The sequence below is a fragment of the Actinomadura syzygii genome, from assembly GCF_008085905.1.
In the GTDB taxonomy this organism is placed as follows: domain Bacteria; phylum Actinomycetota; class Actinomycetes; order Streptosporangiales; family Streptosporangiaceae; genus Spirillospora; species Spirillospora syzygii.
Genome location: NZ_VSFF01000001.1, coordinates 448,890 through 676,170, shown reverse-complemented (window position 1 = coordinate 676,170; position 227,281 = coordinate 448,890). Strand labels below are relative to the sequence as shown.

The following is a 227,281-nucleotide window of genomic DNA, read 5'->3' as shown; positions in this document are numbered from 1 at the left end:
GTCAGCTTGATCGGGACGGTCACGCCGTTCATCGCGCGGCCGAACGGCAGCGTCACGTCGGTCTCGACGTCCGCGCCGCGCCGCGCCCGGCGCGCCCCCGTCGTGGTGGTGCGGGTGCCGCCGCCCCGGCCGAACAGGCCGCCGAACAGGTCGCCGATCCGCTCGCCCGCGCCGCCGGTCTGCGTCCCGCCGCCGGGACCGCCCTGCCCGAACAGGTCGCCGAGGTCGAACGGGAACCCGCCGCCCTGCTGGCCGCGGAAACCGCCCGGCATCGACCGGACCGCGTCGTACTCCTTGCGGCGCTTCTCGTCGGACAGGACGTCGTACGCCTCGGAGACCTCCTTGAAGCGGTCCTCGGCGTCGGTGTCGCCCTTGTTGGCGTCCGGGTGGTACTTGCGGGCCAGCTTCCGGTAGGACTTCTTGATCTCTTCCTGCGAGGCGGTCTTCGCGACACCGAGGACCTTGTAGTAGTCCTTCTCCAGGTAGTCCTTGGTGCTCACGGCGCCCCGCTCTCTGCTCTCGCCACTTGCCTCATGTCGTCACGCGTCCCCGCTGGGCCCGCCCCGGCCGGGGCGGGCCCGCGAGGGTCCTTCATGGGGGTCGGTGCCCCCGGGTCCCCCGGCGTGCGCCGGAGGGTCATTCGCCTTCGTCGCCCTGCGCGTCGTCCGGCGCGTCGCCGGACTCCGCCGCGTCGGCGTCCGGGCCCGGCTCGGCCACCGCGACGCGCGCGGCCCGCAGGACCCGCTCGCCGATCCGGTAGCCGGGCTGCAGGACGTCCATCACGCTCGTCTCCGTCACGTCGGACGAATAGGCGTGCATGAGCGCCTCGTGCACGGTCGGGTCGAAGGGCTCGCCCTTCTCGCCGTACCGCACCAGGCCGAGCTTGCCGGTGACCGCCTCCAGGCTCTCCGCGACGGACTTGAACCCGCCGGTGAGCTCGTCGTGGTCACGGGCTCGGCCGATGTCGTCCAGCACCGGGAGCAGCTCGGTCAGCACCTGGCCGAGGGCCTGCTCGCGGACCGCGACCCGGTCGCGCTCGACGCGCTTTCGGTAGTTGTCGTACTCCGCCTTCAGCCGCTGGAGGTCGGCGAGACGCTCGTTGAGCTGGGTCTTGAGCGAGGCGACCTCCTCGTCCGCGGCGGTGGCGCCCCCGTTCGCCGGGGCCTCCGGGGCGGACGGCGCGGACGCCGCCTGCTCCCGGACTTTCCCCGTCTCGGGATCGATGCGCCGCTTGTCGCGGATCACCGGACCCTCCTTCTTCTCCTCGCCCTCGTTGGGAGAGGACGTCACGATGCACCGCCCTTCTGGGGGGCGACCCCCAGACCCCCGAGGTGGAGGGCCGAAGATCCTCGCTCCGCTCCGGTCATCGGCCCTCCTCCTTCGGCTTGTCCTCGTCCACGATCTCCGCGTCGACGACCTCGTCGTCCTGCGGCTCGCCGCCCTGGGCGTCGGCCGTGGGGCCGTGGTCCTCGGCGCCCGGCTGCGCGGCCTCGGGGTTCTGCGCGTACATGGCCGCGCCCATCTTCTGGCTGATCTGCGCGAGCTTCTCGGCGCTGCCCTTGATGGCGTCGACGTCGGTGCCCTCCAGGGCCTTCTTGACCTCGGCGACGGCGTCGCTCACCTCGGTCTTGAGCTCCTCGGGGACCTTCTCGTCGTTCTCGCGCAGGAACTTCTCGGTGGAGTAGGCCAGGGTGTCGGCCTGGTTGCGGACCTCGGCCTCTTCCTTGCGCTGCCGGTCCTCCTCGGCGTACTGCTCGGCGTCGCGCATCATCTTCTCGATGTCGTCCTTGGGCAGCGCGCTGCCGCCGGTGATGACCATCGACTGCTCGCGGCCGGTGCCCTGGTCCTTGGCGCTGACGTTGACGATGCCGTTGGCGTCGATGTCGAAGGTGACCTCGATCTGCGGGACGCCGCGCGGCGCCGGCGGCAGGCCGGTGAGCTGGAAGGTGCCGAGCTTCTTGTTGTAGGCGGCGATCTCGCGCTCGCCCTGGTAGACCTGGATCTCCACGGACGGCTGGTTGTCGTCGGCGGTGGTGAACGTCTCCGACCGCTTGGTCGGGATCGTCGTGTTCCGCTCGATGATCTTGGTGAAGATGCCGCCCTTGGTCTCGATGCCGAGGCTCAGCGGGGTCACGTCCAGCAGCAGGACGTCCTTGACCTCGCCCTTGAGCACGCCCGCCTGGAGGCTGGCGCCGATCGCGACGACCTCGTCGGGGTTGACGCCCTTGTTGGGCTCCTTGCCGCCGGTCAGCTCCTTGACCAGCTCCGACACCGCGGGCATCCGGGTCGAGCCGCCGACCAGGACGACCTGGTTGATCCCGTCCACGGAGATCTTCGCGTCCTTGAGCACCTGCTGGAACGGCGCCTTGGTGCGCTCCAGGAGGTCGGAGGTCAACCGCTGGAACTCGGCGCGGGTGATCTTCTCGTCCAGGTGCAGCGGGCCCTCGCTGGACGCGGTGATGTAGGGCAGGTTGATCTGCGTCTCGGTCGAGCTGGACAGCTCGATCTTGGCCTTCTCCGCGGCCTCGCGGAGCCGCTGGAGGGCCATCTTGTCCTTGGACAGGTCGACCCCGTTGGCGTTCTTGAAGCGCTCGACCAGCCAGTCGACGACCTTCTGGTCCCAGTCGTCGCCGCCCAGGTGGTTGTCGCCGGACGTGGCCTTCACCTCGACGACCCCGTCGCCGACCTCCAGCAGGGACACGTCGAACGTGCCGCCACCGAGGTCGAACACCAGGATCGTGGCCTCGTTCTCCTTCTCCAGGTGGTACGCCAGCGCGGCGGAGGTCGGCTCGTTGATGATGCGCAGGACGTTCAGCCCCGCGATCTGCCCGGCCTCCTTGGTGGCCTGCCGCTGGTGGTCGGAGAAGTACGCGGGCACGGTGATGACCGCGTCGGTGACCGTCTCGCCCAGGTAGGACTCGGCGTCCCTCTTCAGCTTCTGCAGCACGAACGCGCTGATCTGCTGCGGGGTGAAGTCCTTGCCGTCGATCTGGGTCTTCCAGTCGGTGCCCATCTCGCGCTTGACCGAGCGGATCGTCCGGTCAACGTTCGTCACGGCCTGGCGCTTGGCGACCTCGCCCACCAGGACTTCACCGTTCTTGGCGAAGGCGACGACGGACGGCGTGGTCCGCGACCCCTCCGCGTTCGCGATGACCGTGGGCTCTCCGCCCTCCAGGATCGCGACGACCGAGTTGGTCGTCCCGAGGTCGATGCCGACCGCACGTGCCATGTTCTCGTCCTCCGTCGTTTCTCCGGTGTATCGCTCCCCGGTCGCGCCAGGGTGCGGCCGGTTCGTCTGCTGTCCGCAAGAGTGCCCGGACGTTCCCCGCTCTGTCAAATGACTTGAGCCGACCGGACTCAACTTTGCTGACGACCTCTTCAACAGGACGAGTGAGCGGGGTATTCCGGTTCCCCGCGGCGTCCCGCGAGCCAAGAGTTCGGCCTCGTGGACGAGGCCACCACGCGCCGCGTCCATCCCCAGGAGGACGCCGTGAAAGGGATGCCCGTGAAAGCGATGTCGGGCTCCGGGTGATACGAGTACGTCCGCCGTCCGCCATGGAAAGGCAGCACATGACAGGGGAGCCCCTCACCGCGGATCCGCCCCCGGAAACACGTCCCGGCCGAGTGGACGACAGCGCCGTCCTGCGGATGTCCCTGAACGAGCCCGAGCGGTTCGGCGCCATCTTCGACGCCTATTTCGCCGAGATCCACGGGTACGCGGCCCGGCGGCTCGGCCAGGACGCCGCGTCCGACATCGCGTCGCAGACGTTCCTGGAGGCGTTCCGCCAGCGGGCCCGCTACGACGACTCGCGGGCCGCCGTCCGGACCTGGCTGTACGGCATCGCGACCAACGTCATCGGCAGGCACCGGCGCGCCGAGGTGCGCGGGCTGCGCGCCCGCGAGCGGCTCGGGCCCGGCGAGCGCTCCGGCGACGACGCGGGCGGCGGGCACGCCGACCGGGTGGACGCCCGCGTCAGCGCCGAAGGGCTGCGCGGACGCCTGGCCGGGGCGATCGCGGCGCTGCCCGCGCGCGACCGGGACGTGCTGCTGCTCGTCGCGCTGGCCGACATGAGCCACCAGGAGGTGGCCGCCGCGCTGGACATCCCGTACGGGACGGTCGGCTCGCGGCTCAACCGGGCGCGCCGGAAGGTGCGCGCGGCGCTCGGCGGGACCAATCCGATGCACGACCTGGAGGACGACCATGGATGACCTGCGGACGGTCCGCGAAGCGTACGGCGAGCCCGTGCCCCCGACGATGGCCGAGACGACCGAGGCCCGCGTCCGGATGTTCGAGGCGCCGCGCCTCCGGTCCGGATGGCGGCCTACCGGGTGGAGGCTGAAGGTTGGGGCGGGCGTGGTCGCGGTCGGCGCGGCCGCCGCGGTCGCGATCGCGGCCACGGGTTCGTCGTCGCCCGCTCCGCACACGACCGTCGAACTGGGCAAGGGAGCGGTGCTCGCGGCGGCGGAGAAGGCCGAACTCCAGCCGATGGGCAAGTACTGGCACGACGACAGGATCAGCGGCCAGGCGTACGTGGTGCGCGCGAAGACCGGGACCTACGCGATCTTCGGCGCGCACAGCGAGACGTTCAACTGGTCGGGCGTGAAGTCGGGCATGGGCGAGGCGTACTACGGCCGCGACCTCCCGGCCCACCCGCAGACCGCGCGGGACGCGGCGCTGTGGCGCGCGGCCGGGTCGCCGGCGCGGATCCGCGTCTGGTCCGGCGATCACTTCGCCACGTACACGACCAAGGCGACCGCGTGGACCTCGGACGGCCCCAACGTGGGCGTCGATCCTCGCGGCGGCGGGAAGTTCATCATCGGCAAGTCGGTCGAGGACCTGCAGAACCTCCCGACCGACCCGAACGAACTCGCCCGGCTGTTCCTGAGCGGGAAGGCGATGGAGCAGGAGGGCAAGGCGGCCCGGGGGGCCGACCCGAGCGGGTCGAACTCCGGGCGCGGCGCCCTCGCGGCAATGAAGATCATGCGGGTGTCGGGCCTGCTGGCCACGCCCGTCCAGCCGAAGGTGCGGGCCGGTCTGATCAAGGCGCTGGCGGCCCAGCCGGGCGTGCACGAGATCGGCCGCGTCACCGATCCGCTGGGCCGCCGGGGCGTCGCGCTCGGCGCCGACGACCGCGCCATGACGGAGACCGGCGAGTTCGGCACGCCGAAGGCCCAGCAGGGGACCTACCGCTTCCGCCGAGTGATCGTCTTCGACGAGCGGACCGGCGCGCTGCTGTCCACGCAGACCGTGCTCACCGCCCCGGGCGGGCCGTACGCGGAGATGAAGCCCGGCTTCGTCATCGAGTACATGGCCTGCCGTTCGGCGGGATGGACGGACGCCAAGCCGAACCCGCCCGCGAAACTCCCGTTCTGACCCGTCCAGCCCGCGGGCCCCGCTCTGGCGGCCCGCGGGCTTTTCAGGACGTGAGGTCGGACGGCGCGGTCCCGGCCTCGGTCAGGGGCAGGCCGAGCGCCGCCCGTTCGGTGAGCCAGCCGCTCGGCCGGTAGCGGGGGTCGCCGGTCGCCGCGTGCAGGCCGCGCAGGATCGCGAGGACGTGCTCCGTCCCGGCCTGCTCGCCCCACTCCAGCGGGCCGCGCGGGTAGCCGAGGCCGAGCCGCACCGCCGTGTCGACGTCCTCGGGACGGGCGAGCCGCTGCTCCGCGATCCCGCAGCCCACGTTCACGATGGCGGCGAGCAGGCGTTGCGCGACGGGCGCGGGCGCGTCCCGGACGACGCTGACGGACCGTCCCGTGGAGACGAGCGCTGCAAGAGCCGCGCGCCCAACCGTTTTGTCAACGCCCGGATGCACCGACAGAGTGAGCCGAGTGAAGAACCCACCGAACGGGTCAAGGCCCAAGGTGTGCTCCACGGGAAGGCCCTCGGCTTGCGCCGCGCCAAGCGTGCTCTGTCCGAACGGCGCGACGAGGGCGATCGCCTGACCGGACGGCTCGTCCCCTTGCTCGACCTCCACCCCGGACGTCGAAAGCAGCGCACCCAGTTCTTCGCGCACATCCCCGTGCACCCACACAGGGCGCGGCTCCACGACCGGTGCCGTCACCTCCGGCGGCTCCTGCTTGGCGCCGTCTACGTACTCGTAGAAGCCTTCGCCCGTCTTCCGCCCGAACATCCCCGCATCGACCCGAGCCCGCCCGATCCTGGACGGACGGAACCGAGGCTCCCCATAGAACCCCTCCCAGATGGACTCCATGACAGAGTGCGACACGTCCATCCCCGTGAGGTCGAGCAGTTCGCAGGGACCCATTTTCAGGCCGAGCACGTCGCGCGCTATCCGGTCGATGTCCACGGGCTCGGCGGCGCCCTCGGACAGGATCTGCAAAGCCTCTGTCACCAGCCCCCGCCCAGCGTGGTTGACGAGAAAGCCAGGCGCGTCTGGGGCGACCACAGGTTCATGACCGAGACGCCTCACCAGGTCGGCCAGCGCGTCCGGGACCCAGTCGGCCGTCCGCGCGCCCGGAATCACCTCGACCAGGCGCATCAACGGCACCGGGTTGAAGAAATGGAGTCCCGCCAGCCTGGACGGGTCCTTCAACGCCGCGCCGATGGCCGTCACCGACAGCGAACTGGTGTTTGTCGCCAGAATCGTGTGCTCAGGACACGTGCCCTCCAGCGCCGCGAACAGCTTCCGCTTCGTGTCCAGGTCCTCCCGGACGGCCTCGATCACGAGATCGCATTCCTGGAACGGCGTGAGCGGCTCGCCCACCGGACGCAGCCTCTCCTTGGCCCGCGCCGCGTCGCCCGCGTCCATCCGCCCCTTGCTCACGAGCCGGTCGAACATGCCGCCGATGTACTCGACCGCGCTGGTCACCGCCTCTATCCGGACGTCCGCCAGCTCGACCGTCAGCCCTCCGGCCGCGGCGAGCTGCGCGATGCCGCGTCCCATCGCCCCCGTCCCGACCACCCGGACCGTCGTCGCCCGCCGCGCCCACTCCGCCACCGCCGCCTCCTAGATCGCCCACTCCTGGCTTCCCCGGCATTTCCCAAGATTCCCTGGCATTCAACCCCCCGCTGGTCGGAAGGGTGAGCGCCGCCCTTCGCGTCCCGGGCCGTAGCCTGCCTAATGTCCGACATCGACGTCCAAGGAGCCACCATGCGCGACGCGGTGATCTGCGAGCCGCTCCGTACTCCCATCGGCCGGTTCGGCGGGGTGCTGAAGACCGTCCAGGCCGCCGAGCTCGCCGCCACCGTCATCCGGACGCTCGTCGAACGCACCGGCCTGCCCGGCGACGCGATCGACGAGGTGATCCTCGGGCACTGCTACCCGACGTCGGACGCCCCCGCCATCGGCCGCGTCGCCGCGCTCGACGCCGGGCTGCCGGTCGAGGTCGGCGGCGTCCAGCTCGACCGGCGCTGCGGGTCCGGGCTCCAGGCCGTCGTGAACGCGGCCATGCAGATCCAGACCGGCGTCAGCGACGTGATCATCGCGGGCGGCGTGGAGAGCATGAGCAACGCGCCCTTCTACACGACGGCCGCGCGCTGGGGCATCCGCGGGCCGTCCCTCGAACTGCACGACGCGCTCGCGCAGGGACGGGTCACCGCGGGCGGCGCCAACCACCCGGTGCCCGGCGGAATGCTGGAGACCGCCGAGAACCTGCGCCGCGAGTACGGCATCGGACGCGGGGAGCAGGACGAGCTCGCCGTCCGCTCCCACCAGCGCGCCGTCGCGGCGCAGGAGTCGGGCGCGTTCGCGGAGGAGATCGTCCCGGTGACCGTCCGGTCGCGCAAGGGGGACACGGTCGTCGACACCGACGAGCACCCGCGTCCCGACACGACCGTGGAGACGCTGGCGAAGCTGCGTCCCGCCGTCCTCGGCAAGACCGACGACGAGGCCACGGTCACCGCCGGGAACGCCAGCGGGCAGAACGACGCGGCCGCCGCCTGCGTCGTCACGACCCCGGAGCGGGCCGCCGAGCTGGGACTCCGGCCGCTCGTCCGGCTCGTGTCCTGGGCCCGCGCCGGGGTGCCGCCCCGCACGATGGGCATCGGCCCCGTCCCCGCGACGGCGCGGGCCCTCGACCGGGCCGGGCTCACCCTCGCCGACATCGACCTCATCGAGCTGAACGAGGCGTTCGCCGCGCAGGTCCTCGCCGTCACCCGCGAATGGGACCTCAAGGAAGCCGACTGGGACCGCGTCAACGTCAACGGCTCCGGCATCTCCCTAGGCCACCCCGTAGGCGCCACCGGCGCCCGCATCCTCGCCACCCTCGCCCGCGAAATGCACCGCCGCGACTCCCACTTCGGCCTGGAAACAATGTGCATAGGCGGCGGCCAGGGCTTGGCCGCCGTATTCGAGAAGTGTTAGCCCAGGGGGGCGACCCCCTGGAACCCCCGTCACGAGCAAGGGGCCGTTTCCCGAGTCCGCGTTCGCGGCTCGGGAAACGGCCCCTTGCTCGGCGGTTCGTGCGGCCGGAGGGCGGCCACGCCCGGAGGCCGCACGAACCGTGGCCTCGGCTTAGGTCTTGTCCAGGTGAGTGGCCTTACGCCGTCCAGGACGGGGCACGGCCCGTCATACCGATCAGGCGGTCCAGCGGAGGGGCGTCGCAGGGGATTTCCACCGCCGGGCCGAAGAGGCCCTCGATGCCGGCGCCGCCGCTCTGTTCGACGGTGGGGGCCACGAAGGCCAGGCAGGCGGAGACCTCGTCCTCGCCCACCTCGTAGGGCTGGTCGCTGGCGCGGGCGATGTCCCAGCCGTGGACGACCAGCTCGTTCATCGCGACGTGTCCGGCCGCCTCGCCGGGCAGGTCGACGCCGTCGGCCCGGGTCATGCCCTGCCAGGCGTCGGGCGAGCGCCAGGCGGCGGCGAGGGCGTCGAGCTGCGCGGGGATGCGGGTCCGCCAGTCGGGCGGGAGCCGGGTCGCGTCCGCGGACGGCGGCTGCGACGGCCCGTCCGGGAACTCCTTCTCGGCGGCCCAGGTGAACGCGAGGGTCAGGCCGTTCAGGTGGTCGAGCAGGGCGCTGAGCGGCATGTCGCAGGGCGTCGGCGCGTCGAGCTGCGCGTCGCGGACGCCGGCGAGCAGGCCCGCCATCCGGCGGGCGGCGGGCGCGAGATCGGGCATCGCGGTCATACTGGTTCCTCCGTTGGACGATCGTCCGGTGACGTTCCGCTGGACGGGACCGCCGCTGGACGGGGCCCGTCTACGGATATGGACTCGGGAACCACGCGATATTCATCGGTGTCGTGAATCCCTAAAGTAGGGGGAATGAGAGGAACGCCAGGTCGGAGTACGGATGCGCGGATGGACGTTCCGTGGGCGCGGCCCCGGCCGGGCGCGGGTGACGCATAAGCTACTACCGAGTAGTATTCGGGCCCCGGGTGAGAAGCGGTCTGCCGCGAGTCTTACGCTGACTGCCATCGCCCGTACCCCAGGAGGACGGAACAGTGTTCTGGATCACGTTGGTCATTGGGCTCGCAGGAGCGGCGGTCGCGATGGCGCTCGCCGGCCGGCGGGTGCTGTTCCTGTACACCGTCGCGAAGAGCGGGCAGCCCGACCCCGATCGGGTGCTGCAGGTCAAGCGTGACCCGAAGGCCGACCTGGAGGGGCAGGTCACCGAGGTGTTCGGGCAGCGCAAGCTGCTCAAGTGGACGGTGGCGGGCGCCGCGCACGCCGCGGTGATGTGGGCGTTCATCCTGCTGATCACGGTCTACCTGGAGGCCGCGGTCGCGTTGCTGGCCGGGCTCGACAAGCACATTCCGGGGCTCCAGACGTGGGCGCCGATCGGGTTCGTCCAGGACACCATCGCCCTCGCCTGTACCGCGGGCCTGCTGGTGTTCACCGCGATCCGGATCAAGAACTCGCCGAAGCGGATCGGCCGCGCGTCCCGGTTCAAGGGCTCGCACCTGTCCGGCGCGTGGATCACGCTGATCATGATCTTCAACGTGATCTGGACGATGTTCTTCTTCCGCGGCGCCGAGTACGCCAGCGGGAACCTCGCCTACGGAAAGGGCGCCTACTTCTCCTGGACGGTCGGCCACCTTTTCGACGGCCTCAGCCACGACACCCTCGAAGTGGTCGAGTCGGTCGGGCTGCTGCTGCACATCGGCGTCGCGCTGGTGTTCCTCGTGTTCGTCGTGCATTCCAAGCACCTGCACATCTTCCTGGCCCCGCTGAACGTCATGTTCAAGCGCCGTCCGGACGGCCTCGGCGCCGCGCAGCCGATGATGTCGGGCGGCAAGCCGCTCGACTTCGAGGAGGCCGACCCGGACGAGGACGTCTTCGGCCGCGGCAAGATCGAGGACTTCACCTGGAAGGGCCTCCTCGACATGGCGACCTGCACCGAGTGCGGTCGCTGCCAGTCCCAGTGCCCGGCCTGGAACACCGGCAAGCCGCTGTCGCCGAAGATGCTCATCCTGGAACTGCGTGACCACGCGCTCGCGAAGGCGCCGTATTTCACGGCGTCCGAGGAGAAGCAGGCGTCGTTCACCCCCGAGCAGAAGCTCGCCATGCAGGTGGACAAGGAACTGGTCGGCGAGGACGGCGTCATTCACCCGGACGTCCTCTGGTCGTGCACGAACTGCGGCGCGTGCGTCGAGCAGTGCCCGGTCGACATCGAGCACATCGACCACATCCTGGACATGCGCCGTTTCCAGGTCATGATCGAGTCGAGCTTCCCGTCCGAAGCGGGCGTCATGCTCAAGAACCTGGAGAACAAGGGCAACCCGTGGGGGATGTCCGAGATGAAGCGCCTCGAATGGATCGAGGAACTCGACTTCGAGGTGGACGTCGTCGACGAGAAGGTGTCCGAGGACACCGAGTACCTGTTCTGGGTCGGCTGCGCGGGCGCGCTGGAAGACCGCGCCAAGAAGACCACCAAGGCGGTCGCGGAACTGCTGCACATCGCGGGCGTGAAGTTCGCGGTGCTCGGCCCGATGGAGGCCTGCACCGGCGACCCGGCCCGCCGCCTCGGCATGGAATTCGTGTTCCAGATGCTCGCCCAGCAGAACGTCGAGACGCTGAACGACGCGGGCGCGAAGAAGATCGTCGCGACCTGCCCGCACTGCTTCAACACATTGGCCAACGAGTACCCGCAGATCGGCGGGAACTACGAGGTCGTCCACCACACGCAGTTGCTGGCGCACCTGGTGGAGTCCGGGAAGCTCACCCCGGTCTCGCCGATCGAGGAGAACATCACCTACCACGACCCGTGCTTCCTCGGACGGCACAACAAGGTCTACAAGCAGCCGCGCGACATCATGGCGACCGTCCCCGGCGTCAAGACGCAGGAAATGCACCGGCACAAGGACCGCGGATTCTGCTGCGGCGCGGGCGGCGCCCGGATGTGGATGGAAGAGCGCATCGGCAAGCGCATCAACACCGAGCGCGTGGACGAGGCGCTCGCCACCAATCCGGACACCGTGTCCACGGCCTGCCCGTTCTGCCTCGTCATGCTCGGTGACGCGATCAACGAGAAGAAGAACTCCGGCGACGCGAAGGAATCCCTCGAAGTCGTCGACGTCTCGCAGTTGCTGATCCGCTCCATCAAGGGCGAGGGCAAGGCCCCGGAGAAGGAGCCCGTCGCCGCCGAATAGCGCGCGAAAAGACCCCCGGCCATGACGTGGCCGGGGGTCTTTCTATGTCAGGCGTCCGGCGGTACGGCGATCAGTGTTTCGCGCAGTGCGTGCACCGTGTGGAACGGCAGGATCTCCCGGACGGCGAGGTCGTCGACGGACGCGAGCGGGCCGTGCGCCGTCCGGGCCAGCACGATCAGTTTCGCGTGGTACGGGTCCAGTCCCGGCAGCGCGGCGAGCACGTGCTCGGGCGCCGCGTTGACGTCGACCAGGCCGCCGTCGTCGAACGTCCGGGTCAGGTCGGGACGTCCGATCCGCAGTTCCCGCGCCACCGCCGGATGGTGCGCCACCAGCGACCGCGCTTGGTCGCGCCGGACCCGCCGCTCGATCAGCGGAACGTCCAACGCCGATCCGGGCTCGTCCCGGCCGTCCGGCGACGACGGCTCGGAGGTGATCAGAGCGACGTGGACGCTCCCGCCGAGCGTCGTCACGAACACCGAGAACAGCATCGGGACGTCCCACCAGCCGGTCGCCTCGGGGTCCGTGGCCGCGGTGCCGTAGAAGAAGACGACCGTCATCACCAGGTAGCCGACGGACATGATCCCGAGCGTCCTGCTCCGGCGCCGCGCCGCGAAGTAGGCGACCTCGGCCCAGGTCAGGGTGCCGAAACTGAGCAGCGGGGCCAGCATCAGACCGCACCGCACGGCCCACGGATACCGCCGACGGCCGGGCGCCGGGGGCGGCGGAGGCCATCCGAGGGCGGGCGCAGCGCCGACCACCGGGACGCCGGACCACGGCTGGACGGCCGCCGCCGAATGAGCGGCGACCGTCGTCGGGACGTGCCCCGCCCGCACCTGCACCGCCGCGAGCGGATCAGGCGGCGCGAACCCCGCCGCGGCCGCGCCCGCCGCGGCTGGCACCGGAAGATCGTCCGCGGGTGCGAGCGGCGTGACCGCGGGCACGGCCGGTGTGTCCGCGGGCACCGGCGGCGTGTCCGCGAGCGCGGGTGGCGTGTCGTGTGCGGGTGGAGGGGCCAGGGCGGGGTCGGCGCGGAGGATGCCGACGTGCAGGCTCTGGAGCTGCTCGCCCGGCTCGACGCCGAACTCGTCGGCGAAGAAGTCGCGGGCGTCCCGGTAGGCGGCGAGGGCCTCGGCCTGGCGTCCGCACCGGTAGAGGGCCAGCATCAGCAGGTACCGGAAGCCCTCCCGCAGCGGGTACTCGGCGACGAGCCGGATCAGCTCGGGCACCAGCCGCGCGTGCTCGCCCAGCTCCAGCCCGGTCTCGGCGCACGCCTCCAGCGCGGCGGCGCGCTCCTCGTCCAGGCGGCCGCGGGCGGCGTCGAAGAACGAGCCGTTCAGCCCGGCGAGCGCCGTCCCGCGCCAGCCGGACAGCGCGTCCCGCAGCAGTGACTCGGCCCGCGCGGGGTCGCCCGCCGCGCGGACGGCGAGGGCCTCCCTCACCCGGTCCTGGAAGAGCTCGGCGTCCAGGCCCTCGGGCGGGACGCGCAGCGCGTACCCCGCGCCGGTCAGCGTCAGCAGGCGTCCGGGAGAGCGCGGCGAACGCTCCGGCTCCAGCACGCGGCGCAGCCCGGCGACGTATTTCTGGACGACGTTCACCCCGTTGTCCGGCGGCTCGTCGCCCCACACGGCCTCCACGATCGAGGACGTCGGCACCGGACGGTTGGGCGACAGCAGGAGCACGGCCAGCACCGCCCGCTGCTTGCCGGGACCGAGGTCGAGCTCCCGTCCGTCCCGCCAGGCGGCCGGACGGCCGAGGATCTCGAAACGCAGCGGGGACCCGTCGCCCGCCAGCGTGACCACCCCCAAACGCCTCCGCCTCCGGCGCCACCGCCGTCGTTCCGCAGCCGGGCCGCAGTGACCGCAGCATACCGACAGTGATTCCGCACCGCCGCACAGCAGGATTTTCCGGGACATCGGGGGCTTGCTCCGATACGCAACGAAAGGGGACCTCGGTGCATCACCATCTACGGGCGGGGATTCCGGCGGCGCTCGTCCTGACGCTCGCGTTCGCCACCGGATGCGGACCGGCCGGGGAGTCGGACGGCGCGAAGAAGGAGGCGGCCACCGCGGGGGCGTCCGCCTCGCCTTCCGCGTCGGCGTCGCCGTCGCCGACCGCGACGGACAACGGGATCGCGACCCTGAAACCGGCCCAGATCTTCGCCCGCGCCCGCGCGGCGACGGCGTCCGCGCGGTACGTGCGGCTGCGCGGCCAGGTCGAGGACGGCGAGAAGTACAAGATCGACTTCCGTTTCGAGGGGAAGACGAAGGTGACCGGCTCGATGCGGCAGGGCTCCGAGCGCGTCGGACTCACCGTGATCGGCAAGGTCGTCTACCTGTCCGGCAACGACAGGTTCTGGAAGTCGGTCGGCGGCAAGGGGGCCGCCCAGCTCTTCTCCGGCAAGTACGTCAAGACGACGACCGGCGACGCCGACTTCCGCGATCTCGCGGCCTTCGCGAACAAGACGACCCTCCTCAACGAGGCGGTGAAGAGCGGCAGGGGATGGCGGAAGGAGGGCGCGGGCAAGGTCGGCGACGTTCCCACCGTGGTGCTCAGCGACTCGGCGGGGGACAAGATCCAGATCGCGACGCAGGGTCCTCCGTACGTGCTGCTCATGGAGGGCGGACGGGAGGACCGGCTCGAGTACGTCGAGTACGGGCAGCCGGTGACCGTCAAGGCGCCGCCCGCCGGATCCGTGATCGACTCCGCCTTGCTGGACTGAGCGCGGGCGCGGCGCGCCGAAGGTTGCGGCGGGGGATGTCCTGGTAAGACCCAGGAATGGCCGTGCTGGTGTCCGTCCTCGCGTTCCTGATGACGCTCGCCGGGGGGCTGACGGCGATGCGGGTCCGCGACCACCGGCACCTCGTCCTCGGGCTGGCGGGCGGCCTGATGCTCGGCGTCGTCGCGTTCGACCTCGTCCCCCAGTCGCTGGAGATGGCGCGGCACGACCTGCTCGGCGTCCCCACGCCCATGATCGGCTTCGCCGTCGGGTTCCTGCTGCTGCACGTCGTCGAGCAGGCGGTGGCCGTCCACCGGGCGCACGAGGACGAGTACGCCCCGCACGTCCACGCCCATTCCCCCGCCGTCCCGTCCGGGACCGGCCGCACGGCCGGGCTGCTCGCCGCGTCCGCACTGGTCGTGCACAGCCTCGTGGACGGCCTCAGCATCGGGCTCGGCTTCCAGTCCGGGACGGAGGTCGGCGCGTTCGTCGCGCTCGCCGTCGTCACGCACGACTTCGCGGACGGCTTCAACACGTTCACGGCCGCGTCGCTGAACCGCCGCGACCGGCGGCCCGCCGTCCTGCTGCTGGTCGCGGACGCCGCCGCCCCCATCGCGGGAGCCGCGATCGGGACGCTCGCCCGCGTGCCAGAGGCCGTCCTAGCCCCCTACCTGGGGTTCTTCGCCGGGGTGCTCCTGTACCTGTCCGCCGCCGAGATCCTCCCGGAGGCGCACAGCGTCCACCCGCGCGTACTGACCCTGTGCGCAACGGGCCTCGGCCTAGCGGCCGTCCTGTTCAGCGTGGGCCTGGCGCACTGACTACACCTTGGTGCGATGAAAGTTCAGATAGGACCGCGACGGCGTCGGCCCCCGCTGGTCCTGATACCGCGACCCGTACCGCTCAGACCCATAGGGGAACTCGGTCGGCGAACTCGTCCTGAACAGGCACATCTGCCCGATCTTCATCCCCGGCCACAGCTTGATCGGCAGCGTCGCGACGTTTGACAGCTCCAACGTCACGTGCCCGGAGAACCCGGGGTCGATCCACCCGGCGGTCGAGTGCGTGAGCAGCCCGAGCCGTCCCAGGCTTGACTTCCCCTCCAGCCTCGCCGCGAGATCGTCCGGCAGCCCGAACACCTCGTACGTCGAGGCGAGCACGAACTCCCCCGGATGCAGGACGAACGCCTCATCGGCGTCCACCTCCACCAGCCGCGTCAGATCCCGCTGCTCCACGGCAGGGTCGATGTGCGGATACTTGTGGTTTTCGAACACCCGGAAGTACCGGTCGAGCCTCACGTCCACACTGGACGGCTGGACCATCTCCGGCTCACACGGGTCGATCTTCACCCGCCCTGATTCGAGCTCGGCCCTGATGTCACGATCGGAGAGCAGCACCCCGAAACGCTATCCCACGACCACGCCCGCACCGACTTCCGGTACAGTACTCACAACATGGGAGGCCCCAAGCCTCCCCACGCGGGTGTAGTTCAATGGTAGAACTTCAGCTTCCCAAGCTGACAGCGCGGGTTCGATTCCCGTCACCCGCTCCCACCACAAAGGCCCAGGCCAGGGGATAGATCCCCGAAACCTGGGCCTTGATCGTTTCCCCCGTTGGCGGGTGCCGTGCAATTAGCGTGCAATTAGGCCACCGGCACCAGCGCCGCTGGGATCGCATGGAACGAAGAGCCGCGCTCGCGAGCAGCATCGAGCGCTCTCGAACCGTCAGCGCCTCCACCAGCCGCCACCCGTGACTACCGAGCACCAGCGCCCAATAGCTACCGGTGTGACGCCCGATCCAACACGGGACCCCGAACCGCTGGCTGATCTCCTCCACAGCGGCGGCCCGGGCGTCCATCAGAGGTCATTCGTCCAGTGGGACGGTTCCGCCGCCGAGCCCCGCGGCGGCCAGCAGCGCCGTGACCTGCCACACCGCCAGGTTCATCTGTGAGCAGGGCGCGAGCAGGGTCCCGGTGCTGAACCGGAACCACCAGCCGCCGTCCCCGCCGACCACGCAGACGCTTTCGCCGACGAAGGGCATGTCCGGGGAGTGGACGCGCAGCAGCGGTACCGCTTCGGCGTACCGGCGTTCAGTAACCCAGCCCTGCCGTCGCAGCGCCCGGTCGAGGCGGTTGAGGTGTCGGCGTGCGGTGAGGGGCCGAGGCAGCGCAGCGGGTGCAGCCGGGGGGACAAGCACCCACCACGCCGCCTCAGCCTCCCCTTGGACCGCCCCATCCTCTGGGGCGGCCCTATGAGGTGACAGTGGGGGAGTCCACACCACCATCACCAAGCCCTCTTCACGACCGGACGCCCCGCCGCGCGCTGCCGCTCGTGCACCAGCGCCACACGCAACTCCTCCGAGTCACGACAGATCACCGTCGCATCAACCCCGGCAGCCGGGTCATGCAGCGTCGCCACCCATTCGCCAGGACTGCCGTCCGACCGCTGAGCCCGCCAGATCCGGTGACCGGTGAACTCCTCCCGGAGCCGACGCAGTGCCCGGTCCTCAGCCTGGGCGCGCATCTCCATCGCCGGAGTCTTCATTCGAACTTGCTCCTCTCAGGCCGCGCCGGCCATCACTCGCTGTCCCCCAGCAGGTGCAGGCCCTGGACGTGGGTGGCGATGCGGCGCGCGGCACCAGGCATGTCGTTCACCGGGTGCTGGTGGTTGCCTCGGGCCCAGGAGAAGAATCGGCCGGTGAAGCTGACGAAGATCCAGAGGTAGACGCCGGGTGCGTCGGTGTGCACAGCGAGCCCTGCAACGTCCTCCTTCACCTCGGATTGGATCTCGTGCTCAGTGAGTGCGCCTCGCAGCTCAGAGAGCAACTCCAGCTCTAGCGACATCGTCGTTTCCATCGGTTCGCCCTTTGGTGGGAACGGGGCCGGTGATCCGGAGCGACGGAACTGGTCCGCCCTCGCCGTTTCGCCGGTCCCGCTGTCGATCACACCTACGACTTTCGCGGGGAGACATGTCGCGTCGCGATACCGAGCGTGACGCTTCTCGTGCGCCTTGTACTCGTCTCGTCTCGTCTGTGTCGCGTCTCGTGCTAACTTCGGCCTGTCGGAAGGGCGAAGATGACCACTTCATCAGTGCGGCTAAAGGCCCTGATCCAGGAACGTCATTGGCAGACGCACCGGACATTCGTGGCCGAATATGACAAGGCGGCCCGCAAGGTTGATCCCGTGTTGGTCGGCCAAGCCCCGAGTCGCGCCCAGCTCCACCGATGGATGTCGGGCGAGCTGAAGGGTCTTCCCTACGCCGACCATTGCCGCGTTCTGGAGAAGATGTTCCCTGGTTGGACGGCGGAGCAACTGTTCGAGCGCGTCACCGACGAGCAGCCGCCGCCCCAGGGTCCCGCGGCCATCCCCGTGGACGCTCCGGCGCAGGCCAAGGACCTTCTCGCCGCCATTGATGAGAGGCTTCAGACACCGGCCGGGGAAGTGGAATGGGGGATGGCGAGGACGCCGCCCGCCACCGTCGCGCCCGCGCTGGTCGACACGGTCGAGGGCGTCAGCGATGAGGCGCGGAAGCTTGGCCGACGCCTGTTGGAGTTGCAGCAGGTGCTACGCCTCGACGAGGAGGAGACGACCCAGCTGGCGGCGCTCTCCGGCAACATCGTTGAGCTGTCGATGACGGCAGACCTCGACATCGGCCAAGACGGATGGTCGCAACTGATCTACCGGCATCAGTTGCTCAACCTCAGCGACAAGCCGATGACCAGGCTTGCTCGGGAAGTCTGGTTCGAGAACACCGAGAAGCGCCTCACGATTGTCCCGAACGCCGACTCCGAACGGCGCATCATGATCCAACGCATTCACGACACCGCGAACCTGTCGAAGTTCGCATGTCAGATCTCCCCGCCGATCCAACCCGGAGAATCGACCACGATCGCATTCACGGTCAGCGGCGGACAATTCGTCGAAGACCACTACTGGCGCCAAGCCATCCCGCGATACCTGCGCCACTACACGCTGCGTGTCCGCCACCGTGGCGCCGGGCAGCTCTTGCGCTGTACCGCGTCCGAAGAGCACCCGGACGGCTCGGAGAACTCCGCCGAGGATGACCTCGTATGGGACTACGAAGGCGACGACATCGTAATGACCTTGACCCGCAACTACCTTCGCCCGAACCAGGCCATCACTCTGCGATGGGACGTCCCACATGAGTCTGCGTGACGAGATAGAAACGGTTCTCCGAGCGTGGGACGCCCACGAGGTCAACCGCGGTGAAGCACCGATCATCGACTTCGACTGTCACCCTGGCGGCCCGGCCCCGGCGCCGGCCCCCGACCGGCTCACGGTCTACCGCAAGCTTGCCGAACTCCGTCCCGCCGCAACCGGCCCACTGGCGACCCGCCTTGACGCAGATCTGGCCTACCTCGGAGCCCTCCTCGGCGAACACCGCCCGCTCAGCGACTACGTCACCGCAACCCAGGGATGCGGCACCGCCGGATGGCCCGAGCAGTACCTAGCCGACCGCGCCGAGCAGGCCCGCACCGCCCTTGCCGACCTCGGCATCACCTGGGGCACCCGCACCAACTCCGACCTTCGCCAAGCCGAAGGCGTCCTGGACGTCAGCGAAGCCCCGGACGCCATCCGTCAGGCCGCCGAAGAACTAGAGTCCGCCGTCCGCCAGGCCACCGGCAGCACCGCGCCCTACACGCTGACCATCGAGACCACAGAAGTAGACGCCTACTGGGCGTACTGGCTGGACGGAGCCGGGCAGAACGTCCGCCTGCGCCTCAACCTTCCCAACGTTGAGTTCACCCAAGCGGGCGCCCGCCAATTCGCCCTACACGAGGTACTCGGCCACGGCCTCCAAAGCGCGAGCCTCACCGCGGCAGCCGCCGCCCAAGACGTTCCGTGGATACGCCTACTCAGCGTCCACGCCCCCCAGCAAGTCATGCTCGAAGGTCTCGCCCAGGCATGGCCGCTCTTCCTACTCCCCGATGACAAGGTGCTCATCGCCCGCGTCCGACTCGCCCACTACACCCAACTCGTCCTCGCCCAGATCCACCGAGCGCTCAACGACGGCACACCGGCCATCGACTGCGCCGACTACGTCAAAACCGCCGTGCCCTGGTGGACCGACAAGACCATTGCCGGATACCTCGCCGACCGTGGCACCAACCCCCAACACCGCAGCTACATGTGGTCCTATCCGGCAGGGCTCGACTGGTTCGCGGCCCTCGCCGAGGCGGACGTTAAGGTGTCCCGGGAGGTTCTCCATGCCGCATACCGAGCCCCGATCACCCCAACTGAACTCGCGGCCCTCTGGCCAGCAGGACCGCCTATCGGTGGACCCGGAGGCCCTGTTCGTCTACGGAAGCCTCCAGTTCCCTGAGGTCTTGTTCGCCCTCATCGACCGCGTCCCCGATCACGAACCCGCCGCCGCCAAAGGCTGGCGCGTCGCCACCCTCCCCGAACGCGTCTACCCCGGCCTCATCCCCGCAGACGACACCGCACTGGGCCACCTCCTGACCGGGTTGACCCCAGACGAATGGCGCGTCCTGGACGCCTTCGAAGACCCGGTGTACGAGCTGGTTCGAATCGACTTGGTCGACGGCCGCCACGGCTGGACGTACGCCTGCGCCACCGCCACCGACGTCGGCCCCGACGACTGGTCAGCCGAAGCCTTCGAGGCAGAGCACCTTCCGGCCTACGTAGAACGCTGCGCAGCCTGGCGCCGTCGGCACGAAGCCAACCAACAAGCCAGCTAAACCCAGCTCATCGCCTCAGCCCCGCGCCGGATGAGAACTTTCCTTACGTCTTCAAGGGCGCCCGCTCCGCGGCCGCCGCCGGTCGGTCCGGGCCGGGCATGCGGCCTCTCCGGGCCGACCCGTCCCGGCCGACCGACGCGGACGTACTGAGAGATTGCCGTGCGAGGGCCAGCCATCTTTCATGCCCGCGGGAATGTACAGGTCCCATCCTCTAATACCAGTCGTCTGAGCGATCTGATCGCGTTACAGTATGTGTGGGAACTGAGCACCGAGTGCAGGGAGGACATTGTGACAGCCATCCGGTCATCGACACCGCGGCCTAAAGATGTCGCGATCTCCAAGCTCTTGCTGGACCAGAGCAACGCCCGTCTTGGTGCGCTTCAGCCCGACCAGAGATCTACCGAAATCGAGCTCGCGAAACTCCTCGGAAATCAGCTGTTCGAGTTGGCAAACGATATCGTCGATTTCGGCATGGACCCTAGTTTCTTGCTGATCATCGTTCCCGATGAACTCGTTCCTGGAAAGTTTCGAATGCTCGAAGGGAACCGTCGCTTGTTGGTCGTTAGGGCCTTGACGAGGCCCAAGATCCTCGCGGACGTGTTGACCCCTGCTCGATATAAGCGCCTGCTTAAACTCTCCGAGCGCTTCAAGGAGAACCCCGTCAGGAGTTTTCGGTGCATCGCCTTTGAGGCAGAAGAGGATGCTGATCACTGGATCGAACTTCGCCACACCGGTGAAAACGGCGGTGCCGGTCTAGTTGGTTGGGACTCAAATGAACAGGCTAGATGGAGGAGTCGGCGCGGTGGTCTGGCTAAAAGGACACCTGCCGGGCAGGTAATCGACTTCGTCGACAAGTTCTATCCGCCAGAGCCAGGAGATATTAAGAGGATCATCTCGACCCTGCAGAGGGTTGTGGTGGCGGGCCCCGTGAAGAGCCGCCTGGGAATCGAGATTATAAAAGGGATCGTGTACACACACTATCCTGCAGAAGAGGCCCTGAAAGGGCTTTCAAAAGTTGTACTAGACTTGCGCAGCGGTAGAATCAAGGTCACGGACGTGTACCACGCTCCGCAGCGTGGAGACTACATCAATCGCTTCGCTTCGAGGGACCTTCCAGATCCTGCGAAGCGATTCGATAAGCCAGTGATACTGGCGGACCTCGTGGTCGGTGAGGTAGGGAGCCAAGATGCATCCGAGAACGAAGACGACTCGGCGGCGCCTGGCGTAGGCGACGCCTCAGGTGGCGCTGCCTCCAACAAGTCGACCGAGGTAACGAGCGACGCAGGAAAAAACGCTACCGCCGCCGGACCTGCAGATCCGCCTGGCGGGACAGACCCAGCCACTTCCAAAGGAGCTTCCAAGAGTCGCGTAAAGCTGAAGCGGGATCGGCCTTCCGTTATTCCTGCTAGCTGTGCGCTCTGGATACCTCAGGCGCGGATCAACATCCTATATCACGAACTCAGTCGGCTGAACGTAGACGACTTTGCCAACGCCTGTGCAGTCAGCTTGAGGGTGTTCGTGGAACTCAGCGTTGATTATTACATCGCAATAAATCAGCTTATGTCGGAGGTGCAGCAGAATAACACACCTTTGGCCAAGAAGCTGAAGGAGCTAGCCAAATATCTGCGAGCCAATGGCGCAATCGGCCTGCAGGTGGAGAGGGCAGTCACAAAAATTGCCGACGGTGTCGGCATGTTCAGCGCGTCAACGATTACCTTCAACCAGTATGTTCACAACGAGTATGTCTTCCCTCTTCCGAGTGAACTTAGGCTCGCCTGGGACGAACTCGAACCATTTATGTCCGCTCTCTGGAAGAAGTGATCATTACACCGTGCAATCCAATGGCTCTAGCCGCCGCTACGCCTCTCCACTTCGTTACCCAGGAGGAAAGGGAAAGATTGCCAACTTTCTCAAGATACTCATAATTCAAAATGATCTATCGGGAGTGCGATACGTGGAGCCTTATGCGGGAGGTGCAAGTATCGCACTCTCGCTTCTGTTTGAGGGGTATGTGAGCCAGGTTCACATCAACGATCTCAATCGCGGCCTCCATGCTTTTTGGAACTCGGTCTTGACTTGCCCAGATCGACTGTGTGCCAAAATCACGAGTGCCCCCTTGTCCATGGAAGAATGGGAGAAGCAGCGCAACATCTACTTGGATCCAGACACCGAGGGAATTGATCTTGCCTTCTCTACCTTCTATCTAAATCGCACGAACAGGTCTGGGATAATCTCTGGGGGAGTTATCGGGGGAAATGAGCAAACTGGTCAATGGAAGATCGATGCGCGGTTTAATCGAGAAAGCCTTGTCGCGCGTGTGAATAAGATCGCCGAGCGCGCTCCTGACATCACGCTCTCCATGCTTGATGCTATTGACTTGATTAAAAAGGAAAAGCAGACGCGACAAGGTGGATTGCTGTATCTGGATCCACCTTACTATTTCAAGGGTGCGCGACTTTATGACAATTTTTACACCCATGAAGACCATGTAAAAGTTTCGCATGAAATTCAGATTCACCCGGGCCCTTGGGTTGTTTCTTATGATGCAGTCCCGGAAATCATGCAATTGTATGAGCAGTGCAATTCGACTCAGTATTTCCTAAATTATAGCGCCGCCAAGGCAGATAAAGGCATGGAAGTTATGTTCTTCTCTAAGGATCTCTCTCGGCCTGATGTACCTTCTCCTGCGGGAATCACGCTAGAGGATGTTCGCAGAATGAGACGAAGGCTGATGAGCGAGAGTGGCTAGCGAGTTCCGACCAGGGAGCTGTGCCGTCCTGGACCCGCGGACCTGAGGGCACACCCCCCCGCGAAGCGGTCTGTCATGCGATATGGCTCGCCGCTTACCGGTCAGCGTCGGCGCTTGCCGAGCCCTGGCGCGCCACCGGACACGGTACGTGGCCCGGCCTCAGACCAGTCGGGGGTGCGCTGCTTGGGTTGCGCGGTCCACTGGGTTGGCCCGCCAGTCCACCAGTTGGGGCGCGCTGGGCCGATGAGCGGCACATCGCGGGGCGTCTGTGCGCGCGCTTGGGCGTTGAGGTCTTTCCGCGCTTCGAACTCATCATCGTGACCGGTGAGCAGGTACGCTGCGTCTTTCACTGCCAGGTCTAGAGCGCGGACGACTTCCAGGTTGCTGGGAAAGGGCACCACGCTGGCGCCTGGAATCTTGGCGCGGATGACCTTGCCACGGACCCGGCTGCCGTTTTCAGCGTACTTGGGTGCGCCCAGGGTTAGCCGTTCGACTTGGCCGTCGCTATCGCGTTCCGCAATGTAGGGCAGTTTCGGCCAGGACGTGCCACGCGGAACCTGAGGCGGGTTGTCGCCGTAAAGCACCGGGACTGCATCTTCGTAGCGGTGGACGCCGGTGAGTTCGCATACGGCGGCTCGGGTCGCGGACCCGAGCCGGGCGAGAGCTGCGGGCCAGTCCGATAGCGGCGCGGCTAGTTCGAAGGGCGGCGTTGAAGGATCGGGGAGTGCCAGCGGGGCCAGCGGTGTGAACGATAGTTCCACGCTGGCCCGTTCGTTGATCACCCAGACTTGGATTGTGGGCCAGGTGTCACCCCACTCATCGATCACGGTCACATCATGCCCGTCGGGTAGACAGAACACCATGGATCGGCCGAAACGGGCCTTAGGGGCCAGGGGTCTGCATCGAAGTGGTAGCGCTCGATGGGGTCAATGGCTCGACGAGCGTGAAGCGGGGGCCTCGCGACCCCCAGCCCCCCGCGGGCCGGAGGGTACGCCCGCGCGAATCGGTCTGTCACGCCGTCTCGCCGTTCGCGCGGGCGCACCCTCCGGGTCGGGCGTGCGTGCTAACGGTGGTGCTAACAGCAGGCTTGGATAATCTTGGACGGGTGTGGATGCGTGAGAGGGCGCGGGGCTGGTCATGGGACTTGTGGAGACGGCGTTGGACAGTTCTGATCTTGCTACGGATCAGACGGCCAAACCAGCCTACTCCGAAATACTCGGCATCAAGTCACCGACTCTTGTTGCGGTGGACGCAGTCAATGGGCTCGCTATTAGTAACAACTCAGATGAGTTTTTGTCGAACTGCCCATGTGACCGCCTCAATAGGAGTGTTCACTTCTAGCTGGTCGCAGATATTGCGCAGGCGTCGGCGAAGCGTCCGCGCACTCAAATCAAGGCGATGTGCAGCCTGATCTGCGGTGCGCCCCGAGGCGATCTCGCGCAATAGGGTCACATCCCCTTCGCTAAGGCGAGGCTCCTGATGACTCCGACTTTCAGGTAGGGGCGATGCATTGGCATCCTCGTTGCGAACACTATTCTTGGCTTGGTTGATAATCTGTTCGGCTCGTAGTTCTGCTTCCCAGATGATTTCACTGGCACGCCGTTCGGCGATGCTTATGATTTCTCGATCTGGAGTTGCGGGTGTTCGCGTGCTCTCGAAGTGCGCGGTCAACTGACCATTCATCTCCGACTCGGCTGCTCTTTCCCAGGCGCGGCGCCAAGGCGGTATGCGGTCAACGCGGACGCCACAGGCTTGCACAAAGGCGAGAAATACGGCTCTACGAGGAAACCGTTTACCGGCAAGCATGTCAGACACTGTTGAACGGTAGAGCACTTGCTTGCTGTGCTTTGATGCTAGTTCAAGTTCACGCAGAGAAGGGCGATCCGCTCGCGCGTACAAGCGTCGCAGGTAGCTGGCCAACTCCAATCGCGTGGTCACTGTCTCCAGTTCGAAGTCGTCTGTGGTGGGTTCCTCATCCATGTGCGCCTCTCAGAGTGTCCGAGCATGTCCGAACCTGTCCGCGAGTGTACGCGAATCGGCCGCTGGCTGGGGCGATTTTGGCCGCGATCGAACGGATTTGCTTTCCAAAGGTGGCCGGATACGGTCTCCTGGGGCTTGTCCGTATCCGGCCATCACCTCAAAGGAAGCCACCATGTGGGAACAGGCGATCCCGATGCTCGCGAACCTCCTGGAGGCGATCGCCTCCGGAGTGGTGCTTGCAGGAGCGGTCACGGAGGTGGCGCGTCACCGGCGTCGGCGCCGACGCCGGTCGGAATCGACCTCGGACAACGCGGATGCATGACTAGGGGAGCCAATATCGAGTGGGGCCGGGCCCAGGCGGGAGCACGGGGGGGCTGCTGTACAGCACGGAAGTACAGCAACGGCCCCTCACAACTGCTTACGTGAGCTTACGGCGGGCACCCGTCACGACCTGGGCGACGCGGTGACGGGCCAGGGGTGCCGGTGGTTCGCATCGAAGGTCTCACGTGCGTTGGCTAACGCGGGTGCTAACAGCGGGTCTGGACGAGCCTGGACGATGGCGGAATCCGGGAGGAGCTGTCTAGCAGGTCAGCGGATGGATCTGGACGGGTGTGGATCTCGCTCGTGAGACTCGGAATGAATAGGTCATGTGGGAGCGGCAGAGACCGGGCGATCGTGAAGCGGGAACGTCGGTTCGGCGCAGGTCAGCCGGTTGGCTGCGGGCCATTAGCGGGCCATTAGCCACGGTGATCAAGGGGTAATCGCGGTCACTTGCGGTAGGTCGCAACGCCAGGTCAGCTAGGCCAGCAGGCGCGATCGAAACTATTCCCAAGCTGACAGCGCGGGTTCGATTCCCGTCACCCGCTCCCACCACGAAGGCCCAGGCTAGGGGATAGATCCCTGAAACCTGGGCCTTGATCGTTTTCCCGTTGGCAGGTGCCGTGCAATTAGCGTGCAATTAGGCCACCGGCACCAGCGCTCCGGCCGCCCCGTCCTCCCCTCGTCGTCCTGATCTTGCTCTGCCTGGACGACCTCGTTAAGCCCGTCCGCGATGGCGCGGTCACCCTTGACCGACCGGTGCTGATAGCGCACGGCGGCCCGCTCGTTGTCGTGCCCCATGCGCGCCATAAGGTTGCGCAGCGAGACGCCCATGTCGGCGGCGAGGGTGTTGCCCGCGTGCCGAAGGTCATGGAAGTACAGGTTCGGGACGCCGAGCGCCTCCACCACGTGCCTCCAGTTCGTGAGCTCGTTGAAGCCGCTACGGCGGAGCGGCCCGCCTTTGCCCCCCGTGAAGATCAGGGCATCGGGCTCCCTCCCGGTGTACTTGTCCATGTGGGCGTCCAAGTAGAAGATGATGAGGGCCGGGATCGTGACCGTCCGGATGCCAGCGCGGGACTTGGGCGGACCGAGGATCATCTCCCCGTTGGATCGCTCAACGAAGGCGCGCTGAACGCTCACGGTCTGGTTGACCAAGTCGAGGTCGCAGCGGCGAAGCGCCGTGATTTCGCTCCATCGCAGGCTTGCGAACGTGGCCAGCAGGATGAACGCGAACAGCCGATCATCTCGGATTACGTCCGCATGTGCGTCGTCCGCTAGCTTCCACAGCGTCCGTTCCGCCTCCATGCGAGTGGCGAAGATTTGAGGGAAGCGCCGCATGACTCCGCCCTTGACGTGTAACGGAGCCGGCGCTCACCGGAGTCCAGCTTGCGGAAGTTACCGACCGGCCGGAGCCGCGACCATGCGAGCCCTCTTCAACGTGAGGGCCGCTCAGTAGGGGAGCCCATGGCAGAAGTCAAAGTCACCTACGACCAGCAGGCCAACGCCGCTTACGTCTACCTCGTCGACCCCACCCAGGCCGGTACGAAGTCGGCGCGCATGTACGCCTGCGACCCCGTCGACGTCGACGGGATGGTCAATCTCGACTTCGACGCCGAGGGGCGCGTCATCGGCATCGAGATCCTTGACGCCCGCTCCAAACTGCCCCAATACCTGCTCGACGCCGCCGAACGCCTAGACGTCTAAACAGCCAGAAAGACAGGAGAAAGCCGGGCGGCCAGACAACCGAAGCGCCAGCCACGGCGCGCCGGGCGTGCGGCCTGTTCCGTCCGGTCCCGCCGCGCTGCGTCGCCCGTCCGCCTGCCAGTGGCGAAGAAGCGAAAGGTCGGCCACCAGGACGCGATGGCCGACCCTTCCGTCAGTTGATCAGGCGTAGCTCTGGAGCTTCCAGGTCACCGGAAGTTGCCCCGTCGCAGGGCACCACCCTTCGCCCCAGTGAAGACCGTGGCCGCCGGGTCGGAGGCGGTGTGCCGCTCCAGGTGTTCCCTGATTGCCGGAGTGATCGCCGCCGGAAGGGCCACCGTCCGGACGCCCGCCCGTGATTTCGTGGGCCCGACGATCATGTCTCCGCTGTCCATTTCGAGGTACTGTCGCCGCACGCTGCTTCGTCCGTTCGCACACGGGACTTGCGACTCAGGCCGCCGTGTCGGCGTTCGCGCAGACCACATAGACGGTGAAGTCGAAAGGGAAGCCGTAGTTGCCGGGCGGAGTCACCTCCCAGCCGTCGGTGCCGGACGGCCGGGAACCGGTGGGGCCCGTGATCCTCGGGTCTATGAGGTATCCGCCGCTCAGCGCCACCTTGCCTGGGGGGCACGTGACGGTCTGCGGGGTGGACGAGGTCGGCGGGTTCGTGAACTGCGCCTGAACGACCTGCCGGCCGATGACTCCGTCCTGGCCGGGCTCGCCCGAAGGGCCCTGGGGGCCTGTTTCCCCTCTCGGACCCTGGGGGCCTCGCGGTCCGCGGGGCCCCCGCGGACCGCACTCTCCGCAGCCGCGGACACAGCATGCCGCCGAGTCGGTGGCCTGGGCCGTCTTCGCGGTCTCCCGAGCGGGCGGGGGAGACTGGGCTGCCATGGCCATGCCCCCGCCTAGCGGCAAAACGCCCGCCACCACCGCACATGTGTAGAGAGACCGAAGGTGAAAGTTCATGGGACTCCTCAGGTGTGTGGAGTCCCGATACCCATGCCCCTCTCCGCCTTAGACGCCCACATGATCAAAGTTCCGGGTGGTGATCCGTAAACCTGTCTCAGCCCGGCTGGGCAGCGCCCCTTGATGCGGACCCGCAGCAGGGTTCGTGCGGCAGCGACGTGGACGACGTCTCGTCCAGAACTTCATGCATGTCCTGATGGGTGGACGATGCTGGACAGCCCCGCCCTTGCCATGGGTCAGACGGCTTGCCGAATTCGGCAGCTTGAGATCAAGGGGCGGCGGCGCGGCCGGGCCTGCCCGTCGGCTAACCGTCTGCCCGGGGTCGCGCCACCGCCCGACGTCATAGGCGTCCGTTACCGTGCGCGCAGGCGCGGCCGGTTCCGGAGCATCCAGCTCCGTAGAGAATGACGGTCCCCCCGGTCTGCACGAGGGCGGCACTCGTGCCCAATCTGCGTCCGGGCGTAGCTGGGAGTCAGAGGGAGGCTCGGCAGAACCGGCCGCGCCCATGGCGGGGACATCGCACCCGTCATAGTCGGCTCGGGGGAACGGTTGCGCGTGCGCTACTGGGGAACCCCTTGTTCCCCAGACCCCTCCTGGAGCCGGAGGGCGCTCCCGCGCGAATCGGTCTGTCACGGGGTGCGCGCGTTCGCGCGGAAGCATTCTCCGGACAGGTTGGCGCGTCGGTAGCGGCGCGTGCCCAGGCCGGTCGCGGGTTGAGCGCGCTGCCATACGTGCAGGTCGCGAGGTGGCGCGGCGGGCCATTAGCGGGCCATTAGCCAGGGTGATCAAGGGGCATTCGCGGTCACTTGCGGTACGACGCTAGGCCAGCTCAGTGGGCCCTGCAGGCGGGATCGGGACTATTCCCGAGCTGACAGCGCGGGTTCGATTCCCGTCACCCGCTCGCACCTAAAGGTCCAGGCCAGTGGCTCATCACTGACTCTGGGCCGCTTCTGTTCATCAGCCACGGTGCCGCATGGGTGTTGCCCGTGTGGCGGAGGTCATGGACGTGGGTCGCACCGACCACCAATTCTGCCTTCTCCAGAGCTCGAGCACAGACCTTGGAAAAGTCACTCCGCCGGAGACCGGAATCGTCCTAAGCAGTGAAAATCCACGTCCGGCTACTTACGGTGCTCATCGGATGCCGGGTGACCGTGGGTCTTGGATCGTGCCGGTGGGGTGTTCAGGGGGTGGCTGGTTTGCGGGCGGTGAGGAGGCGGGTCGGGACCCACGGGCTGCCCCACCAGGCGCGCCAGCCGAGGCCGCGTACGCGGATGTCCTGGGCGTTCAGGCGGGCCAGCACCGTGGCGTACTCGCGGGGGGTCCGCGCCAGGTCGGCGATGAGCAGGCGGCCGCCCGGCCGTAACACCCGGTACGCCTCGGCGATCGCTTGGGCGCGGGCTTCCGCGCCGCGGATGGTGTGCACCGTCAGGCTGGACACGACCAGGTCGAAACTCGCCTCCGCGTACGGGAGTCTGCGCAGGTCACCCCCTTGCACGTGAACGCGATCGGCGACGCCTTCGGCGCGGGCGTTGCGCAGGGTTGCCGCCGGGGTGTTGCCGGACTGGTCCCGTCCGCGCCACAAGTCCACGCCGACCGCCCGGCCCTCCGGGAGGTGTCGGACGGCGGCTAACAGGACGGCGCCGCGTCCGCAGCCGAGGTCGAGCAGCCGTTCGTCGCCCCGCAGGTCTAACTCGTCCAGCACGTCCCGCCAGACCAGGAACTTGCCGCGCAGCGTGGCGTGCAGGCTTAAGGCCAGGCATCCCGCCAGCAGGGTGCCGGAGACCAGCGCGGGCAGCGCGGCGGCCAGATCGGCGGTGACCGCCATCACCAGCCCGGTCACCCAGAACCCTAAGACGACCAGGCCCACGAAGCTGAACCCGTAGGGCGCATCCATCCCGTACCGCGCGCCAGGCATCCCGCCACTCTGCCACGAACCGGCCGCCCGGGGACTGGCTCTGAGGCCACTGGTCTACCGCCGACCAGTTCGCCGCCGAGAACCCGAAATCGCGGTGACGCCGACCTGGTTTCAGCCGCGACGGCGACGCCGTCCCACTCACCCAGGGATGGCTGGCAGCACGCAAGGAGCGTAGGGCGGACGGCTCGGTCGCGGTCAGGGTTGATGCAGGTCAGGGCCGTCCATGGCGGTGGCGGGCTGGTCAGCGATCACAACCGGTTAACGGGGATGCTATTGCTCATAGGCTTCAGATTGCGAACCTATTACTATTAAGTCATGGACCCCGACCGCCCGGCCCAAGACCTCCGGGCTGGCGATCGCCGCTCTGGTCACCGGGCTGCTCGGCTGCCTCTCGGTGGTCGGGCTGGTGCTCGGCATAGTCGCACTCTTCCGGATCCGGCGTACGGGTGAGAACGGCCGGAACCTGGCCATCGGCGGCATCGTGGCTTTCGCCGCCTGGACCGCGCTCTTCGTAGCCTTGCTCGCCCTTGGACGGCTGAGTTTTTCGGCGTCTATGGGAGCCGATCGGCAGTCTGGGGCGCCATTGTCGATTCCAGGTGCCGCGCCTCCCTCCGTCCATGTGGGCCAATGCCTTGACCTCCAGGGGGACGAGCTGAGCGCCAGAAGCGTGGTCCTGCCCTGCGACTCGCCACACGACGGCCAGATCCTGCACATCTACAACGCGCCCCCAGGTCCCTATCCTGGGGACCGGGCATTCATTGCGCAGGCCGAGGACGTGTGCCGACGCGCGAAGGCCAAGTTGCGCACGCCTCTGCCGCCACCTCCTCCCCGTCTTACGCTTGGGTTCAACCGCTCGACGAAGGTTGCGTGGGCTGCCGGGTACCGCCAGGTGCTCTGCTATGTACAGGCCAGAGAGGGCAAGGTCAACGGCTCCCTTTTGAAGGATTGAGCGTCAGCGGCCCCTCAGGTAACCACGCCGCCGGGACGGACGACCGCTTCCCGGGGTCGGTGGCAGCCACTATGCCGTTTTCAAGGTCTTGTGTTGGGCGTGCCCGAAGCGGTTGCTCCACCACCAACCCTCCGGACCGTGGGCGAAGGTCTGCTGAGGGAGTGCGAACGCGGGGTGCTGACAGTGGCGCTGGACGAGGCTGGCGTCGAGCAGGTGCGTGGGTGACTGTACGGTCGGTCGCCGCGGAGCAGGAGCAGGAGCAGGAGCAGATGAGCGTCCACCGCTCGCTAGTTGAGCGGCTTGCCCCCGTTCTGGGCGTTCTGGGGGCCGGAGATCAGGGACGCGTAGACGATGATGTTGTCCTCATAGTGGCCACGCTTGCGGTCGAAGCGGCCGCCGCAGGTGACGAGGCGCAGTTCCGGCCCGCCTCCCTTCCCGTAGACGCTTTTGCTCGGGAACCTGTCCTTGGAGACGAGTTTGACGCCGTCAACGCGGAAGGCCGCTGCCGTGCCGTCCTTGCGGACGACCTCGATCCGGCGTCCCTGGCGCAGCGCGCCCAGTTTGTAGAAGACACCCGGCTGCTTCTTGGAGTCGACATGGCCGACCAGGACGCCGCGGCCGTTCTCGCCCGGCGTCGGCCCGGCCCTGTACCAGCCGACCTCGTCGACGCGGCTCAGGGGTGGTACGCCGAGCGCCCCGTCCGGCTGGACGTCGACCGGGACGACCGGTGCGTCGACCTTGATGGACGGAATCCTGATCCGTTTCGGGACGGATGCGGGAAGCGCCTGCTCCGGGTTCGGGGCCGCGTCCATGGGCATGTCCGCGACCGATGCGGGCGGTCGCGGTGGTGTGTCGGGGCCGGTCAGCCGGAACCCGACGACGCACAGGGCGACGCCCGTCGAGATGATCACAGCGGCCAGCCAGTACCGCAGATGGACCGATCGGCCGCTTCGCTTTGCTTCGCTCATGGACTCACCCGAGACCCTTCGTATTGCAGCGGACTCGCCGCCAAGCGCGACGCGGCGGCAGAGCGCTCTCGGCCTCCGCAACCGTGAGCATTGTGCCGGTGCACGTTCTCATCTTCACTTTCTCCCCCTAACTGATGGCCTATCAGAGCCCGCCAGCACCATGGAATTCTCGCGTTCAGCGCAAACCATGCTCCTTGCCAATGGGCCGACAATTCGAATGCGGCGGAATGCCGGTAGGCGGTAGGAGACGACGGCCGGTCGCCACACTGCGTGGCCGGCCGACCGCCGAATGGTGCGCTCCGTCCCTCAGGCGACGTTCCTCACCTGGCGGCGCCGCGCGGAGAAAGCGACGCCCGCGCCAAGGACGAGTGCGCCGATGCCGGCACCGGCCAGCATCGGGTTCGCCGACGCGGAGGTGCCGCCGCCACCGGCGGAGACGCCGCCGACGGGCTTGATCAGCTTCAGGTACTTCGCGAAGACCCAGCCATGGCGCTGGCTCACCGGCACGCCCCCGTGCAGCTCGACCCAGCCGTCGTGGCTCGTCTTGCAGTCCGCGTCGACGCGCGTGCCGAACTTCAGCGCCGGCGGAATCACCTTGCCCCGCGGCGTCTCGTGGACCCTGAGCCCGTCCCGCGCGATGACCTCGTAACGGCAGATGTCGCCGGCAGTGGGCCCTCCCTCCGGCGATGCGGCGGTGGTCGCCGCCAGGGCGGTGGCGCCGCCGCTCAGCATGATCAGGCCGCTCGCCGCCCCGGCCACCGCGACCGCCATGCCGGTACGCGCACTACTCCTCATTCTTTCTCCCTCGAACAAGTGATTTTGGCGTTTTGCCGGAGGTGTCCGGCATCGCTTTTCTTGATCACGTTGCCCGGCGGGGATGCGGTACATGCGACTCTGGTTGCAAACACTGGGAATAGTGATCGACAGGGCAATATGATGGCCCGGCCAATCGAATCTAGAACTGGTAAAGCTGATCATTTACGGCAATGGCGACATCTTTCAAACCGATTGTGGCCGCCTGCCGGTGATGGCAGGCGGCCACGGTCGCGGCTCAGTGGGTCAGTTCTTGACCGTTACCCACTGGTGCCGGTAGTTCTGTCGGTCGCCGTCCGGGTTGTAGTGATTCTCGACATTGCCGGCTATGTCGACCGCGAACCACTTGACCTCGGTGTTCTTGTCCACCTTGAGCTTCTCCGGCCCCTCGCGCGTGCCCGCCGCCGTGAGCTTCGGCGACTTCAGCGTCGGACGGCTGCCGTCGAGCGTGTAGTAGACCGTGGCGGGCTCGCTCGTCGTGAACGTGAACGTCGTGGACCCCGGCTGGCGGCCGTCGACCACCAGCTTCGACTTCGGCGGGGCCTTGTCGGACGCATAGGCCCGCGCGACCTCCAGGATCCCGATCTGCCCACTGGCGAACTCCATCGCCTCCTCGTGGCCCTCCGCGAACGGCGGCTGGAAGCCCACCGGGTCGAACCGCTTGGTCGCCGGGTTCCAGATGTCCGCGCCGACCTCGAAGTCCCAGCCGATGATGCCGCGGTTGTACCAGTGCTCGTCCGCGCTGTTACCCGCCGCGGAGTACAGCACGTCCGGCACCGGGCCGGTGCGTCCCGGCCAGATGGCCGTGCCGCGCCAACTCTGCACCGAGTTCAGAATGTGGTCGGACGACGCCCAGAAGAAGCTCTCGGTCCCGAGGTCCGCCCGGGGCAGCAGTTCGCGGCCCGGGACCTTGTACGCCCCCGGAGGCCACATGAAGTACCCGCCGTAGGAATGCGTGTTCATCGCGAACTTGATGTTCGGGAACCGGTGCGTCAGCCACACCTCGTTCTTGGCCTCGGGCTCGGACAGTTCGGCGGGTCCGGCGAAGACGTCACTGCGGCAGGACGCCGATGCGCCGCTGTACCCGTCGAACAAGGAACCGACCGAGAAATTGCGGTTGAGGTCGACGCCCCACGAATTGCGGTTCCCCGGGTCGGACTCAGCCGGGCCGCAGTGGTTCGTCATGTTCCTGCGCTGCATGTTGAAGTCGTACATGCTGTAGTGCGCGCCGTCGGGGTTCACCGACGGGAGGACGAAGATGTCGAGGTCATTGACGATCTTGCGCGTCGCCGGGTCGAGCCGGTAGTTGCGCAGCAGCCGCTCGGCGGTTTCCACGCAGGTCAGCGGGGTCACCCATTCGCGAGCGTGCTCCTGGCAGTACAGGAAAACGCCCGGCTTCGAACCGTCCCGCTTGCCTCCGATGCGCAACGCCTGCATTTGGAAGGGCTTGCGCGACACTGACGCCGGGGCTTTCAGGCCGTCCGTGAGTTTCGTCGCGGCGCTTTCGGCCACCACACCGGAACCGGCGTCGCCGCGATAGGTGTCCGCGCTCAGCAGCGTGCCGGCGTGGGCGTTCAGCGCGTCCACGACCTGCTTGGCGGTGCTGGTCGCCGCACCGTCGGCGTCCGTTGCCAGGGTGACGGTGACGTTCTTGCCGTCGACCGACACCGACAGTGGGGCGGACGGTTGGTCGGCCTTTTGTAGCGTTAGCTCGATGTCATTGCCGCCGTCGGAACCGTACGCCTTCGAGGTCACATAGAAGGTGCTCGCCGCGGCGGTCCCGAACTGAGCCTGAGCGTTTCGGCGGTACCCGTTCGTCTTGTTCGGCAGGTCGACGATCTCGGCGAGCTTGGGGAACTGCTTGGCGAGCCCGTTGATCCTGCCGTAGACCTCGGTCGGATCCATGTAGTGGTCGACGAAGTCGCTGACGTAGTGCTTGCCCGGAGCCTTTCGCGGCTTGCCCAGCCATTCCTTGACCGGGACGGTGACGCTGCCGCCCGAACTGCTGGTGATGGTGGCCTTCGTCGGCGCGGAGTCGATTGCCAGCGGGGAGGTGAACCGGTGGTACATGTACTGGCCTGCGTCGGTGAAGCGCGACATCGTTGCGGTGCCACCGGAGCCCGGCTCGGTGTCCTTGCCGTTGTTCCACGTCGCAGTGAGGATGTTCGTGGCGTCCGGGGTGCTCGTCTTCACCTCGATCGACAGGAACCGCTGCCCCTCCAGGCTGGTGAACCATTCGGCGCGCAGCGGGGTCAGGGTGTCGGCCGTCTGCCCGTCCTGCGCGAGCGAGCGGAGCGTCTTTTCGCGCTCCTGCCGTAGCTTGGTCACGTCCTGCTGGTCGGAAATGGCGTCGCGAACGTCGTAGCCCTTGCTCCTCAGCTCCTTGGTCTCCGCCGGGCTGAGGACGGCGTGCACCTCGATTCCGCCGTCCACGGGACGGGTGTATTCGGCGAGGTCCACGCCGAGGTCGTTCAGCTGGTCGACGGCCTTTTGATCCGGAACGATGACGCGCATGAGCGCCACGCCGTTCTGCTCACTACTGGATTGACGGTCGGGGGAGACACCGCCGTTCGGTGTCGCGCCCTGAGCCAGTGCGGGTAGCGGGCTCAGGACGAGCGCGGCGGACAGAACGAGCCACGGTGCTCGCCGCCCCACCTTCCCCGGCTTGCGAGAACTCCTCATGAGAGGTCCCTTCGGTCGGAGCGTGATGCGCCAGACCAGCGGCCGGACGCCCCCCGGGGATCACGCAAGAGGCATGATCGTTCTAAGCGCTGCCGATAAGGAAAACAAGACTTGACAGCACCGCCGACGCGCGAAGGCTCGCGGGACCGCAGGTCAGCGGCCGACGAACTCGAATTGGTGGCGTCCTGCGCGCAGATGGGGCGGCCGAAAACACCAGACCATTCATGCGACAGCCGCAGGGGGTCTTCGCGCGTCCAGCGAATGGAAAGCTCTGAGCCATCCAGTCCGTGGCGTGTTCTTCGGATGGCGTTCAGTGCAGCCTGGGCTTAGATGGCACGGGGGTGCTGGGCGTGGACGATCAGCGTTGGCGGGGCTGTGGTGGTGGGCACTGGGCGGGGAGCGTGACTCTTCCCGGGGTGTGCTTGAAGGTGTTCATCTTGAGCCACTCGTCCAACTCGGGGTCGAAAAGGTTTTGGACGCCGAATTGAAGGACCTGCCAGAAGGTTGTCGGATCCTTCTGGTCCACGTAGATGTCGCCGAGCGCTAGTGGGAACCGGAGGAACTTCCCTGGAGGCAGTTGCGGGACGACGACGCCGACCCTCCAGTGATTAACATGGCGTTGCGAATTTAGGTGCAAGGTCTCCCGTCCGACGAAACGCGACGTTCTAAGCTTCTGATTTAGAGCGCCCAGGTTGAACCCTGGGATTTGCGAGCATTCGTGGTCGTTAAGGCCGGGCCACTTATAGGTCAGCGTGTAGAGCGAGTTCCGGTAGATGAGGTTCGTGAACCAGATCGGGTAGCGCGGACCTCCCGCGACCATCTGGCTGTCGCCGTCTCTTCCCGTCCAGGTGAACGGCACCGTTATGCCCAGATCCCGGACGATATATTTACCGGTCCCATGAAAGTTGCGCGGGAGTTGGGGCGGTCGGGGAGTGGGTTTGCTGGACGCTTTCGCAGCGGCGGCGCTGCTTGGCGGCGTTGGGTCGGCCTGATCTGAGGCGACCGCAGGAGGCATGGCCATGGTGGCGGCCGTTGCGGCGAGCGCTCCCGACATGGCCACCCGGCGTGTGCGTGTCCGACTCATGTTCCTCCTCGGCTGCCGCGCCACGCGCCGGCATGGCGCAGCATCCGAACGCAGCGATGCTCCTGGACCGTCCCCGCGCCGATGAGAGAAAAAGCCACAGGCAGGTCACGGTTCGCTCTTGTCCCAGCGAGGGCGCGAAAGGCGACGTTTCTCCAACGTTCCGCAATGAAGGGCCGCACGCAGATGGCGAGCTTGGCGGCGACGCGGGTGGCCGGTCGGCACCACAGGCGTATGCCGGGAAGCGACCTCGATGGACGCCACAGGGGTCGCGGTAGATGCTACGAAATCGTATTGTACGGAATCGTGAAGTCCGAAAGCGTGTCGTCTGAGTGGTCGGCGTTGCTCGCCTTGCAGCGGGCCACCCATGCCACTCTGCAAGTGCTCTCTGCTGAGCTCGTCGATCTGGACCTGACCAGCTCCGAGATCAACGCGTTGGCGAATCTGGGTGACGGGCGGGGCCGGACGGTGTCCGAGCTCGGCGCGGCCGTGGGTACCCGTCCCACCACACTCACCAGCGTGCTGGACCGCCTGGAACGACGCGGCCACATCACCCGCGGCGTTCGCCCCGGAGACCGGCGGGCGGTGCTCATCGAGCTCACCCCGTCCGGACGAGTGGCCGCCGCCACGATCCGGCGGGCCATCGCCGACGTGGAGCACCGCGCGCTCGACGGTCTGCCGAGCGGCGCGATCGCCCACCTGCGTACCGCGCTGCAAGCCTTGACGGAGGTTCGGTCATGACCGCGCGTCCCGCCGACGAGCACTCCGTCGGTGCGCCGGACTTCGATGGGTTGATGGCCGAGGTGATGGCGACCGCTGAGCGGTTCGGCCACCGCGAGCATGTCCATCTGACGTGGCTGGCCGTGCGACGGGTTGGAGTGCCCGCGGCGGTCGCGCTGGTCAGCGACGGCATCCAGCGCACCGCCCGCTACGCGAAAGTGCCCCAGAAATACCATGCGACCGTGAGCCGGGCCTGGGTCGAACTCGTCGGGCATCACGCAGCCGAAGACGACGAAGCCGCTTTCGCTGCATTTGTCGACCGGAATCCCGCCCTGCTCGACAAACGCCTCCTGGTCCGCTTCTACCGTTCGGCGACCTTGGCCTCCTCACCGGCCAGAACCGGCTGGATCGAACCCGATCTCGCCCCCTTTCCGTGGCAACGCACAGACCACCACTAACGACGTCCCCCTGCCGCATCTGAGAGGTCGGTGGGCCGGTTTCGGTCGTGGAGGGGGTGATTGCTGGCGGAAGGTGGGGTTCGTGCGTCTAACGTCCTAGATGACGGTCAGTGGTGGCCGTTTTATGAAGGGCGTGGGGATGTCCGGGGATCTGGTGCGGTTAGCGGGGGACGTGTCCCAGTACGTGACCACGGCGGCGGGCGCGTACGGGGGTGCGGTGCTGGCACGTACGCAGGAGCAGGCGGCCGACGCGACGGTGGGGTTCGGGCGGCGGCTGGCGCAGAGGATATTCGGGGTCCGCGCGGAGGGTGAGGAGGTGCCCGAGGCGCTGGCCGATGTGATCGATGATCCTGACGATGGTGACAATCAGGCGGCGTTGCGCAAGGCCATTCGTAAGACCCTGGTTGCGGATGCGGAATTGGCGGCGCAGGTACGGGGGTGGATGTCGGACGCCCCCGGCGACGGGACGCGGGTGGTGACGACTGGGGCGCGATCTCCTGCGGTGCATACCAATTACGGCGTTATCGCCACCGGTGATGGCAACACTTTCCTGCAGTGACCGGGCATGACCGACGGCGATGCGAGAGTTGAGCGGCGGGCCGGTTACATGCCTGCGGGACACGTGCGGACCTCCGGGGATCGGTCACCGGGGATCGGCGTCAATTTCGGCAGCGTCAGGACCGGGGATGAGATCACGCGGGCCGCGGTGTCGCTTCCGGCGCCGGAGTCGGTGCGGCCTGTCGCGCGGGTGGTGGGGTTGCCGCGTCCGGCCACGCGGGTGTTCGTCGGACGGCACGACGATTACCGGCGATTAGAGCAGGTATTGGCCGCTGCCGCGGGGACGGTGGTGGTGACGCAGGCCGTCTATGGGATGGGCGGGGTGGGCAAGTCAGAGTTGGCGTTGCAGTACGCCGACCGGGCGCGGGAGAGGTACAGGGCGGTCTGGTGGGTGACCGCCGAGAATCCGCAGCAGGTCGAGGCGGGGTTGGCCGGATTGACCCGTCATCTGGTTCAGGATGCGGCGCGGGCGGCGACGACCGAGGATGCGGCGGCGTGGGCGGTCGGCTGGTTACGGGCGCATCCGGAATGGCTGCTGGTGTTGGACAACGTCACCGACCCGGCCCATGTCGCCGGGTTGTTGGGGTGTCTGGAGGGCGGGCACGCGCTGATCACCAGCCGCCGGGACGTGCGCTGGCCAGGCACTACGCGAACGTTGCAGTTGGGGTTGCTCGACCCGGAGGCGGCCGCTGAACTGATCACCACCATCAGCGGGCAAACCGCCGCGGGCGACCGGGAGACGGCTTCGGCGATCGCCGAAGAACTCGGCTATTTGCCGCTGGCGTTAGATCAGGCCGCTGCCTACATTCGTCAGACGCGCATCACGTTGGGCCGCTACTTGGGATTGCTACAACGGTATCCGGGCCGCTATTACGCCAAGTCCGCCGATGGCGACAAGGCCCAGGCCACCATCGCTCGCCTTTGGGACATCACCCTCGAAGCCCTCAACCGGCAGGCGCCCGTAGCGGCCGAACTCGCTTTGGTGTTGGCGCAGTACGCCCCTGCCGACATTCCCCGGTTGATGCTGGGCGGCGGCGACGAGGAGACCACCGAGGCCGTGGACGAAGCGCTGGGAGTCCTGGCCTCTCACAGCATGATCGACCTGACCGACGAGGCGGTGGCGATGCACCGCCTTACCCGAGCCGCCGTCCTGTCCCGTAGCGAGGACACAGGCGAAGAGCACGCACTCGGTGCGGCCCGTGACCTTGCCCTCGACTGGCTCCACTCGGCCATCCCCGACAATGCCGAGTCTGATGTGACCGGATGGCCGACCTGGCGTTCTCTTATCGTCCATGTCGAAGCGGTCGCCGCATTACCGGCCTCACCGTCCCGCTCGTCCGAGCGACTCGGTTCGGTGCTGCACGAGGCGGGCCTGTTCCTGAATGTGCAGGGCGAGTACCAACGCGCCAATTCCATGTTCGCCACCGCGACCGCCATTGCTGAAAGCACGCTCGGCCCTGGCCATCCCGAAGTCGCCATCCGTCTGGGCGGCCTGGCCATGACGCTCCGCCGTCTGGGACGGGCGGCTGAGGCACTCCCACTGTTCGAACGGGCGCTGGCCATCTTCGAGGGCCCGCTGGGCTCCGCCCATCCCAACGTCGCCGTCGGACTGGGCAATCTGGCCTCCACGTACAGCGATCTGGGGCGGACGGCCGAGGCGCTCCCCCTGTTGGAACGGGCGGTGGTCATCACCGAGGCCGCGCTGGGGCCCGCCCATCCCAACGTCGCCACCCTGTTGAGCAATCTGGCCGGCATGTACCGCGAGCTGGGACGGGCGGCCGAAGCACTCCCGCTGTTGGAGCGGGCGCTGGCCGTCTCCGAGGCCGCGTTCGGCCCTGCCCATCCCATGGTCGCCACCCTGTTGAGGAATCTGGCCGCCACGCACCGCGCGTTGGGGCGGACGGCTGAGACGCTGCCGTTGCAGCGGCGGGCGCTGGCCATCGTGGAGGCCGCGTTCGGCCCTGATCGCCCCGCCGTCGCCGACCACCTGGCCGATCTGGCCGTCACGCACCTTGATCTGGGGCAGGCCGCGGCCGCGTTGCCGCTGTTGGATCGGGCACTGGACATCGCCGAGGCCGCGCTGGGCTCCGACCACCCGACCGTCGCCGACCAACTGGCCAGCCTGGCCGCCACGCATCTAAGTCTGGGGCAGGCCACTGCTGCGCTGCCGCTGTTGAAGCGGGCGTTGACCATTATCGAGGCCGTGTTGGGTCCCGACGATCTCGCGGTCGCCATCGGGTTGGGCAACCTGGCTGCCGCTCATCGCTATTTGGGACAGACCGCCGACGAGTTGCCGCTGTTGGAGCGGGCGCTGTGCATATTCGAGGCCGTGTTGGGTCCCGACCATCCCGACATCGCCAGAGGCCTGGGCAACCTGGCAGCCGCGCACCGCGTACTGGGGCATGTGAGTGAGGCGCAGTCGCTGTTGGAGCGGGCTTTGGCCATTGCCGAGGGCGCGTTGGGGCCCGATGATCCCGACGTCGCCACCCTGCTGAGCAACCTGGCCACCACCTACAAGGATTTGGGACGGGCGGTCGAAGCGCTCTCGCTGTTGGAGCGGGCGTTGGCCATCGCCGAGGCCGCGCTGGGCCCCGATCACCCCACCGTTGTCATGAGACTGGGCAACCTGGCCGACACGCATCTGGATCTGGGGCAGGCCGCTGCCGCGCTGCCGCTGTTGGAGCGGGCTTTGGCCATCGCTGAAGCCGCGCCGAGACCCGACCACCTCACCGTCGTCCGACTTCTGAGCGACCTGGCCACCGCGCACCGCGATCTGAGACGGGCCGCCGAAGCTCTCGCGGCGATCGCGCGAGCCGAAGAACGCGCATCAGCTGCGTTCGGCGCGCAGCACCCCACAACGCGTTCAGTGCGGGAGTACGCCGACGACCTGAAAGACCTTTTCGGAGTCCCGGACTGAACCGGCGCACTGCGAGGTGATTCGCGTCTGATCTCGCTTGGGGATCGAGCGCTGATCGGCGGACGAGTGTTCAGTGCCCAGGTCAGAGGGCTGGTCTCTGACCTGGGCCTGATCGTGCCTGAACGCCGGTGGGGCGGGCGGTCAGGTGGTGACTTCTTGGTGTTTCTTGGTGCGGTCGAACAGGAGGCCGTCGAGTGAGAAGCGGCCTGCGCCGACGAGGGCCAGTAGGACTGCGGCTGCGCCGAGGACGAGGACCAGTTCGTAGCCGTTCCCGGTGACGAAGACGCCGTTGCCCTTGTGGACGAACCAGAAGGCGCCCGCCATGTCGGCGACTAGCAGCAGGCCCGCCAGCGGGACGGCGACGCCGACGATGAGGGCGAGGCCGCCGATGAGCTCGACCCAGGTGGAGTAGTAGGCGGCGACGGACGGGGCCGGAATGTCCATGCCCTCGAACATCTTGGTGACGCCGCCGTGGCCCATGTCGTCGAACTTCTGCCAGCCGTGCGCGACGAACACCACGCCGACTGCGACGCGGCCGATGAGCAGGGCGATGTCGGAGAGGTAGGGGATCCGGTTCGCGGGGGTCATGCTCCCTCCCAGGGGGTTGTTCAAATCTGAACTATCGGGGGAGGCTAACACGTTCCAAGTTGCGTGAGAGGTCCAAGTAACTCACGTTCTGATACCGGTACCGGGCCTCTCGCAGGCTGAGACGGAACGGGTCGGATGCCCACCTCGGAGCGTCGGGCTGCTCGGGCGCCTCTGGGAGCGGGCCGCGACCCGGAGGCGGCTCTCGGGGCATGGACGTGTCGTGGGTTCGGGATGAGTAGGGTCGGGCACGTGGCAGCTGGCAATGTTCGGGCTCGTCCGAAGCGTCTCAAAGAACCTGTGGCGCCTAAGATCCCCAGTTCATTGGAGGAGGTCGGCACTTCGGGTGCCGAGTTGGCGCATGACGGCGTCTATCTGTCCACGCGGTTCTGCGACGTAGATCTGTCCGCGCAGGATGTCGAGGACGTGGAGTTCGAGCGCTGCCGGTTTCAGGACACGCGGTTCTCCGGGACGGCGATGCGGCGCGCTAGTTTCGCCGATGTCGAGTTCACGTCGTGCGACCTGGCGAATCTCAGGCTCGTCGACTCTCGGATCTTCAACGCGGTCGTCCAGGGGAGCCGCCTGACCGGGACCTCGATGAGTGAGTGCGGGCTCCGGGACGTCCTGTTCGTCAACTGCCGCGCAGACCTGTCGTCCTTCCGGTTCGGTCGGTTCAAGAGCGTTGTCTTTCGTGACTGCAACCTGGCCGACGCGAACTTCCAGGGTGCGGAACTCGGCGGTGTCCGGTTCGAGCGTTGCAAGCTGACCGGCGCGCAGTTCAGTGGTGCCAATATGAAGGGCGCCCGGCTCTCTGAGTGCGACCTCTACGGAGTCAATGGAATTCAGAGTTTCGCGGGTGCGACAGTGCCTGCCGCTGACGCTCAGGCGCTGCTGTTCGCGCTCGCGGCGGCCATGGGGATCACTATCGAGGATTAGCCGGCGGAGATTGGTTCGAGCCGACTCGGTGGAGCGTCCCGTCGGGGTCGACGTAGGCGAATTCTCGCAGGCCATATGGGGTGTTGGCCGGTTTGCCCAGGCGACCCGGGACGTGGGCGTTCGTCCATTGGGCGTGTAGGGCGTCGGCGTCTGAGGTGTAGAGGTAGATGGCCGCGCCGGTTCGGGCGGGATCGTGCTCGTCCCACTGGGTGAGGTGCAAGGAGACCTGGCCCCAGTCGGCGAATCCGTAGTGGTGGTCTCCGTCGTCCTGGCGCACGGAGAAGCCGAGGGCGCGGTAGCGGTCTAGGGCGGCCTTCAGGTCGCGGACCGGGATTACCGGTGCCACGTCCAGCATGCGTACTTCGGTGTCCATCGTCTGCTCCTGCGGCCTCGTCCAGTGGTTATAGGTGAGGCTATGACGGGGGCATCGAAGTCGGCATCGGAAAAGGGAACGACCCAGGCCAGAGAACGGAATCTCTGGCCTGGGCGTGAGTCGCTCCGGGGCGTCCCGACCGGCACGCTCGGTCAGGTCGTCGTCCGCCAGGACTGGCCCCTGCCGCCGTTGCAGCCGAAGTTCACCACGGCCGCCCCGGCGGCGAAATTGTTCGCCAGGACGCTGAGGCACTTGCCGTTGAGGCTGCTGATCAGCGTGTCCCCGCTGAAGCGCCACAACTGCGGGTCTCCGGGATGGCAGTCGTAGGTGTTGACGGCGGCGCCGTCGCCGGTGTTTCCGGAGCGAATGTCGAGGCACTTGTTGCCGGGCAGGGCGCTCCGGAGCCTGTTCTGCTCGAAGACCCACTTCTGGTTGGGGTTGCCGGTGCAGGGCCACAGGGTGACCAGGGCGCCGTTTCCGGTGTTGGCGTCGGCCACTTCGAGGCACAGGTTGGCGTTGCCGTTCGGCCTGAGCGAGAAACCCTCGTCGAGGCGGGGCGACGGGGCCGCCGAGGCGGACGTCACGGCGCCGGTCCCGCCGAGCATGGTGATTGTCGGCAGCAGCACCAGCATCACGAATTTGCGCATCTTGCACTCCGATCCGTTCTGGGCTCGTCCGCGGGGTGGTGAGCCGTCCTGCCACAAACGGTCGCCGGACGGCGGGCGCGGAAGTATCCCCAGGTCTTGGGGGTTGCCGGTGCCTGTCCGAATGGGTCGCGACCCACAAAGGCGACAATCTGTACTCGTCTAAATGCGTTGCGTGGCGAATACTGGGAGGATGAGCAGGGGTGAGTGCTCGTCCATCAGGGCTGCCTCGGACGTCGGGACTGCCGTCGAACTGGGCGCGGTGGTCTCGCAGTGGGTCGGACGGGTGGTCCCCCACGAGGGGTACATGCTCGCCGCGGTGGACCCGGTCACCGGCGTGGGATGTTTCCTCGCGAGGGAGCACGGCTACAGTCAGGCGGCCGCGCGGCGGCTGATCGTGGGGGACCGCAGCGACGGCGATCACCCCTATCCCTTCGACCGGAGGGCCCGGCAATCCCGGGTGGGCGTCTTCAACACGGACGCTCCGGGGCTGCGCCGCAACGAGGCGATGCGCGACGTCATGCTCGATCAGGGTGTCGGCAGCGAGCTGCGCATCGCGTTGGCCCACGCGGGGACGATGTGGGGCGGCCTGGTGCTGCTCCGTCCGAGGGGAGCCCGGCCGTTCTCAGCGGACGAGTCCGTCCAGGCCCAGCGGCTCGCGCGGGACATCGTCGCCGCGATGAGACGCTACGCGGCGGCCGCGCCGCCGGAGCCCAGTGGCCTCGCCCTCCCGCCGGGCGTGCTGGTCATCGGAACCGGAGGCGGAGCGATAGCCGCCGAGAGGGTCGTGGCGGCGACGCCGTCCGCGCGCGAATGGCTGGACGAGTTGGGAACCCGGCCCGCCGACGCGCTCACGACATCGGATCCGCCGGTGGAGAGCATCGTCTGGATTCTCACTCAGACGGTGCGCACCACGGACAAGCCCGCGATGACCCGCGTTCCCACCAAGCGCGGATGGATCGTCCTGAACGCTCAGCCCCTGACCGGCGGGACGGACGTGGCGGTGACGGTCCAGCCCGCCGTCGGCACCGACCTGCTCCCGGCGATGGCCTTCTGGCACGGCCTCACGCCCAAGGAGCGCGCGGTCGTCGAGCAGGTCCTCGAAGGGCTGGCCGCCAAGCAGATCGCGCGCCGTCTGGAGATGTCGCCGCACACCCTCAACGACCATTTCAAATCGATTTACCGCAAGCTCGGTGTGTCCGCGCGCGAGGAGCTCATCGCCAGACTTCTCAGATGATGGCGCGCACACCTCCGCGTCCGCCCCGCGGGTCTTCGGCGTCCGAAATAATGGTGGTTCGGATGACTCAGGGTGGTGAGCGGTGAGCTGGCCGAGCGTGCCCGGTGACGCGCCTCCATGGAGTGTCCGCGTGCTCGACCAGCAGGGGCTCGTCGCCGGGACCGGGTTCCTGATCGACCACCACCTGGTGCTGACCTGCGCGCACGTCGTGGCGGGCGGCGGAGGCGCGGCGGGACGTCCGGCCGACGGCGTCCGGGTCGAGCTGCCCGCGTTCGGGCAGGACCGGTCGGCCAAGGTGCTGCCGGGCGGCTGGTTCCCCGCGTCGTCCGGCCACGGGGACCTCGCGGTGCTGAACCTCATCGGACCGTCCGTCCGGTGCGATCCGCTTCCCCTCGTCCGGCCGGATGAGGACATCCCGCCCGGCATGGAGGTTCGATACTTCGGCTATCCCGGCGACGCCGACCAGGGGATGTGGATGTCCGCGCGCGTCTCGGCGCGCGGCGGCAGCGCGGCGGGACGGCGGTCGCTCGACGTCGACTCCCCGGGGCTGCTCGGGCCGGGGTTCAGCGGCGCGGCCGTCCTGTCCGGCGAGACGGGGAACGTCGTCGGCGTCCTCACGGCGGCGGCGCCGGAGCGCACGGCGCTCATGCTGCCCGCGCGGGCCGTCGCGGACCTCTGGCCGCCGCTCGCCGGGCTCGCCGCGCCGCAGGCCGGCGCCGCGCGCCTGTCGGCGGCGGAGGCAGGGACGATCCTCGACGCGCTCATGAACATGCCCGACCTCGCCGACCGGCGGCTCCGCGCCACCTACGCCGAACTCCTCGGGGACATGCTGGGCGAACGCCCCGGCATCGGGGTCGGCGACGAGACACGCCGCGAACTGTGGACCCTCGTGAACTGGTGCGCCGAGCGGCCGGGCGCCTTCCACACGCTGCTGGACACGGCCAGGATGTTCCACCCGGCGAGCGTCGAGGTCGAGCAGCTCGCGGAGCGGATCGAGCGCGTGGTGCCGCCGCCGCTGCTCACCGAGAACGAGCGGGCGGACCTGCTCCGCCTGGTCGAAGCCGTCCGCGGCGCATCGGCGACGCCGTCCGGCGGCGCCGCGATCGGAACGTTGATCAGCCCTGGGGTCGGCACAGTGATCGGCGGCGCGGTCGGCGGGCTGCTCGGCGAGGGCGGCGATCTCCGGTCCACCATCCGGAGGCTGGAGGACGCCGTCGTCTCCCCCGCCGGCGTCCCGCCCCTGCTGGAGTTCGTGGAGCGGCTCGCCGCGGACGCGGAACCCTTCGCCCGCCCGCTGCTGCGCGGCTGGCTCGCCGGGGTCGGTGAACGGCTCGGCCTGCCGCCGGAGGCGTGGTCTACGGAGCGGCCCGAGACGGCGCCCCCGGCGCCGGACGCCCGGTCCTACCTGATCTTCCAGCTGGAGGAGGACGGTCTCGACGCCGACCACTTCCTGCTGACAGTGTCGTCGCAGCGGGCGGACGGGCCGCCGACCGTGCTGCTCAGCCCGGACGAGGCGGTGACCCTGCCGGAGGTGCAGCGCCTCCTCCAGGAGCTGCTCGGGCCGGTGGAGACCGGGACGCCGCCGGGGGACGCCGACGACCTGGTGATCGAGTTCGTCCTGCCGCGAACGCTGCTCAACATCGCGGTGGAGGAGTGGCCGCTCGGGCGCTCCACGCAGCCGGAGGCCGAGATCGGGACGGTGTATCCGGTCGTCGTCCGCAGCCTGGAACGGGTCCACGTGTCCCGGGACCGGCGATCGCGGGAGGACCGTCCGGACGACCGCCCGGGAGCCCCGGTGCCCGTCTACCTCGTCGCGGACCGCAGCCCCGACGAGGTGCTCGACGCGCTCCGGGACGGCTTCTCGATCGCGGTCTGGCACCGCCGCGACCCGGGCCCGGCGGCGGCCGCCGAGCTCCGGTCCCGGCTCGCCGAGACGCCCGCCGCCGACCTTCCCCGCATGGTGCGCGACCTGCGCCGGGAGGCCGCCGCCGTGCCCGCCGACGCCGACCATCCAGGAAAGGGCCTCCAAGTGATCTTCGACGATCCGAGCCGCGTCCCGGACCGGCCGGGCGGCCTGCACAGTCCCGAACGTTCCGAGGGAGACACGAGCCGATGACCGCGGAGACGGCAGGGACCGGACTCCAGACCCACCACGTCTACCGGGGCACGGGGGTGCCGCACGACGGCATCGAGCGCCTTCCGCCCCCGCCGCCGTGGCGCGACTTCGGGAACGCGGGGACGCTCGGCGACGGCCCGCGCCCCCCGCTGCATCCGCCGCCCGAGCCGGTCGACGTCGGCACGTCCCTGCAACGGGCGCGCTCCTACAAGCCGGACGCGAGCGTGGTGGACGTGGTGAACGCCGCGCTCATCCTGCGGCGCCCGCTGCTGGTCACCGGCCTGCCCGGCACCGGGAAGTCGACCCTCGCCTACAGCATCGCCTACGAGCTGCGGCTCGGGCCCGTCCTGTACTGGCCCATCACGCGCTCGTCGGTGCTGCGCAACGGCCTCTACGAGTACGACGCCATCGGACGGCTGCAGGAGACGAACATCGCCGCGAGCGGCGGGACGCGCCCGGCCGACATCGGGTCGTTCATCCGGCTGGGCCCGCTCGGCACGGCGCTGCTGCCCGCGCGGTTCCCCCGCGTCCTGCTGATCGACCAGCTCGACCAGAGCGACTTCGACCTGCCGAACGAGCTGCTGTCGGTGATGGAGGAGGGCGAGTTCCAGATCCCGGAGCTGATGCGGATCGCCGGCGCGGAGCCCGCGGCCACGGTGCTGACCTCGGACGGGCGGCGGGTCGTCGTCCCGGACGGGCGGGTCCGCTGCCACGCCTTCCCGATGATCGTGATCACCAGCAACGGGGAGCGGGAGTTCCCGCCCGGCTTCCTGCGCCGCTGCCTGCGGCTCGGCATCGCGCCGCCCGGCCTGGCGCAGCTCGTGGACATCGTCGCCGCGCACCTCGGGCCCGACATGACCGCGCGCAGCGGTGAGCTGATCGAGAACTTCCTGCGGAACCGGACGCGCGGCGACGTCGGCGTCGACCAGCTGCTCAACGCCATCTACCTCGCCACCTCGTGGGACGGACCGGACGCGCGGCGGCTGGCCGACGCCCTGCTCATGACGACGGAGGCGGACGGCGACGAATGATCGACCGGCTGCTCAGAGCACTCGGCGACCTCGGCCTGCGACCGACGGGCGAGGAGATCGCCGACGCCATCTGGCTGGCCTCCCACACGGGCGCCGAACCGCCGCCCGCCGAAACGTCTGACACGTCGTCTGACACGCCGCCTGGGACGGCGGCGCCCGCGCGTGCGGCGCTGCCGCTCCGGGTGCCGGATCCCGGCTTGTTCGCCACGGCGGGGATGCCGAGCGCCCGCGCCCTCGCCCAGGCGTTTCGCCCGTTGCGCGACGCTGGGACGGGCACCCGGCGGACCCTGCTCGACGAGCGGGCGCTCACCTCGGCCGCGCCCCACCTGTTCCTTCCGGAGACGCCGACGGTCCGGGAGCGTGCCTTCGACCTCGCGCTCGTGGTCGACACGGGGACGTCCATGGACCTGTGGCGTCCGGCGATGCGGTGGCTGCGCTCGGTGATCGAGCACCTCGGGGTGTTCCGCGACATCCGGACCTGGACGGTCGACACCGACCGCGCGACCGGCGGCGGGCCGCCGACGCTGGGCACGGGCGGGGGCGCGTCCGGCCGCCGTCCCGGCGAGGTCGTGATGCCCACGGGGCGGCAGTGCGTGCTCGTGCTGAGCGACTGCGTGGGCGCCGCCTGGCGGACCGGCGCGATGCAGCGGATGCTCGGCGAGTGGGGGCGCAGGCAGACCGTCGCGATCGTGCAGGTGCTCCCGCAGCGGCTCTGGCGGCGGACGACGCTGGAGCTCACGCCCGTCCGCTGGCAGCGCGTGTCGCCCGCCGGACGGGCCAACGACCGGCTGCTCTGCCGCGACCGCGCCGACGGGACGGCGCCCGGGGGCGTGCCGATCCCCGTCCTGGAACTCCAGCCGCGGTGGCTGAACTCGTGGGCGACGGTGATCTCCGGGACGGGCACGGGCTGGGTCAACGGCCTCGCCCACGTCGTCGGCGAGCGCGCCGATCCCGTCGCGGAGGACGCCGACGAGGCGGGGCCCTCGCCGGAGTTGTCGCCGTCCGAGCGGGTCGCGCGTTTCCTCGCGGTGTCGTCGCCGGAGGCCGGAAGCCTCGCCCGGTACTTCGCCGCCGCCGTGCTGACCCTGCCGGTGATGCGACTCGTGCAGAGCGAGATGGCGCCGCATTCGACGAACGGGCACCTCGCGGAGGTCTTCCTCGGCGGGCTCCTGCTCCGCCAGGACGACGTGGTCGGCCCGCGCTCGCCGGACAGCGTCCGGTACGACTTCCGGCCCGGCGTCCGCGAGGTGCTGGTCGGACACCTGACGCGGACCGAGGCGACGCGCGTACTGGGCCTGCTCGCGGACGCGTCCAGTTCCCAGCGCTCCCCCCTGGACGATTCCTCGGACCTGGGGTTCGCCGTCGTCACCCGGATGGTGCTCCAGTCGGTGCGCGGCGCGGGCGCGCCCGTCCGGCGACGCCGCCCGGCCCGCGTCCCGGACGCCGTCCCAGAGGCTGCTCCGCGCGCCGTTCCGGACGACGCCCCCGGCGACGCCCCGGGCGACGCCTCGCAGCAGGCTCCGGCGCGGCCGCCGCGTGCGACGCGGGTGCCGCCGATCTGGGGGTCGGTGCCGAGCGCCAACCCGCGTTTCACGGGACGCGAGCCGATGCTCGCGAAGCTGCGCGCCAAGCTGGAGGCGGGCGGGTCGGCCCTGCTGACCTGCACCCTTCACGGGATGGGAGGCGTCGGCAAGACCCAACTCGCCATCGAGTACGCGCACCGGTACGCGGACGAATACGACCTGGTCTGGTGGGTTCCGGCGCAGCAGCGGGCCGGGGTCAGGGCGTCGCTGACCGAGCTGGCCCACCGCCTCGGACCGGACGGCGGCGCCCCGCCCGGTGCGGACACCGCGGGCGGCGAACCGTGGTCGCGGGCGCTCGCGGCGCTGCGCAGCGGCGAGCCGTGCGGCCACTGGCTCATGGTCTACGACAACGCCGACCGTCCCGAGGAACTCGGCGAACTCCTCCCCGAGGGACCCGGCCACCTGCTCGTCACGTCGCGCAACCCCGTCTGGTCGCTGCGGACGGACGCGATCGACGTCGGCGTCCTGTCACCGGAGGAGAGCGTTCGCCTGTTGCGCCGCCACCTGCCCGCCGGACGCGGCCTCTCCGACGCCGACGCCGCCCGCATGGCGCAGGCCGCGGGCGGGCTGCCGATCGCGCTCGTCCAGGCCGCCGAATGGCAGGCGTCGACCAGCATGCCGATCGACGAGCACCTGCGGCGGTTCGAGGACGTCCTCCCGTCGATGCTGTCGGACGACCTCCCGCCCGGCTACCCGGTGTCGCTGTACGCGACGTGGCAGATGGCCATCGAACGGCTCCGCACCGACAACCCGGCGGCCGTCGAGTTGCTGGAGCTGTGCGCGCTCTTCGCGCCGGAGCCCATCCCGCTCGCCATGCTGACGACCGACGCGGACACCGTCCTCCCCTCGGCGCTCGGCGGGACGCTCGGCGACTCGGTCGCCTTCGGCCTCGCGCTCCGCGACCTGCGCCGCTTCGCGCTCGCCCGCGTCGACGCCGCCCGCCGGACGGTCGAGGTGCACCGGCTGATCCAGGCGGTCGTCCGCCGCAAGGAGTCGATGTCGCCGCTCCGCCGGGTGGGTCTCGCGCACGCCGTCCACCTCCTGCTGCTGCGGCACGCGCCCGCCGACCCGGCCGATCCGGACAACTGGCCCCGGTTCAAGGAGATCCAGCCGCACCTGCTGCCGTCCGAGGCGTACGACTGCGATCTGCCGGAGGTGCGGGGGCTCGTCCTGTCCCAGGTGCGCTACCTCCAGGCGAGCGGCGACCGGCGCAGCGCCCGCGAACTCGGCGAACCGGCCCGGCTCCGCTGGACGGGGATGTACGGCAAGGACCACCCCGACGTCCAGGCGATGACACGGCAGTTGTCCGCCTGACCCCGGTGACTCCGGTGATGAGGAAGGGAGCGCCGTGACCGGCGACAGCTCGGAGAACCCCCGCGCCGAGGCGCTCCACGAGTTCGGCGAGGAACTGCGGGCCGTGCTGGACGCGGCCGGTGGCCCGCCGCTGCGGCGGCTGGAGCAGGTCAGCGAACGCGCGGGCGGGCTCCGGCTCAGCGCGAGCACCGTCCGCGACAAGCTCGCCGGACGGTCGGCGCCCGCCTGGGAGTTCGTCGTCACCTTCGTGAGCGTCTGCAGCGTCCTCGCCGAGGAGCTGCAGCTCCCGACCGAGGTTCCGGCCTTCGACCTGGATCGCTGGCGCTCCCGGCACACCCAGCTGATGCGGACGCTGGCGACGGAAACCGCCACAACGCCCTCCGAAGAGGTCCAGCGACAGCTCGCGGCATTCGCGCTCCCGCCGCTACAGTCACCGCTGCCTCCGTCCGTGGCGGACTTCGACGGGCACTGGATCCATCCGTTGTGGCTCAGGCAGTCCCGCCGTGATCAGGCAGTGCCCCAGTACCTTGTGATCAGCGGCCCTCCGGGGATCGGCAAGACCTCCTTGGCGGTCGCCTACGCCCGCCATGTCGCGGACGAGTTTCCTGACGGGGTCCTCTTCGCGAACTTCGCGCATTTGGATTTGCGGTCGGAGCGGGTGAGGACCGTCCTGGGTGGTCTACTCCAAGCGCTCGGCGTCGCGTCCGACGCGGTGCCGGAGACGTTCGCCGAGCGCACCGCCGCGCTGCGCGACCTGCTGGCCTCGCGACGGCTGCTGATCGTCCTCGACGACGTCTCCAAGTCGGACGGCCCCGACCTGATCAATGCGCTGCTTCCCGAGGACGACGGAGGATCGCGGCTACTGGTCACGTGGACAGGGACCTTCGCCGCACCGCATCGCCAATTCGTGGAACTTGAGGGGGTCTCGGAAGAGGACGGGCTCGCGATCCTCTCAGCGGCGGCGGGCCCGCAAAGGTTCAATCCGGACGCGGCGGTCGTATTCATCGGACTGTGCCGCAGGTCGCCGTTGATGTTGCACCTCGCCGGGGCGGTGCTCGCCGCGAACCCGTCCATGCCGGTGGGGGCGCTCGTCTTCGCGACGGACTGGGGCAGAGAGGGCCACCCAGAGCGATGGCTGCTGACGCGGGTCTACGAGAGCCTGGGCGACGCGGAGAGGCTGGTGCTGCGGAGGCTGGCGCTCGTGGACGAGCACGAGGAGATCCGGCGACGCTCCCTCCCGTTCCTCGTCGGCGACGAGTTCACCCCGGACGAGGTCGACAAGGCGATCGACCGGCTGGTGGAGGTCCACCTCCTCTACACCTGGCAGGACGGCCAGGTCATCCGCACGCACGACCCCGTCCGGGAGTTCGCACGCGAACGCGCCGAGGATGCGGAGGAGGAGATCGAGCTTGCCGCCGTCCGCGACCGGGCGCGGCGGTTCTTCCTGATGGAGCGGGGGCACCGCCCGCAGCCGGAGCCGACGATTACGCGGGACTACTGGACGCTCCGCGACCGCCTCTCCTACTCCCACTACGCCGACGCGATCGCGGAGTTCATCAGGCACCGGCAGACGCGTCCGCCGCTCACCATCGGGTTGAAGGCACCGTGGGGCGCGGGCAAGACCTCGCTGATGCGGATGATCCAGAACAACCTCGATCCGCGCGACGGCGAACGTCCCTGCACCATCCGCCTGGACCGCCGAAGCGGCCGTAACAAGCCGTCCCGCCGCCGATGGCGCAAGCTATTCCGGCGTGGGAGTGCCACTCCCGAATCCGGGGTCACCAATCTGGAAATCCTGCTCCACGCCGACGAGCCCGGCCCGGACGATTCCACGGGCGAGCCGACGTCCGGCCTGCGCGCCCATGTGGCCAAAGGCGTGCCGGTGCGGGCGGGCGACTGGCGGCCGACCGTCTGGTTCAACCCGTGGATGTACCAGAACGGCGAGCAGATCTGGGCCGGGCTGGCGCACGAGATCATCACGCAGGTCACCGAGCGGCTCCCCGTCGCCGACCGGGAGCGGTTCTGGCTCAGGCTCAACCTCGCGCGCATCGACCGCAGCGTCATCCGGCGCCGCTGGTACCGGCTGCTGGCCGAGCGGCTCCTGCCGTTCCTGGCGGTATGGGTCGTCGCGTTCCTCGTCACCCTGGCCTGGCTCGCCGTCGGACAACTCTTCGAACCGCTGCGCGGCGTGTTGCGCGGGCTGTCCGCCGGGGTGCTCGGCACCGGGACGATCGTGCTCCTCGTCGGCGGAGCGGGGAAAACGCTGTCGTTCCTCGGCAAGGCCGCGTCGGGTCCGCTGTCCGCGCTCGTCCGCAAGCCGGACATCCTCGGCGGAAGCCAGCGCATCCTGGCTGACCAGGCCAAGACCGGCTTCGACAAGATCGTGCCAGACCCCGGCTACGCCGGACGACTGGGCTTCCTGCATCTCGTCCACAGCGACATGAAACGGGTGCTGGACCTCATCGCCACCCCGGAACGTCCCCTGGTCGTCTTCGTGGACGACCTCGACCGCTGCTCGCCCAGCGCGGTCACCCAGGTCATCGAAGCCGTCAACCTGTTCCTCGCGGGCGAGTTCCCCAACTGCGTGTTCGTGCTGGGCATGGAGCCGGGCGCGGTCGCCGCGCACGTCGAGGTCGCCTACCAGGACCTCGTCAAGGCCCAGCGCGACGGACGGCTGGCCGGGGACTGGTCGACGCTCGGCTGGCGGTTCCTGGAGAAGATCGTGCAGTTGCCGCTGAGCGTCCCGACACCCGGCGGGGACGGCGAGATCGACGACTACCTGCGCTCCCTCGTCGAGGGTTACATCCCGAAACCCCGCCCCGGAGGAAACGCACCCTCCAGAGAACGCCGCACCTCGCCCCCCGTGCCGGAAACCCGCCGGGTCCGGCTCCGACGGCAGTCCCCTTCACCGGCCGCCCCACGCCGCGAAGAAACACCAGAACGCATCATCGAAGCCCCGGACACCTCATCGATCGAGCAGATAGCCGAGATAGAGCGCCTCATCCGCGCCCGCCAACCAACCCCCGACACGCTCCGCGAAACGGCACTCGCCGTCCAACAGGAACTGCTCGGCCTGCCCGAACCACTCAACCCCACCACCCTGGCTGCCGCCGACCGCGTCGTGTCCGACCTGTACAGCGACCTGGACGCGCACGCCGTGCTGGCCCGATCCCTCCCCGTGCTCGGATCCCGCAATCCACGCGAGATCAAGCGATTCGTCAACCTGTTCCGTTTCTACAGTTTCGTCGCCGAAAGGCAGCGGCTCCTGGGCGCGCCCGCCCCCGACCAGGAGCAGATCGCCAAACTCGCGGCCTTCGCGATCCGGTGGCCCCACGTCATCAGCATGCTGGGCGCGTCCACCGCGACCGCCGCGTCCGAGCACCCCCTCGACCGCCTGGAACGCACGGCCCGCGAGGGCGACCCGTCCGGCTGGACGACCGAACTCCGCACGATCTTCCCCGTCTTCGACGTCCCGTCCGACCAGTCCCCTGACCCCGCCGCGTCCCCCGCCCTGCCCCCGGGCTGGGGCGACGACCTCCGCACCTTCCTCCGCGAAGGCCCCGAAATAGCCCCCATCGCCGCCCGCTTCATCTGACGTCGGCCATTCCTTCGCTTAGGGGATCCACATCCATGCCGTGGTGTGGGTCTCTTTCACGTCGACCCGGACCTTCTGAGTTTTCCGGTCATCGAGGATGTGGAATCCCTGGATCGCCTCATACAGTTGGCCAGAGATGATGACGCCGCATCCCGCCCCTTGCGACTTCATTTCCGCCTTCAGTTCCGGGGCGTCGAGGAGTCGCGTGGCCCGGTTGATGGCGTCCCCCGAATAGCCCTTCTCGTCCCTGTGAAGGAAACCGGCGCCCACCGCCACGCGGAGCTGTATCTGCGTGTCGGGTGACGCCGTCATGTTGTGCCGCCGCACAGCGTCGTTCAGCCGTCGGGGAAGGTCGGTGAGCAGGACGTCGATCCTGCCGCGCTTCTCGGCGACGATCAGCAGCCCGTCGCCCCGGTCGCTGTGCAGTTCGGACCGCCAGCGGATCCCGAGACCGGCCGCGACCTGCTCGACCATGTCGATCATCGTGCCGCGCACGTGGGTCTGGGACGCGTCGTCGCGGACGGAGTAGTCCGAGATGTCGACGATGAAGAAGTTCCGGTGGCGGGGCTTGAGGGGCTGGGCCCAGCGGCTGGGGTGGGGCATCGGTCACCTCGGTTTCGGACTGAGGACGTACGGGCGGCCGGGGTTTTCGGCCGCGCGACGGTGACGGCTCGGAAGCCGATGACGCCGCGGCAGCCGACAAGTGAAAGCCCGACCATTCCGCATGCCGACCGGCGGTGCGCGCGGTCGGCCCCACCGGCGGCAGCGTGAACAGAACCACCTTTGCACAGCCAGACCCCGCAATATCGGTCTTTCCCTCGACATTCGGTGTGAAATCGCAAGAAGAATGGTGAGCGCCGAAGAAAAAATCTGAAATATGCGGCGGAGCGAGTGGAATGAACCCGCCCCGCGTGACCTGCCGACCGGTCAGTAATGGAATTACGGCGCCCAGGCGCGCTGGCCGGGATTGTCGACGCGGTCGGCGCAACGGTCGAAGACGCGCGCGGCGTCGTGGTCGCCGTGGGCTTCCACCGCGTGGGCCAGGATGCGGGCGTGCCAGGCCGCCTGCCGGACGTCGAACTCGGCGTCCGGGGTGAGGAGGCCGGAGGCGACCGAGGCGCCCGGGGCGGCGGCCGCGGCGGCCATGGCGAACACCGCCGCCCGCTGGTTGCCGGGGGGATCGGCGGTGCCGAGGACGAGGGCGACCTCGTAGAGCGCGCGGCGGTCTCCCTCCGCGACCCGCACCGCCAGCATCCGGGTGTAGTCGCCGAGGGCGACCAGCTCGTGCAGTTCGACCGGGTTCAGCCTGATCGATCCCGCCGCGATCAGTTCGGCGGACGCCGCGGTCGCCGTCGGGACCGGCGCGGGCGGCCGGAGCGGCTGTTCGGCGTCCCCCGAGGCTTCGGGGAGGAACCGGCCTTCGGCCTGCTGGTACCGGTCCAGCGCGTCGGCCCTGCTCAGCAGAGCCTGCCATCCCGGCAGCGCGGCGCAGCCCGGATCGTGGTTCCGGATGTGCGCCTCATACGCGAAATGCTGCATGCAGAGGACGAGCACGTTGAGCTGACGGCTTCCCGGCAGCGTCATGAGACGGCCGTGCAGGATCTTGTAGATGTTGTTCGCGGACATTCCGGTGGCGTCCCCGCCCCGGTAGTCGGGATGGAGGGCACGGATTCGCGACGCGAGTTCGGCGAGCTCTTCGCACCTGGCCTTCCCGTTCTGGACGTGGAAGCCGTAGAGCAGGTCGATGAAGAGCTGGTGTGCGGGGGTCCGCCGCGGCGTCGTTGCCATGGATTCTGCGCTCCCGGTTGCCGTGGGGCTGCGCTCCTGCGGAGCGGAGGCGGAGGAGTGGGACGTTCGGGGGAGGGCGCCGCGCGGGTGCCCGCCGGATGGTTCAAGACTGACGGACCTGGAACAGACGCAGGCTCTCAGACGCGGGTGCCCGGCTCTGCGTCATCGGCCACACTTCCGCCGTCACCCGTGAACCCGGGGGTCACCGGACGGTCGTCGTCGGCGGACGGCGCCGCTCCGCCGGTCAGGTACCGCATCGCCTCGCGCAGCCGGCCCGGGGTCTCGTCGGGCCGTGCCGCCTGGATCGCCAGCACGTTCATCCAGTGCCGCGCCTGGACGGCGTCGCGCGGGTACATGTCGGCGTTGAGCCGCTGCAGGTAGGCCACCTGGGACACGGCCCGGTCCTGGAGCACGCGCACCAGCGTGATCGAGTTCGGCAGCATCGCCGGGCCCACGCTCAGCGGCATGATCTGGACGGTGACATGCGGCAGCTCGCACAGGTCCAGCAGATGGTCGAGTTGGCGGTACATCGCCTCGGGCGGGGCGACCCCGCGGAGCAGGGCCGCCTCGTCGATGATCGTCCACACGCGGGGCGGGTCGGCCGCGTACAGGATGCGCTGGCGGCGCAGCCGGAGCTCCAGCCGTCGCCGCCGCTCCTCCTCGCCCGCGCGCGGATGCGTCCGGAGGATCATCCACTCGGCGTAGTCGGGGTGCTGGAGGAGATCGGGGACCGCCTCGACGGCGTAGCAGCGGATCATCTGCGCCGCCTGCTCCGCGCCCAGGTAGGGCAGGAACCCCGGACGGAGCAGGCTGCGATAGGGCTCCCACCATCCCTCCTGCCGGGAATGTAGCGCGAGTTGCAGCAGCAGGGCCCGGACGGCGTGGTCGGTGACCCCGTACAGGGTGGCCAGCGTCATGACGTGGTGCGGGGAGGACGCCGTCACGCCCCGTTCCATCGCCCGCAGCAGGACGGGGGAACCGATCGCCGCCGCCGCGTCCTCCACCGGCACCCGCCGGTGTTCGCGCAACCCGCGGAGCCGGGCGGCGAGCAGCAGCCGCGGCCGGGTCAGCGCGTCGGGCTCGTACCGCGAACCCCACATCTCCGTCGTGTACGCCCAGTCGTCCACGCCGGCGAGGTCCTCGTCGCCGGGGGCGTTGACGGAGCTCCGTCCGCTCGTCAGCCCGTGCAACCGGCCGTCCCCTCGCCCCTCATCCCCGCGTCCGCCTCATCTCCGGTCCGCCGACTCCCCGGTTCGCCGATCGGTCCGGCGTGCGGACGCTCAGGGTTTGCGGCCCACGCCACCGAACTGGTCGACTTCGCCGGACGGCACGTCGGCGGCCTCGGGCCGCCACCGGTTACACGACACCACACCCGGCTCCAGCAAGATAAGACCCGCCGCGGTGAACAACTCTTCCAGTTGCCGTTTGGATCGGCATACCCCTTTGGGTTCGGCGTCCCTGTTCCACATGTCCACCGCGTCGCGCGCCCGGCGTCCGGTGATCTCGTCGGTCTGGTGGCTGATCGCCAGGTGGCTTCCCGGCGCGACCCGCTCCACGAGGCGCCCGAGGACCCGCACGGCCTCGTCGTCGTCGACGATGTGCCAGGTCACCCCGAGCATGGTGATCGCCACGGGGCGGGCAAGGTCCAGCGTCTCCCCGGCGAGGTCGAGGACGTGGTCGGGATCGTGCATGTCGGCGTCCAGGTAGGCGGTCACGCCTTCCGGGGTGCTCGTGAGCAGCGCGCGGGCGTGCGCCAGGACGAGGGGGTCGTTGTCGACGTAGACGACGCGGGCGTCCGGCCGCAGCCGCTGGGCGACCTCGTGGGTGTTGTTGGACGTCGGCAGCCCCGTCCCGATGTCCAGGAACTGGTCCATGCCCGCCTCGCCCGCGAAGAACTCCACCACCCGCCGCAGGAAGAGCCGGTCGGCGCGCGCCTGGTCCACGATGTCGGGCAGCACCTGCTCGATCTCGTCCGCTATCGCCTTGTCCGCCGGATAGAACTCATCGCCGCCGAGCCAGTAATCCCACACCCGCGCTGAATTGGGGACGCCCGGATCGACGCCGGGAATCGGCGGCAGATCCCGTCCGCGCTGCTCATCCACGACGACCTCGATCTAATCCGACATTAGGCATGATTTCAGGGTAAACGGCACATCTTCGCCATTGGATGGCCTCAACAGGTCAACACCCCGCATTGACATGATCGCTGCCGCGTCCCATGCGCAACAGGCGTCTTGCGTCGGCGCAAGCGTCCCACGCGCGTTACTCCAACCAATCCGAATAGCCCCATCGCCGCGCGGTTCATTTGAGCGGTGAGGTGGGCTAGAAGGGGTCGGCGTAGGGGCGTTCGGTCACTTGGTCGTAGATGCGGCGTAGCCAGGGCCGGCGCACTTCGGGTAGGCGCGCCAGCGTGCGGACGAAGATGTCCCAGTCCGGGCGGAACCGCACCGGTGGGAGCAGCGGCAGTGGATCATCGCGCCGGACGCCGTCGGGCACCCGGATCGGCATCGGGGCGGGCGTCCGGTTCTGATCGGACGCCAGCCACGTCCAGACCTCCGCGGCCAGCGGTACCGGGTGCGGGCCCGGCGGTGCCGCCCACACCCGGCCCGTCTGCGGATGGCGAGGCACCAGGACGATGTCTGCATCGGCGGCGTGGAGGCCCGGCCCGGCGAGCGCCAGGCTCTTCGGCGGCGGGCCGGACGGGAGCAGCGTGTCGAGCGCGGTGCGGAACGCGTCGGTGAGCAGGCCCTCGGGTACGGTCAACCGCCCGCCGGACGCGCCGACCAGCAGGTGGGGCAGCGCCGCCCCGGCCGCCGCCTCCCACACCGGGTTCCAGCCGCCGGGCGGATCGATCGGCGGTGTTCGCGCGCACTCGTCCTGCTCCGCCAACTCGTCCCAGCCGATCACCGGCGGCGAGGGTTCGTCGTCGGGGACGCTTCGCACGGAGCGCGGGTCCAGCCAGGTCGTCTGCCATAACCCGCAGTCGTCTACGCGGGTCGCCACTGGCTCCCCGCATTGCGCGCATGCGAGGTTCGGGCCGTTGCGGCCGTCCAGGCCCATGCAGTAGCCGTCGCACCGCTCGGGGATCAGGACGGTGCCGCGGACGTCCCCCGGCGCGACCGCCACCGCGTCCGGCGGGCCGTAGGACAGGCTGCGCACCGGCGCGTACACGCCGCGCGCCAGGGCCTCGTCCTCCCCGATCTCGCTCCACTCCCGCCACGGCGGCCCGGTCGGCTCCGGCTCCACCGCGAACGTCCCGGACCCCATGAGCGCGGGAAGGAGTTGATGGCCATAATGCTGATAGGCGTGAACGGGCAGCGCAACGCGCGAAACCGGGACGGTGAGAACGGCCTCACAGCGTGCACACACGAATACGGTCACACGTCCTCCCCGGCCATTGTCTCAGCAACCGGGGAATGGCGCCCGCCCGGTGCTATTCGGCCTGGAGTTTGCGGATGGCGGAAAGGCGTTCGTAGTGGTCGTCCAGCCAGTTCTCGGGGACGGCGACGAGGAGCTCGGCGGTGCTGGACGACCCCTGGCGGTCGATGACGGAGACGAGGAGGCGGTCCTCGTCGTCGAGTTCGAGCCAGATCTCGGTGGCGCGCTTGTCCTCGCGCCAGGCCGTGTTGTCGCCTTCGTGCAGGTCGTCGAGGACCGTTTCCCATTCGTCGATGTCCTCGGCGAACACCGTCGTGGCCACGTCGCCGTTGACGAAGGAGCTGCGGACCTCGATCCGCCCGGTCAGCCGTTCCGCGTCCAGTTCGGTCACCCGGAGGACGACGCTGTTCCCGTGCTCGTCGGCGAAGTGGATGAGGTCCGGAATGTCATTGCTCGTCACCGGGCTCATCGTAGTTAGTGCGCCGCGCGCCGCGGGACGGTTTCAGAGGGCGGTCTCGCGGCGCCAGGTCACCCATCGGGCCGGCGGCGGGGAGTGGCAGGCGGCGGCGGCTTTCTGGAGTTCGTCCCAGACCGCCGGGTCGTCCGGCTCCCGGAGGCCGAGGGACTCCAGCGCCCGCATCGCCACGTCCTCGTCGGGGTCGGCGGTGAGGCGCAGGAGGGCGGCGGTGTCGAGCGGGCCGGTCACGTCGAGGAAGTTCAGGGCGGCGTAGCGGATCGGCGCGACCGGGTCGGCCAGGGCCTCGCGGGCCAGGTCGCGGACGGTCTCGTCCGGCCGCGTGTAGAGCGCCACCAGCGCGGCGCCGCGGACGCGGGGGCAGTCGTGGCGCGTCGCGGCCAGCAGTGTTTCCCGGGTCTCCGGGTCGTCCGGCCACCAGGTGGCGAGCGCGGCGAGGGCCGGGCCGTGGACGGTGTGGTCGCCGCCCAGCGCCGCCGGGACGAGCTCCGGCCGCAGGTCCGGGTCGTCGCCGCGCAGGTGGGCGGTGATGAGCGCGGCCCGGCGCGGGTCGCCGTCCCAGAGGGGGAGGAGGCCGGTGGGCGTGAGCGGCAGCGGGCGGTCCCCGGCGACGAGGACGTGCCGCAGCGCCCCCTCGGTGGCGAGGTTCGGGTCGCAGGCGCCCGGCCACGGGTCCTCGGGCCGGGTCCGCGCCGCCTGGTGGAGGAGGTCGAGCGCCACCCGGCGGATGTACCAGTCCCGGTCGGCCGTCATCTCCCGCAGAGTTTCCACGGTTTCCGGATCGAACGGCTGCCGGATCACCAGGTGGCGCATCGCCAGCGCTCGCAGCGCCCAATAGGGGTCGGTCCGCGCGGCGGGGACGAGCGCGTCGAGGCCGTCCGGGTGGTAGCCGTCCGAGAGGACCGCGTGGGCCTTGTAGCGGACGCCGCCGTCCTCGTCCTCCACGGCGCGGCGGACGGCCGCGAGGGAACCGGGGTCGCGGAGCCACAGCGCGCCGATCTCGCGGAGCGCGGTGTACCTGAGCAGGACGGGCCCGGCGGTCGCGGCGTCGTGCACGGCGCGCAGGGTCTCGGGCTCGTCCGGCCAGCGGAGGAACAGCTCGTGGAGGGCGTCGGCCCGCCGGGTCGGGTGCCCGCGCTCGGCGGCGCGGACCGTCCCGGCCAGGTCGCGGGGACGGCGCCGGTCCCGCCGGTCGAGCGTCTCGCGGGCCGTCTCGCGGTCGTCGACGACGGGGCTGCGGCTCAGGAGATGCAGGGCGTCCCTGGTCTCGGGCGCGTCCGGCCACTGGACGAGCAGCGCCTCCAGCGCCGCCGCGCGGACGTCGTCGTCCGGGTCCCCGGCGCACCGCGCCAGCGCCCGCACGGTCGCGGGCGACGAGGGGCGCAGCGCCGCGAGCCAGCTCAGGGCCCGGACCCGCACCCGCGCGGAAGGGTCGCCGGTCTTGCGGCGGAGCCACTCGTCGTGGCCGGTGTAGAGGCGCGCGACGAGGTCGACCGCCGTGTCCCGGACGTTCGGCTCCGGGTCGTCGAGCGCCCGCTCGATCCAGCGACGGCACCGGGGGTCGCCGGGCCGCGCGGTGGCGAGGCCCCACAGCGCCAGCTCGCGGACGGCCTCGGACGGCGACCGCAGCCCGGCTTCGAGTACCGCCGCCGTGCCGGGGTCCGGCATCCGGCGGACGAGGTCGGCGAAGGCGAGGCCGCGGACGGGCCACTCCTCGTCCTGGAAGGCGATCCGGACGGCGCGCCGCGTCTCCGGCGCGTCCGGCCAGGCGAGCAGGAGCCGCGACAGCCCGGTCACCCGGACGCGGGAGTCGGGGTGCGACACCGCCGCCGCCGCGGCCGGGCGGTCCAGCGGCAGCGGCCGCGCCTCCGCCGCGCCGAGGAACGCGAGGCACGCCTCGGCCGCGCCGCGGACGCGGGTCGTCTCGTCCCAGAGCAGGCGTCCGACCAGGGCGGGCGTCTCGGGATGCGCGGGCCAGCGGGTCGCGAGGGCGGCGAGCGCGGCGAGCCGGACGTCCTCGGCCGGGTCGCACACGGCGCGGGCGACCCGCTCGAACACGCCGTCGGCGTCCCGCCAGCGCAGGCTCAGCGCCCTGACGCTCCCCCGGCGGATCTCGGCGGCGGTGTCGTCGGAGGCGGCCAGCATCGCCGCCGCGGCCCCCGGGAAACCGGGACGGTGCGCCGCGAGCGCCTCCACGGCCCGTTTGCGGGTCTCGCCGTCGTCGTCCTGGCAGGCCACGGTCAGCCGGTCGAAGGTCTCGGGGGAGTCCGGGTCGGACAGGACGAGCGCCTCCACCGCCGTCCGGCGGACGTCGCCGGACAGGTCGTCGAGCATCCGCCGCGCGGCGGCGCCGGTGGCGGGGTCGGCGCGCCACCGCACCAGCAGGACGCGCAGCGCCAGCCCCCTGACCTCGCTCTCGGGGTCGCGGGTGGCGGCGAGGACGGCCGTCCGGACGTGGTCGCGTTCCTGGTCGCGGGTGGCGGCGAGCAGCGCGCCGAGGGCGAGGAGCCGCACGTCCACGTCGTTGTCCGCGAGGGCGCGCTCGACCGTTTCCCATGTTTCGGGCTCCGCGCCGAACCGTTCGACCAGGGACGCGAGCGCGGTCCGCCGGACGGCCCCGAGCGGCGAGGTCAGGGCGGCGGTGACGTGCGTCCGTTGCGTCCAGCCCGCCTGCCAGCGTCCGGCGAGGAGGCGGCGGGCGCTGCGCCTGGCGCCCCGGTGCGGGTCGTCGAGCGCGTCGGCGGCGCGCCGCTGGTCGGCGCCGAGCGCGACGAGCGCCTCCAGCGCGGCGTCGCGGATCAGCCCGGCCGGGTCGCGGGTGAGCCGCTCGATGGCGGCGACGGCGTCCGGGTGCTCGCTCCAGCGCGCGGCGAGCGTTTCGAGGGCGACCTTGCGGACCATCCAGGCGGCGTCCCGCGCGCCCGCGAGGAACACGGGAAGCAGGGCCGGGTCGCCGCCCCAGTGCGCGGCGAGCGTCTCCATCCCGGCCTTGCGGACGTCCGCCTCGAACTCGCACACCGAGGACAGGCAGGCGTCCCGCAGCTTCGGATGGGCGGGCCAGTACCGCGACAGCACGCGCATCGCGACCACCCGGTTCGCCGCCACCGGGTCGGCCGTCGCGCGCAGGACGGCCCGCAGCACCTCGGGACGCCCGGCCCGGTGCTCACCGACGAGTCCGAGCGCGGCCTGCCGGACGTCCTCGTTGCGCGGGTCGCCGAGCCGTTCGAGGAGCGCCGCCGCGGGGTCGGCGTGGCCGTCCGCGCGGCGCGCGACCGCGACGGCCGCCGCGCACTGGACGTCGCCGTGCGGGCTGCGGCAGGCGCGGCGCAGCGCGTCCAGGGTCTGCGGACGGTCCGGCCACCGGCTCGCGAGCTGCTCGACCGCGACCGCGCCGACCTGCGGGTCCGGGTCGGCGACGGCGTCCAGGACGGCCGGGTACGTGCCGGGGTCGTCGGCGAAGCGGTCCGCGAGCGCGCGGATCGCGGCCTGCCGGACGTCCTCGTCGACGTCCACGGCGGCGTGCCGCAGCACGGCGAGGGTCCCGGTGACGCGGGCCCACGACGAGTCCAGCGCGCGGACGGCGGCGCGGCGCACCGACCAGTGCGGGTCCCGCGCGGCGCGGTGCACGGCGTCGAGGGTGCCGTGGCGCGTCGCCCAGTTCGCCGTGAGCTGTTCCAAGGCGGCTTCGCGGACGTCCGGGTCGGGATCGTCGAGCCGCCCCTGAACGGCCGCCGGCGTCGCGGGCTCGCGCGGCCAGCGCGCGGCGACCTGCTCGACCGCCGCCTGCCGGACGTCGGCGGCCGCGTCGTAGAGGGCCTCGTGGACGGCCTCGCGCGTGCCGGGTTCGTCCGGCCAGTGCGCGGCGAGCTGCTCGACGGCCGTCTGCCGGAGCGCGTCGGCGTGGTCGTGCAGGAGGTCGGCGACCAGTTCGCGTGTTTCGGGCAGGTCGGGCCAGCGTTCCACGACGGCGAGCAGGCACGTCCGCCGCTGCCCCGCGACGCCGTCGTGCCGCGCCATGTCGGCGAGCATGGCCCGGACGGACGGGGTGTCGGAGTACAGCGCGGCCAGGATGCGCGGCGCGAGACGGCAGGCGCGCCAGCTCACGAACGCCGACGCGTGCTGCCGGAACCAGTGCAGGAAGTGGTCGCGTGCGGGCCAGGCGGGGCCGATGGCGGCGATGGCGGGCAGCGCCGCCGTCTCCAGGCGTTCCTGCCGGTCGTCGGCGAAGGACCGGTCGGGCGCCCGCAGCAGCTCGATGATCGCGTCCAGCAGCGCGCGGGCCGACTGCTCGGCCGACCCGAGGCTGCGCACCTCGGCGAGGCACTGCACGGCGAGCGTCACCGCGCCGAGCGGCGGCTTGTCCAGGACGGTCGTCCGCACCGGCTCGACCTGCCGCAGCAAGTGCTCCAGCAGGCGGCCGGTGACGGTGGCGTCCACCATCCCGGCGACGAGGCGGAGGACCTCCGTCCAGGCAGGGTCCTCCCAGTGGGCCTCGTAGACCTCCTCGCGGAGCTGCTCCTCGGTCAGGGCGCGGGTCTTCTCGAACCGGGCGACGATCTCGCTCGCGCAGAAGAACTCCAGCAGGGCCCGGTGCACGAACCCGTAAATGCGCGGCCCGTACCGTGCGAGGACGAAATTGCGCTCGTGGAACTGCTCGACGATCGCGTTCGCGATGGCGGTGGCGCGGGCCAGGTCGTACTGGAAGCGGCCTTGCAGGTAGCCGACGATCTCGTCGACGAGGTCGTCCTTCCAGATGTGGTTCCCGGCGAGGCCGTCGGTGCCGAGCTGCATGCGGTAGGCGAGCCTGCGCAGCAGGTCCTTCTTGTCGTCCTCGCGGATCACGTCGGCGTCGATGCGGGCGTCGGAGAGGTGCTTGTTCACGTCCCAGTGCTCGACCAGGACGCCGGCCGCGTGGTCGTACACCTTCCAGCGCTCGCGCGGCAGCTCCCGGTGCTTGCCGATGATGGCGAGGATCGTCAGCAGCAGCGGGTTCCCGGCCAGCTCGCGGATCGGCGGGGAGTCGTCGATCGCGCCGGTCAGCCGCAGCCGCCGCTGCTCCGCCAGCGCCGGACGGTCGTGCAGCGCCAGCCCGTACCAGGACGTCAGGAACTCCTCGATCTGGTCGCCCCCGAGATCCTGGACGGTGTAGTGCGTGAACCCGGCCTCCTCCAGGATCCGCCGCCGGTACCCCACGATCCGGGACGTCACCAGCACCCGCGCGGTCGGCCGCGACGACGCGAACCAGGCGATCTCCCGGGCCACCGCCTCCCGCTCGCGCGGGTCGAACAGCTCGTCCAGCCCGTCGAAGATCACCAGCGCCGGGCCGCCGCCGGACAGCCGCGCCTCCAGCGCCTCGGCCGGGACGCCGAGCCCGTCGGTGCGCGCGCGGTGCGCGAGGTAGTCGCCGAACCCGGCGCACCGGTTGCGGGCGCGCTCGGCCGCGTAGTCGCGCAGCTCGATCAGCACCGGCTCGTGGCCGTCGAGGTCGGCGAGCCGCGGAGGCAGCCGGTCCTGCGCGAGGGCGAGCGCCAGGTAGCGGGCGACGGTCGACTTGCCGGCGCCCGGGTCGCCGAGCAGCACGCACAGCCGCTCGGCCGGACGCGCCGCGACGTCGAACAGCGCGCGGGTCGGGCGCGTCCGGTACACCTGGCGGACCTTCTCCAGGTCGTCGCGGTTCAGCCCCAGGCCGCGCGGGACGTCCGACGGCGACAGCTCCTTGGCGTCCTGGAGCTTGCGCCACAGCTCCTTCGGCAGCTCGACGGGCGGCGCGTCCTGCCGGACGTCCGGCTCGACGAACACGTCGCGCAGCCAGAGCTGGAGGTACTCCTCCCGTTCGGGCGGGGTCAGCGCCTCCAGGTCGAGCCGCCCGTACTCCTCGATCAGCCGCCGCCGGTACGCGCGCCAGTGCGCGGCCGTCGCCGCGTCCGCGCGCGAGCCGGGCTCCTCGCCGAGGCTGCGCGGCGTCACCAGCTCCTCGACGCGGGCGCCGAGGTCGGCGGGAGTGGTGAACTGCTCGCAGCCCTGGCCGGACGCCAGCTCGGCGCGGAGCGCGTCGACGCGGCCCGCGGCCTCGCCGCGGTCCATCGCGCCGGGCGGCCACGGCTCCCGGTCGCTCAGCAGGAACACGAGCGACTCGACCCCGGCGTCCCGCGCGGCGCGCAGCTCCAGCTCGGGCAGCGAGTGCTCGCGGCCCTCGGGCACCGGCCCGTACCGCCACGCGAGGACGCAGACGAACAGGTCGCAGCGGCGCACCTCGTCCAGGTGGTCGGCGAGCGGGCGCGTCGCCGCGTCGGACTCGACCTCGTCCACCCCGACCCGGCGCAGCGCGCGGCGCACCTGCTCGCGGTGGTCGCGCAGGTCGTCCGACGTCCAGGAGACGAGCACGCGCAGCGGCTTCGGCCGGGCGCGCGGCTCGCCGTAGTAGGTGGTGTTGTGGACGGTCAGGTGCTGGTCGCGCCCGGCGGCGTAGGCGTCACGCCCCGCTGCGACGTCCTGGCGCGGGGGTTCGTCGTCGTTGTCGGGGGCGGTCACCTGCGGCGCCCGTCAGTCGTCGTCGGACGTGCCGTGCTGGCTGGTGGCGCCGTGGTGATGGGTCACGTGCTGGTCGCGTGCGGCGGTGTAGGCGTCGCGCCCGGCGATGACGTTCTGCGTCACCTCGACGTGCCCGCCCGCCCAGCGCTCCAGGTCGGCGGCGAACCCCTCGTCGCGCCGCGCGTACCAGCGCAGCGACTCGGCGAGTTCCTGGACGGCGGTCTCGTCGCCGGTGGACGCGGCCTCGTCCAGGCTCTCCGTCGCGCGGGCGTCGCCGTGGAACACCGACCGGATCCGCGCCAGCATCCCCGCCGTGGCCTGCTCGCCCGCGCTCTGGGCCGCGCCCGTCGCGCCCGCGGCCACCAGCGCGGCCGCCGCCTCGGACAGCGCCACAAGATCCATATTCCGCCACCTCCGCCTTCGACCCTAGTGCGGTACGACGGCGGTGAACCGGTAATTGTTCGCCATTCACGGCGGCCGGGAATGGTCGTCCGTCAAGCCGGGCGCGCGGCGAATGGGTTGGGCAGGCCGAAATCCTCGGAGATCAGGTCCTGGTCGGCGACGGCCCCGGCGAGCGTCCCGGACGCGGCCGCGCCGACCACCGCCGCCATCGGCATCGGGAACGTCGCGCGCCGCGCCATGTCGCCCGCCGCGTAGACGCCGGGGACGCTCGTCCGGGCGAACTCCTCTATTTCCACGCTGCCGTCTGGAAGCAGCGCGCAGCCGAGTCGGGCGGCGAGGTCGGAGCGCTGTCGCGGGACGTTCTCGACGAACACCGCGTCGCGGTCGAGGGGCGGGCCGTCCGCGAAGACGATTCGTTCGAGCCGGTCGCCGTCCGCGTCCAGACGGACGACGGGCTCGCACCGCACGCCGATTCCCTTTGCTTGGAATGGGACGCCGTTGGTACACAGCACCACATCGGCCGCGAACCGGCTCAATTGCAGCGCCAGTCGCACCCGTGCGGGTTCTGATCCCATGACGGCGACCGTTTTGCCGGTGCATTCGTATCCGTGGCAATAAGGGCAGTGGAAGGCGGAACGGCCCCACAATCGTGCGACTCCGGGCAGGTCGGGGAGGTCGTCCGCCAGCCCGGTCGCGAGGACGAGCCGCCGCGCCCGCACCTTTTTCCCGTCACCAGCCAGCGTGACCTCGAAAGGCGGCCCGGCGGCGACGTCGGTTATGGCATCGTCCTGAATGCGGACGGTCGGATAGGCCGACAGTTCCTTGCGGCCGATCTCCCGGAGTCGCGCGGGCGGCGTCCCGTCCCGGGTGAGGAAATTGTGGACGGCGTCGGCGGGCGCGTTGCGTCCCTCCCCGGCGTCGAGCAGCAGCACGCGGCGGTGCGTCCGGCCGAGGGTGAGGGCGGCGGACATCCCGGCGGGCCCGCCGCCCGCGATCAGCACGTCGAACGCGTCCGGTCCATCGAAGGTTGACATGGCGACGAGTCTGCAAGTTAATGTCAACATGAAGTCAAGCGCGGCGCTGCGGATCGGCGAGCTGGCCGGACGGTTCGGCCTCGCCCCGCACGTGCTGCGCCACTGGGAGGCGATGGGGCTGCTCACCCCGGCCGCGCGGGTGAACGGGCGGCGCGTGTACACCGACGAGCACGTCGTCCGGGTCATGACGATCGTCCGGGCGAAGGAGGGCGGCCTGTCGCTGGAGCAGATCCGCGCCATGCTCGACGCCCCCGGACGGGACGAGCGCCAGGCCCTCCTCCGCCGCCAGCACGCCGAGCTGGAACGGCGCATCGCGGCCCTGAACGCGTCCAAGGCGCTGATCGAGCACGTCATGGAATGCACCGCCGACGACATTCTCGAATGTCCCGGCTACCGGTGGCTGGCCGAGAATCCGCAGGCCATTGGCGATGCGCGGGGAAATTCCTGCGCCGTCGCCCCGTCCACGCACGACTGACCGCACGGGCTCGCCTCCCCTGCTGCCCTTCGCGGGATCGGCGAACTTGTTTCATAATTCGTGCATCACAAGTTGCCGCAACGGAGGCCCGACCGGTGAGCGACACAGATCAGGTTCCCCCCGGGGTCGACCCCGATATCCCCAGCCCGGCCCGAATGTACGACTTCTATCTCGGTGGCACGGAGAACTTCGAGGTAGACCGTATCGCCGCTGCCAAGGTCAAGATGGCGATGCCGGAAGCCGAAGACGCTGCGTGGGCGAATCGTGGCTTTCTGCAACGCGCGGTTCGCTGGCTCGCGCTTCATGACATCCGCCAGTTCATCGACGTCGGCGCGGGACTTCCGACCCGAAACAACACGCACGACGCGGCGCAGGTCGTCGCGCCGGAAGCGCGCGTTCTGTATGCCGACAACGACCCGATGGTGCGCGCCCACGCGCAGAAACTGCTGACCGGCGTGAACGGGACGGCCTTCATCCAGGCCGACTTCCGCGACCCGGAGGGGCTGCTCGCGCATCCCGTCACGCAGGAGACCATCGATTTCACGCAGCCGGTGGCTTTGCTGGTGGTCGCGTTGACGCATTTCGTCCCGGACGCGGACGACCCGTGGGGCGTCATCCGCCGGTACATGGACCGGTTGGCTCCGGGCAGCTATCTGGCGCTGTCCGCCGGGACGCACGACCGGCAGGCGGAGCGGGCCGTCAGCGGGCTCAAGGACGCCTACTCCAAGTCGTCGGCCAACGTCCACACCAGGTCGCGGGAGGAGATCGCGCGCTACTTCGACGGGCTGGAGATCGTCCCGCCTTACAAGGGCGCCGCGCCGGACCTCGTCTACGCGGGCGAGTGGGGCGCCGAGGACCCCGAGGCCGCCGACAGCGACGGCTCCCGCTGGTCCTACTGCGCGGTCGCGAGAAAGCCCGCCTGACCTGGGAAACGCACGTAACGAGGGGACTCGCATGACCACGAAGAAACCCACACTGGACGACCTGGGGCTCGATCCCGACACCCTGGACTGGAAGCGCTCAGGCACCGCCGAGGGCGCGATCGAGGTCGCCTTCTCCGGAGAGTGGACGTTCCTGCGCACCGCCGACGGCCCCGTCTCCGTCTTCGACGAGCACGAGTGGACCTGCTTCCTGGACGGAGTGAGGAAAGGAGAGTTCGATCACGCTGCTGCGCCCTTTCGGGGGGCGACCCCCGAACCCCCGCGGGGAACGCCGTGATCCTCGCTTCGCTGCGGTCACGGCGTCTCCGAAATCCTCCCTGTCAGCATCTGTGATTCACAAATTGGGAAGGCGTATGCTGATGGCGGGCGGAGATCAGGGGAGGTGGTTCCGGTGAGCGAGGCGTACGGGGCCACCGTCGCGAAGCGGGGCCTGGCGCGGCGTCTGCGCGAGCTGCGCGACGACGCCGGATACACCGCCAACCAGGTGTGCGACCGGCTGAACTGGGGACGCGGCAAGGTCGGCCGGTTCGAGGCGAACAACTGGGTCCGTCCCGAGCTGAGCGACATCCGCGACCTCGCGCGCATCTACGAGGGCAGCGACCTCGGCGAGCTGGAGCGCCTCGCCGGGCTGGCGCGGGAACGCGCCTGGTGGCGGGAGTATCCCGACGTCTTCGACAACGAGTTCCCGGGTTTCGAGGGCGACGCGTCCCGCATCCACGTGATCATGCCGCTGGTGCTGCCGGGCCTGCTGCAGACGCTGCCGTACATGCAGGCCCTGCTGGCGTCGGGGTTCCAGTCGCCTGAGTGGCGCGAGCGGGCGCTGCGGGCGCGGCTGCGCCGCCAGCAGATCCTCGACCGGGACGAGGGCAAGGCCCCCGAGCTGGTCGCGCTGATCACCGAGGCGGCGCTGATGTACGAGTGGGGCGACGCGGGCGACCGCCGCGCCCAGCTCCGCCACCTGCTGACCATGTCGCGGCGGCCGAACGTCGAGCTGCGGCTGCTCCGCCTGTCGGACGGCCTGCACCCCGGCATGTCGACGCTGGTCAACATCTTCCGCTTCCCCGGCGGCGAGCCGCCGCTGGTCTTCCTGGAGAACGACGCGGACATCCAGGAGATCGACACCCCCGAGAAAGTGGAGGCGTATGACCGGATCTTCGAGCAGATCCGCGCGGCGGCCCTGAGCACCGCCGACACCGCGGCACACCTGGAGAAGTCGATCGCCGCGCTGGAGTGAGTCCGGCGCGAGAGAGCGAGCGGAGCACACATGGATCTCTCTCAGGCACGATGGTTCAAGGCCACCGCGAGCGCGAGCAGCAACGGCGGCTGCGTCGAGGTCGCCGACCTCGGGACGGCCACCGGGCTGCGCGACAGCAGGACCCCGGAGGCCGGAGCGCACGTCGTCCCCCGGTCCGTCTTCGCCGCGTTCCTCGGCGACCTGCGCGCGGGCAGGTACGACCGCTGACCGGCATGCCGCGCGGCGTGGCCGACCGGAGGGCGCACGGCGCGGGCGTCCTCCGGCATCGGACCGCCGACCGGGCCGACCCCGCGGGAGCGGCTCTCCACCAGCGGGCGCGCCCGCGGTCCCGGTAGGGCGAGCGGCTCCGCGCGATCGCCGGGCCGCACACCGGATCCCCCAGGGGCTGCATCCCCTGGGGGATCTTCGCGTGTGCGGCCCTCTCTCAGGCCTCGTCAACGCTACAGCGCGGGCGGCGGGACGTCTCCGGCGCCGCCGGTACGTGTTTGGTGGGCCGTTCCGGGGCGTGGTCTGTGCGGTTTCAGGCCAGTTCGGTGAACGTCTCAGTCGTGCCCGAACAAGCTTGCTCGTGTGACGCCCCATTCTGGCCGGGATGTGCGAAGCTTTGATCTGTGAATCACACATAGCGACTCGCGGGCCTATGAGGCTCATGTCGCGATTGTCTGAAACGCGAACACAGCTCCGCGAAACCCCGAGGGTGAGCGTCATGACGAAGGCCGCAACGGAGTGCGGGATTCCCTGGAGTCTGGAGCCCGGCGGCTGCGCGGCGATCCCGCTGCCGGCGGACGAGTCGATCGCCTCCGTCGCCCGTGCCCAGGTCAGGACGCTGCTCCCGGTGCTCGGCCTCGCCGTCCAGGACGCCGACGACGTCGCCATCATGGTCAGCGAGCTGGCCACCAACGTCCTCCAGCACGCGACCCCTCGCTCCGGACGCTCCCGCGCCGAGCTGTGGGTCTACCAGCGCGCCTCCGTCCTCGGCGGGGACGAACTGGTCGTCAAGGCGTTCGACTCGCTCCGGCACTGGCGGCGTCCGCCGGAGCGAGTCGGCGGCATGCACGAGCACGGCCGCGGGCTGGAGATCATCGAGCTGCTCACGGCCGGCCGGTGGGGGCACCATCCGACGCGGTCCCGGCTCAGCACGCCGGTGGTGCGCGGCAAGGCCACCTGGTTCGCGGTGCCGGCCACCCGCACCGGCCATCCGCGTCCGCTCGCCCCCAGGACGGCCGGGACGAGCTCGATGCGCGACTTGCAGGCGATGCTCGTCCAGCGCGGCCTGCACCGGCTCGCGCCGCGGAACGAGCTGGGCGTCGCGATGCTGTCCGCGCCCGGGGAGCTGACGGTGTGGTGCGAGACGGCGACGTTCCGCTGGTGCGCCCGCTCCGGCGAGACCGGGAAACTGCCGGTCACCGACATCACCGAGGTGTGCGAGCAGCTCGTCCGGGTGTACGAAGGGCTTTCTGAAGGAGGGGACGACCGGCAGTAGAGGGGGCCGCATGGCCCGACCGCGCCGGGGGGCAGCGGACGGGCCATGCGGTGCCGGGCTCAGCCGGTCAGCTCCGCGCGGACGCGCCGCGCCGCCGCGACCAGGTTCCGCAGCGACGCCTCCGTCTCCGGGTAGGCGCGGGTCTTCAACCCGCAGTCGGGGTTGACCCACAGCCGATTCGGCTCGACGGCGAGGAGCGCGCGGCGCAGGTTCTCCTCGATCTCCTCGGCGGCGGGGACGCGCGGCGAGTGGATGTCGTACACGCCGGGCCCGATGCCGTTCGCATACCCGGCTGCGCGCAGGTCGGCGACCAGCTCCATCCGCGACCGGGCCGCCTCGACGCTGGTGACGTCGGCGTCCAGCGCACCGATCGCGCCGATGATCTCGCCGAACTCCGAGTAGCACATGTGCGTGTGGACCTGCGTCGTGTCGGCGGCGCCCGAGGTGGCGAGACGGAACGCGCCGACCGCCCAGTCCAGGTAGGCGGGACGGTCGGCGTCCCGGAGCGGGAGCAGTTCGCGGAGCGCGGGCTCGTCCACCTGGACGACGCGGATCCCGGCCGCCTCCAGGTCGGCGATCTCGTCCCGTAGCGCCAGCGCGACCTGCCGGGCGGTGTCTTCAAGGGGTTGGTCGTCCCGGACGAACGACCAGGCCAGCATGGTGACGGGCCCGGTCAGCATCCCCTTGACGGGCTTGTTCGTCAGGGACTGCGCGTAGGTAGCCCAGTCGACGGTCATCGGCCGAGGCCGCGCGACGTCCCCATGCAGAATCGGCGGCCGGACGTAACGCGACCCGTACGACTGCACCCATCCGTGCTGGGTCGCCGCGTATCCGTCGAGCTGCTCGGCGAAGTACTGCACCATGTCGTTGCGCTCAGGCTCGCCGTGCACGAGGACGTCCAGCCCGAGGTCTTCTTGCAGCGCGATGACGCGGGCTATCTCGTCCTTCATGACCTGGGTGTAGGCGTCCTCGCTGATGCGCCCGGCGCGGCGGTCGGCACGGGCCCGCCGGATCTCGGACGTCTGCGGAAACGACCCGATCGTGGTGGTCGCCAGCACGGGCAGTCCCAGCGCCTCCTGCTGCGCCTCGAACCGCACGCCCCTTTCCCCGCGCTCGCTACCGTCCAACGTTTCCAGCCGTTCGCGCACTTCTTGGTTGACCGCCGCAGGCGGCGCAATCGCATCATCAGGAAGTGGGACGTCCTCACGCAACGCCCGTCCGAGCGCGACGACCTCCCCGACCTTCTGCCGCGCGAACGCGAGCCGCTCCTTTACACCGGCGCCGAGCGCGGTCTCCGCGTCCAGGTCGATGGGGACGTGCATAAGCGAGCACGACGTGCTCACCACCAGCTGGTCGACGAGCCCGAGCAGGGACGCGCAGGTGGCCTTGGCCCGGCGCCGATCGGTGCGCCAGACGTTGCGCCCGTCCACGACACCCGCAACAAGCGTCTTGCGCGGCAGCCCACCCACCGACGCCAGTACGTCGACATTCTCGGGCCCCGCGACAAAGTCCAGCCCAACGGCCTCAACCCGGCTAGCGGCCAGAACACGCAACGCGTCCGCGTCGATCGTGCCGAAGTAAGTAGCGACCATGAGCCGGGGCCTACTCGTAAGCCGTCCGAGCCGCGCATAGGCGCTTCTCAGCGCCGCGATCTCCTCCTCCGACCGATCGGCGACAAGCGCGGGCTCATCCAGTTGCACCCACTTCGCTCCCGCCCCGGCCAAGCGCTCCAGCAGTTCGGAGTAGACGTCGACGAGCCCGTCCAGCAGATCCAGCGGACGGAACTCCTTCGGCGCGCCCTCCTCGGCCTTGGCCAGCAGAAGATAGGTGAGCGGCCCGACGAGCACAGGCCGCGTCTCGATCCCGAGCGCCCGCGCCTCCCGGAACTCGGCGAGCGGTTTGGCGGCCGACCCGTCCGCCAGCCGAAACCGCGTTCCCGGCCCAGCCTCCGGCACGATGTAGTGATAATTCGTGTCCAGCCACTTGGTCATCTCCAGCGGCGGGACGTCCTGCACGCCCCGCGCCATGGCGAAGTACCGGTCGAGCCCGCTCAGCTTCCGATACCGCTCCGGGACGGCGTCGACCAAGACACTCGTGTCGAGCATGTGGTCGTAGAACGAGAAGGTGTTGGACGGAATGGCGTCCAGGCCCGCGTCGCGCAGGGACGTCCAGACGTCGGCGCGCAGTTCCGCGCCCGTCCTGTGGAGGGCGTCGGCGTCGGCGCGTCCGGCCCAGTAGTCCTCGGTGGCGAATTTCAGTTCCCGGCGCGCCCCGATTCGGGGGTATCCGAGGATCGTGGTGTTCATGGCGGCTTCCCTCGCTGTGCCACGGGCGGACCCCGAGGAGCGCACGGCGGAGCGGACGCCGCCGACCGTCCCACGAGGCCGCAGACCACCGCGCACCAGTTGGCGCACGGGCGGAGGCAGGTCTTCGGACTCGCGGGCGCCGTGCTCGTTCCTACTGGCCGTCGCTTCCCAGGCCGTGAGGCCCAGTGCGTATGACGGCGGTCGTTCCCACTAACCGCTGCGGGGCAGTCCCGGACTCACACCGGGTTCCCTCTTACGACACTCGTCCCCGAGTGAACCATCCGCATCCCAAAGTCTACCGACCCCCAAGACCCCCACCCAAAAGGCACACGTCCGCCGAACAAGCCCCACACCCCACCAGCCTCGCCCGCTAGGGCGATAAGAACACGAATCCCGCGTGCCACTGACCGCGCCGCGTTACGGGTGGCGAACCCTCGCAGGGGCGATGAGGACTCACGGTCGTGACCGTGCTCCCCGTCCTGATCTAGTTGCGAACCCTCGTAGAGGCGATGAGGACCAGGCCGTACCGTCCGCCGTCCAGCGAGTGGTCATGTTGCGAACCCTCGTAGGGGCGATGAGGACCGCATCCGGGATAAGGACGACCCGAAAGAGTCCCCCGGTTGCGAACCCTCGTAGGGGCGATGAGGACCCCATGGTAAAGCCGCTGGCTGGACGGTGCCTAGGTGGCCGTCCATGGGGTGTGATTGCAGCGAACCTCCGGTTTTGCACGAGACCTCGGCGTGCCGCTGAAACGATCAAGGTTGATCTCGACGGCCGGCACGTCTGTAGCGTCTCAGACCGGTCCGGCCGCTCGCACTGTCTTGGGTCAGGCTTCCGTCTCCCAGGGGCGGCCAGAAGTGTGATGACGGTCTTCGCGGTGTCGGCATTTGGTCGGGAAGGTACGAGAAGGTGCCCTGGCGCTTCGCGGCGCGGTACACCGGTGTGGGCGGCGGTTGGCTCGTTCATCATGAGATTAGTGGCGATCATGGGGAGGTTGCCGAATCGGAGGTGGGTGCTGTGGGGCGGTCGTATGTCGTTACCGGTGGGGGACGTGGAGTCGGGCGGGCCATTGTCGAGCGGCTTCGGGGGGACGGTGGGAAAGTCGTCGTGATCGAGGTCGATCCGGCTGCCGTGGAATGGGCCGGGGAGTCTGCTGAAGTCATTCCGGTCGTGGGGAGTGCGGCCGATGAGAATGTTGCTGGGCGGGCCGCTGACCTGGCTCAGGAGGCGGGGACGTTTTCTGGGTGGGTTAACAACGCGGCTGTGTTTCGGGACGTTCCGTCGCCGTCCGCGCGTGAGGTGTTGGAGCTCGTTGGGTTGAACTTTGAGCCTGCGGTCGTGGGGAGCTTCACTGCCGTGCGTCGGTTTTTGGACGCTGGGACGGGTGGGGCCGTCGTGAATGTTTCGTCCCACCAGGCGCAGCGGCCGGTGCGGGGCTCGCTGCCGTATGCGACGGCCAAGGCTGCTACCGAGGGGATGAGTCGGGCGCTGGCCGTTGACTACGGCCCGTACGGTATTCGGACGAATGTCGTCGCGCTTGGCTCCATCACCACTGAGCGGTACGAGACGTTCCTCGGAAGCCAGGCGTCCGCCGAGGTGGCGCGTATTGAGAATGAGATGCGCTTGCTTCACCCGGTCGGCCGTGTCGGACGTCCAGAGGAAGTGGCCGCGACGGTTGCCTTTTTGCTTTCGGACGAGGCTAGTTTCATCAATGGCGCCGTCGTTCCGGTGGACGGCGGGCGCCATGCCGTGGGCCGCGACCCGGAAGAAGCCCCGCCACGGCCCTAGCCCACGGCATACACGCTTCCTACAAGCCAAGCCCCTTGAGCGACTCGGCGAAATGTCGGAAGTCGTTGCGGCTCACGATGAGCTTGGGACCCTCGGGATTCTTGCTGTCGCGAATGGCGACCGAATCGTTCATGGCCCCGAGCTCAACGCAGTCGCCGCCGTTCTCGGTGCTCCGGCTCGCCTTGCGCCACATCACGTTACTCAGGTCCATTTTTCCTCCATGACCTTTCGGATCAGGCTCCGGGACATGCCGACCGGCAATGCGTTGCGTCTCAACTTATCAAGGGTGTGCGCGATCTCTGCAAGGTCTTGAGGATCGTCAGTGGTGAGACCACGCACGGCCGTTTCCAGGTACGCCACCTCGCTGCGGTCCTTCATTGACGCCAGGACGAACGATCCGCCGTTGCCTGCTGGCATCCCGTCTTCGTTCACAACGACCTGGACAGTCACGTGGGGGACCTCACTCATCGCCAGCACATGTTCGAGTTGCTCGCGCATGATCTTTTGGGATCCCACGAAGTGGTGGAGCACGTGTTCGCTGAGCAGCGCGATCAGCGATGTCGGGGCGGGAACATCTCGGTTGAGGATCTCCTGCCGCGCCAAGCGCGCGAGGACCGCTTCGTCAGTGCTCAGGAATGTGCGGGCATAGCCATCGATCTGGAGGAGACCTGGGACGACGGTGTGTTGCCACGTCACGAGTAGGTCGGCTTCGATCTCTATTTCGGGCCAGTCGAACCAGGTGGGGAAGCCCATCTGGCCGTCGCCGTTGAGGTCGTCGTACAGGCCGAGGAGGACGCCGCCGGCCCTGAGTTCCGGGTCCATGATCTCGACGAACTCGCGGCGGCAGCGCTTCTTGCCGCTTTCAATTTGCGACACGAAGGACGCGGTCTTGCCGGTGCGTTGCGCGACGCGGGTCTGGCTTAACCCTGCGCGCTCCCGGTATCGCCTGAACTGCCGTCCGAATGCGGCGAGGGCAGGCGATGCCGCCGCCCTGCGTCGGGGGGATGCCATGGGCCGTCGCTCCTTAACCGGCTGGAACCGCCGATAACTGGGGCTTCAAGATCATGATCGGGATGTTGCGTCTTTCGAGATGTTAACCCTAACTCTGTGTTGATGGGTGACTTACTGACAGATACATGAGCCGGACACGCGATCGGAGGTCATGCGATGTCAGTGGTAGCTCTCGCGCCGGAGCGGCCGGCGCTCGTCCTCGACGCTACGGACCGTGCGCCCGCCTTGGCGCGCCGGTATCTCGCCGTGCGGTTCGCCGAGCTGGGGTGCGCCGACGCCTATGTCGGACAAGTGGTGGTTACGGAGTTGGTTACGAATTCCTATAAACACGTCGGATTCGGGCGCATCGTTGTGCGGGTGCTGCCCGAGGCGGACGAAGGGCTCGTGCTCATCGAGGTCGCGGACGACGGGGGCGGGCTGCCCATCGTTCGGGAGGCGGCCGACGACGCGCTGTGTGGGCGCGGGCTACTGCTGATGGTCCGGCTCGTCAGTGACTGGGGCGTCCGGCCGCTGGACGGGGGAGGGAAGGTCGTATGGGCTCGCTGCGCCCGATGAAGGACCGGGCCCAGCGCCGGTTACTGCGGTGGCGCACCCGGTGGGGGCGGGCCACGGCGGTCCGCCACCTCGACCTGCTCGCGACCGCGGCCCAGGCCAAGGGGTACCGGTGCGTCAAGCTCTACCGGACGGAGGAGTACCCGCACTGGCTGCCCATGCTGTGGGTGTTCGCGTTCGGTCCGGAGCACCACGTCAGGGTCGCGGTGCGGGTCCGGGCGGTGCCCGGCGGGACGTGGGCCTACTACGACGCCGCTCGCGGACGGTTCGGCTACCTCGCTCCCTGCGGCGACGTGAAGCACGCGATCGGGCAGGTGGACGCTCTCCTCAAGCACCGCATGTTCCCGTCCACCTGGTAGTCCCTTCCTGTCCATCTGGCGGTCACTGACGCGGGATCATGGGTGCTGGTTGCCAGTGCGCCCAGAGATGGCCAGTGCCTCTCGTGAGTCGGGGAATACAGGTACATCTAGGGATTCGTCCGAACAGGGAGGATCACTGGGGATGAAGAAGCTTCTCGTCGCGGGGGCCGCTGCCGTGCTGGTGGCGGGCGGGGCCGGGGTGGCCATGGCGGTTCCGGCCGAGGCCGCCAGTCCGGTGCAGATCTACCGGGTGTACTACGACTCGCCGGGGAAGGACACGCGGTCGAACGCGTCGCTGAACGGTGAGTGGGTGCAGCTGTTCAACACGTCCACGTCGTCCAAGAACCTCAAGGGCGTGAAGCTCCGCGACAAGACCGGGTACACGTACACCTTCGGCACGTTCACGATTAAGGGCCGCAAGTCCGTGTACGTGCACACGGGGAAGGGCTCCAACAGCGCGACGCAGCGTTACTGGGGACGGTCGCAGTACGTGTGGAACAACACCGGCGACACCGCCTACCTGCTCTACCCGAGCGGTAGCGTCGCGGACAAGTGCTCCTGGGGAAGCTCGGGCTCCTCGAAATACTGCTGAACGGAAGCGCCCGGCTCCGGATGATGCCGGAGCCGGGCGCCGCCCCGCGTCAGGCCGGGGCAGGAGCCGGACGTTCGGTCCACCACGACAGGTTCGCGGTGGCATGGGATGTCGGCTCGATGATTTCCCACGCCTCAGCGATCAGGCCGTCGTCGAGTCGCAGGATGTCGATGACCGCGACTTCCGCCCCCGACTCGGGAAGCCACCGGCGCGTGTGCATCACCACGTGGTCGTCATCGGCCAGCACGTGCCGTATCTCGATGCGCATGTCGGCGAGTGGAACTAGGGCCGCGCCGACCGCGGCCAGCCATTCCGTCTTCGTGGACGACGTCGCGTCCGGCCTGTGGTGGAGGAAGTCGTCGCGAATCAATGGTGCGAGGGCGTCGACGCCGCCCGGCCCCAGCAGTTCGGACAGGGCCTGTTGGACGATGCTCTTGTTATCGCTGCTCATGGACGCAAGGCTTCCCCGGTCCCGGCGGCTTGTCGATGAAATGGCATTTCATGGCGTCCGGCCGTGAGCTGAGTACGCTCGGTGGGCGTGGACACGGTCGGTGAACTCCTGCGGCGGTGGCGGACGCATCGGCGGCTCAGCCAGCTCGATCTCGCGCTCGCCGCCGACGTCTCCGCCCGCCACGTCAGCCTGGTCGAGACCGGGAAGTCGAACCCGAGCGCCGCCATGGTCCTGCGCCTCGCGGACCAGCTCGACGTGCCGCTGCGCGACCGCAACCGGCTGCTGCTCGCGGCTGGATTCGCGCCCCGCTACCCCGAGCGGACCCTCGACGACGACGCGCTCTCGGCGGCCCGGGACGCGGTGGCCAGGGTCCTCCAGGCGCACGAGCCGTATCCGGCGCTCGCGTTCGACCGCCGGTGGAACATCGTGATGACCAACCGCGCCCTCGACCCGTTCCTCGCCCGCGTCCATCCCGACCTCCGGCGGCCGCCGATGAACCTGCTGCGGCTGGGCCTGGATCCGCGCGGGCTCGGTCACATGGTCGCCAACCTGGCGGACGTCCGCGCCGTGTTCCGCTCCCGGATCACACGGCAGCTCGCCTCCGCGCCCGACGCCGAGCTCGCCGCGCTCTACGAGGAACTGCTGGCGACAGTCCCCGAGGAGGACGCGGCGAGCCGGTCGGTCGAGTCCGACGTCCTGATCCCGATGGTCCTGCGCGTCGACGGCCGGGAACTGCGGCTGTTCTCAACGATCACCACGTTCGGCACGCCGATGGACATCACGCTGGACGAGATCGCGATCGAGTCCTACTACCCGGCGGACGCCGAGAGCGCCGCCTACTTCACCGGCCCGCGAGCCGAGTCCGCGAGCACGAACGAGGCTCCTACCGCAGATCGAACTTGACCTTCTCCCCGTCGATGGACGTGACCGTGATCTGGACGCCGCCGATCCGCGCGGTGTCGCCGACCGCGATCGTCGCCGGGCCCGAGCCGTCCGCGGACACCGTGACGCCCCGGTCGCTGATCTCCGAGACGGTGACCTTCGAGTCGTTCAGGTCGACGGTCTGCCCGGCGCCCGAGACGGTCACGTGGCATACGCCGTTCTTGCAGCTGTAGCTGTTGCTCTGGCAGCCGCTGACCAGCAGCGCGCCGCCGAGCGCGAGAACGGCGATGAACGATGCGGGACGAACCACGGAACCCTCCCCGTGCCAACAACCATGTCGCACGGATAGATGCACCGGTCCGCGAACAGGTTCCGGTTCCAGCCGGTAGTGAGGGGGATGTCACGGATTGGACGCCCTCGCCGCGCGAGCATGCGGTCTACCTGCTAGATCACGCCCCCGTCTTGGTGTGCTCGTTGCGCCCGGCCGGGCGGGAGCGCTCCACCGTACGGGTAGACGGGCGTTTCGTGGGAAAGGCGTCCAGTGGCAGGCCGAGACGGTTTTCCGGTGACTGGAGTTTCCGTTGGAGAACAACGGGAAATCTGGCTGCTAGAGGGAACGGAGGCGAATGGCATGGAGGTCGTTCTCGAAATGACCCTGCCGAGGAACGCCGAGAGCGCTCCGCTGGTGCGACACACGCTCGACGCCTCGCTCCGCGGGCTCGGGGTCGCTTCCGAGATCCGTGCCGACATCGCGCTGGCTCTGGGTGAGGCGTGCGCGAACGTCATACAGCACGCGGCGAACGGGCAGGAGTACGAGGTCAGGGCACGGATGGACGGAACGAGGTGCGTCGTCGAGGTCATCGACGGCGGCGTCGCCGAGGAGTTCGACACCATGGAGCCGAGACTCGACACGGGCTGGGAGGTCGCGCAGAGCGCGCCGCTGGCCGAGCACGGACGGGGGCTGCAACTCATGCGCGCGTTCACGGAGGAACTGCGCTTCGCCGATCGCGTCAACCGAGATGGCGCGATCGTCCATTTCGAGAAGTCGCTGGCGAGCTGACGCTATATCGGCCTCTTCGGAGTCGTTAGCGCGGCAGTTTGACCACCGTCACGAAGAAGTCGTCGATGCGGCGGACGACGGAGATGAACTGGTCGAAGTCGACCGGCTTCGTCACATAGGCGTTGGCGTGGGATTGGTAGCTGCGCAGGATGTCCTCGTCGGCCTCGGACGTGGTGAGGATGACGACGGGGATGCTTCGCAGCTCGTCGTCCGCCTTGACCTCGGCCAGCACCTCGAGGCCGCTCTTGAGCGGCAGGTTCAGGTCGAGCAACACGAGGTCGGGACGGGGAACGTCCGCGAACTCGCCCTCCCGGCGCAGGAACGCCATCGCCTGCTCACCGTCGTTGACCACGTGCAGCTTGTTGTTGACCTTGTTGTGCTCGAACGCTTCGACGGTCAGGAGCACGTCGCCGGGGTCGTCCTCGACGAGCAGCACTTCGATGGGGTGCGGCGCTTCACGCATGCTTCCCTCCGTCATCGGATTCGGGTTCGGGTCGGGTTTGGGTCTCGGGTTCGGGTTCGGGCGCAGGTTCGGGTTCGGGTTCGAGGTCGGGCTGGACGGGGAGCGTCCAGCGGAACGTGGTGCCCGCGGCGTCGGCGCCGTCCGTGCGGTCCGGGTCGTCGGTGTCGAGCCAGATCCGGCCGCCGTGGTACTCGACGATCTTCTTGCAGAGGGCGAGGCCGATGCCCGTGCCGGTGTACTCGTCGCGCGGGTGCAGCCGCTGGAAGATCAGGAAGATGCGGTCGGCGTGCCGGGGCTCGATGCCGATCCCGTTGTCGGCGCAGCGGAACTCCCATTCGTCCCCGGCGCGCCGGGCGTCGACGACGACGCGGGGCGGCTCGTCCGGGCGGCGGAACTTGATGGCGTTGCCGACGAGGTTCTGGAACAGCCGGACGAACTGCGCGCGGTCGCCGGACACGCGCGGCAGGTCGCCGACGTCCACCTCGGCGCCCGTCTCCTCGCGCAGCGCGGCGAGGTTGCCGAGCGCCTGCCGCGCGACCTCGTTGAGGTCGACGGCGTCGTCCACGCTCGACACTCGTCCGACCCTGGAGAAGGCCAGCAGGTCGTTGATGAGGGCCTGCATGCGCTTGGCGCCGTCCACGGCGAACTCGATGTACTGGAGGCCGCGGTCGTCGAGCCGGTCGCCGTACCGGCGCTCGATCATCTGGCAGAAGCTCGCGACCTTCCGCAGCGGCTCCTGGAGGTCGTGGGACGCCACGTACGCGAACTGCTCGAGCTCGGCGTTGGACCGGCGCAGCTCCTCGGTCTGCGCGTCGAGCCGGTTCGTCTGCGCGACGCTGGCGCGCCACTCCTCGATGATGCGGTCGCGCATCGCGTCGATGATGACCGCCAGCTCGTTGATCTCGGACGGTCCCGGGACGTCCAGCGGATGCGCGAAGTCCCCCTGCGCCACGGCGCGGACCCGTTCGGTCAGCGTCGACACGGGGGTCAGCACCGTCCGGCGGATCAGCATCGCCAGCGCCAGCGACACCAGCACCACCAGCGCGAGCGCGCCGCCCGTCGACCACAGGGTCGTGCGGGCGCGGGAGCGGAGCGTCGCCACGGTCCGGTCGTGCAGCTCGGCGATGCCGGACTGCAACGGTTCCATGTCGTCGCGCGCCCGGTTCAGGAGCCGCCGCGCCTCCCTGCTCTGGTCGGGCAGGAGGCTCCGCCCGCCCGGCCCCGCCGCGACCTGGTCGGCGAACGCGGCGCGCCACGTCTGCGTGTCGCCCGCGGTGCTGTCCAGGTGGCGGACGACGCTCCCGCTCCCGGCGACCCCGTCGAGCACCTGCCGTATCCGCGCGACGGACGCCGTCTCCTGCTGGACGGCCGCGTGGTACTCGGCGAGACGGTCCTGCCCGCCGTCCAGCGCGTACTCGCGGATCGCGCTGTCCTGGGCGGCGATCGCCGCGGACAGCTTGGACTGCTCCAGCGCCGCCTGGTCGACCTGGTCGATGAGGACGCTCCGCGCGCGCTCGTTCTCGTAGAGGGCCATCCCCGTCTGCGCGAACGCGGCGAGCAGCAGCACTCCGATGACGAGCGAGCCGATCCGGTAGAGCTGGACGAGCCGGATCCGGCCCAGCCCGCTCGGCTCCGGGACGTTCGCCGCCGACAGCACCACGGCGGGCCCCGAATCCCACACCCGCCGCCGCTCGGCCCGCTCGTCCCGCGCCTGCCGCCGCTCCTCCCGGGCCTGCTCCCCCGGAGCCTGCCCGTCCCGCGCCTGCTCGCCCGGCCCCGGGGCCCGCGCGTCCCGCGCCTGCTCGGCCGGGGACCGGTCGTCGGGCGGCTGCTCGTTCCGCCCCTGCTCGTTGGGGGGCGTCTCGTTCGGGGGCATCAGGGCTCGTCCCGGCTGAGCATGAGGATCGCCATGTCGTCGGACAGGACGCCGCCGTTCAGACGTTCCGCCTCCGCGATGAGGCCGTCCAGGAGGATGTCGCCCTGCTGCCCGTCGCCGTGCGCGGCCCGCGCCAGCTCCGTCAACCCGGACAGGTCGAGGTATTCGTCCCCGGCGCGGCCCTCGATCAGGCCGTCGGTGTAGAGCAGCAGGCCCCACGAGTCGCCGAGTTCGAGTTCGAGGCCGGGCCAGTCGGCGCCGGGGAACAGGCCGAGGGCCGGGCCGCGCGGCGCGTCCGGGACGGGCTCCACCCCGTCCGGCCCGAAGAGCAGCGGGCGCGGATGACCGGCCCGGTGCAGCCGCGCCGACCGCCGGTCGGGAGCGATGGTCAGCATGCACACCGTCGTGAAGATCTCGTCGCCCCACCGCTCGTGCTGCAGGACGGCGTCCAGCGTGTCGAGGAGCCGTTCGCCGGTGTGCCCGGCGAGGACGAGCGTCCGCCACGCCATGCGCAGCCGCACCCCGAGCGACGCCTCGTCCGCGCCGTGCCCGCTGACGTCGCCGATCACGGCGTGGACGGCGCCGTCCGCGGTCTGCACGGTGTCGTGGAAGTCGCCGCCGAGCAGCGCGCGGTAGCGGCCCGGCCGGTAGCGGGCGTGGTGGCGCAGGGTGTCGTCCGGCAGGATCGGGACCGGCAGCAGGCCCCGCTCAAGTCGGGCGTTCTCCCTGCTCAGCGCACGTGCCTCGACGAGCTGCCGCTCGGACTCGTCGGCCCGCTTGCGCTCGATCGCGTAGCTGATCGCGCGGGTGAGCAGCGCGCTGTCGATGTCCTGCTTGACGAGGTAGTCCTGCGCGCCGGCGGCGACGGCCTCCACCCCGACGTGCGCGTCGGCGAGGCCGGTCAGCACGAGGACGGCGGTGCCCGGCGCGTGCGCGAGGACCTGGCGGAGCGCGTCGAGGCCGTGCGCGTCCGGCAGCGACAGGTCGACGATCACGCACTGGATCTCCGGGCGGAGCGCGCCGAGCGCCTCGCGTAGCGTGGTCGCGACCGTGATCCGGACGTCGGGCTGCGCCTCGGTCAGCAGGTCCTCGAACAGGATGGCGTCGGCGGGGTCGTCCTCGACGAGGAGTAGGTGCGGGGAAGCGGCGACGCCGAGAAGGCGTTCGGCGCCGCGGCCGTGCATGGCGGTCATGTGTCCGCTCCTTGGGCCCGGCGCGAGACGCGCGGAAATGGGGGGAGGCTGCTCGCCGTCGCGCACAAATATTAAGGGCACACGATCGACGGAATGCACCGGACGCACTGGAAACGGTGGCGCCGCCACACACCTCTTCCGGAAAGACGACGCCCGTCGTGTAACGGCGGCCCGTCCCGCGCCACTACCCCGTGTCAGTCAGAACCCGGAGGGACGGAGGAGCAGGCGGTGGCAGATGAAGCCCCCGACGAGAGACGCTTCACCGCGATCTACGGCGAATGCCGGCAGCGCGTGTGGGCGTACGCCGCCAGCCGCGTCGGACGCCAGGACGCGGACGAGGTGGTGGCCGAGACGTTCACGATCGCGTGGCGGCGGCTCCCCGACGTCCCGGAGCCGCCGCTGCCGTGGCTGCTCGGCGTCGCGCGGAACGTGCTGCGCGCCGGACACCGAGCCGAGGCGCGGCGCGCGGCGTTCGCGGCCGAGCTGGGCAGATGGACGGCGGCGGCCGACCCCGGCGGGGACATCGCCGAGGACGTGACCGACCGGCTCGCCGTCCTGCGCGCGATGGCGGCCCTGCCGGAAGGCGACCAGGAGATCCTCGTCCTGATCGCGTGGCAGGGGTTGTCGCCGCGCGACGCGGCCCGCGTGGTCGGCTGCTCACCGGCCGCGCTGCGCGTCCGGCTGCACCGCGCCCGGCGCCGCCTGGTCCGCGCCGCGGAAGAAACACACGACACACCGCAGGAACGCCCCAGAAGGGCCACGGGACGACGGCCGCAAGGGCACCGCACGATGCCCGCCGGGACACCGGCGAGCGCCCACGAGGGGCCGCACGGACAGCACACGGTGGCTGCCGGGGCGCCAGCGGACGCCTACGACGCGCCGTCGGGGCAGCGCACGGTGCCCGCGGGGGCGGCGGAAGGTGCGCGGGAGGTACCGCGGGGGCGGCGTGCGAGGGCCGCCGGGGCGGCGCCTGCGGTGGTCAATGGGACGCCCGCCGGGACGCGGGTCGGGATCGTCGGTAAGGAGATGTCATGAAGGACGCGATGCGGACGCTGCGGGACGCGCGTCCCGCCGAACTGGACCCGGCCGCGCCGCTCGACGAGCGGGTGCGGCATGCCGAACTGGCACAGGCGATGGCGACGGTCTCGCGGGGCGAGGCCCCTGTGCGGGCGGTGGTCCCGGACCGGCGGAGGCGGGTGCGCCCGGTGTGGGGGCTCGGGCTCGCCGGGGCGGTCGCGGCGGGGGCCGTGGCGGCGGTGACGCTCGTCCCGACGGGCGGGGACGGCCCGGCGCGGCACGCCCCCGGCGCGGGCGCCGAGCAGGTGATCGACGTGAAGACCGTCCTGCTGACGGCGGCGGACAAGGCGGCCGGGCAGCCCGACAAGGTGCGGACCTACTGGCACGACCGGACGATCGCGTCCCACTACTACCGGGTGGGCAAGGGCGACGCGGCCTACACCGTCGTCATGCGGCAGATGGAGGAGGGCTGGGTGCCGAGCAGCCCGACCGGCCGGATGTGGGGCGCCGTCCACCAGCTCGACGTGAAGCCCGCGACGATGCGGGACGCGCAGGCGTGGCAGCGCGCCGGTTCGCCGACCACCTTCAACGTGCAGGTCTCGATCACCCCCGGGAACAAGTTCCGCAAGCCGCTCGTGCTCCGCGCGGCGCCCAGCGAGCGCAGGCTCAGCAGCAGCCCGCTGAAGGACGGCACGATCTTCTGGCTCGGCCGGAACGTGACCATGAAGGACCTGCGGTCGCTGCCGTCCGACCCGGCGAAGCTCAAGGCCGAACTGCTGCGCGGGTACAAGGGCCACAGCACCGAGGGCGACGTCCCGATGGGGGCGGACGCGTGGCTGTTCGAGGTGGCGCGCGGCGTGGTGGGCATGCCGGTGAAGCCCGCGGTGCGGTCGGCCGCCTTCCGGGTGCTGGCCGGGCTGCCGCAGGTGAAGTCGATCGGGAAGGTCACCGACTCGGAGGGGCGCAAGGGCGACGCCGTCGCCGTGGACGAGCGGACGGACGCCGGAGTGATCCGCCATCGGGTGGTGCTCGACCTGTCCACGGGAACCGCGCTGGCCTTCGACAGCATCCTGTTGAAGCCCTCGGCCGGAGCCGAGTTCAAGGCCGGTCAGGTCCTTAACTCGATGGTCGGGGTCACCGCGGAATGGACTGACGCGCAGCCCAAGTGACCGTGTTACGGAAGGGGACGGCGCCCACCCGGTGCCGTCCCTTTCGCGTCGCCCTTGGAGGAGCGTTCGGGGCGCGTGCGGGTCGTGTTCGAGTCGTCGCGGGGACGTGTCGTGTCATTGGGGCGAGTCATTGGGGCGAGGGGTCGTTAGTGTTCGGGATGTGATCAGGCGCTTTTGGGTGTGCGGCGGGCCGTTTTCTGGGCGGCCCGCCGCTGCGTGCCGGCGGACCGCGCGCGGTTGAGGCTTTCCCTGACCTTCGCGGCGCCGCGGGACGCGGTGGCGGAGTCCTTCACGCGCCCCGCGTAAACCGCGAGCACTTCGGCGACGGGCGGCGGCTGCCATTCCTCCTTCGGCGTGATCGGCACGACGGGGATCGGTGGGACGGCGGAGTTTCCGGACGCGGGGTTTCCGGGCACGGGGACGAGCGCGAGATGCGATTGGCAGTGCGGGCACTGCACCCCCGGATGGGTGTCTCTGCTCATAACAAGAATGATTACCCATGGGTCTGACAAAACAAGGCCGCGCCTCATTTCGCCGAACCCGGAGGGGCCCGCACCGGCGAGTTATGTTCGGGGAACGCTCAAGTAGGGGACGATCTCCTGCTCATTGTCGTGACCCAGCAGCGTCGCCCCGCAGCAGACGAGCGCCACGATGAAGGCGAGCCAGGCGACGGCCCGTCCGGCCCGCAGCCCGTAACCGCAGGTGACCCACATGAGGTGCAGCCCCCAGCGCCGCCACGGGACGGGCTCGCTGTGTCGCCGCAGCTCAAGCGCGTTGTACCGGAAGTCGCGGGAGAGCCGGCCGTGCCCGGAGTCGGCGGCGGCCCGCGCGAGGTCCCAGTACAGCGCGGCGAGCCGCGCGCCGGACGCCGGCGGCCGGAGGTGGGCGAGGTCGTCGGCGAGGACGGCGCGGCCCGGCGAGCGGCGCGGCCAGGTCCGGCCGGGCGTCCGCGCGAACGCGCAGCCGCCGGTGAGGTGCAGCGCGTCCGGCCGCCGCAGGCCGAGGAAGGCGCAGTCGCTCAGGTCGACGCCGTCGAGACGCACCCGCTTCGCGTCGACCCGCCGCAGCGACGTCACCCGGACCGTTCCGAAAGCCCGCCCCGCCCCGGCGCCCTCGCCGAACGGCCCGTCACCGGCGCCCGTCCGAACGTCCGCCCCGGCACCCGTCCCAACGCCCGTCCCAACGCCCGTCCCAACGCTCGTCCGGGCGCCCGTCCCAACGCTCAGGCCGACCGGGCGGCGGGGGGAGGCGGTGGCCCAGGCGGGTTCGGGGAGGCCCTGGATGGGGTGGGCGAGGGCGCGGACGGACGCCGTCCCGTCGAAGACGGCGTCCTCCAGGTCGAGTTCGGCGTGCCGGAGCCGGAAGTCGGCCTCCCCGTGGACGGCCGCGCCGTGCGCCGTGACCTGCCGCGCCGACGCGTGGACGCGGAGCCCGCCGTGCGCGGTGACGTCGGCGAGCCCGATCCGGCCGCCCGCGACGAGGGGGCCGAGCCAGAGCCCCTGGCGGAACTTCGTCCGCTCGAAGCGGGCGTGCCGGGCGACCTGGACGCGCCGGAACGACACGGCCCCGCCGAAGCACGCGGCCTGCATGGCGGCGTCCCGGCCGAACTTGGCACGGTCGAAACAGGCGGCGCCCATGAACACGGCCCGCCGGAAGGAGGCGTCGGCGTTCCAGGCGGCCTCGCCGAACAGGACGTCCCCGGCGAACACGGCCTCCTCGAACGAGGTGTGCTGGTGGAACCGCACGCCGTGGAAGGAGACGTTGCGGCCGAACCGCGCGCCCCGGAACGAGACGTGCCCGAAGAACCGCGCGTCGAAGAAGGACGCGGCGCCGAGGAAGCAGGCGCCGTCGAACGAGCTGTCGCCCTCGACGCAGAAGCCGCGCAGCCCGGCGTCGGTCGGCAGGACCGCGCCGTCGAACCGCGTCCGGCCGAGGTGGGGGCGGCCGTCGGGCCCGGTGACGGCGTCGAGGACGGCGTCCAGCAGCCAGGCGGGGATCGTGACCCCGCGCAGGTCGAGGTCGCCCCCGGGACGCAGCGACGCCACGAACCGCTCGAAGTCGCGGGGACGCAGATGGGCGGGGCAGCGCCCGGAGGATCCGGAGGTGCGTCCGGTGCATCCGTCGACGGCAGAGCAGCGCGGCCAGAAGACGGCGGTCGTGTACGGCGACGAGGGCTCGTGAGAGGTCACGGTTTCGTTCTACCCACGGGGCCTTACCGAGTGAAGCCCTCCAGGTGGCCAGGTCGGTACTCCCCCACGGTGACCTCGCGCGGCGTAATGTGTGGATTTGTGGGGGAGCGCAGCCGGTGGGTCGCGGACGTCGACGCCCATCCCGGGGAAGCGCCCGATCTCGCCCGCGCCCTTCTCGACCGTCTCGTGGGCGCCGGGATCGTGGTCGCGGACCGGACCGACTGCGTGCTCGGCGACGTCCCCGGCGGCCACGCGCCCGGCCCCGCCGCCACCACGGTCCTCGCGGGTGACCTGGGCGGATTCCCCGACGTGTGGCCGAACGGCCTGGAGGTGGACGTCGGCCGCAGCGCCTTCTACGGAACGGTCCGGGAGGACGACCGGGTCGCCTGCCCGAACTGCGACGCCTGGCTGCCGTTCGAGGTCGTCCTCGCGGAGGTGGAGGAGTGGCTGGAGGGCGGCCCGGGGTCGCTCGTCTGCGCCCGCTGCGGCGCCCGGACTGCCCTGAATGGCTGGATCTGGCCGACCTCGTGCGCGTTCGCGGAGCTGGGCCTGCGCTTCTGGAACTGGCCGCGGCTCTCCGACGCCTTCGTGGCGGAGCTGGCCGGACGGCTCGGCCACCGCCTGATCACGGGCGAGTCCGCACCGTAGTGGGTCGCGATCGCCGCCGGGTACGCCGAGTGAACTGCGGGAACTCCGGGAACGATCGGAGAGTCGGATACGTGGGCGTAACAACCGAGTTCGACTGCCGTTCACTTTCCTTGGAGAAAATTCCGGCATGACCGTCAATCCAGGACATCTCCCTCGCGCTGCCGAGGCGCTGCCCGACGACCGCTTCCTCGACCGGGAGGAGAGCTGGCTCAGATTCAACCAGCGTGTTCTGGAGCTGGCCGAGGATCCGACGCTGCCGCTGCTGGAGCGCGTCCGGTTCCTGTCGATCTTCGCCAGCAACCTGGACGAGTTCTTCATGGTCCGCGTCGCCGGGCTCGCCCGCCGGATGGCGACCGGGCTCGCCGTCCAGTCCGCGAGCGGGCGGCAGCCGCGCGAGGTGCTCCAGCGCACCGGCGAGGTCGCGCACGAGCTGATGCTGCGGCACGCCGCCGTCTTCCGCGACGAGGTCCAGCCCGCGCTCGGCGACGAGGGCATCGACATCCTGCGCTGGGACGAGCTGGCCGAGACCGAGCAGGAGCGGCTGCGCCGCCTGTTCCGCGACCGGATATACCCCGTCCTCACGCCGCTCGTCGTCGACTCCGCGCACCCGTTCCCGTACATCTCGGGGCTGTCGCTGAACCTCGCGGTGATCGTCCGGGACCCGGAGACGGACGCGACGATGTTCGCCCGCGTCAAGGTGCCGCCGCTCCTGCCGCGCTTCATCGAGGCGTCCCCGGACCGGTTCACCCCGCTGGAGGACGTGATCGCGGCCCATCTCGGCCAGCTGTTCGTCGGGATGGAGGTCGTCGAGCACCACGCCTTCCGCGTCACCCGCAACCAGGACCTGGAGATCGACGACGACATCAGCGAGGGCCTCCTCCAGGCGCTGGAGCGGGAGCTGCTGCGCCGCCGGTTCGGCCCGGTCGTCCGCCTTGAGGTGGAGGAGTCGATCTCCGCCGGGGTGCTGGAGCTGCTCACGTCCGAGCTGGCGGTGGACGAGGGCCAGATCTACCGCGTCGGCGGCCCGCTCGACCTCGGCGGGCTCGCCGCCATCGCCGACCTCGACCGGCCGGAGCTCAAATATCCCCCTTTCGTCCCGTCGAAGGAGGCGCTGCCGGAGGATGCGAGCATCTTCAGCGCGATCCGTGAGCGGGACGTGCTCGTCCACCACCCCTACGACTCGTTCACGACGACCGTCCAGCGGCTGATCGAGGACGCGGCCACCGACCCGCGCGTCCTCGCGATCAAGCAGACGCTGTACCGGACGTCCGGCGACTCCCCGATCGTGGACGCGCTGATGGCCGCCGCCGAGGCGGGCAAGCAGGTCGTGGTCGTCGTCGAGCTGAAGGCCCGGTTCGACGAGCGCGCCAACATCGCCTGGGCGCGGAAGCTGGAGACGGCGGGCTGCCACGTCGTCTACGGGTTCGTCGGGTTGAAGACGCACTGCAAGCTGGCGCTGATCGTCCGGCAGGACGCGGAGGGGCAGCTCCGCCGGTACTGCCACATCGGCACCGGCAACTACCACCCGAAGACCGCCCGCCTCTACGAGGACTTCGGGCTCCTCACCGCTGACCCCGAGGTCGGCGAGGACGTCAGCGCCCTGTTCAACCACCTCACCGGCTACTCGCGGCAGAGCTCCTACCACCGGCTGCTCGTCGCGCCGAACAGCCTGCGGTCGGGGCTCGTCCAGCGGATCGAGCACGAGATCGACAACCACCGGGCTGGGCATTCCGCGCGGATCAGGATCAAGTGCAACTCGCTGGTGGACGAGGTGATCACCGACGCGCTGTACCGGGCGTCGCGGGCCGGGGTGCCGGTGGACGTCTGGGTCCGCGGGATCTGCGCGCTGCGTCCCGGCGTGCCCGGGTTGTCGGAGACCGTCCGGGTGCGGAGCGTCCTCGGCCGGTTCCTGGAGCACTCCCGCGTGTTCGCGTTCGAGAACGGCGGCGAGCCGGAGGTGTGGATCGGCAGCGCCGACCTCATGCACCGCAACCTGGACCGCCGCGTCGAGGCGCTCGTCACCGTCACCGACCGGGCGCAGCGCGACGACCTGCTCGCCCTGCTCGACCGGGCCATGGACGCGAGCACCCACGCGTGGGCGCTCGACGCCGACGGCGCCTGGACGCGGCTCACCCCGCGGCCCGGCGAGGTCATGCTCGACATCCAGACCCACCTGGTGAAGAGCCGCCGGTGGAGGACCGTCGATGGCTGACGTCATCCGGGCGGCGGGCGCGCTGCTCTGGCGGGACGGCCCGCTGGGCGAGGCCGAGTTCGCGGTGGTCCACCGGCCGCGCTACGACGACTGGTCGTTCCCCAAGGGGAAGGTCGACAGGGGCGAGCACGTGCTGGCGGCGGCCGTCCGGGAGATCGAGGAGGAGACCGGGATCGTGCCCCGGCTCGGCCGCAGGCTCCCGACCAGCACGTATCCCGTCCGGGACCGGACGAAGCAGGTCGACTACTGGGCGGCGCGCCCGCTCGCCGGGGGCGCGTTCACGCCGAACGACGAGGTGGACGAGCTGGCCTGGCTCCCGGCCGCCGAGGCGGAGGAGAGGCTCAGCTACGGGCACGACGTCGACCTGCTGCGCGAGTTCCTGAACGGGCCGCTGCACACCACGCCGTTCGTGATCCTGCGGCACGCGTCGGCGGGGGAGAAGCTCCACTGGCGTGAGGCGGACGAACTGCGGCCCCTGGACGCGGCGGGCCGCGCGGAGGCCGTCCAACTGGCCGGGCTGCTGCACGTCTTCGGGCCGTCCCGGCTGGTCAGCTCGGCGACGGCGCGGTGCGCGGAGACCGTCCTGCCCTACGCGCGGCGGCTGCGGGAGCCGGTCGTCACGGACACGGCGTTCACGGTCGGGGACACCGGCCCGGACCGGGCCGTCGGGACGCTGCTCGGCCTGGTCGCGGACGGCGTCCCCGCCGTCGTCTGCACGCACGGCGAGATCGTCTCCACGCTCGTCACCGGCCTGTGCAAGGCGCTCGGCCAGAAGGTCCCGGACGACCCGGGTCTGGGAAAGGCGGAATTCTGGGTGGCGCACGTGAGCGACGGTTCAATGGCCGCCCTCGAACGCCACCGCCCTAGAACGACGGACCCAAAGTCTGCGACCACGTAGTGGACAGGCGGCCCTTCGCCGCCTCCGCCTCGCATTCCTCTTTCCCGTAGAGGACGCCCAGCGTGAACGCCTCGGCCGGGATGTTCGTGCGCTTGGCGGCGGCCTCCAGGTGCTCCATGGCGATCACGCCGTCCTGGTGGTCGCCGAGCACCTCCTGGATGCGCTTGGCGTCCTTGACCACCCGTCTCGCCGCCACGCCCAGCACCGGCACGGCCAGCTCGGCGGCGTAGCGCGCCCGCTTGGCGGCCTTCCTGGTCTCGTGCCGCGCGAGGTCGGGATCGTTGGACGTCCTGATCGAGTGGTAGTCCTTGGCCATCCGCGTCCACGCCCGCGTGACGAGACCCGGCAGCTCCTTGCGGGCCTTTCTGTCCGCCATCCCCGCGAGGGGCGGATCGAGGACGAGCTGGTCGAGCTCGTCGAGGAGCGCGAAGTACCTTGCGCTCTTCAAATGCGCGTTGAGGCGGCGGTAGGCGGCCTGCTCCTGCTGGTTCAGATCGTCCAGCAGAAAGGCCGGCGCGCCCGCGAAACGCATTCTCAGCACTTCCCGGTCGCGGACTTCGCCGAGCACTTCGGCGAGCCACCGCAGTTCGGGGTTGAGGGGCGCCGTCCGCTCCGCGTCCAGGACGGGCCGGTAGCTGCGCAGCGCGCTCCGCAGCCGCCGCACCGCCACCCGCATCCGGTGGACGGCGTCGTCCTCGGCGAGCCGTGCCTTCGGGTCGAACGCCAGCACCGCGTCGACCTGCTCGGCGAGGTAGGCGAGGACGACCTCGCCGGTCGTCACCGCGGGGCCCTTGCCGTTCGAGGTGGCCGCCGCGACCCGCGACCGCGCCGCCGCCCGCGCCGCGGCCGCCGCCGACGGCGTCACCGCGCCGCCGAGCAGCCGCCCGAGCTTCGACGACGACGCGGCTCGTCGCGCGCCGCACTTGCGCAGCCGCTTCCCGGTCGCCTTCATGAGCTCCGGCGTCCCGCCGCCGCCGAGCTCGACCTCGACCTCGCGCCACCGGTCGGGTTCGGCGCCCGCCCCGGCCCGCCCGGTGACCAGGTCGTCGGCGATCTCCGCCAGCTCGCGGCCGTCCGCGTCGTACAGCCGGACGACCGTCCGGCCGGTGTCGAGCGTCGCGACCGGCCCCAGCTCCGCGCCCCGCGTATAGGCCGCGACCAGCGCGGACAGCCGCGTCGGCACCACGCTCGGACGCCCCAGCGGCGCCCGCAGCTCCTGCTTGCTGTCCGGACCGGCGGGCATCTTGAGATGCCAGCCCGCGTCCGTCCCGCCGCGGCGGCGGCGCAACGTGATCCCGTGCGCGGCGAGCCGGAAATCGGCGGTGTCGTAGTAGGTCGCGTACAGTTCGTGCGCCTCGGGCGTCCCCGTGGAGGCCACGTCCGGCAGCCCGTCCAGATCCGGCAGGACGAAGTCGGACGCGGCGTCGTACTTCTGCTCAATCTCCAGATGCCTTTCGGCCACGCTTCAGCTCCTCCAGGAAGGGGTCCGGCATCGCTCCACACCCAAGTGACAAGGATTCCACGGCAAGGTGAACAGCAACAGAAAAGTGAGGGTCGAGGCCGCCCGCCTAGCATGCACAGGTGCGAACACTGGTGCTCTGGGACATCGACCACACCCTCGTTAACGCCGGCGGCCTCAGCGGCGAGATCTACGCGTCCGTCTTCCACCGCCTGATCGGCCGCGTCCCCGCCAAGATCGCGCCCATGGCCGGACGCACCGACCGGGCCATCACCGCCGAGACCCTGGACCACCACGGCGTGACCCCGACACCGTCCCTGACCTCGTCCTTCCTGGACGCCCTGGCCTCGACGTTCGAGGCCCGCCGCGCCGAACTGCCCGCCCGGGGCCACGTCCTCCCCGGCGCCCGCGCCGCCCTGAAGACCCTCGCCGCCCGTCCCGACGTGATCCAGTCAGCGCTGACGGGCAACGCGCGCCGGATCGCCGAATGCAAACTGACCGCCTTCGGCCTCACCGACTTCTTCGACCTCGACGCCGGCGCCTACGGCGAGGACGCTCTCGAACGCCCGCCGTTGGTGAAACTCGCCCAGCACCGCGCGTCCCGCCAATACGGAGAGCAATTCACGGCGTCCAACACCGTCCTGATAGGCGACACTCCCCACGACGTCCGCGCGGCCCACGAAGGTGGCGCCCACGTAGTAGCCGTGGCAACCGGCACAACCCCAGCCGCCGCCCTACGCCTCTCAGGCGCCGAATCAGTCCTCCCCGACCTCTCCGACACCCCGGGAGTAATAGCCGCCATCCTCCGCACCTGACCTGTCGTCCAGCCGGTTGCCCGCCACCGGAAGCGGGGGCCGATGGATCCAGGCGGCAAGGTCCGCGGGCACGCATTCGGCGACCCGGGCGGCGTACCGGGGAAGCTCCTCCTCGCTGAGGACCTGCCGCCACTGGCCCGTTGATCCGCTGTGGAAGAACTGGCTGTGGTCGTGGTAGAAGCCGTCGTGGCTGGCTTCGGGCGCGAGTTCACCGGCCCGGCCCTTCATGGCCGCGAACGTCGCGGCTTGGACCAGGTCCGGCCAGGCTGTCTCGGTGATGGCGATCCCGAGTCGGGCCGCTATGTAGCGCATCTGCCCTTCGAGGTCGTCAAGGAGGTCCTCGTAGCGCAGCAGCACGATGTTCGGCTGGTCGCGGACCTGCCAGAACGTGTCCAGATGGTGAAGCATGATCTCCAGGTCGGACACGGCCTTCCCGGGCGCGGCCGGATTGACCCAGGACCAGAAGCGCTCGCGCGCGGTCCCGCTCGGCTGGGTCGGAGCGGAGGCCAGCAACTCGTCAAGGACCGCGGCGCCCACGGCATCCTCCCGCAATGCGAGGGACACGGCCCGGTCGGTGTTGCCGGCATGGCTGTCCAGGGACACGGCCACATCCCGGGGGTCCCGGCTTGCGCAGAGGTAGGTGACTCGTTCGTCGAAGGGCAATCCGTCCAGGGGCGCATGGGTCTTGATGAACCGCCGGTGCGCCTGTGCCTCGAGGTCCGCCAGCACTTCGGTGAGCGGGCGCAGCAGGACGTCCAGCCACGGTGAGATCTGGTCGAGCGGCCGGTCGAATGTCGCGCTCTTGAAGATCTCCAGGGCGCAGATCATCTGCAGCCAGGTCGTGCCGCACTTCGCCGGAGTGCTGATCACGATGTCGCCGGGACGGAACACGAACCCGTCCCAGCGGCCCGAGTCCGTATAGGAGGTCTGGTAGCGAACGCGTTCCCCCAAGCCCATGCGCGGAGAATGGCGGCAACCAGATCGGCCCGTCAACCATGCCGTGAGCAGGAACGCTTCAAAGGTGGGTTGGGCCCGTTGCCTACTCGCGGGATCAGGCCGCTGCGCGGGGTGTTGGCGAGGCGTGAGGTCAGGTGCCGAGGATGGCTCGGCAGGTATTGGTGATCAAGGCGTCCACCTGCGGGGGCGGGGGGTGGCGCTCCTGGAGGTGGCGGCGGACGGCGCCGTATGGGACGTCGACCGTGGCGAATAGGAGATCGTCGCGGTCGGTGGTGGGGTGGCGGGTTGTGTAGGCGTCCAGGGCTTGCGTTGGGCGGGTGTTCAGGGTGGCTAGGGCGTCGGTCAGGTCGGTGGGCCAGGTGGGGGCCAGGTCTTGGCGGCGGTAGAGGAGTAGGACGGCGGCCTCGTCCATGTGGGTGCGGCACCAGCGCGGGGTGTGCAGGGCGGCGGATTCGGGGTCGTCCGCGTTCAGGGCCTCGATGAAGCCTTCCTGGAAGCGGCGGACGGTGCGCGTCCACAACGTCGCCAGGAGCAGGTCGCGGGAGCCGAAGCGGTGGTAGAGGGAGCCGGACGGGGCGCCGAGCCGTCCCGCGATGGCGGCGATCGTCGCGGCGGCCGGGCCGTCCTCGGCGGTGACGGCGAGGGCCGCGTCGAGGATCTGGTCCTGGCCGAACTTCGCCGGTCTTCCCAAGGGGCGCCTCCCGATGCTAGTAGTGGAGCATTCTAGAACATCTTCTCTAAAACGAGGTGCCCATGTCAGCGGAGACGGATCTCGTCGCACGGTTCTACGGCGCCGCGCAGGCGGGGGACGGGGCGGCGATCCTGGCCATCCTGCATCCGGGGTTCGAGGCGCACACCGCGCCGGGGCTCCCGTGCGGGGCGGGCGGGACCTTCCACGGGCCGCACGAGACGCTCGCCAAAGTGTGGGGCGCGGTGTTCGCCGAGTTCGACACGGCTCCGTACGCCGAGTCCTGGCACGAGACGACGGACGGAATGGTCGTGGTCACCGGCCACTATCGGGGTGCTTCGCGGGCGACGGGACGCGAGTACGAGGCCGAGTTCGTCCACCTGTGGCGGGTCACGGGCGGGCTGATCTCTTGGCTGCACCAGTACACCGACACCGTGCGATGGCACGAGGCCGTTAGCCCGGTGTAGCTCAGGAGTAGAAGGTGACCAGGTCGCAGTAGGGGATGTCTTCGTCTTCCATTCCGTCGGCGAAACGGTTGAAGTGCACTACCTCTTCGGCGGCCGTGATGACGGTGTGGGTCAGGGCCTTGTGGTCGGGGTCCGCGAGGCGGTCTTCGGCTGCTTGGTAGGCCGTTAGGAGGGCGGCTACCTCGGGTGCTGGGAGGTGTCCGATGGACGGGAGGTCGGACGGGTAGGGCGTGCCCGTGAACGGGGAGTTGCACATGAAACCCAAGGGGGCCAGCTCGGCCGGGACGCCCAGGCTTTTCAGCTCGCGGCTCGCCTCGTCCAAGAACTGGGCGCCCAGTCTCATCGGGCCGAAGTCGAAGCGTTTCGATTCGAGTTGCTCGATGACGATTTCCCAGGCGTGGCCGTAGGCGTTTCCGGCGTCCGGGTCCTTCGGACGGTCGTGCAGGATGTCCTCCAGCGCCTCGGTGACCGTGCGCGAGCCCTTGACGTAGCCTTCCGCGTCGACGGCGGCGGCCTGCGTCCGGGACTCCTCGGCCAGCCAGACATTCGTCGGCCGGACCAATATGTCGAGCGTCGCGAGGCTGACGCTGTACAACCTGAGCTGCGTGCTCACGCTCCCGAACCTCCTCGTGCGGCAGTGATCATTCCTAGCAGCTCGACGCCCGGCGGGTTCGGGGAATGAGGCCATTCAGCCGAGCGTGGCTAGGGCCTCGTCCAGGGCTTCGGGGAGGTCCAGGGACGGGTCGTCCGACCAGCGGAGCATCAGGTCGAGCATGATGCCGAAGGCGGCGCCGGTCAGCGTGCGGATCTCGGGCAGGGGGCGGCCGGTGCGTTCGGCGAGAATGGCGGTCACCGTGCGCATGGTGTCGATGAAGCTGCCGAACGCGACGCCGCGCAACGCGGGAACGGACAGGATCAGCACGGTCCGGTCGTGCCCCGCGGCGAGGTCGTCGGCGGAGAAGCCACCGAGCACCTCCCGCATCGCGGCGCGCAGTGCCTGGATGGGAGGCAGGTCCGGGGGCTGGGCGCGGAGCGACTCGAAGAACACCGGGTCGGTCTCGTCGGTGATGACGAGGTCTTCCTTGGTGGGGAAATAGCGGAAGACGGTGGTGTGCGCGACCTCCGCCGCCTGCGCCACCTGCTCGACGGTGGTCGACTCGTAGCCCTGCTCGCGAAACAGGCGAAGCGCCTCCCGCTGGATCGCGGCCCGCGTCCTCGCCTTCTTCAGTTCCCGAAGGCCCTGCTTGGCCGCCATGCCCCGCCTTCCCCGCTTTTCCGCTAGCCCGTTTCCGCCGCCGAGCCTACCGGCGCGCCCTCCACGTCCACCTGCGGCAGGACGCGGTCGAGCCGCGCGGGCAGCCACCATCCGGCGCTTCCGAGCAGGGACATCACGGCGGGCACGATCGTCAGCCGGACGACGAACGCGTCGAACAGCACGGCGGCGGCGAGCGCGAAGCCGAACGACTGCACCATCGGGGTGTCGGACAGGACGAAACCCCCGAACACACTGATCATGATGATCGCGGCGGCGGTGACGACGCGGGCGCCGTGCGCGAGGCCGGTGGCGGCGGCCTCGGCGGGCGCGGCGCCGCGCACGTGCGCCTCCCGCATCCGGGTGACGAGGAAGACCTGGTAGTCCATGGCCAGGCCGAACACGAGGCCGATCAGCATGACGGGCAGCAGGTTCACGATGATGCCGGACGAGTGGACGACGCCGAGCGCGTCCAGCCACCCCCACTGGAACACCGAGACGACCGCGCCGAACGTCGCGGCGACGCTCAGCAGGAAGCCGAGCGTGGCCTTCAGCGGCACCGCGATCGACCGGAACACGAGCGTGAGCAGGATGAACGCCAGTCCGATCACGACCGCGAGGTAGGGGACGAGGGCGTCGGCGAGCTTGGCCGACGTGTCGATGTCGATCGCCGTCCGGCCGGTGACCGCGACGCCGTCGCCGTGGAAGCGGTCGCGGATGTCGTTGATCAGCTTCTCGGTGTCCGCGCTGGTCGGGCCGCTCGCGGGGACGACGTTCAGCAGCGCCGTGTCGCCGGTCCGGTTGAGCAGCGGTTCGCCGACCGACGCCACGCCGGGGAGCGACGCGGCCTCCCGCGCGACCTGGCCCGCGGTGGTTCTCGTGTTTCGCGGGGGCTGGACCACGAGCGTCAGCGGTCCGTTGATCCCCGGGCCGAAGTCCGCGGCGAGCAGGTCGTAGGCCGCACGTTGCGTGGTTCCGGACGGGGCGGTCCCGTCGTCCGGCAGGCCGAGGCGCAGGCCGAGCGCGGGCGCCGCCGCGACGGCCAGCCCGGCGACCGCCACGGCCAGGACGGGGACCGGCCGCGCGGTGACGAACCGGGCCCAGCGCCGTCCGGCCGGGTCCGCGGCGGGAGGACGACCGCCCAGCGCGCGACGTCCTGCGAACCCGAGCAACGCGGGCAACAGCGTCAGCGCGACCGCCACGGCGACGGCGACCGTGAACGCGGCGGCCAGGCCGAGCTTCGTCAGCACGGGGATGTCCACGACGGCGAGGCCCGCGAGCGCGATGATGACGGTGAGCCCGGCGAACACGACGGCGGACCCGGCGGTGGCGGCGGCGCGTCCGGCCGCGTCGGCGGGGGCGTGGCCGTCCTGGACCTCCTCGCGGTAGCGGGAGATGATGAACAGCGCGTAGTCGATCGCGACGGCGAGGCCGAGCATGAGCGCGAGCGCCGAGGCGTCGGAGCTCAACTCGACCACGGCGGTCGCGGCGCTGATCGCGGACAGCCCGATCGCGATCCCGGCGGCGGCCGTGAGCAGCGGCAGACCGGCCGCGACGAACGAACCCAGCGTGACGAACAGGACGACCGCCGCCACCGCGACGCCGAGCAGCTCCCCGGCGCCCTCCTCCGGCGGCGCGACCGCGTCGCCGCTCATCTCCACCCGCAGGCCGGGCACGGTCGCGGCGGCGCGCAGCGCGGCGCGGTCGGCGCCGGTCAGCTCGTACTCGGGGACGCGGTAGGCGACCTCGGCGAAGGCGGTTCGTCCGTTGCGCGAGACGGTTGCCGGGGAGACCTCCGCGACTCTCGGCGCCGACCTGATGCGGTTGATCGCCTGGTCGACGGACGCCTTCGGGAGTGCGGCTCCGGCACGCTCGCCGGTGAACACGACCTTCGCCGCCGCGTTCCGGGCCTCGGCCTGTGGGAACCGGTCGGCGAGCAGGTCGTTCGCGCGTTGCGACTCGGTTCCCGGGACGGAGAACGTGTCGGGGGCCGGTTCGGCCAGCGTCGCGCCGCCCAGCAGGGCGGCGGTGAGCAGCCCGGTCCAGGCCAGCACCACCGCCAGCCGCCGCCGGAAGCAGAACCGGCCGAGCCGTCCCAGGAACGCAGACATGACACACACTCCCTTTCGCTATCACGATAGGAAGTGTTAGTCAGCTAGCGTTTTTTGTCAACCGGTGTACGGCGGGGCGACGCCCCAGCTCCAGTGCGGCATGGGCGCCTCCAGCGGCGGTTTCGCGTCCGGCTGGGAGTTGGCGAGGGCGATGCGCGTCCCCCACTCGATGTAGGACGCGAACGCGGCGCGGAACTCGGGGTCGTCCGGGAGCCCGACCTCGTCCGCGGCGTCCATGAGCAGCGACACCCAGCGGCGCCGCCGCGCCTCGGTGATCGCCTTGCCGAGGTGCTGCCGGACCATGTGGTGGTAGCCGCCGCGCTCCCCGCTGTAGCGCTCGGGCCCGCCGAACACCTCACCAAGCCAGATCGCGACCCACTTCGGATGGTCCGGCGACATGTGTTCGAACAGGGGCCTGAGCAGGTCGTCCTTCAAAACGTTCGTGTAGAAGACCTCGGTGAGCCGCTCCAGCGCGTCGCCGCCGCCCGCCCAGTCGTACATCGTCGGGACGGACCCGCCCGCGCCCCGCACCGGCGTCCGCTCGTAGTGCCGCATCTCTTCGATCTGCTGTACGTACGGCTTGATCTCGGCGAAGAAGGCGGGGAAGTGCTCGCCGCCGCGGAAGCCCTTCATGTGGTCGTCGGCGGACGTCCAGCCGATGCGCAGGACGTAGCACTCGGGCTCGTCCACGCACCGGGACAGCTCGTAGTCCACGCACTGCGGCGCGGCGGCGAGGGAGGCGGCGGCCCGCGCGTACGCCTCCTCGAAGGCCCCGGACTCGGCCGGGTCGATGCGGTAGCGGATGTACTCGACGATCATGTGTCCCCCATGAATGCGACCGGTCGGGTAATCACAGTAATCCTGTAATCACCCGACCGGAAGCGGGGATGATCAATGCCCGAACGATCAGTCCCCGAAGGATCAGTCCTTGGCGGCCGACGATCGCCGGAACAGCGCGACCGCCCCGGCCGCCGCCGCGACGACGACCGCGATCAGCCCGATCCACAGCCAGCCGGACGAGCCGCCGCCCGAGTCGTCGGACGACGACACCGCCCCGGCCTGCGACGGCGCGGCCTGCGACGGCGTGGGCTGTGCCTGCGGCGGCGCCGGCTGCGCGGCGCCCCCCGGCGATCCCTTCACGGTGAACGTGTAGGTGCCCGAGACCGGGTGCCCGTCGGCCGACACGACCCGCCAGGCGACCGTGTACTTGCCGTTCGGCAATGTCCCGGGGACCGCCTGCGTGACCTTGTTGTCGACGGCGCGCGCCGATTCCCCCTGGTACTGCCTGCCGGACGCGTCCGAAAGGATCACCTTCGGCAGCCGGACCGACTCGGAGTATTCCAGGACGACCTGCGTCGGCGACGCGACCGACGCGTTCTTCGCGGGCGTCGCACCGGTCAGCGCGGTATGCGCCGAAGCCGAAACCGCGGACAGCGCGAGAACCGTCCCGACCGCGAGAACACCCGCTCCCGCTCGCGCGGCCGCCCGGGTCATGACCGGGTCCTGGCGCGGGTGAGGGCGAAGGCGGCGGCGAGGAGGCCGAGGGCGCCGACGCCGATGCCGACGCCGCCGAGCAGGCGGGCCGTCCCGTCGTCGGACGAGGCCGTGGCCTGCGGCTTCACCTGCGCGGTCAGCCCCGCCTGCGCGGTGCCGCCCGCCTCCTGCTTCGGGACGAGTTTCAGCGCGGGCGCCGGATGCTCGGGCTCGTTCGGCCCGTCGACCGGGTTCTCCTCCCACTTGACGACCTCGCCGTTGGAGTACGTCTGGTCGGTCTTGAACACGAGCTGGTCGGTGTCGGTGGGCAGCGGGCCCATCGAGACGTCGAACTCCTGGAACTGCCCGGCCTCGATCTTCCCGCCCGTCCAGGTGATCTTGCTGACGGCCTCGGTCAGCTCGCCGCCCTCGGTCTTGATCGGCTGTGCCAGCTTCGCCTTCTCGACCTTCGCCGTCCAGCCGGGCAGCGGACGGACCGACACCGACGACAGCGGATGGTCGGCGGGCAGGTTCACCACGAGCTTCGTCGTCGAGGCGTCGTCGCGCTCGTTCGGCACCCGGAACGAGATCTTGGCGTACGAGCCCTTCTCGGCGGTCTTCGGATTGGCGGTGACGTGCGCGGACGCGGCGGACGCGAGGCCGAGTACGGACGCGGCGCTCAACGCGGCGACCGCGCCGACCCGGCGGGCGACCGGGCGGGAGGCATGCGAAAGGAAAGCCATGACGGAACTCCGTTCGAGTCGTACGGAAAATCCGGAAACGCCGATCGGTCGGCGTCCGGTGACGTACGGCGCTCGATTCGTCCGCCTAGCGGACGGCGAGCGCCCTCGAACGCGGCGGGGGACCCCGCCGGACGACCTGGTGCCGCAGCACACGTCCGACCGCCGGGACCGCGTCCGCCGCCGGGACGGCGAACACCGCGCGCGGCGGGCCGCCCACCGGACGGGCGGCGAGGGCGAGGAGCGCGAGCAGCAGCCGGATCGGACGGTCCGCCGCCCCGGCGGCCCGCCGTGCCAGCGCCCACGCCGTCCGCTCGCCGCGCCGCAGCCACCACGCGGCGACCAGCGCGGCGACCGTGTGCGCGAGCGTCATCGTGATCCCGCCGGAGCCGTGCGCGACCGGCGTGAGGACCTCCGCGCTCGCCCCGTGCACGGCGGCACCGTGCATGGCTGGGTCATATGCGGCGGGGTCGTGCGTGAGGGGCGCGGCCCGCTGGACCGAGCCCGCGGTCGTCGCGGCCGTGAACAGCGTGTGCAGCGCGAACTGCCCGCCGAGGAGCCCGCCCAGGATCGTCGGCAGCGAGCGCTCGTGGCCCGCGAGCATGAGCGTCACGCCGAGTACCGCGCAGAATCCGGCGCCCGCCGTCCACACGGGGACGGGCGCACCCGAGGCGAGGACGTGCCCGCTGGTCGCCAGCACGACGCACACGGTGGCGAACACCACCGCGCGCGCGGTTCGGAAGCCCGGGAGCGGGGGACGCGGGGACATGGCGTTGACCATCGTCCCACCGCCTCCCCGGGCTGGGTACCCCACCCCTGTGATCAATCTCGCCACGCCCAACATATTGGGGTTGCGCAAAGATCGTCGACTAGATGTAGGGTTCAGTCCCGTGCTGGTTCGCCCCCGCCGCCCAGGCGGGGGCGTCGCAAGAGGGAACCCGGTGTGAGTCCGGGACTGCCCCGCAGCGGTGAGTGGGAACGACCGCCGTCATACGCACTGGGCCGCACGGCCCGGGAAGCGACGGCCAGTAGGACGCGCCCTCCTCCGGGTCTCCGGAGAGGCGCCGTGCCCGCGAGTCCGAAGACCTGCCAGCGCGCGAGGAGGCCGGGCGGCCGCGCCGCGGCGAGGTTCGCCTGACCGACCTCTTCACGGGTCTGGGGGACGTCCCCCAGGCCGGACACGTCCAGGTCTCGCGGGTGGGCCGAGGGGCGGAGCGCGGCGTGCCGTCGCGTGCCGTTCGCATGCCCTCCGCGAGGCGGCTCGCGAGGGGAGACGCACGTGACACAGGCTCTGGCCGCGCCGCCGGCGGCGGAGATCGCCGCCGAGGTCGAGGCGGCCTGCGACGGGATATCGGGGGTGGACGCGGGACGGCTGCTCGTCCGCTCGGGGGACGCGCTCGACGCCGCCGCGCTGCGGGATCTCGCGATCGGCGAGGCGAGCGCGCTCGTCCCGGCCGAACCGGGATACTCCCGGGTCGCCGCGCGGCTGCTCGGCAACCGGATCCGGGACGAGGCCGCGGCCGCCGGGGTCGGCGCGTTCGCCGAGTCGGTGGCCGCCGCGCACCGGGAGGGCCTGCTGGCCGACGCCCCGGCCGCGTTCGTCGCGGCGAACGCGGCGGCGCTGGACGCGCTGATCGACGAGTCCGCCGACGAGCGCTTCGAGTACTTCGGGCTGCGCACCCTCTATGACCGTTACCTGCTTCGGCATCCGCGGTCGCGGCTCGTCCTGGAACGTCCGCAGCATTTCCTCCTGCGCGTGGCGTGCGGCCTGGCCTACCCCGACGAAACCGGGGCCGATGGTGTGGCCGAGGCGGGCGAGCTGTACGGGCTGCTCAGCACGTTGTCGTATCTGCCCAGCTCACCGACGTTGTTCAACTCGGCGGCGCGGCGTCCGCAGCTCTCGTCCTGCTTCCTGCTCGACTCGCCGCGCGACGAGCTGGAGTCGATCTACGAGCGGTACGGGCAGGTCGCGCGGCTCAGCAAGTACGCGGGCGGCATCGGGATCTCGTGGACGCGGATCCGGTCGCGGGGCTCGCTGATCCGCGGGACGAACGGGCACTCGAACGGGATCGTCCCGTGGCTGCGGACGCTTGACTCGTCCGTCGCCGCCGTCAACCAGGGCGGCCGCCGCAAGGGCGCGGCCTGCGTCTACCTGGAGCCGTGGCACGCCGACGTCGAAGAGTTCCTGGAGCTGCGCGACAACACGGGCGAGGACGCGCGCCGCGCCCACAACCTCAACCTCGCCAATTGGATCCCGGACGAGTTCATGCGCCGCGTCGAGTCCGACGGGACGTGGTCGCTGTTCGATCCGAAGGAGGTCCCCGAGCTGACCGACCTGTGGGGCGAGGAGTTCGACGAGGCGTACCGGGCGGCGGAGCGGGCGGGGCGGTTCGTCCGCCAGGTCCCGGCCCGCAAGCTGTACGGGCGCATGATGCGGACGCTCGCCGAGACCGGCAACGGCTGGATGACCTTCAAGGACGCCGCCAACCGCGCCTGCAACCAGACCGCCGGGGGCGGGGTCGTCCACCTGTCGAACCTGTGCACGGAGATCCTGGAGGTGACGGGCGACAGCGAGGCGGCCGTCTGCAACCTCGGCTCGGTGAACCTCGCCGCGCACGTCGGCCCGTCGGGGGTCGACTGGGAGCGGCTGCGCGCGACCGTCCGCACCGCCGTCCGTTTTCTGGACCGGACGATCGACCGCGGCTTCTACCCGACGCCCGAGGCGGAGGCGGCGAACCGCAAATGGCGTCCGGTCGGGCTCGGCGTGATGGGCCTAGCGGACGTCTTCTTCACGCTCCGCCTCCCCTTCGACTCCGATGAGGCGCGGGCTTTGTCGACGCGCATCGCGGAGGAGATCGCGCTCGCCGCTTATGGCGCGTCCGCCGAACTGGCCGCGTCGGACGGCCCGCTGCCCGCTTATGAGCAGACGCGCACCGCTCGCGGGTTCCTCCATCTCGACCATTTCCCGGACGCGACGCCGGAACGTTCTGATGAATGGGAGCGGCTGCGCGCGAAGGTCGCCGAGGTCGGGCTGCGCAATTCGCTGCTGATCGCCATCGCGCCGACCGCGACGATCGCGTCCATCGCGGGATGCTACGAATGCATCGAACCGCCGGTGTCCAACCTGTTCAAGCGGGAGACGCTGTCCGGCGAGTTCCTGCAGATCAACGCCTATCTGGTGGACGACCTCAAATCGCTCGGGCTGTGGACGCCGGACGTCCGCGAGGCGATCAAGAAGGCGAACGGCTCCGTCCAGGGGCTGGTCGGCCTTCCCGAGGAAATGCGCACCCTGTACCGGACGGCCTGGGAACTGCCGCAGAAGGCGCTGATCGACCTCGCCGCCGCGCGCACGCCGTACATCGACCAGTCGCAGTCGCTGAACCTCTTCATGGAGACGCCGACGATCGGGAAGCTCTCCTCGATGTACGCCTACGCCTGGCGCAGCGGCCTCAAGACGACCTACTACCTGCGCTCGCGCCCCGCCACTCGAATCACCCAGACGACCGTGCTCCAAACGGCCGCCGAGGTGTGCTCCTTGGAGAACCCCGAGACCTGCGAGGCGTGCCAGTGAGCGACCGAAACGGAAAGCGCGGCATGCTGCTCGACCCCGGCATGGACCTGACGCTGCGTCCCATGCGCTATCCCGATTTCTACGAGCGCTACCGTGCCGCCATTCGCAACACGTGGACGGTGGAGGAGGTGGACCTCGCCTCCGACCTGGCCGACCTCGCACGGCTGACGCCCGCCGAACTGCACCTGGTCAACCGGCTCGTGGCGTTCTTCGCCACCGGCGACTCGATCGTCGCGAACAACCTCGTGCTGAACCTCTACAAGCATGTCAACGCGCCCGAGGCGCGCCTCTACCTCTCCCGGCAGCTTTTCGAGGAGGCCGTTCACGTCCAGTTCTATCTGACCCTGCTCGACACCTACCTGCCCGACCAGGACGAGCGGGTCAAGGCGTTCGCCGCCATTGAGCACATCCCGTCGATCCGAGCCAAGGCGGAGTTCTGTTTCCGCTGGATCGACTCGCTCGCTTCCCTGGACGAGTTGCGCACGGCCGCCGACCGCCGCGCGTTCCTGCTGAACCTCATCTGTTTCGCTGCGTGCATCGAGGGACTGTTCTTCTACGGTGCGTTCGCCTATGTGTACTGGCTGCGGTCGCGCGGGTTGCTGAACGGCCTCGCGTCCGGAACCAACTGGGTTTTTCGGGATGAGTCGATGCACATGGAGTTCGCCTTCTCCGTGGTCGACACCGTCCGGGCGGAAGAACCCGAGCTGTTCGACGCCGCCATGACCGAGCAGGTGACGACGATGCTCGAAGAGGCCGTCCAGGCGGAACTCGACTTCGCCCGCGACCTGTGCGGAGACGGGGGAGGGCTCCCGGGCATGAACGCGGACGACATGCGCGACTACCTGGAATACGTTGCGGACCAGCGGCTCGCGCGGCTCGGCCTGCCCGTCCGGTACGGGACGCCGAACCCGTTCGCGTTCATGGAGTTGCAGGACGTCCAGGAGCTGTCCAACTTCTTCGAGCGCCGCGTCTCCGCCTACCAGATCGGCGTGGAGGGCGCCGTCACCTTGGACGAGGCGTTCTGACCCTCGCCGCCGCCCTGGTTCTCCGGACGTGAGGGATATCTCAACGTTCATCTACTTGACGATGAGGCTCGCGTGACACAATCTCTTAACGTTGAGATTATCAATGATGATCCGTGGAGCTGAGTCCGGTGAACCGCATCGAATCACCCGCGTCCGCCGCGCCCGCCGCCGCCGACCAGGTGCCGCTCCGGCGGTGGCTGGCCGTGGTGGCGGTCGCGGTCGGGACGTTCCTCGTCGTCACGGCCGAGCAACTGCCCGTGGGCCTGCTGACCTCCGTCGGCGGCGACCTCGGGGTGTCCGAGGGCACCGCCGGCCTGATGATCACCGTGCCGGGGCTGGTGGCGTCCGCCGGGGCGCTGCTGGTCCCGGTCGTGATCGGACGGGCGGACCGCCGCACCGTCCTGCTCGCGCTGATCAGCCTGATGGTGGTGGCGAACGCGCTGTCGTTCCTGGCGCCCGACTTCCCGGTTCTGCTGGCGTCGCGCTTCCTGGTCGGGGTCAGCATCGGCGGGTTCTGGGCGCTGGCGGCGGGGATCGCCGTCCGGCTCGTCCCGGAGAGCCACGTTCCGCGCGCCACGTCGATCGCCTTCGGCGGGGCGACCGCCGCGAACGTCCTCGGCGTCCCCGCCGGGACGCTGATCGGCGGGCTCACCGACTGGCGCATCGCGTTCCTCACCCTGGCCGGGCTGGGGCTGCTGGCCGTCGCCGCGCTGTTCGTGCTGCTGCCCGGCATCCCCGCCACCGGCTCCATCCGGCTCGGCGCGCTGCTCTCGCTGTTCGGCGACCGGTTCGTCCGGGCCGCCACGATGTCGACGTTCCTGCTGGTCAGCGGGCATATGGCGGCGTACACGTTCGTCAGCCCCATCCTCCGGGACATCTCCGGCGTCGACGAGGACCTGATCGGCCCGCTGCTGCTCGTGTTCGGCGCCGCCGGGATCGTCGGGACGTTCGTCGCCGGAGCCGCCGCCGGACGCAACGTGCGGGCCACCGTCGCCGTGGTCGCCGCGCTGCTCACCGCCGTCCTGGCGCTGTTCCCACTGCTCGGCGGGACCGCCGTCACCGGGACCGCCCTCCTGGTCCTGTGGGGGCTGTCGTTCGGGAGCGTCCCGGTCGGCGTCCAGATGTGGATCTTCAAGGCCGCGCCCGACCACGCCGAACCCGCGACGGCCCTCAACACGGTCGTGTTCAACCTGGCCATCGCGCTCGGCGCGCTGTTCGGCGGTTTCGTGGTGAACGGCGCGTCCACCAAGGCCGTCCTGTGGTTCGCCGCCGTCCTGACCGTGCTGACCTTGGCCGCCGTCCAAAGCACGCGGAGGGCCGGAGCGCGCTGAGGGCCTCCGGGCGCGGCGGGCGGGACGGGGCGGATGTTCCGAACTTTCCTGAGTGGGCAGACGTTGAACCGTCAAGCCAAGGCCGAGGAGGAAGAAATGGCTTCCGTCATCGACCGGATCAAGCGATTCATGCGCAGCCCGCAAGGACAGAAGGCGCGGGCCAGGGCGGAACGTCTCGCCCGGGACCCGCGCAACCAGGCCAAGGCCCGCCGCCTCCTGGCCCGCTTCCGCGGCGGCCGCCACTGACCCAGTCCAGCGGCTGCTGTGTTCAGCAACTAGCCGAACTCAGCAGCTGCCGTGCTCGCCGCGGAGGCTGGCGTTGAGGGCCTCGGCGAGCTTTTCCGGTGAGGGCTCGGGGGCGTCGGGACCGCTGTCGAGAACGGCGTCGGCGCATCCGCGGAAGGTCTCGCTGAACTGGCTGTAGTGCGGCGTGATCGGCCGGGGATGCGCCTTTTCCATCGCCGCCTTCAACTCGACGATGAACTTGTTCCGCCGCTCGGGCGTCGGTTGCTCCTCCGGTTCGAGCCGGGCGCCCTGCTCCTGGCACGGGTTGTCGTTCAGGGCCGACTTCCGCGTCGGCGGATATCCGCCGCAGACGAAGAGCCGGTTCTCCGACGTCTTGCCGGTGAGGAAATAGACGAGTTCCCCGGCCTCCTCCTTGTGCCGTGAGTAGGCGGAGACGGCGAGGTTCTGCCCGCCGAGCACGCTCAGGCCCGGCGCCGGGAGCCGACTGACCTCGAACCTGTCGCGGACCCGGGGATCGGCGAAGAGGGAGCGGAAGACGAAGGGCCAGTTGCGCATGACGGTCCCGTCCGGAGCCTGCGCGAACATCTCGATGCTGTCCAGCTCGTCCGAGGTCCGGGGGTCCTTGGCCATTCCCCCGGCGCCGGCCCGGGCCCGCTGGTGCTCCAGCCCGGCCTTGAGGTCGCGCAGGCCGGGGAGGATGCTCTCGCGGGCGTCATCGACGGTGACCTTCGTGTCGGTGCCCATCAGCACCGGGGGACGCCGTTGCTGCTCGTTCCTGTTCCATACCGCGTCCAGGGCATTGACGGTCAGGCCCTCGTAATCGACGAGCTGTGTGGCATAGCCCGCGTTAACCAGCGCCTCCCAACTGCCGGGAACGGCCTTTCCTTTCCCCTTGACGTAGAGCAATCCCGCATCGGTCGTCCAGGGAACCGCGTACTGCTTGCCCTGCCATTTGCCCGACTCTCGGGGAGGATCGAAGAAGTCGTCCGGGTCTTCCATCCACGTCGATTTGATCGGTTCGAGGTGGCCGCCCTCGGCGAACTCCGCCGTTCCGGGGGTGTCGAGGATCAGGACGTCGTAGAGGCAGCTCCGCGCTTGCGCCGCGGCCGCGAGCTGGCTCCGCTGCTGGTCGACCTTCAGCCCGACCTCCATCAGCGTGACCTTGGAGCCGTGCCACTGGTTCCAGAGCTTCAGCAGGCCCCGCCGCTGGAAGCCGAGGCTGACGTCGCTGTCCACACCGATGACGAGGCCGTTGTGCTCACCGCAGCCGAGACCGGGCTCGGCGGAGCGCACGCCCGCCACCCGGTCCATGACGAGCCACGTCGGCGCGACCGCCACCAGGGACGCGACGGCGACGGCGAGCGTGCGCCTGCTGATCGTCATGACGGCGTGCTCTCGATGACGCTGGAGATGATCTTGCCTGCCGCGTCGGCCGCGGTGCCCGCCGATCCGTCGATGCACGGCTCGCCGACCGCGTCGCCGATCGCCTTGGCGGGCCCGGCCGAGCATCCGTCCGGCCCCACGGAAACGACGAGGACCCGCAGGTCGGACTGTGCCTTGTCGCCGCGGAGCCGCTCCGCGAGCTTGCCCGGCGAGTACCGCGCACCCGCGTTGGTGCGCGCCGTCTGCCCGTCCGTCAGCACCACCAGATGCTGGACGCCGGGTCGCAGCGTGCCCCGCATCGAGTCGACGGCGTCGGCGAGCGCCCGGTCCCCGCCGCGGAGTGTGATCTTCCGGATGCCCGCCTGCAGAGCGTTCTTCTGCTCCTGCTGCTTCGGACCGGTGGCGATGGTCACGGGCTGCTCGAACGCCACCGGCGCCGGGCTGGAGAACGTCGCCCATCTGATCTGGTCGCGCGTCCGGGCGGCGGCGACGATGCGCTGCGCGATGTCCTGCGCGCGTGGAAGCGCGGGCTTCGCCGTCTGCCCCATCGAACCCGAGATGTCGAACGCCAATGTCAGAACGGCGTTGGGACGGGCCGCCTCATAACATGCACGGGCCGCTTTCAGCGACTCGACGCATCCTTTGGCGCCTTTCAGCCCTTCGTGCGGCGGCATTCTCGGCGGAACCGCGTTGTTGCGCGTGGGATCCGTCAGCACCCCGAGCGCCGTCTTGGGCCCGGTCGGCGCCGACCCGTTCGCGTCGCGGAAGCCCTCCTCGGTCGGCGGATGCGACGCGAGCCAGTCACGGAATTCGCTGATCGCCGCCCGCCGTTTCTCGCTGTCCTCGCCCGGCCAGCGCACTTGGACGATGGGGTGGTCCAAGACGGGTAACTCCTCGGTGTAATACGGGACGAGCCGCTTCGCCGCGGCCGCGTTAGCGAGAGGCGGGCAGGCCGTTCCCAGTTCCTTGTTCCGCGCGTAGTCGGCCAGCGTGTTCTCGGGCACGACCACGGCGATCCCGCCGGGAGGCGCGCTCGACTGCTCCCGGAACCGGCACAGCAGCGCGGTCGCGTCGCCGGGGACCAGGCGGTCCTTGTTGAGGAACCGTTCCGCCGCCCCGTCGCCGGACGCCAATGCCTGATAAAGGGCGGGCGTGGCCGCCAACGCGGATTCGGAGGTGTCGGGCAGTGCCCGCGCGAGCGGATCCAGAACGCCCTGCTGGCGGAGCCGGTTGAGGACGGACTGAAGACCCTCCGGACCGGTCGAACCGCTGCCCCGATAAGCGTCACTGAGAGAGGCCACGACCATGGGAGAAGTCCCGGCGGTCTTCTTCTCGTCCAAGTCGAGAAGTGCCTTTTCACGGAGCCCGTCACCCTGCCCATCGCCCTGCGCCTCGTCCAGGTGAGCGATGACGTCCTTCGCGGCGAGCGTCGTCTGCGGGATCCAAAGGTCGGGACGCGGGCCGAGCATCGGCACACGCTCGGACGTGTCCCCCTCCACGCCCGGCTCCAGCCAGCCGTTGGCGAATCCCTCGCGCAGATCGGAGATCGAGGAATTGGCCGTCATCGTGATCGTGGCCTTGCGGCACCCGTCCCCGGACTTGTCCTCCACGTACCGATGCGCCGCCGCCTTCAACGCGGTCAGGCTTTCCGGCGAGACGGTGACTCGCACATCGGCGGGTTCGCAGGACTTCCCGGAGGCCCCATTCGTGACGAAAGACCAGTGCACCGCCGTCCAGACGAGCACCGTGGCCAGGATCGCCGGAATCGCGCGGGCCGACTGGTGCAGCAGCAGCGCGCAGATGCGGCCTAATCGCCTGAGGAACGCCCTCGGGAGATCGCGCTTCGGCACCCGGTCGCGCAAGGTGAGGCCGAGCGTCATGACGAGCGGGACGGCGACCAGAACGCCGATGAAGAGAAGCAGCCGGTTCCGGAAGGAAAGGTCGGCTCCAAGGGCGGCGGCGATGCCGCCCGTCCCGCCGACCCACCCGAGCCAGCCGAACAGCCGCTCACGGCGCGCTTTGCCGCCGTCGGGGCCTCCCGGGGCGTCCACGGCCATGCCCACTCCCATCACGCGGATGCGGCGCTGCGCGGATTCCCCGATCGGCGTGTTCCCCAATCGGCGTGCCGCCCGTTACTTCGGCACAAAAGAGTCGTGCGGCACAGCTCGCGAACGTCGGAGGCCGCACCCCTTCGCGCATCTGTGGGAGCCGATTGTGCAGGACGTTCGCACTATCTGGCAACGGAACCGACCGACCCGGTCGCCGTCCCTCGCCACCGATAGTTCCGATATTCACGCGCCTTAACCCGTGACGCCAAGGATTCGCTCAACCATATAAGCGAAAGCGCCGATTCCCCCGTCCCCGTCCAACCCCGGACCGCAACCGGCCGCGCCACTCGCCCCGACCTGCGGTGATCATTGAGCCGTCGGCGGAGAGACAGGACCGTGGAACGTCCAAATTCGCCGCCTGCGGCGCGGACCAAGGAGAACCGAAGAGAACGCCCCCGCGCGAAGCCCCGGCGCTCGCCCACGACATCGAGCGGCGGCTTGGTAGAATGACGGGAAACAAGGAGCCTTCCGCGTCTGTGCGGAAGGCTTTTTTGCGTTCTCGTACCTCACTCCGAATGCACGAGGGGAACCGCTATGCCTGCGATGTCCGTGCGCCGCGCGAACGCGGCAGACCGCCTTGTCATGGAGCGGCTTTGGTTGATGTTCCGGCATGACCTGTCCGAGTTCCGTTCCGTGCTGCCCGACTCCGGCGGCGGGTTCCGCGACGACCGGCTCCGCGCGTCCTTCCGTGATCCCGACTGGTCGCCCTATCTCGTGACGGGCGGGGAAAGCCCGGTCGGAATGGCGCTGGTTCGCGGGCTGAGCGGCAGCGTCCGCGTGCTGAGCGAATTCTTCATCGTGCGCGGCGCGCGGCGGGCCGGGGTCGGGTTGAGCGCCGCCCGCGAGGTGCTCGCCCGGCATCCCGGCCCCTGGGAGATCGCCTTCCAGGACGACAACGTGCCCGCCGCCCGTTTCTGGCGCCGTCTCGCCGCCGACGTCTCCGGGGACGCCTGGACAGAGGAAAAGCGCCCCGTACCCGGCCGCGACGACCTGCCGCCCGACGTCTGGATCCGGTTCGAATGCTGAGAAAACCCTGGTCCGAGCCGCACCATGCGGCTCGGACCTCTAGAAGACGGACGGTTCACCGCGTCCGGGCGCTCCGGAGCAGCACGATGCTCACCGCCAGCAGCCAGTAGCTGAGGATCGCGCCCATCATGGCCGTGGTCCCCCAGCCGTTGGCGGCGTAGAAATGCGCGGGCGTGTTACCGAAGAACAGGGACGGGACGAACGCGAGATTGATGCCCGCGAGCGCATAGGTCCCCTTGACCGTCCAGGACGGGAGAAGCCGCGTCCGTGCGATCGCGTACGCCGTCGCGCCGAGGAATATCGCCAGCAGCATGCGTCCGATCGTGCCGTAGAGGATGTAGGTGCCGGTGACCGTGATGGTCGGGTCGATCGGCTTGTCGGACGCGATGACGGCCCCCGCCTCAAGCCCGCTCGACACGAGCGTGACGACCACATAGGCCAACCCAGCGGACGAAAGAAGATTGGCGACCCATTCGCACTCCGGGTTCACCTTCTTGATGAGGTCCCGGAGGCCGGAGACGAACACGAGCAGGAACCCGAGGCCGAGGATCCCGAACAGGAGGCGGGTCAGCACATTGGACTGCGGCGGCTCGTCCGAGTACACGAAATAGAGCGGGACCTCGACGATCAGGGCGGCGGAGAAGGCGATTCCCGCGATCGCGGTGAAACGCCGGGCGACGATTTCGTTCATGCCATTGATGGTGGTGCGTCCCGGTCCTCCGGTCGGTGGGCGTGGGGAGCGTCTCGCGGTAGACCTACCCCCACCGTCCGCCACGCCTGCTGCTAGCTGGACGCACCTGCAACTCATTTGCAATAGTGGCCGTATGGCTGACTACACGCTTCCCGACCTGCCGTACGACTACGCCGCCCTGGAGCCCGCCATCACGGGCGAGATCCTTGAGCTGCACCACTCCAAGCACCACGCCGCCTACGTCAAGGGCGCGAACGACACGCTGGAGCGGCTGGCCGAGGCGCGCGACAAGGAGCAGTACGGCGGGCTGGTCGGTCTGGAGAAGACGTTCGCGTTCAACCTGTCCGGGCACGTCCTGCACTCGATCTTCTGGGACAACCTCTCGCCGGACGGCGGGGACCGTCCCGACGGCGAGTTGTCCGCAGCCATCGACGAGCATTTCGGGTCGTTCGACGCCTTCCGCAAGCAGCTCACGACGGCGACGTCCACCGTGCAAGGGTCGGGCTGGGGAGTGCTGGCCTGGGAGCCCTTGAGCAAGCGCCTTGTCGTGGAACAGGTCTACGACCACCACGGCAACGTCGGCATGAACACCACACCGCTGCTCGTCTTCGACGCCTGGGAGCACGCCTACTACTTGCAGTACCGCAACGTCCGTCCGGACTATGTCGAGAAGCTCTGGTCGCTCGTCAACTGGACGGACGTCAAGACCCGCTTCGACTCCGCCCGAAGCTGACCGTCCATCAAGGGCGGTCGATAGACCACGGCGCCCTCTAGGCCGGGATCGTGCTCAGAACCCTTTCCTTGCGGCCTGGAGGGCGTCGTGCCGTACCCGCGCCCAAGTCGCCCGTCGGATGACGGATTCGCCGCGCCCCTCCCCGCGTCTAGCCTCACCAGCCGGAGGACGACGCCGAAGGAGGAACGCATGGCTCACGCCACCGTGTCGCCACCACCGGACGCGAAGGCCCTGCATGATGCGAGAGCACGGCAGGACGCGAACGCACCGCAGGACGCGGCCCTGTCTGGTGGGTTGGCACAGTCCGATGATGGGGCGCAGTCCAAGGTCGCAGCGTTGCGCGAGGCGCTCGCCGCGCTGCCCGGGGCCGTCGTCGCCTACTCGGGCGGCGTGGACAGCTCCCTGCTCGCCTACCTCGCGCACCAGGAGCTCGGCGACCGGGCCCTCGCGGTGACGGCCGACTCCCCGTCCCTCGCGCGGTCCGAGCTGGCCGACGCCCGCGCGCAGGCCGAACGGCTCGGGCTGCGGTACCGCGTCGTCCAGACCCAGGAGTTGGACGACGAGCGCTACACGGTGAACCGCGGCGACCGCTGCCGGTTCTGCAAGGAGGAGCTGGTCTCGGTGCTGTCGGCGGTCGCGGCGGAGGCGGGGGACTGGCCCGTCCTGCTCGGCGTCAACACCGACGACCTCGGCGACCACCGTCCGGGGCAGGCCGCCGCCCGCCGCATGGGCGCGAAGTTCCCCATGGTGGACGCCGGGCTCAGCAAGGCCGACGTGCGCGGCGCCGCCCACGAACTCGGGCTGCCGACGTCCGACAAGCCCGCGTCGGCGTGCCTGTCGTCCCGCCTCGCCTACGGGGTGACGGTCACCCGGGAGGCGCTGCGCCGCGTCGAGGACGCCGAGGACGCCCTCCGCCACGCCGGTTTCGGCGGCCGCTTCCGCGTCCGCGACCAGGGCGGCGACCTCGCCCGCATCGAACTGGAGGCCGCCGACATCCCCCGCGCCGCGACCCACGCGAGCGAGATCGTCGCCCTCCTCAAGGACGCCGGTTTCCGCTACGTCACCCTGGACCTGGAGCCCTACCGCCAGGGCAGCCACAACGCCGTCCTCGGCCTCCCCCGCCTCCGAACGGCCACCCCATGACCAGCCCCACCCCCACCAATCCCACCCCCACCAACCCAATCCCAACCTCTGGGGTGGCGGCTGATGCGGTCGAGGAGTTGGGGTTCGCGCGGGTCGATATCGGACGGGGGCGGCGGCGGGGACATCCCGAGGCCGTCTACTGCGAGGGGAAGACCGTCGCGGAGGTCGTCGCGATCGCGCGGAGCCTCGTCGGGTCGGGGGCGGAGAACGTGCTCGCGACGCGGGCGTCCGACGAGACGCTCGGCGCGCTGCGCGCCGCGTTCCCCGGGACGGTCGTGCACGAGCGCGCCCGGCTGGCCGTCCTCGCCCCGGCGGCCCGGTCGGGTACCGGACGGGTGGACGTCGTGTGCGGGCGTCCCGAGGACGAGCCCGCCGCCGAGGAGGCCGCCCTCGTCGCGGAGGCGATGGGGAGCCGGGTCGTGCGTCGCTACGACGCGCCCGTCCACGACCCCGCCGCCCTGCCCGGCTGGCTCGGGCTCGGACTCGGGCTCGGACTCGGCGAGCAGGACGCGCCCGCCGTCTTCGTCGTCGCGGACGGCACCGGCGGCGCCCTTCCCACCCTCGTGTCCGGCCTGGTGGACCGCATGGTCATCGCGCTTCCGACATCGGCGGGCGGCGCCCTGCCGGGCCGGGCGGCCCTGCTGTCCGCGCTGAACTCCTGCTCGCCGGGCGTGGTCGCCGTCAACATCGACAACGGCTACGGCGCCGGCTACTCCGCCCACATGATCAACACCCCCCGCGCCGCCGATGCGGTGATGGCATGAGTCGTCCGATCGTCGCCGTCGCCGAGGCGGGCGGGTTGGGGCCTGATCAGGTGCGTGACCGGGTCAAGGAGTTGCTGGCCCGGGACGCTGAGGTCGCGTTCCTGCGGCGGGCTTCGGCGGGGCGGTTCGAGGCGGCTCGGGAGGCGGCGCCGGACGCCGTGTTCCACGCGCGGTCCGGGCTCGTGGTGCTGACGCGGCCGCGTCCGCCCGTGCCCTTCCCGGTCGCCGTGGTCTCGGCGGGGACGGCCGACCTGCCCGTCGCGGAGGAGGCGCTCCAGGCGGCGGCGGCGTTCGGGCTGTCGGTGACGCTGACCGCGGACGTCGGCGTGGCGGGGCTGCACCGGCTGCTCGCCGTCCGGGAGCGGCTCGACCAGGCGCGGGTCCTGATCGTCGCGGCGGGCATGGACGGCGCGCTGCCGTCGGTGACGGCGCGGCTCACGTCCCGTCCGGTGATCGCGGTGCCGACCAGCGTCGGCTACGGCAGTTCGGACGGCGGCCTCGCCGCGCTCGCGGCGCTGCTCGCGTCCGGCGCGCCGGGCCTCGCCGTGACCGGCATCGACGACGGCCTCGGAGCCGCGGTACTAGCCCGGAGGATGCTCACATGACCGCTCAGCCCGACCAGATCGCCCAGCACCAGCAGATCGCCCAGCACCAGCAGATCGCCCAGCCCGACCAGATCGCCCAGCCCAAGCGGATCGCCTATTTCCACTGTTTCGCCGGGATCGCGGGCGACATGGCGCTCGGCTCGCTGCTCGACGCGGGCGCCGACCTCGGCGAGGTTCGCGCCATGTTGAAGGGGCTGGACGTTCCCGGCTGGTCCCTCGACACCGAGCGGGTGTCGCGGCGCGGCATCGCGGCCACCCGCGCGATCGTCGGAGTCGAGGACGACGCCGTCGCACGGAACCATTCCGTCATCGCGGACCTCATCGGGTCCGCGCCGCTGCCCGGCCGGGTCCGTGATCGCGCGCTCGCCGTGTTCCGGACGCTCGCCGAGGCCGAGGGCGCGGTGCACGGGACGTCCCCGGACGACGTCCACTTCCACGAGGTCGGCGGGCATGACGCCATCGTCGACATCGTCGGAACCTGCGCCGCCCTCGAAACCCTCGGCGTGGACGAGGTGCAGGCCGCGCCGATCCCCGTCGGACGCGGCTTCATCCGCTGCCGCCATGGCCTGATCCCCAACCCGGGACCCGCCGTCGTCGAACTGGTCGCCCGCGCCCGCGCGCCCATCCAGGGACACGACGTCGAAGCCGAGATGGCCACTCCGACCGGCGCCGCGCTGCTCGTCACCCTCGCCGCGCGGTTCGGGGCGATGCCGTCGATGACCGTCACCGGCAACGGCTTCGGCGCGGGGACCAAGGTCTTCGGCGAATTCCCGAACGTGACCCAGGTCGTCCTCGGCGAAACCACCTGACCACCGCCCAGGACCGGCACCAGCCGCCAAAGTCCGTGGCTGGACTGCCAAGTCCGGGACTAGACGCTCAAGACCGCGACCAGTCGCCCAGGTCTGGGGACTGGGCGGGGCGCCGCCGAGCTTCGTTGGTCGGCGGCGCGCCCACGTTTCGCGGGGTGGGACGGGGGCGGCGCTGAGCCCCCGGTGAGCGGGTCCCGCCTACTTGCGGCGCCAGATGCGGTTGTGGCGGGTGGACGGGGCCTGCGGGCGCGTGGCCTCCCACTTGCGGCGCCATTCGGAGGCGTCGGGGCCGCGCGGCGCGCGGCGGCGTTCGGTGGCGTGCAGGGACGCCCACCAGCCCTCGTCGTGCTCGACCCACAGGCGGCCGACCGCGTCCTCAAGGCGGGCGTTGAACGCGCTGGTCGACTCGTCCTCGCCGGGGACGAGCGGACGCCCGTAGCGCACCGACACCACCGGGCGGCCCTTCTTCGGCCAGAACCCGCCGCGCGGCATCGCCTGGTACGTGCCGCGCAGCACCAGCGGGACGGCCGGGACGTCCAGCTCGCGGCACAGCAGCGACGCGCCCATCCGGAACCGGCGCGCGAAGCCGTCCGTCGAGCGGGTGCCCTCCGGGTAGATGAGCAGGCTCCAGCCGTCCTTGATCAGCTCCGTCGCCAGGTCGAGCGAGTTGCCCGCGCCGCGCCGTTCGATCGGGAACGCGTTGAACGTCAGCGCGGTCGCGACGGCGCGCCAGCGGGCGTCGAAGAAGTAGTCCGCCGCCGCGGCGACCGCGACGCGCCGCCGCAGCCGGACGGGCAGCGACCCGAGGATCAGCGGCGTGTCCAGGTGGCTCGCGTGGTTCGCGACGAACACGACCGGGCCGCGGAGCTCGTCGAGGATGTCGGCGCCGTGGATCTCGGGGCGCGTCTGGCTCCACGTGAGGGTCCGCAGGACGCCGTCGAACACGACCTTGCGGGCCGCGATGGCGGCCGGCGTCCGCGCCCAGTCGGTCGGGAACGCGCGCGGCGGCGGGCTCACCGACCACGGCTGCGCCGAGCGCGGCGCGGGCGCGCGGCCGCGCCAGTCGCGGCCGCGGCGCAGCAGCCGGACCTCCTCGATGAGCTTCATCCGGCCGCCTTTCCCACCGCCGCTCATCGGACGTCCGCCAGTGTCATCGGCGGTGTGTGCAGGTAGGTGAGGGACGGGCTGCGGCCGACCGTCTCGCCCGCCATCTCCAGCGCGTCCGCAAGCGTGGACGCCGCGCGGAACCCGAACCGCGACGCGACCCGGCGGTCCGCGCCCACGCAGATGACGTCACCCAGGTGCGACAGCGCGTGCGCACCCCAGTACCACATGTAGAACGGGTGGACGCCGTGGTAGGCGTACGAGTTCCGGTACAGGTGGATGTACCAGGGGTCGGTCGCGTACTGCTCCTCGAACTTCGTCTCGATGGTCGCCGGGTCGATCGTCTGCGTCAGCACCTCCTCGTAGAAGTCGATGTACGAGGGGTGGTGCAGCGGATGGAACTCGGCCTTCATCGGGTGGTACATGATGAGCGCGCCGCCCTCCCGGACGAGCGGCTTGTTCTTGTACATGTTGAAGTAGTAGCCGAGCCCCAGGCTGTACACGAGGATCGGGTTCATCACCGAGTTGACGTTGTAGGGGCACAGGTACGGCAGCCCCAGCATGAGGACGTCCGACTGGCCCTGCACCTCGGTGAGCTGCTGCCGGTGGACGTTCCCGAGCGTCTTCTCATGGACGAGGTCCGTGGCCCCAGCGTGCACGCCCGTCACGCCGTAGGGGGCGCGCATGTTCTGCCACACGCGGTGCCGCGCCCCGGCGGGCGCGAGGTCGTTGGCGCGCTTCCCGGCCAGGAACTTCGCCTGGTCCTTGAGCGTCCACTCCCATTCGCGCTTGTTCAGGAACTGGAACGGCGACGGGAACACGTCGTTGTTGACCGTGCACTCGATGTGGAACACCCGCACCGACTCCGACAGCAGCGAGTGCATCCGCTCGTAGGAGTGGTGCATCGCCGAGTTCGGCGGATCGTTGAACGACCGCGAATGCCGCAGCGTGTGGACGTTGTGGTGATGCCGCAGGCTCTTGTACGACGCGAGCCCCACCGACACGGACTTCGCGCCGCCGCTCATCGCGACCAGCGTGATGTTCACGTACACGATCAGGTCGCTCTGCGCGGCCCGCGAGTTGATCTCGACGTCCTCGCCGTGCCGGGTCTGGCCGAGCGAGGTGAGGTTGTCGCGGTCCTCGGCGTCGTGGTTGCGGAGCCGGTCCGGCCAGAAGGAGTTGAACACCCGCTCGCCGACGATGTGCTTGATCTCCGCCGGGGTCATCCGGCGGTGCAGCGCGTTCCCGGCGAGCAGCTCGACGTCGTCCACCCCGGCGTTGGCGGCCATCTCCAGGACCTGCTCGATGACCCGCTGCCGGACGTCCGGCGCCTGCATCGGCGGGAGCGGCAGCGACAGGTCGTCGAACACGATCGTCAGCCGCATGCCCGAGTGCAGCAGCTCCGGCAGCGGCTCGCTGCCGAGGGGGTTGAGCAGCGCGTCCTCGATCCGCCGGTTCACGTCGCGGATGCCCGGTAGCGAATCCGGGGGATAGATCACCCGAGTGCCGAGCGGGAACCGTTCCAGCCGGAACCCCTCCCCCTCGTGCACCAGCAGCGGGGGCGTCCGCTCGTCCACCTCCAGCACGAGTCCCGGTCTGCTCATCCATCGGCTCCTTCGCGGTCGAGATGGTCGGTGTCACCGGTCGAGGCGGTGTCGCTGGTTGAGGTGGTGGTGCTGGCTGAGGTGGTGGTAGAGCGGGTGTGGGCGGGGAGGGCAGCGGGTTCGGCGGAGTCGCCGTTCTGCGCGTACCGGTCGCCGTTCCGCGGGTCGAAGGCGATCTTGACGCTGCCGGAGCGCCCGGCGGACAGGGCGTGCGACAGCGCGTCCCGCCAGCGGGTGAGGGGGTAGACGCTGTCGACGAAGCCCGCGAGGGCGTCGTGCGAGGCGAGGTCGAGCGCGGCGCCGAAGTCGTCCGCGCCGCGGCTCGCGTAGGAGCCGACGATGTTCAGCTCGCGGAACCAGGCGGGCGTCAGGTCGGCGGGCTTTCCCGGCATGCCGGACAGCAGCACCGTCCCGCCGCCGCGGACGAGCCGCAGCGCCGTGTCGAGCCCCTCGCCGCCGGTGCACTCGACGACGATGTCCGCGCCGCCGAGCAGGTAGCCGGGGCCGAGCTCCGGCCGGACGAGCGACCCGCCGGTGATCCGGCGCAGCCCGCGCAGCGCGGCCTGCGGCGCGATCGTCTCCGTCGCGCCGAGCGCGATCGCGCGCCGCCGCTGCCCCGGATGCCTCGCGATCACGGTGATCGGCCCGGCCGGGGTCAGCTCGCGCAGCGCGAGCACGGTCAGCAGCCCGACCGTCCCGGCGCCGACCACGACGATCGACGTGCCGCGCGGCACGTCGATGCGGCGCACCGACCGGACCGCGCAGGCCAGCGGCTCCGCCAGCACGGCCCGCTCGGACGGCAGCGCGTCCGGCACCCGGTGCAGCTGGCTGCGGTGCGCGACGAGCCGCTCCGACCAGCCGCCGCCCGTGTCGGCGCAGAACCCCGTCTGGAGTCCGGCGGAGATCCGCCCGGCGTTGACGTGGTCGCACCGGTTCTCGTGCCCGCTCGCGCAGGACGGGCAGGGGCCCGTGCCCCGCGCCCGGCACGGCAGCACCGGGTCGATCACGACGCGCGTCCCGGCGCGGAGGTCGGTCCCGTCGTCCATCCGGACGTCGTCCATCAGCTCGGCGAGGACCTCGTGGCCCGGCACGAACGGCATCGACGTCAGCGGCCCCAGGTAGGGGGACACCTTGCCCGCCGCCATCGCCAGGTCCGACCCGCAGATCCCGGACAGGATCGTCCGCAGCCGCACCCAGCCGGGCCCCGGCATGCTCGGCACGGGCCGGTTCGTCAGCCGCAGCGGCGCCAGCGACGGCACCGCCGCGGACCGCAACCGCCCCGGCAACCGCGCCGCCGCCAGATACCGCGCAGGCGACCGGTGATACTCCAACGCCAGGATCATCGGGCTCCGCCCTTCTGGGAGGCCCCCGCGAGGGCCGCGTCGAGGAGGGTCGTGACGGCGCCGGAGTCGCCGTCCCAGTCGGCGATCGACCAGCGTTGCCGTTTGGCGTGCCGGTACAGGCGGGCGTCCGGGTTCACGGCGACGGGATGCCCGACCTGCTCCAGCACGGGACGGTCGGAGTAGTGGTCACCGTACGCCCAGCTCCCGGCGAGGTCGATGCCCTCCTTCTGCGCCCAGGCGCGCACCCACGCGGCGCGGGCCTCGCCGATCAGCGGCGGCTGCTCGAAGGTGCCGGTGCAGCGTCCGTCGACGACCCGGAGCCGGGCGGCGAGGACGTCGTCGAACAGCGTGCGGAGCGGCTCGACGAACACGTCCACGGCGCCGGTGAGCAGGACGGTCCGGTGCCCGGCCGCGCGGTGCCGCCGGATCCGCCGGATCGCCTGCGGCCACGCCCGGCGGAGCAGCACGTCCGACAGCCGCTCCTGCGCGAGCCTGCGCAGCTCCGCCTCGTTCGCGCCCTCGTACCGCTGGACGAACTCGCGCAGGAACTCGCCCCGGTCGCGGTGCTCGGTGCGCAGGTAGCGGGGCACGCTCCGCAGGACGGGCAGCATCGTCTGCGGCCACGCCTTCAGCGGGGCGTCGAGCAGCCGCGCCCACAGGTGCGCCTCGACGACGTCGGACGCGACGATCGTCCCGTCCAGGTCGAAGACGGCCGCGACGTCGGCGCGCTCCTCGAACACGATCGGCGGCGGCGCCGGACGTCCCGCCGTCAGGATGGGCTTCGGCTCCCGGACGGGCGGCGGCACCCCCCGGAACGCGGCCGTGACCGCGGCGCAGTGCACGTCGCGGAGGTAGTACGCCCAGTCGATGACGGCGGAGTCGCAGCCCGCGTCGTCCGGCAGCGAGGCGTCGAGCGCGAGGGTGGCGGAGTCGGCGTAGACGACCTCGGCGGCGCCGTACGCGCCGTACAGGTCGCGGTAGCGGCGCAGCATCCGCACCTCGCGGCCCTGCTTGTAGAGGTTGCGCTGCCAGCCGCGGGTGCGGTCCCCGCTCGGCAGCATCAGCAGGGCCTTCTCGGCGAAGTCCATGGCGCGCTCGGCGGTGCCGAGCATCTTGTCGGCGCGGCCCTCGCTGAGCAGCGTCACATCGCGCGGGCGGATCGCGCCGCGGCCGTCCGTGCCGGGCAGCGGGTGCTCGTCGAAGTACTCCTGCACCAGCTCGATGAGCCGCTGCAGCGTCAGCGGGTTCCGCGCCCCGGACCCCACGTGGTAGTAGGCGGGGCTGCCCGGCTCGGGCGGCGTGGCCGCGGCGGCGAGCAGCGCGTTCACGACCAGGTCGACGGGGATGATGTCGACGATGCCGTCCGGGATCCCGGCGAGCGCCCGGAGCATGCCCTGCCCGTAGGCGAGGATCAGCGGGTCCGCCATCTTGAACCCGTCGATCCAGCCCGGGTACGGGTGCCGCAGGCTGCTCTCCACGATCGCCGGGCGGACGATCGACAGCGGCACGTCGTGCGCCGTCTGCTCCGCCGCGCGCTCGCCGAGCGCCTTGGTGAGCGTGTAGACGTCCGGCCAGCCGAGGCTGCGGGCGCGCTCCCGGCCGTAGGCGATGAGGCGCTCGTCGACCTCCTTGCGGCGGCGCTGCTCGGTGTCGGCGGCGACGGCGGTCGGGCCCGCCTTGCCCTGCTCCTTCAGCGCGGCGGCGCGCAGCCGTCCGAGGACCTCGGGACGCCGCGAGTCGCGCTCCACGGCGCGCCGCGCCTCGACCGCGCACTCCAGCTCCGTCGTCCAGTCGATGTCGTGCTGGAGGGACGTCTCCGCGACGATCCCCTTCTTGGAGCCCGCGACGTACGCGGTGGACACGTGCACGATGTGCGGCTTCTTGCCGCCCCGCTCCCCGGCCCGCCGGACGGCGTCGTACAGGTCGACCGTCCCGACGACGTTGGTGCGGAACGCGTCGTCGATCGGCGGGTCGAACGACACGATCGACGCGCCGTGGATGACGACGTCGATGTCGTCCGGCAGTTCGGGGACGGAGTCGGTGAGGTCGGCGGTGACGACCCGCACCCGCTCGCGGACGGTCGCCCGCGCCGCGTCGTCCCCGACCCGCTCCCGCCAGGACCAGAACACCGGCTTGTCGATCAGCTCGTCCAAACGCTGCTCGGCGGTCATGCCGGGACGTTCGCGCAGCACCGCGACGACGCGGGTGTCCGGATGCCCGGACAGGACGCGTTCCAGCAGAGCCTGCCCGATGAACCCCGTGACCCCGGTGAGCAGAACGGTTCGTCCAGCGAGGCCGTCAGTCATGCGGCACGCTCCCTGTGTACGCCGGCGTGGGCCGACGCCCAGTCGGAGGCCATCTGCGGTATGCGGTGGCGCGGCACGCGCTCCGGCGACCGGCGCCGCGCGTCGCTGAGGATGCGACGCAGGGTGTCGCACGGCATCGGGTCGTCGCCCATCACGGTTGGTCGACCGTCCCGGAGGAGGGCGTCGACCGTCCGGAGGAGGGCGTCGACCGTCCGGGAGAGGGCGTCGACCGTCCGGAGGAGGGCACGGGGCGGTCAAGGTCGAAGTCCTGCGTCATGCCCGGAACGCTAGGCACGGAAGGGGAGCGGCGAATCCGTCATGTGACGGGCCTCTTCCGTCGTGCTCCCCGCGGCGCTGAACGGCACTTCCGCGACGAGGGTGAAACCGCCCTTGCCGTCCGTCCCGGCGGACAGCGAGCCGCCGAGCGCGCCGGTCCGCGCGGTGAGGTTCGACAGGCCCTTCCCGGTGCCCGGGTCGGAGCCGGTGTAGGACGGCGGGATGACGCCGTCGTTGCGGACCGTGAGCCGCACCACGCCCGCGTCGACGGCGACCGTCACGCCGCAGTGCTCGGGGTGCGCGTGCCGCAGGACGTTCGTGACGGATTCGCGCAGTACCGCGGCGAGCACCCCGTCCACCGGGGACGACGGCGGCAGGTCGGCCGCGTCCGGCAGGTGGACGTGGACCTCCGCACCCGCGGCGGAGAGCGCGGCCCGCGCGGAGACGGCCTCGTCCCGCAGGGAGAGCGACCGATCCTGCTCGGCGACGGCGCGGGCGTCCGCGCGGGACCGCTCGGCAAGGTCCGCCAGCTCGCCGATCTCGTTCGCGGCGCGGGACGGGTCGGCCGTCACCAGCCGCCGCGCCAGCTCCGCCTTCACCGTGATGGTCGACAGCCCGAGGCCCAGCAGATCGTGGACGTCGCGGGAGATGCGGAGCCGCTCGTGCAGCGCCGCCATCCGGGCGAGCCGCTCGCGGGCGACGTCGACCTCGCGGGCGAGCATCGGCAGCCGGTACAGCGCGTACACGACCACGCCGATCTGCACGGAGATCGCGCACGTGTAGAGGTAGGAGAGCGTCCCGTAGGAGGCCCACAGGGCGGGCAGGCACCACCCGAGGATCGTCAGCGAGAACAGGATCCACGCGCGCCGCCCGCGCGACACGAGCAGCACCGACCCGGACGCCAGGCACGCCATCGTCGCCCATTCCTTGCCGAACGCCGCGTACGGGACGAACACCAGGAGCGCCTGCGCGAGGAGCGTCCACGCCCCGCCGCGCGGCCGGTGCCCGCGCAGCACGGTCGAGGAGTGCCGGAGCTGGAGCACGGTGATCACCGCCGCGACCGCGACGGCCGCGCCGGTCGCGGGCCACGACCCGCCGGTCTCCGCGTACACGTTGACGACCTGCTGCCAGGCGAGGCCGAGGGTGAGGAACATGAGGATCGTCCAGGCGAGGCGCGACTGCGTCACTCGTCCCGGACGCTGCCGCCGCGCGGACGGCCCCTGCAGCGCCCCGACGATCGACCGGACGTCCGTCGCCGCCCGCCGCGCGGTGCGCGCCACCTCGTCAAGGTCGGAGCGGGCTCCGGCCGCGTCGGTCTGGAGCCGGTCGCGGGCGCGGCGGCTCACCTCCTCGATCTTGACGAGCGCGGCGCCGAGCACGGCCCGCAGGCTGCCCGCCGCCTCCAGCCGCTCGCGCGCCGCCGCGGCCGCCGCGAAGCGCTCCCGCGTCGCGTGCAGCTCCCGGACGAACCCCGACAGCCGCGTGATCGCGTACATCGAGACGCCGACGTTCACGGTCGTCACCATGCAGAACGACACGTCGCGGGCCGTCCAGCCCTGGTAGTAGCGGAGCAGGCCCTCGGCGGCGGCGACCAGCCCCACCATGAACCACGACAGCGGTGGCCGCAGCAGAAGCAGCATCGATCCGGCGAGGAACCCGCCCGCGACCGGATACCAGTCGTTGCCGAACACCAGCAGCGGCAGCAGCGCCAGCGCCGTCTGCACCGAGAGGTGCGTCCAGATGACCCACCGGCGCGGCTGCTGCGACCGGGGCCCGTACAGGACGAGCAGCCACTGCACGCCGAAGATCCCCGTGATCACGAGGGTCGCGGACAGCAGCATGTGCGTCGGCCCGGTCTCCGCCTGCTTCACGACCCGCGTCTGCAACATCAGGACGAGGTACATCCCGGTGATGGTGCGCGCGAACAGGGGAGTCCTGCCCGCGTGGCCCCCTGGCCCCGCCGGCTCGTCCCGTCCCGACTTCGTCACGCTCCGCTCACCGGCCCCCCAACGCCGTCCCATCGGATGATTAAACGACGGGACCGCTCGATCAAGGGAAATAAGCGGGCGAATATTTTTTTGTGGCGGGGACGTCAGGCGGTCCGGTCCGCTCCGGCGGCCCTCCCCCCTGACGCGGCTCCGACCGGGACTTCGGCCGGGACGTGCCGGTGCAGCTCGGCGCGGGACGCCACGCCGAGCTTCGGGAACGCCTTGTAGAGGTGGTAGGCGACGGTCCGGTGGCTGAGCCGCAGCCGCGCCGCGATCTGCCGGTTCGTCGCGCCGGTCATCGCCAGCCGGACGACCTGCATCTCCTGCGCGGTGAGGCGTCCGGGAACGTCGTCGGGCCCGGACGTCCGCACGCCCTGCCCGGCGGCGCGCAGCTCGCCGCGGGCCCGCTCCGCCCACGGGACGGCGCCCAGCCGCTCGAAGACGTCCAGCGCCGCCTTCAGCCGCGCCCTGGCCTGCGCGCGGCGCCGCGACCTGCGCAGCCACTCCCCGTAGAGCAGCTCGGTGCGGGCCCGCTCGAACGGGCGTCCGCCCTCCCGGTGGGCGGCGAGCGCCAGGTCGAAGTGCCGCTCCGCCTCGGCGGGGTCGGCGGTGAGCAGCGCCCGGCAGCGGGACGCGACGCCGTCCGCCCAGGGGTGTCCCGCGTCGCGTGCGAACGCCTCCAGGCGGGCCATCGCGTCCGCGCCCGCCGTGGGGCGTCCCGCCGCGACCGCCGCCTCCACGGTGTCGGCCAGCGCGAGCACCCCGGGGGGACCGGGCGTGTCCGGACGGGCGTCGCGGAGGTGCTCCAGGGCGTCCTCGGGACGGCCCAGGCCGAGCGCGAGCAGCCCCAGCGCATCGCCGACGCCTCCCTCGGCGGACAGCGCGTGGCAGCGCACCTCGTCCCCCTCCATCGCCGCCTGCCGCGCCTGAACGGCCCGCGCCTGGGCGGCCCGCGCTCGCCCAATCCGCGCCGCCGCCTGCCGCCGCCGTCCCGCCGCCTGCTGCCCCTGTCCCGCCGCCTGCTGCCCCTGTCCCGCCGCCTGCTGTTCCTGCCCCGCCGTCTGCTGTCCCTGTCCCGCCGCCTCGGCGGCCTCCAGTGCGTCCCGGGCGAGGGCCCGCGCCTCGTCGTGCGCACCGTCGAACAGGCGCGCCCACGCCTGGACGGCCAGCCCGCGCGGGACGGGCCCCGGCGTCCCCCGCTCCCGGCACCGCGCGACGAGCCGCGCGGACGCCTCGGCGGCCGCGTCGTCGTCCCCCGCGAGCAGCGCGACCTCGGCGGCGAGCAGCCGCAGCCGCTCGTCGCCCGCCGTCCCGTCCTGGGGCAGCCCGGCGAGGACCCGACGGGCTTCCGCCACGTCATCGTCGAGCAGCGCACCCAACGCCTCCGCCAGCCCACTCGTGGGGCGTGCGGTGTTGGCGGTGATGTTGGTGGTGTTGGCGGCGGTCTCCGTGAGGCGTTCGCGCGCCCGCACGGCCGTGTCCCGATCACCGCACGACCACGCATGCAGGACGGCCTCTTCCAGCAACCGCGCCCTGATCTCCGGCTCGCTGTGATCGCGGGTCTTCTCCATCAGCAGCCGAGCGGCCGCCTCCGGGACGCCGTGCTCCGCCTCGACGCCCGCCCGCACCAGCTCCGCCCGTGCCCTCGTCTCCGCGTCGCCGCCCCGGGCGGCCTCGTCGGCGAGCGTCCGCGCCTTCTCCGGGTTCCCGGCGGCGAGTTCGGCCTCGGCCGCCGCGGCCAGTCGGCGGGCCCGCACCCCCGGTTCCCCGGCGAGCCGCGCGGCCCGCTCGTACGCGAACGCCGCGACGGCCGGGCCAGCGTGGTGCCCGGCACCGTCGTGCCCGATGTCGTCCGCCGCCGACTCCAACTCGGCGGCGACGGTCTCGTCCGTGCCGAGCGCGGCGGCGGCCAGGTGCCGGACGTGCAGATCCGCGTTTCCCGCCCGCGCGTGCACGGCGGCGAGCGCCCGATGCACCGCGATCCGCCGCGTGACCGGAACACCCTGGTACGCGGCGGCGCGAGCCAGCGGATGCCGGAAGCCGATCGACGTCCGGGTGACGGACACGATCCCCGACTCCTCCGCCGCCTCCAGCGCGTCCAACGGCACGCCGAGGCCCCGCGCCGCACGCACCACCACGCCCGGCTCACCCGTCTCGTCGGCCGCGACGGCGGCGAGCAGCAGCCGCACGGGCTCGTCCAGCTCGCGAACGGCACGCCCGAACTCCGCCGGAACGCGCGCCAGCCGTCCCGACCCGGCCGCGGCGAACGCGGCGAGCGCCAGCGGATTCCCACGCGCCTCCCGGACGAGCTCGTCACTGTGCTCGCAGTCGGCCCTGTATGCGCAGTCGGCCCCGTGTTCGCAGTCGGCCCCGTGTTCGCAGTCGGCCCTGTGCTTGCAGTCGGTCCTGTGCTCGCGGTCGTCACTGTGTTCGCGGTCGGCCCGGTGTTCGTAGTTGGCGCTGTGTTCGTAGTTGGCACTGTGCTCGCGGTCGGTGCTGTGCTCACAGCCGACGCCGAGGTCGTTCAGGAGAAGGCGAGCGTCGTCATCGTCGAGACCGTCCAGGCGCAGCTCCGGCAGGCCGGTGCGCAACCGGTCGTCCCGCGTCGCGATGAGGAACACGATCGGATGCGACGCCGTCCGGCGCGCGGCGAAGAGCAGCGCGTCCGCCGACTCCCGGTCGAGCCACTGCGCGTCGTCGATCAGGCAGACGAGCGGCGTCTCGTCCGGCCGGGCGAGAAGCGACAACACTGCGAGCCCGACGAGCAGCCGATCCTCGGGACACGGCCGAGCCAGCCCCAGCGCCGCCCGCAACGCCGCCGCCTGCGCGGCGGGCAGCTCATCGACACCGCCGGGAACGCCGCCGAGCAGCAAATGCAGAGCCGCGAACGGAACCCCGGCCTCCGCCTCAACCCCGCCGCCCCGCAGCACGCGCAATCCGGCCGCCTGTGCCTCAGCGTGGTTGAGCAGCGCGGTCTTCCCAATCCCCGCCTCCCCGCGCAGGATCAGAACACCACCACCCGCCCCGGCCCGCACCCGGTCAAGAACCCGGTCGATCGCGGCGACTTCTTGAGCCCGCCCATAGAGCAGGCCGCCCGCCGCCCCACCGCCGCTGACACAGCCGTCACCCACCATGCCCCGGAGCGTGTCACCCCCCGTTCCCCCTGCCCAGTGCGGCGCACACCGATCCACATATGAATCGCCCGCAGCTCAACCCATGCATTCCTCACACCCCCTCCAAACAAAGATCTTCCTCACACCCACCCCACGCGCCCGGCTCCACACCCACGCGCCCGGCTCCACACCCACCTGCCGTCCACACCAGCCCACCGCCCGCACGCGTCCAGTGACCGCCCAACCTCGCGTGGCCGCCCAACCCCGCCTACTGCTCACACCCGCTCGGCCATCCACGCCCGGCTATCCGGTCGCCGTTCACTCCGCAACGCCTACTGGTAGGCCGCTCACGCCCGCCCGTTGTCCGCGCCCGCCCGTTGTCCGCGCCCGCCCGTTGTCCGCGCCCGCCCGTTGTCCATGCCCGCATCTTTGGGGGCCGCTCACGTCCGTCTGCCGCCCATGTCCGCTCCTCTCCCTGGAAATCCGGCCGCTGCTCACTCCGCCGCGCCCACCTGTAGGCCGCACTCCTGCCGTTCACGTCCGCCCGGTGCGCATGTCCGGCTGCCGCTCGCTCCCGCCGCGGGCATAGAGCGTCACCACGGCGATCACGACACAACTGAGAGTCATGGTGCGACTACATCACGCGCCTCCGACAGAACTCGGCTAGCGGCGTGTGTGGGCCGGGCGGCGGGCGGTCGCCGTTCGGTAGACGACCGCGCCCGCTGCGCATGCGGCGATCACGGCGAGGAGGGTGAGTCCGGCGCTGCCGTCCGAGGGCTGCCGGATCGCCGCCGCTGCCGCCGCCGCATCTGGTGGGCACCTACGCCCGTCTGCTGCTCCGAACACGCCCGTTGTTAACACCTGCTCGCCGCTCATGCTCGGCGGGTCGCTCACACCGACCCGCTGCAGGCCGGGGCCCGCCGCATCTCAGGCCGGGACGTTGTTCAGGCTGGCTGAAGGGTGGAGTTGGCGGCGGGGCAGGCCGGGGCAGGAGTGGGGTGGGTTGGTGGGGTTAGACCCAGCCGAAGTCGCCCGCTATGCGTACGGCGTCGATTCGGTTGCGGGCGTTCAGTTTGGTGATGCAGCTCGCCAGGTAGTTGCGGACGGTTCCCACCGTCAGTCCGAGGACGAGTGCGATGTCGTCCACGTCGGCGCCCTCCGCCGCGAGCCGCAGGACCTGCGCCTCCCGGGGGGTGAGCGGGCTCTCCGGCTGGCGCAGCGCCACCAGCGCGAGCTGCGGGTCGACCACCTGTTCGCCCGCCGCGACCCGGCGGATCGCGGCGGCCAGCTCGGCGGGCGGCACGTCCTTCAGGACGAACCCGTGCGCGTGCGCGTCCAGCGCTCGCCGCAGGTCGCCTGGACGGCCGAGGCCCGTCAGGATCAACACCCGGCACTCCGGCAGCCGCTGGTGCAGTTCGGCGGCGGCCGTGACGCCGTCCATGCCGGGGAGGTCGACGTCGAGAACGGCGACGTCCGGTTGGAGCCGCAGTGCCGCCCGGACGATCGCGTCGCCGCTGCCGAGCTCCGCCACGACTTCCAGGTCGGGTTCGAGGTCGAGCAGTCCGGCGAGGGCGCCGCGCAGGAGCGCGACGTCCTCGGCAAGCAGGATCCGGATCGTCCCGGACGCTGAACGTTTCTCATCGGGACCGTCCGCGGAGGCATCGGCCATACGCACCTCCCGAGGATGAAAAGCGTTCACCGATTCCGCCGGTGCCCGGGAGGAGTCGCGGTCCAGGCCCGCCATCGTCACGTCCTCCAGGATCAGGCGTCCGGGGACTTCCGCTGGTCGCGGAAGACCGCCCTGATGAACAGTTCGGTGTGTCGCAGCGCCCGCTCCCGGGCCTCCTGCCGTTCTCCAGGCGCGGCATCGGCGTGCAACCACAGTAGCCGCGCTTGGCCGATCGGCCCGAACAGAGCCCAGGCCAGGTCGGCTGGACGGCCGAGATCGGACGGTATCCGCCCCGTCTCGATCCATCGCTCGAACAGCGAACCCGTCTCCTCCATGGACGCGGCGATGGTGGCGCCCATGGCCGCGCTGTGCACCAGGCCGTCCCGGACCATCAGGCTGATGAAAAGCCGTCCGCTCGGCGAGTCCCAGGCGTCGAGGACGTGCTCGACCAGCGCGCGGATGTAGCCCGCCGGGTCGCGGTCGGCGAGTTCCGGGTCGAGGCTCTCCTGCCCGGCGACCAGGCCCTGCGGCCCGAGCTTCGCGACGGCGGCCTCGAAGATGTCCTGCTTGCTTTCGAAATGGGCGTAGAGCACGCTCTCGCTCAATCCGACCTCGCGGGCGATCGCGCGGATCGACGTGCCCGTGTACCCCTTCTGCGCGAAGAGCCGCAGCGCCGCCTCGACGAGCGCCGCCTTGGTGTCCCCCGCCTCCGTCTTCGGGGGACGTCCCGGACGCCGGTGTGCCCGGCCCCCCGACTTCATCGCCACGTCCTGCTACCTCCTCGGTCCATGAGACCAGCGTGCCGGACACCCCAACGAAAGTCCCACCAGATCCCCCGGCAAACGCCCGACCGAAGCCCCCACTACTTGGTGGGCCTGTTGTGCGCGTTGGTCACGTGCTGGTGGCGGGTTCGGGGGCGGTGGGCGTCATTGTTTCGCGTTGTTTCTGTGTCCTCTTTGGCGCGAGGAGCAGGGCGATCCCCGCTGCGGCCCAGAGTCCGAGGACGAGTAGGGGACGTCCGAGTGCGTTTCCGTGGAAGTAGACGACGTTCCGCACCGCGCTGATGGCGGCCGAGGGCGGGAGCCATTCGCCGCACGCCGCGTACCACTGGGGGATGAAGTGGGGCCCCATGGGTCCGCCGCTCGCGGGGAGTCCGATCGGGACGAGCAGGAGGGCGGTCAGTCCGGCTCCGGGTGGTCCGGCGGCGCGCAGGGTGCCCGCGGTGAACGAGGCGACCGCGAACACCAGCAGGGAAGTGACGCCCCACAGCGCCCACGGAGCCCCGGCCAGCGCGCCGAGCATCGCGTCCGCGACCAGGACGTTCGCTCCACCGAGCACGACCGACCCGGCGAGGAGCAGCGCGAGCCGCCGTCCGACCCCGGCGGTGGGAACGGCGAACGCGAACAGCACCGCCATGATCACGGCTGGGATCGCCGTGGTGACGACGAAGAAGATCGACGAGATGCCGTTGTTGTCGTCGGACGGGAGCGGCACGACGTCCTCGACCGCCACCTGTATCCCGGCGGCCTGTCCGAAGCCCTGGAAGACCTCGGTCAGTACGCCGTTCTCGATTCTGCCGTTGGCTCCCGCGACGATCAGCCGTGCTCCCTGGCCCTGTCCTACGACGCTGCCGTCGCCCAGGACGAAGACGGCGTCCACGTCGCGGTTCAGCAGCGCGGCGCGTGCCTTGTCCTGGCTGGCGTAGGCGGTGAGGTCGAACGCGCCCTTTTCTTTCCGGTCCAGCATGACGCCGAGCCGGTGGACGTCGGTTTCGGGCGCGACCACGGCGACGGGGACGTCGTGCGGCCGGGTGTGGTGCAGCGCGCCGAGGAACGACCCTGCGAAGACCATCCCGATCAGCGACGCGACCACCATCACGATGACGGGCTTGCGCCTCTCATGCATCACTGCCACCTCTCCTGAAGGTTGTCTCGGTTCTCCCGACTCCTCCTGAGCTAGAAAATAATCGCTCGTTCGATTAATTTCCAGCGGCGGAGCGGGCCGTGATGCGGGCGGTGGGCATGAAGCTGGTCACATGGCGGATTCGCGCGGCCCCGAGGCTTTCTAGATTCGGCTTCGTGCACCCCGTCCCCGGTGCCGAGTCACAGGAGGCTGCGTGTTCTACGGTGTCGTTTCGCACACGGTCGGGCCCCTGCTCCGCGTGCTGCTGCGTCCGAAGGTCGAGGGCAGGGAGAACATCCCGGCCGAGGGCCCGTTCATCCTGGCGAGCAACCACCTGTCGTTCGTGGACAGCTTCGTGCTGTCGCCCGTCATCCCCCGCCGGCTGTGGTGGCTGGCGAGGGCCGAGTACTTCGAACTGCCCGGCGTGGGCGGACGGCTGATCAGGTGGGGCATGCTCGCGCTGGGGAACGTCCCGATCAGGCGCGGACCCACCCGCGCCGCCGTCCGCGCCCTCGAACGGATGGCCGCCTTCCTCGACGCGGGCGGCGGCGTCGCCATCTACCCCGAGGGCAGCCGCTCCCCGGACGGACGCCTCTACCTCGGCCGCAGGGGCGTCGCCTGGCTGGCCCTCAGGTCGGGTGCGAAGGTGGTCCCCGTCGCGCTCGGCAGCACCGACCAGATCATCCCGCTCGGCACTTGGAAGCCGCAGCTCAACGTGCGTCCGACCGTCCGGTTCGGTGAGCCCATGGACTTCTCCCGCTACCGCGACCTGCCGCCCGGCCGGGCCCGTCGCGTCATCACCGACGAGGTCATGCAGGCCATCCGGAAGCTCTCAGACCAGGAATGGGCAGGCACGCTCAACCCCCGCGCGGACGACGAGTAACCCCCCGCGGATTCGGCGGTGCGGCCCCACCGTCCCGTCCGCGAACACGCTGTGCGGCACAGGCTCCGTAGAACACGCCGTGTCCGACCGCGAACCCGTGCTCTCCTGGACCCTACGCTCGAACTCTGGCGGCCTATGTGTCGTGGCTCCGAACGTTGTGTGACCCGTGCGGATTGGGATGGACCGTGCGGATTGGGGTGGCGAGGAGGAGGTTTCGGTGGTGGTGCGGATCGAGCGGGACGGGCCCGTCACCACGGTCGTGATGGCGCGGCCCGAGACCCGGAACGCCGTGGACGGCGCGACCGCCCGTGATCTCGCCGCCGCATTTCGGGCATTCGACGCCGACGAAAGCGCGAGCGTCGCCGTCCTCTGGGGAGAAGGCGGGACGTTCTGCTCCGGCGCCGACCTCAAGTCGATCGGCACCGCGGACGGTCCGCGTCTCGACCCGCCGCCCGCCGACGCCCCGCTCGGCTGCACCCGGCTGCGCCTGTCCAAGCCGGTGATCGCGGCGGTCGCCGGTTACGCGGTCGCGGGCGGTCTGGAGTTGGCGCTCTGGTGCGACCTCCGGGTCGTGGAGGAGGACGCGACGTTCGGGGTCTTCTGCCGCCGCTGGGGCGTCCCGCTCGTGGACGGCGGGACGTTCCGCCTTCCCCGCCTGATCGGCGCGAGCCGCGCCATGGACCTGATCCTCACCGGACGTCCCGTCGCCGCTCGCGAGGCGTTCGACATCGGCCTCGCGAACCGGCTCGTTCCGCCCGGAAAGGCGCGGGAAGCGGCCGAGGATTTGGCCGCGGAATTGGCGCGGCTCCCGCAGGCGTGCCTGCGCAACGACCGCCTTTCCCTGCTCGAAGCGGAGGGCCTGCCGGAGGGCGAGGCGATCGCCGTCGAACACCGACACGGCGAACGCTCCCTGCATGACGCCGCCGAAGGCGTGGCCCGTTTCGCCGCGGGTCTCGGACGGCACGGGACGGCGGCTGAGTAAGTTGTCACTTGCGGAAATTCGAAGAGGAGCCAGCGCATGACGCTGACCTTGGCCGAGGCGGGACTCGCGATCGCCGACCCGAAGACCTACGCCGACGACCAGGCCCTGCACGACGCGCTCGCCTTACTCCGCCGCGAATCCCCGGTGCATCTCGTGGAGGCCCCCGACTACAACCCGTTCTGGGTGGTCAGCAAACACGAGGACGTCATGGAGATCGAGCGCAACCACCAGATCTTCCTGAACGCGCCGCGCCCGATCCTCGCCACCGCCGAATTCGACATAATGAACCGGCAGCGGGCCGAGCAGGGAATCGCGCTCCGAACGCTCGTCCACATGGACGACCCCGATCACCGCGTCATCCGCGCGATCGGCGCGGACTGGTTCCGTCCGCGTGCGATGCGGGCGCTCGAACCCCGCATCAAGGAACTGGCGAAACGGTACGTCGACCGGATGGTCGACCTCGACGGCGAATGCGACTTCGCGCAGGACGTCGCCATCTATTTCCCGCTCTATGTGATCCTGTCGCTGCTCGGCCTTCCCGAGGACGACTTCGACCGCATGCTGACACTCACCCAGCAACTGTTCGGCGGGGACGACGACGACTTCCAGCGCGGGACGACCAATGAGGAGAAGATCCAGGTCCTGCTGGACTTCTTCGCCTACTTCCAAGGGCTGACGGAGGCACGGCGCGCGAACCCGACCGACGACCTCGCGTCCGCCATCGCCAACGCGCGCGTGGACGGCGAGCCGCTCAACGACTTCGACACGGCTTCCTATTACGTGATAATCGCCTCGGCCGGTCACGACACCACCAGCGCGACGATCGCGGGCGGTCTGCACGCGCTGATCGAGCACCCTGACCAGCTCACCCGCCTCCGTGCCCATCCCGAACTGATGCCGTTCGCCGTGGACGAGATGATCCGCTGGGTCACCCCCGTCAAAGAATTCATGCGCACCGCGAACCGGGATTACGAACTGCGCGGCGTGACGATTCGGGAGGGTGAGTCGGTGCTGCTCTCCTATCCGTCCGCGAACCGGGATGAGGATGTCTTCGACAACCCGTTCCAGTTCGACGTCGGACGCGACCCCAACAAGCATCTGGCGTTCGGGTTCGGCGTCCACTACTGCTTGGGTGCGGCATTGGCGCGCATGGAGGTCCGCGCGTTCTTCGACGAACTGCTGCCCCGCCTAGACTCGATCGAACTGGCCGGGCCGCCGGAGAGCATCGCCACCACATTCGTGGGCGGCCTAAAGCGACTCCCGATCCGCTACACCCTGTCCTAACGAACATCTACTTTTACCGGACGTGCGGTTCGCGGTCGCGCCTTCTCGGAGGAGGCACGTTCTTGTTGGAGGTGTCTTCTTAACACGCGCGTTCTAACGGACGCGGTGGAGAAGTTCCTCGCCTCGTGCGAGGCGGCGGCAGTTCTCCGCCGCGACCGCGAAATACCGGTCCCATGTCTCGTGGGTCAGCCATGCCACATGCGGCATGACGACGACATTGTCGAGCTTCAACAGCGGATTCCCCGCGTCCACCGGCTCGGTCTCGAAAACGTCGAGTCCGGCGCCGCCGAGCCGTCCCGTCGTCAATGCCGCCACCAGCGCGGCCTCGTCGATCACCGCGCCGCGAGCGGTGTTCACCACGATCGCGTCGCGTGGCAGCAGCGCCAGCCTTCGCGCGTCGAGCAGGTGATGCGTCTCATCGGTCAGCGGGACATGTACGGAAACGATGTCGCTGGCCCGCAGCAGATCGTCCAGCTCCATCCAGGACGGGTCGCCGGGACGCGGGCGCCGCGAGGTGTAGGCGACCTTCGCGCCGATCGCCTCCAGCATCCCGCGCAGCAGCGTGGCGATCTCGCCGCCGCCGAGGAGCCCGACCGTCCGTCCGGCGAGTTCCCCGCCGACCAGTGCCCGGTCGGCGGGCCAGCCCTCGCCGCGCCGCGTCCGCGCGTCGAACGCGACGACCTTCCGCAGCGCCGCGAGCATCAGCAGCAGGCTCGTCTCCGCGACCGCCTGCGCGTTCCGCCCCGGCATGTTCGCGACGGCGATTCCGCGCTCGGCCGCCGCGTCCAGGTCGATGGTGTTCACCCCGGTGCCGAGCTTCTGGATCAGCCGCAGCTTCGGCGCGCGGTCCATGTCGGCCGCGGTCAGCGGGCGCAGCACATGCCAGATGACCTCGGTCTCCGGTAGGAGCTCGGCGAAGCGGGCGTCGTCCTGCTCGGAGCAGCTCACGATGTCGAGGTCCGGCTCCTCGCGGTCCGTGTCCTCGCGGTCCGTGTCCTCGTAGTCCGTGTCCTCGTAGTCCGTGTCCTCGTAGTCCGTGGCCTTGTGGTCCGTGTCGTAGTGCAGCAGTACCCGCATCGCGGCCCCTTCCCGTCTATCGTCCTGATCATGACGCATGCGCCGTGGCCCGAACGTCCGATTGTGCAGGCGCCGATGGCGGGCGGGCCGTCCACCCCCCGGCTGGCCGCCGCCGTGTCGGACGCGGGCGGCCTCGGCTTCCTCGCCGCCGGGTACAAGACACCGGACGCGATGCTCGCGGACATCGCCGCCACTCGCGCACGCACCTCCCGGCCTTTCGGGATGAACCTGTTCATGCCGTCCCTGGACGAACCCGACCCGGCCGCCGTCGCCGCCTACCGCGACCGCCTCGCGCCCGAAGCGGAACGGCTCGGCGTCGCACTGGGCACGCCCTCGTCCGGCGCGCGCGACGACGCTTACGAGGCCAAGGTCGCGGCCCTGCTGGACGACCCGCCCGCGTTCGTGAGCTTCACGTTCGGCTGCCCATCGCCGCAGGTCATCCGGGCTTTCCGGAACCGTGGCGCCGTCGTGATCGTCACCGTGACGTCCGTGGACGAGGCCCTCCGGTCGTCCGGCGCCGACGCGCTGTGCCTCCAGGGCGCCGAGGCCGGGGGACACCGGGGCACCTTCACCAACAGCAGCTCCGACACGCCGCTGCCGCTCCGCGATCTGCTGGCCGCCGTCCGCGCGATGACGGCTCAGCCTCTGCTCGCCGCCGGCGGGCTCGCCACTGCCGCCGATGTCGCGGATGTCCTGGCGTTGGGAGCGTTCGCGGCCCAGCTCGGGACGGCGTTCGTCCGCTGCCCGGAGAGCGGGGCCAGCGAAGTCCACAAGGCGGCGCTGGCGGATCCTCGCTTCACGTCCACCGCGATGACCCGCGCCTTCAGCGGACGTCCCGCCCGTGGTCTGGTCAATCGCTTCCTGACCGAGCACACGGCACACGCACCGGCCGCTTACCCCGATGTCCACTACATGACCGCGCCCCTACGCAAAGCGTCCGCCACCCAAGGTGACCCGGACGGAATCAACCTGTGGGCAGGAGAGTCCTACCAGTCCACTACCGAAACCCCTGCGGCCCGCCTGGTAACCACTCTGACCTCCACTCTGTAGAGCTCCGCCTAAGCAGAGCGGACATTTTTCGCCTCTCATGGGGTCTGTCGGATGGTTGACTATCCGGAGGGTGACAAAAATGGAACCTTAATTTGGCGTGCTGTGGAACGGGTGTTCGATAAGTTGGGAGTGTGAGTTCGATAAGTGTTGATCTCGATGCGGCGTCCACCATGGAATTGGTCGACGCCTTGCTCGCGATCGCCGGCGAACTCGCCGACCGGGACGCTCCCGACTCGCCAGCGGCATGCATGCAACTCGCCGAGAGCCTGGCGAAGGCCGTCGACCAGCAGGAAAGTGCGCTGGCCGACCTCATCGGACGGGTGGACGTCTCGGGCGAGACGCGCCGCTGGGGCCTACCGTCCACCCAGGCATGGTTGCGGTCGCGACTGGGCATGCGCGAATCACGTGCCAGAGAGCGGGTCACCCTGGCCCGGCAGCGACACCGCCTGCCCCAGGTGACGAAGCTCCTTGCGGCCGGAGAACTGACCTACGGCTACGCATCGACCGTGGCTGAGTCCGTGGCACGGCTGGACGACGTCGATTGCGCGAAGGCCGAAACCCTCCTACTGGAAATGGTCGACCAGGGCTTCTCCGCTGGAAAAGTCGCTTCCTTCGGCCGCCGCATCCGCGACGTCATCGCCGAACGCGAAGGCACCGAGACGCCGGACGACGATGCACAGCGCGGATATGAGCAGTCCTGGATCACGACCACGCGCTCGCTGGACGGCGGCCGGTACGTCAAAGGCTGGCTGAATGCCGAAGACGCCGCCATCTGGGACGGCACGCTCGCCCCGCTCGCCAAACCCGCGGGCCCCGACGACCAGCGCGACCTCCCCGAACGTACCGCCGCCGCGTTGACGTCCGTCCTCTCCGGTGGGCAGAAGGCCACCAAAGTCACCGTGATCTGCGATCTCGACACCCTGACCGGTGGAGACACGCCGGGCCGCCTGACCGACGGCACGCCGATCCCCGCCGAGCAGGCCCGCCGCATCGCGCTCAGCGCCGGAGTCTCACCGCTCATCCTGGGCCGCGGCCACGTCCCGCTCTACCTGGGGCATCGGCAACGCTTCGCCACCGCCGGACAACGCCAAACCTTGGAAACCCTGTACCCGACATGCGCGGTCCAGGGTTGCGAGGTCCCCGGCATTCTCTGCGAAGTCGATCACGTGAACGGCTGGACCCTCGGCCGCAGCCCCACTGATATCGACCAACTCGCCCTCTGCTGCGGATGGCACAACCGCTTCAAACACGCCAACGCCGAACAGATGCGCATAACCCGAGACTCCACCGGACGCTACGTCTACCGAATCCTCCCTCCACCGACCCGCACTGCCCCACCGACCGACTACCCCCAAGCCGCCTAGGACGCGCGTTTCGTCCGATCAAGGAGCTCGCGGACGCCATCCTGTTTCCCCGCGAGGTCGGGGAGGATGCGCTGGCCTTGTTGCGGGCCGTCCAGGTAGAGGAAGGTTCGGTGGAGGCTGGGGATGAGGACGGGCTGTCTATCTGGGCTGGTATCGCGTGGGCGACCGTCCTGATCAGGTGGCCGGTAGTGGGTGCTCCACCTGCTCGTCCAGTGGCCGACGTGATCTCTACGCGGTGAAATGCGAAAGGTCTTCCCGGCGTCGCGCGGCACGGTTACTCTGCTACTGGCGTCCATGCCGGTTATGCGCCTTGCGCCTGGGAGGGTCCCGTTCGCGGGACTTGTTTGGCTCTGCGCCGGCTCCTCTGTCCCGCTTCGCTGAGGAGTCCCGTGAAACTCAAGCACAAGCGCGTCAACGTCAGACGCGGCCGACGGTCCGCGGCCGCCGCGGCGTTGGCGTCGGCCGGTGCGGCGCTGGTGCTGTCGGCCGGCGCCGTGGTCGCGCTCTCCGCCCCGTCGTCCGCCCAGTCCCCGTCCCTGGTCGCGTGTACCTTCCCGGCCTGGGCCGAGGGCACCAGCTACACGGCCGGCTCGAAGGTCGTCTACACCGGCCACGGCTACCAGGCCACCGTCGCCCACACCGCCTACGCGGGCGCCAACTGGAACCCCGCGTCCACCCCCACGCTCTGGCGCGACCTCGGTACCTGCGACGGAACCACGCCGCCGACCGACCCGCCCACGGACCCCCCGACGGACCCGCCGACCAACCCGCCGAAGGGGAGCGAGACCTGCGCGACGAAGGGCAAGCCCGCGGGCAAGGTGCTGCAGGGCTACTGGGAGAACTGGGACGGCGCGTCCAACGGCGTCCACCCGCCGTTCGGCTGGAGTCCGATCGAAAACCCCGTGTTCAAGCAGCACGGCTACAACGTGTACAACGCGGCGTTCCCCGTCATCAACTCTGACGGCACCGTCCTCTGGGAGGACGGCATGGACAACACCGTGAAGGTCGCCACGCCCGAGCAGATGTGCGCCGCCAAGGAGGCGGGCGCCACCATCCTGATGTCGATCGGCGGCGCGACCGCGGGCATCGACCTCAACTCCTCCAGCGTCGCGGACAAGTTCGTCTCGACGATCGTGCCGATCCTGAAGAAGTACAACTTCGACGGCATCGACATCGACATCGAGACGGGACTGACGGCGAGCAGCAGCATCACGCAGCTGTCCGCGTCGCAGTCCAACCTGATCCGCATCATCGACGGCGTACTCGGCCAGATGCCCGCGAACTTCGGGCTCACGATGGCTCCCGAGACCGCGTACGTGACTGGCGGCAGCGTGACGTACGGCTCCATCTGGGGCGCGTACCTGCCGATCGTCAAGAAGTACGCGGACAACGGCCGCCTGTGGTGGCTGAACATGCAGTACTACAACGGCAGCATGTACGGCTGCCACGGTGACTCCTACTCCGCCGCGACCGTCGAGGGCTTCGTCAAGCAGACCCAGTGCCTCAACGACGGCCTCGTCATCCAGGGCACCACGATCAAGGTCCCGTACGACAAGCAGGCGCCGGGCCTGCCCGCGCAGCCGGGTGCCGGTGGCGGCTACATGTCACCCGGCCTCGTCGGCCAGGCCTGGAACTCGTTCAACGGCCAACTGAAGGGCCTCATGACCTGGTCCATGAACTGGGACGGGTCAAGGAGCTGGACGTTCGGCGACAACGTCCGCAGCCTTCAGGGCCGCTGACGGTTCCCGGCCACATCGACGGGCCCGGCGGGATTACCCGCCGGGCCCGTCCCTGTCTTGCCCTGTCTTGCTCGGCTCGCCTATTGGTCGGCTCTTCCTCGGCCCCGGCTCGTTTCCAACTCGGCTCGTCTCCCGATGCCCCTTCCCTGCACGGCTCGTTCACGTCCTGAACCGGCTGGCTCTCTGGTGAGCCTTTTCGCTATCTGGCTCTTGCTGTGCTCGGCTTGTCCTGGGCTCGGTCTGTCCTCTTTGCTGCTTGGTCTCTGATCTCTGATCGGCATGGGCGCTGCCCTGCTCGATCCGTTTCCTGGACGGTGTGCTCTCTGGGGTTCGTCCTGTGTCTGGTTCGGCTCTTTGGTGGGGAGCGGGCTTGACCTTGACGCCGGTGTGAAGGGATAGCTTCGGAGGCGGCCACGGAAGGAGGGGCGATGCGGATCGGGGAACTGGCCGCACGGGCCGGGGTGAGCACCCGCACCCTGCGCTACTACGAGGAGCAGGGCCTGCTCCCGGCGCGCCGCGCGGCCAACGGGTACCGGCTGTACGAGGAGTCCGACGTCCGGCTCGTCGCGGAGATCCGCGCGCTGCTGGCGAACGGGTTCACGCTGGACGACGCCCGGCCGTTCGTCGACTGCCTGCGCGCCGGGCACGACGACGGCGCGTCCTGTCCCGAGTCGGTGGCGGTGTACCTGCGCAGGCTCGCCGAACTCGACGCCGAGATCCGCGCCCTGACGAGGCGGCGCGCCGAGATGGCGGGTCGGCTGACGCAGGCCTGCCCGGGGTGCGTCCTGTCCCCGGGCTTCGCGAACGACCGGGAGACCACCGATGCTCACGCTCACGACGGCGAACTTCGACGACCGCGTACTCCGCGCAGACAAGCCGGTACTGGTCGAATTCTGGGCGGACTGGTGTCCTCCCTGCAAGATGATCGCGCCGATCCTTGAGCAGATCGAGGCGGAGCACGGTGACCGGCTGACGGTCGCGAAGCTGAACGGCGACGAGCATCCAGAGATCGTGTCGCGATACGGCGTGCTCGGCTTCCCGACGCTCAACCTGTTCCAGGACGGGAAGGTCGTCCGGCAGATCGTCGGCGCGAAGCCCAAGCGGCGACTGCTCGCCGACCTCGACGGCCTGTTCTGACCTGGTCAGCGACTCTTCCGGACGGACGTTCCCGACGATTGGACGACCTCTGACGAACCGCCGACTCATGATGCGCCGCCGACTCATGATGCGCCGACGACCCGTGATGCGCCGACGACCCGTGATGCGCCGACGACTCGTGATGCGCCGACGACTCGTGATGCGTCGCCGACCCGTAGCGCGGTGATGACTCGTGATGTGGCGACGGGTTCTGACGCGGCGGACGCATTCTCGTCGGGACTGGACTCGCCACGGGCAGGACTTTGCCTTCACCCCAGACGGCGCGGAGGTCGCGGGGCCTCAGCAACCCCGAGTCGCAGACGACTTCGGCCGGGGCAGGCGGTCTGGGATTGGTGCGTCAGGATTCCCAGCGGTTGCCGGTGAGGCGTTCGTAGACCTCGATGTAGCGGGCGCGGGTGGCGTCCACGACGTCCTGCGGGATGGGTGGGCCGGGCGGGGTGCGGTCCCAGTCGAGGCCGCCGCTCCAGTCGCGGACATATTGCTTGTCCAGCGAGTGCTGCGGGCCTCCCGGCTTCCACTGGTCGGCGGGCCAGAAGCGCGATGAGTCGGGGGTCAGGACCTCGTCGCCGAGCACGAGCGTCCCATCAGCCGCACGGCCGAATTCGAGCTTCGTGTCGGCGATGACGATGCCGCGTTCGGCGGCGAGGGCCGCGCCGCGCCGGTAGACGTCGAGGGTGACGTCCTTGAGGCGGGCGGCGGCGTCCGCGCCGATCTCCTGGACGACGTCGTCGTAGGTGATGAACTCGTCATGCCCCACGGTCGCCTTGGTGGTCGGCGTGAAGATCGGCTCCGGGAGCCGGGACGCCTCGACCAGCGCGTCCGGTAGCGGGACGCCGGAGACCGCGCCGCCCTTCTCGTACTCCTTGAGGCCGAGCCCGGCGAGGTAGCCGCGTGCGATCCATTCGACGGGGAGCATGGTGAGGCGCTGGCAGCGGATCGCGCGTCCGCGCCATTCGTCCGGGACGTCCGTCGCGGACACGACATGGTTCGGAACGATGTCCGCGAGCTGCTCGAACCACCACAGGGAGAGCTGGGTGAGGATCTTCCCCTTGTCGGGGATCGGCGTCGGCAGGACGACGTCGTACACGCTCACCCGGTCGGTCGCGACGAGGATCAGCTCGTCGCCGTCCGCGTAGACGTCCCTGACCTTGCCCGAGTGGACCAGCTCCATGGCGCTCCTCACCTCTACATGCCGGAATGGAGTCTCGCACAGCTCCCATCCATCATTGCGATCAGGCTTCCCCGCGCACAGCCCAACCTCCCCAACGCACGGCCTTGCTTCCCAGACGATTGTGCTTCCCATCGCGCGGTCTGGCCTTTCCACCGCACCATCTGGACGACACCTGACCTGCCTGTGCGCGGATGGAGTCCGTGTGTGCGGGCTGCTTGGCCCGTGCATGGCTGTCCGTGCACGGCACGGCTTGCCGGTGCTGGGTCAGGCTTCTATGTGTACGCGGACGGTCTTGACCGTCGGGTCGGCTGCGTCTGGGATCACCATTCCGGCGTCGACGCCTGTCCGTAGGTACTCGATAACGGAGGCGTTGATCCGTTCGCCGGGCAGGACGGCGGGGATGCCGGGCGGGTACGGGGTGAGCATCTCGGCGCAGATCCGTCCGACAGCCTCGGCGGCGGGGACCTGCTCGGCGTCTCCGAAGAATGCCTCGCGCGGCGGCCGGACGAGTTCGAGACGCAGTTCGTCCGGAGACGGAACGGCGACCCCGGCAGGCGCCCCGCCTCCAACTCCGCCCGTGCTCTCCACGTGCTCGCGAAGGTCGCGGAGGGCGGTGAGCAGCGGCTCGACGGTGTCCTCGTCGTCGGCGAAGGTGAGCTGGGCGCTGATCCTGCGATGGTCGGCCAGATGCAGGTTGATCCGGTGGTGCTCGCGCAGCCAGTCGGCGGCCCAGTAGCCGGTGGTTCCGAGGTCAGCGATGTCGATGACGACAGGCAGCGGATCGAGGTCGTGAGCGCGGCCTGGCCCGGTGAACTCGTCCCGCCCCTGGACGGCGAAGCCGAGAATGCCCGAGATCTCCTCGCGGACTTGCTCGGCCAGGTCCAGCGCGTTCTGAAGCAACTCGTGGCCGTGCTCGACCATCTGCCTGCGCCATCCGTCCAACCCCGCGTAGAGCAGCACGGACGGGCTGGTGGTTCCGAGCAGGTCCTCGCGGGCCTTCAGTTCGGTCGGGTGGACCAGGTCGCCCTGCTGGTGGAATACCGAGCCCTGCTCCAGCCCGGCGCCCATCTTGTGGACGCTCGTCACGCACACGTCGGCGCCCGCGTCCATCGCCCAGATCGGCAGGCCGGGATGGAACGGCAGGTGCGCGCCCCACGCCTCGTCCACGATCAGCGGGCGGCCGCGCTCGTGGCAGACCGCGGCGATCGCGGCGAGGTCGGCGGTCCCTCCGTACGGGGTAGGGCTGGTGACGAGGGCGCCGCGCGCCTCCGGGTGCTCGTCCAGCCGGGCGGCGAACGCCTCGGCGGACGGCGGGTGCGCGAGATGCCGGTCGGGATCCCAGCGCGGTTCCACCCAAATCGGCCGGACGCCCGAAAGGATCAGCCCCGACACCACGGACTTGTGCGCGTCCCTGGCGATCACCAGCTCCTCCCCGGGTCCGGCGACGGCCAGCATCGCGCTCTTCACGGACAGGCTGCTGCCGCAGGTGGAGAAGAACGTCTGCTCGGCGTGGACGGCGTCCGCCATCAGCTCCTGCGCGTGTTCCAGGACGCCGTGGCCGGACGCACGGTCGTCCAACCCGGAGATCGCGAGGACGTCGGAGTGGAACACGGCGTTGCCCAGCACCTCCCGGACGCGCGGGTCCGCGCCGCGGCCCTGCTTGTGGCCGGGCGGGGTGAACGAGAGTTGTCCCTCCCGGTGGTAGGCGGCGAGGGCTTCGAGGACGGGGGCACGCGAATGGTCCATGTCCCGGCGTGTTCCCGAGCCGCCCGGGATGTAACGGACGCGGAACGGGCAGGGAATGAGTGAGGAACGGAGGCGGAACGCCCAGCAAGGCGCAGGGAAAGACGCACGGAACAGGAGGGGGAGTGGGAGCGGGGGGTTGCGGGTAGAGCGGGTTGATATGGGCGACAGGGAGTTTGTCCAATGAACGATCGCATACCGGTCGACACGGAGCTGGCCTGGGAGGACTTCCACCGGCTCGTCAATATGACGTCCGACGAACTGCGGAACTGGCTGCTCACGGACGCCTCCGGCGAGGAGGCGTTCCCGGAGCCGGGCCCCGGGCCGGGCGTGTCCGAGATGGGCGCTCGCGTGGTGGACATCCTGCGCAAACGCAAGGTCGACCTGACCGACAGCGACACAGACGTGATGCGCCGCGTCGTCGACTATGTGGAGGACAGGCTGGACGACCCGCCCCGCGAGGGGCTGCGGGACGATGCCTGGAGGCACGCGCTGATGACGGTGGGCCACGACCCGCTGCGTCCTGAGCCGTCCAGCGCGTAGCGACATGACGGTCATGCCCGACCCGCGGCCGAGCGGGTGATCGAGCTCTCCCCTGGACAGGGGATCGAGCAGGTCGGTGAGCTGCTCCTCGCGATGGTCCTGTCCGCGGCCATCGGCTTGGAACGGGGACTGCGCAACAAGAGCGCCGGGCTCCGCACGCATACCCTCGTCGGTGTCGGCGCGGCGCTGTTCATGCTGGTCAGCAAGTACGGGTTCGAGGGCGCACCGGGTCCGGTGTCGTTCGACCCGTCCCGGGTGGCGGCGCAGATCGTGTCCGGGATCGGGTTCATCGGCGGCGGGCTGATCTTCGTCCGGCGGGACGCGGTGCGCGGCCTGACCACGGCGGCGGTCGTGTGGGTGACGGCGGCGGTCGGGATGGCGGCGGGCGGCGGGCTCCCCGTCCTCGCGGTGACGGTCACGGGCCTGCATTTCCTCGTCGTGTACGGGCTGAGCGCGGCGACCCGGAGGCTGCCGCTCGACCGGTTCCGTCCGGTCGGACGGGCGCGGATACGGCTCGTCTACCGGGACGGCAAGGGTGCCCTGCGCCGGGCCCTCATGGAGTGCACGCAGCGGGAGTTCGTCGTGATCGAGCTGAACGTGGAGCGCGAATACCTGCCGGACGACTCCGACCGAGGCCGAGACGAGCGCCGGGACAGACGCGAGGAGGACCGGCGACGTCCCGGCACCGCGGTGGTGACCCTCGTCGTGGAGGGCACCGGATCCGTCCCGGAACTGACCGCGAGCCTCGGTGAACTGCCGGACATCCTCGGCGTCACGATCGGCTCCGACCAGGACGACGACAACGAGTGAAGCCGACAGTGCCCAGTCATTGAGTGCCTCAGCCAACGAACGACCGGACGAAGAACGATCCGGCCGAACGAGTGAAACGACCAACCAACGCCCAGACGACGAGTGGCCTGACAACAACCAGCCCCTCACCTAAGCGCTCCGGACGGCGAGCCCCTTGGACGACGAGGGCCCGCCGTCCCGGCGGGCCCTGTGCGAGGTGAGGTTCTGGTGTGCTGCGTGAAGGCTTGGCCTAGGACTCCTTCTGGTGGGTGCGCATGAAGTCGGCGAGGCGCAGGACATCGGCGTCGTCCAGGACGATCCCGAAGTCCTTCGCCAAGACTTCGGGCAGGTCGTCGACGCTGTGTGAATACTGCTTCACGGAGCCGTCCGGGTAGGTGACCGACTCGTTCGTCCCGTCCAAGACGTAGAGGGCGTCGCGCGTGAACTTCTGCACGAACGGACGGGTCGTGAACGGCGAGTTCGGGCTCGTCGAGATGAAGTAGTTGTACAGCTCGAAGTCGACCCGGAAGGTCTCGTTCATCGCGAACGTGTGGCGCTGAACCCAGCCGTCCGGGCCGCGCTGGTGTAGTTCCCAGCCGACGGTGTTCGGACTCCATGCGTTGACCGTCCGGCCCTGCTGGAGACGGAAACCCCAGCCGTCCTGGTCGACCTCCTCGCCGTCGCGGAACCGCAGCGGCTCCAGCGGCCCGGAGCCGAAGCCGACGTCACAGAGCCAGGCGGGCTCGTCCAGCGGCTGCCCCGGCGGCCGGACGTGCAGCAGCGCGTGCGTCGACGGCAGGATCTTGCGCGCCCCGAGCGTGACCCGTCCGGCGAGCGCGATCACCTCATAGCCGAGCCGCTCCAGCACGGCCGCGAACAGCCGGGTGTGCTCGAAGCAGTAGCCGCCGCGCGGCCGCCCGACAAGCTTCGCCTGGATGGCGTCGAGCGCCAGGTCCACCGGCCGTCCGAGCATGATCTCCAGGTTCTCGAACGGGATAGACGTGGTGTGCGCACGATGCAGGGCGCACAACGTCGCGACGGTCGGGGCGACGTCCCCGTCATGGCCGACCCGCTCCAGGTAAGCAGGCAGATCGACGAGGTCGCCCTGCCATCCGTAACCGAGATCCTCGCTCATACCCGTCCCCTCGCCCTCATGCCAGTCCTGTCCCACATGCCCGCCCACCCGCCGCCCTCCGTGCCCCGGCATTGCGCGCCGTGCCCCTGCATCGCGCGCTGGTCCCGTGCATTGTGCGCCGTGCTCGTGCGCCGCGCGTGTACGCCATGCATCGCCCGCTGTGCCCGCGCCGCACTCGTGCGCTGCGCGCCGTGACCGTGCATCGCACGCTGCTCGTGCGCCCATTGCACGCTGCTCGTGCGCCGCACGTCGTACGGCATGCACTGCGCGTCGCACGGCGTGCATTGCATGCGGGCCATGCATGGCGTGCGCCGTGTGGTCATGTTTGCGACAACGTTTGACTTGCCCTGGATCGTCCCAGATCAGGATGCGGGAAGGCGGAGGACGAAGCGGGCCCCGCGTGGGCTGTCGAGGATTTGTAGCGTGCCGCCGTAGGTCTCGGCGATCTCGCGGGCGATGGGCAGGCCGAGTCCGGTGCCCTGCGGGTCACGGTCCCGTGACTCGGGGAGGCGGGCGAACCGCTCGAACACGCGCTCCCGCGACTCGTCGGGAATGCCGTCGCCGTCGTCGAGCACTTCAAGAACGGCATCCGCGCCGTCCCGCGCGACGGTCACGTCGACGCGCCCGACCGCGTGCCGTTCGGCGTTGCTGAGCAGGTTGCCGAGCACCCGGGCCAGCCGCACCGGACTCGCCAGGACGACGACGTCCGGCTCCAACCGAGTCGTGACCGGCACGCGCGGTGTCCGCCGCTCGACCTCCCGGCGGACGAGCCCGGCGAGGTCGACCGGTTCCACCGGTACGGGCGAGCGCGCATCGAGCCGAGATAGTTCCAGCAGGTCGGAGACGATGTCGTTGAGCCGCCCCGTGTCGCGCAGCGCCGCGCGGACGGCGGGTTTCCAGTCGTGGTCGGCGGGCTCGTCCAGCAGGAACTCCAGCCGCGTCTGCAATCCGGCGATGGGGTTGCGCAGGTCGTGCGAGGCGTCCGAGACGAACCGGCGCTCCCGGTCCGTGGCCTCCTGCAACCGGGCGAGCGTCGAGTTGACGGTCTCGGCGAGCGACCGGACCGGGCCGCCGGACTCCGGGACGGGCACCCGGTGGTCGAGGCCCCGCGCGCTGAAATCGGCCATTCCCGCGCGGATCCCGTCGACCGGGACGAACACCCGCCCGATCGTGTGCCACGTCCACCATGTGATCAGGACGAGCAGCCCCGCCATGACCAGCGCGATCGCGGTCGGCAGCACCCATACGCTCAGCGTGTCGGGCAGTGGCGCCGCGGCGATGACCAGTACGCCATCACCCCACGGCGACGTCCGCAGCCGGATGCCGAAGGCCCACACGCACCCGTCGAGGAACGCGGGACAGTCGCGGCGGTTGACGAGCATTCTGCCGCTCCGCGCGTCCGCGGCGGCGAGCGCCGGACGCCCGCGCAGCGCCTCGCTCGACGCGCGGACCCGCCCGTCCGGCCCGACGACCTGGATCATCCGCGTCTCGTCCGGCTGGGGGACGAGGGCGCTCGCGCTCTGACCTCGGGCGATGTCCGTCACGACCCGTTCGACGGTCTCCTCGGACTCCCGCAGGACCCGGTTCAGCACGTAGTCCCGCCCGAGCAGCATCAGCAGGACGAACACCAGCGCGAGGATCAGCGCCGACACCGCGGCGGTGATGACCGTCGCGCGTCCGCGCGCCGAGTGGAGCAGGCGCGCCCGCCACCCGCGGTCGCCTTCCCGCCCCGCCGTCCGCACAGCCGACTCCCCGGATCCGAAACGATTGAATACTCAGCGTGACTATCCGTCACTCAGGGTAGGTTATGGTCGCGTGTCCGCGTGCGGAACGTGCGGTGCGATCAGGCGGAACGGTCGATTGGAACGTGAACGGAACGCGGGCCTCCGGCCGTACTGCGAGGGTGACGGGCGACTTTCCGGACGCGAAGGGAGCCGTCGCGGTGGGTGCCGAGGACGTGGTGCGGATGGCCGGCCGGGTGGCCGAGGCCGCCCGGGCGGGCGAAGCGGCCCGGGCGGTTGAGGCGGTCCGGGTGGGCGAGGCGGGCCGGGCTCCCCGGCACGCCCGGCGTCGGGGAGGCGGTGCGGTGGGCGAGTCGCGGGACCCCACGGTGATCGGCGAGGTCACCCTGCCCGGGACGCGACGGGCGGTCGGCCACGCGCGGAACTTCGTCCGGGACCTGGTCCTGGGCAAGAACGTCGGCAGCCAAGACAGCGTCGACCAGGCCGACGTCGCCCAAGACGCTGCCGACCAACGCGAGGTCGACCCCGGCGACGTTGACGAGACCGTGCTGGACGAGACCGTGCTGGACGACATCGTCATGGTGGTCAGCGAGACGGTCGCGAACGCGATCACGCATACGGCGTCCGGGTTGGACGGAGGCAGGGTGACGGTCGTGCTCGCCGCCGGAGACGGCCGGTACCGGCTGGAGGTCGGCGACGACGGCGCGGCCGACGGAAAACCGCACGTGAAGGAAGAGATCGGCGCCGAAACGGGCCGCGGCATGCGAATCGTGGACGCACTCGCGTCCCGCTGGGGCGTCCGAACCGAGGGCCCACGAAACGTCGTATGGGCAGAGTTCCCGGCCCCGCCCACGAAGCCCCCGCCCGCCCTCCCCACCCCAGACTGAAACCCACTCAGCCACCACGCTGCACGTCGCGTTAGGACGCGCGCTGGACGTGGTACTGAACGCTGCGCCGAACGTCACGGTGGACGCCGCAACCCGCGGTGGACCTGGCGGTGGACCTGGCGGTGGACGCCGGGACAGGTGCGCACGGTGACGAACGGGGCGGTGAGGGCAATGGCGTGATGTGTGGGGTGCCCGGCATTGACGCCATCTTTGGTGAAGAGCCAGCCTGGGAGGCATGCGCGTCGCGTTCGTGATCTATGACGGGTTCCAGGTGCTGGACCTGGCCGGGCCGCACGAGGTGTTCAACGCCGCCGGACGGTACGAATGCCTGGTCGCCGCGCCGGAGGCGGGGCCGGTGCGGTCGTCCGGAGGGCTGCCCGTGCACGCCGGTCACGCCCTCCGCGACCTCGACCCGGCCCTCGACCTCGGTGATATTGACACGCTGGTCGTCGCGGGCGGCCCCGGCGTGGACGCGGCACGCGCGGACCCAGCGCTCGTCGGCTGGCTCACAGCGGCGGCCGGACGAGCGCGGCGAGTCGCCTCAGTGTGCAGCGGCGCGCTGCTGCTAGCCGAGACCGGGCTGCTGGACGGCCGCCGCGTCACCACCCACTGGGCACGCGAACGTCAGCTCAGGCGCGAGTACCCGGCGCTGGACGTCGACTGCGACCCGATCTTCGTCCGGGACGGGCGGTTCTGGACGTCCGCCGGAGTCACAGCCGGGATGGACCTGGCGCTCGCCCTCGTCGAGGACGACCACGGCCGCGACGCGGCGCACGCCGTGGCCCGCGAGCTGGTGCTGTTCCTGCGCAGGCCAGGCAGCCAGTCGCAGTTCAGCGTCCCGCTGTGGTCGGCGCAGCCCGCGACGGACCCGGTGCGGGCGGCGGTGTCGTCCGTGCAGGCCGATCCGGGGGCTCGGCACACCATCGGTGACCTGGCCGGACGGTCCGGGCTGAGCGCGCGGCACCTGCAGCGCCGGTTCACGGCGGAGATGGGCGTCCCGCCCGCGGCCTACGTCGAGCGGGTGCGGGTCGAGGCGGCGCGCCGGGCCCTCGCGGAGGGCGACGAACCGGTCGAGACACTGGCCCGACGGCTCGGCTTCGGTACGGCCGAGACGTTGCGCCGGGCGTTCCACCGGCATGTGGGAGTCGCGCCGTCTGACTTCCGGGCACGCTTCCGAGGCACCCACCTCCCCACCGACCGCCTCCCAGAGGACTCTCCCCTCGAAGGCCCTCTCGCCCAGGACCGTCTTCCCAGCGACCGTCCCGCGGGGGACCGCCATCTCCGCGACCGTCTCGCTGGGGACAGCCTCGCCGACATCTCCGGATGAAGGCAGCATTCCGCCATATCAGGTGATGATCTTCGCTTATCGGCATAATCACCCGGATGGCGATGTCGCTTCCGGTGCGGTTCCGCAGTGACGGGGTGCGGGTGGCCGTGGAGACCGATCCGCTGCACGCCCCGCTGCGCGACTTCCTTATCAACGACCTGGGCGAAGACGTCGCCGCGATCGTCCGCGCCCAGGGACGGCTGCGCGGCGCCCCCGCCGAGCCCTGGCAGGAGCACTACCGCTACCACCGCCTCGACTTCGACGGGACGATCGTCCACGTGCGGGACATCGGCGGGTGGGCGTCCTGCGACCTCGACCCGACCATCCTGCGCCAATGCCTGGACGAGTACCTCCAGGAGGTCGGCACCCTGCAAAACCGCCGCAGCCTCGAACGCGCCGTCACCGAGCCGCCGCCAAACAACCCTTCCCTGACCAGGCCGACCCCCAACGAGCCGCCGACGCAGGGACCGCCACCGAACAGGACACCCCTGGACGGTGCCGCGACACACCGGCCGCCGCCCCACGAGCCGCCCCTGAACAGGTCGACGTTGGATGAATCATCGCTCCATGGGGCGGCGGTGAACGAGTCCGCGCTGAACAGGGCATCGCTGAACGAGCCAATCGGTGGGGCGGCATACAGCGGGACTGTGTCCGGTGGAGCTGTGTTCGGTGGGACGGCGCCTGGTGAGTCTGTTGCGGCGACGTTGGCGCTTGGGTCAGTGTCGTGGCGGACGCAAGGGTGGGGTCTCGTCCGGACGCAGCGTTCCGTCCTGGAGGACCTGGCGGGCCTTACCCCGCACCCGGACGCATGCCTTCCCCACGGCGTCCTTGAGACCGGGACCGGCCCCTGTTGGGCGGACCTCGCCGTCCTCGACGAAACCGGGAAGCGCCTACGCAGCGGCACCAAGACATTCATGCCGCGTGGCATTGACCCTGAGCGCCTCATGGCCGAGCTAGGGACAGCCCTCCCGCGAGCCCGTTTCGTGAGTGGCATCCCAGGAGCGTGGTCCGGGGTCGTGGCAGGCGTTCCGGTACACGGCTACGTCGATCCAGAGTCAGTGCTGCGCCTCCCCTGCGAACCGATCGAGGTTGGAGGCGTGCTCAAGCACGTGCGGGTGTTCTTCCCGGAGCTGGCCGACTCCGGCGTCGACCTGGTGTCGGCGGCGTCCAGCGCGAGCGTGTTCCCGTCAACCGTGAACGGCCCGCGCCATGTCCTCGCCGCGTTCCTGCTCCACGACGTGCAGTGCCATCGCCACCACCTGGAGGTCGTCCGGGGTGCGCGTCCGGGGTGGGAGTACACCGGAAACGCCTGCCACCTGCGGGTGGACGCGCAGGCCGTCCGGCTGGAGCATCTGTGGCTTCCCGGACACGCGTGCGAGGTGCCGATCAGGGAGTTCGGCGGTGCACTCTACGAATACGAACGGCTACTGGCCGCCTGACGCGAGCGACTCCTCGGCCTCCGCCCGCGCCGCCTCGTACTCCTTCAGCACCTTCTTACGGGCACGGGCGGAGAGACGGTCGATGTAGAGCCTGCCCTCCAGGTGGTCGGTCTCGTGCTGGAGGCAGCGGGCGAGCAGGCCCGTCCCCTCGACCCTGACCGGTTTTCCGCCGACGTCGAAGCCCTGCACGGCCGCGTGGTCCGGACGTGCCAGCCGCGCGTGCGGACCGGGCACGGACAGGCAGCCCTCGTCGCCGTCGTCCAGCCGCCTGTCCTCCAGCGCGGGCAGTTCCAGGACGGGGTTGACGACGGCGCCCCGGTGCCGCGTGCCGTCCGCGTCCGGGCAGTCAAAGACGAAGACGCGCAGGTCGACGCTGATCTGGTTGGCGGCGAGGCCGACGCCGTCCGCCTCGTACATGCTGGCGAACATGTCGTCGACCAGCTCCGCCAGCGCGGCGTCGAAGTCCTCGACATGCCGGCACGGCGCGTGCAGGACCGGAGTCCCCACGAGCGTGATCGGTCGCACCTGTCCCGCCATCGGCCGCGTCCCTCCCGACAAGCGCTCCGCCCACGTGGCGACCGCCCCCACAAGCGTAACGACCACATATTGCCCCGGTACCACGTCACTGCTCCGCCACCGAGGCTCAGCCTCGCCAACCGCCGCCTGGGCTTCGTCGCGGGGGAGTTCCGTCGTCACGCCGCCGATGCCGCGCCGATGCTGGCGCCGGTGTCGGGTCGGGTGTCGCGCTGGGGCCGCACAGCGGGGGCTGGGCGAACGCGGAGCGTGGTCCGTTCGTCGCATACTGTGGCCCGCTCATCGACGCGCAGGGGTAAAGCCACCGCCACGGTGGGTCCAGGTCGCTACTTTCTACACATCCGCCGGGCGGGCCGGGACGAGCCGCTTCGGGGGGAGCGGCCGGTCCTGTGTGCGCGTCCCGGCTCGGCTCGGCGGAACGGGGAGAGAGGGGTCACTTCGGGGGAAGTGGCCCCTCCGTCCGTTAACGGCAAGCTCTCCGTTCACAGCCCTTCCCGCACCCGGACGACCCCGAAATTCCCACCCGGCGACTCCCGCCCCTTCAGCTCCTTCCGCCGCACTGGAATCTTTCGCAAAGAAATGTCCTGGCCCGTTCCAACGAAAATGCGCACCGGCCCAAGGGCAAGAAGATTCCCGCACCTCTCCACGACATTCCAGGGCGTACCTCGCGAGGTATCGGTGAACGCATCCACGAACCCGCCGACCGGAAAAATCGGCGCGGCGGAGTTCGACTTCCTCGCCCCGCTGCGGAATGGTCTCCCCCATGGATTCACGCATTAGAAGCGCCGGACCCACCGGATGGCTCCTGGCCTTTCTCGGCGCGCGCGAACGGGCGCTGCGCCCCCACACCGGACTCGCCGCCGGCCCCGCGGAGTGGCTGCTCGTCTTCCTGGAGGTCGAGCGGGCCGGGCTCGCGTCCCGGCCGCGTCCCGCCGCGGTGCCGCCGAACCGCGAGAACGCCGACGGCCAGCGGTGGGAGTCCCCGTTCGGCCGACTGACCGCCCGCAGCGCGTAAAGGAAGGTCCATGACCGTCGAGATGATCCTCGCCGCCGTGATCGGCGGCGCGATCGGCCTCGCCGAACTGGTCGCGCGATACCGCGACAAGCCGTTCGCCGCGCTGCTGTCCCCGGGCGGGCTGCTGTTCGTCTTCATCAACGCGAGCGCGTCGATCGTCGCGCTGATCGCGGTGACCGCGTCCGGCTGGACGTTCGGGCTGCCCCTGACGACCCCGCCCGCGAACCTCATGGCCGTCCGGGTGATCGTCGCCGCGATCGTGTCCGCGGCCGCCCTGCGCATGTCGTTCGGACCCGCCTCGCCTGGGACGATCGGCACCGGCCCCGTCGCGCTGCTCGGCGGCGTGCTGCGGCTCGCGGACGGCGAACTGGCCCGCAAACGCGCGCTGAGCAGGCTGTCCCGCGACGACCTCGCCGGGCTGTCGTACGTCCGCGACCACGCGGCCCTCGCCGAACTGTGCTGCCACCTCATGCGCGAGTTCGACCTGGCCGAGGCGCAGCGGCTCGGCGGACTCGCCGCCGAGCTCAGCCACCGCGACGACCTCACCGATGCCGACAAGCTGGACTGCTGGGGGCTTGAACTGACCCGGCTGGTCGGCGAGCGCGCCCTCCGACAGGCCGCCCGGCGGCTCCGGGACCGGCCCCGCGAGGAGCCGCGCGAGCCGGAACCCGCGGACAAGCCCGCCGACCCGAAGCCGGACACCGACCACACCGCAGAGATCCCGCCGCCCCGCCCACCCGTCGCCAAGACCTCCCGCCTCGCCGCGAGCTCCAACGGCCGGACGGAGCGCAGGTCGTTCAGCGATGCCTGACCACCACCCGAACACCGACCCGCGCAACAGCAGCCTGCGCAACAGCGGCCCTCGAAACACCGGTCCGAGCAGCATCGGTCCGTACAACATCGGTCCATGCAACTGCGACTCGCGAAACAGCGGTGCCTGAATCGCGGGTACCCGGAAAGCCGGTATGCGAAATGCCGGTGTGTGAAACGTTGGACGAATACCGGTGCGCCCTCCGCGGGCGCACCGGTACTTCACTTTTTCGGACGCGCGGGCACCGCCGGGACGATCTCGGGACCGTCCTCCTCCTCCAGCGCCGCCGCGACACGATGCAATGCCTCCGCGATCGAAACGAGCGCGTGCACCTGGGCGGCCGCCATTTGATTTCCCGGGGACGGATCCGCGGCCTGCGACTCAGCCGCCGCGTCGAAGGCGAGTTGGCTCCACCAATGCACGCGCCAATCCTATTCGACCGGGTTACGGCGGACGGGCCGCCGCGCCGCCGCCATCCGAGAGCGAAAAGGAAAGGATGCGACCCGTGAACTCGGAACCGCGCGCCGCGCCGTACGGCGGCCGTCCCGGCCCGGCGCCGCCACGCTGGGCCGCGAAGCCGGTAGGACGCCTTACCGCCGGCGAACTGGCCGACGCACTCGCCTTCCTGGAACGTCACAGACCGGACGACGACGTACTCAGCCGCGCAGTGGCAGGCGAGTTCGCCCGCCGCACCGCCGCCGCCGAGTTCGCCCGCCGCACGGCCGCCGACCGCCCACCACCCCCACCCCGCAACCCGTAACAATCCGTCACACCCACCGCCGCCACCACCCACCCCCACCCCCGCGCCGTGTCCCTGCGCCGTGTCCCCGCGCGTCCCCGCGCGTCCCCGCGCGTCCCCGCGCGTCCCCGCGCGTCCCCGCGCGTCCCCGCGCGTCCCCGCGCGTCCCCGCGCGTCCCCGCGCGTCCCCGCGCGTCCCCGCGCGTCCCCGCGCGTTCCCGCGTATCCCCGAATATCCTCGCGCGCCTGTCTCCGCGTCCCCCCGCGTATCCGCGCATCCTTCTGCGTTCCTCGGGTCCGTGGGGGCTTCGACCCACGGACCCGCATCTCCGCGCGTACCTGCGTGGGTCCGCGTGTGGTTACGCGCCTGCGTGTGGTCGTGGGGGCTTGCTCGGGGGGCTTCAGGGTGTGGCCTTGGTGGATAGCTCTCGGGGTGTCTTCGGCGGTGCATCTGCGGCGTGGGCCGACAGCCGTCTGTCTCCGGCGAGGGGCTGTTGGAATGCCTGGTCAGCGGGTGGCTCGGGGGTGTGTTTTCCGTGGGTGCGGCACGGGTCGTGTGTCGTCGGGGACGGTGCGGGGAGCGTAGAGGGGACCCCGGCGTCCGGCGTCCGGGCCGGTCGGGGTAGACAGGCAGCGGAGGGGGATCATGGACGTGAGGCTGCGCAGGGTGTACGAGCCCGCCTCGGACGACGACGGCAGGCGGCGGGTGCTGGTCGATCGCGTGTGGCCGCGTGGTCTGTCCAAGGAGAAGGCCCACCTGGACGAGTGGGAGAAGGACGTCGCCCCGTCCACCGATCTGCGCAAGTGGTACGGGCACCGGGTGGACAGGTTCGAGGAGTTCACCCGCCGATATGAAGGCGAACTGAACGAGCCTGAACGAGCTGCGGCCTACGACCGTCTACGAGGGCTTGCGGGACGGGGTCCCCTCACTCTCCTGACCGCGACCAGGGACGTCGAGCACAGTCAGGCGGCCGTTCTCGCGGCCCGGCTGCGCGCCGAGGGCTGACGCGGCCTTCTGGTCACCGAGTGTGACAAGGCCCTGGGCTCGCGCTTTCCGCGCGAGGTACCCCGGGGCCGTTTTCTATGGGTTCTGGATGAGCGGTTGAAACGTTCAAACGAGCTTGATGGAACGGTCCCATTCGAAACTCGGCCGTTGGACCTTCCATTTCTCCTGATCACGCCCGTCAACCGCGACGGCTTCGATCGTTTTCTATTGTTAAAAAGTGGTGATTGACCAAGTTGATCAGCCGAGTTTACGCTCCGTTTGCGCAGGGCCAAGAAGGAGGAATCGCATGCGAAAAGGGATCGCCAGCTGCGCCGCGGGCGCAATGGCCGTGGCCGCGGTGACGGCCCTGACGGCCGCGCCGGCCTCGGCCGGTTCTTACGGCTCGTACTTCGTTCCCGGGCCTAAGGGAGTCACCATCGAGATCGCGACAGTGAACGGCTCCGGCTGCCCCGCCGGTACCGCCGCCGTCGCGGTGTCGGAAGACAAAGAGGCATTCACTGTCACGTACAGCGACTACCTCGCGCAGATCGGCGGCGACGCGAAGCCGACCGATTTCCGCAAGAACTGCCAGATCAGCATGAAGGTGCACGTCCCGCAGGGATTCACCTACGCGATCTCCTCTACCGACTACCGGGGGTTCGCCAGCCTGGCCCACGGCGCCACTGCCGTGGAAAAGGCGAGCTACTACTTCCAGGGGCAGGCGCAGACCGCCACCAGAACGCACAACATTAGTGGCGAGTACGCGGACAACTGGCAGTTCACGGACACGAACGACGTGGCCCAGTTGGTGTGGAAGCCGTGCGGCGAAGAGCGCAACTTCAACATCAACACCGAACTGCGAGTGGCGAAGGGTACTTCCGCCGCCGACGACGTGAGTTTCATTTCCATGGACTCCACCGACGGCAGCATCAAGACCACGTACCACTTCGCGTGGATGACCTGCCCCCCGGCCTGGTAAAGGAGTAGAAAAAATGCGCAAGGGTCTGACCGTCTCGGCGGCCTGCGCGGCCGCCCTGGCGCTACCGGCGTCCATCGCCTCCGCAGCACACGCAGACACCACCCCTCCCCCGGACAGGATCGTCATCGACGTCCTGACCGTGAACGGCTCCGGCTGCCCCGCCGGTACCGCCGCGGTCGCGCCGGCGAGCGACAACACCGGGTTCACCGTCACCTACAGTGACTACCTCGCACAGGCGGGCGGCGGCTCCAAGCCGACCGACTTCCGCAAGAACTGCCAGCTGAACCTCCGCGTCCACGTGCCGCAGGGATTCACCTACGCGATCGCCGGGGCGGACTACCGCGGCTTCGCGAGCCTGGCGGACGGCGCCTCCGGTCTGGAGCGCGCCAGCTACTACCACCAGGGTCAGTCGCAGACCACGCCCGTGAGCCACGCGATCAAGGGCGAGTACTCCGACAACTGGCAGTTCTCCGACCGGACCGACGTCGCCGAGCTTGTCTGGAAGCCGTGCGGCGAAGACCGTAACTTCAACATCAACACCGAGCTCCGCGTTTACGCGGGCGGATCGTCGGAGACCAGCTTCCTGGCCTTCGACTCCACAGACGGAAGCGTCAAGACCACGTATCACTTCGCGTGGAAGCAATGCCCTGCCGCCTGACCTTCCGTCTTTCGCCGGGCCGCGCCCTCACCCAGGGAGGACGCGGCCCGGCGTTCCATGTTTCGCCCAGGTCATGGCGTGCCTGTCAAAGCCGGTGAGGACAGGTTTTACAGTGGAGGGGTTGTCTGAGGAAGGACCTTCACCATGCCCCTGGCCCCCCGTCTGCCGGCCCCGCCCGAGATCCTGGCCGTCCTGGAGGAGACCTACGAGCGGGTCCTGCGACGCGATCCCGGTGAGGGGGAGTTCCACCAGGCCGTCCACGAGGTGCTTGAGTCCCTCGGCCCGGTCCTGGCCGCGCGGGCCGGTCTCGGTGAGGCCCGGCTGCTGGAGCGGCTGCTCGAGCCCGAGCGGCAGATCATGTTCCGCGTCCCCTGGCAGGACGACGAGGGCCGCGTCCACGTCAACCGCGGGTTCCGCGTCGAGTTCAACGGCGCGCTCGGCCCGTACAAGGGCGGGCTGCGGTTCCATCCGACCGTGAACCTCGGCATCGTGAAGTTCCTCGGCTTCGAGCAGATCTTCAAGAACGCGCTGACCGGGCTCGGCATCGGCGGCGGCAAGGGCGGCAGCGACTTCGACCCGCACGGCCGCTCCGACGAGGAGGTCATGCGGTTCTGCCAGTCGTTCATGACGGAGCTGTACCGCCACGTCGGCGAGCACACCGACGTCCCGGCGGGCGACATCGGCGTCGGCGGCCGCGAGATCGGCTACCTGTTCGGGCAGTACCGCCGGGTCACGAACCGGTGGGAGGCGGGCGTCCTCACCGGCAAGGGCATGCTGTGGGGCGGCTCCGCGGGCCGGACCGAGGCCACCGGCTATGGGAACGTTCTCTTCACCGCCGAGATGCTCCGGCACCGCGGTGAGGACCTCGACGGCCAGCAGATCGTCGTTTCCGGGTCCGGCAACGTCGCGATCTACACGATCGAGAAGGCGCAGCAGCTCGGCGCGAACGTGATCACCGTGTCCGACTCCGGCGGCTACGTGGTGGACGACAAGGGCATCGATCTCGACCTGCTCAAGCACGTCAAGGAGGTCGACCGGGGCCGCGTCTCCGACTACGCCGACCTGCGCGGATCGTCGGCCCGCTACATCGCGGGCGGCCGGGTCTGGGACGTCCCCGCCGACATCGCGCTGCCGTCCGCGACGCAGAACGAGCTGGACGCCGACGCCGCCGCGCTCCTCGTCCGCAACGGCGTGAAGGCCGTCTCGGAGGGCGCGAACATGCCCACCACGCCCGAGGCCGTCCACATCTTCCAGGAGGCGGACGTCGCCTTCGGCCCCGGCAAGGCCGCGAACGCGGGCGGCGTCGCGGTGAGCGCCCTGGAGATGCGCCAGAACGCGGCCCGCGCCGCCTGGTCGTTCGCCCAGGTCGAGGACGAGCTGGCCGGGATCATGAGCGACATCCACGCGACCTGCTACGAAACGGCCGAACGCTACGGCGCCCCCGGCGACTACGTGGTCGGCGCCAACATCGCGGGCTTCGAACGAGTAGCCGCCGCAATGCTCGCCCAGGGCCTCATCTGACTGGATCTCTGCTGGGCAAGATGCCTGCTGAGCAGGGTGTCTGCTGGGCAGGGCGCGTCTGCTCAGGCCGTTCCCGAGCAGGTTTGTTTCCCGGGCAGGACGTCTCCCGCTCAAGGGCGTGGTCTGGTGCGGGGTTCATCTCAACAGGCGTGTTTGATCGGGCGTGGTTGGGCAGCGCCGTGCCTTGCTCTGGGCACCGCCGTGCCCTGCTCTGGGCACGGTGCTGGGCGGGCACGCCTCAGCATGGAGCGTTCTGACCAGGGTGTGGTCTGTTCTTCTGGACGGGACGGGGCGTCACCCTCTGGCAACGCGTTCTAGGCAGTAGGCGTTCTGAGCAGGGTTTTTTCTACCTGGGGCTCGTCTTGCGAGTCCCCATCTGGAATACGTCCAAAAGCGAACGATCCATACAGTCGGGCCATCAATGGCGCTGAACGACCCTCCGGAGCAGGTTGTTCGCGCGAATTGAACGACTTCAGAAGGGCTTCTGAAGCCGAACGATCCTCGCGTGTCGATGGCGGCACGTACGGTCCGTCAGCGGGCATGAACACTGCGTGGACATTCGCCCGGCCCGCCACGGGCCCCTGCTCCGGACCGTCCTGCGCGTCGCGCTGACGACGGCGGTCCTGCTCGGCGCGTTCTTCGCGGCACCGCTGACCAGGTCGTTCACCACGGCGTCGGCGGTGGCGCTCGGCGCCCTGCTGGTCGCGCTCGCGGGGCTCATGGGCTGGCAGGCGCGGGCGATCGTGCGGGCGCCGTCGCCGCGGCTGCGGACGGCGGAGGCGCTGGCGACGTCCGTCCCGCTGTTCGTGCTGGCGTTCGCGACCGGCTACTGCCTGCTCGCCAACAACGATCCGCCCGGATTCAACGAGCGGCTGACGCACGTCGACTCGCTGTACTTCACGATCACGGTGTTCGCGTCGGTCGGATTCGGCGACATCGTCCCCGTGTCCCAGGTGGCACGCGGGCTGACGACCGTGCAGATGCTCGGCGACCTGGTCTTCCTGGGCTTCGCCGCAAAGGTGTTCCTGGAGGCCATGCGCCGCGGCATTGAACGCCAGGCCCACGACGCAGACCACCCCTCAGACACCCCCCGCTAACCCCGGCCGCCTCGCATCGAACCTCGGAACGCCCCGCCGCCGACCGAGGGCCCGCCGGAACAGGGAACGCACACCACTCACCGAACAGCGCGTTGGGGTGGCGGGCGGGGTGGGTTGGTTTCGGGAGGTGGGGGCTCTTGACTGGTGGCTTTCTTTTATAAGATAGTCCCTCTCAGTGCGGCGGGTTGGGCGGCCGCGTTGGGAGGCGCTGATGCGGGTGGCCGAGGTGGTGGCGAGCACGCTCGCCGCGCATGGGGTCTCGTGCGTGTTCGGGGTGCTGGGCGACGGGAATCTGCCGATCCTGGACGTTCTCGTCCGGGTGCATGGGGCTGACTACGTCGCGGCGGCTCGGGAGGACGGGGCCGTCCTCATGGCCGACGGGTATGCGCGTGCGGGTGGGCGGCTCGGTGTTGCGACAGTTACGCACGGGCCGGCGCTCACCAATGCGGTGACCGCGCTCACCGAGGCCGCGCGGGCGCGGACGCCGATGCTGGTCGTCGCCGCCGACACGCCGCCGGGCGACCGGCGCAACCCGCAGGCCATCGACCAGGAGGACGTGGTCCGTCCGACGGGTGCGGGCGTCCAGCACGTCCACTCGGCAGAGTCGGCGGGCGCGGACACGGTGCGCGCCGTGCGAAGGGCGTTCGTCGAGCGGCGGCCGATCGTGCTGAACGTCCCGACGACGCTGCTCGGCCTGGACGCCGGGACCGGCGAGGCTGGAACGTTCCGCGAAGATCGGGCGCCCGTGCCCCCGCCGAGCGTCGAGGAGGTCGCGCGCGTTGCGGAGGCGCTCGCGCGGGCCGAACGTCCGGTGATCGTGGCGGGACGGGGGGCCGCGCACGCGCGTGACGACCTGGCCGTCCTCGGCGAGCGTGCCGGGGCGCTGCTCGCCACCACGTTGAAGGCCAAGGGGTTCTTCGGCGGAGATCCGTTCGATGTCGGCGTGTGCGGAGGGTTCGCCACCGCGCTCGGACGGGAGCTGATCCGAAGCTCCGACCTCATCCTCGCGGTCGGCGCCGGGCTGAACTCCTTCACCGTGGACGGCGGCCGGATGCTGGCGGGCGACCCGGTGATCGTCCACAACGACGTCCGGGCGGAGGCGTTCGGCGAGTGGGTGTCCGCCGACCTGCGGATTCTCGGGGACGCGGGCGCGCTCGCCCGGATGCTCACCGAGACCGTCGAGCCGAAGACCGGCTGGCGGACGCCCGAGATCGAGAGGCGCATCGCCGAATACGCCTACGAGAACGAGTTCCCGGACGCCAGTGACGAGACCGGTCTCGACCCGCACACGGTGGTGGCGGCGCTGGAGCGGATGGTCCCGAGGGAGCGGACGCTCGTCGTCGAGGGCGGGCACGCCGCGCTGTCCGAGCCGTGCCGCGGGTTGTCGGTGCCGGATCCGTCCGGGTTCGTGTTCCCGGTCAACTTCGGGTCGATCGGGCTCGGGCTGGCGTCCGCGATCGGCGCGGCGACGGCGCGTCCCGACCGGGTGACGCTCGCCGTGACCGGGGACGGCGCGCTGATGATGAACCTCGCCGAACTGGACACGGCCGTCCGCCGCAGGCTGCGGCTCGTGGTCGTCGTCATGAACGACGCCGCGTTCGGCTACGAGTACCACAACATGCTGCACCGCGGCATGGACGTCGGGCTGTCGCTGATCCCGCGTCCCGACTTCGCGGCCGTCGCCCGCGCGTTCGGCGCGCAGGCCGTGACCGTCTTGACGCCCGGTGAGCTGGACGACCTCAAGACGCTGATCGCCGATCCGTCCGGCCCGGTGCTGGTGGACGCGCGGCTGACCCGCAACGTGCGGACGCGCTGGTTCGCCGAGCACGAGAACGGGCTCGACCCCGCGGACCCGGACTTCCGGCCGCGCTACCGGTAAGGAGGCACATGTTCACCCGAATGGACGAGGGAACCCGCGAGGAGTGGCTGCACATCCGCCGCGAGACCCTGAAGACGCAGGACGACGCGCCCGACCGGGTCATGCCGATGCTGGCGAGCCTGTCGGCGTTCAGCGACGGGTTCGCCGTCGACCAGCTCCAGCACAGCCTCCAGACCGCCGCGCACGCGGAGGCGGCGGGCGCCGACGACGAGATGGTCGTCGCCGCGCTGTGCCACGACATGGGCAAGGTGATCTCCACGGCGAACCACGCGGCGGTCGCCGCCGAGATCCTCCGGCCCTACGTCCGGGACGAGGTGTACCGAATCATCTACGCGCACCAGACATTCGAGGCCAAGCACTACGGCCACCACTTCGGCTGGGACCCGGCGGAGCGCGACTCGTTCGCCGACCGTCCCTGGTACGCCCAGGCCGTCCAGTTCGCGGACGAGTGGGACCAGCTCGCCTTCGACCCCGGCTTCGACACGCCTCCGCTGGAGCATTTCGCCCCGCGCGTCCGCCGCGTCTTCGGCGGCATCCGAACCATCACCAAATGACGAGTTCCTGTGGCGGGACGCGTCTCCAGCGTCCTCGGAACAGGTCGGGGGCGGCGCGTGTCGTTTTGCAGCGCGGTCCCGGGAACCTCGACCTGGTCGAGTTGCCGTTGCCCGACATCGGTCCGGACGAGGCGCTCCTCCGCGTCGAGGCGTGCGGCATCTGCGGCACGGACGTCGAGGAGTACAGCGGCGCGCTGTTCGACACGATCGGACCGACGTCGCCGTTCGTCCCAGGACACGAGCCGGTCGGACGGATCGCGGCGATCGGGGCGCGGGCGGCGCGGCGCTGGGGGATCGTCGAGGGCGACCGGGTCGTGGTCGAGCCCGCGCTGCCGTGCGGCGCGTGCCGCGACTGCCGGACGGGCCGCTACGTCCTGTGCGCGGGCTGGGACCACTTTCCGATGAGCTACGGCTTCATCCCCGCGAAGATCCCGCCCGCGCTGTGGGGCGGGTTCGCCGACCACATGTACCTGCACGCGAACAGCGTCGTCCACAAGGTCTCGGACGCCGTCGCCCCGACGACCGCCGCGACGTTCAACGCGGTCGCCGCCGGGGTCGAGTGGGCGGTGGAGGTGCCGGGCACCCGCGCGGGCGACTGCGTGGTCGTGCTCGGCGCCGGGCAGCGCGGACTCGCCTGCGTGCTGGCGGCGCGGGCGGCGGGCGCCGACCCGGTGATCGTCACCGGACTCGCGTCCGACCGGCACAAGCTCGACCTGGCGCTGGAACTCGGCGCGACCGCCGCCGTGGAAGTGGACGGCGGGGAGGCGGACGGTGTGAACGCGGACGGGGGCGGCGTCCCGGCGAAGGTGCTGGAGTCGACCGGTGGCGTCCAGCCGGACGTCGTGATCGACGTCGCCGCCTACGACCCGCAGACCGTCCTGGACGCGATGACGCTCGCCCGGCCCGGCGGGACGGTCATCCTCGCCGGGCTGAAGGGCGGGCGGCCCGTGCCCGGCTGGATCAGCGACGACGTCGTCACGAAGGGCCTGCGAGTCCAGGGCGTCCGGGCGGTGGGGCACACGTCGTTCCGCCGGGCGGTCGCGCTGATCAACTCGGGCGAGCATCCGCTGCACCGGCTCGTCACCCACACCTTCGGCCTCCAGGACGCCGCCGAGGCCATCGAGACCCTCGCCGGAAACCGTCCGGGATCCAGGCCGATCAGCGTCGTGATCACCCCCGACCACACCACCCCTGACCGCCCCACTCCAGACCAGACCAATCCAGACCAGGCCGTTCAGGAATAGATCAGCACAGGTCAGACCGTCCCCCCGCCTCCAACCCACCCCCAGGAGGACAACCCCCATGGCTTTCAAGAGCAAGGCGTTCACGAGTTCTGGTTCCGCGAGTAGGCCATTCGCGAGTACGGCGTTCGCGAGACGCGGGCGGGCGGGGAAGGCGCTGGTCGTGGTCGCGGCGGCGGTGCCCGTGCTGGTGGCGAGCGCGTGCGCGTCCGGGTCCGGGTCGGTGAAGACCGATGACGACACGATCGTCATCGGGATGGACCAGGACCTGTCCGGCGGCGCCGCCGCGTACGCCTCCATCGTCGGGAAGACGATCAAGGACGCGGTCGCGCAGGTCAACGACGGCGGCGGGGTCGGCGGCAAGAAGCTGAAGCTGGTCGTGAAGAGCGACGACAACGACGCGACGAAGGCGCCGACGGTCGTCCGGCAGCTGCTCAGCCAGGGCGCGCAGGCCGTGATCATGAACTCCGGCGGGCAGTCGGTGCTCCAGGTCCAGGCGCTGCTGAAGCAGCAGAAGGTGCCCGCGATCGCGCCGGTGAACATCACGCCCGGCATCGGGGACGGTCCGAACTCCGCCTACACGTACTCGCTCGCGAACCCGACGTCCGACTTCGGCAAGGTCTACGCGGAGGCGTTCAAGAAGGCCGGGTTCAAGCGGCTCGCCCTGTTCAAGGACGACAGCGCGTCCATCGCCGGGATGGAGAAGGCGCTGATGACGCCGATCAAGGACGCGGGCATCGAGGTCGTCGCGACCGAGACGGCCCCGGTGGACGCGAACGACGTCACCGCGCAGGTCACCCGCATCAAGCGGGCGAAGCCGGACGCGATGCTCGTCGCCGCGCTCGGCGGGCAGATGGAGGTGCTCGTCCACAACACGGCGCACCAGCTCATCCCGGACGCCGACCGGTTCTCGCTCGCGTCCATCGGCAACCAGCCCGACCTGTGGGGGCAGGCGAAGCCGGGCGCGCTCGACAAGCTCGTGTTCGTCGGGTCGATCACCGACGAGAACGACAAGACCGCCGAGTTGCAGAAGTTCCTGTCCGGCAAGCGCGGCGGGACGGTGGGCGTGACGGCGTACGACGCGCAGGCGTACGACGCGATCGGGATGCTCGTGAAGGCCATCGAGAAGGCCGGGTCGAAGCTGGACGGCGAGTCCATCAACAAGGGCCTGGAGCAGGTGGCGGCCTACCCGTCGTCGTTCGGCCAGAAGGGCTACACCCTGTCCTTCAAGCCCGGCAAGCACAGCGGGACGGACGGGCTGTGCGGCCTGATCCTCATGCAGTTCGAGAACAGCAAGCCGGGCCGCCAGTGGCCCACCTACCAGCCCGCCTGTGGCTGACGGAAGGGAGGTCACCGTGACAACGGACACTGACACGCACACTGACATAAACCGGGAGCGCCAGGCACCGGCCCCGGTCGCGGGAGGCGCGGCCGAGTGGACGCCGAAGGTGATGCCGCCGATCGGCCTGGAGCTGACCGACCGGCAGAAGCTGGCCTGCGCGTTCCGGATCCTCGGGACGTCGGGCTTCAGCGAGAACATCGCGGGCCACATCACACTTCGCGCGGGCGACACGCACGACCTGCTGGTCAACCCGTGGGGCCTGTGGTGGGAGGAGATCACCGCGTCCGACATCTGCAAGGTGTCGCCCGACGCGGAGGTCCTGGACGGCAAGTGGGACGTCACCCCCGCCATCCATATCCACACCGAACTGCACCGCCGCCGCCCGGACGTGCGAGTCGTCGTGCACAACCACCCGTATTACTCGACGGTGCTGGCGGCGCTCGGCGTCCTGCCGGAGTTCCTGCACCAGACCGGGTCGATGTTCGACGGCGACCTCGCCTTCGTCGACGAGTACACCGGCGAGATCGCGAACGCCGACCTCGGCGCCGACCTCGCCGACCGGATCGGCGACAAGTCGGTGGTGCTGCTCGCCAACCACGGCGTGATCGTGACCGGTCCCACGGTGGAGGAGACCACCTACCGGGCCGCGACCATCGACCGGCAGTGCCGACTCATGTATGACGTGCTGGTGTCAGCTCGCGACCACACGCTCGTGCCGCCCGGCCTGCGGCGCAGCATGAAGGCGTCGCTGCTCGAACGCGGAACCGACTTCTTCTGGAACGGCGCCGTCCGCGCGCTGCTCCGCAACGACCCGGAGGTGGTGCAGTAATGAGCATCAACATCGACGACCTCGCGTCGGACCTGGGCTTCACCACCGGCGGCAAGGGCGCCGAGGGCCCCACCTGGCTGCCGGAGCCGGACCGGCAGGACCGCAAGTACACCGTCATCTCCGTGGACGACCACATCGTCGAGCCGCCCGACACGTTCGAGGGACGCCTCCCCGCGAAGCTCGCCGACCGCGCGCCGAAGATCGTGGAGCGGGACGACGGCGCCGAGGTGTGGGTGTACGACGGGCAGGAGTTCCCGAACGTCGGCTTCAACGCGGTCGTCGGACGCCCGGTCTCGGAGTACAGCTTCGAGCCGTCCCGGTTCGACGAGATGCGGCGCGGCGCGTGGGACATCCACCACCGCATCAAGGACATGGACCTCGCCGGCATCTACGCCTCGCTCAACTTCCCGTCGTTCCTGCCCGGGTTCGCGGGGCAGCGGTTGCAGCTCACGACGTCCGACCAGGAGTTGGCGCTCGCGTCCGTCCGGGCGTGGAACGACTGGCACCTGGAGGACTGGGCCGGGTCGTACCCGGACCGGATCATCCCGTGCCAGATCCCGTGGCTGCTCGACCCGGAGCTGGGCGCGGAGGAGATCCGCCGCAACGCCGAGCGCGGGTTCAAGGCCGTGACGTTCTCGGAGGCGCCGCAGAAGCTCGGGCTGCCGTCCCTGCACACCGGGCACTGGGACCCGATCATGCGCGCCTGCGCCGAGACCGGGACGGTCGTGAACCTGCACATCGGGTCGTCCGGGACGTCCCCGGCGACGGCCGACGACGCCCCGCCGGACACGGTCGGCGTGCTGTTCTTCGGGTACGCGATGTTCGCCGCGGTCGACTGGCTGTACTCGATGCTGCCCGTCCGCTACCCGGACCTGAAGATCTGCCTGAGCGAGGGCGGCATCGGCTGGGTCGCCGGGCTGATGGACCGGCTCGACCACATGCTCAGCTACCACGACATGTACGGGACGTGGACGAAGGACATCGGCCTCACCCCGGCCGAGGTCCTCAAGCGCAACTTCTGGTTCTGCGCCGTCGAGGACCAGTCGTCGTTCGTCCTCCGCGACCGGATCGGGGTGGAGAACATCCTGCTGGAGAGCGACTACCCGCACTGCGACTCGACCTGGCCGAACACCCAGTCGGTCATCGAGTCGGAGATCGGCGGGCTGCCCGACGCGGACGTGCGCCGCTTCACCTGGCAGAACGCGTCCGAGCTGTACCGGTTCCCCGTCCCGGCCGAAGTCCAGGCCGACCCGAACGCCTTCTGATGACGGTCATGCGCCCCGCCGGGAGTGAGCCCGGCGGGAAGTCCGGCGGGGAGTCGGGCGGGAATTCCGGCGGGAAGTACGACCCGTTCGCGGCGGAGGTGCTGGAGGATCCGGCCGCCGCGCACCGCGCCCTGCGGGAGAGGTGCCCCGTGCACCATCACGCCGGGTTCGGCGAGAACGGCTTCTACACGCTGTCGCGCCACGCCGACGTCGCCGGGCTGTTCGGCGACGTCGGCCTGTGGTCGTCGGAGTGGGGCCAGGGGCCGATCTTCACGAAGGAGGGCGGGCTGCGGTCCGACCCGCCGGAGCACACCGTCTACCGGCGGCTCGTGACGGCGGCGTTCACGGCCCGCCGCACCGCCGCGCTGGAGGACTGGATCACCGCGACGGCGGGCGACCTGATCGACGGCTTCGCCGCCGACGGCCGCGCCGACCTGTGCGCGGCGTACGCGGTGCCGCTGCCGGTGCTGGTCATCGCGAAGATCCTGGGCGTGCCCGCGTCCGGGGTGGACGAGTTCAAGGAGTGGTCGGACCAGTTCATGGCCGGGCAGAACGCGGCCGACCCGGCCGTGCAGGGCGCGGCCCGCGCGAAGATCGACGGCTACTTCGGCGAGGTGCTGGAGGAGCGGCGCGCGGTGCTCGCGTCTTCCGGCCCGGACGCTCTCCCGGACGACCTGCTGACCGCGCTGCTCACCGCCGAGCACGACGGCCGCCCGTTCACGACCGAGGAACTGCTGCCGCTGATCCTGCTGCTGCTGGTCGGCGGTAACGAGACCACCACCTCGCTGATCGCGAACGCGGTGTGGCGGCTGCTCGACCTCGGTCTGTGGGAGGACGTCCGGGCGCGTCCCGAACTGGTGGACGCGGCGGTGGAGGAGAGCCTCCGCTACGACCCGCCCGTCCTCGGACTGTTCCGGACCAACACCCGCCCGGTCGTCATGCACGGCGTCGAGATCCCGGAGGGGTCGAAGGCGCACGGCCTGTACGCGTCCGCGAACCGGGACCCGGAGGCATGGGACGACCCCGACACGTTCAGGCTCGACCGCGACCTCGCCGACCTGCGCCGCCGCCACCTGTCGTTCGGCGTCGGCCAGTACCTGTGCCCGGGCGCGGCCCTCGCCCGGCTGGAGGCGCGGATCTCGTTGAAGCTGCTCGGCGAGCGCCTGCCCGGCCTGCGCCTGGACGGCGACCCGACCCGCGTCGACTCCTTCATGATGTGGGGCCCGTCCAACCTGCCCATCACCTGGTCGGGCTAGCCCCGCGAGGTCAGTCCAGGACGTGGCACTGGGCGGCGGTCAGGTGGCGTCGTGCGGCGCGTTCCGCGCCCGCGGCGTCGCCTGCCGCGATCAGTTTGATCAGCCGGTGGTGGGCGCGGACGCCGTCCGAGCGCTGGTCGAGGCCGGGGAAGTCGCCGCGGGCGGCGGTGTCGCGGGCCCACTGCTCCTCGGCGGCGGTCCAGAGCCGTTCGAGCGCGCCGACCGCGACCGACATCGCGGCGTTTCCGCAGCCGAACACGAGCTGCGCGTGGAAGTCGCGCGCGGCCCGGACGAAGCCGAGCAGGTCGTCGAGGTTCTCCTCCACGTCGCGCTGCGCCGCCTCCAGCGCCGGGACGACGCTCGTCGCCCGGTCCGGGCGTTCCGCGCAGAGCCCCGCGCACACCGGTTCGAGCCGCACCAGCGCGACGGCGATGTCACCGGGCGCGGACTGCCGCGTCCGCAGGACCAGGTCGATCGCCTGCGCCGCCGTCTCGGTGCGCGGGACGTGCACGACCGCGCCGCCCTTGTTGCCGCGCAGCACGGTGATGAGCCCCTCGGACTCCAGGATCCGCAGCGCCTCGCGCATGGACGGCTTGCTGACGCCGAACTCGGTGAGCAGGTCGTCCTGCGGGCCGATCAGCGCGCCGTCGGCCAGTTCGCCGCTCACGATCCGCTCGCGCAGGACGGAGGCGACCATGTCGGCGAGGCGCGGCTGGCGAATGCGCGACTGGCGCGTTCCCTCCACCGGACCTCCGCCCTGGACGAGATGGCGTGCTCTGTGAGATGTCGTGCTCGTGAGACGCCGTGCCGTGTGAGATGCCGTGCTGTACGGGACGCCGTGCGGTACGGACGCCGTCATGAGTCAGATGGGCTTACGCCCCTTAACATCTAAATCTTAGCATCTGCAAAGGGAGTGAATGTGCCGGACGAGCCGCTGCACCGCGTGACCTTCCGCCTGTCCTACGGCGACTGCGACCCCGCCGGGATCGTCTACTACGCCAACTACCAGCGCTGGATGGAGCGCACCCACACCGAGTGGTGGTTCCTGCGCGGCCTGCGGTTCGACCGGCTCCCGGAGCGGCTCGGCGTCGCGGTGGTGACGCGGGCCGCGGCCGCCGAGTACGAGAAGACGATCACACTGTTCGACCAGGTCGAATGCCGGTTGTACGCGGACCGGGTCGGCCGCACCTCGTTCACCATGCGCGGCGACTTCATCACCGAGGACGGCGACCGCGCGTCGACCGCCGTCCTCACCCTCGTCTGCGTCGACCCGGACGCGCCGGACAAGGCCGTCCGCGTCCCCGACGAGATCCGCCGCCTCCTCCTGGACGGCGGCGCCGCCGCCTTCACCCCGTGACGCGCCCGCTCGCCCTCGGGCGCCGGGCCTTACCCCGTGACGTGCTCTTCCGCGTCGTGTCCTTCGGTGACTCGGCGGCGGATGTCGGCGCGTAGGTCGCCCTTGGCGACCTTGCCGCCGGACGAGCGGGGCAGCGCGTCCAGCACGATCAGGCGTTCGGGGTGCCATTCGCGGGACACGCCGCGCTCGGTCAGGTGCGCGGTGAGGTCTTCGAGGGTGAGCTTCGTCCCGGGACGCAGTTCGGCGTAGACGCAGACGCGCTCGCCGAAAACCTCGTCCGGCATGGCGACGGCGGCGGCGAGCGCGACCGCCGGGTGCGTCGCGACCTCCTCCTCGACGGCGGCGGCGCTGATGTTCTTGCCGCCGCGGATGATGAGGTCGCTGAGGCGTCCGACGACGCGGAGGTAGCCGTCGTCGTCGATCTCGACGATGTCGGCCATGAGCATCCAGCCGTCCGGGGTGAACAGCTCGCGGTTCGCGGCCGGGTCGTCGTAGTAGCCGGGGCAGGTCGCGGGGCCCTTGCAGCCCGGCTGGCCCGGCCGCCCCGATCCTGTGATGTCGGTGCCGTCGGACGGGTCGAACAGCCGCACCTCCATTTCGGGGATGAGCCGTCCGGCGGTGCGGAGGCGGTGCTCGCGGGTGTCGTGCAGTCCGGTGTAGCTGAGCGCGCCCGTCTCGTTCGAGCCGTAGAACTGGAGCACCTTCGCGCCGGTCGCGTCCTCGAACGCCGCCGCCCGCTCGTACGGGACGGCCTCCCCGCCCGTGAACATGCAGCGCAGCGACGACAGGTCGCGCGGACGCTCGGCCTGCGCGTTCAGCAGCATGATGAACTGCGTGCTCACGCAGTGCAGGACGGTCACCCGGTGCCGTTCGATGAGGTCGAGCGCGGTGTGCGCGTCGAACCGCTCCATGACGACGGTCGGGACGCCGAGCGCCGCGGGAGAGAAGTGCGCCGTCCACAGCCCGAACCCGAACGGCGACGGCACCGCCCCCATGAACACGTCCGACGAGTTCAACTCGCCGGAGCGGCAGGCCAGCTCGTGGAAGTAGAACCAGCGGTTCTGCGTGTGGGACACGCATTTCGGCAGCCCGGTCGTCCCGGACGTCGAGTTCAGCATGGAGAGGTCGTCCGGGCCGAGGGCGCGCCCCGCGATGTCGGCTTCGCGCGGGTAGGCGGGGACGCCGAGCCGGTCGACGATCACGTGGTGGGCGAGGTCGAGGCCGTCCGCGCGCAGCTCGTCCACCAGGGCGGCGGACGGCGCGCCGCGGTGCTCGGCGAGGGTGATCAGGGCGCGTGAGCCGGTGCGTCCGAGCAGGTGGCGCAGCTCGCGCCGGCCCGCCCGCGCGCCGACGCCGACCAGTACCAGGCCCGCCTTCTCCGCCGCGACGGCGGCGACGTGCCAGGCCGGGCCGTCCGGGAGCTGGGTCGCCACGCGCTCGCCCGGCGCGAGGCCGAGCGCGGCGAGGTGCCGGGCGAGCCGTGTCGAGTGGTCGTCGTACTGCGTCCAGGTGAGGGTCTCGCCGGGCGTCACGTAGGCGGCGGCGCCGGGGCGCCGCGCCGCGTGCCGCCGGACGTGGTCGGCCACGGTCTCCGACCCCCACCAGCCGGCCGTCCGGTACTCCGCCACGGTCGCCTCGTCGAACGGACTGGTCAAAGCTGCCTCCCGCGGTTTCGCAAGCTGCCCCGAAGTTAGCATTGTCATGGCTTTCTTTTAAACATAAGATCCCACAGACGCAGGCAGGAGGAGCGTGATGTCAGCGCAACTGTGGGTCTCGGTCGTCCAGATCGGGTGCTTCTTCGGACTGGTGGCCCTCGGGTACTACCTCGTCCTCGAAGGAGCGGATTTCTTCAACTTCGCCCTCGGCCCGTTCGCGATGTTCTCCGGACTCACCGCGTCGTGGCTGATGGCGAAACAGGGCTGGCCGCTCGGCCTCGCCGCCGTCCTCGGCATCGCGATCGCGGCGGTGCTCGCGGTCGTCACCGAGGTCGCGCTGGTCCGGCCGATCGACGCGCGGACGGGCGGCGGCGAACTGCCGTCCCTCATCGCGGTCGTCGCGGTCCTGTTCGCGGTCGAGCAACTCGCCGGGACGCTGTTCGGACGGCAGCTCATGCCGGGCCGGTCATGGCTGCCCGGCACGTCCCTCGACCTCGGCTTCGTCACCGTGGACGGCCAGACGATCGTGCTCGTCGCCGCGACTATCGTGTCCTTCACCGGCGTGTGGCTGTGGATGCGGAAGTCCAAGTACGGGCGGATCCTGCGCGCGGTCGGGTCCAACCGGGAGGCGGCCCGCACGCTCGGCATGCCGGTCGGACGGGTGCGCCTGGTCGCGTTCGCGCTGGCCGGGCTGGTCGTCGGGCTCGCCGGGCAGCTCTTCTCCGCCAAGGCCGGGGTGAGTTTCCAGTCCGGGTTCGGGTGGGCGCTGTCGGGGTTCCTCGCGCTCGTCATCGGCGGGACGGGCTCGGTGTGGGCACCGCTCGCGGGCGGGCTGCTGCTCGCGCTGGCGCAGACGCTCGTCCCGTACTACCTGGGCAGCGCGTCGCTCGACTACGCCGTCCTCGCCGTCGCGATCCTGTTCTTCGCGCTGCGTCCGAGCGGCCTGTTCGTCAGGAGAGTCCGGGTATGAGTGCTTTGCCTTTGCAGAAGGCCGTGGGGTCGGTCCGGTCGGCGGAGTCGGCGCGGATCCTCGGGACGCTCGTCCTCACCGTCGCCGTCATCGGCTGGGCGGGCGCGGACCTGTTCCGGCAGGACCTGGCGCTGCTCGGCGCGACCTACGCGCTGCTCGCGCTCGGCATGTACATGCCGTTCAACCTGGCGGGTGCGCTGTCCCTCGCCTACAGCGCCTACGTCGCGATCGGCGGGTACTCGGTCGGGCTCGTCGCGACCAAGACCGGCTGGCCGCTGCCCGTCGCGTACCTGCTCGGCGCGCTCGCGTCCGCCGCGCTGGCGGTGGTGCTCGGGTTCGCGACGCGACGGCTGTCCGGGTTCTACCTGGCGGCGGTGACGCTGCTGTTCGGCATGGCTTTCCAGAGTTTCCTGCTGGACGCCAAGGACGTCACCGGCGGCGCGGTCGGCATCGGCTCGATCCGTCCGCTCACGTTCTTCGGCAGCGAGCTGGACCGGCAGACGTTCATCGCGCTGACCCTGCTCATCGTGTGGATCGTGGGCGTCGCGGTCGACCGGGTCCGCCGGTCGCCGTTCGGCGTCGCATTGCAGAGTTCGCGGGACGTCCCCGCCGCCGTGGAGGCGGCCGGGGTCGGCGTCCCGGCGCTGCGGCTGACGGTGCTCGGCGCGGGCGCGGCGATCGCGTCCCTCGGCGGCGGCCTGTTCACCACCGCGAACCAGACCATCGGCCCGGACACCTTCACCCTCCACCTCGTCATGCTGGCGATCTTCATGCCGCTGCTCGGCGGGCAGGGGTCGGCGTGGGGCGCGGTGCTCGGCGCCGTCCTGGTCGTCGAGCTGACCTTCAACCTGCAGATCTTCGAACGCTCCGGGTCGCTGATCTTCGGCGTCGCGGTGCTGGCCGTCCTGCTGATCGCGCCCGGCGGCATCATCGGCTACGCCGGGCAGGGCGCGCGGTGGCTGCGCGGCGCGGCGACCCGCACGAGAGGAGCACGGCGATGACCGTCCTGCTGGAGGGCGAGGGCCTCGGCAAGAGCTACGGCGGCGTCCGCGCGCTGGACGGCGTGTCGCTGCGCCTGTCCGCGGGCGAGGTGCTCGGCCTGATCGGCCCGAACGGCGCCGGGAAGACGACGCTGGTCGACCTGCTCGACGGCGCGCAGCCCGCCGACCGGGGCTCGCTGTCCATCCGGGGCCGGAAATTGACCGGTCCGCCGTCCCGCCGGGCCCGCGCCGGGCTCGCCCGGACGTTCCAGCACCCGCACCTCGCGCTCGACCTGACCGTGCGGGAGAACGTCCTGCTCGGGGCCGCCGCGCCGAAGCTTGCCGGTATCGGCGGACTGGTCGCGGGCCTGGTCGCGGGCGCGTTCCGGCCGTCCGGGGCCCGCTTCGACGCGACCCTGCACCGCGTCGCGGACGCCCTCGAACTCGGCGACCTCCGCCGTCGCTGCGGCGACCTGACGCTCGGCGAGCAGCGGCTCGTCGAGGTCGCGCGGGCGCTCGCGCAGGAACCGTCCGTCCTCCTGCTGGACGAGCCTTTCGCGGGCGCCGATTCGGGCGGCATCGCGGCGATCTCGGCGGCGATCCGCGCCGTCCGCGCGCAGGGCTGCGGGATCATCCTGGTCGACCACAACGTGGACATCGTCGCGTCCCTCGTCGACCGGATCATGCTGCTGCGCTCCGGCACGGTCGTCTTCGACGGCGACCCCGCCGAATGCCTGGCCAGCCCCGAAATGCAGGACGTCTACTTCGGCACGGGTGGTGAGAACGTTGTCGCGTGAGCGGAGCGAGTCGGGGGGTGTGGGGGGTCGTCCCCCCACAAAGAACACGCATGAATTGGTCCTTAGCGGGGTCTGTGTCCGCTATGGCGAGTCGACGGCGGTGTCGGACGCTTCGCTCACGTTCAGTGGGGGAGCGGTCAGCGCCGTCGTCGGGCCGAACGGGGCCGGGAAGTCGAGCCTGATGCTCGCCGCCTACGGGTCGGTCGCCGCGACCGGCCGGATCACGCTCGACGGCGAGGACATCTCCGGGCTCAGCGCCGCCCGCCGCGCGGGACGCGGCCTCGCGCTCGTCCCGCAGGGCAGGCAGATCTTCCCGCGCCTGACCGTCCGGGAGAACCTCCAGGTCATGGCCGACACGCTCGGCCTCCGGGCCGCCGAGGTGGAGACGGGGCTCGACCGGTTCCCCGTCCTGCGGGAACGCGCCCGCGCGCTCGCCGGGGTGCTGAGCGGCGGCGAGCAGCAGATGCTCGCCGTGTCGCGCGCGCTGATGGGGTCGCCGAAGGCGCTGCTGCTGGACGAGATGTCCACCGGCCTCGCCCCGCTGATCGTCGCCGAGCTGATGGACACCGCCCGCCGCCTCGCCGACGAGGGCACCGTCGTGGTCGTCGTCGAACCGTCCATCGGCGCGATCAGGGACCGGCTCGACCGCGGGTACGTCCTGCTGCGCGGCCAGGCGTCCGAACCGGTGGACGGCGGACGCGACCTGGACGCCGCGTACCAGCGCGCGATGGGCGTCACCGCGTCCGGCCGACCCGAGGACGCGGTGCCGACCCAAGGTGGAAGATGAGACATCACAAGATCGAGAGGACAGGCACACGGTGGAGGACACGGGGGCCCCGGAGCCGCGCGCGCAGATGCGCCAGCCGCGGGTGGCGGACCTGCTCGCCGACACCCTGCGGGCGCGGATCCTGCGCGGCGAGCTGCCCGACGGGAGCCTGCTGCCCAAGCAGTCCGACCTGCTGGAGGAGTTCGGCGTCAGCAAGCTCGCCGCCCGTGAGGCGCTGCGCATCCTGGAGACCGAGGGGCTGATCACCGTCCGGCGCGGGAACACCGGCGGGTCGGTGGTGCACGCGCCGAAACGGGACAGCGTCGCCTACATGCTCGCGCTCGTCCTGGAGTCGCGGCAGGCCGCGCTGCCGGACGTCGGATACGCGCTCCAGCAGATAGAGCCGTTCTGCGCCGCGCTCTGCGCGCAGCGTCCCGACCGGCACACCGCCGTCGTGCCCGCGCTGCGCCGCGCGCACGAAAGCCTCGTCGAGGCCGTCGAATCCGGCGACGAGAAGCGCGCGACGCCCGCCTCCCGCGAATTCCACGAGGCGATCGTCCGCCTGTGCGGCAACGAAACCCTCTTCGTCGTCGCCGGTGCGCTAGAAACCCTATGGACGGCGCAGGAGCGGAGCTGGTCCGAAGAGGCGACCCGCGCCGGTTTCTTCCCCGAGCCCGCCCTCCGCCGCCAGGCGTTGGACGAACACGCCGAGGCCCTCGCCCGCATCGAGGAAGGCGACGCCGAAGGCGCGGCCCGCCTCCTCCGCGGCCACCTCCAAACAGCCCAGAAATACCCGATGACCGGCGTAAGCGAAGACCAACGCGTCCAAGCAGCCCTCCTCCGCCCCCTGGTCCAGCCCCCCGAACACCCCTGAACCACCGCGCCTCAGCTGAACCACCGCGCCTCAGCCAACGCGAATTGGTCGGGGACGGCTCAGCCGCCCACGCCGCCGTTCGGGCCTCGGGTCATCTTGGGCGGTGCCGGGACCAGTACGCAGGGACCGACGGAGCCTGTGGCGGTGCCGACGAACATCCAGGCGACCGATGCGCCCCCGCTGAAACTGGTGAAACTGACCTCCAGCACCAGCGTCTTCCCGGGCCCGATCCGGTCGGGGTGAAGACGGTTGTAGGGGCCCTGGCCGTCGTCTTGCTGAGGCTCCCCGGTCACGAGCCAGCGGTCGTTGTTCGGGGTGACGGTCCCACGGGGCGTCCGGCAGCGCTTGTCGTTGGGCACGAAGTCGACGACCGCAGGCACGCCCAGCCCGCGCAGCCGGGAGGCGATGACCTCCGGATGGCGGTAGTCGCGGATGTAGATCCGGATCGAGCCGTCCGGGTCCCGCACGACCGCATTGGCCTGGGGCGCCCGGTCCCCGGTCAGCACCGGGATGCCGATCGCCAACCCCGCGGCGGTCGCCGCGGCGGCGGTCGCCAGTCCCACCCACCGCCACCGGGCACGCCGGGTGCGCGAGTCCACCGGCGCCGATGCGGTCTGGGCGGCGACGACGTCCTTGAGCTCCGCCAGGAGTCGTTCTTCGAACTTCTGCATGATCACTCCTTCGAGTAGGCCAGGGCGGCGGAGTGGGTGGACAGCGCGGCGCGCACCGCCTTGCGGGCCCGATGAAGCCGGACGCGCGCGGTGACAGGCTGGATCCCTAGGGCGGCGGCCGCCTCGGTGACCGTGAGCCCGTCCACCGTGATCAGTTCGAGCAGGGCGCGGATGCCTTCCGGAAACTCGGCGAGCGCCTCGTAGGTATGTCGCCCGGCGCTCTCGGCGTCGATCCGCTCCTCCAGCCGGGCGATGTCCTCGGCGTCCAGCAGCCGCCGCCCGGCGATCCGCCCCACGGCCCGGGACTCTCTCGCCGCCCTACGGCGCTCCGTGGCGACGACGTTGCGCGCGACCCCGTACAGCCAACCCAACTCGCTGCCCGCGGAGGGACGGTAGGTGTGCGCCGAGTCGATGGCCGCCAGGAACACCTCCGCGGTCAGGTCGGCCGCGGTGTGCGGATCGCGGACGCGGCGGGCGACGAACCGGCTGACCGCCTCGATATGCCGCCGGTAGAACTCTTCCAAGGCGGCGGTATCCGAACTTATGCACGCGAGGCCGCTCTCAAGCTTGGCCATGCTGTCTCCTCTCGCGGTTACACCCCTACTTGGCGCGGCACCGGAAAGGCGTTACCGAGTCGGGCCGCAGGGAGCCGTAGGCCGTCACGGGGAACCAAATGTGAACCCTGGCCGGGACCGTGGCCGTTGCGTACGCTGACGGCAAGGCCGTCCAGCAGAAGAGGTCGTCATGACCGAGACCGACCTGTCCGCCGCCCGCTGGCGCAAGAGCAGCCGCAGCCACAACAACTCCCAGCAGCAGTGCGTCGAGGTCGCTGCGATTGCCCACACGATCGGCATCCGGGACAGCACGGACCCTGCTGGGCCGCGCCTCGCCGTAAGCCGGGCCGCCTTTGGTGGCCTTGTCGAGCAGGCGAAGGCCGGAGCCCTGGACCATCCCGACACCCCCTGATCCGGGTGCCCTGGGCATCCGGCCCGTCCGCGAGGTCGCCAAGCGCACTCGGACGTATTCAGTGGAGCGCCTGTGCATATGCACGCCGCGTTGTTGCCGAGGATTCCCACTAGCCCATTAGGGTCCGTCGACTCGACGTCAACCTTCTCGCCTGGATGGGGAAGTCAGGGTAGGCGAAGAGGCCCCCGGAAGAATGTCGTCGTCCGTCCGGGGGCCTCTTGCTGCACGGGTCACGCCACTAGGGCTTGAGCCATGAATCACCTTCCTTCTTTACCGCCAGGTCTTGGCCCGCCCGTACTGGACGTACAGGCGGGGAGTCATGGAATCGAGAGCGAGGACGAACGCCGCGTGGTGGACGCGCGTGGGGTCGCGCCGCGGCGGTGTGCGCCTCTGCGGTGAATCCATGGCCAAAGCAGCCATGTGAGGCCGAATCCGATCAGGAAACAGGTCACTCCGTAGAGGAGGAGGCAGAGCAGAATGGGCCCGGTGTCGACGGACACGGTCATTTCTCCCGCGCCCAGGTCGGGGCGGCGTACGGGCGCGTGGCGAGCCTTTCCGCTATGTCGTCCTGGCGTGTGGTGGCGGTCCGCAAGGCGTCCAGGGTCGAGGCGCTGAGCGTGTCGACGAGCCCGGCGTCGAGTTGCCTGCGCGTGAGCGGGCGGCGCACGTGCACCGTCCACAGACCGCTTTTCTGGGCCAGATAAGGAACCGCCCAACGGCTGTCCGGCGGCTCCCCCACCGCGGGCAGCGGCTCGAATGGGTCGATCTTGTTTCGGTGCGGGGACGGGCTCATTCGGATTCTCTCCGGTACGTCGCGTGGATTCTTGCCGACCAGCTTGACCCACTTGACTAATCGTGGCTACATATCCGAGTGATACTTCCCGTGATATCACTCGCGGAGGAATAGAAATGCCCCCATCTGTCCCGATTGACCCCCGGCACAGCATGAGGGCGCAGCTCGCCTACACGCTGCGCCTCATGCGGGAGCTCCGAGGTCTGAGCCAGAGCACACTGGCGAAGGAGCTCTACGCGACCCGAGAGACGGTCGCGGCCTACGAAAGCCAGCGAAACCGCCCTGACAAGGACTTCTGCAAGAAGCTGGACGAGTTCTTCCAAACTGGCGAGATGTTCCAGGGCCTCTGGCACCACGCCCAGCGAGAACACCTCAACGAGTGGCTGGAGGCATACGTCGCCCATGAGAACGAGGCGACCGAAATTCGCAACTTCCAAACGCTCTACATCCCTGGCCTGCTCCAGACCGAGGGCTACATGCGAGCCACCGCTTACAAGGGACAGGTGAATGAGGAGCTGATCGCCAAGCGACTGGCTCGGCGGGACATTCTCAAGCGGGAGGTAAGCCGACCCCACCTCTTCGTGGTCCTCGACCACGCCGCGCTCCTTCGACGCTGGCGGGACCCGAACATCATGGAGGAGCAGCTCCGGTATCTCCTTGAGCTTGGTGAACTACCGCACATACATCTCCAGGCCGTCAAGATCACCGATGGATGGCACCCCGGACTCGACGGAGCGCTGGTCGTCCTGACCAAAGCTGACCGAAACCGCGTCGGGTATGTGGAAGCCCAATTCGGTGGGAGACTGATCGAGGACTCGGCGGAGATCGTTCGGCTGGGAATTCGGTTCGACGAGATCAGGTGTCATGCGTTGTCCGAAGAGGCCACTCGGGACCTGATCCGGAAGACGATGGAGACGATGCAGGATGATCCACTGGCGTAAGAGCAGCCACAGCCAAGGCGGCGGCCAGGGAGAGTGCGTCGAGGTCTCGACCAACACCCGAACGCTTTTCGTGCGTGACTCCAAGGATCCTGAGGGGCCGCGGCTTGCGCTGGGGGCGGACGCCTGGGTGGATCTTGTTCAGCGGGTCAAGAGCGGGGCTCTCGATCTGTAGTTCGCTGGCGGGTTTTGATCCAGATCATTCGGCGGCCGGTTTCGGCGGGGGCCTCCGGCTTCTCTGAGTCGGTGCGGGCCAGGTGGTAGCCGAGGCGTTGGGGGATGGCGGCGCTGGCGGTGTTGGCCTCGTCGCAGTGGATCTCGACCCGCTCGATTCCGGGTAGGGCGAACGCGGCCTCGGTGAGGGCTTCGGCCGCCCTGGTAGCGAGGCCCTTGCCGGTGTGGTCGGCGTGCAGCCAGTAGCCGATCTCCAAGCCGCCCGGCTCGACTCGGTCGTGGAGGCCGATGGTGCCGAGCAACTGGCCGTCATCGGTGGCGAAGATGCCGTAGATGTACGCCTCGTCGGCGTCCCACTGGCTGATGGTCGTGCCCACGTAGGTCCGCTGTTCGACGGGGTCCGGACGCTGGGCGGCCCAGGGCATCCAGGGGCGCAGGATCTCGAACGATTCGATGACCGCCGTGTGCAGGGGCGTGACGTCCGCCCTCGTCCAGCGGCGAAGCAGGATGTCGCCGAGTGCGATGCGCTCCGGTGGCCTCATGTCCTGAGCATGGGAGCTGTGGTCGAACGTGCGCAAACGATTTTGATCTCTTGGACCGAGTCACCTGCCCGTCCACGGCTGTCTACCTTCAGGGATAGATCTCCCGACGATCTACAAACAGTGCGTAGTTTTCTGATTACCCAGGGTAACATTGGCGATGTCGATGCAGCATCGACACACTCCCTGGAGGGATTCAGATGAATCGCACAATCCTGGCCAAGTCCTTGGCGCACGTCATCGCCATGACGGCGGCCGTCCTCGCCGCCGGATGGCTGACCGCCGGGGTGGCCGCGCCCGCGAGCGCCGCCACCAGCACCGACACCATCGCGCACGCCAACGCCCACGCCAAGCCGGACATCTGCCCCGACCTCCTCGACGAGCTGTGCAGGAACTCCCACGCCTGACCCGCGAGAAGCGCGGCGGCGCGGCCCCACCGCGCCGCCGTGGCATCACCCGGGCTTCGATCACTCCCATTGCTTTCGCCATTTCCGGTGTTCTATTACCGGGTACATCGTCGGCGAATGGGCTGTTACCGTCTGGCGCGTGCAGGCGGTGCGGGGCAAGCGGCGGGAAGTGCTGGAGATGTACCGGCGGACTCGTCCGTCAGACGTCCCGGCGAAGATGATCGAGGCCGCGACCGCGCGGCGGCTGGCCGGTGACCCTGCGGGGGCCTGCGCCGCCGCCCGCGTCGATCTGGACGTCGACATCCCCATGATCACGCGGGTGTACGGCCGCGAGCTGGCCGAGCGGATCGTCGACGACCTCCACCACGTCGCGCCGGACCTGCTGCGCTGGAACATCCCCCGCGGCCTGGACGGGCCCGGCGCGCCCATCGGTTTCGGGTTGTTACGCCGGTATCCGGAAGGCGGCGGCGCGAACCTCCTGGTCAGGACCGGCAACGACCGGCGGGGGCGGTTGGAGCTGTGGGTGAGATGCCGATCGGAAGGGGAGGCGGAGCTGCCGGACCGCGTCCGCAGGCTGTACCACCTGCCGCGCGCGTACTGGGATGCCCGGTACACCGGCGAGTTGCGCGCCCTCTGCGGCGGCGGGCCCGATCGGATCCCGTTCCACGGCGGAGACGGCCGCCTCCTGGACGTCCTTCCCACCGGGCCGCGCCCGGACGATCCGGTCGCGATGACCGAGTGGCTGACCCTGCTCTGGGACGAGGGCCGGACCGGCGAGGCCCTCGAAGCGTGCGGGATCAAGCTCGCCGCCGGGCAGCGGCGCACCTGGCCGGAGCGCCCGTGGATCGCGGTCGAGCGGCTGGTGGACGACGCCCGGACGATGCTCGCCGAGGGCGTCTTCGATCCCGGCCTGTCGGAGCGGCCGCCGCGTCCCGCCCGGACGGTCTGGGTCGAGTGCCGCGACGAGGGCCAGGCGGGCACGGACATCGAGCTGACGTTCGGCGACGGCGACGGCGGCCGCGTCACGGCGCGCCGCCGCGGTGCCGGGCTCGGCGAGTCCCGCCTGCTCACCGCACCCGAATACCGCCACCCGATCGACCTCGATCTCTTACGTTTCGGCCTCGCGAGACCGGACGACCTGCATCCGGCGGTCACCCGGGCGCTGTTCCACCCGCACGGCGCCACCGGACCGCCGGAGTTCCGAAGGCCGTCCGTGACCGGGGCGGAGCTGATGGAGCGGGCGTTCCATCGCGACACCGCGGGCGTGCGCGCGCTCCTCGACGCCGGTGCCGACCCGCTGGTGCGCGACCGGTCCGGCCTGACACTGCTGCATCTGCTGCCCTACCTCGATCACGAGTTGCTCTTGGCCCGGCTGCTCGCCGCCGGTGTGGACGTCAACGCCGTCGACGTCCAGGGACACACGGCGTTGCACGCGGCCGCCGTTCGCAGGCGTGAGCTGGAGCACGCCGGATCGATCGCCCGCGAACCGGTCGAGGACCTCATCGGACGGCTGCTCAACGCGGGAGCCGTCGACGTGTGCCGCGAACGGGGCGCGCCATGCCGGGCGGGCGCACCGTCCGAGCGCCGTGCCCGGCCCGGCGGCGAGGACGTCGAGCGGCTGCGGAGCCGGGCGTCCCGCACGGACTACCGGTCGATGGCGCGACTGGCGTCGGCGCTGTACTCGACCGGGAAGGACCGGCGCGAAGTGCTCGCCGAATGCTACGGCGCCCCTCTCCCGGACGAGTTCTTCGCGCTCGCCGACCGGCTGCCGCTGCCCGGACACCCTCCCGAGGATCTGCGGTGCCACGTGTGGCGGCTCGTCCTGCCGCCCGACCGTGGCGGCCCGGTTCCGGCGGGCCAGTCCAGCCTTGACGACTACACCGACCGCGCCGTGCTCGAACGCGACCGGCGGCTCGTCCCGGTGCTGTGGTTACGTGATCACCTCACCGAGTACGGCGGCCTCGTGCTGTGCTACCGGCTCACCGAACTCGCCCGCAGTGAGCCGACGGTGTTCGGCACCGATCCCCTGGACGACGACGGACGGATCGAACGGCTAGGGCCCTCGCTGGCGGCGGTGCTGCGCGACTACCACGCGATCGTCGTCGACCGGCTGGAAATGCTGCGGCGACTCAAGCCGGACCATCCCGACGTCGGCGCGCTCCCGACGCATCGTGCCGCGTTGCGGCTGGCCGGGACGCTGCTACCGGCCGGAGCGCCGGGCGTTGACCGCGCCGAGCCGTCCGCGCCGTTCACCGCGCCGGTGCCCGAAGGGACGCTGGCCCGGCTGCGGGCCCAGGCGTCCCGCGACGACTACCGGTCGATGGCCCGGCTGGCATGGGCGCTTTACTCGACCGGGACGAACGTCCGCGACGTGCTGGACGAGTGCTACGGGGTGGCGTTCCCGGAGGAGTTCTTCGTCCTCGCGGAGGCGCTGTCGCGCGGCTCGGTGTCCGGGCAGGAGACCTCGCTGCCGTGGGGGTTGGCCGTCCCGCTCGAACGGGGCGGTCCACCGCTGCGGCACTCGCCGACGCTGTGGCCGGCCGAGCGGCGGATCTTCGAGTGGGACTCCGACCTCGTCCCGCTCCTCGCCCTGTACGGCGACGAGCGGTGGGACCGCGTTGAGCACGAGTGGCGCGCGACGCCCCACGGCCACCTGATCCACTGCTACCGCCTGAGCGAGCTCGCCGCCGGGCGGAGCGGCGTGGTCGGCGTCCCGTGGCGGCGGGCGGAGGAGGGCGGAGAACTGTCCGCCGACCCGTCCGGCGACTCCCTCCTCGCCGTCCTGCACGAGCACGCCGCCGCCCTGCGCGACCTGGACGAATGGGAGAGCCGGCAACCGTGGAGCTGGGGCGCCGACACCATCGACGACCGGCAGATCGAGGCGTCCCGCGAGCGCGTCGCGGAGATCGAGGCACTCCAGCGCCTCGTGGACGACCGTCCGAGTTGACCCCCCGACGCGGTCGGGTCAGCGGCGACCGCGGCGCCGGAGGCGGAGCCGCCAACGGCTCGACCTGCCTTCGCTCGGCGGCGGCGTCGGATGGACCATCGCCGTCAGGCCCTCGGCGGCGAGCTTCTGCTTGATCCACCAGTTCTCGTCCAGCGGCTGGTGCGCGTCGGGCAGCGGCTTTCCCGAGCCCGGCAGGTCGGCGAACTCGCCCCGCTCCTCCGCCTCGCGGACCTGCCGGTCGATCCACGACTCGAAGCTGAGCCCAGGAGGCTTCCGCTCAGTCATACCCCCATTCTCCCACCCCGATTCGCGCCGCCCAGGTGAGGAGCCAGAGCCGGGTGTGGGCGGCGGTCAGTCAGGCCCGCCGTCTTCCGCTCGGTGACCTCGCGCTGTCGCAGGAGTCCGCGCGGGACGGGGTGCGCGGCCTCCCCGACCTGTTCGGCCGACTGCCGGAGCTTGAGGCGCTGCTCCTGTGACGGGTGACCTCGGGCGGTGGGTGGGACGGGGGAGGCCCCGGTGGCGTGGCGTGTGGGAGTGCGCCGCCGGGGCCTGGTCCGAGGGTCAGCAGGCGGCGGCGGTCAGGCGGATTCGCCAGATCGGGTTCCAGTCGATCCCGTTGCGGGCTATCCCGGCCGGGACGCAGCCGACCTGGTGGCCGTTGGCGTCGTCGTAGCGGGCCGCGGCGCCGTCCGTCTGGTTGTTGACGAAGGCGCCGTTGCCGTGCCAGTAGCTCAGCGAGTATCCGCCGTAGCGGTAGAAGTTGAAGACGTAGGCGCCGTTGGAATAGGGAACGACGGCGCATGCGTAGCTTCGGGCGCAGGTGAAGGAGCCGCCGTCGGGGACGAAGCGGTGGTCGACGGACGGCGACGTGGACGGCGCGGCCAGCGCCGCGGCGCCGGACGCCCGGGTGACGTGCACGGTGTACGCGCCGTGCGCGCCGGGCCTGACGGTCACCGCGCCGGGGCCGGCGGCCGCGTTCGCGGGCGTCATGGCGACGGCGGAGGTGATCCCGATCGCGGCCAGGCCGAGGGTCGCGGCGGTCTTGCGGGAGCTTTTCATGAACGCTGTTCCTCCTCCGCGGGGTGTGTTCTCCGGAATTCCGGATCGGATACTTCCATCATTGACCATTCCTGTAAATGTAAGTGAAGGCGATGCGTATGGTAGTCGGGCGGCTGCGTATGGTGGGCCGTCACGGTGCGTCCGCTGGAATGGCCTGCACGGAGTTGTCGGCCACTGTGCGTGATCGGAGCGGTAGGGGGTTTCCCTGAATTGTTCGGGGCGGGCTATCCGGGGAATCCGCGCATCGGCGTCCGGCGACGTCCGCTACAGGACAGCGGGACGGGACGTTCCTTCGCGTCTTGGCCTCGCGGCGGCCCCGGTTCTGGTGGAGTGGCGGGGACCGGACCCCTGGTTTTCGGGGGCCGGGCACGGGCACGTGACTGAGCGTTGCTATGACCTGTCCTTCCACGTGCAGGGGGTTTAGGACGATGACGTCGGGATGGCATGGATCCGGTGGCATGGACCCGTTCGAGGAGATGCTCGCCCGGTTCTTCGGGTCGCGGGCGCAGCGGCGTCCGGTGGAGCGGATGAGCCTCGCGCGGCTGATGAGCGAGCCCGCGCGGGAGATGGTCCGGGACGCGGCCGCGCAGGCGGCGCAGTGGGGCAGCCTCGACCTCGACACCGACCACCTGCTGTGGGCGGCGACCCGCCAGCAGGGCACCCGGCACTGGATGGAACGTGCCGGGGCCGACCCCGACCGGATCCAGAGCGAGATCGAGGAGCACGCGCGGCGCGGCACGCCACGGGACGTCCCACCGGAGCTGACCCCGTCGGCGAAGCGCGCCCTGCTCGACTCGCACCAGGTCTCGCGGGCGCTCGGATCGTCCTACATAGGCCCTGAGCACCTGCTTTTCGCGCTGGCGCTGGACCGGGGGTCGAGCGCCGGACGCATCCTGGACGCCGCGCACGTCACGCCCGACACGTTGCAGTCGGCGGCGGCCGGGGGCGGCGGGCAGCCGCCCGGCGGCTCGGGGCAGCAGCAGTCCGGGACGCCGACGCTGGACGAGTTCGGCCGCGACCTCACCGCGCTCGCCCGGGAGGGCCGGATCGACCCGGTGATCGGCCGCGAGAGCGAGATCGAGGAGACCGTCGAGGTCCTGTCCCGGCGCACCAAGAACAACCCGGTGCTGATCGGCGACCCGGGCGTCGGGAAGACCGCGATCGCGGAGGGGCTCGCGCAGCGGATCGTGGACGACGACGTCCCGGAGACGCTGCGCGGGAAGCGGATCGTCCAGGTCGACCTGGGCGGCGTCGTCGCGGGCACGCGGTACCGGGGCGACTTCGAGGAGCGGCTGAAGAAGCTCGTGGACGAGATCCGCGACCACGGCGACGAGCTGGTCGTGTTCATCGACGAGATCCACACGATCGTGGGCGCGGGCGGCGCGGAGGGCGCCATGTCGGCGGGCAACATGCTGAAACCGCCGCTGGCGCGCGGCGAGCTGCACGTCGTCGGCGCGACGACGATCGACGAGTACCGCCGCAACATCGAGAAGGACGCCGCGCTGGAGCGCCGGTTCCAGCCCATCCTGATCTCGGAGCCGACGCCCGAGGACAGCATCGAGATCCTGCGCGGGCTCCGCGACCGGTACGAGGCGCACCATTCGGTGCGGTTCACCGACGAGGCGCTCGTCGCGGCCGTCGACCTGTCCAGCCGGTACCTGACCGACCGGTTCCTGCCGGACAAGGCGATCGACCTGATCGACCAGGCGGGCGCGCGGGTGCGGCTGCGCTCCGGGACGCGCGACGGCGGCCGCCGCGAGCTGGAGCAGCGCCTGGAGCGGCGGCGGCGGGAGAAGGACCAGGCCGTCGCGGACGAGGACTACGAGAAGGCGTCCGAGCTGCGCGACGAGGTCGGGCGGCTGGAGCGGCAGCTGGAGGACGCCCGCGAGGAGGGCAGCGGCGCGACGATCGTCCCCGAGGTGACGACGGAGGACGTCGCGGAGGTCGTCTCGCGGATCTCCGGCGTCCCGGTCACGCAGCTCACCCAGGCCGAGCGGGAGCGGCTGACCCAGCTTGAGGAGCACCTCCACCAGCGGGTGATCGGGCAGGAGGACGCGGTCGCGGCGGTGGCGCGGGCCGTCCGGCGGTCCCGCGCGGGGATGGGCGACCCGGACCGTCCGACCGGCTCGTTCCTGTTCCTCGGCCCGACCGGGGTCGGCAAGACGGAGCTGGCGAAGGCGCTGGCCGAGGCGCTGTTCGGCAGCCGCGACCGGCTGATCCGGTTCGACATGAGCGAGTTCCAGGAGCGGCACACGGTGAGCCGCCTGATGGGCGCGCCGCCCGGATACGTCGGATACGAGGAGGCGGGGCAGCTCACCGACGCGGTGCGGCGCCAGCCGTACTCGGTGATCCTGCTGGACGAGATCGAGAAGGCGCACCAGGACGTGTTCAACGTCCTGCTCCAACTCCTGGACGACGGCCGCCTCACCGACGCGCAGGGCCGCACCGTCGACTTCCGCAACACCGTCGTGATCATGACGAGCAACCTCGGCTCGGAGCTGATCACCGGGCGCGGCGAGATCGGCTTCGGCGGGACCGGCGACGGGCCGGACGCCGCGCTCAGCGACCGGATCATGCGGCGGCTGCGCGAGTCGTTCCGGCCCGAGTTCCTCAACCGGATCGACGAGATCATCGTGTTCCAGCGGCTGGAGGAGGGTCAGCTCCGGCAGATCACCGACCTGCTGCTGGACGAGACGCGCCGCCGCCTCCGCGCGCAGGACGTCGACGTCTCGTTCAGCACGCAGGCCGTCGACTGGATCGCCGAGCGCGGCTACCAGCCGGAGTTCGGGGCGCGTCCGCTGCGCCGCACGATCCAGCGCGAGGTGGACGACCAGCTCTCCGACCTGCTGCTCGCGGGCGACCTCCGGCACGGCAGCCATGTGGACGTGTCCGCGGCGAACGGCGGCCTGCAGTTCCGGGTCAGCACGGAGGAGAAGGTGTAATGAATATAATCTTTCTGTGACCATTACAGGAGGATGCTCGTGGACATAGCGCTCGCCGACTACACGGCGGCGGCCGAACTCGCGAACGACCTGGTCAGGACGTCGCCGACCGTCCACGGGACGGAGGACCTCCCCGACCGCGACGCCCTCGGCGCCTTCCTCGACGAGTACGGGTACGACCTGCGGACGCCCGCTGACGACGACGTCCGCGAGGTCCATTTCCTGCGCCGGGAGGTGCGGGGGATCATTGAGACGGAGACCGCCGAGCAGGCCGTCGCGGGTGCGGCTGTGCTGCTCGGACGGGCCGGGCGCGCACCCGTCCTCCGCCCAGTCGACGGGGGCGGGCGCTGGCGGTGGCATGTTCCGACCGCGCCGGACGCGCCGCTCGCCGCCGAGCTGGCCGCCGTCGCCGCGGTCGGGATCGCCGGGACCGTCCGGGCGCTCGGCCACGACCGGTTCCGCGCCTGCGCCGCGCCCGCCTGCCGGGGCGTGTTCGCCGACGTGAGCCGGGCCGGACGCCGCCGCTACTGCACGCCCGCACTGTGCGGCAACCGCCTCAACGTCGCCAACCACCGCGCCCGCACCCGGACGGCCACGCCATGACCGCCGCTCCGCCGCCCCCGCTGACCGGTGCCATCGAGTTGCCGGACGGGACGCGGGTCCGGGGACGCGGCCTCCGCAACCCGCTGCCGGACGGGCCCGTCCCCGACTTCGGCCTCTACCTCGGGTCCGGACGGCTGCGCCGCCGCCACGAGTCCGCGCCGACCTGGCCCTCCGCGTGGATCGACTGGCCCGACTTCCTGCTGCCGCGCGACCGCGACGCCGCCGTCCGGGAGATCCGCGGGCTGCACGAGCGGGCGAGGGCCGGGGAGTCCGTCGAGGTCGCGTGCGGCGGCGGCGTCGGACGCACCGGCACGGTGATCGCCTGCCTCGCCGTCCTGTCCGGCGTCGCCCCGGCCGACGCCGTCGCCTGGACCCGCGAGCACCACCACCCCCGCGCCGTGGAGACCCCCTGGCAACGCCGCTGGGTGATCAAGTTTCCGGGTTAGGCGTCGAGGATGAGGGCGGCGGCGTGTTCGCCGATCATCATGCTGGCGGCGTTGGTGTTGCCGCCGACGATGGTCGGCATGATCGAGGCGTCGGCGACGCGGAGGCCCTCGATGCCGCGGACGCGCAGCGCCGGGTCGACGACGGCGCGCTCGTCCGCGCCCATCCGGCAGGTGCCGACCGGGTGGTAGACGGTCGTCGCCCGGTTCGGCAGCTCCTTCGCGAGCGCCGCGCGGTCGGGGAAGCCGGAACCCGGCGACAGCTCGGCCCGCACGTCGCCCGCGATGACCTTGTTGGCCATGACCGAGCGGACGAGTTCGACGCCGTCGAGCAGCAGCCGCGAGTCGTCCGGGTCGGTGAGGTAGCCGGGGTCGATCAGCGGCGCGGCGGACGGGTCCGCCGACGCGAGCCGCAGCGTCCCCCGGCTCTTCGGGTAGATCAGCGTCGGCATGATGGTGAGCGCCGAGCGCTTGTCGACCTTGTGCCGGACGGGCGCGTCCTGGTTCGGGAACGGATACGACCACGGCAGCGCGTGGAGTTGCAGGTCGGGCACGTCGCCCGCCTGCCCGGTGCGGACGAACCCGACCGCCTCGAACACGCTGCGCGCGACCCACGTCCCGCCCCTCGTCCACTCCCGGGCGACGCCCGACGCGAAGTAGGGCGCGGTGCCGCGGTGCCGGGCCGAGTCCATGACGTAGGTCATCGGGACGAACATGTGGTCGTGCAGGTTGTCCCCGACCGGCAGGTCGGCGTGCGCGTCGATGCCGTGTTCGCGCAGGTGGGCGGCCGGTCCGACGCCGGACAGCAGGAGCAGGTGCGGCGACCCGAACGCGCCCGCCGCGAGGACGACCTCCCGCGTCGCCCGCACCGTCGAGCGGCGCCCCTTCTTCGTGACGACCTCGACGCCCGTGGCGCGTCCCTTCTCCACGACCACCCGTTCGACCAGCGCGTTCGTCAGGACGGTCAGGTTCGGCAGGCCGTGGTCGTCCAGGTATCCGACGGACGAGCTGTACCGGAGGCCCTTGTCGACGCTCTGCTGGAAGATGCCCGCGCCGTCCTGCGTCTCGCCGTTGTAGTCGTCGTTGCGCTTCACCCCGGCCGTGTCGGAGAGCGCCTCGATGAACGCCTCCGACGCGGGGGTGAGGTCGCGCTGCCGCGTCACCTGGATCGGACCGCCCGCGCCGCGCAGCTCGGTCGCGCCGTCCTCCCAGTTCTCCATGCGCTTGAAGCTGTCCAGGACGTCGGCGTACGACCATCCGTCGCAGCCGTCCGCGGCCCAGTCGTCGTAGTTCTTCCGGTTGCCGCGCACGAACAGCATCCCGTTGATGGACCCGGATCCGCCGAGCACGCGCCCGCGCGTCTGCGGGATCCTCCGGTCGAGCGCGCTCTTCTGCGGGACGCTGTAGAACCCCCAGTCCAGCCGCTTCTTCAACTGCGGGACGTTGTGGAACACGGCGATCAGCCCCGGCTTGCGGACGAGCGGCGTCCGGTCCGGCCCGCCCGCCTCCACGAGGACGACGTCCGCCCCCGACTCGGCGAGGCGCCTCGCCAGCACGCATCCCGCGCTGCCCGCCCCCACGACGACATAGTCGGCCGTCACGTCCATGAGTTCCTCCAGCGGACGCCGGGCCGGGACACCGGCCGGGCGGCCGCGCTCAGCGGGCCCGCGCCTGGCCCGTCGGGGCGCCGCCGGTTCGAGGGGCGACGTGAATGGGTGCCGCGATCGTAGGAGGGGCCGGGTCGTCAGGCCAAGACGGGTCCCGATGACCGGAACCCGGAACGCGGAATTCGAGGAGCGGCCCGCCGCCGCGGTGTGCGGTACCGCGCCGGCGCGAGGGCCAGGTCACGGCCGGCGCGGTACCGGCGAGCGTCCGGCCGGTCTCTCCCCGCCGAGAGACCGGCCGGACGCGGGGCCCGCCCAGGACCCGAGGGGAGATTCGTCCTGGACGGGAAGTCGAGCGGGAGCTTCGGGGCGCGGGCTGGGCGGGGAACGTCAGCCCGGAGGTCTGGGAGAGAGAGGGCGTGCCCGGCCCGGCCCCGGCGTCCACCCCCCGGAAGGGGAGGGAGGCCGGGCCGGACACGTCCGGTGTGGCTAGCGGGTCACCCTCGTCAGAGGGTCACGCTCCAGCCGTTGAGCGTTCCGGTGTCACCTGGGCCGTAGTCGTAGAAGTACAACTGCCAGGTGCCGGACGCCTGGGAACTGACGCCCGGGACGTAGAACGTCTTCGGGCCGTTCCACGCCGTGCACTCGTACTGACCGGAGCCCTGCCGCTTGACCTGGTAGGTCTGACCGGCCGGGGAGACCAGCCAGACGCCGAGGTCCTCCATGCAGGTGTGGTCGACGTCGATCGACAGCGTCACCTGGTAGGCCGCCTGACCCGACACGTTCGCCTGGAGCGGGCTGACCGTCCAGGTGTAGTCGTCGAGCGGGTACTGGGTGTCGCTGCTGGCGGTCCGGCCGTTGGTCGGCTTCGTCACCGAGAGGGTGAACGTCGCCGTCCGCGTGACCGAGCCCTTGCCCGTGACCGTCACCGTGTAGCTGCCCTCAGGCGTGCTGCTGGTGGTGGCCACGTTCAGCGTCGCCGAGCCGCCGGTCTGCACCGAGCCCGGGTCGACGGTCGCCGTCGGCCCGCTGGGGGACACGGTCGCCGACAGCGCGACCTGCTGCGCCGACCCACCGGTCAGGGTGGTGCGGACTGTCGCCGTCACCGGCTTCCCGGCCTCCACGGTGCTGGTGGACGGGTCCACCGAAACCGAGAAGTCGTCGGTCCCCGCGCCCTTCACCGACAGGGTGAAGGAGACGGTGTGCGAAGCGGACTTCCCGGTGCCCGTGACCGTCACGTTGTAGTCGCCCGCCGGGGTGTCCGACGTGGTGGCGACCGTCATCGTGGACCTGCCGCCGGCCTGGATCGAGGCCGGGTTGAAGGTCACCTTCGGCCCGCCCGGCGACACCGTCGCCGTCAGGTCGACCGGCTGGGCGGCGCCCGCGGTCACCGCCGTGCTGACGGTGGCCGTGGCCGACTGCCCCGGTTGGACGCTCGCGGACGACGGATCAGCGGTGAGCGAGAAGTCGTCCGTGGGCGTGCTGTTCACCGACGTCTTCCACAGCGCCCACGCGATGGCGTCGGCGCTCCGGTCGAGCCCGGTGGTGTTGATGTTGCTCGGGTAGGAGTCGCAGGACTGGTGGTAGCACCGGTCGAACGACTGCCCGGCGGTGCCGCCCCACTTCTGCGCCTGCGTGGTGGTCTTCACCGCGTCGGCGCCGGTGGACAGGAACGACGTCTGGATTCCGGCGTTGCGGAACGGCCCGTCGTCGCTGCAGCACTCGGACATCTCGTCCGGCACGATGTTGATCGAGTCGAAGTAGCCCTTCAGGTTGGCCGACAGCGCCGAGTTGACGCCGGCGATGAAGTAGCCCGGGTTCGGGCTGCCGACCATGTCGAAGTTGAAGTAGCCCTTGATCTTCGACCGCTCGGTGCTCGGAAGCTGGTTGACGTAGTAGGTCGAGCCCTTGAGGCCCTGCTCCTCGTCCGTCCACCAGCCGAACCGGACGTGGTTCAGCATCGACGGCTTCGACTGCGCCAGGGTCAGCGCGGTCTCCAGCAGCGCGGCCGAGCCGCTGCCGTTGTCGTTGACGCCGGGTCCGGCCCGGACGCTGTCCAGGTGGGCGCCGAACATGTAGACGTTGTTGGCGTTGCCGCCCGGCCAGTCGGCGATCAGGTTCGGGCCCGCGCCCGCCGTGCAGCCGGACGCGCAGGTCTGCCGCGACACGGTGAACCCGGCCGCCTGCAGCTTCTGCTCGATGTAGGACACCGACGCCGTGTAACCGCCGCTGGTGGCGTAACGGGTGCCGCCGTTCTGCGTGGCGATGTTCTGCAACTGCTGCAGGTGCGCCTTCACGTTCTCCACGTTGACGTCCGGCGGGTTGCCCGTGCCCGGGTTCCCGCCGCCCTCGACGGTGAGGTTGTACGTCGCGGTGTGCGTGTTGGTGCGTCCCTTACCGGTCACGGTGACCGTGAACGGTCCGGTCTTGGCCGCGTCGCTCGCCGCGATGGTGAGCGCGGACGTGCTGCCCGAGTTCACCGTCGACGGGCTGAACGTCGCGGTCAGGCCGCTGTTCGCGGGGGACACGGTGGCGGTCAGGTCGACCGCCTCCGAGGTGCCGCTCGCGACGGTCGTGTTGACCGTGGCCTGCACCGACGCGCCCGGCTTCACCGAACCGGAGTTCGGCGACACCGAGAGGGAGAAGTCGCTCCCGGACGGCGTGCAGGTCGGCTCGCCGGACTGCGCGCCGAGGGTGACGGCGTTCCAGGCGTCCTTGACCTTGTTGTACCAGTTGCAGGACGGGTCGAGGTTCTTCGCCGCGGACAGCGTCAGGACCCGGTACCGGCCGTAGTTGGTGCCGGAGGTCTTCATCGCCATCGCGTTGTAGAAGATCTTCGCGGCGTTCATGATGCCGATGCCGGTCACCGAGGAGGGACCGCCCGAGCAGATCGGGCTGGTCGGCTTCCCGCCGCCCGGGTTGTTGCCCTCGGCGAGCAGGTAGAACCAGTGGTTGCCCGGTCCCGCCGCCTTGTGCACCTCCATGTTCGGGACGGAGCTGGAGTAGCAGTTCGGGTCGTTGTTGACCAGCGACGGCTGGTACATGTTCCGGATCGGTCCCGACCCGGTCAGGTTGATCATCTCGCCGACGGTGTAGTCGGGCTTGTCCGTCGGGTTGTTGAGGAACGCCTCGGTGGCCGCGCCCCAGACGTCGCCGACGAACTCCTGGGTCCCGCCGCCGGAGATGCCGCCGGGGGTGAAGTTGTCCAGGCCGTGGCCGAACTCGTGCGCCACCACGTCCGTCGCGGTGATCCACTGGCCGGAGTTGTTGTGGCCGAAGCGGGCGTTGGAGCCGTTCCAGTAGGCGTTGACCTCGTCGAGCCCGACGAGCGCCGGGTACCACTGGCCGCTGCCGTTCAGGCCGTTGCGCCCGAAGCTCTTCAGCAGGTCCCATTCACCGGCCGAGGCGTACATGACGTCGACGCAGCCGGCTTCCTTGCTCGTCTTGGACGTGCTGCCCCAGACGTCGTCCGGGCCGGAGAAGACCTGGTTGGTGCTGAGGTCGGCGCAGGTGATGCCGGACCGCTGCGGGTCCCGCATCGTGTACTGGCTGCCGGATTGGGTCGTTCCGATGTTGAGGTTGGACCCTTCCCAGATGCCGGTGCCGGTGCCCGCGTAGATGAGCTCCTGCTCGGCGAACCGCTTGCCGGTCAGCGCGTCGACGTACACCTTCTTCAGGCTGGGCTGCTTGCCGTCCCGGCCGGAGACCGTGGTCTCCCAGGCGAGGCGCGGCTTGGCCAGCGCGTGCACGACGAGGCGCGGCTGGAGCGCCTTCTTGTCGGGCTTGGTCAGCGCCGCGCGCGAGGTGCGCAGGGCGGCCGCCTTGCCGACCTTGGGGGTGACGCCGCGAAGGTCGAGCGCGCGCTTCTGCGCGACCGACAGGTTCCGCACCTGGCCCTTGTCGTCGGTGGCGACCACGAAGTCGCCGCCGACCACGGGGAGCCCGCGGTACGTCCGCTCGTACGCGACGTAGTTCAGGCCCCAGGGGGTTCCGGTGACCTGCGTGCGGACGTAGCCGTCGAACTTGCTCGGGTGAAGTTCGGCGACCCGTCCCGCGACGACGCGCTCGGCGGACGCCACGGCGGCCGTCTTCGGATCGGGCGTCGCGCCCTTCGCGTTCGGGAGCGCTCTCAGGGCCACCGGCACCAGGCCGGCCACCACGAGAGCGGCGGCCACAAGGACCGCCAGAATTGGTTTGCGTTTCACTGCCGCATGCCTCCATCGACACGGGGGAGGCCGCTCCGCGGGGGGACGGGGCGGCCGCAGGCACGACGACCGCCACCGGCGGACGGGAACCCGCGGTCACACGGGCCGGACGAGAGCGAGCCGGCTCCCGAATTGGGAGGTGAAATGCGGATAAACGGGGGGCGGGCACCGGGGCGGGCGGACGGTTTGTCGCGCCTTGCGAAGATGAGAGTGACATCTGCGAATCGGTTGCGGCCCCTTCCACTTCGGCATAGCTTCACCGCTATGCAGGTTGAACTGCGGCATTTACGAGTTCTCACCCAGTTGGCCGAGATGGGCAGCATCACCCGCGCGGCGGCCAGTCTGGGCGTGTCACAGCCGACGCTGAGCAACCAGTTGCGGCGGATCGAGAAGGCGTTCGGCGGGCCCTTGTTCGTGCGCGGAGCTGGCGGAATCACGCCAACTCCGCTGGGTCGGCATGTTCTCGCAAGGGCGCGCGGACTCCTCGCCGATATGGACGATCTGCTGGCGACGCTGCCGGGCGGCGGGTCCCGGTCGGGCATCCGCCTCGGCACCCATCCGCACATTCTTCTCGGGGAATGGCTGCGCAGCCTGGAGACCGGACTGCCGCACCGCGAGGTGACGACGAGCCTCGACTATTCGGGCGCCGTGCTGACGCAGTTGCTGGCCAATGACCTGGTCGACGTCGTGTTCATGGGACGCGTCGCCGACCACCACGCGCCGCCGTGCCCGCCGGGCACGACGGAGCGGGTGATCACGGTCGAGCCGTGCGGGATAGCGCTAGCGTCGTCGCACCGGCTGGCCCGCCGCGGCCGGGTGTCGATGACCGACCTCGCCGAGGAGACCTGGATCCCGCCGCAGGGCGGCGACGACGGCGGCACCGCGATGCTCCGCGCCGCCTGCGAGGCCGCCGGTTTCACGCCGCGCTTCCGGTACGCCGACACCGACTTCACCAGCATGGTCGGGTTCGTCGCGGCCGGGTTCGCGATCACGCTCGCGTCCCCGACCTGGCTGCCCGGCGACGGGATCACGATCGTCGCGCTGGAGGGGCATGCCACCGACGCGTACCGGGTGCTGCGCTGGCGGACGTCCAACGTCCCGACCAGCGAGATCGACATCCTGCACCGGACCTACCACGAGCTGTACCGGCCGGTGGTGCAGCGCAACGGCATGACGCTGCCCTGGCTCGCCGACAACCCGGACTCCCGGCCGCGGCTGCTCGAGGTCCCCTGCGACTGATCTCCCGCGCGCTGTTCCTGCGCGGTGTTCCCGCGCGGGTTCAGATGCCCAGGTCGGCCAGGTGGCGTTCGGCGTCCAGGGCGGCCACGCAGCCCGTTCCGGCGGCGGTGACGGCCTGGCGGTAGGTGTGGTCGACCAGGTCGCCGCAGGCGAAGACGCCGGGGAGGTTCGTCCGGCTGCTCGGGGACTGCGTGCGGACGTAGCCCTGCGCGTCGACGTCCACCTGGCCCGCGAACAGCTCGCTGCGCGGGTCGTGGCCGATGGCGACGAACAGGCCGGTGACGTCCAGGGTGCCGGTCGCCTCGGTGCGCGCGTCCCGGACGGACACAGCGGTGACGTGGTCGGCGCCCTCCACGCCCGTCACGACCGTGTTCCAGCGCACCGCGATCTTCGGGTCGGCGAGCGCCCGCTCCGCCATGATCCGGCTCGCGCGGAACTCGTCCCGCCGGTGCACGATCGTGACGCTCTCCGCGTACCGGGTCAGGAACGTCGCCTCCTCCATCGCGGAGTCGCCGCCGCCGACCACCGCGACGTGCCGCCCCTTGAAGAAGAAGCCGTCGCAGGTCGCGCAGGACGAGACGCCGCGGCCGAGGAGCCGCTGCTCGCCGGGGACGCCGAGCGGCCGCCACGCCGAGCCGGTCGCGAGGATCACCGCGCGGGCCCGGTACTCGACGTCGCCCGCGCACACCCGCTTGACGTCGCCGCCCAGCTCGGCGTGGACGGCGTCGTCGCACACCAGGTCCGCGCCGAACCGCGCGGCCTGCTTGCGCATGGCGTCCATGAGGTCGGGGCCGAGGACGCCGACCGGGAAGCCGGGGAAGTTCTCCACCTCGGTCGTGGTCATCAGCGCACCGCCGAACGCGGCGCCCTCGATCACCAGCGGGGCCAGGTCCGCGCGGGCGGCGTAGACCGCCGCCGTGTACCCGGCCGGGCCGGACCCGATGATGATCAGATTTCGCACATCGCGATCTGTTCGCACGCTGTACCTCGTTTCGGGAGCGGTGGGGAGAAGCGTCAAGCAGGGTTTATTTAGTGAAGCTATTGGCGGGGGCTATTACGTGGCGCGGCCGCCGTTCCGGGGCCCGGCCGCCGCCAGCGTACGGATCGGCTCCCGTTCTTCCCGGGGTTATGCAGGCGCGGTATACCCCGATGGCATTAGCGGCCGGATGTGCCGCCGCCCACACTCCTTCCGAACCGCGATAACGAACGGAGGGTGTCATGGCGGCGTATGAGATCGAACCGCTGTCCGGCGAATGCGCGAACGTGCTGCGGCATAACGATCACGTGTGCATCGGGGTCAGCCCCTTTAACAGCTATTTCAGCGCGGAACGGCTGGCGAGCCTCGCCCGGTGGGCGGCGGCCGAGTTCGCCGATTTCCACTTCTTCGTCCCGGACGAGATCACCGCGTACACGTTCGAGGCGCTCGGGTACCCGCCGGCGCGGGCCCGGCAGAAGGCGCACCGGCAGGCCCGGTACACGCACAACAAGATCCGGTCGGCGCTGGTGGCGCTGTCGGTCCCGGATCCGGACGACCACGTGCTGAGCATGGTGCGGCTCAACGCGAACCCCCGCTACCAGGTGCTTCTGGACAAGGCGAACATTCTCTTCCTGGGCAACCGGGAGTTCCGGGACGCATGCCTGGAGGCGACCCGCTGGGTTCTGGACGGCAAGCTCCCGGACGGCCGTCCCGCGACGGCGGAGGAACTCCGGCTCGGCGTCCGCTATTTCCTGGCCGAGCTACCGCTGTTCGCCGGATCGGGGTACATCGTCGGCGCGGCCAACTCGCTGTTCGCCTACCACCAGCGGGTGCGGTTTCTCGAAAGGTTCTTCAACCGCGAGCTGGAGTGGACGCCCCGGGACGGGCAGGGATTCCTCGTCGTCCGCGACGCGCGTCCCGGGGCGGCGCCTGAGTCGGGGGCTGAGTCGGGGGCTGAGCGCCAGGACGATAGAGCACTTTCCCGGCTCGGAAAAGTCGGCTAGGGGCCGGAGGAAAGATCGTGAACTCCCACCCCGCGCTTGATCCCACGTCGCATGCCCGGACGGTCGGGCACGACGACTACTCCCTCGTCCGTGTTCCGGAATCCGCGCGCCGTTCGTGGATTTCCGTCGCGGTGCAGCGATTCGGCCAGGTCTCGTCATTCCAGCAGTTCATGGTCGGCGCGATTCTCGGCTACGGCATGACGTTCCGGGACGCCGTCCTCGCCATCACCGTCGGCTCCGTCCTGCTGGAGACGATCACGATCCTGCTCGGTATAGCGGGCGTGCGGGAGGGGCTGTCGACGTCCGTCCTCGCGCGCTGGGCCGGGTTCGGACGGCGCGGCTCCGCGCTCGTCGGGATGCTCGTCGCGATCAGCCTGGCGGGCTGGTTCGGCGTCCAGAACGGCGTGTTCGCGCAGGGCATGCACGACCTCGCCCCGTGGTCGTCCGAATGGCAGTGGGCCCTGCTCGGCGGCGCCGCCATCACCGCCGTCACCACCTACGGGTTCCGCACGATGGCGTGGGTCGGGTACCTGACCGTCCCGGCGTTCCTGGCGCTCGCGCTCGTCTCCATCGTGGACGCGCTGCGCAGCCACCCGCTGTCCGAACTGGTCGCGGCGGAGCCGCCGGGGCCGCCGCTGTCGCTCGGCGCGGGCGTCACGCTCGTCTCCGGCGCGTTCGTGCTCGGCGCGATCATGACGCCGGACATGACCCGGTTCAACCGGCGGCCCTCCGACGTCGTGAAGCAGACGCTGCTGTCGGTGACGCTCGGCGAGTACGCGATCGGGCTGATCGGCGTGCTGCTCGCGCACGCCGCCCGCACCGACGACGTCGTCGGCATCGTCACCTCGTCGTCCGGGGTGCTCGGGACGCTGGTCCTCGCCACCGCGATCTTGAAGATCAACGACTGGAACCTGTACTCGTCCTCGCTCGGCCTGGTCAACGCGGTCCACGTGCTCACCGGGCGGCGGGTCGGCCGCGTCCCGGTGACGGTCGCGCTCGGCGCGCTCGGGACGCTGCTGTCCGCGGCCGGGATCGTGCACGCCTTCGCCGGGTTCCTCACCGCGGTCGGGATGCTCGCCCCGCCCGTCGCCGGGATCGTCATCGCCGAATACCACCTCGTACGCGCGTGCCGGCCGGTGCTCCAGGACGCCCGCCGCGCCGGCACGCCGCCGCCCGACCCGCCCGACTGGGCGCCGCGCGCCCTGGTCAGCTGGGCGGCGGGCACGGCCGCCGCCGTCGCCGGACTCGGCAGCGCCGCCCTCACCTCGGTCGCCGTCGCCTTCACCGTGCAGACCGTCCTCGGCTGCGTCCCCGTCGCGCGGTTCCGTGCCGGGCGGTTCGGGCGGCGCCGTCTCGGGCGGTTCGGGCGTGGCGGCGGCGAGGCGTCCGCCCATGTCACCGCCGCGACACCGAAGGGAACCTGACGTGCTGCCCCTGATCACCCGAGAGCGCCTCGCCGCCGAGATGGACGCCGGGACGGTCGTCGTCGTCGACACGATGCCGCCCGCCTACTACGAGAAGGAGCACCTTCCCGGCGCCCGCAACATCCCCGGCTTCCCCTACGGGCGGGCCGCCGAGTCCACCGACGAGCACGCGCCCCGCGTCCTGCCCGACAAGTCCGTGCCGGTCGTCGTGTACTGCGCGAACGTCCCGTGCCGCAACAGCGGGCTGGTCGGCGCGCGGCTGCTCGAACTCGGCTACCGGGACGTCCGCAAGTACCGCGAGGGGATCGAGGACTGGGTCGCCGCCGGGCTGCCCACCGAATCGTCCGGCACCTGATCGTCCGGGCCGCCGGGCCCGGATCGCCCGCACCCCATGGAAGGAAGTACCACCGTGAAACGCACGATCGCCCTCCTCACCGGGACGCTGTCCCTGGCCGGTGCGCTCGCCACCGGCCTCGCCGCGCCCGCCGTCGCCGCTCCCGTCCCCGGTCCCGCGTCGGCCTCGTCCGTCTCGTTCGCGGACGAGACGATCGTCGACGTCACGTCGGCGAACTACCAGCAGGTCATGGAGATGTCCAACACGAAGCCCGTCGTGCTGGACTTCACCGCCACCTGGTGCCACTGGTGCCAGGTGCAGAAGCCGTACCTGCAGAAGTACCACGACGCGGACAACGGGTCCTGGGTCTGGGCCCGCGTGGACGTCGACCAGAACAAGAACCTGACCAGCAAGTACGGCGTGCGGGGGATTCCGGCGCTCGTCAGCGTCCGGAAGAGCGCCGAGTACGGCAGCCGGTTCGTCGGCTTCGACCCGTCGTCGCCGGAGGCGCTGCGCGCCTGGCTGACGAACGTCGTCCGCACGTACTGATCCGGGACTCCCGGCGGGCCCCGCCTGCGCCGGGCACCCGATCGGACCCACCCCCACCCCCGTGCCGGGGCTCGGCGCCCCCCGAGCCCCGGCACGCTCCCGAAGGAGAACGAAAGGCCATGAACGGAAAGCACTGGAGGACGGCCGCGCTCCTCGCCGCCGCGCTCGCCCTCCCGCTCGTCCAGGCAGGTGAAGCGGCGGCGTCCCCGCCCGCCGTCCGGCAGGACGACACCAAGGTCTACATCGTCTGGCTGCGCGGCGTCCCCGCCGATCCGGCGCAGGTGACCGCTACCGCGAAGGAGATGACCGGGAAGTACGGCGGACGGCTGCGACGCACGTACTACTCCGCCATCCAGGGGTTCTCCGCCGACCTCACCATGGACGAGTACATGGCGTACCTGTCCGACAATCGCATCGAGTCCATCACCGCCGACAAGACGTTTCGCGTGGCGGGGACGCAGACCAACCCGCCGTCGTGGGGTCTCGATCGCATCGACCAGCCCGATCCGCCGCTCGACCGCGTCTACCGGTATCCGGGCGACGCCGCGAACGTGCGGGTGTACGTCCTGGACACGGGGGTCAGGACGAGCCACCGCGAGTTCGGCGGACGCGCCCGCGCCGCCTTCGACGCCATCGACCCCGCCAACCGAAGCGGCGCGGACTGCAACGGGCACGGCACGCAGGTCGCCGCGACCATCGGCGGACGGCTCACCGGCGTGGCCAAGGGCGTCCGGATCGAGTCGGTGCGGGCGCTCGGCTGCGACGGCGCCGGGACGGGCGAGCAGATCATGACGGCCGTCGACTGGGTGGACGCGCACGCGCAGCGTCCCGCGCTGCTCAACCTCAGCTTCTCCGGACCGTCCGAATCGGTGCTCGACCTGGCCCTCTACGGCATGACGGAGAAGGGCCTCGCGTACACGGCGGCGGCCGGGAACGACGGCACGGACGGCTGCATGACCACTCCAGGACGCCAGACGACCGCGATCACCGCGTCCGCCACCGACCGGTCCGACCGGCGGCTCCCGACGGCGAACCACGGCACGTGCGTCCACCTGTTCGCGCCCGGCGACGGGATCGTCACCGCGAGCGCGACCTGCGACGTCTCCTACACCAAGGCGAGCGGCACGTCGATGGCGGCGGCGCACGCCGCGGGGGTCGCCGCGATGTACCTCTCCGCGCACCCGGACACGAAGCCCGAGGAACTCGACAAGGCGCTCAGGGAGAAGGCGGCGAAGGAGAAGGTCCAGGACCCGGGCGAGGGCACGCCGAACCTGCTCCTCCAGGCCGGTTGAGGCCGCATCGTCCTGTCACCGCACCGTTCCGTTACCGCGCCGGGGATATGTGCCAAAATGCTCGCGACCAAGCGACCGGTGGGGCCGGAGAGCGAGCCCGGCCGGATCCGCGCCGTGCTCCCCTGCGCCCGTCCCGATCCCCCCTTGGGAGCGGACATGCAGTTGGAACTGCATCACCTCAGAACCCTGCGGGCCGTGTCCGCGGCGGGCAGCCTGAACCGGGCGGCCGAACAGCTCCAGCTGCCGCAACCCGCGCTGAGCCGCCAGTTGCGGCGGCTGGAGGACCTGTTCGGCGGCTCGCTGTTCGACCGGCACCCGGGCGGCGTCCGCCCGACCGCGCTCGGCCGGGTCGTCCTGCACCACGCCGCCGCGATCCTCGACGACTGCGCCGCCATCCACGACGACCTCGCCCGGCACCGGGACCGGCAGACCGGCACGATCCGGCTCGGCTGGACGGCGAGCTGCCTCGCCGACCTGCTCCTGGACGAGCTGCGCCGCCGCTTCCCCGGCACCGCGATCGAGGTCACCGTCGGCGACTCGATCCGCCAGGTGACGGACTGGCTGCTCACCGGCGAGATCGACGTGGCGCTGGTGAACGAGCAGACCGTCATGCCGGGCTGCCGTCCGGGCGGGCTCGCCGTCCAGCACATCGTCGACGAGCGGCCGCACATCCTGCTGCGCGGCGACCATCCGCTGGCCAGGCGGCCCGCCGTCACCGTCCCCGAGTTGCGGGACGAGCGGTGGATCGCGATCTCCGGGTCGGACGGGTGCATCGCCTTCCTGCACCGCGTGTGCCGCCCGTTCGGGTTCACCCCGGAGATCGTCCATCATCTGCCGCTGCACGGGCCGCACGAGGACGTCGTCCGGCATGACGGGAGCGTGCTGCTGACGCAGGGGTGGCGGCCGTCCGCGCCGGGCACGGTCCGCCGTCCGATCGCGGGACTGCCGTGGGTGTCGCGGCACTGCCTCATGTACCGGCCGGACGGACTCTGGGCGCGGCAGGTCCCGCATTTCGCCCGCGCGCTGCGGGAGGCGCACAAGGCGAGGATCGACGCGGGTCCGCGCACGGCGGGCGGGTGACGATGGACATCGAACTCCAGCAGTTGCGCATCCTGCACAGGGTCGCCGAGACGGGCAGCATCAACCGCGCGGCCGAGGAACTCGGCATGAGCCAGAGCGGGGTCAGCCGCGCCCTGCAACGGATGGAGCGCGCGGTCGGGTTGCCGGTGCTGCACCGGCGGCCGTCCGGGATCACGCTCACCACGGCCGGGTCGATCCTGCTCGAACACGCCGACACCGTCCTGCCCGCCGTGAGCCGCATGTTCACCGACGTCCGCCGCTGCCTCGCCGCGGACGGCGGGAGGTCGCCGGTGCGGCTCGGCGCCGTGCCCGCGCCGACGCTGACGTCGTTCGTCCGCTGCGTGGAGGACCTCGGCATCGCGCCCATGTCGCTGCTCGTGGACGAGTCCGGGCAGCGGCTCGTCCAGCTCATCGGCAACGGCGAGATCGACGTCGCGCTGTTCCGGCACTTCCCCGAACTGGACCCGGAGCCGCCGGAGCCGGTGCGGCACGAGGAGATCGCCGCGCAGCACCCGTACCTGTGCGTGCCGGACACGCACCCGCTCGCGGGCCGTCCGGCGGCCGGGCTCGCGGACCTCGGGGACGAGCACGTCGTCCTCGCCTACCCGGAGTGCCAGCCGCTGACCGGGCACTTCCACACCGCGTGCGCGGCGGCGGGGATCCGGCCGCGGGTGAGCTACGCCAACAGCGCGTCCGCGGCGGTCGCGCTCGGGCACGCGCTCGGCGCGGTCACGTTCACCTACTGGCCGGAGGTGAAGGAGGCCCGGATGGCGCACGTCCCGCTCCGGGACACGCCGCTGAACGCCGTCCTGCTGCTGGCCTGGCTGCCAGACGGTCCGCTCGGCGACGAGCCGGGGGCGCGGCTGGTGTCGTCCGTCCGGACGCTGCACGCCGCCTCGGTCGAGACCGGCGCCTAGACGTCAGCCCGTCTGGACGGGCTCGGGCCGTTCGTCGAGTCCGCCCCGGTCGCGGGGCGGGGCGCACGAGGCGCGCTGGAGGAGCTGCGCGCCGACGCGGTAGGTGCGGCCCGTCCGCGCGCCCGGCACGCCGCCCCGACCCCGTTCGAGCTGCTGGAGCAGCAGATCCATGGCGAGTTCGCCCAGCTCGCGGGCCCCGTTGTCGACGACGGTGACGGGCGGGTGCCACCAGCGGAGCCAGCTGATGTCCTCGTAGCAGACGAGCGAGATGTCGTCCGGGACGCGGACGCCCGCCGCGACGAGCGCGGGCAGCACCCCGAACACGGCCTCGTGGTTGGCGGCGAACAGCGCGGTGATCTCCGGCGCGCGGCGCAGCAGCCGCTCGGCCGCCTCGGACCCGAAGGACGGCTCGAACGGGCCGCGCTCGACGAGCCGCTCGTCCACCGGCAGGCCGCGCTCGCGCAGCGCCAGCTCGTAGCCCGCGAAGCGCTCCTGCCCGGAGTTCGTGTCGGCGGGGCCGCCGATGTAGCCGATGTGCCGGTGCCCGAGGCCGAGCAGGTACCGGGTGGCCTCCTGCGCGCCGTCCCGGTCGGAGGCGAGGACGGTCGGCGCCGCGCTCTCCGCCGCGCCCCGGATGAGGTTGACGACCGCCGTCCCGGAGCCGAGCAGCGCGTTGGACGCGGCGGCGTTCGAGCCGGTGCCGATGAGGATGACGCCGTCCACGCCGTGCTCGCCGAGCGTGCGGAGGATGTTCTCCTCGCGGCGCGGGTCGGCGTCGGTGATGGACAGCATCATCTGGTAGTCCTCGGCGGCGGCGCGGCGCTGCACGACCTCGGCGATCGTGTGGAACGACGCGTTCACGAGGTTGCCGACGACGAGCCCGATCAGGTGCGACTGCCGGGAGCGGAGCGCGCTCGCGGCGCGGTTCGGCTGGTAGCCGAGCCGGCGCGCGGCGTCCTCGACGAGGGCGCGGGTCTCGGGCGCGATCAGGGACGACCCGCTCAGCGCCCGGGAGGCGGTGCTGCGGGACACGCCGGCCGCGGCCGCCACGTCCTTCAGGGTGACGCTCATCGTGCTCCGATTCTGCAATCGATCCCAATGTCGGGGCAATCATGCCATACCCAATCGGCGCGCGGTGAGTGCACAGCGCAACGAGTTCCCACGTCGTCGCACGTGGAAATGGCGAAGTGACCCTTGACACTCGCCTAGGCTGTGCCGCAACCTTGTGCAACCGATCCCAGCGGGATGAGCACTACGAACTCGGGGAATGATCTTGGATCGCGACGACGTCCCATGGCGCGGCTACTGGCCCGCGGCCCCCACGCCGTTCACCGCGGACGGCGCCCTCGACGAGGACGCCTGGCGTGAACTGCTCCGGCTGTACCTGCGGCAGGGCGTGCACGGCGTGCTGGTCAACGGCAGCACCGGCGAGTGGTTCAGCCAGTCCCCGGCCGAGCGCCGCCGCGTCGCCGAGATCGCCGTCGAGGTCGCCGGGCGGATCCCCGTCGTCGTCGGCGTCACCGCCTACACCGAGGACGAGGCGATCGGGCTGGCGGAGCACGCGGCCGCCACGGGGGCCGGCGGCGTGCTCGCCACCCCGCCGCCCTACGTCCACCCCGGGCCGGACGAGATCCTCGCGTTCTACGAGCGGGTCAGCTCCGCCACCGACCTGCCGTTCATGGTCTACAACTGGCCGCGCGGCGTCGCCGTCGACATCGGCGACCACCCCGGCCTGTTCGAGCGGCTCGCCGACCTGCCGAACGTCGCCGCGATCAAGGACAGCACCGGCGACTGGCTGAAGATGCTCGCCACCGTCGAGGCGGTCTCGGACCGCGTCCGCGTGTTCGGCAGCTTCCTGCACCGCCGCGGGCTCGCCGTGCTGCTCGGGCTCGGCGGCGACGGCAACATCGACGGCGGCGGGCTCGGCGCGCCGTTCGCCGTCCCCTTCTACGAGGCCGTGGCCCGGCGCGACGAGGAGGCCGCCCGCTCGTTCGTCGACCGGTACGCCGCGCTGTCGTCCCGGCTCATCAGGCCGGACTACAGCGGCGTGTTCGCGTCGCCGATCCCGCAGCTCAAGGCCGCGATGGCGGAGCTCGGGCAGCCGGGCGGGCACGTCCGCCCGCCGCTGCTGCCGGCGACCGGCGCGGCGCTCGACGGCATCCGCGCCGTGCTGGCGGAGTCCGGCCTGCGCGCCGCGCTGGAACCCGCCGGGGCGTCGTCGTGAGCGTCACCCGGATCACCGTCGACGGGGAGCCGGTGGACGCGACCGCCGGTTCCTCGCTCACCGCCGCGTTCGTCGCCGCCCGCCGCTGGCGGCTGCGCGACAACCCGGTGAGCGGCGAGCCGCGCGGCCCGTTCTGCGGCATGGGCGTGTGCTTCGAATGCGAGGTCACGGTCGACGGACGGCCGGGCGTGCGGGCGTGCCTGACCCGCGTCGTCCCCGGCATGACGGTCGAGACCGGCGCGCCGGTGGAGACCGGTCCTCCTTCCGTGGGGACGCGGCCATGACCGTGTCCCATGACGTGCTGTCCCATGGCGTGCTGTCCCGCGACGTGCTGGTCGTCGGCGGCGGTCCGGCCGGGCTGTCGGCCGCGGCCCGGCTGGCCGCCGCCGGGCTCACCGTGGCGATCGCCGACGAGCAGCCCGAGCTCGGCGGGCAGTACTTCCGCCGCCCGTCGCCCGCGGTGCTGCGCGCCCACGGCGACCACCGCCCGGAGGGCGGACGGCTCATCGCCCGCGTCCGGGAACTCGGCGTCGACTGCCTGACCGGGCACCTCGTCTGGGGCGTCGCCGACGACGGCCGCACCCTGTTCGCCACCGCGCCGGACGGCGCCGCGGTCCGGCTCCGCGCCCGCCACGTCATCGTGGCGACCGGCGCGTACGAGCGGACGCACCCGTTCCCCGGCTGGCAGCTCCCCGGCGTCACGACGCCCGGATTCGCCCAGCACCTCGCCGCCGCCGACGGAACACCGGTCGGACGGCGCGTGCTGGTCGCCGGGTCGGGCCCGTTCCTGCTGCCCGTCGCCTGCTCCCTGCTGGACGCGGGCGCCGAGGTCATCGGCGTCGCCGAGGCGGGGCACCCCTATACGCCCTCGCTCCGCGCGACCGCCGCGCTCCGGCACCCGGCGCGGCTCCGCGAGCTGGCCGGATACATGGCGCGGCTCGCGCGGGCGCGCGTCCCGATCTGGCAGGGACGGGTGGTCACCGGCGCGTCCGGCGACGACAGCGTCTCGGCCGTCACGCTCGCCGCGACCGCCGACCCGTCGCGCCCGGTCGGCACGTTCGCCGTGGACGCGGTGTGCGTCGGCTACGGGTTCCGTCCGCAGACGGAGCTGGCCCGGCTGCTCGGCTGCGAGATCCGCGCGGACGCCGCGACCGGCGACGCCGCGCCCGTCACCGACGCCTTCGGCCGGACGAGCCGTCCCGGCGTGTACGTCGTGGGCGAGGCCGCCGGGATCGGCGGCGTCCACCTGGCGCGGGCGCGCGGGCGGCTGACCGCCGCGCACATCCTCGCCGCGCGGGGCGGCGGCGACCGGCGGGAGATCGTCCGGCTCGCCGCGCGGACCCGCGCGCTCGGCCGCTTCACCGCGCTCGGCGAGGCGCTCTACCCGAGCCCCGCCGCGCTCCAGGACGCGCTGGTCAGCGCCCTTCCGGACGAGACCGTCGTGTGCCGCTGCGAGGCCGTGACCGCGTCCGACGTGCGCGCCGCCGCGACGGATCGGGCGGGCGGCGACCTGAACGCCGCCAAGTCCTGGTCGCGCGCCGGGATGGGGCCCTGCCAGGGACGTTTCTGCGGTTTCGCCGTCGCCGGGCTCGTCCGCGCGGCGCGCGGCGGGGAGCGGGGCGAGCCGGTGTTCCCGGCGCGGCAGCCCGTCCGTCCCGTGCCGGTGGAGACGCTGCTCGCGCTCGGCGAGCAGGAGCCCGAGGGGGACGCCGCGTGAGCGCGCGCACCGCGGACGCCGTGGTGATCGGCGCGGGCGTGCTCGGCGCGGCGGCGGCGTTCCACCTCGCCAGGGCCGGACACCGGGTGATCGTGGTCGACCGGGGCGCGCCGGGCCGCGAGGGGTCCGGGACGACGGCGGGCAACCTGCACGTCCAGGCCGTCCACACGCGGCGGCCCGGCCAGGAGGTCCCGCTGGACAGCGCCCGCTTCCTGCCGTTGCAGCGCGCCGCGAGCGACCGCTGGGAGAAGGTCGAGGCGGAACTGGACGCCTCGGTCGAGCTGCGCCGCAGCGGCGGCTTCACCATCGCCGAGACACCCGAACAGCGCGCCGAGCTGATCGCCAAGCACGCCTGGGAGGAGCGGGCCGGGATCGCCACCGAGGTGCTCGACGGCGACGGCGCCCGCGCGGCGCTGCCGCTGCTCGGCCCGACCGTCACGGCCGCGACCTGGTGCCCGCTCGACGGGTACGCGAACCCGCTGCTGACCACGCCCGCCTACCTCGCCGCGGCCGTCCGGCACGGCGCGCAGGTGCGGCCGTTCTCCCCGGTGCGCGCGGTGGAACGTTCCGGTTCCGGCTGGCGCGTCACCGCCGGGACCGACGCGCCGATCGAGACGCCGCGCGTGCTGGACGTCGCCGGTCCGTGGCTCGGCGAGATCGCCGCGCTGGCCGGGATCCGGCTGGCGATGACGCCCGTCGCGATCCAGATGCACGTGACCGTCCGGCTGCCGGAGACGCTGCGGCACCTCGTCCAGCACATCGGCGAGGGCCTGTCGGTCAAGCAGGTCACGGCCGGGAACCTCCTGGTCGGCGGCGGCTGGCCCGCGCGGCGCTTCGACCCGGACGGGCGCAGCCCGATCAGCGCGGCGAGCGTCCTCGGCAACATGGCGCAGGCCGCGCGGGTGCTGCCGTTCGTCCGCGAGTTGCGGCTGCTGCGCGCCTGGGCGGGCCCGCTCGCCGCCACCCCCGACGAGATGCCGGTGATCGGGGAGGTGCCGGGCGCGCCCGGCTTCCTCGTCGCGGGCGGAACCTACGCCTTCACGTTCGCCCCGCTGTGGGGCGAGACCCTGCGCTGCCTCGCCGAGGGGACGGCGCCCCCGGTGGACGTCCACGACCTCGGCCCCGACCGGCTGATCACACCGGTCTCTTTTGAGGAGGCTCGATGAGAGAGGAGAGTTCGGTGTCGACATCGACGAGCGGGCGGCGGCCCGTGGCGGAGGACGGGACGGTCTGGCTGACCGGCGGGCACGTCGTGGACGTCCTGCGCGGCACGGTCCGCCGGAACGCGAACGTCGCGGTGTCCGGCGGCCGGATCGAGGAGATCACGACGGCCGCGCCGGAGCCCGGCGCCCGCCGGATCGACCTCGGCGGCCGGTACCTGCTGCCCGGCCTGATCTCGGTGCACACGCACCTGTCGGTGACGTACCCGTTCTCCGCGACCGACGAGGCCGAGAACCCGGGCCTGACCGCGCTGCGGGCGCTGTCGCGGGCGCAGGACGCGCTGCACGCGGGCGTCACGACGATCCGCTGCGTCCACGAGCAGAACCGCGCGGACCTCCTCATCAAGGAGAGCGTCGCGCAGGGCTGGGTGGACGCGCCGCGCATCATCGGCGCGGGCCGCGCGGTGTCCACGACCGGCGGCCACGGCCACGGCTCCGCCTGCTCGTACGCCGACGGCCACGACGGGTTCCTGCGCGCGGCGCGCGAGGAGCTGGCCGCCGGAGCCGACCTGATCAAGGTGTTCATCACGGGCGGCATCGCGCACGAGGGCGAGTCGTTCACCGGCTCGCAGATGACCCTGGACGAGATGCGCGCCGTCGTCCGCGCCGCGCAGGAGCACGGCACGTACGTGACGGCGCACGCCGGGTCCGGGTCGGCGATCCGGGAGGCGCTCGCCGCCGGGGTCCGCGGCTACGAGCACGCCTACGAGCTGGACGAGGCGACCGCGAAGGAGATGGCGGACCGCCGCGTCTTCCTCACCCCGACGCTGTGCGTCACCCGCTGCCCCGACTGGATGGCCGGGCACTCGTTCAGCGAGTGGCAGATCGAGCGCGCGACGCAGGTCGGGCCCGGCCACCTCGCGAGCATCCGCCGCGCGGTCGCCGCCGGGATCGCCGACCCGCTCGACCCGGAGCGGCCCGGCATCACGATGCTCGCCGGGACCGACTACCCGCCGGGCGAGCCCATCGAGGACACCGTCGTCGCCGTCCGCGAGATGGAGTTCCTCACCGACGCGGGGCTCGACCCCGCGCAGGCGCTGCGCGCGGGCACCAGCGACGCGGCCCGGCTCGTCGGCCTCGGCGGCGAGGCGGGCGCGGTCGAGGAGGGCCTGCTCGCGGACCTGGTCGTGACCGACCGGGACCCGCTGTCGGACCTGTCCGCGCTGCGCCGCATCCCGTTCGTCATGCAGGCCGGCCGGGTCGTCCGGAACGACCTGCCCGTCCCCGGCACCTTGGGAGGAACCCAGTGAGCCCCTCGTCCCGCACCCGGCTGGCGGTCGACATCGGCGGCACGTTCGTCGACGCGATCGCCTACGACGAGGCCACCGGCGAGCTTCGCCTGCACAAGGCCCCGACCACCCCGGACGCCCCGGCGCGCGGCGTGCTCGACGCCGTCGGCGGCCTCGCGGACCGGCTGGACGACGTCGAGGCGTTCGTCCACGGCACCACGCTCGGCCTGAACGCGATCCTGCAGCGGCGCGGCGCGGACGTCGGGATCATCACCAACGCCGGTTTCCGCGACCTGCTGGAGATCGCCCGCGCGAACGTCCCCGGCCAGTACATGTACGACTTCGCGTACGCGCCGCCGCCGCCGCTCGTCCCGCGCCGGCACCGGACCGGCGTGCCCGGCCGGATCGACGCGCAGGGCTACGAGGTCGAGCCGCTCGACGAGGACGCCGTCCGCGAGGCGGGCCGCCTCCTCGTCGAGGAGCAGGGCCTGCGCTCGCTCGCCATCTGCTTCCTGCACTCCTACGCCGAGCCCGCGCACGAGCGGCGCGCCGCGCGGATCCTGCGGGACGCCTACCCGGACGTGTCGATCTCCACGTCCACCGACATCAGCCGCGAGTACCGCGAGTTCGAGCGCACCAGCACCGTCACGCTGGACGCCTACATCCGGCCGGTGCTCAGCGACTACATCGGCGCGCTGGAGGGACGCCTGTCCGCCGCCGGGCTGACCCGCCCGCTGCACATCATGCGGTCGGGCGGCGGCGCGATGACCGCCGACCTGGCCCGCCGCGCCCCGCTGATGACCGTGCTGTCCGGTCCGGCGGGCGGCGTGGTCGGCGCCTCGTTCCTGGCCCGCGAGCTGGGCCGGGACAAGCTGATCTCGTTCGACGTCGGCGGCACCAGCGTGGACTGCTGCGTGATCGAGGACGGCTCGCCCGGCGAGGTCCACGAGGCCGGGATCGACGGCTTCCCGCTGCTCATCCCGATCTTCGACATCCGGACGGTCGGCGCGGGCGGCGGCTCCATCGCCTGGGTGGACGAGGGCCTGCTCAAGGTCGGTCCGCGCAGCGCGGGCGCCGTCCCGGGCCCGGTCGCCTACGGCGCGGGCGGCACCGAGCCGACCGTGACGGACGTGGCGCTCGTCCTCGGCTACCTCGACCCGGCCGCGTTCCTCGGCGGCGACATGACCATCGACGCGGACGCGGCCCGCGCCGCCGTCGAGGAGAAGCTCGCCGGTCCGCTCGGCGTCGACGCGACGCACGCGGCGGCGAGCGTGTTCCGCGTCCTGCTGGCCCGCACGGTCGGCGCGCTCCGCGAGATCACCGTCGAGCGGGCGCTCGACCCGCGCGAGTTCGCGCTGCTCGCGTTCGGCGGGGCCGGGCCGCTGCTCGGCCCGATGCTGGCCCGCGAGATGGGCGTGACGGAGACGGTCGTCCCGCAGGTCCCGGCCGCGTTCTCCGCGTTCGGCATGCTCATGTCGGACCTGGAGTACGAGTTCGCGACGACCGTCCTCAAGGCGCTCAGCGACGCGACGCTCGCCGAGCTTGAGCCGTCGTTCGCGGACCTGGAGTCGCAGGGCGAGGAGGTGCTGTCCGTCCAGGGCGTGAAGCCCGAGGACCGGACGCTCATCCGCCGCCTCGACGTCCGCTACCACGGCCAGGAGCACACGCTCGGCATAGACCTCCGGGACGGCGACGACGCGGCCGCGATCCTGGAGCGCTTCCACGAGCAGCACCGCGCCCGGTACGGGCACGCGATGCCGGACGGCGGCCAGATCCTCACCCTGCGGGTGCGGGCGGTCGGCGTCCTGCCGAAGCCCGGCCTGCGCCGCCTCGACGGAACGGGCGAGGGCACGCCGGAGCCGGTCGGGTCGCGTCCCGCGTTCGACTTCGCCGCCGGGGAGACCGTGCCGTTCCCGGTGTACGAGCGGACGGCGCTCGCGCCCGGCCACACGCTGCCGGGCCCCGCGATCGTCGAGGAGGGCACCTCCACGACGGTGATCTTCAGTGACCAGCGCCTCGCCGTGGACGTCCACGGCCACCTGCTGGTGAGCAGCCCGGAGGCGGACCAGTGACAGGAACCCCAATGCCAAGCGAGCTGGACGGCGCGACCGTCGAGGTGATCCGCAACTACCTGGTGTCGGTCGGGGAGCAGATGCGCCGGACGCTCGTCCGCGCCGCGTTCAACCCGGTGATCTACGAGGTGCTGGACTTCGGCATCTCGATCTACGACGGCGACCTCGAACTGATGGCGGAGGCCGCCGGGATCACCTCGTTCCTCGGCGCGAACGACCACGCGATCGTCAAGGGCGTCGAGTACGTGGGCAAGGAGAACCTCGCGCCGGGCGACGTGTACCTGCTCAACTACCCGTACTGGTCCGGCGCGCACTCCTACGACGCGATGCTGTTCGCCCCGGTGTTCCGGGACGGCGGCGAAGCCCCGTCGGCGTACCTGGCCGTCCGGGCGCACTGGATGGACCTCGGCGCGAAGGCGCCCGGATACGTCCTCGACTCGACCGACATGCACCAGGAAGGGCTGATCTTCCCGGGCACGCGGATCGTCCACAAGGGCGAGGTCGTCCGGGACATCGTCGAGCTGATCCGCTTCAACTCGCGCCTCCCCGACCTCACGATCGGCGACTTCCATGCGCAGCTCGCCTCGCTCCGCACCGGGGAGAACCGGCTCGCGCAGGTGTGGGAGAAGTTCGGCGGCGAGACCGTCGACCAGGCCGTCAAGCAGATCATCGAGCACGGCGAGCGCGTCGCGCGCAAGGCCGTCGCCGCCCTCCCGGACGGCACCTGGACGGCCGCCGACTACTGCGACGACGACGGCATCACCGACGACCTCATCCGCATGGAGGTCAAGGTCACGATCGACGGCGACCGGATGGAGGTCGACTTCAACGGCTCCGACGGCGCCGTCCTCGGCCCGGTGAACCTGCCGATCGGCGCGACGGAGAGCCTCGCCAAGTCGACGTTCAAGGAGCTGACGACCCCGGACGAGCCGTCCAACGCGGGCCACTACCGGGCCCTCGCCATCACGGCCGACCCGGGCAACTTCTTCCACGCCCAGTACCCGGTCGCGACGTTCACGCAGTGGAGCGGCATCGTCGCGTTCGAGCTGATCCACAAGGCGCTCGCCGGGGTGCTCGACTCGATCCCGGCGTCCTCCGGCGGGGACGAGCCCGGCTTCATGGCGCTCGGCCACGACCCGCGCACCGACGAGGACTTCGTCATCAGCAACAACGAGGGCATCGGCTGGGGCGCGCGGCGCGACCGGGACGGCGCGAACGCGCAGCAGCACCCGTCGCAGAGCGTCGTCCGGAACACGCCGATCGAGGTGCTGGAGCACAAGTCGACCGTGTTCCACGAGCGCCTCGAACTGATCCCGGACTCCGGCGGGGCCGGGACGTTCCGCGGCGGCGTCGGCGTCCTGCGCGAGGTCCGCTACCTCGCGGACGGCGAGGTCCTGTCGATGAAGAAGAAGAGCAAGACCAGGCCGTGGGCGCTGGAGGGCGGCCACGAGCCCGAGCCGAGCGGCATGACGCTGTGGCCCGGCACCGACCGCGAGAAGCGCGTCGGCATGTACCGGGCCGCGATGCGGGCGGGCGACCGGTTCGTCAACCGCACCGCGGGCGGCGGCGGCTTCGGCGACCCGCTGGACCGCGACCCGGCCGCCGTCGTCGCCGACGTCCTCGACGGCTACGTCACCGCCGCGGCCGCCGAACGCGACTACGGCCTGGTCGTCGCCCCCGACGGCTCCCACACCGAGACCCCCGCCAGGGCCGAGCGCCGCCGCGTCCGCGACGGCGCCGAACGGCACGACACCTGACCCGTCCGCCCCCGGACACGTCCACGATTAGGAGACGACCGTGCTCCACGACACATCGGCCAAGAGGACCAGGTGGTTCCCCGGCCCACGGCCGGCCCGGCTGACCGCGGTGCTCGTCGCGGCGGCGCTCGCCGCCGCGGCCTGCGGCGGATCGAGCGGCGGAGGCTCAGGCGAGCGGGCGCAGACGCTCATCGTCGCCGAGAACGAGCCGCCCGCGACGTTCGACCCGGCGCAGGCCGACAACTCCACGGTGGACGAGGTCGTCCGCCCCGCCTACGACACGCTCGTCAAGTACGGCGCGGACAACAAGATCGAGCCCAGCCTCGCGACCGAGTGGAAGGTGGCCGCCGACGGCAAGTCCATCGACCTGACGCTGCGCGGCGACGTCACCTTCCACGACGGCGCGAAGCTCACCGCGGCGGACGTCCAGTACAGCCTGGACCGCATCAAGAAGCTGAAGGTGGGCGTCGCGTCCCTCATCAGCACCTACGACTCGTCGAAGGTGCTCGACGACACGCACCTCACCATCACGATGAGCCGGGCCTACGCGCCGATGGTCGCCGCGCTGACCCGCGTCTACATCCTGAACTCCAAGCTGGTCGAGACGAACAAGGGCAGCGACGACGGGCAGAAGTGGCTCGCCACGGCGGACGCGGGCTCCGGCCCGTACAAGCTGACCGGGTACACGGCCAACCAGGAGGCGAAGTACGCGCAGTACGGCAAGTACTGGGGCGGCTTCAACGGGCAGGCGAAGAACGTCGTCTTCCGGTACCTGCCGCAGGCCGCGACGCAGAAGAGCGCCCTGCTCGCCGGTGACGTCGACATCGCGATGGACATCGACCCCAACGACTGGGCGTCCTTCGAGGGCAACGGCGGCTACAAGGTCGACAAGGCGGACACGAACGTCCAGCTCTACGTGTTCTTCAAGATGAAGGGCTCGCAGGTCGAGAACAAGGCGCTGCGCGAGGCGATCGGGTCGGCGTACCAGTACGACCAGCACATCTCGTCCATCCTCAAGGGGGCCGGGAAGAAGGCGGTCGGCGTGGTGCCGTCCACCATGCAGTGCTTCGACGCCGCGACGCCGCAGCCCGGCTACGACGTGGCGAAGGCGAAGAGCGCCCTCCAGGCGGCGGGCCTGTCGAACGTCTCGCTGACGATGACGTACCTGAAGGCGACGGCCGAGATGGAGCAGGCGGCGACGCTGTTCCAGTCCGACCTGTCGAAGATCGGCGTGAAGCTGAAGCTGGAGGCCATCACCTACCCCGAGTACGTGCAGCGGCTGAAGACGAACAAGACCACGCCGGACCTCGGCATGATCTACGCCTTCCCGCCGAACCCCGACCCGGACTCGGTGCTGTACCAGCTGTTCGACTCCCGGTTCATCAACAACGGGCAGAACAACGGCGGCTACGACAACCCGAAGGTCGACGAGCTGGTCGAGAAGGCCCAGACGGTCACCGACGAGAACGAGCGGTGCGGCCTGTACAAGCAGGCGCAGACGCTCATCGCCGGTGACGTCGCGTCGGTCAACATGTCCAACCCGCAGTACGTGACCGTCCTGCGCAAGGGCGTGGAGGGCTACGCCTACCAGCCGTCCCACCACCAGACCGTCGACGTCTACGGCGTCAAGGTCGGCTGACGAGGGGAGGCACGGCAATGGCGCGTTTCCTGCTCAGACGGCTCGTCACCAGCGTCGTCGTGCTGTTCGGCCTGGGCGTCGTCACGTTCCTGATGTCCCAGGTGCTGCCCGGGGACCCGGCGCGGGCCGCGGCGGGACGCAACGCGACCGCCGAGCAGGTCGCCGCGGTCTCCGCGCGGCTCGGGCTCGACAAGCCCGTGTGGGAGCAGTTCCCGGCCTACCTCGGGAACCTCCTGCACGGCGACCTCGGCACGTCGGTGTTCACCCAGCGTCCGGTGCTGAGCGACATCGGCGACGCGCTGCCGTCGTCGCTGGAGCTGGTCCTCGCCGCGATGCTGATCAACGTGGCGATCGCGGTGCCGCTCGGCGTGTACGCCGCCTACCGGCGGGGCCGCGCCGCCGACGTCGCGGCCCGGCTGATCGTGCTGTTCGGCGCGGGCGTCCCGGTGTTCTGGCTGGGGCTGATGCTCCAGCTCGTGTTCGCCGACCGGCTCGGCGCGCTGCCGCTCACCGGGCAGCTCGGGTTCGGCCGGGAGGTGCCGTCCATCACCGGCATGACCTCGGTGGACGCCCTGCTCAGCGGCGACCCGGCGGCGTTCTCGGACGCCGTGTCGCACCTGGTCCTGCCCGCGGTGACGCTCGCGGCGGCGTTCGTCGCGGTCGTCGCCCGGACGGTCCGGTCGTCGATGATCAGCGTGCTGGACTCGGACTACATCACGCTCGCCCGCGCGACCGGGGCGTCGGAGTGGCGGGTGGTGATCAGGCACGGGCTGCGGAACGCGCTCGTCCCGGTCAGCACCATCCTCGGCATGCAGCTCGGCTGGATGCTCGGCTCCACCGTCCTGGTCGAGTCGGTGTTCGGACGGCGGGGGATCGGGGCGTACGCGGTCAACGCGGTCCTGCAGAACGACCTGTACGCGGTGATCGGCACCGTCCTCGTGATCGGAGTGGTGTTCGTGCTGGCCAACATCGTCGTGGACGTCGTCCAGCTCTGGCTCAACCCGAGGCTCCGGCAGCCCGGCGGGTCGCGCGCATCGGCCGCCCCGGCGGCGGAGCCCGTCGAGCCGGGCGTCGTGGAAGGGGCGGCGACGTGAAGACCGCTGTCGCGGACACGGTGGAGCGCGGCCCGGCCGTGCCTCGGCGGCGGCGGTTCGCGCCCGCCGGGCGCGCCTCGATCGTCGACCGGGTAGCTTTGGCGATCGCGGGCCTGATGGTGCTGATCGCGCTGGTCGGACCGCTGCTTGCGCCGCACGACCCGTACTCGGTGAACCTCGGTCAGGCGCTGCACGCGCCGTCCGCCGACCACTGGTTCGGGACGGACGCGAACGGCCGCGACATCTTCAGCCGCGTCCTGTACGGGGCGCGGGTGTCGCTGCTCGCGACCGTGATCGTGATCGCCGTCGCGACCCTGATCGGCACGATCGTCGGGACGCTCGCCGCGCTCGGCGGCCGCGTCGCCGACGAGGTCCTGATGCGGATCTGCGACATCGGCCTGTCGCTGCCCGCGATCATCCTGGCGCTCGGCCTCGCCGCCGCGCTCGGCCCCGGCCTGCGCTCGGCGGTGATCGCGCTGTGCCTCACCTGGTGGCCGGGGTACGCGCGGCTCGTCCGGACGCTCGTCCGCGACGTCCGGGACGCCGAGTACGTCGAGGCCGCCCGCACGCTCGGGGTGTCGACGCCGCGCCTGGTGTTCCGGCACGTGCTGCCGAACTCGCTCGACACCCTCTACGTGCAGACGACGCTGGACGTGTCGGCGGTCATGCTCGTGATCTCCGGGCTGTCGTTCGTCGGGGTCGGCGCGCAGGTGCCGTCCGCCGAATGGGGCGCGATGATCGCGGGCGCGGCCGGGAACCTGACGAACGGCTGGTGGGCGGTCGTCTTCCCGGGCCTGGCGATCATGCTCACCGCGGTCTCGTTCAACCTCGTGGGGGACTGGCTGCGCGTCCGCAACGACCCGACGCTGCGAGGGAGGCGGTCATGACCCCGCTGCTGGAGCTGGACGACCTGCGCGCCTCCTTCCCCGGACCGGACGGCCCGGTCGAGGTGCTGCGCGGGGTGACGATGTCGGTCGCGGCCGGGGAGAAGGTCGCGCTGGTCGGGGAGTCGGGATCGGGCAAGTCGGTGACGGCGCGGGCCGTGCTGCGGCTCGACCGCGACGCCTCGTTGTCGGGGCGCGTCCTTCTCGACGGCAAGGACGTCCTCGGGCTTTCCGAGCGGGCGATGCGGGATGTTCGCGGCGCCCGGATCGGGCTCGTCTTCCAGGACCCGCTCGCGTCCCTCAACCCGGTGATGACGATCGGCTGGCAGATCATGCAGCCGCTCCTCATCCGCGGCGTGAAGAAGAAGGAGGCGCGGCGGCGCGGCGTCGAACTGCTCGGCCGCCTCGGCGTCCGCGACGCTGACCGGCGCTTCGACGACTACCCGCACCAGTTCTCCGGCGGGATGCGTCAGCGTGTGGTCATCGCCATCGCGGTGATCGCCGAGCCCGCGCTGCTGATCGCGGACGAGCCGACGACCGCGCTGGACGTCCGCGTCCAGGCGCAGGTGCTCACGCTGCTGCGCGAACTGGCGGCGGAACGGTCGATGTCGGTGCTGCTCATCACCCACGACCTGGGGATCGTGGCGGGCTTCGCCGACCGCGTCGTCGTCATGCGCCACGGCGCGCCCGTCGAACAGGGCGTGGTGGACGACATCTACGCCCGTCCGCAACACCCGTACACACGCGGCCTCCTCGCCTCGGTGCCCCGAATAGACGACGACCCGTCCCGCCGCCTGAGCACCGTCGACGAGGCTGCGTTGGAGGGGGAGGTCCGATGACCGCAGCGAAGCGAGGATCATCGGCCCTCCGGCCGGGGGGTCTGGGGGTCCGCCCCCAGGAAGGGAACGCCCTATGACTGCTGTTACCGGGGTCAGTGCGCTGAGCGTGCGGAACCTTGTGAAGAGTTTCGGGGGACGTCCCGTCGTGAAGGGGGTCTCGTTCGACCTGGCGCCGGGCGAGGTGCTCGGGCTGGTCGGCGAGTCGGGCTCCGGCAAGTCGACCGTCGCGCGCTGCGTCGCGCGGCTGACCAAGCCCGACTCCGGCGAGATCCGGCTCGGCGGACGGGACGTTCTCGGCGCGTCCCGGCGCGAGCTGCGCACCCTCCGCCGCGACATGCAGATGGTCTTCCAGGACCCGTACTCGTCCCTCAACCCGCGCATGACGGCGGGCGCGCTGATCGAGGAGGGCCTGCTCGTCCACGGCATCGAGCCGGACCGCCGCAAGCGGCGCGACCGGGCCACCGCCCTGCTGGAGACGGTCGGGTTGTCCGCCGCCGACGCGGACCGGCACCCGCGCTCGTTCTCCGGCGGCCAGCGGCAGCGCATCGCCATCGCCCGCGCTCTCGCCGTCGAGCCGAAGGTGCTGATCTGCGACGAGGTCGTGTCGTCCCTGGACGTGTCCGTCCAGGCGCAGGTGCTGAACCTCTTCCGCGACCTGCGCGAACGGCTCGACCTGTCCATCCTGTTCATCGCGCACGACCTCGCCGTCGTGCACTACCTGTGCGACCGGGTCGCGGTGCTCGACCAGGGCTCGCTGGTCGAGATCGGTCCCTGCGGAGAGATCTACCGGCGGCCCGCCCACCCCTACACGCGCTCGCTGCTGGACGCCGTCCCGGTCCCCGACCCGGCGGCCGAACGAGCCCGGCAAGCGGTCTGACGAGTCGTCTGAATAGGAAAGGCACCATGGAGAACCTGCGGATGTTCGTGAACGGGCAGGCCATGTCCGGCGGCTCGCTGAACGGGGCGCTGAGCGGCGCCGAGTTCCTCGGCCCGGCGGAGACGGCGCCCCGGTACCGGTTCTACTCCGTCCGGGACGAGTTCCCGGGGCTGCACCCGGTGCCGTCCGGCGGACGGTCCGTGCCCGGCGAGCTGTACGCCGTCACCTACGAGATCCTGCGCGACCACCTGCTGCCCGGCGAGCCGCCCGAGCTGGAGTTGGGCGTGATCGAACTCGCGGACGGCTCCGGCACGCTCTGCATGCGGATGCGCGCCGAGTCGCTCACCCTGCCCGGCGTGACGGACATCAGCGACGCGGGCGGCTGGCGCGCCCACCTGGCGGCGCGGTGACCGCCGACGTCGTCGTCCGAGGCGGGACGGTCGTCGAGGCGCACTGGTCGGGCCCCGCCGACGTCGTGATCACGGACGGCCGCGTCACCGCGCTGGCCGCGCCCGGCACCGCCCCGCCCGCCGAGACCGTCATCGACGCGACCGGCCGCCTGGTCATGCCCGGCGGAGTCGACCCGCACTGCCACGTCGGCTTCACGTCCGGCGAGTTCACCTCCCTGGACGACTACCTCCAGTGCACGACCGCGGCCGTCTTCGGCGGCACGACCACCATCGTCGACTTCGCGATCCCCCGCCCCGGCGAGAACCCGGCCGACGTCGCCTACGCGCAACGCGCGAAAGCCACCCAGGGCCTCTGCGACAGCGCCCTGCACGCCTGCGTGGTCGAGTGGGACGAAACCGTCCCCGACCAACTCGCCGCCCTGGTCAACGACGGAATCTCCACCGTCAAGATGTTCACCACCTACCGCGGCGAGACGATGGCCGACGAGGACACCGTCCTCCGCACCATGACGACCCTCGCCGGACTCGGCGGAATGGTCGTCATCCACTGCGAGGCCGACCACATAGTCGGCGACGCCCAATGCCGCTGCGCCAACACCAACCGAATCGACGCGGCGAACATGGCCGCAACCCGCCCCGACCTAGCCGAAACAGCCTCGGTAGCCGAAATCCTGGCCATCGCCGAAGCGGTAGACGCCCCGGTGTATTTCGTCCACCAATCAACAGCCGAGGCCGTAGAACTGGTAGCCGCCGCCCGCCGCCGAGGCGTACGCGCCTACAGCGAAACAGTGGCGCACCACCTGATCCTGGACGACTCCGCCTACAACGGCACCCACCCCGAACGCTACGTCTGCTGCCCGCCCCTACGCTCGTCCGCCCAGGTCAAGGCGCTAGGCCGTCACCTGTTCACCGGCGAGGTGACAACAATCGGCAGCGACCACTGCTGCTACGACACGGCCCAGAAGGAATCCCGCGCCACCGACGTCCGCGCCATGCCGAACGGCCTCCCCGGCGTAGAAACCCGCCTCCCAGTCATCTTCTCCGAATACGTAGTAGGCCAGGGTCTCCCCGCAACCCGCTTCGTGGAACTGACGTCCACAAACCCAGCTCGCACAAACGGCCTCTATCCCCGCAAGGGTACCCTCCTCCCCGGCGCCGACGCGGACATAGCCATCTGGAACCCGACAACAGAATGGCAAATAACGTCCGCCGACCTACACATGGCCACCGACTACACCCCCTACGAGGGAATGCAAATAACAGGCCGCCCAGAAACCGTCCTAGTACACGGCCGAGTAGTAGTCAAAAACAACACCCTCCAAGACCCAACCCCCCAAGGTCGCCACCTCAAAGCCGGACCCGTCGTCTAGGGACGCGCTCAGTCGCGCGCTATTCGGCGGGCGCGACCCGAGGGCCGTCCGGGCCGCTGGAACGATGAGGCCACTTCGCGGAGTCGTCCCGACGCAGCCGCGAGACCTCTTCCATGCGGTCACCAGGGATGATGACCTGCGTGACGTCCACGGCCTTCTCGTCCTTGGCGCTATAGCTGATGCGGACGACCTCCCAAACGGGCAGTTCGGCCGGGATGAGCAACAGCTTGGCCTCATCAACGGTCGGCATCCGCACACGCCGACGCTCAAGCCATTCCAATGGACCATGACCCCTGGATTCAATGGCGTCGATCCAAGCTCCCGGCCCCGTGCCATAAGGCTCTTTGACTTCTGGAACCTCATCGGAGATGCGCGGATGTATCCAGGAGGTCGAGATCTGAAAGGCCGGCTCGCCCTCTGGCCCCGTCACACGCAAGCGCCTCACGACCATCTCCCCGACCGGCACGTTCAGCAGATGGGCAAGCCGAGCGTCTTCGATGGGGGCTTTGCGGGCATCGGGCTTGACGTGATGAGTCCAGATCTCGTTGCCCATGGCGGCTGGAAAGCTGTAGCCGCCCGCGAACTCGTCTCCGTCCCGCCGATGCCTGGTGTTCCGCTTGACGAGATCGGTGCGCATGACGGTCTTGCGGTGCTTGGGACGGACGACCGTCCCGCGACGGGGCACTGAGACCAGACGACCCTGCTTCGCGAGCTTCCCGACCGCGCGAGCCACCGCGTTGCGGCTGGCGGCGTAGTGCTCGGCAAGCTTCTCCATCGGCGGCAGAGTGTCGCCCGACTGCCACTCACCTGCGTCAATGCGCCGCAGCAGGTCGTCAGCGATCTCGTTGTACCGCGCTGACCCCACGCGCTCATCTCCTCTTGTCGGGCCGATTTGTTGAAACTTATTGACGGGCACCGCAGTCTATCGGCACCATGAAGCCGGGCTGATTTGTTGAAACAAATCAGCCCGGAAGCTCCCGCTTGCCGACCTTGGAGACGTACCCGCAATGTCAGATATGACCCGTAAGACCGGCCGTCTGGAGACGGCAGCTCGGATGCTTCCGGGTGCTGATCCGACGGCGCGGGGCGGCCCCATGCCAGATGTTAGAGCTGACGCGCTGAGCGAGTTGGCGGTGCAGCTCGGACGGCGTGGATGCCGGGCACAGGTGCACGAGAACACACTCCGAGTGGCGCTGGGGACGCGGGGCGAGCGAGTCGTCATCTGTGCTGGACGCCGGTTCCGGTGGGGCGGCGAGCGCGGCCACGTCCTGGGCGAGGTGGGAGCCGAGTCGGTGGCCGCGGAGCGGACGCTGATCGTCTTGAAGCAGATCGCGCGGTGACCGGGATGAGCGGCCGCATGGTGAGCACGTCCAGGGGATTCGCCGGAGCGCTGGACACCACGTTCCTCGCCGCGCCAACGGCTCCGGCGCAGGTTCGGATGCTGGTGGAACTGCGGCTCGCGGACTGGGGACTGTCGCGGCTCAGGGACGACCTGACGCTCATCGCCAGCGAGTTGGTGACCAACGCGCTGCGCTGGGGAGGCGACCAGGAGATTCGGGTGAGGCTGGCGCTGGAGCCCCGGCGGGTGCTGCTGGCGGTGTGGGACTCCTCCGATGACAGGCCGGTCGCCAAGCGGGCGCTGGCAACGAGTGCCGACGACGTGACCCCGGACGCCGAGGCGCTGGACCCGGGGGCCACGACGAATGCGTCGGCGGACGCGGGCTGCCGATGGTGGAGGCGCTCGCCTCTTCATGCGGGGTGACCGAAAGCGAACCGTCCGGGAAATGGGTATGGGCGTACGTCGCATTCTGACCTGCGCCGACGAGCCGAAACGACAAGGATCAGCGGAAGGTGTTCGGAATGCTTGACGGCGTGCGCCGGGCGGTCGGCCGATGGCAGGCGGTTCTGCGGTGGCGGACGTTTCTGAGTGACGACACGGCGGTGCAGAACCTGGAGACCCTCGCGGAGGTTCTCAGGCCGAAGGGCTGGAGGTGCGTCGGCTTGTACGAGGAGCACGAGTTCCGCTACCCAGCACCGCTGCTGTGGGTTTACGCCAGTGGTGCGGCCGACGACGTCGGGGCCATGGTGACTGTGCGCGCGACGCCGGGCGGGACGTGGAGCTACTTCGAGGCGGGAGCGGGACGCGGCTGGTTCCTGTCGTCCTGCCGCGACGCCGAGGCGGCGGCCGACCGACTGGACCAACTGCTCAAGTACCGCATGTACCCCAACACCGAATGGACCTGACCATGCGGGCCCTGGGTTGCGCTCGTAAATGGCGCTGCGGGTGTCAGTTTGGGGTGGGGAAGGGGCCGGCGCGGCCTAGGAGGGCCTGTACTGGGGAGTTCAGGCGGTCGGCTAGCCAGGTTGCTGTTTCTGTGAGGGTGGCCATTTCGATGCCTGTTTTTATGCCGGTGCGGTCTAGGGCGTAGACGAGGTCTTCGGTGGCTATGTTGCCGGTGGCGGCGGGGGCGAAGGGGCAGCCGCCGAAGCCGCCGGTGCTGGCGTCCAGGGCGGAGACGCCGTGGTCCAGGGCGGTCAGGGCGTTGGCGTAGCCCGTGTTGCGGGTGTTGTGGAAGTGGCAGCGGAGAGGGATGCCGGGGGCTATTTCGGCGGCGCCGTCTAGGAGTGTCTTGACCTGGGCGGGGACGCCTACGCCGATTGTGTCGGCTATGGCTATTTCATCTGGGGCGCTTTCCGCTACCCGGCGGATCAGGTCTAGGACCTTGGCGGTGGGGACCTCGCCCTCGAAGGGGCAGCCGAAGGCGGCGGCTATGGTGACCGTTCGGTAGAGGCCGGCGGCGCGGGCGTCTTCTGCTATTTGGGCCCAGTTGCGGAGGCCCTCTTCTACTGAGCAGCCCTGGTTGCGCTGGCTGAATTCGTCTGTTGCGACGACGACTACGTTGACCTCGTCTACGGCGGTGGCCAGGGCGCGGTCCAGGCCGCGTTGGTTCAGGACCAGGCCCGCGTACTTCACGCCGTCCGGGCGGGGGACGCGTTCCATCACCGCTTCGGCGTCCGCCATCTGCGGGACGCGTTTCGGGTGGACGAAGCTGACCGCCTCGATCCGCCGCAGCCCGGCCTCGATGCTCCGCTCGATCAGCCGCACCTTGTCGGCGGTCGGGAGGATCGCGGACTCGTTCTGCAGCCCGTCCCGGGGCCCGACCTCGATGACTTCGACCTTCGCCATGAACGTCCTCTTGTATGCAAGCGGGGCTACCGTCCGAAGCTTCTTCCAGGTGAAGCCTTGTGTCAACCGTGAACATTGCCTATGTTGCATGCAATCAGTGAGCCGGGAGGTTCGGATGGTCCTTGCCGTCGACCGCGTCTACGAGCGGTTGCGCGCCGACATCCTGGGCGGCGTCCACCAGCCGGGGGCGCGGCTCGGGGAGGCTGAGCTGGCCGAGGCGACCGGGTCGTCCCGGACGCCCGTCCGGGAGGCGCTGCGCAGGCTGGAGGTCGAGGGCCTGGTCGAGGTGCTGCCGCACCGCGGCGCCCGCGTCCCGGACTGGACGCCCGAGGACCTCGAAGAGATCTACGACCTGCGGATGCTGCTGGAGGGCGCCGCCGCGCGCCGCGCCGCCGCCCGGATCGAGGCGAAGGACGCCGACCGCATGGACGAGTTGTGCGGCCTCATCGAGTGGGCCGCCGCGCCCGGCGACCAACAGGACCTTGACCGGGTTGCTGAGTTGAACGCCGAGTTCCACGGCATCGCCCGTGCGGCCGCCGCGAGCAACCGGCTCGTCACCATGCTCAACGCCGTGGTGCAGCTCCCGCTGGTGATGCGCACCTTCCACCGCTACTCGCCGGACGACCTCACCCGGAGCTGCGCCCACCACCGCGAGCTGGTCGCCGCGCTGCGCGCCCGGGACGGGACGTGGGCCGAGTCCGTGATGCGAGCCCATGTGCTGTCCGCGAAGGCCGTCCTGCTTCGCGACCCCCCGTCCTGACCCCCCACCGGAAACGAGGATCGATGTCCGAAGAAGCCCGCGGCCCGCTCTCCGACCTGCGCGTCGTGGAGATGGGACAACTGCTCGCCGGTCCGTTCTGCGGGCAGCTCCTCGGCGACTTCGGCGCCGAGGTCGTCAAGCTCGAGTCGCCGGGCGCCGGGGACCCGATGCGGCAGTGGGGACGGGAGAAGCCGCACGGCAAGTCGCTGTGGTGGCCGGTGGTCGCGCGCAACAAGAAGTCGGTCACCTGCAACCTGCGAACGGACGAGGGCCAGGATCTCGCGCGGCGGATCATTGAAAAGGCCGACATCGTTGTCGAGAACTTCCGCCCGGGGACGCTGGAGCGCTGGGGCCTCGACTTCGACCGGCTCCGTGAAGCGAACCCCGGGCTTGTGCTGGTGCGCGTGTCCGGCTTCGGGCAGAGCGGGCCGTACGCGCCGCGCGCCGGATACGGGTCGATCGGTGAGGCGATGGGCGGAATCCGATACGTGACCGGGGACCCGGGGAACGCGCCGTCGCGCGCCGGAATCTCGCTCGGTGACTCGCTCGCCGCCGTGTTCGCCACGATCGGCGCGCTCGTCGCCGTCCACCACCGGGAGCGCACGGGACGCGGCCAGGTCGTCGACTCGGCCATCTACGAGGCCGTGCTCGCGATGATGGAGTCGCTGCTCCCCGAGTGGGCCGTGGCCGGTTACCAGCGGGAACGCACCGGGTCCGTGCTGCCGAACGTGTCGCCCAGCAACGTCTACCCGACCAAGTCCGGCGAGATGATCCTCATCGCCGCGAACCAGGACACGGTGTTCGCGCGGCTCGCGAAGACGATGGGACGTCCCGAGCTGAGCGCCGACCCGCGCTTCGCCGGGCACGCCGAGCGCGGGCGGAACATGGCCGAGCTGGACGAGCTGATCGCGGCATGGTCGGCCACCCTCGACACCGGGGCACTGCTGGACGAGCTGCACGCGGGCGGCGTCCCGGCGGGCCGCATCTACACCGCCAAGGACATGTTCGACGACCCGCACTTCGCCGCCCGCGAGGCGATCGTACGGCTCGTCCACCCCGACTTCGGCGAACTGCCGATGCACAACGCGTTCCCCAGGCTCAGCGAGACGCCCGGGTCGGTGCGGCACCCCGGCCCGGCGCTCGGCGAGCACAACCGGGAGGTGTACGGCGGCCTCCTGGACCT

General features: G+C 70.6%; 207 protein-coding genes, 1 tRNA gene and 2 riboswitches (2 of these 210 only partly in view). Of the genes, 123 read left to right on the top strand and 85 right to left on the bottom strand.

Annotated features, from left to right (window positions below; genetic code table 11):
• The 3 genes from dnaJ to dnaK all read right to left on the bottom strand — a co-directional run.
• On the bottom strand, positions 1-500 hold the beginning of the coding sequence (dnaJ, locus tag FXF65_RS03300; protein WP_148348153.1) for a molecular chaperone DnaJ. Its footprint begins 679 nt before the window's first position; the window shows 500 of its 1,179 coding nt (coding positions 1-500); the start codon lies at positions 498-500; the stop codon falls past the left edge of the window.
• 136 nt (positions 501-636) lie between these two features.
• The gene (gene grpE / locus FXF65_RS03295; RefSeq protein WP_148348152.1) at positions 637-1,290 is read right to left on the bottom strand and encodes a nucleotide exchange factor GrpE; all 654 of its coding nucleotides are present in this window, start codon (positions 1,288-1,290) and stop codon (positions 637-639) included.
• 73 nt (positions 1,291-1,363) lie between these two features.
• Positions 1,364-3,229 (bottom strand): molecular chaperone DnaK, encoded by a 1,866-nt coding sequence (dnaK, locus tag FXF65_RS03290; RefSeq protein WP_148348151.1) that lies wholly within the window; start codon positions 3,227-3,229, stop codon positions 1,364-1,366.
• Positions 3,230-3,570: 341 nt separating this feature from the next.
• On the opposite strand from dnaK, the gene FXF65_RS03285 reads away from it, so the two are divergent.
• Complete coding sequence (locus FXF65_RS03285; RefSeq protein WP_148348150.1) at positions 3,571-4,209, top strand: RNA polymerase sigma factor; 639 nt, start codon at positions 3,571-3,573, stop codon at positions 4,207-4,209.
• Positions 4,202-5,374, top strand: coding sequence for a hypothetical protein (locus tag FXF65_RS03280; protein WP_148348149.1), 1,173 nt, complete (start codon positions 4,202-4,204; stop codon positions 5,372-5,374). The genes FXF65_RS03285 and FXF65_RS03280 overlap by 8 nt, the downstream gene beginning before the upstream one ends.
• Positions 5,375-5,417: 43 nt before the next feature.
• On the opposite strand, the gene FXF65_RS03275 is transcribed toward FXF65_RS03280, so the two are convergent.
• On the bottom strand, positions 5,418-6,956 hold the full coding sequence (locus FXF65_RS03275; protein WP_148348148.1) for a 3-hydroxyacyl-CoA dehydrogenase: 1,539 nt from the start codon (positions 6,954-6,956) through the stop codon (positions 5,418-5,420).
• Between the two features lie 153 nt (positions 6,957-7,109).
• Here FXF65_RS03275 and FXF65_RS03270 point away from each other — a divergent pair, with 153 nt between their 5' ends.
• Positions 7,110-8,321, top strand: a complete 1,212-nt coding sequence (locus tag FXF65_RS03270) for an acetyl-CoA C-acetyltransferase (RefSeq protein WP_148348147.1) — start codon at positions 7,110-7,112, stop codon at positions 8,319-8,321.
• Positions 8,322-8,496: 175 nt separating this feature from the next.
• On the opposite strand, the gene FXF65_RS03265 is transcribed toward FXF65_RS03270, so the two are convergent.
• The gene (locus FXF65_RS03265) at positions 8,497-9,084 is read right to left on the bottom strand and encodes a TIGR03086 family metal-binding protein (RefSeq protein ID WP_148348146.1); all 588 of its coding nucleotides are present in this window, start codon (positions 9,082-9,084) and stop codon (positions 8,497-8,499) included.
• A 362-nt stretch (positions 9,085-9,446) separates the two neighbouring features.
• Here FXF65_RS03265 and FXF65_RS03260 point away from each other — a divergent pair, with 362 nt between their 5' ends.
• The gene (locus FXF65_RS03260) at positions 9,447-11,546 is read left to right on the top strand and encodes a (Fe-S)-binding protein (protein ID WP_246198316.1); all 2,100 of its coding nucleotides are present in this window, start codon (positions 9,447-9,449) and stop codon (positions 11,544-11,546) included.
• A gap of 47 nt (positions 11,547-11,593) precedes the next feature.
• Here FXF65_RS03260 and FXF65_RS03255 read toward each other — a convergent pair whose 3' ends face one another.
• Positions 11,594-13,345 carry an AfsR/SARP family transcriptional regulator gene (locus tag FXF65_RS03255; RefSeq protein ID WP_187412063.1) on the bottom strand — a complete coding sequence of 584 codons (1,752 nt, stop codon included), beginning with the start codon at positions 13,343-13,345 and terminating at the stop codon, positions 11,594-11,596.
• 152 nt (positions 13,346-13,497) lie between these two features.
• Between FXF65_RS03255 and FXF65_RS03250 the strand changes: the two genes are divergently transcribed.
• On the top strand, positions 13,498-14,265 hold the full coding sequence (locus FXF65_RS03250) for a hypothetical protein (RefSeq protein ID WP_148348144.1): 768 nt from the start codon (positions 13,498-13,500) through the stop codon (positions 14,263-14,265).
• 56 nt (positions 14,266-14,321) lie between these two features.
• A complete protein-coding gene (locus FXF65_RS03245) occupies positions 14,322-15,080 on the top strand; it encodes a ZIP family metal transporter (RefSeq protein ID WP_148348143.1) in 759 nt (252 codons plus the stop codon).
• Here the strand turns inward: FXF65_RS03245 and dcd are convergent, their stop codons facing one another.
• Positions 15,081-15,656 carry a dCTP deaminase gene (dcd, locus tag FXF65_RS03240; RefSeq protein ID WP_148348142.1) on the bottom strand — a complete coding sequence of 192 codons (576 nt, stop codon included), beginning with the start codon at positions 15,654-15,656 and terminating at the stop codon, positions 15,081-15,083.
• Between the two features lie 81 nt (positions 15,657-15,737).
• Here dcd and FXF65_RS03235 point away from each other — a divergent pair.
• Positions 15,738-15,808, top strand: a tRNA-Gly gene (locus FXF65_RS03235).
• 314 nt (positions 15,809-16,122) lie between these two features.
• Here the strand turns inward: FXF65_RS03235 and FXF65_RS43465 are convergent.
• From FXF65_RS43465 to FXF65_RS03225, 3 genes are all read right to left on the bottom strand, one after another.
• The gene (locus FXF65_RS43465; protein WP_187412062.1) at positions 16,123-16,299 is read right to left on the bottom strand and encodes a hypothetical protein; all 177 of its coding nucleotides are present in this window, start codon (positions 16,297-16,299) and stop codon (positions 16,123-16,125) included.
• Positions 16,300-16,541: 242 nt separating this feature from the next.
• A complete protein-coding gene (locus FXF65_RS03230) occupies positions 16,542-16,802 on the bottom strand; it encodes a hypothetical protein (RefSeq protein WP_148348141.1) in 261 nt (86 codons plus the stop codon).
• Positions 16,803-16,834: 32 nt separating this feature from the next.
• Positions 16,835-17,101: a hypothetical protein gene (locus FXF65_RS03225; protein WP_148348140.1), complete on the bottom strand. Its 267-nt coding sequence runs from the start codon at positions 17,099-17,101 to the stop codon at positions 16,835-16,837.
• A gap of 231 nt (positions 17,102-17,332) precedes the next feature.
• Between FXF65_RS03225 and FXF65_RS03220 the strand changes: the two genes are divergently transcribed.
• The 5 genes from FXF65_RS03220 to FXF65_RS03200 all read left to right on the top strand — a co-directional run bounded on the left by FXF65_RS03220 (position 17,333) and on the right by FXF65_RS03200 (position 22,726).
• Positions 17,333-18,433 carry a hypothetical protein gene (locus tag FXF65_RS03220; RefSeq protein WP_148348139.1) on the top strand — a complete coding sequence of 367 codons (1,101 nt, stop codon included), beginning with the start codon at positions 17,333-17,335 and terminating at the stop codon, positions 18,431-18,433.
• Positions 18,420-19,601, top strand: coding sequence for a hypothetical protein (locus FXF65_RS03215; RefSeq protein ID WP_148348138.1), 1,182 nt, complete (start codon positions 18,420-18,422; stop codon positions 19,599-19,601). The genes FXF65_RS03220 and FXF65_RS03215 overlap by 14 nt, the downstream gene beginning before the upstream one ends.
• A complete protein-coding gene (locus FXF65_RS03210) occupies positions 19,555-19,977 on the top strand; it encodes a gamma-glutamylcyclotransferase family protein (RefSeq protein ID WP_246198315.1) in 423 nt (140 codons plus the stop codon). The genes FXF65_RS03215 and FXF65_RS03210 overlap by 47 nt, the downstream gene beginning before the upstream one ends.
• A gap of 288 nt (positions 19,978-20,265) precedes the next feature.
• Complete coding sequence (locus tag FXF65_RS03205) at positions 20,266-21,798, top strand: hypothetical protein (protein ID WP_148348136.1); 1,533 nt, start codon at positions 20,266-20,268, stop codon at positions 21,796-21,798.
• 10 nt (positions 21,799-21,808) lie between these two features.
• Positions 21,809-22,726, top strand: coding sequence for a DNA adenine methylase (locus FXF65_RS03200; protein WP_222868345.1), 918 nt, complete (start codon positions 21,809-21,811; stop codon positions 22,724-22,726).
• A gap of 101 nt (positions 22,727-22,827) precedes the next feature.
• Here FXF65_RS03200 and FXF65_RS03195 read toward each other — a convergent pair whose 3' ends face one another.
• The 3 genes from FXF65_RS03195 to FXF65_RS03185 all read right to left on the bottom strand — a co-directional run bounded on the left by FXF65_RS03195 (position 22,828) and on the right by FXF65_RS03185 (position 26,329).
• The gene (locus FXF65_RS03195) at positions 22,828-23,553 is read right to left on the bottom strand and encodes a hypothetical protein (protein WP_148348134.1); all 726 of its coding nucleotides are present in this window, start codon (positions 23,551-23,553) and stop codon (positions 22,828-22,830) included.
• 454 nt (positions 23,554-24,007) lie between these two features.
• Complete coding sequence (locus tag FXF65_RS45770; RefSeq protein WP_378233161.1) at positions 24,008-24,280, bottom strand: LuxR C-terminal-related transcriptional regulator; 273 nt, start codon at positions 24,278-24,280, stop codon at positions 24,008-24,010.
• A gap of 1,311 nt (positions 24,281-25,591) precedes the next feature.
• Complete coding sequence (locus FXF65_RS03185) at positions 25,592-26,329, bottom strand: site-specific integrase (RefSeq protein ID WP_187412060.1); 738 nt, start codon at positions 26,327-26,329, stop codon at positions 25,592-25,594.
• Positions 26,330-26,488: 159 nt separating this feature from the next.
• On the opposite strand from FXF65_RS03185, the gene FXF65_RS03180 reads away from it, so the two are divergent.
• Positions 26,489-26,728, top strand: a complete 240-nt coding sequence (locus FXF65_RS03180) for a DUF2283 domain-containing protein (RefSeq protein ID WP_148348132.1) — start codon at positions 26,489-26,491, stop codon at positions 26,726-26,728.
• A 447-nt stretch (positions 26,729-27,175) separates the two neighbouring features.
• Here FXF65_RS03180 and FXF65_RS44350 read toward each other — a convergent pair whose 3' ends face one another.
• Both FXF65_RS44350 and FXF65_RS03170 read right to left on the bottom strand, forming a co-directional pair.
• Positions 27,176-27,340: a hypothetical protein gene (locus tag FXF65_RS44350; protein WP_222868344.1), complete on the bottom strand. Its 165-nt coding sequence runs from the start codon at positions 27,338-27,340 to the stop codon at positions 27,176-27,178.
• A gap of 1,531 nt (positions 27,341-28,871) precedes the next feature.
• Positions 28,872-29,606 (bottom strand): class I SAM-dependent methyltransferase, encoded by a 735-nt coding sequence (locus FXF65_RS03170; protein ID WP_148348130.1) that lies wholly within the window; start codon positions 29,604-29,606, stop codon positions 28,872-28,874.
• A 301-nt stretch (positions 29,607-29,907) separates the two neighbouring features.
• Between FXF65_RS03170 and FXF65_RS03165 the strand changes: the two genes are divergently transcribed.
• Positions 29,908-30,555 (top strand): DUF4190 domain-containing protein, encoded by a 648-nt coding sequence (locus FXF65_RS03165; protein ID WP_342787275.1) that lies wholly within the window; start codon positions 29,908-29,910, stop codon positions 30,553-30,555.
• A 287-nt stretch (positions 30,556-30,842) separates the two neighbouring features.
• On the opposite strand, the gene FXF65_RS03160 is transcribed toward FXF65_RS03165, so the two are convergent.
• The 4 genes from FXF65_RS03160 to FXF65_RS03145 form a co-directional block, all read right to left on the bottom strand.
• Positions 30,843-31,523: a class F sortase gene (locus FXF65_RS03160; protein WP_148348128.1), complete on the bottom strand. Its 681-nt coding sequence runs from the start codon at positions 31,521-31,523 to the stop codon at positions 30,843-30,845.
• Positions 31,524-31,829: 306 nt separating this feature from the next.
• A complete protein-coding gene (locus tag FXF65_RS03155) occupies positions 31,830-32,294 on the bottom strand; it encodes a hypothetical protein (RefSeq protein ID WP_148348127.1) in 465 nt (154 codons plus the stop codon).
• 288 nt (positions 32,295-32,582) lie between these two features.
• The gene (locus tag FXF65_RS03150; protein WP_148348126.1) at positions 32,583-35,018 is read right to left on the bottom strand and encodes a M14 family zinc carboxypeptidase; all 2,436 of its coding nucleotides are present in this window, start codon (positions 35,016-35,018) and stop codon (positions 32,583-32,585) included.
• Positions 35,019-35,376: 358 nt separating this feature from the next.
• Positions 35,377-36,072, bottom strand: coding sequence for a hypothetical protein (locus FXF65_RS03145; protein WP_148348125.1), 696 nt, complete (start codon positions 36,070-36,072; stop codon positions 35,377-35,379).
• Between the two features lie 333 nt (positions 36,073-36,405).
• Here FXF65_RS03145 and FXF65_RS03140 point away from each other — a divergent pair, with 333 nt between their 5' ends.
• From FXF65_RS03140 to FXF65_RS03125, 4 genes are all read left to right on the top strand, one after another.
• Positions 36,406-36,840 carry a MarR family winged helix-turn-helix transcriptional regulator gene (locus tag FXF65_RS03140; RefSeq protein ID WP_148348124.1) on the top strand — a complete coding sequence of 145 codons (435 nt, stop codon included), beginning with the start codon at positions 36,406-36,408 and terminating at the stop codon, positions 36,838-36,840.
• A complete protein-coding gene (locus FXF65_RS03135; RefSeq protein ID WP_148348123.1) occupies positions 36,837-37,277 on the top strand; it encodes a hypothetical protein in 441 nt (146 codons plus the stop codon). The genes FXF65_RS03140 and FXF65_RS03135 overlap by 4 nt, the downstream gene beginning before the upstream one ends.
• 100 nt (positions 37,278-37,377) lie before the next feature.
• Positions 37,378-37,836 (top strand): hypothetical protein, encoded by a 459-nt coding sequence (locus FXF65_RS03130; RefSeq protein WP_222868343.1) that lies wholly within the window; start codon positions 37,378-37,380, stop codon positions 37,834-37,836.
• Between the two features lie 6 nt (positions 37,837-37,842).
• The gene (locus FXF65_RS03125) at positions 37,843-40,752 is read left to right on the top strand and encodes a tetratricopeptide repeat protein (protein WP_148348122.1); all 2,910 of its coding nucleotides are present in this window, start codon (positions 37,843-37,845) and stop codon (positions 40,750-40,752) included.
• A 141-nt stretch (positions 40,753-40,893) separates the two neighbouring features.
• On the opposite strand, the gene FXF65_RS03120 is transcribed toward FXF65_RS03125, so the two are convergent.
• Complete coding sequence (locus FXF65_RS03120; protein WP_148348121.1) at positions 40,894-41,340, bottom strand: DoxX family protein; 447 nt, start codon at positions 41,338-41,340, stop codon at positions 40,894-40,896.
• Positions 41,341-41,661: 321 nt separating this feature from the next.
• On the opposite strand from FXF65_RS03120, the gene FXF65_RS03115 reads away from it, so the two are divergent.
• Positions 41,662-42,273: a pentapeptide repeat-containing protein gene (locus FXF65_RS03115; protein WP_246198313.1), complete on the top strand. Its 612-nt coding sequence runs from the start codon at positions 41,662-41,664 to the stop codon at positions 42,271-42,273.
• Here FXF65_RS03115 and FXF65_RS03110 read toward each other — a convergent pair.
• Together FXF65_RS03110 and FXF65_RS03105 are read right to left on the bottom strand one after the other, a co-directional pair.
• Positions 42,260-42,646, bottom strand: coding sequence for a bleomycin resistance protein (locus FXF65_RS03110; RefSeq protein ID WP_148348119.1), 387 nt, complete (start codon positions 42,644-42,646; stop codon positions 42,260-42,262). The genes FXF65_RS03115 and FXF65_RS03110 overlap by 14 nt on opposite strands.
• A gap of 152 nt (positions 42,647-42,798) precedes the next feature.
• Complete coding sequence (locus tag FXF65_RS03105) at positions 42,799-43,293, bottom strand: RICIN domain-containing protein (protein WP_148348118.1); 495 nt, start codon at positions 43,291-43,293, stop codon at positions 42,799-42,801.
• A gap of 190 nt (positions 43,294-43,483) precedes the next feature.
• Between FXF65_RS03105 and FXF65_RS03100 the strand changes: the two genes are divergently transcribed.
• From FXF65_RS03100 to FXF65_RS03080, 5 genes are all read left to right on the top strand, one after another.
• The gene (locus FXF65_RS03100; protein WP_187412057.1) at positions 43,484-44,527 is read left to right on the top strand and encodes a helix-turn-helix transcriptional regulator; all 1,044 of its coding nucleotides are present in this window, start codon (positions 43,484-43,486) and stop codon (positions 44,525-44,527) included.
• An 82-nt stretch (positions 44,528-44,609) separates the two neighbouring features.
• The gene (locus tag FXF65_RS03095) at positions 44,610-46,643 is read left to right on the top strand and encodes a VMAP-C domain-containing protein (RefSeq protein ID WP_148348116.1); all 2,034 of its coding nucleotides are present in this window, start codon (positions 44,610-44,612) and stop codon (positions 46,641-46,643) included.
• Entirely contained in the window at positions 46,640-47,674 is a 1,035-nt protein-coding gene (locus FXF65_RS03090) for an AAA family ATPase (RefSeq protein ID WP_148348115.1), read from the top strand. The genes FXF65_RS03095 and FXF65_RS03090 overlap by 4 nt, the downstream gene beginning before the upstream one ends.
• A complete protein-coding gene (gene fxsT / locus FXF65_RS03085) occupies positions 47,671-50,571 on the top strand; it encodes an FxSxx-COOH system tetratricopeptide repeat protein (protein WP_148348114.1) in 2,901 nt (966 codons plus the stop codon). Before FXF65_RS03090 ends, fxsT begins: the two co-directional genes overlap by 4 nt.
• Before the next feature lie 34 nt (positions 50,572-50,605).
• Positions 50,606-54,166 (top strand): P-loop NTPase fold protein, encoded by a 3,561-nt coding sequence (locus tag FXF65_RS03080; protein ID WP_148348113.1) that lies wholly within the window; start codon positions 50,606-50,608, stop codon positions 54,164-54,166.
• Between the two features lie 18 nt (positions 54,167-54,184).
• On the opposite strand, the gene FXF65_RS03075 is transcribed toward FXF65_RS03080, so the two are convergent.
• The 9 genes from FXF65_RS03075 to FXF65_RS03035 form a co-directional block, all read right to left on the bottom strand.
• On the bottom strand, positions 54,185-54,769 hold the full coding sequence (locus FXF65_RS03075; protein ID WP_148348112.1) for a nucleotidyl cyclase domain-containing protein: 585 nt from the start codon (positions 54,767-54,769) through the stop codon (positions 54,185-54,187).
• Positions 54,770-55,105: 336 nt separating this feature from the next.
• Positions 55,106-55,954: a hypothetical protein gene (locus FXF65_RS03070; RefSeq protein ID WP_148348111.1), complete on the bottom strand. Its 849-nt coding sequence runs from the start codon at positions 55,952-55,954 to the stop codon at positions 55,106-55,108.
• A gap of 137 nt (positions 55,955-56,091) precedes the next feature.
• Positions 56,092-57,144, bottom strand: a complete 1,053-nt coding sequence (locus FXF65_RS03065; RefSeq protein ID WP_148348110.1) for a DUF5753 domain-containing protein — start codon at positions 57,142-57,144, stop codon at positions 56,092-56,094.
• Positions 57,145-57,234: 90 nt separating this feature from the next.
• On the bottom strand, positions 57,235-58,056 hold the full coding sequence (locus FXF65_RS03060) for an SAM-dependent methyltransferase (protein WP_246198312.1): 822 nt from the start codon (positions 58,054-58,056) through the stop codon (positions 57,235-57,237).
• Between the two features lie 220 nt (positions 58,057-58,276).
• A complete protein-coding gene (locus tag FXF65_RS03055; RefSeq protein ID WP_246198311.1) occupies positions 58,277-59,221 on the bottom strand; it encodes a hypothetical protein in 945 nt (314 codons plus the stop codon).
• 166 nt (positions 59,222-59,387) lie between these two features.
• Positions 59,388-59,792 (bottom strand): DUF5959 family protein, encoded by a 405-nt coding sequence (locus FXF65_RS03050; RefSeq protein ID WP_148348108.1) that lies wholly within the window; start codon positions 59,790-59,792, stop codon positions 59,388-59,390.
• Positions 59,793-59,834: 42 nt separating this feature from the next.
• Complete coding sequence (locus FXF65_RS03045; protein WP_148348107.1) at positions 59,835-66,338, bottom strand: HEAT repeat domain-containing protein; 6,504 nt, start codon at positions 66,336-66,338, stop codon at positions 59,835-59,837.
• 12 nt (positions 66,339-66,350) lie between these two features.
• The gene (locus FXF65_RS03040; RefSeq protein ID WP_148348106.1) at positions 66,351-66,740 is read right to left on the bottom strand and encodes a hypothetical protein; all 390 of its coding nucleotides are present in this window, start codon (positions 66,738-66,740) and stop codon (positions 66,351-66,353) included.
• Between the two features lie 92 nt (positions 66,741-66,832).
• Positions 66,833-67,774 (bottom strand): NAD(P)/FAD-dependent oxidoreductase, encoded by a 942-nt coding sequence (locus FXF65_RS03035; RefSeq protein ID WP_148348105.1) that lies wholly within the window; start codon positions 67,772-67,774, stop codon positions 66,833-66,835.
• A gap of 28 nt (positions 67,775-67,802) precedes the next feature.
• Here FXF65_RS03035 and FXF65_RS03030 point away from each other — a divergent pair, with 28 nt between their 5' ends.
• The 6 genes from FXF65_RS03030 to FXF65_RS03005 all read left to right on the top strand — a co-directional run bounded on the left by FXF65_RS03030 (position 67,803) and on the right by FXF65_RS03005 (position 71,928).
• Entirely contained in the window at positions 67,803-68,249 is a 447-nt protein-coding gene (locus FXF65_RS03030; RefSeq protein WP_148348104.1) for a helix-turn-helix domain-containing protein, read from the top strand.
• 95 nt (positions 68,250-68,344) lie between these two features.
• On the top strand, positions 68,345-69,172 hold the full coding sequence (locus FXF65_RS03025; RefSeq protein WP_222868342.1) for an SAM-dependent methyltransferase: 828 nt from the start codon (positions 68,345-68,347) through the stop codon (positions 69,170-69,172).
• Between the two features lie 31 nt (positions 69,173-69,203).
• A complete protein-coding gene (locus FXF65_RS03020; protein ID WP_148348102.1) occupies positions 69,204-69,467 on the top strand; it encodes a DUF397 domain-containing protein in 264 nt (87 codons plus the stop codon).
• A gap of 114 nt (positions 69,468-69,581) precedes the next feature.
• Positions 69,582-70,424, top strand: coding sequence for a helix-turn-helix domain-containing protein (locus FXF65_RS03015; protein WP_148348101.1), 843 nt, complete (start codon positions 69,582-69,584; stop codon positions 70,422-70,424).
• Between the two features lie 30 nt (positions 70,425-70,454).
• Complete coding sequence (locus FXF65_RS03010) at positions 70,455-70,652, top strand: DUF397 domain-containing protein (RefSeq protein WP_067892539.1); 198 nt, start codon at positions 70,455-70,457, stop codon at positions 70,650-70,652.
• Positions 70,653-71,151: 499 nt separating this feature from the next.
• A complete protein-coding gene (locus FXF65_RS03005) occupies positions 71,152-71,928 on the top strand; it encodes an ATP-binding protein (RefSeq protein WP_148348100.1) in 777 nt (258 codons plus the stop codon).
• 59 nt (positions 71,929-71,987) lie between these two features.
• Here FXF65_RS03005 and metE read toward each other — a convergent pair whose 3' ends face one another.
• Positions 71,988-74,234 (bottom strand): 5-methyltetrahydropteroyltriglutamate--homocysteine S-methyltransferase, encoded by a 2,247-nt coding sequence (gene metE, locus FXF65_RS03000; protein WP_148348099.1) that lies wholly within the window; start codon positions 74,232-74,234, stop codon positions 71,988-71,990.
• Positions 74,235-74,332: 98 nt separating this feature from the next.
• Positions 74,333-74,532: riboswitch (cobalamin riboswitch) on the bottom strand.
• A gap of 710 nt (positions 74,533-75,242) precedes the next feature.
• On the opposite strand from metE, the gene FXF65_RS02995 reads away from it, so the two are divergent.
• Entirely contained in the window at positions 75,243-76,022 is a 780-nt protein-coding gene (locus tag FXF65_RS02995; RefSeq protein ID WP_342787274.1) for an SDR family NAD(P)-dependent oxidoreductase, read from the top strand.
• 19 nt (positions 76,023-76,041) lie between these two features.
• Here FXF65_RS02995 and FXF65_RS02990 read toward each other — a convergent pair whose 3' ends face one another.
• Together FXF65_RS02990 and FXF65_RS02985 are read right to left on the bottom strand one after the other, a co-directional pair.
• The gene (locus FXF65_RS02990; protein ID WP_148348098.1) at positions 76,042-76,233 is read right to left on the bottom strand and encodes a DUF397 domain-containing protein; all 192 of its coding nucleotides are present in this window, start codon (positions 76,231-76,233) and stop codon (positions 76,042-76,044) included.
• Complete coding sequence (locus FXF65_RS02985) at positions 76,224-77,033, bottom strand: helix-turn-helix domain-containing protein (RefSeq protein WP_148348097.1); 810 nt, start codon at positions 77,031-77,033, stop codon at positions 76,224-76,226. Before FXF65_RS02985 ends, FXF65_RS02990 begins: the two co-directional genes overlap by 10 nt.
• Before the next feature lie 156 nt (positions 77,034-77,189).
• On the opposite strand from FXF65_RS02985, the gene FXF65_RS02980 reads away from it, so the two are divergent.
• From FXF65_RS02980 to FXF65_RS02970, 3 genes are all read left to right on the top strand, one after another.
• The gene (locus tag FXF65_RS02980) at positions 77,190-77,588 is read left to right on the top strand and encodes an ATP-binding protein (protein WP_148348096.1); all 399 of its coding nucleotides are present in this window, start codon (positions 77,190-77,192) and stop codon (positions 77,586-77,588) included.
• The gene (locus FXF65_RS02975) at positions 77,567-77,944 is read left to right on the top strand and encodes a hypothetical protein (protein ID WP_148348095.1); all 378 of its coding nucleotides are present in this window, start codon (positions 77,567-77,569) and stop codon (positions 77,942-77,944) included. Before FXF65_RS02980 ends, FXF65_RS02975 begins: the two co-directional genes overlap by 22 nt.
• A gap of 142 nt (positions 77,945-78,086) precedes the next feature.
• Positions 78,087-78,536 carry a lamin tail domain-containing protein gene (locus FXF65_RS02970; protein ID WP_246198310.1) on the top strand — a complete coding sequence of 150 codons (450 nt, stop codon included), beginning with the start codon at positions 78,087-78,089 and terminating at the stop codon, positions 78,534-78,536.
• A 49-nt stretch (positions 78,537-78,585) separates the two neighbouring features.
• Here the strand turns inward: FXF65_RS02970 and FXF65_RS02965 are convergent, their stop codons facing one another.
• The gene (locus tag FXF65_RS02965; RefSeq protein ID WP_148348094.1) at positions 78,586-78,987 is read right to left on the bottom strand and encodes a nuclear transport factor 2 family protein; all 402 of its coding nucleotides are present in this window, start codon (positions 78,985-78,987) and stop codon (positions 78,586-78,588) included.
• An 87-nt stretch (positions 78,988-79,074) separates the two neighbouring features.
• Between FXF65_RS02965 and FXF65_RS02960 the strand changes: the two genes are divergently transcribed.
• Positions 79,075-79,890 (top strand): helix-turn-helix domain-containing protein, encoded by an 816-nt coding sequence (locus FXF65_RS02960; protein ID WP_148348093.1) that lies wholly within the window; start codon positions 79,075-79,077, stop codon positions 79,888-79,890.
• Here the strand turns inward: FXF65_RS02960 and FXF65_RS02955 are convergent.
• Positions 79,871-80,179: a hypothetical protein gene (locus FXF65_RS02955; protein ID WP_148348092.1), complete on the bottom strand. Its 309-nt coding sequence runs from the start codon at positions 80,177-80,179 to the stop codon at positions 79,871-79,873. The two genes, FXF65_RS02960 and FXF65_RS02955, sit on opposite strands and share 20 nt — an antisense overlap.
• Before the next feature lie 321 nt (positions 80,180-80,500).
• Between FXF65_RS02955 and FXF65_RS02950 the strand changes: the two genes are divergently transcribed.
• On the top strand, positions 80,501-80,929 hold the full coding sequence (locus FXF65_RS02950) for an ATP-binding protein (protein ID WP_148348091.1): 429 nt from the start codon (positions 80,501-80,503) through the stop codon (positions 80,927-80,929).
• Positions 80,930-80,954: 25 nt separating this feature from the next.
• On the opposite strand, the gene FXF65_RS02945 is transcribed toward FXF65_RS02950, so the two are convergent.
• Genes FXF65_RS02945 through FXF65_RS02930 form a run of 3 tightly spaced genes read right to left on the bottom strand, consistent with a single transcriptional unit; the run spans position 80,955 to position 84,461 of the window.
• Positions 80,955-81,392, bottom strand: a complete 438-nt coding sequence (locus tag FXF65_RS02945) for a response regulator (RefSeq protein ID WP_148348090.1) — start codon at positions 81,390-81,392, stop codon at positions 80,955-80,957.
• Entirely contained in the window at positions 81,385-83,268 is a 1,884-nt protein-coding gene (locus FXF65_RS02940) for a sensor histidine kinase (RefSeq protein WP_187412055.1), read from the bottom strand. Before FXF65_RS02940 ends, FXF65_RS02945 begins: the two co-directional genes overlap by 8 nt.
• Positions 83,268-84,461 carry a PP2C family protein-serine/threonine phosphatase gene (locus tag FXF65_RS02930; protein ID WP_148348089.1) on the bottom strand — a complete coding sequence of 398 codons (1,194 nt, stop codon included), beginning with the start codon at positions 84,459-84,461 and terminating at the stop codon, positions 83,268-83,270. The genes FXF65_RS02940 and FXF65_RS02930 overlap by 1 nt, the downstream gene beginning before the upstream one ends.
• 228 nt (positions 84,462-84,689) lie before the next feature.
• Between FXF65_RS02930 and FXF65_RS02925 the strand changes: the two genes are divergently transcribed.
• Together FXF65_RS02925 and FXF65_RS02920 are read left to right on the top strand one after the other, a co-directional pair.
• Complete coding sequence (locus FXF65_RS02925) at positions 84,690-85,496, top strand: RNA polymerase sigma factor (RefSeq protein ID WP_246198309.1); 807 nt, start codon at positions 84,690-84,692, stop codon at positions 85,494-85,496.
• Positions 85,493-86,647 carry a CU044_5270 family protein gene (locus FXF65_RS02920; RefSeq protein WP_148348088.1) on the top strand — a complete coding sequence of 385 codons (1,155 nt, stop codon included), beginning with the start codon at positions 85,493-85,495 and terminating at the stop codon, positions 86,645-86,647. Before FXF65_RS02925 ends, FXF65_RS02920 begins: the two co-directional genes overlap by 4 nt.
• 164 nt (positions 86,648-86,811) lie before the next feature.
• On the opposite strand, the gene FXF65_RS02915 is transcribed toward FXF65_RS02920, so the two are convergent.
• Together FXF65_RS02915 and FXF65_RS02910 are read right to left on the bottom strand one after the other, a co-directional pair.
• Positions 86,812-87,129, bottom strand: a complete 318-nt coding sequence (locus tag FXF65_RS02915; RefSeq protein ID WP_148348087.1) for a hypothetical protein — start codon at positions 87,127-87,129, stop codon at positions 86,812-86,814.
• A gap of 81 nt (positions 87,130-87,210) precedes the next feature.
• A complete protein-coding gene (locus tag FXF65_RS02910; protein WP_148348086.1) occupies positions 87,211-88,836 on the bottom strand; it encodes a pentapeptide repeat-containing protein in 1,626 nt (541 codons plus the stop codon).
• Positions 88,837-88,935: 99 nt separating this feature from the next.
• On the opposite strand from FXF65_RS02910, the gene FXF65_RS02905 reads away from it, so the two are divergent.
• From FXF65_RS02905 to FXF65_RS02895, 3 genes are all read left to right on the top strand, one after another.
• Entirely contained in the window at positions 88,936-89,484 is a 549-nt protein-coding gene (locus FXF65_RS02905) for a hypothetical protein (RefSeq protein WP_148348085.1), read from the top strand.
• Positions 89,485-89,611: 127 nt separating this feature from the next.
• Positions 89,612-91,696, top strand: coding sequence for an RNA degradosome polyphosphate kinase (locus tag FXF65_RS02900; protein ID WP_148348084.1), 2,085 nt, complete (start codon positions 89,612-89,614; stop codon positions 91,694-91,696).
• A complete protein-coding gene (locus tag FXF65_RS02895) occupies positions 91,689-92,594 on the top strand; it encodes an NUDIX hydrolase (RefSeq protein ID WP_148348083.1) in 906 nt (301 codons plus the stop codon). The genes FXF65_RS02900 and FXF65_RS02895 overlap by 8 nt, the downstream gene beginning before the upstream one ends.
• Here the strand turns inward: FXF65_RS02895 and FXF65_RS02890 are convergent.
• Positions 92,560-94,056 carry a CYTH and CHAD domain-containing protein gene (locus tag FXF65_RS02890; RefSeq protein ID WP_148348082.1) on the bottom strand — a complete coding sequence of 499 codons (1,497 nt, stop codon included), beginning with the start codon at positions 94,054-94,056 and terminating at the stop codon, positions 92,560-92,562. The two genes, FXF65_RS02895 and FXF65_RS02890, sit on opposite strands and share 35 nt — an antisense overlap.
• A gap of 119 nt (positions 94,057-94,175) precedes the next feature.
• Between FXF65_RS02890 and FXF65_RS02885 the strand changes: the two genes are divergently transcribed.
• The gene (locus FXF65_RS02885) at positions 94,176-94,868 is read left to right on the top strand and encodes an HAD family hydrolase (RefSeq protein ID WP_148348081.1); all 693 of its coding nucleotides are present in this window, start codon (positions 94,176-94,178) and stop codon (positions 94,866-94,868) included.
• Here FXF65_RS02885 and FXF65_RS02880 read toward each other — a convergent pair.
• Together FXF65_RS02880 and FXF65_RS02875 are read right to left on the bottom strand one after the other, a co-directional pair.
• A complete protein-coding gene (locus tag FXF65_RS02880; RefSeq protein ID WP_148348080.1) occupies positions 94,809-95,825 on the bottom strand; it encodes a sulfotransferase domain-containing protein in 1,017 nt (338 codons plus the stop codon). The two genes, FXF65_RS02885 and FXF65_RS02880, sit on opposite strands and share 60 nt — an antisense overlap.
• Before the next feature lie 130 nt (positions 95,826-95,955).
• Entirely contained in the window at positions 95,956-96,516 is a 561-nt protein-coding gene (locus FXF65_RS02875; protein WP_187412053.1) for a TetR/AcrR family transcriptional regulator, read from the bottom strand.
• A gap of 62 nt (positions 96,517-96,578) precedes the next feature.
• Between FXF65_RS02875 and FXF65_RS02870 the strand changes: the two genes are divergently transcribed.
• Positions 96,579-96,980, top strand: coding sequence for a nuclear transport factor 2 family protein (locus FXF65_RS02870; protein WP_148348078.1), 402 nt, complete (start codon positions 96,579-96,581; stop codon positions 96,978-96,980).
• Between the two features lies 1 nt (position 96,981).
• On the opposite strand, the gene FXF65_RS02865 is transcribed toward FXF65_RS02870, so the two are convergent.
• The 7 genes from FXF65_RS02865 to FXF65_RS02835 all read right to left on the bottom strand — a co-directional run bounded on the left by FXF65_RS02865 (position 96,982) and on the right by FXF65_RS02835 (position 103,325).
• A complete protein-coding gene (locus tag FXF65_RS02865) occupies positions 96,982-97,593 on the bottom strand; it encodes a DUF7691 family protein (protein WP_148348077.1) in 612 nt (203 codons plus the stop codon).
• A gap of 75 nt (positions 97,594-97,668) precedes the next feature.
• Positions 97,669-98,235 carry a TetR/AcrR family transcriptional regulator gene (locus tag FXF65_RS02860; RefSeq protein ID WP_148348076.1) on the bottom strand — a complete coding sequence of 189 codons (567 nt, stop codon included), beginning with the start codon at positions 98,233-98,235 and terminating at the stop codon, positions 97,669-97,671.
• A gap of 23 nt (positions 98,236-98,258) precedes the next feature.
• Complete coding sequence (locus FXF65_RS02855) at positions 98,259-100,343, bottom strand: MMPL family transporter (RefSeq protein ID WP_148348075.1); 2,085 nt, start codon at positions 100,341-100,343, stop codon at positions 98,259-98,261.
• Positions 100,344-100,400: 57 nt separating this feature from the next.
• On the bottom strand, positions 100,401-101,162 hold the full coding sequence (locus FXF65_RS02850; RefSeq protein WP_148348074.1) for a group II truncated hemoglobin: 762 nt from the start codon (positions 101,160-101,162) through the stop codon (positions 100,401-100,403).
• Positions 101,163-101,264: 102 nt separating this feature from the next.
• Entirely contained in the window at positions 101,265-101,837 is a 573-nt protein-coding gene (locus tag FXF65_RS02845; protein ID WP_148348073.1) for a copper resistance CopC family protein, read from the bottom strand.
• Positions 101,834-102,559: a YcnI family copper-binding membrane protein gene (locus FXF65_RS02840; protein WP_148348072.1), complete on the bottom strand. Its 726-nt coding sequence runs from the start codon at positions 102,557-102,559 to the stop codon at positions 101,834-101,836. The genes FXF65_RS02845 and FXF65_RS02840 overlap by 4 nt, the downstream gene beginning before the upstream one ends.
• A gap of 85 nt (positions 102,560-102,644) precedes the next feature.
• Complete coding sequence (locus FXF65_RS02835) at positions 102,645-103,325, bottom strand: hypothetical protein (RefSeq protein WP_148348071.1); 681 nt, start codon at positions 103,323-103,325, stop codon at positions 102,645-102,647.
• 108 nt (positions 103,326-103,433) lie between these two features.
• Positions 103,434-103,664, top strand: a riboswitch (cobalamin riboswitch).
• Between the two features lie 171 nt (positions 103,665-103,835).
• On the opposite strand from FXF65_RS02835, the gene FXF65_RS02830 reads away from it, so the two are divergent.
• The 4 genes from FXF65_RS02830 to FXF65_RS43455 all read left to right on the top strand — a co-directional run bounded on the left by FXF65_RS02830 (position 103,836) and on the right by FXF65_RS43455 (position 108,729).
• The gene (locus FXF65_RS02830) at positions 103,836-106,127 is read left to right on the top strand and encodes a ribonucleoside-diphosphate reductase subunit alpha (RefSeq protein ID WP_148348070.1); all 2,292 of its coding nucleotides are present in this window, start codon (positions 103,836-103,838) and stop codon (positions 106,125-106,127) included.
• On the top strand, positions 106,124-107,152 hold the full coding sequence (locus FXF65_RS02825) for a ribonucleotide-diphosphate reductase subunit beta (protein ID WP_246198308.1): 1,029 nt from the start codon (positions 106,124-106,126) through the stop codon (positions 107,150-107,152). The genes FXF65_RS02830 and FXF65_RS02825 overlap by 4 nt, the downstream gene beginning before the upstream one ends.
• 113 nt (positions 107,153-107,265) lie before the next feature.
• Complete coding sequence (locus tag FXF65_RS02820; protein WP_148348069.1) at positions 107,266-108,483, top strand: MFS transporter; 1,218 nt, start codon at positions 107,266-107,268, stop codon at positions 108,481-108,483.
• Positions 108,484-108,579: 96 nt separating this feature from the next.
• The gene (locus FXF65_RS43455) at positions 108,580-108,729 is read left to right on the top strand and encodes a hypothetical protein (RefSeq protein ID WP_187412052.1); all 150 of its coding nucleotides are present in this window, start codon (positions 108,580-108,582) and stop codon (positions 108,727-108,729) included.
• Between the two features lie 39 nt (positions 108,730-108,768).
• On the opposite strand, the gene FXF65_RS02815 is transcribed toward FXF65_RS43455, so the two are convergent.
• Together FXF65_RS02815 and FXF65_RS02810 are read right to left on the bottom strand one after the other, a co-directional pair.
• A complete protein-coding gene (locus tag FXF65_RS02815) occupies positions 108,769-110,112 on the bottom strand; it encodes an extracellular solute-binding protein (protein WP_187412051.1) in 1,344 nt (447 codons plus the stop codon).
• Positions 110,109-112,169, bottom strand: a complete 2,061-nt coding sequence (locus tag FXF65_RS02810; RefSeq protein WP_187412050.1) for a vWA domain-containing protein — start codon at positions 112,167-112,169, stop codon at positions 110,109-110,111. The genes FXF65_RS02815 and FXF65_RS02810 overlap by 4 nt, the downstream gene beginning before the upstream one ends.
• Before the next feature lie 651 nt (positions 112,170-112,820).
• Between FXF65_RS02810 and FXF65_RS02805 the strand changes: the two genes are divergently transcribed.
• On the top strand, positions 112,821-113,246 hold the full coding sequence (locus FXF65_RS02805; RefSeq protein ID WP_246198345.1) for a GNAT family N-acetyltransferase: 426 nt from the start codon (positions 112,821-112,823) through the stop codon (positions 113,244-113,246).
• Positions 113,247-113,301: 55 nt separating this feature from the next.
• On the opposite strand, the gene FXF65_RS02800 is transcribed toward FXF65_RS02805, so the two are convergent.
• Entirely contained in the window at positions 113,302-113,937 is a 636-nt protein-coding gene (locus FXF65_RS02800; protein ID WP_148348065.1) for a hypothetical protein, read from the bottom strand.
• A gap of 133 nt (positions 113,938-114,070) precedes the next feature.
• On the opposite strand from FXF65_RS02800, the gene FXF65_RS02795 reads away from it, so the two are divergent.
• The 5 genes from FXF65_RS02795 to larC all read left to right on the top strand — a co-directional run bounded on the left by FXF65_RS02795 (position 114,071) and on the right by larC (position 117,991).
• Entirely contained in the window at positions 114,071-114,670 is a 600-nt protein-coding gene (locus tag FXF65_RS02795; RefSeq protein ID WP_148348064.1) for a superoxide dismutase, read from the top strand.
• A 189-nt stretch (positions 114,671-114,859) separates the two neighbouring features.
• A complete protein-coding gene (gene larE / locus FXF65_RS02790) occupies positions 114,860-115,813 on the top strand; it encodes an ATP-dependent sacrificial sulfur transferase LarE (protein WP_148348063.1) in 954 nt (317 codons plus the stop codon).
• A 53-nt stretch (positions 115,814-115,866) separates the two neighbouring features.
• On the top strand, positions 115,867-116,577 hold the full coding sequence (locus FXF65_RS43450; protein ID WP_187412049.1) for an AIR carboxylase family protein: 711 nt from the start codon (positions 115,867-115,869) through the stop codon (positions 116,575-116,577).
• Complete coding sequence (larB, locus tag FXF65_RS02775; protein WP_148348061.1) at positions 116,574-117,182, top strand: nickel pincer cofactor biosynthesis protein LarB; 609 nt, start codon at positions 116,574-116,576, stop codon at positions 117,180-117,182. The genes FXF65_RS43450 and larB overlap by 4 nt, the downstream gene beginning before the upstream one ends.
• On the top strand, positions 117,179-117,991 hold the full coding sequence (gene larC, locus FXF65_RS02770) for a nickel pincer cofactor biosynthesis protein LarC (protein ID WP_148348060.1): 813 nt from the start codon (positions 117,179-117,181) through the stop codon (positions 117,989-117,991). Before larB ends, larC begins: the two co-directional genes overlap by 4 nt.
• Before the next feature lie 198 nt (positions 117,992-118,189).
• Here larC and FXF65_RS02765 read toward each other — a convergent pair whose 3' ends face one another.
• The 9 genes from FXF65_RS02765 to FXF65_RS02710 all read right to left on the bottom strand — a co-directional run bounded on the left by FXF65_RS02765 (position 118,190) and on the right by FXF65_RS02710 (position 133,299).
• Positions 118,190-119,098 carry a lysophospholipid acyltransferase family protein gene (locus tag FXF65_RS02765; RefSeq protein WP_148348059.1) on the bottom strand — a complete coding sequence of 303 codons (909 nt, stop codon included), beginning with the start codon at positions 119,096-119,098 and terminating at the stop codon, positions 118,190-118,192.
• Between the two features lie 23 nt (positions 119,099-119,121).
• Positions 119,122-120,699, bottom strand: coding sequence for an NPN-dependent hydroxyacid isomerase, LarAH14/15/16 family (gene larAH, locus FXF65_RS02760; protein ID WP_187412048.1), 1,578 nt, complete (start codon positions 120,697-120,699; stop codon positions 119,122-119,124).
• Positions 120,696-122,042 (bottom strand): zinc-dependent alcohol dehydrogenase, encoded by a 1,347-nt coding sequence (locus tag FXF65_RS02755; RefSeq protein WP_148348058.1) that lies wholly within the window; start codon positions 122,040-122,042, stop codon positions 120,696-120,698. The genes larAH and FXF65_RS02755 overlap by 4 nt, the downstream gene beginning before the upstream one ends.
• Entirely contained in the window at positions 122,039-124,348 is a 2,310-nt protein-coding gene (locus FXF65_RS02750) for an HAD-IB family hydrolase (protein ID WP_148348057.1), read from the bottom strand. Before FXF65_RS02750 ends, FXF65_RS02755 begins: the two co-directional genes overlap by 4 nt.
• A gap of 287 nt (positions 124,349-124,635) precedes the next feature.
• On the bottom strand, positions 124,636-126,645 hold the full coding sequence (locus FXF65_RS02740; RefSeq protein ID WP_148348055.1) for a sensor histidine kinase: 2,010 nt from the start codon (positions 126,643-126,645) through the stop codon (positions 124,636-124,638).
• A 71-nt stretch (positions 126,646-126,716) separates the two neighbouring features.
• Positions 126,717-129,746, bottom strand: coding sequence for a helix-turn-helix transcriptional regulator (locus FXF65_RS45765; RefSeq protein ID WP_187412047.1), 3,030 nt, complete (start codon positions 129,744-129,746; stop codon positions 126,717-126,719).
• Between the two features lie 991 nt (positions 129,747-130,737).
• Entirely contained in the window at positions 130,738-131,394 is a 657-nt protein-coding gene (locus tag FXF65_RS02720) for a response regulator transcription factor (protein WP_148348054.1), read from the bottom strand.
• 92 nt (positions 131,395-131,486) lie between these two features.
• Entirely contained in the window at positions 131,487-132,155 is a 669-nt protein-coding gene (locus tag FXF65_RS02715; protein WP_148348346.1) for a TetR/AcrR family transcriptional regulator, read from the bottom strand.
• 130 nt (positions 132,156-132,285) lie between these two features.
• Positions 132,286-133,299, bottom strand: a complete 1,014-nt coding sequence (locus FXF65_RS02710; RefSeq protein ID WP_148348053.1) for an ABC transporter permease — start codon at positions 133,297-133,299, stop codon at positions 132,286-132,288.
• 211 nt (positions 133,300-133,510) lie between these two features.
• On the opposite strand from FXF65_RS02710, the gene FXF65_RS02705 reads away from it, so the two are divergent.
• From FXF65_RS02705 to FXF65_RS02695, 3 genes are all read left to right on the top strand, one after another.
• Entirely contained in the window at positions 133,511-134,179 is a 669-nt protein-coding gene (locus tag FXF65_RS02705; protein WP_148348052.1) for a lysophospholipid acyltransferase family protein, read from the top strand.
• A gap of 217 nt (positions 134,180-134,396) precedes the next feature.
• The gene (locus FXF65_RS02700) at positions 134,397-135,161 is read left to right on the top strand and encodes a crotonase/enoyl-CoA hydratase family protein (RefSeq protein ID WP_222868340.1); all 765 of its coding nucleotides are present in this window, start codon (positions 134,397-134,399) and stop codon (positions 135,159-135,161) included.
• A gap of 36 nt (positions 135,162-135,197) precedes the next feature.
• The gene (locus FXF65_RS02695; RefSeq protein WP_148348050.1) at positions 135,198-136,445 is read left to right on the top strand and encodes a cytochrome P450; all 1,248 of its coding nucleotides are present in this window, start codon (positions 135,198-135,200) and stop codon (positions 136,443-136,445) included.
• A gap of 93 nt (positions 136,446-136,538) precedes the next feature.
• On the opposite strand, the gene FXF65_RS02690 is transcribed toward FXF65_RS02695, so the two are convergent.
• Complete coding sequence (locus FXF65_RS02690; RefSeq protein ID WP_148348049.1) at positions 136,539-137,522, bottom strand: 2-hydroxyacid dehydrogenase; 984 nt, start codon at positions 137,520-137,522, stop codon at positions 136,539-136,541.
• A 30-nt stretch (positions 137,523-137,552) separates the two neighbouring features.
• Here FXF65_RS02690 and FXF65_RS02685 point away from each other — a divergent pair, with 30 nt between their 5' ends.
• From FXF65_RS02685 to trxA, 5 genes are all read left to right on the top strand, one after another.
• Positions 137,553-138,572 carry a nitronate monooxygenase gene (locus FXF65_RS02685; RefSeq protein WP_148348048.1) on the top strand — a complete coding sequence of 340 codons (1,020 nt, stop codon included), beginning with the start codon at positions 137,553-137,555 and terminating at the stop codon, positions 138,570-138,572.
• A gap of 170 nt (positions 138,573-138,742) precedes the next feature.
• Positions 138,743-139,936, top strand: a complete 1,194-nt coding sequence (locus tag FXF65_RS02680) for an HNH endonuclease signature motif containing protein (protein WP_148348047.1) — start codon at positions 138,743-138,745, stop codon at positions 139,934-139,936.
• 389 nt (positions 139,937-140,325) lie between these two features.
• Entirely contained in the window at positions 140,326-141,675 is a 1,350-nt protein-coding gene (locus FXF65_RS02675; RefSeq protein WP_246198307.1) for a carbohydrate-binding protein, read from the top strand.
• Positions 141,676-142,103: 428 nt separating this feature from the next.
• On the top strand, positions 142,104-142,616 hold the full coding sequence (locus tag FXF65_RS45760; RefSeq protein WP_148348046.1) for a MerR family transcriptional regulator: 513 nt from the start codon (positions 142,104-142,106) through the stop codon (positions 142,614-142,616).
• A complete protein-coding gene (gene trxA, locus FXF65_RS02665; RefSeq protein WP_148348045.1) occupies positions 142,498-142,812 on the top strand; it encodes a thioredoxin in 315 nt (104 codons plus the stop codon). The genes FXF65_RS45760 and trxA overlap by 119 nt, the downstream gene beginning before the upstream one ends.
• A 358-nt stretch (positions 142,813-143,170) precedes the next feature.
• On the opposite strand, the gene FXF65_RS02660 is transcribed toward trxA, so the two are convergent.
• Positions 143,171-144,004 (bottom strand): phosphoribosylaminoimidazolesuccinocarboxamide synthase, encoded by an 834-nt coding sequence (locus FXF65_RS02660; protein WP_148348044.1) that lies wholly within the window; start codon positions 144,002-144,004, stop codon positions 143,171-143,173.
• Positions 144,005-144,268: 264 nt separating this feature from the next.
• Positions 144,269-145,750 (bottom strand): aminotransferase class I/II-fold pyridoxal phosphate-dependent enzyme, encoded by a 1,482-nt coding sequence (locus tag FXF65_RS02655; protein ID WP_148348043.1) that lies wholly within the window; start codon positions 145,748-145,750, stop codon positions 144,269-144,271.
• A gap of 180 nt (positions 145,751-145,930) precedes the next feature.
• Between FXF65_RS02655 and FXF65_RS02650 the strand changes: the two genes are divergently transcribed.
• Positions 145,931-146,290 carry a DUF3140 domain-containing protein gene (locus FXF65_RS02650; RefSeq protein ID WP_148348042.1) on the top strand — a complete coding sequence of 120 codons (360 nt, stop codon included), beginning with the start codon at positions 145,931-145,933 and terminating at the stop codon, positions 146,288-146,290.
• Positions 146,291-146,326: 36 nt separating this feature from the next.
• Positions 146,327-147,100 carry an MgtC/SapB family protein gene (locus tag FXF65_RS02645; protein ID WP_246198306.1) on the top strand — a complete coding sequence of 258 codons (774 nt, stop codon included), beginning with the start codon at positions 146,327-146,329 and terminating at the stop codon, positions 147,098-147,100.
• Positions 147,101-147,329: 229 nt separating this feature from the next.
• Here the strand turns inward: FXF65_RS02645 and FXF65_RS02640 are convergent, their stop codons facing one another.
• Both FXF65_RS02640 and FXF65_RS02635 read right to left on the bottom strand, forming a co-directional pair.
• A complete protein-coding gene (locus FXF65_RS02640) occupies positions 147,330-148,214 on the bottom strand; it encodes an arylamine N-acetyltransferase family protein (protein WP_148348041.1) in 885 nt (294 codons plus the stop codon).
• 362 nt (positions 148,215-148,576) lie between these two features.
• Positions 148,577-149,956: a sensor histidine kinase gene (locus tag FXF65_RS02635; protein WP_246198305.1), complete on the bottom strand. Its 1,380-nt coding sequence runs from the start codon at positions 149,954-149,956 to the stop codon at positions 148,577-148,579.
• A 200-nt stretch (positions 149,957-150,156) separates the two neighbouring features.
• Between FXF65_RS02635 and FXF65_RS02630 the strand changes: the two genes are divergently transcribed.
• The 3 genes from FXF65_RS02630 to FXF65_RS02620 all read left to right on the top strand — a co-directional run bounded on the left by FXF65_RS02630 (position 150,157) and on the right by FXF65_RS02620 (position 153,609).
• Entirely contained in the window at positions 150,157-150,843 is a 687-nt protein-coding gene (locus FXF65_RS02630; RefSeq protein WP_222868338.1) for an ATP-binding protein, read from the top strand.
• A gap of 226 nt (positions 150,844-151,069) precedes the next feature.
• Positions 151,070-152,170, top strand: coding sequence for a GlxA family transcriptional regulator (locus tag FXF65_RS02625; protein ID WP_148348039.1), 1,101 nt, complete (start codon positions 151,070-151,072; stop codon positions 152,168-152,170).
• A gap of 56 nt (positions 152,171-152,226) precedes the next feature.
• Positions 152,227-153,609 carry an SNARE domain-containing protein gene (locus FXF65_RS02620; RefSeq protein ID WP_148348038.1) on the top strand — a complete coding sequence of 461 codons (1,383 nt, stop codon included), beginning with the start codon at positions 152,227-152,229 and terminating at the stop codon, positions 153,607-153,609.
• Here FXF65_RS02620 and def read toward each other — a convergent pair.
• Complete coding sequence (gene def, locus FXF65_RS02615) at positions 153,595-154,146, bottom strand: peptide deformylase (RefSeq protein WP_148348037.1); 552 nt, start codon at positions 154,144-154,146, stop codon at positions 153,595-153,597. The two genes, FXF65_RS02620 and def, sit on opposite strands and share 15 nt — an antisense overlap.
• A gap of 760 nt (positions 154,147-154,906) precedes the next feature.
• On the opposite strand from def, the gene FXF65_RS02610 reads away from it, so the two are divergent.
• Together FXF65_RS02610 and FXF65_RS02605 are read left to right on the top strand one after the other, a co-directional pair.
• Complete coding sequence (locus tag FXF65_RS02610) at positions 154,907-155,158, top strand: hypothetical protein (protein WP_148348036.1); 252 nt, start codon at positions 154,907-154,909, stop codon at positions 155,156-155,158.
• 10 nt (positions 155,159-155,168) lie between these two features.
• Positions 155,169-155,969: a hypothetical protein gene (locus FXF65_RS02605; RefSeq protein WP_148348035.1), complete on the top strand. Its 801-nt coding sequence runs from the start codon at positions 155,169-155,171 to the stop codon at positions 155,967-155,969.
• Between the two features lie 221 nt (positions 155,970-156,190).
• On the opposite strand, the gene FXF65_RS02600 is transcribed toward FXF65_RS02605, so the two are convergent.
• Positions 156,191-156,391, bottom strand: a complete 201-nt coding sequence (locus FXF65_RS02600; protein WP_148348034.1) for a hypothetical protein — start codon at positions 156,389-156,391, stop codon at positions 156,191-156,193.
• 83 nt (positions 156,392-156,474) lie between these two features.
• Here FXF65_RS02600 and FXF65_RS02595 point away from each other — a divergent pair, with 83 nt between their 5' ends.
• The 13 genes from FXF65_RS02595 (at position 156,475) to FXF65_RS02535 (ending at position 170,314) form a co-directional block, all read left to right on the top strand.
• Positions 156,475-156,729 (top strand): hypothetical protein, encoded by a 255-nt coding sequence (locus tag FXF65_RS02595; RefSeq protein WP_148348033.1) that lies wholly within the window; start codon positions 156,475-156,477, stop codon positions 156,727-156,729.
• Positions 156,730-157,354: 625 nt separating this feature from the next.
• Positions 157,355-157,714 (top strand): DUF488 domain-containing protein, encoded by a 360-nt coding sequence (locus FXF65_RS02590; RefSeq protein ID WP_148348032.1) that lies wholly within the window; start codon positions 157,355-157,357, stop codon positions 157,712-157,714.
• 286 nt (positions 157,715-158,000) lie between these two features.
• Complete coding sequence (locus tag FXF65_RS02585) at positions 158,001-158,672, top strand: DUF4360 domain-containing protein (RefSeq protein ID WP_148348031.1); 672 nt, start codon at positions 158,001-158,003, stop codon at positions 158,670-158,672.
• Positions 158,673-158,685: 13 nt separating this feature from the next.
• Positions 158,686-159,330, top strand: coding sequence for a DUF4360 domain-containing protein (locus tag FXF65_RS02580; RefSeq protein WP_148348030.1), 645 nt, complete (start codon positions 158,686-158,688; stop codon positions 159,328-159,330).
• A 144-nt stretch (positions 159,331-159,474) separates the two neighbouring features.
• Complete coding sequence (gdhA, locus tag FXF65_RS02575) at positions 159,475-160,851, top strand: NADP-specific glutamate dehydrogenase (RefSeq protein WP_148348029.1); 1,377 nt, start codon at positions 159,475-159,477, stop codon at positions 160,849-160,851.
• A gap of 551 nt (positions 160,852-161,402) precedes the next feature.
• On the top strand, positions 161,403-161,948 hold the full coding sequence (locus FXF65_RS02570; RefSeq protein ID WP_148348028.1) for a potassium channel family protein: 546 nt from the start codon (positions 161,403-161,405) through the stop codon (positions 161,946-161,948).
• Between the two features lie 211 nt (positions 161,949-162,159).
• Positions 162,160-163,827, top strand: coding sequence for a thiamine pyrophosphate-binding protein (locus FXF65_RS02565; protein WP_148348027.1), 1,668 nt, complete (start codon positions 162,160-162,162; stop codon positions 163,825-163,827).
• 8 nt (positions 163,828-163,835) lie between these two features.
• A complete protein-coding gene (locus FXF65_RS02560; RefSeq protein WP_148348026.1) occupies positions 163,836-164,381 on the top strand; it encodes an HD domain-containing protein in 546 nt (181 codons plus the stop codon).
• Between the two features lie 65 nt (positions 164,382-164,446).
• Complete coding sequence (locus tag FXF65_RS02555; RefSeq protein WP_222868337.1) at positions 164,447-165,625, top strand: zinc-dependent alcohol dehydrogenase; 1,179 nt, start codon at positions 164,447-164,449, stop codon at positions 165,623-165,625.
• Between the two features lie 58 nt (positions 165,626-165,683).
• Positions 165,684-166,961: an ABC transporter substrate-binding protein gene (locus tag FXF65_RS02550; protein WP_148348024.1), complete on the top strand. Its 1,278-nt coding sequence runs from the start codon at positions 165,684-165,686 to the stop codon at positions 166,959-166,961.
• Positions 166,962-166,977: 16 nt separating this feature from the next.
• Positions 166,978-167,793, top strand: a complete 816-nt coding sequence (locus tag FXF65_RS02545; RefSeq protein ID WP_222868336.1) for a class II aldolase/adducin family protein — start codon at positions 166,978-166,980, stop codon at positions 167,791-167,793.
• Complete coding sequence (locus tag FXF65_RS02540; protein ID WP_148348023.1) at positions 167,793-169,058, top strand: amidohydrolase family protein; 1,266 nt, start codon at positions 167,793-167,795, stop codon at positions 169,056-169,058. Before FXF65_RS02545 ends, FXF65_RS02540 begins: the two co-directional genes overlap by 1 nt.
• A complete protein-coding gene (locus FXF65_RS02535) occupies positions 169,058-170,314 on the top strand; it encodes a cytochrome P450 (protein WP_148348022.1) in 1,257 nt (418 codons plus the stop codon). Before FXF65_RS02540 ends, FXF65_RS02535 begins: the two co-directional genes overlap by 1 nt.
• 10 nt (positions 170,315-170,324) lie before the next feature.
• Here the strand turns inward: FXF65_RS02535 and FXF65_RS02530 are convergent, their stop codons facing one another.
• Positions 170,325-171,059: a FadR/GntR family transcriptional regulator gene (locus FXF65_RS02530; protein ID WP_222868335.1), complete on the bottom strand. Its 735-nt coding sequence runs from the start codon at positions 171,057-171,059 to the stop codon at positions 170,325-170,327.
• A 174-nt stretch (positions 171,060-171,233) separates the two neighbouring features.
• On the opposite strand from FXF65_RS02530, the gene FXF65_RS02525 reads away from it, so the two are divergent.
• Complete coding sequence (locus FXF65_RS02525) at positions 171,234-171,671, top strand: acyl-CoA thioesterase (RefSeq protein WP_187412043.1); 438 nt, start codon at positions 171,234-171,236, stop codon at positions 171,669-171,671.
• A gap of 29 nt (positions 171,672-171,700) precedes the next feature.
• On the opposite strand, the gene FXF65_RS02520 is transcribed toward FXF65_RS02525, so the two are convergent.
• A complete protein-coding gene (locus tag FXF65_RS02520) occupies positions 171,701-173,326 on the bottom strand; it encodes a class I adenylate-forming enzyme family protein (protein WP_222868334.1) in 1,626 nt (541 codons plus the stop codon).
• A 97-nt stretch (positions 173,327-173,423) separates the two neighbouring features.
• Between FXF65_RS02520 and FXF65_RS02515 the strand changes: the two genes are divergently transcribed.
• The 5 genes from FXF65_RS02515 (at position 173,424) to FXF65_RS02495 (ending at position 177,713) form a co-directional block, all read left to right on the top strand.
• Complete coding sequence (locus tag FXF65_RS02515) at positions 173,424-174,296, top strand: branched-chain amino acid ABC transporter permease (protein WP_222868333.1); 873 nt, start codon at positions 173,424-173,426, stop codon at positions 174,294-174,296.
• Complete coding sequence (locus FXF65_RS02510) at positions 174,293-175,297, top strand: branched-chain amino acid ABC transporter permease (RefSeq protein WP_148348018.1); 1,005 nt, start codon at positions 174,293-174,295, stop codon at positions 175,295-175,297. The genes FXF65_RS02515 and FXF65_RS02510 overlap by 4 nt, the downstream gene beginning before the upstream one ends.
• On the top strand, positions 175,294-176,073 hold the full coding sequence (locus tag FXF65_RS02505) for an ABC transporter ATP-binding protein (RefSeq protein ID WP_148348017.1): 780 nt from the start codon (positions 175,294-175,296) through the stop codon (positions 176,071-176,073). Before FXF65_RS02510 ends, FXF65_RS02505 begins: the two co-directional genes overlap by 4 nt.
• A 100-nt stretch (positions 176,074-176,173) precedes the next feature.
• Positions 176,174-176,860: an ABC transporter ATP-binding protein gene (locus FXF65_RS02500; RefSeq protein WP_222868332.1), complete on the top strand. Its 687-nt coding sequence runs from the start codon at positions 176,174-176,176 to the stop codon at positions 176,858-176,860.
• A 31-nt stretch (positions 176,861-176,891) separates the two neighbouring features.
• On the top strand, positions 176,892-177,713 hold the full coding sequence (locus FXF65_RS02495; protein ID WP_222868331.1) for a FadR/GntR family transcriptional regulator: 822 nt from the start codon (positions 176,892-176,894) through the stop codon (positions 177,711-177,713).
• A 59-nt stretch (positions 177,714-177,772) separates the two neighbouring features.
• On the opposite strand, the gene FXF65_RS02490 is transcribed toward FXF65_RS02495, so the two are convergent.
• Positions 177,773-178,384, bottom strand: a complete 612-nt coding sequence (locus tag FXF65_RS02490; RefSeq protein WP_148348015.1) for a hypothetical protein — start codon at positions 178,382-178,384, stop codon at positions 177,773-177,775.
• Positions 178,385-178,386: 2 nt separating this feature from the next.
• On the bottom strand, positions 178,387-178,959 hold the full coding sequence (locus FXF65_RS02485; protein ID WP_148348014.1) for an RNA polymerase sigma factor: 573 nt from the start codon (positions 178,957-178,959) through the stop codon (positions 178,387-178,389).
• Positions 178,960-179,128: 169 nt separating this feature from the next.
• On the opposite strand from FXF65_RS02485, the gene FXF65_RS02480 reads away from it, so the two are divergent.
• Positions 179,129-179,350: a DUF397 domain-containing protein gene (locus tag FXF65_RS02480; protein ID WP_148348013.1), complete on the top strand. Its 222-nt coding sequence runs from the start codon at positions 179,129-179,131 to the stop codon at positions 179,348-179,350.
• Between the two features lie 270 nt (positions 179,351-179,620).
• On the opposite strand, the gene FXF65_RS45755 is transcribed toward FXF65_RS02480, so the two are convergent.
• Together FXF65_RS45755 and FXF65_RS02475 are read right to left on the bottom strand one after the other, a co-directional pair.
• Positions 179,621-179,755 (bottom strand): hypothetical protein, encoded by a 135-nt coding sequence (locus tag FXF65_RS45755; protein ID WP_281288860.1) that lies wholly within the window; start codon positions 179,753-179,755, stop codon positions 179,621-179,623.
• A gap of 97 nt (positions 179,756-179,852) precedes the next feature.
• Positions 179,853-180,143 (bottom strand): hypothetical protein, encoded by a 291-nt coding sequence (locus FXF65_RS02475; RefSeq protein WP_148348012.1) that lies wholly within the window; start codon positions 180,141-180,143, stop codon positions 179,853-179,855.
• Positions 180,144-180,295: 152 nt separating this feature from the next.
• Here FXF65_RS02475 and FXF65_RS02470 point away from each other — a divergent pair, with 152 nt between their 5' ends.
• Both FXF65_RS02470 and FXF65_RS02465 read left to right on the top strand, forming a co-directional pair.
• Positions 180,296-181,084, top strand: coding sequence for a helix-turn-helix domain-containing protein (locus tag FXF65_RS02470; RefSeq protein ID WP_222868330.1), 789 nt, complete (start codon positions 180,296-180,298; stop codon positions 181,082-181,084).
• The gene (locus tag FXF65_RS02465; RefSeq protein ID WP_148348010.1) at positions 181,068-181,256 is read left to right on the top strand and encodes a DUF397 domain-containing protein; all 189 of its coding nucleotides are present in this window, start codon (positions 181,068-181,070) and stop codon (positions 181,254-181,256) included. Before FXF65_RS02470 ends, FXF65_RS02465 begins: the two co-directional genes overlap by 17 nt.
• On the opposite strand, the gene FXF65_RS02460 is transcribed toward FXF65_RS02465, so the two are convergent.
• A complete protein-coding gene (locus FXF65_RS02460) occupies positions 181,231-181,797 on the bottom strand; it encodes a GNAT family N-acetyltransferase (protein WP_148348009.1) in 567 nt (188 codons plus the stop codon). The two genes, FXF65_RS02465 and FXF65_RS02460, sit on opposite strands and share 26 nt — an antisense overlap.
• A gap of 197 nt (positions 181,798-181,994) precedes the next feature.
• Here FXF65_RS02460 and FXF65_RS02455 point away from each other — a divergent pair, with 197 nt between their 5' ends.
• On the top strand, positions 181,995-182,201 hold the full coding sequence (locus FXF65_RS02455; RefSeq protein WP_148348008.1) for a hypothetical protein: 207 nt from the start codon (positions 181,995-181,997) through the stop codon (positions 182,199-182,201).
• Positions 182,202-182,340: 139 nt separating this feature from the next.
• Complete coding sequence (locus tag FXF65_RS02450; RefSeq protein ID WP_148348007.1) at positions 182,341-185,148, top strand: ankyrin repeat domain-containing protein; 2,808 nt, start codon at positions 182,341-182,343, stop codon at positions 185,146-185,148.
• An 18-nt stretch (positions 185,149-185,166) separates the two neighbouring features.
• On the opposite strand, the gene FXF65_RS02445 is transcribed toward FXF65_RS02450, so the two are convergent.
• Positions 185,167-185,433, bottom strand: a complete 267-nt coding sequence (locus FXF65_RS02445) for a DnaJ family domain-containing protein (protein ID WP_148348006.1) — start codon at positions 185,431-185,433, stop codon at positions 185,167-185,169.
• A 35-nt stretch (positions 185,434-185,468) separates the two neighbouring features.
• Here FXF65_RS02445 and FXF65_RS44345 point away from each other — a divergent pair, with 35 nt between their 5' ends.
• On the top strand, positions 185,469-185,624 hold the full coding sequence (locus FXF65_RS44345) for a hypothetical protein (RefSeq protein ID WP_222868329.1): 156 nt from the start codon (positions 185,469-185,471) through the stop codon (positions 185,622-185,624).
• An 85-nt stretch (positions 185,625-185,709) separates the two neighbouring features.
• Here the strand turns inward: FXF65_RS44345 and FXF65_RS02435 are convergent, their stop codons facing one another.
• Positions 185,710-186,207 (bottom strand): hypothetical protein, encoded by a 498-nt coding sequence (locus tag FXF65_RS02435; protein ID WP_148348005.1) that lies wholly within the window; start codon positions 186,205-186,207, stop codon positions 185,710-185,712.
• Positions 186,208-186,635: 428 nt separating this feature from the next.
• Between FXF65_RS02435 and FXF65_RS02430 the strand changes: the two genes are divergently transcribed.
• From FXF65_RS02430 to FXF65_RS02420, 3 genes are read left to right on the top strand one after another with little or no spacing between them, the layout of a single operon-like run.
• Positions 186,636-189,149 (top strand): ATP-dependent Clp protease ATP-binding subunit, encoded by a 2,514-nt coding sequence (locus FXF65_RS02430; RefSeq protein WP_148348004.1) that lies wholly within the window; start codon positions 186,636-186,638, stop codon positions 189,147-189,149.
• Between the two features lie 39 nt (positions 189,150-189,188).
• Positions 189,189-189,752: a CGNR zinc finger domain-containing protein gene (locus tag FXF65_RS02425; RefSeq protein WP_148348003.1), complete on the top strand. Its 564-nt coding sequence runs from the start codon at positions 189,189-189,191 to the stop codon at positions 189,750-189,752.
• Positions 189,749-190,198 (top strand): protein-tyrosine phosphatase family protein, encoded by a 450-nt coding sequence (locus FXF65_RS02420; RefSeq protein ID WP_148348002.1) that lies wholly within the window; start codon positions 189,749-189,751, stop codon positions 190,196-190,198. The genes FXF65_RS02425 and FXF65_RS02420 overlap by 4 nt, the downstream gene beginning before the upstream one ends.
• Here the strand turns inward: FXF65_RS02420 and FXF65_RS02415 are convergent.
• Both FXF65_RS02415 and FXF65_RS02410 read right to left on the bottom strand, forming a co-directional pair.
• Positions 190,195-191,802, bottom strand: coding sequence for a GMC family oxidoreductase (locus FXF65_RS02415; protein WP_148348001.1), 1,608 nt, complete (start codon positions 191,800-191,802; stop codon positions 190,195-190,197). The genes FXF65_RS02420 and FXF65_RS02415 overlap by 4 nt on opposite strands.
• Positions 191,803-192,305: 503 nt before the next feature.
• The gene (locus tag FXF65_RS02410; protein ID WP_148348000.1) at positions 192,306-196,004 is read right to left on the bottom strand and encodes a M28 family peptidase; all 3,699 of its coding nucleotides are present in this window, start codon (positions 196,002-196,004) and stop codon (positions 192,306-192,308) included.
• A 264-nt stretch (positions 196,005-196,268) separates the two neighbouring features.
• Between FXF65_RS02410 and FXF65_RS02405 the strand changes: the two genes are divergently transcribed.
• Positions 196,269-197,243: a LysR family transcriptional regulator gene (locus FXF65_RS02405; RefSeq protein WP_187412041.1), complete on the top strand. Its 975-nt coding sequence runs from the start codon at positions 196,269-196,271 to the stop codon at positions 197,241-197,243.
• Between the two features lie 40 nt (positions 197,244-197,283).
• On the opposite strand, the gene trxB is transcribed toward FXF65_RS02405, so the two are convergent.
• A complete protein-coding gene (trxB, locus tag FXF65_RS02400) occupies positions 197,284-198,204 on the bottom strand; it encodes a thioredoxin-disulfide reductase (RefSeq protein WP_246198303.1) in 921 nt (306 codons plus the stop codon).
• Positions 198,205-198,461: 257 nt separating this feature from the next.
• Between trxB and FXF65_RS02395 the strand changes: the two genes are divergently transcribed.
• From FXF65_RS02395 to FXF65_RS02365, 7 genes are all read left to right on the top strand, one after another.
• Positions 198,462-199,223, top strand: coding sequence for a tRNA-dependent cyclodipeptide synthase (locus FXF65_RS02395; RefSeq protein WP_148347997.1), 762 nt, complete (start codon positions 198,462-198,464; stop codon positions 199,221-199,223).
• Between the two features lie 17 nt (positions 199,224-199,240).
• Complete coding sequence (locus FXF65_RS02390) at positions 199,241-200,647, top strand: purine-cytosine permease family protein (protein WP_148347996.1); 1,407 nt, start codon at positions 199,241-199,243, stop codon at positions 200,645-200,647.
• Position 200,648: 1 nt separating this feature from the next.
• Entirely contained in the window at positions 200,649-201,002 is a 354-nt protein-coding gene (locus tag FXF65_RS02385) for a rhodanese-like domain-containing protein (protein WP_148347995.1), read from the top strand.
• Positions 201,003-201,056: 54 nt separating this feature from the next.
• A complete protein-coding gene (locus FXF65_RS02380) occupies positions 201,057-201,530 on the top strand; it encodes a thioredoxin family protein (protein WP_148347994.1) in 474 nt (157 codons plus the stop codon).
• A 119-nt stretch (positions 201,531-201,649) separates the two neighbouring features.
• Positions 201,650-202,822, top strand: a complete 1,173-nt coding sequence (locus FXF65_RS02375; protein WP_148347993.1) for a S8 family peptidase — start codon at positions 201,650-201,652, stop codon at positions 202,820-202,822.
• 156 nt (positions 202,823-202,978) lie between these two features.
• Complete coding sequence (locus FXF65_RS02370; protein ID WP_222868328.1) at positions 202,979-203,902, top strand: LysR family transcriptional regulator; 924 nt, start codon at positions 202,979-202,981, stop codon at positions 203,900-203,902.
• Between the two features lie 2 nt (positions 203,903-203,904).
• Positions 203,905-204,819, top strand: coding sequence for a LysR family transcriptional regulator (locus FXF65_RS02365; RefSeq protein ID WP_187412039.1), 915 nt, complete (start codon positions 203,905-203,907; stop codon positions 204,817-204,819).
• A 3-nt stretch (positions 204,820-204,822) separates the two neighbouring features.
• On the opposite strand, the gene FXF65_RS02360 is transcribed toward FXF65_RS02365, so the two are convergent.
• Positions 204,823-205,890 (bottom strand): LacI family DNA-binding transcriptional regulator, encoded by a 1,068-nt coding sequence (locus tag FXF65_RS02360; protein WP_148347989.1) that lies wholly within the window; start codon positions 205,888-205,890, stop codon positions 204,823-204,825.
• Positions 205,891-206,086: 196 nt separating this feature from the next.
• Between FXF65_RS02360 and FXF65_RS02355 the strand changes: the two genes are divergently transcribed.
• The 14 genes from FXF65_RS02355 (at position 206,087) to hydA (ending at position 222,151) form a co-directional block, all read left to right on the top strand.
• Entirely contained in the window at positions 206,087-207,043 is a 957-nt protein-coding gene (locus FXF65_RS02355) for a dihydrodipicolinate synthase family protein (protein ID WP_222868327.1), read from the top strand.
• Positions 207,040-207,327, top strand: coding sequence for a (2Fe-2S)-binding protein (locus FXF65_RS02350; RefSeq protein WP_148347986.1), 288 nt, complete (start codon positions 207,040-207,042; stop codon positions 207,325-207,327). The genes FXF65_RS02355 and FXF65_RS02350 overlap by 4 nt, the downstream gene beginning before the upstream one ends.
• Complete coding sequence (locus FXF65_RS02345) at positions 207,324-208,760, top strand: FAD/NAD(P)-dependent oxidoreductase (protein ID WP_187412038.1); 1,437 nt, start codon at positions 207,324-207,326, stop codon at positions 208,758-208,760. The genes FXF65_RS02350 and FXF65_RS02345 overlap by 4 nt, the downstream gene beginning before the upstream one ends.
• Complete coding sequence (locus tag FXF65_RS02340; protein WP_222868326.1) at positions 208,757-209,926, top strand: NAD(P)/FAD-dependent oxidoreductase; 1,170 nt, start codon at positions 208,757-208,759, stop codon at positions 209,924-209,926. The genes FXF65_RS02345 and FXF65_RS02340 overlap by 4 nt, the downstream gene beginning before the upstream one ends.
• Positions 209,923-211,230: an amidohydrolase family protein gene (locus FXF65_RS02335; RefSeq protein ID WP_148347982.1), complete on the top strand. Its 1,308-nt coding sequence runs from the start codon at positions 209,923-209,925 to the stop codon at positions 211,228-211,230. The genes FXF65_RS02340 and FXF65_RS02335 overlap by 4 nt, the downstream gene beginning before the upstream one ends.
• Entirely contained in the window at positions 211,227-213,281 is a 2,055-nt protein-coding gene (locus FXF65_RS02330) for a hydantoinase/oxoprolinase family protein (RefSeq protein WP_148347980.1), read from the top strand. The genes FXF65_RS02335 and FXF65_RS02330 overlap by 4 nt, the downstream gene beginning before the upstream one ends.
• 11 nt (positions 213,282-213,292) lie before the next feature.
• Positions 213,293-215,038: a hydantoinase B/oxoprolinase family protein gene (locus FXF65_RS02325; protein ID WP_148347978.1), complete on the top strand. Its 1,746-nt coding sequence runs from the start codon at positions 213,293-213,295 to the stop codon at positions 215,036-215,038.
• Between the two features lie 40 nt (positions 215,039-215,078).
• Entirely contained in the window at positions 215,079-216,677 is a 1,599-nt protein-coding gene (locus tag FXF65_RS02320) for an ABC transporter substrate-binding protein (protein WP_148347976.1), read from the top strand.
• 17 nt (positions 216,678-216,694) lie between these two features.
• Complete coding sequence (locus tag FXF65_RS02315; RefSeq protein ID WP_148347975.1) at positions 216,695-217,771, top strand: ABC transporter permease; 1,077 nt, start codon at positions 216,695-216,697, stop codon at positions 217,769-217,771.
• A complete protein-coding gene (locus FXF65_RS02310) occupies positions 217,768-218,658 on the top strand; it encodes an ABC transporter permease (protein WP_148347973.1) in 891 nt (296 codons plus the stop codon). Before FXF65_RS02315 ends, FXF65_RS02310 begins: the two co-directional genes overlap by 4 nt.
• Positions 218,655-219,494 carry an ABC transporter ATP-binding protein gene (locus FXF65_RS02305; RefSeq protein ID WP_148347971.1) on the top strand — a complete coding sequence of 280 codons (840 nt, stop codon included), beginning with the start codon at positions 218,655-218,657 and terminating at the stop codon, positions 219,492-219,494. The genes FXF65_RS02310 and FXF65_RS02305 overlap by 4 nt, the downstream gene beginning before the upstream one ends.
• A gap of 73 nt (positions 219,495-219,567) precedes the next feature.
• Positions 219,568-220,371: an ATP-binding cassette domain-containing protein gene (locus FXF65_RS02300; RefSeq protein WP_148348337.1), complete on the top strand. Its 804-nt coding sequence runs from the start codon at positions 219,568-219,570 to the stop codon at positions 220,369-220,371.
• A 26-nt stretch (positions 220,372-220,397) separates the two neighbouring features.
• Positions 220,398-220,781 carry an allophanate hydrolase-related protein gene (locus tag FXF65_RS02295; protein WP_148347969.1) on the top strand — a complete coding sequence of 128 codons (384 nt, stop codon included), beginning with the start codon at positions 220,398-220,400 and terminating at the stop codon, positions 220,779-220,781.
• The gene (hydA, locus tag FXF65_RS02290) at positions 220,778-222,151 is read left to right on the top strand and encodes a dihydropyrimidinase (protein ID WP_148347967.1); all 1,374 of its coding nucleotides are present in this window, start codon (positions 220,778-220,780) and stop codon (positions 222,149-222,151) included. Before FXF65_RS02295 ends, hydA begins: the two co-directional genes overlap by 4 nt.
• Before the next feature lie 19 nt (positions 222,152-222,170).
• Here hydA and FXF65_RS02285 read toward each other — a convergent pair whose 3' ends face one another.
• Positions 222,171-223,016, bottom strand: coding sequence for a GntR family transcriptional regulator (locus FXF65_RS02285; RefSeq protein WP_148347965.1), 846 nt, complete (start codon positions 223,014-223,016; stop codon positions 222,171-222,173).
• 301 nt (positions 223,017-223,317) lie between these two features.
• Between FXF65_RS02285 and FXF65_RS43440 the strand changes: the two genes are divergently transcribed.
• From FXF65_RS43440 to FXF65_RS02275, 3 genes are all read left to right on the top strand, one after another.
• Positions 223,318-223,491 (top strand): hypothetical protein, encoded by a 174-nt coding sequence (locus FXF65_RS43440; RefSeq protein WP_187412036.1) that lies wholly within the window; start codon positions 223,318-223,320, stop codon positions 223,489-223,491.
• A 5-nt stretch (positions 223,492-223,496) separates the two neighbouring features.
• On the top strand, positions 223,497-223,913 hold the full coding sequence (locus FXF65_RS02280) for an ATP-binding protein (protein ID WP_148347964.1): 417 nt from the start codon (positions 223,497-223,499) through the stop codon (positions 223,911-223,913).
• A gap of 98 nt (positions 223,914-224,011) precedes the next feature.
• Positions 224,012-224,395 (top strand): hypothetical protein, encoded by a 384-nt coding sequence (locus tag FXF65_RS02275; RefSeq protein WP_148347962.1) that lies wholly within the window; start codon positions 224,012-224,014, stop codon positions 224,393-224,395.
• Between the two features lie 43 nt (positions 224,396-224,438).
• Here FXF65_RS02275 and FXF65_RS02270 read toward each other — a convergent pair whose 3' ends face one another.
• Entirely contained in the window at positions 224,439-225,338 is a 900-nt protein-coding gene (locus tag FXF65_RS02270; RefSeq protein WP_148347960.1) for a hydroxymethylglutaryl-CoA lyase, read from the bottom strand.
• A 115-nt stretch (positions 225,339-225,453) separates the two neighbouring features.
• Here FXF65_RS02270 and FXF65_RS02265 point away from each other — a divergent pair, with 115 nt between their 5' ends.
• Entirely contained in the window at positions 225,454-226,098 is a 645-nt protein-coding gene (locus FXF65_RS02265; RefSeq protein WP_148347958.1) for a GntR family transcriptional regulator, read from the top strand.
• 23 nt (positions 226,099-226,121) lie between these two features.
• Positions 226,122-227,281: the 5' portion of a CaiB/BaiF CoA transferase family protein gene (locus FXF65_RS02260; protein ID WP_148347957.1), read on the top strand. The gene runs 46 nt beyond the window's last position; only the first 1,160 of its 1,206 coding nucleotides appear in the window; its start codon is at positions 226,122-226,124; its stop codon lies off the right edge, out of view.

Bases quoted from the DNA above. Each gene is read 5' to 3' on its own strand.
- FXF65_RS02920 (WP_148348088.1), top strand. From the start codon at position 85,493: ATGAAGGACGCGATGCGGACGCTGCGGGACGCGCGTCCCGCCGAACTG.
- FXF65_RS03010 (WP_067892539.1), top strand. From the start codon at position 70,455: ATGGATCTCTCTCAGGCACGATGGTTCAAGGCCACCGCGAGCGCGAGC.
- FXF65_RS02650 (WP_148348042.1), top strand. From the start codon at position 145,931: ATGAACGATCGCATACCGGTCGACACGGAGCTGGCCTGGGAGGACTTC.
- FXF65_RS02360 (WP_148347989.1), bottom strand. From the start codon at position 205,890: ATGAGCGTCACCCTGAAGGACGTGGCGGCCGCGGCCGGCGTGTCCCGC.
- dnaK (WP_148348151.1), bottom strand. From the start codon at position 3,229: ATGGCACGTGCGGTCGGCATCGACCTCGGGACGACCAACTCGGTCGTC.
- FXF65_RS03130 (WP_222868343.1), top strand. From the start codon at position 37,378: ATGACGGTCAGTGGTGGCCGTTTTATGAAGGGCGTGGGGATGTCCGGG.
- FXF65_RS03285 (WP_148348150.1), top strand. From the start codon at position 3,571: ATGACAGGGGAGCCCCTCACCGCGGATCCGCCCCCGGAAACACGTCCC.
- FXF65_RS02315 (WP_148347975.1), top strand. From the start codon at position 216,695: ATGGCGCGTTTCCTGCTCAGACGGCTCGTCACCAGCGTCGTCGTGCTG.
- FXF65_RS03030 (WP_148348104.1), top strand. From the start codon at position 67,803: ATGAAGTCAAGCGCGGCGCTGCGGATCGGCGAGCTGGCCGGACGGTTC.
- FXF65_RS02580 (WP_148348030.1), top strand. From the start codon at position 158,686: ATGCGCAAGGGTCTGACCGTCTCGGCGGCCTGCGCGGCCGCCCTGGCG.
- FXF65_RS02325 (WP_148347978.1), top strand. From the start codon at position 213,293: ATGCCAAGCGAGCTGGACGGCGCGACCGTCGAGGTGATCCGCAACTAC.
- FXF65_RS03055 (WP_246198311.1), bottom strand. From the start codon at position 59,221: ATGGGGTCCGGGACGTTCGCGGTGGAGCCGGAGCCGACCGGGCCGCCG.
- FXF65_RS02695 (WP_148348050.1), top strand. From the start codon at position 135,198: ATGACGCTGACCTTGGCCGAGGCGGGACTCGCGATCGCCGACCCGAAG.
- FXF65_RS02710 (WP_148348053.1), bottom strand. From the start codon at position 133,299: ATGCATGAGAGGCGCAAGCCCGTCATCGTGATGGTGGTCGCGTCGCTG.
- FXF65_RS02510 (WP_148348018.1), top strand. From the start codon at position 174,293: ATGAGTGCTTTGCCTTTGCAGAAGGCCGTGGGGTCGGTCCGGTCGGCG.
- FXF65_RS02395 (WP_148347997.1), top strand. From the start codon at position 198,462: ATGGCGGCGTATGAGATCGAACCGCTGTCCGGCGAATGCGCGAACGTG.
- FXF65_RS02415 (WP_148348001.1), bottom strand. From the start codon at position 191,802: ATGGACGTGACGGCCGACTATGTCGTCGTGGGGGCGGGCAGCGCGGGA.
- FXF65_RS45755 (WP_281288860.1), bottom strand. From the start codon at position 179,755: ATGGATTCACCGCAGAGGCGCACACCGCCGCGGCGCGACCCCACGCGC.
- FXF65_RS02800 (WP_148348065.1), bottom strand. From the start codon at position 113,937: ATGAACGAAATCGTCGCCCGGCGTTTCACCGCGATCGCGGGAATCGCC.
- FXF65_RS02490 (WP_148348015.1), bottom strand. From the start codon at position 178,384: ATGCAGAAGTTCGAAGAACGACTCCTGGCGGAGCTCAAGGACGTCGTC.
- FXF65_RS02655 (WP_148348043.1), bottom strand. From the start codon at position 145,750: ATGGACCATTCGCGTGCCCCCGTCCTCGAAGCCCTCGCCGCCTACCAC.
- FXF65_RS02345 (WP_187412038.1), top strand. From the start codon at position 207,324: ATGACCGTGTCCCATGACGTGCTGTCCCATGGCGTGCTGTCCCGCGAC.
- FXF65_RS03280 (WP_148348149.1), top strand. From the start codon at position 4,202: ATGGATGACCTGCGGACGGTCCGCGAAGCGTACGGCGAGCCCGTGCCC.
- FXF65_RS45760 (WP_148348046.1), top strand. From the start codon at position 142,104: ATGCGGATCGGGGAACTGGCCGCACGGGCCGGGGTGAGCACCCGCACC.
- FXF65_RS02845 (WP_148348073.1), bottom strand. From the start codon at position 101,837: ATGACCCGGGCGGCCGCGCGAGCGGGAGCGGGTGTTCTCGCGGTCGGG.
- FXF65_RS02690 (WP_148348049.1), bottom strand. From the start codon at position 137,522: ATGCGGGTACTGCTGCACTACGACACGGACCACAAGGCCACGGACTAC.
- FXF65_RS02715 (WP_148348346.1), bottom strand. From the start codon at position 132,155: ATGAAGTCGGGGGGCCGGGCACACCGGCGTCCGGGACGTCCCCCGAAG.
- larC (WP_148348060.1), top strand. From the start codon at position 117,179: ATGACCGCTCAGCCCGACCAGATCGCCCAGCACCAGCAGATCGCCCAG.
- FXF65_RS02355 (WP_222868327.1), top strand. From the start codon at position 206,087: ATGATCTTGGATCGCGACGACGTCCCATGGCGCGGCTACTGGCCCGCG.
- FXF65_RS02550 (WP_148348024.1), top strand. From the start codon at position 165,684: ATGGCTTTCAAGAGCAAGGCGTTCACGAGTTCTGGTTCCGCGAGTAGG.
- FXF65_RS02965 (WP_148348094.1), bottom strand. From the start codon at position 78,987: ATGAGCAGCGATAACAAGAGCATCGTCCAACAGGCCCTGTCCGAACTG.
- FXF65_RS02265 (WP_148347958.1), top strand. From the start codon at position 225,454: ATGGTCCTTGCCGTCGACCGCGTCTACGAGCGGTTGCGCGCCGACATC.
- FXF65_RS02900 (WP_148348084.1), top strand. From the start codon at position 89,612: ATGACCGTCAATCCAGGACATCTCCCTCGCGCTGCCGAGGCGCTGCCC.
- FXF65_RS02720 (WP_148348054.1), bottom strand. From the start codon at position 131,394: ATGGCCGATGCCTCCGCGGACGGTCCCGATGAGAAACGTTCAGCGTCC.
- metE (WP_148348099.1), bottom strand. From the start codon at position 74,234: ATGAACACCACGATCCTCGGATACCCCCGAATCGGGGCGCGCCGGGAA.
- FXF65_RS02950 (WP_148348091.1), top strand. From the start codon at position 80,501: ATGGAGGTCGTTCTCGAAATGACCCTGCCGAGGAACGCCGAGAGCGCT.
- FXF65_RS03035 (WP_148348105.1), bottom strand. From the start codon at position 67,774: ATGTCAACCTTCGATGGACCGGACGCGTTCGACGTGCTGATCGCGGGC.
- FXF65_RS02680 (WP_148348047.1), top strand. From the start codon at position 138,743: ATGGAATTGGTCGACGCCTTGCTCGCGATCGCCGGCGAACTCGCCGAC.
- FXF65_RS02895 (WP_148348083.1), top strand. From the start codon at position 91,689: ATGGCTGACGTCATCCGGGCGGCGGGCGCGCTGCTCTGGCGGGACGGC.
- FXF65_RS03070 (WP_148348111.1), bottom strand. From the start codon at position 55,954: ATGGCAACGACGCCGCGGCGGACCCCCGCACACCAGCTCTTCATCGAC.
- FXF65_RS02985 (WP_148348097.1), bottom strand. From the start codon at position 77,033: ATGGCATCCCCCCGACGCAGGGCGGCGGCATCGCCTGCCCTCGCCGCA.
- FXF65_RS02605 (WP_148348035.1), top strand. From the start codon at position 155,169: ATGACCGTCGAGATGATCCTCGCCGCCGTGATCGGCGGCGCGATCGGC.
- FXF65_RS02660 (WP_148348044.1), bottom strand. From the start codon at position 144,004: ATGGAGCTGGTCCACTCGGGCAAGGTCAGGGACGTCTACGCGGACGGC.
- larAH (WP_187412048.1), bottom strand. From the start codon at position 120,699: ATGAGCAGACCGGGACTCGTGCTGGAGGTGGACGAGCGGACGCCCCCG.
- FXF65_RS03170 (WP_148348130.1), bottom strand. From the start codon at position 29,606: ATGCCTGGCGCGCGGTACGGGATGGATGCGCCCTACGGGTTCAGCTTC.
- FXF65_RS03145 (WP_148348125.1), bottom strand. From the start codon at position 36,072: ATGTCGGGAGCGCTCGCCGCAACGGCCGCCACCATGGCCATGCCTCCT.
- FXF65_RS02970 (WP_246198310.1), top strand. From the start codon at position 78,087: ATGAAGAAGCTTCTCGTCGCGGGGGCCGCTGCCGTGCTGGTGGCGGGC.
- FXF65_RS02975 (WP_148348095.1), top strand. From the start codon at position 77,567: ATGGGCTCGCTGCGCCCGATGAAGGACCGGGCCCAGCGCCGGTTACTG.
- FXF65_RS03180 (WP_148348132.1), top strand. From the start codon at position 26,489: ATGGCAGAAGTCAAAGTCACCTACGACCAGCAGGCCAACGCCGCTTAC.
- FXF65_RS02765 (WP_148348059.1), bottom strand. From the start codon at position 119,098: ATGAAGCTCATCGAGGAGGTCCGGCTGCTGCGCCGCGGCCGCGACTGG.
- FXF65_RS03040 (WP_148348106.1), bottom strand. From the start codon at position 66,740: ATGGATCTTGTGGCGCTGTCCGAGGCGGCGGCCGCGCTGGTGGCCGCG.
- fxsT (WP_148348114.1), top strand. From the start codon at position 47,671: ATGATCGACCGGCTGCTCAGAGCACTCGGCGACCTCGGCCTGCGACCG.
- FXF65_RS45765 (WP_187412047.1), bottom strand. From the start codon at position 129,746: ATGGTGGGTGACGGCTGTGTCAGCGGCGGTGGGGCGGCGGGCGGCCTG.
- FXF65_RS03270 (WP_148348147.1), top strand. From the start codon at position 7,110: ATGCGCGACGCGGTGATCTGCGAGCCGCTCCGTACTCCCATCGGCCGG.
- FXF65_RS03100 (WP_187412057.1), top strand. From the start codon at position 43,484: ATGAGCAGGGGTGAGTGCTCGTCCATCAGGGCTGCCTCGGACGTCGGG.
- FXF65_RS03215 (WP_148348138.1), top strand. From the start codon at position 18,420: ATGAGTCTGCGTGACGAGATAGAAACGGTTCTCCGAGCGTGGGACGCC.
- FXF65_RS02855 (WP_148348075.1), bottom strand. From the start codon at position 100,343: ATGTCTGCGTTCCTGGGACGGCTCGGCCGGTTCTGCTTCCGGCGGCGG.
- FXF65_RS02750 (WP_148348057.1), bottom strand. From the start codon at position 124,348: ATGACTGACGGCCTCGCTGGACGAACCGTTCTGCTCACCGGGGTCACG.
- FXF65_RS02445 (WP_148348006.1), bottom strand. From the start codon at position 185,433: ATGACTGAGCGGAAGCCTCCTGGGCTCAGCTTCGAGTCGTGGATCGAC.
- FXF65_RS02365 (WP_187412039.1), top strand. From the start codon at position 203,905: ATGGACATCGAACTCCAGCAGTTGCGCATCCTGCACAGGGTCGCCGAG.
- FXF65_RS02945 (WP_148348090.1), bottom strand. From the start codon at position 81,392: ATGCGTGAAGCGCCGCACCCCATCGAAGTGCTGCTCGTCGAGGACGAC.
- FXF65_RS02535 (WP_148348022.1), top strand. From the start codon at position 169,058: ATGACGGTCATGCGCCCCGCCGGGAGTGAGCCCGGCGGGAAGTCCGGC.
- FXF65_RS03230 (WP_148348141.1), bottom strand. From the start codon at position 16,802: ATGAAGACTCCGGCGATGGAGATGCGCGCCCAGGCTGAGGACCGGGCA.
- FXF65_RS02370 (WP_222868328.1), top strand. From the start codon at position 202,979: ATGCAGTTGGAACTGCATCACCTCAGAACCCTGCGGGCCGTGTCCGCG.
- FXF65_RS02375 (WP_148347993.1), top strand. From the start codon at position 201,650: ATGAACGGAAAGCACTGGAGGACGGCCGCGCTCCTCGCCGCCGCGCTC.
- FXF65_RS02930 (WP_148348089.1), bottom strand. From the start codon at position 84,461: ATGACCGCCATGCACGGCCGCGGCGCCGAACGCCTTCTCGGCGTCGCC.
- FXF65_RS02455 (WP_148348008.1), top strand. From the start codon at position 181,995: ATGAATCGCACAATCCTGGCCAAGTCCTTGGCGCACGTCATCGCCATG.
- FXF65_RS02870 (WP_148348078.1), top strand. From the start codon at position 96,579: ATGTCAGCGGAGACGGATCTCGTCGCACGGTTCTACGGCGCCGCGCAG.
- trxA (WP_148348045.1), top strand. From the start codon at position 142,498: ATGCTCACGCTCACGACGGCGAACTTCGACGACCGCGTACTCCGCGCA.
- FXF65_RS03160 (WP_148348128.1), bottom strand. From the start codon at position 31,523: ATGAGCGAAGCAAAGCGAAGCGGCCGATCGGTCCATCTGCGGTACTGG.
- gdhA (WP_148348029.1), top strand. From the start codon at position 159,475: ATGCCCCTGGCCCCCCGTCTGCCGGCCCCGCCCGAGATCCTGGCCGTC.
- FXF65_RS02880 (WP_148348080.1), bottom strand. From the start codon at position 95,825: ATGGGCTTGGGGGAACGCGTTCGCTACCAGACCTCCTATACGGACTCG.
- FXF65_RS02405 (WP_187412041.1), top strand. From the start codon at position 196,269: ATGCAGGTTGAACTGCGGCATTTACGAGTTCTCACCCAGTTGGCCGAG.
- FXF65_RS03245 (WP_148348143.1), top strand. From the start codon at position 14,322: ATGGCCGTGCTGGTGTCCGTCCTCGCGTTCCTGATGACGCTCGCCGGG.
- FXF65_RS03120 (WP_148348121.1), bottom strand. From the start codon at position 41,340: ATGACCCCCGCGAACCGGATCCCCTACCTCTCCGACATCGCCCTGCTC.
- FXF65_RS02755 (WP_148348058.1), bottom strand. From the start codon at position 122,042: ATGATCCTGGCGTTGGAGTATCACCGGTCGCCTGCGCGGTATCTGGCG.
- FXF65_RS02620 (WP_148348038.1), top strand. From the start codon at position 152,227: ATGGCGATGTCGCTTCCGGTGCGGTTCCGCAGTGACGGGGTGCGGGTG.
- FXF65_RS02610 (WP_148348036.1), top strand. From the start codon at position 154,907: ATGGATTCACGCATTAGAAGCGCCGGACCCACCGGATGGCTCCTGGCC.
- FXF65_RS03135 (WP_148348123.1), top strand. From the start codon at position 36,837: ATGACCGCGCGTCCCGCCGACGAGCACTCCGTCGGTGCGCCGGACTTC.
- FXF65_RS02740 (WP_148348055.1), bottom strand. From the start codon at position 126,645: ATGGGACGGCGTTGGGGGGCCGGTGAGCGGAGCGTGACGAAGTCGGGA.
- FXF65_RS02585 (WP_148348031.1), top strand. From the start codon at position 158,001: ATGCGAAAAGGGATCGCCAGCTGCGCCGCGGGCGCAATGGCCGTGGCC.
- FXF65_RS02475 (WP_148348012.1), bottom strand. From the start codon at position 180,143: ATGAGCCCGTCCCCGCACCGAAACAAGATCGACCCATTCGAGCCGCTG.
- FXF65_RS02560 (WP_148348026.1), top strand. From the start codon at position 163,836: ATGTTCACCCGAATGGACGAGGGAACCCGCGAGGAGTGGCTGCACATC.
- FXF65_RS02815 (WP_187412051.1), bottom strand. From the start codon at position 110,112: ATGACGATCAGCAGGCGCACGCTCGCCGTCGCCGTCGCGTCCCTGGTG.
- FXF65_RS02270 (WP_148347960.1), bottom strand. From the start codon at position 225,338: ATGGCGAAGGTCGAAGTCATCGAGGTCGGGCCCCGGGACGGGCTGCAG.
- FXF65_RS02465 (WP_148348010.1), top strand. From the start codon at position 181,068: ATGATCCACTGGCGTAAGAGCAGCCACAGCCAAGGCGGCGGCCAGGGA.
- FXF65_RS02470 (WP_222868330.1), top strand. From the start codon at position 180,296: ATGAGGGCGCAGCTCGCCTACACGCTGCGCCTCATGCGGGAGCTCCGA.
- def (WP_148348037.1), bottom strand. From the start codon at position 154,146: ATGGCGGGACAGGTGCGACCGATCACGCTCGTGGGGACTCCGGTCCTG.
- FXF65_RS02860 (WP_148348076.1), bottom strand. From the start codon at position 98,235: ATGGCGGCCAAGCAGGGCCTTCGGGAACTGAAGAAGGCGAGGACGCGG.
- larB (WP_148348061.1), top strand. From the start codon at position 116,574: ATGAGTCGTCCGATCGTCGCCGTCGCCGAGGCGGGCGGGTTGGGGCCT.
- FXF65_RS02810 (WP_187412050.1), bottom strand. From the start codon at position 112,169: ATGGCCGTGGACGCCCCGGGAGGCCCCGACGGCGGCAAAGCGCGCCGT.
- FXF65_RS03090 (WP_148348115.1), top strand. From the start codon at position 46,640: ATGACCGCGGAGACGGCAGGGACCGGACTCCAGACCCACCACGTCTAC.
- FXF65_RS43465 (WP_187412062.1), bottom strand. From the start codon at position 16,299: ATGCCCTTCGTCGGCGAAAGCGTCTGCGTGGTCGGCGGGGACGGCGGC.
- FXF65_RS03265 (WP_148348146.1), bottom strand. From the start codon at position 9,084: ATGACCGCGATGCCCGATCTCGCGCCCGCCGCCCGCCGGATGGCGGGC.
- FXF65_RS02280 (WP_148347964.1), top strand. From the start codon at position 223,497: ATGAGCGGCCGCATGGTGAGCACGTCCAGGGGATTCGCCGGAGCGCTG.
- FXF65_RS02795 (WP_148348064.1), top strand. From the start codon at position 114,071: ATGGCTGACTACACGCTTCCCGACCTGCCGTACGACTACGCCGCCCTG.
- FXF65_RS02480 (WP_148348013.1), top strand. From the start codon at position 179,129: ATGACCGAGACCGACCTGTCCGCCGCCCGCTGGCGCAAGAGCAGCCGC.
- FXF65_RS02275 (WP_148347962.1), top strand. From the start codon at position 224,012: ATGCTTGACGGCGTGCGCCGGGCGGTCGGCCGATGGCAGGCGGTTCTG.
- FXF65_RS03155 (WP_148348127.1), bottom strand. From the start codon at position 32,294: ATGGCGGTCGCGGTGGCCGGGGCGGCGAGCGGCCTGATCATGCTGAGC.
- FXF65_RS03220 (WP_148348139.1), top strand. From the start codon at position 17,333: ATGACCACTTCATCAGTGCGGCTAAAGGCCCTGATCCAGGAACGTCAT.
- larE (WP_148348063.1), top strand. From the start codon at position 114,860: ATGGCTCACGCCACCGTGTCGCCACCACCGGACGCGAAGGCCCTGCAT.
- FXF65_RS02915 (WP_148348087.1), bottom strand. From the start codon at position 87,129: ATGAGCAGAGACACCCATCCGGGGGTGCAGTGCCCGCACTGCCAATCG.
- FXF65_RS02805 (WP_246198345.1), top strand. From the start codon at position 112,821: ATGTTCCGGCATGACCTGTCCGAGTTCCGTTCCGTGCTGCCCGACTCC.
- FXF65_RS02515 (WP_222868333.1), top strand. From the start codon at position 173,424: ATGTCAGCGCAACTGTGGGTCTCGGTCGTCCAGATCGGGTGCTTCTTC.
- FXF65_RS02295 (WP_148347969.1), top strand. From the start codon at position 220,398: ATGGAGAACCTGCGGATGTTCGTGAACGGGCAGGCCATGTCCGGCGGC.
- FXF65_RS02300 (WP_148348337.1), top strand. From the start codon at position 219,568: ATGACTGCTGTTACCGGGGTCAGTGCGCTGAGCGTGCGGAACCTTGTG.
- FXF65_RS03105 (WP_148348118.1), bottom strand. From the start codon at position 43,293: ATGCGCAAATTCGTGATGCTGGTGCTGCTGCCGACAATCACCATGCTC.
- FXF65_RS02420 (WP_148348002.1), top strand. From the start codon at position 189,749: ATGACCGCCGCTCCGCCGCCCCCGCTGACCGGTGCCATCGAGTTGCCG.
- FXF65_RS02835 (WP_148348071.1), bottom strand. From the start codon at position 103,325: ATGTCCCCGCGTCCCCCGCTCCCGGGCTTCCGAACCGCGCGCGCGGTG.
- FXF65_RS02435 (WP_148348005.1), bottom strand. From the start codon at position 186,207: ATGAAAAGCTCCCGCAAGACCGCCGCGACCCTCGGCCTGGCCGCGATC.
- FXF65_RS03020 (WP_148348102.1), top strand. From the start codon at position 69,204: ATGACCACGAAGAAACCCACACTGGACGACCTGGGGCTCGATCCCGAC.
- FXF65_RS03150 (WP_148348126.1), bottom strand. From the start codon at position 35,018: ATGAGGAGTTCTCGCAAGCCGGGGAAGGTGGGGCGGCGAGCACCGTGG.
- FXF65_RS02640 (WP_148348041.1), bottom strand. From the start codon at position 148,214: ATGAGCGAGGATCTCGGTTACGGATGGCAGGGCGACCTCGTCGATCTG.
- FXF65_RS03225 (WP_148348140.1), bottom strand. From the start codon at position 17,101: ATGTCGCTAGAGCTGGAGTTGCTCTCTGAGCTGCGAGGCGCACTCACT.
- FXF65_RS03075 (WP_148348112.1), bottom strand. From the start codon at position 54,769: ATGCCCCACCCCAGCCGCTGGGCCCAGCCCCTCAAGCCCCGCCACCGG.
- FXF65_RS02850 (WP_148348074.1), bottom strand. From the start codon at position 101,162: ATGATCGTCGAGTACATCCGCTACCGCATCGACCCGGCCGAGTCCGGG.
- FXF65_RS03005 (WP_148348100.1), top strand. From the start codon at position 71,152: ATGACGAAGGCCGCAACGGAGTGCGGGATTCCCTGGAGTCTGGAGCCC.
- FXF65_RS02305 (WP_148347971.1), top strand. From the start codon at position 218,655: ATGACCCCGCTGCTGGAGCTGGACGACCTGCGCGCCTCCTTCCCCGGA.
- FXF65_RS02430 (WP_148348004.1), top strand. From the start codon at position 186,636: ATGACGTCGGGATGGCATGGATCCGGTGGCATGGACCCGTTCGAGGAG.
- FXF65_RS43455 (WP_187412052.1), top strand. From the start codon at position 108,580: ATGGCTTCCGTCATCGACCGGATCAAGCGATTCATGCGCAGCCCGCAA.
- FXF65_RS02565 (WP_148348027.1), top strand. From the start codon at position 162,160: ATGCGGGTGGCCGAGGTGGTGGCGAGCACGCTCGCCGCGCATGGGGTC.
- FXF65_RS02940 (WP_187412055.1), bottom strand. From the start codon at position 83,268: ATGCCCCCGAACGAGACGCCCCCCAACGAGCAGGGGCGGAACGAGCAG.
- FXF65_RS02540 (WP_148348023.1), top strand. From the start codon at position 167,793: ATGAGCATCAACATCGACGACCTCGCGTCGGACCTGGGCTTCACCACC.
- FXF65_RS03110 (WP_148348119.1), bottom strand. From the start codon at position 42,646: ATGGACACCGAAGTACGCATGCTGGACGTGGCACCGGTAATCCCGGTC.
- FXF65_RS02685 (WP_148348048.1), top strand. From the start codon at position 137,553: ATGACGCATGCGCCGTGGCCCGAACGTCCGATTGTGCAGGCGCCGATG.
- FXF65_RS02980 (WP_148348096.1), top strand. From the start codon at position 77,190: ATGTCAGTGGTAGCTCTCGCGCCGGAGCGGCCGGCGCTCGTCCTCGAC.
- FXF65_RS02590 (WP_148348032.1), top strand. From the start codon at position 157,355: ATGGACGTGAGGCTGCGCAGGGTGTACGAGCCCGCCTCGGACGACGAC.
- FXF65_RS02990 (WP_148348098.1), bottom strand. From the start codon at position 76,233: ATGGACCTGAGTAACGTGATGTGGCGCAAGGCGAGCCGGAGCACCGAG.
- FXF65_RS03185 (WP_187412060.1), bottom strand. From the start codon at position 26,329: ATGGAGGCGGAACGGACGCTGTGGAAGCTAGCGGACGACGCACATGCG.
- FXF65_RS03125 (WP_148348122.1), top strand. From the start codon at position 37,843: ATGACCGACGGCGATGCGAGAGTTGAGCGGCGGGCCGGTTACATGCCT.
- FXF65_RS02335 (WP_148347982.1), top strand. From the start codon at position 209,923: ATGAGAGAGGAGAGTTCGGTGTCGACATCGACGAGCGGGCGGCGGCCC.
- FXF65_RS02485 (WP_148348014.1), bottom strand. From the start codon at position 178,959: ATGGCCAAGCTTGAGAGCGGCCTCGCGTGCATAAGTTCGGATACCGCC.
- FXF65_RS03260 (WP_246198316.1), top strand. From the start codon at position 9,447: ATGGCGCTCGCCGGCCGGCGGGTGCTGTTCCTGTACACCGTCGCGAAG.
- FXF65_RS02505 (WP_148348017.1), top strand. From the start codon at position 175,294: ATGACCGTCCTGCTGGAGGGCGAGGGCCTCGGCAAGAGCTACGGCGGC.
- FXF65_RS02460 (WP_148348009.1), bottom strand. From the start codon at position 181,797: ATGAGGCCACCGGAGCGCATCGCACTCGGCGACATCCTGCTTCGCCGC.
- FXF65_RS02840 (WP_148348072.1), bottom strand. From the start codon at position 102,559: ATGGCTTTCCTTTCGCATGCCTCCCGCCCGGTCGCCCGCCGGGTCGGC.